Source organism: Sphingomonas sp. HITSZ_GF, from assembly GCF_029543155.1.
GTDB lineage: Bacteria > Pseudomonadota > Alphaproteobacteria > Sphingomonadales > Sphingomonadaceae > Sphingomonas.
The window spans coordinates 1-226564 of record NZ_JARQXA010000001.1; the positions used below are offsets into that span (position 1 = coordinate 1).

213 protein-coding genes, 3 tRNA genes and 3 pseudogenes are annotated in these 226564 nt (G+C 65.8%); 116 read left to right on the forward strand and 103 right to left on the reverse strand.

The window, feature by feature from the left end; translation table 11 throughout:
- Positions 1–201: 201 nt before the first annotated feature.
- On the reverse strand, positions 202–1770 hold the full coding sequence (gene murJ / locus P6144_RS00005; RefSeq protein ID WP_277765678.1) for a murein biosynthesis integral membrane protein MurJ: 1569 nt from the start codon (positions 1768–1770) through the stop codon (positions 202–204).
- A 151-nt stretch (positions 1771–1921) separates the two neighbouring features.
- Positions 1922–2434, reverse strand: coding sequence for a protein-export chaperone SecB (gene secB, locus P6144_RS00010; RefSeq protein ID WP_277765679.1), 513 nt, complete (start codon positions 2432–2434; stop codon positions 1922–1924).
- 162 nt (positions 2435–2596) lie between these two features.
- Here secB and P6144_RS00015 point away from each other — a divergent pair, with 162 nt between their 5' ends.
- The 4 genes from P6144_RS00015 (at position 2597) to P6144_RS00030 (ending at position 6891) form a co-directional block, all read left to right on the forward strand.
- Positions 2597–3241 (forward strand): Tim44/TimA family putative adaptor protein, encoded by a 645-nt coding sequence (locus P6144_RS00015; protein WP_277765680.1) that lies wholly within the window; start codon positions 2597–2599, stop codon positions 3239–3241.
- Between the two features lie 6 nt (positions 3242–3247).
- Complete coding sequence (locus tag P6144_RS00020) at positions 3248–4579, forward strand: murein transglycosylase A (RefSeq protein ID WP_277766738.1); 1332 nt, start codon at positions 3248–3250, stop codon at positions 4577–4579.
- Positions 4576–5133 (forward strand): Smr/MutS family protein, encoded by a 558-nt coding sequence (locus P6144_RS00025; RefSeq protein WP_277765681.1) that lies wholly within the window; start codon positions 4576–4578, stop codon positions 5131–5133. The genes P6144_RS00020 and P6144_RS00025 overlap by 4 nt, the downstream gene beginning before the upstream one ends.
- Before the next feature lie 78 nt (positions 5134–5211).
- Entirely contained in the window at positions 5212–6891 is a 1680-nt protein-coding gene (locus P6144_RS00030) for an EAL domain-containing protein (RefSeq protein ID WP_277765682.1), read from the forward strand.
- A gap of 87 nt (positions 6892–6978) precedes the next feature.
- Here the strand turns inward: P6144_RS00030 and dapE are convergent, their stop codons facing one another.
- Positions 6979–8124, reverse strand: a complete 1146-nt coding sequence (gene dapE, locus P6144_RS00035; RefSeq protein ID WP_277765683.1) for a succinyl-diaminopimelate desuccinylase — start codon at positions 8122–8124, stop codon at positions 6979–6981.
- Here dapE and P6144_RS00040 point away from each other — a divergent pair.
- Positions 8124–8570 carry a cupin domain-containing protein gene (locus P6144_RS00040; protein ID WP_277766739.1) on the forward strand — a complete coding sequence of 149 codons (447 nt, stop codon included), beginning with the start codon at positions 8124–8126 and terminating at the stop codon, positions 8568–8570. The genes dapE and P6144_RS00040 overlap by 1 nt on opposite strands.
- Before the next feature lie 143 nt (positions 8571–8713).
- Here the strand turns inward: P6144_RS00040 and P6144_RS00045 are convergent, their stop codons facing one another.
- Both P6144_RS00045 and P6144_RS00050 read right to left on the reverse strand, forming a co-directional pair.
- Entirely contained in the window at positions 8714–9328 is a 615-nt protein-coding gene (locus P6144_RS00045) for a glycoside hydrolase family 19 protein (RefSeq protein ID WP_277765684.1), read from the reverse strand.
- 94 nt (positions 9329–9422) lie between these two features.
- On the reverse strand, positions 9423–10085 hold the full coding sequence (locus P6144_RS00050; protein WP_277765685.1) for a glutathione S-transferase family protein: 663 nt from the start codon (positions 10083–10085) through the stop codon (positions 9423–9425).
- Between the two features lie 204 nt (positions 10086–10289).
- On the opposite strand from P6144_RS00050, the gene P6144_RS00055 reads away from it, so the two are divergent.
- The 4 genes from P6144_RS00055 (at position 10290) to P6144_RS20425 (ending at position 13687) form a co-directional block, all read left to right on the forward strand.
- Positions 10290–11900, forward strand: a complete 1611-nt coding sequence (locus tag P6144_RS00055; RefSeq protein WP_277765686.1) for a hypothetical protein — start codon at positions 10290–10292, stop codon at positions 11898–11900.
- Positions 11901–11960: 60 nt separating this feature from the next.
- Positions 11961–12404 (forward strand): helix-turn-helix domain-containing protein, encoded by a 444-nt coding sequence (locus P6144_RS00060; RefSeq protein WP_277765687.1) that lies wholly within the window; start codon positions 11961–11963, stop codon positions 12402–12404.
- Positions 12401–13330, forward strand: a complete 930-nt coding sequence (locus P6144_RS00065) for an MFS transporter (protein ID WP_347274885.1) — start codon at positions 12401–12403, stop codon at positions 13328–13330. The genes P6144_RS00060 and P6144_RS00065 overlap by 4 nt, the downstream gene beginning before the upstream one ends.
- Positions 13331–13435: 105 nt before the next feature.
- A complete protein-coding gene (locus P6144_RS20425) occupies positions 13436–13687 on the forward strand; it encodes a hypothetical protein (protein ID WP_347274887.1) in 252 nt (83 codons plus the stop codon).
- Between the two features lie 101 nt (positions 13688–13788).
- On the opposite strand, the gene P6144_RS00070 is transcribed toward P6144_RS20425, so the two are convergent.
- The 9 genes from P6144_RS00070 to P6144_RS00110 all read right to left on the reverse strand — a co-directional run bounded on the left by P6144_RS00070 (position 13789) and on the right by P6144_RS00110 (position 20803).
- Positions 13789–15372 (reverse strand): methyl-accepting chemotaxis protein, encoded by a 1584-nt coding sequence (locus tag P6144_RS00070; RefSeq protein ID WP_277765688.1) that lies wholly within the window; start codon positions 15370–15372, stop codon positions 13789–13791.
- 49 nt (positions 15373–15421) lie between these two features.
- Complete coding sequence (locus P6144_RS00075; RefSeq protein ID WP_277765689.1) at positions 15422–16552, reverse strand: heparan-alpha-glucosaminide N-acetyltransferase domain-containing protein; 1131 nt, start codon at positions 16550–16552, stop codon at positions 15422–15424.
- Between the two features lie 203 nt (positions 16553–16755).
- A complete protein-coding gene (locus P6144_RS00080; protein WP_277765690.1) occupies positions 16756–17097 on the reverse strand; it encodes a gamma-glutamylcyclotransferase family protein in 342 nt (113 codons plus the stop codon).
- Positions 17094–17735: a ribosome biogenesis GTP-binding protein YihA/YsxC gene (yihA, locus tag P6144_RS00085; RefSeq protein ID WP_277765691.1), complete on the reverse strand. Its 642-nt coding sequence runs from the start codon at positions 17733–17735 to the stop codon at positions 17094–17096. The genes P6144_RS00080 and yihA overlap by 4 nt, the downstream gene beginning before the upstream one ends.
- Positions 17736–17831: 96 nt before the next feature.
- Positions 17832–19544 (reverse strand): membrane protein insertase YidC, encoded by a 1713-nt coding sequence (gene yidC, locus P6144_RS00090; protein WP_277765692.1) that lies wholly within the window; start codon positions 19542–19544, stop codon positions 17832–17834.
- Between the two features lie 21 nt (positions 19545–19565).
- Positions 19566–19778, reverse strand: coding sequence for a membrane protein insertion efficiency factor YidD (gene yidD, locus P6144_RS00095; protein ID WP_277765693.1), 213 nt, complete (start codon positions 19776–19778; stop codon positions 19566–19568).
- Positions 19779–19919: 141 nt separating this feature from the next.
- Positions 19920–20261 (reverse strand): ribonuclease P protein component, encoded by a 342-nt coding sequence (gene rnpA / locus P6144_RS00100; RefSeq protein WP_277766740.1) that lies wholly within the window; start codon positions 20259–20261, stop codon positions 19920–19922.
- Positions 20258–20392, reverse strand: a complete 135-nt coding sequence (gene rpmH, locus P6144_RS00105) for a 50S ribosomal protein L34 (RefSeq protein ID WP_086128886.1) — start codon at positions 20390–20392, stop codon at positions 20258–20260. Before rpmH ends, rnpA begins: the two co-directional genes overlap by 4 nt.
- An 87-nt stretch (positions 20393–20479) precedes the next feature.
- The gene (locus P6144_RS00110) at positions 20480–20803 is read right to left on the reverse strand and encodes a hypothetical protein (RefSeq protein WP_277765694.1); all 324 of its coding nucleotides are present in this window, start codon (positions 20801–20803) and stop codon (positions 20480–20482) included.
- Between the two features lie 143 nt (positions 20804–20946).
- Between P6144_RS00110 and P6144_RS00115 the strand changes: the two genes are divergently transcribed.
- Positions 20947–22515, forward strand: coding sequence for a glycoside hydrolase family 18 protein (locus P6144_RS00115; protein ID WP_277765695.1), 1569 nt, complete (start codon positions 20947–20949; stop codon positions 22513–22515).
- Positions 22516–22521: 6 nt separating this feature from the next.
- Here the strand turns inward: P6144_RS00115 and P6144_RS00120 are convergent, their stop codons facing one another.
- Positions 22522–23244 (reverse strand): energy transducer TonB, encoded by a 723-nt coding sequence (locus P6144_RS00120; RefSeq protein WP_277765696.1) that lies wholly within the window; start codon positions 23242–23244, stop codon positions 22522–22524.
- Between the two features lie 126 nt (positions 23245–23370).
- Here P6144_RS00120 and P6144_RS00125 point away from each other — a divergent pair.
- Together P6144_RS00125 and P6144_RS00130 are read left to right on the forward strand one after the other, a co-directional pair.
- Positions 23371–24504: pseudogene (locus P6144_RS00125) on the forward strand (YifB family Mg chelatase-like AAA ATPase); the annotation flags it as partial.
- 40 nt (positions 24505–24544) lie between these two features.
- Positions 24545–26320, forward strand: coding sequence for a recombinase family protein (locus P6144_RS00130; RefSeq protein ID WP_277765697.1), 1776 nt, complete (start codon positions 24545–24547; stop codon positions 26318–26320).
- On the opposite strand, the gene P6144_RS00135 is transcribed toward P6144_RS00130, so the two are convergent.
- Positions 26296–27321, reverse strand: a complete 1026-nt coding sequence (locus P6144_RS00135) for a DNA methyltransferase (RefSeq protein ID WP_277765698.1) — start codon at positions 27319–27321, stop codon at positions 26296–26298. The two genes, P6144_RS00130 and P6144_RS00135, sit on opposite strands and share 25 nt — an antisense overlap.
- A gap of 75 nt (positions 27322–27396) precedes the next feature.
- Between P6144_RS00135 and P6144_RS00140 the strand changes: the two genes are divergently transcribed.
- Entirely contained in the window at positions 27397–27675 is a 279-nt protein-coding gene (locus P6144_RS00140) for a hypothetical protein (RefSeq protein ID WP_277765699.1), read from the forward strand.
- A gap of 29 nt (positions 27676–27704) precedes the next feature.
- Here the strand turns inward: P6144_RS00140 and P6144_RS00145 are convergent, their stop codons facing one another.
- Together P6144_RS00145 and P6144_RS00150 are read right to left on the reverse strand one after the other, a co-directional pair.
- Positions 27705–28139 (reverse strand): hypothetical protein, encoded by a 435-nt coding sequence (locus P6144_RS00145; RefSeq protein ID WP_277765700.1) that lies wholly within the window; start codon positions 28137–28139, stop codon positions 27705–27707.
- Positions 28140–28668: 529 nt separating this feature from the next.
- Complete coding sequence (locus P6144_RS00150) at positions 28669–29241, reverse strand: TIGR02594 family protein (protein WP_277765701.1); 573 nt, start codon at positions 29239–29241, stop codon at positions 28669–28671.
- Here P6144_RS00150 and P6144_RS00155 point away from each other — a divergent pair.
- A complete protein-coding gene (locus P6144_RS00155) occupies positions 29225–29452 on the forward strand; it encodes a hypothetical protein (protein WP_277765702.1) in 228 nt (75 codons plus the stop codon). The genes P6144_RS00150 and P6144_RS00155 overlap by 17 nt on opposite strands.
- A 220-nt stretch (positions 29453–29672) precedes the next feature.
- Here the strand turns inward: P6144_RS00155 and P6144_RS00160 are convergent, their stop codons facing one another.
- Positions 29673–30185 carry a hypothetical protein gene (locus tag P6144_RS00160; RefSeq protein ID WP_277765703.1) on the reverse strand — a complete coding sequence of 171 codons (513 nt, stop codon included), beginning with the start codon at positions 30183–30185 and terminating at the stop codon, positions 29673–29675.
- A gap of 346 nt (positions 30186–30531) precedes the next feature.
- Here P6144_RS00160 and P6144_RS00165 point away from each other — a divergent pair, with 346 nt between their 5' ends.
- Complete coding sequence (locus P6144_RS00165; protein WP_277765704.1) at positions 30532–30687, forward strand: hypothetical protein; 156 nt, start codon at positions 30532–30534, stop codon at positions 30685–30687.
- Positions 30688–30693: 6 nt separating this feature from the next.
- On the opposite strand, the gene P6144_RS00170 is transcribed toward P6144_RS00165, so the two are convergent.
- The 10 genes from P6144_RS00170 to P6144_RS00215 all read right to left on the reverse strand — a co-directional run bounded on the left by P6144_RS00170 (position 30694) and on the right by P6144_RS00215 (position 37439).
- Complete coding sequence (locus tag P6144_RS00170; protein ID WP_277765705.1) at positions 30694–31062, reverse strand: hypothetical protein; 369 nt, start codon at positions 31060–31062, stop codon at positions 30694–30696.
- Entirely contained in the window at positions 31059–31325 is a 267-nt protein-coding gene (locus P6144_RS00175) for a hypothetical protein (RefSeq protein ID WP_277765706.1), read from the reverse strand. Before P6144_RS00175 ends, P6144_RS00170 begins: the two co-directional genes overlap by 4 nt.
- Before the next feature lie 103 nt (positions 31326–31428).
- Entirely contained in the window at positions 31429–31593 is a 165-nt protein-coding gene (locus tag P6144_RS00180; protein ID WP_277765707.1) for a hypothetical protein, read from the reverse strand.
- Positions 31590–31778, reverse strand: a complete 189-nt coding sequence (locus tag P6144_RS00185) for a hypothetical protein (RefSeq protein ID WP_277765708.1) — start codon at positions 31776–31778, stop codon at positions 31590–31592. Before P6144_RS00185 ends, P6144_RS00180 begins: the two co-directional genes overlap by 4 nt.
- Before the next feature lie 11 nt (positions 31779–31789).
- The gene (locus tag P6144_RS00190) at positions 31790–32017 is read right to left on the reverse strand and encodes a hypothetical protein (RefSeq protein ID WP_277765709.1); all 228 of its coding nucleotides are present in this window, start codon (positions 32015–32017) and stop codon (positions 31790–31792) included.
- 587 nt (positions 32018–32604) lie between these two features.
- Entirely contained in the window at positions 32605–32886 is a 282-nt protein-coding gene (locus P6144_RS00195) for a hypothetical protein (RefSeq protein WP_277765710.1), read from the reverse strand.
- Entirely contained in the window at positions 32873–33835 is a 963-nt protein-coding gene (locus P6144_RS00200) for a hypothetical protein (RefSeq protein ID WP_277765711.1), read from the reverse strand. The genes P6144_RS00195 and P6144_RS00200 overlap by 14 nt, the downstream gene beginning before the upstream one ends.
- Complete coding sequence (locus tag P6144_RS00205; protein ID WP_277765712.1) at positions 33832–35292, reverse strand: VapE domain-containing protein; 1461 nt, start codon at positions 35290–35292, stop codon at positions 33832–33834. The genes P6144_RS00200 and P6144_RS00205 overlap by 4 nt, the downstream gene beginning before the upstream one ends.
- A 919-nt stretch (positions 35293–36211) precedes the next feature.
- On the reverse strand, positions 36212–36592 hold the full coding sequence (locus P6144_RS00210) for a hypothetical protein (protein WP_277765713.1): 381 nt from the start codon (positions 36590–36592) through the stop codon (positions 36212–36214).
- Between the two features lie 256 nt (positions 36593–36848).
- Positions 36849–37439, reverse strand: a complete 591-nt coding sequence (locus P6144_RS00215; RefSeq protein WP_277765714.1) for a hypothetical protein — start codon at positions 37437–37439, stop codon at positions 36849–36851.
- A gap of 27 nt (positions 37440–37466) precedes the next feature.
- Between P6144_RS00215 and P6144_RS00220 the strand changes: the two genes are divergently transcribed.
- From P6144_RS00220 to P6144_RS00340, 25 genes are all read left to right on the forward strand, one after another.
- Positions 37467–37880: a hypothetical protein gene (locus tag P6144_RS00220; RefSeq protein WP_277765715.1), complete on the forward strand. Its 414-nt coding sequence runs from the start codon at positions 37467–37469 to the stop codon at positions 37878–37880.
- Positions 37877–38068, forward strand: coding sequence for a hypothetical protein (locus P6144_RS00225; protein WP_277765716.1), 192 nt, complete (start codon positions 37877–37879; stop codon positions 38066–38068). Before P6144_RS00220 ends, P6144_RS00225 begins: the two co-directional genes overlap by 4 nt.
- Before the next feature lie 100 nt (positions 38069–38168).
- Positions 38169–39740 carry a terminase TerL endonuclease subunit gene (locus P6144_RS00230; RefSeq protein WP_277765717.1) on the forward strand — a complete coding sequence of 524 codons (1572 nt, stop codon included), beginning with the start codon at positions 38169–38171 and terminating at the stop codon, positions 39738–39740.
- A 10-nt stretch (positions 39741–39750) separates the two neighbouring features.
- Positions 39751–40968: a phage portal protein gene (locus tag P6144_RS00235; protein ID WP_277765718.1), complete on the forward strand. Its 1218-nt coding sequence runs from the start codon at positions 39751–39753 to the stop codon at positions 40966–40968.
- Positions 40969–40975: 7 nt separating this feature from the next.
- Positions 40976–41689 carry an HK97 family phage prohead protease gene (locus P6144_RS00240; RefSeq protein ID WP_277765719.1) on the forward strand — a complete coding sequence of 238 codons (714 nt, stop codon included), beginning with the start codon at positions 40976–40978 and terminating at the stop codon, positions 41687–41689.
- Positions 41679–42809 carry a phage major capsid protein gene (locus P6144_RS00245; RefSeq protein WP_277765720.1) on the forward strand — a complete coding sequence of 377 codons (1131 nt, stop codon included), beginning with the start codon at positions 41679–41681 and terminating at the stop codon, positions 42807–42809. Before P6144_RS00240 ends, P6144_RS00245 begins: the two co-directional genes overlap by 11 nt.
- Before the next feature lie 75 nt (positions 42810–42884).
- Positions 42885–43379, forward strand: a complete 495-nt coding sequence (locus tag P6144_RS00250; protein WP_277765721.1) for a hypothetical protein — start codon at positions 42885–42887, stop codon at positions 43377–43379.
- Positions 43379–43705 (forward strand): phage head closure protein, encoded by a 327-nt coding sequence (locus P6144_RS00255; protein WP_277765722.1) that lies wholly within the window; start codon positions 43379–43381, stop codon positions 43703–43705. Before P6144_RS00250 ends, P6144_RS00255 begins: the two co-directional genes overlap by 1 nt.
- Positions 43702–44160 carry an HK97-gp10 family putative phage morphogenesis protein gene (locus P6144_RS00260; protein WP_277765723.1) on the forward strand — a complete coding sequence of 153 codons (459 nt, stop codon included), beginning with the start codon at positions 43702–43704 and terminating at the stop codon, positions 44158–44160. The genes P6144_RS00255 and P6144_RS00260 overlap by 4 nt, the downstream gene beginning before the upstream one ends.
- Before the next feature lie 7 nt (positions 44161–44167).
- Positions 44168–44527, forward strand: coding sequence for a DUF3168 domain-containing protein (locus P6144_RS00265; RefSeq protein WP_277765724.1), 360 nt, complete (start codon positions 44168–44170; stop codon positions 44525–44527).
- A gap of 49 nt (positions 44528–44576) precedes the next feature.
- Complete coding sequence (locus P6144_RS00270) at positions 44577–44990, forward strand: phage tail tube protein (RefSeq protein WP_277765725.1); 414 nt, start codon at positions 44577–44579, stop codon at positions 44988–44990.
- A complete protein-coding gene (locus tag P6144_RS00275) occupies positions 44990–45400 on the forward strand; it encodes a hypothetical protein (protein ID WP_277765726.1) in 411 nt (136 codons plus the stop codon). The genes P6144_RS00270 and P6144_RS00275 overlap by 1 nt, the downstream gene beginning before the upstream one ends.
- Entirely contained in the window at positions 45397–45750 is a 354-nt protein-coding gene (locus P6144_RS00280; RefSeq protein ID WP_277765727.1) for a hypothetical protein, read from the forward strand. Before P6144_RS00275 ends, P6144_RS00280 begins: the two co-directional genes overlap by 4 nt.
- Positions 45751–45757: 7 nt before the next feature.
- A complete protein-coding gene (locus P6144_RS00285) occupies positions 45758–48076 on the forward strand; it encodes a phage tail tape measure C-terminal domain-containing protein (RefSeq protein ID WP_277765728.1) in 2319 nt (772 codons plus the stop codon).
- 61 nt (positions 48077–48137) lie between these two features.
- Positions 48138–48689, forward strand: coding sequence for a hypothetical protein (locus P6144_RS00290; protein WP_277765729.1), 552 nt, complete (start codon positions 48138–48140; stop codon positions 48687–48689).
- Positions 48689–49348, forward strand: coding sequence for a hypothetical protein (locus P6144_RS00295; protein WP_277765730.1), 660 nt, complete (start codon positions 48689–48691; stop codon positions 49346–49348). The genes P6144_RS00290 and P6144_RS00295 overlap by 1 nt, the downstream gene beginning before the upstream one ends.
- A gap of 7 nt (positions 49349–49355) precedes the next feature.
- Positions 49356–49793: a hypothetical protein gene (locus P6144_RS00300; RefSeq protein WP_277765731.1), complete on the forward strand. Its 438-nt coding sequence runs from the start codon at positions 49356–49358 to the stop codon at positions 49791–49793.
- Positions 49790–51436 (forward strand): hypothetical protein, encoded by a 1647-nt coding sequence (locus P6144_RS00305; protein WP_277765732.1) that lies wholly within the window; start codon positions 49790–49792, stop codon positions 51434–51436. The genes P6144_RS00300 and P6144_RS00305 overlap by 4 nt, the downstream gene beginning before the upstream one ends.
- Before the next feature lie 7 nt (positions 51437–51443).
- On the forward strand, positions 51444–53498 hold the full coding sequence (locus tag P6144_RS00310) for a hypothetical protein (RefSeq protein ID WP_277765733.1): 2055 nt from the start codon (positions 51444–51446) through the stop codon (positions 53496–53498).
- Positions 53498–53803 carry a hypothetical protein gene (locus P6144_RS00315; RefSeq protein WP_277765734.1) on the forward strand — a complete coding sequence of 102 codons (306 nt, stop codon included), beginning with the start codon at positions 53498–53500 and terminating at the stop codon, positions 53801–53803. Before P6144_RS00310 ends, P6144_RS00315 begins: the two co-directional genes overlap by 1 nt.
- Before the next feature lie 22 nt (positions 53804–53825).
- Entirely contained in the window at positions 53826–54587 is a 762-nt protein-coding gene (locus tag P6144_RS00320) for a hypothetical protein (protein ID WP_277765735.1), read from the forward strand.
- A gap of 66 nt (positions 54588–54653) precedes the next feature.
- Positions 54654–55001, forward strand: a complete 348-nt coding sequence (locus P6144_RS00325) for a hypothetical protein (RefSeq protein WP_277765736.1) — start codon at positions 54654–54656, stop codon at positions 54999–55001.
- A complete protein-coding gene (locus P6144_RS00330) occupies positions 55001–57208 on the forward strand; it encodes a hypothetical protein (RefSeq protein WP_277765737.1) in 2208 nt (735 codons plus the stop codon). The genes P6144_RS00325 and P6144_RS00330 overlap by 1 nt, the downstream gene beginning before the upstream one ends.
- A gap of 52 nt (positions 57209–57260) precedes the next feature.
- The gene (locus tag P6144_RS00335) at positions 57261–57425 is read left to right on the forward strand and encodes a hypothetical protein (protein WP_277765738.1); all 165 of its coding nucleotides are present in this window, start codon (positions 57261–57263) and stop codon (positions 57423–57425) included.
- Between the two features lie 26 nt (positions 57426–57451).
- Positions 57452–57754 carry a hypothetical protein gene (locus P6144_RS00340; protein WP_277765739.1) on the forward strand — a complete coding sequence of 101 codons (303 nt, stop codon included), beginning with the start codon at positions 57452–57454 and terminating at the stop codon, positions 57752–57754.
- 1 nt (position 57755) lies between these two features.
- Here P6144_RS00340 and P6144_RS00345 read toward each other — a convergent pair whose 3' ends face one another.
- The 3 genes from P6144_RS00345 to P6144_RS00355 are packed head-to-tail and all read right to left on the reverse strand — an operon-like array spanning position 57756 to position 58986.
- Entirely contained in the window at positions 57756–58319 is a 564-nt protein-coding gene (locus P6144_RS00345) for a hypothetical protein (RefSeq protein WP_277765740.1), read from the reverse strand.
- A gap of 5 nt (positions 58320–58324) precedes the next feature.
- Positions 58325–58636 (reverse strand): hypothetical protein, encoded by a 312-nt coding sequence (locus P6144_RS00350; protein ID WP_277765741.1) that lies wholly within the window; start codon positions 58634–58636, stop codon positions 58325–58327.
- Positions 58633–58986 carry a hypothetical protein gene (locus tag P6144_RS00355; protein ID WP_277765742.1) on the reverse strand — a complete coding sequence of 118 codons (354 nt, stop codon included), beginning with the start codon at positions 58984–58986 and terminating at the stop codon, positions 58633–58635. The genes P6144_RS00350 and P6144_RS00355 overlap by 4 nt, the downstream gene beginning before the upstream one ends.
- A 116-nt stretch (positions 58987–59102) precedes the next feature.
- Between P6144_RS00355 and P6144_RS00360 the strand changes: the two genes are divergently transcribed.
- The 3 genes from P6144_RS00360 to P6144_RS00370 all read left to right on the forward strand — a co-directional run bounded on the left by P6144_RS00360 (position 59103) and on the right by P6144_RS00370 (position 60241).
- The gene (locus tag P6144_RS00360; protein WP_277765743.1) at positions 59103–59294 is read left to right on the forward strand and encodes a DUF6771 family protein; all 192 of its coding nucleotides are present in this window, start codon (positions 59103–59105) and stop codon (positions 59292–59294) included.
- Positions 59295–59607: 313 nt separating this feature from the next.
- Positions 59608–59931 carry a hypothetical protein gene (locus tag P6144_RS00365; protein WP_277765744.1) on the forward strand — a complete coding sequence of 108 codons (324 nt, stop codon included), beginning with the start codon at positions 59608–59610 and terminating at the stop codon, positions 59929–59931.
- 4 nt (positions 59932–59935) lie between these two features.
- Entirely contained in the window at positions 59936–60241 is a 306-nt protein-coding gene (locus P6144_RS00370) for a hypothetical protein (RefSeq protein WP_277765745.1), read from the forward strand.
- 95 nt (positions 60242–60336) lie between these two features.
- On the opposite strand, the gene P6144_RS00375 is transcribed toward P6144_RS00370, so the two are convergent.
- From P6144_RS00375 to P6144_RS00385, 3 genes are all read right to left on the reverse strand, one after another.
- Entirely contained in the window at positions 60337–60939 is a 603-nt protein-coding gene (locus P6144_RS00375) for an SOS response-associated peptidase family protein (protein ID WP_277765746.1), read from the reverse strand.
- A gap of 11 nt (positions 60940–60950) precedes the next feature.
- On the reverse strand, positions 60951–61307 hold the full coding sequence (locus P6144_RS00380) for a Rap1a/Tai family immunity protein (protein WP_277765747.1): 357 nt from the start codon (positions 61305–61307) through the stop codon (positions 60951–60953).
- Positions 61308–61557: 250 nt separating this feature from the next.
- Complete coding sequence (locus P6144_RS00385; protein WP_277765748.1) at positions 61558–62151, reverse strand: hypothetical protein; 594 nt, start codon at positions 62149–62151, stop codon at positions 61558–61560.
- A 96-nt stretch (positions 62152–62247) separates the two neighbouring features.
- Here P6144_RS00385 and P6144_RS00390 point away from each other — a divergent pair.
- A pseudogene (locus P6144_RS00390) lies at positions 62248–62628 on the forward strand (ATP-binding protein); the annotation flags it as partial.
- A gap of 35 nt (positions 62629–62663) precedes the next feature.
- A complete protein-coding gene (locus tag P6144_RS00395) occupies positions 62664–63014 on the forward strand; it encodes a hypothetical protein (RefSeq protein ID WP_277766741.1) in 351 nt (116 codons plus the stop codon).
- Positions 63015–63016: 2 nt separating this feature from the next.
- Here the strand turns inward: P6144_RS00395 and P6144_RS00400 are convergent, their stop codons facing one another.
- Complete coding sequence (locus P6144_RS00400; RefSeq protein ID WP_277765749.1) at positions 63017–64036, reverse strand: alpha/beta fold hydrolase; 1020 nt, start codon at positions 64034–64036, stop codon at positions 63017–63019.
- Between the two features lie 224 nt (positions 64037–64260).
- Here P6144_RS00400 and P6144_RS00405 point away from each other — a divergent pair.
- Positions 64261–64346, forward strand: a tRNA-Leu gene (locus P6144_RS00405).
- Between the two features lie 104 nt (positions 64347–64450).
- Entirely contained in the window at positions 64451–64864 is a 414-nt protein-coding gene (locus tag P6144_RS00410; RefSeq protein ID WP_277765750.1) for a YbaN family protein, read from the forward strand.
- A 61-nt stretch (positions 64865–64925) separates the two neighbouring features.
- On the opposite strand, the gene P6144_RS00415 is transcribed toward P6144_RS00410, so the two are convergent.
- The 3 genes from P6144_RS00415 to P6144_RS00425 all read right to left on the reverse strand — a co-directional run bounded on the left by P6144_RS00415 (position 64926) and on the right by P6144_RS00425 (position 73161).
- On the reverse strand, positions 64926–67793 hold the full coding sequence (locus tag P6144_RS00415; protein WP_277765751.1) for a TonB-dependent receptor: 2868 nt from the start codon (positions 67791–67793) through the stop codon (positions 64926–64928).
- A gap of 110 nt (positions 67794–67903) precedes the next feature.
- Positions 67904–69286 (reverse strand): DUF885 family protein, encoded by a 1383-nt coding sequence (locus P6144_RS00420; RefSeq protein WP_277765752.1) that lies wholly within the window; start codon positions 69284–69286, stop codon positions 67904–67906.
- A gap of 107 nt (positions 69287–69393) precedes the next feature.
- Complete coding sequence (locus tag P6144_RS00425) at positions 69394–73161, reverse strand: LamG-like jellyroll fold domain-containing protein (protein ID WP_277765753.1); 3768 nt, start codon at positions 73159–73161, stop codon at positions 69394–69396.
- A gap of 405 nt (positions 73162–73566) precedes the next feature.
- Here P6144_RS00425 and P6144_RS00430 point away from each other — a divergent pair, with 405 nt between their 5' ends.
- From P6144_RS00430 to P6144_RS00480, 11 genes are all read left to right on the forward strand, one after another.
- On the forward strand, positions 73567–74370 hold the full coding sequence (locus P6144_RS00430; protein ID WP_277765754.1) for a 2-keto-4-pentenoate hydratase: 804 nt from the start codon (positions 73567–73569) through the stop codon (positions 74368–74370).
- Between the two features lie 36 nt (positions 74371–74406).
- Positions 74407–75717, forward strand: coding sequence for an MFS transporter (locus P6144_RS00435; RefSeq protein ID WP_277766742.1), 1311 nt, complete (start codon positions 74407–74409; stop codon positions 75715–75717).
- A 16-nt stretch (positions 75718–75733) separates the two neighbouring features.
- On the forward strand, positions 75734–77176 hold the full coding sequence (gene uxaC / locus P6144_RS00440) for a glucuronate isomerase (RefSeq protein WP_277765755.1): 1443 nt from the start codon (positions 75734–75736) through the stop codon (positions 77174–77176).
- Positions 77177–77238: 62 nt separating this feature from the next.
- Positions 77239–77901: an RpiB/LacA/LacB family sugar-phosphate isomerase gene (locus tag P6144_RS00445; RefSeq protein WP_277765756.1), complete on the forward strand. Its 663-nt coding sequence runs from the start codon at positions 77239–77241 to the stop codon at positions 77899–77901.
- 26 nt (positions 77902–77927) lie between these two features.
- Positions 77928–78761 (forward strand): 5-dehydro-4-deoxy-D-glucuronate isomerase, encoded by an 834-nt coding sequence (gene kduI, locus P6144_RS00450; RefSeq protein WP_277765757.1) that lies wholly within the window; start codon positions 77928–77930, stop codon positions 78759–78761.
- Positions 78762–78894: 133 nt separating this feature from the next.
- Complete coding sequence (gene kduD, locus P6144_RS00455) at positions 78895–79650, forward strand: 2-dehydro-3-deoxy-D-gluconate 5-dehydrogenase KduD (protein WP_277765758.1); 756 nt, start codon at positions 78895–78897, stop codon at positions 79648–79650.
- A complete protein-coding gene (locus P6144_RS00460; RefSeq protein ID WP_277765759.1) occupies positions 79647–80654 on the forward strand; it encodes a sugar kinase in 1008 nt (335 codons plus the stop codon). Before kduD ends, P6144_RS00460 begins: the two co-directional genes overlap by 4 nt.
- A gap of 95 nt (positions 80655–80749) precedes the next feature.
- Entirely contained in the window at positions 80750–82027 is a 1278-nt protein-coding gene (locus P6144_RS00465; RefSeq protein ID WP_277765760.1) for a methyl-accepting chemotaxis protein, read from the forward strand.
- Positions 82024–83586: a carboxylesterase/lipase family protein gene (locus P6144_RS00470; protein WP_277765761.1), complete on the forward strand. Its 1563-nt coding sequence runs from the start codon at positions 82024–82026 to the stop codon at positions 83584–83586. The genes P6144_RS00465 and P6144_RS00470 overlap by 4 nt, the downstream gene beginning before the upstream one ends.
- Before the next feature lie 75 nt (positions 83587–83661).
- Positions 83662–84696: a LacI family DNA-binding transcriptional regulator gene (locus P6144_RS00475; RefSeq protein ID WP_277765762.1), complete on the forward strand. Its 1035-nt coding sequence runs from the start codon at positions 83662–83664 to the stop codon at positions 84694–84696.
- Between the two features lie 319 nt (positions 84697–85015).
- Positions 85016–88330: a TonB-dependent receptor gene (locus P6144_RS00480; RefSeq protein ID WP_277765763.1), complete on the forward strand. Its 3315-nt coding sequence runs from the start codon at positions 85016–85018 to the stop codon at positions 88328–88330.
- A 247-nt stretch (positions 88331–88577) separates the two neighbouring features.
- Here P6144_RS00480 and P6144_RS00485 read toward each other — a convergent pair whose 3' ends face one another.
- On the reverse strand, positions 88578–90464 hold the full coding sequence (locus tag P6144_RS00485; protein WP_277765764.1) for a potassium transporter Kup: 1887 nt from the start codon (positions 90462–90464) through the stop codon (positions 88578–88580).
- Between the two features lie 179 nt (positions 90465–90643).
- Between P6144_RS00485 and P6144_RS00490 the strand changes: the two genes are divergently transcribed.
- The 7 genes from P6144_RS00490 to P6144_RS00520 all read left to right on the forward strand — a co-directional run bounded on the left by P6144_RS00490 (position 90644) and on the right by P6144_RS00520 (position 98919).
- Positions 90644–90946: a hypothetical protein gene (locus P6144_RS00490; RefSeq protein WP_277765765.1), complete on the forward strand. Its 303-nt coding sequence runs from the start codon at positions 90644–90646 to the stop codon at positions 90944–90946.
- Positions 90947–91037: 91 nt separating this feature from the next.
- Entirely contained in the window at positions 91038–91127 is a 90-nt protein-coding gene (gene kdpF, locus P6144_RS00495) for a K(+)-transporting ATPase subunit F (RefSeq protein WP_086128909.1), read from the forward strand.
- A 12-nt stretch (positions 91128–91139) separates the two neighbouring features.
- Entirely contained in the window at positions 91140–92843 is a 1704-nt protein-coding gene (gene kdpA / locus P6144_RS00500; RefSeq protein WP_277765766.1) for a potassium-transporting ATPase subunit KdpA, read from the forward strand.
- An 11-nt stretch (positions 92844–92854) separates the two neighbouring features.
- Positions 92855–94867, forward strand: coding sequence for a potassium-transporting ATPase subunit KdpB (gene kdpB / locus P6144_RS00505; protein WP_277765767.1), 2013 nt, complete (start codon positions 92855–92857; stop codon positions 94865–94867).
- Between the two features lie 121 nt (positions 94868–94988).
- Positions 94989–95588: a potassium-transporting ATPase subunit KdpC gene (gene kdpC / locus P6144_RS00510; protein WP_277765768.1), complete on the forward strand. Its 600-nt coding sequence runs from the start codon at positions 94989–94991 to the stop codon at positions 95586–95588.
- A complete protein-coding gene (locus P6144_RS00515; RefSeq protein ID WP_277765769.1) occupies positions 95585–98239 on the forward strand; it encodes a sensor histidine kinase KdpD in 2655 nt (884 codons plus the stop codon). The genes kdpC and P6144_RS00515 overlap by 4 nt, the downstream gene beginning before the upstream one ends.
- Positions 98236–98919 carry a response regulator transcription factor gene (locus P6144_RS00520; RefSeq protein WP_277765770.1) on the forward strand — a complete coding sequence of 228 codons (684 nt, stop codon included), beginning with the start codon at positions 98236–98238 and terminating at the stop codon, positions 98917–98919. The genes P6144_RS00515 and P6144_RS00520 overlap by 4 nt, the downstream gene beginning before the upstream one ends.
- On the opposite strand, the gene P6144_RS00525 is transcribed toward P6144_RS00520, so the two are convergent.
- Entirely contained in the window at positions 98920–102504 is a 3585-nt protein-coding gene (locus tag P6144_RS00525; RefSeq protein WP_277765771.1) for a hydantoinase B/oxoprolinase family protein, read from the reverse strand.
- A gap of 95 nt (positions 102505–102599) precedes the next feature.
- Here P6144_RS00525 and P6144_RS00530 point away from each other — a divergent pair, with 95 nt between their 5' ends.
- From P6144_RS00530 to P6144_RS00545, 4 genes are read left to right on the forward strand one after another with little or no spacing between them, the layout of a single operon-like run.
- On the forward strand, positions 102600–103109 hold the full coding sequence (locus P6144_RS00530; RefSeq protein ID WP_277765772.1) for a winged helix DNA-binding protein: 510 nt from the start codon (positions 102600–102602) through the stop codon (positions 103107–103109).
- A 9-nt stretch (positions 103110–103118) separates the two neighbouring features.
- Positions 103119–103781 (forward strand): DUF969 domain-containing protein, encoded by a 663-nt coding sequence (locus tag P6144_RS00535; protein WP_277765773.1) that lies wholly within the window; start codon positions 103119–103121, stop codon positions 103779–103781.
- Positions 103778–104740: a DUF979 domain-containing protein gene (locus tag P6144_RS00540; protein ID WP_277765774.1), complete on the forward strand. Its 963-nt coding sequence runs from the start codon at positions 103778–103780 to the stop codon at positions 104738–104740. Before P6144_RS00535 ends, P6144_RS00540 begins: the two co-directional genes overlap by 4 nt.
- Before the next feature lie 20 nt (positions 104741–104760).
- Entirely contained in the window at positions 104761–105732 is a 972-nt protein-coding gene (locus P6144_RS00545; protein ID WP_277766743.1) for a DUF2891 domain-containing protein, read from the forward strand.
- Positions 105733–105745: 13 nt separating this feature from the next.
- Here the strand turns inward: P6144_RS00545 and P6144_RS00550 are convergent, their stop codons facing one another.
- From P6144_RS00550 to P6144_RS00560, 3 genes are all read right to left on the reverse strand, one after another.
- On the reverse strand, positions 105746–106528 hold the full coding sequence (locus tag P6144_RS00550; protein WP_277765775.1) for a DeoR/GlpR family DNA-binding transcription regulator: 783 nt from the start codon (positions 106526–106528) through the stop codon (positions 105746–105748).
- Positions 106529–106596: 68 nt separating this feature from the next.
- On the reverse strand, positions 106597–107892 hold the full coding sequence (rhaI, locus tag P6144_RS00555; RefSeq protein WP_277765776.1) for an L-rhamnose catabolism isomerase: 1296 nt from the start codon (positions 107890–107892) through the stop codon (positions 106597–106599).
- Positions 107893–107911: 19 nt separating this feature from the next.
- Positions 107912–110026, reverse strand: coding sequence for a bifunctional rhamnulose-1-phosphate aldolase/short-chain dehydrogenase (locus P6144_RS00560; RefSeq protein WP_277765777.1), 2115 nt, complete (start codon positions 110024–110026; stop codon positions 107912–107914).
- 114 nt (positions 110027–110140) lie between these two features.
- Between P6144_RS00560 and P6144_RS00565 the strand changes: the two genes are divergently transcribed.
- The 4 genes from P6144_RS00565 to P6144_RS00580 are packed head-to-tail and all read left to right on the forward strand — an operon-like array spanning position 110141 to position 114481.
- A complete protein-coding gene (locus P6144_RS00565; RefSeq protein WP_277765778.1) occupies positions 110141–111574 on the forward strand; it encodes a carbohydrate kinase in 1434 nt (477 codons plus the stop codon).
- Positions 111571–112740 carry an FMN-dependent L-lactate dehydrogenase LldD gene (lldD, locus tag P6144_RS00570; RefSeq protein WP_277765779.1) on the forward strand — a complete coding sequence of 390 codons (1170 nt, stop codon included), beginning with the start codon at positions 111571–111573 and terminating at the stop codon, positions 112738–112740. Before P6144_RS00565 ends, lldD begins: the two co-directional genes overlap by 4 nt.
- Entirely contained in the window at positions 112722–113780 is a 1059-nt protein-coding gene (rhaT, locus tag P6144_RS00575; RefSeq protein WP_277765780.1) for an L-rhamnose/proton symporter RhaT, read from the forward strand. The genes lldD and rhaT overlap by 19 nt, the downstream gene beginning before the upstream one ends.
- Positions 113777–114481, forward strand: a complete 705-nt coding sequence (locus P6144_RS00580) for a triose-phosphate isomerase family protein (protein ID WP_277765781.1) — start codon at positions 113777–113779, stop codon at positions 114479–114481. Before rhaT ends, P6144_RS00580 begins: the two co-directional genes overlap by 4 nt.
- Before the next feature lie 415 nt (positions 114482–114896).
- Here the strand turns inward: P6144_RS00580 and P6144_RS00585 are convergent, their stop codons facing one another.
- The 12 genes from P6144_RS00585 to P6144_RS00640 all read right to left on the reverse strand — a co-directional run bounded on the left by P6144_RS00585 (position 114897) and on the right by P6144_RS00640 (position 132969).
- Entirely contained in the window at positions 114897–117446 is a 2550-nt protein-coding gene (locus P6144_RS00585) for a glycoside hydrolase family 3 C-terminal domain-containing protein (protein WP_277765782.1), read from the reverse strand.
- Complete coding sequence (locus tag P6144_RS00590; RefSeq protein ID WP_277765783.1) at positions 117446–117766, reverse strand: hypothetical protein; 321 nt, start codon at positions 117764–117766, stop codon at positions 117446–117448. Before P6144_RS00590 ends, P6144_RS00585 begins: the two co-directional genes overlap by 1 nt.
- 2 nt (positions 117767–117768) lie before the next feature.
- The gene (locus tag P6144_RS00595) at positions 117769–119421 is read right to left on the reverse strand and encodes an AMP-binding protein (protein ID WP_277765784.1); all 1653 of its coding nucleotides are present in this window, start codon (positions 119419–119421) and stop codon (positions 117769–117771) included.
- Positions 119418–121028, reverse strand: coding sequence for a tannase/feruloyl esterase family alpha/beta hydrolase (locus P6144_RS00600; protein WP_277765785.1), 1611 nt, complete (start codon positions 121026–121028; stop codon positions 119418–119420). The genes P6144_RS00595 and P6144_RS00600 overlap by 4 nt, the downstream gene beginning before the upstream one ends.
- Positions 121025–121903 carry an alpha/beta hydrolase gene (locus P6144_RS00605; RefSeq protein ID WP_277765786.1) on the reverse strand — a complete coding sequence of 293 codons (879 nt, stop codon included), beginning with the start codon at positions 121901–121903 and terminating at the stop codon, positions 121025–121027. Before P6144_RS00605 ends, P6144_RS00600 begins: the two co-directional genes overlap by 4 nt.
- Positions 121904–121911: 8 nt before the next feature.
- A complete protein-coding gene (locus P6144_RS00610; RefSeq protein WP_277765787.1) occupies positions 121912–123399 on the reverse strand; it encodes a carboxylesterase family protein in 1488 nt (495 codons plus the stop codon).
- Positions 123396–126641 carry an alpha-L-rhamnosidase gene (locus tag P6144_RS00615; RefSeq protein ID WP_277765788.1) on the reverse strand — a complete coding sequence of 1082 codons (3246 nt, stop codon included), beginning with the start codon at positions 126639–126641 and terminating at the stop codon, positions 123396–123398. The genes P6144_RS00610 and P6144_RS00615 overlap by 4 nt, the downstream gene beginning before the upstream one ends.
- 40 nt (positions 126642–126681) lie before the next feature.
- Positions 126682–129372, reverse strand: a complete 2691-nt coding sequence (locus P6144_RS00620; RefSeq protein WP_277765789.1) for a TonB-dependent receptor — start codon at positions 129370–129372, stop codon at positions 126682–126684.
- A 342-nt stretch (positions 129373–129714) separates the two neighbouring features.
- The gene (locus P6144_RS00625; RefSeq protein ID WP_277765790.1) at positions 129715–130029 is read right to left on the reverse strand and encodes a hypothetical protein; all 315 of its coding nucleotides are present in this window, start codon (positions 130027–130029) and stop codon (positions 129715–129717) included.
- Positions 130026–131159: a class I SAM-dependent methyltransferase gene (locus P6144_RS00630; protein ID WP_277765791.1), complete on the reverse strand. Its 1134-nt coding sequence runs from the start codon at positions 131157–131159 to the stop codon at positions 130026–130028. The genes P6144_RS00625 and P6144_RS00630 overlap by 4 nt, the downstream gene beginning before the upstream one ends.
- Positions 131156–132094 carry a VOC family protein gene (locus tag P6144_RS00635; RefSeq protein ID WP_277765792.1) on the reverse strand — a complete coding sequence of 313 codons (939 nt, stop codon included), beginning with the start codon at positions 132092–132094 and terminating at the stop codon, positions 131156–131158. The genes P6144_RS00630 and P6144_RS00635 overlap by 4 nt, the downstream gene beginning before the upstream one ends.
- A 113-nt stretch (positions 132095–132207) precedes the next feature.
- The gene (locus tag P6144_RS00640) at positions 132208–132969 is read right to left on the reverse strand and encodes a GntR family transcriptional regulator (protein ID WP_277765793.1); all 762 of its coding nucleotides are present in this window, start codon (positions 132967–132969) and stop codon (positions 132208–132210) included.
- A 68-nt stretch (positions 132970–133037) separates the two neighbouring features.
- On the opposite strand from P6144_RS00640, the gene P6144_RS00645 reads away from it, so the two are divergent.
- Positions 133038–133436, forward strand: a complete 399-nt coding sequence (locus P6144_RS00645; RefSeq protein WP_277765794.1) for a heme-binding protein — start codon at positions 133038–133040, stop codon at positions 133434–133436.
- Positions 133437–133461: 25 nt separating this feature from the next.
- On the opposite strand, the gene P6144_RS00650 is transcribed toward P6144_RS00645, so the two are convergent.
- The 7 genes from P6144_RS00650 to P6144_RS00680 form a co-directional block, all read right to left on the reverse strand.
- Entirely contained in the window at positions 133462–134313 is an 852-nt protein-coding gene (locus tag P6144_RS00650) for an SDR family oxidoreductase (protein ID WP_277765795.1), read from the reverse strand.
- 17 nt (positions 134314–134330) lie between these two features.
- Complete coding sequence (locus P6144_RS00655) at positions 134331–136301, reverse strand: FAD-dependent oxidoreductase (protein WP_277765796.1); 1971 nt, start codon at positions 136299–136301, stop codon at positions 134331–134333.
- 7 nt (positions 136302–136308) lie between these two features.
- Positions 136309–136608 (reverse strand): hypothetical protein, encoded by a 300-nt coding sequence (locus P6144_RS00660; protein ID WP_277765797.1) that lies wholly within the window; start codon positions 136606–136608, stop codon positions 136309–136311.
- Positions 136609–136679: 71 nt separating this feature from the next.
- On the reverse strand, positions 136680–139046 hold the full coding sequence (locus P6144_RS00665) for a TonB-dependent receptor (RefSeq protein WP_277765798.1): 2367 nt from the start codon (positions 139044–139046) through the stop codon (positions 136680–136682).
- A gap of 232 nt (positions 139047–139278) precedes the next feature.
- Positions 139279–139872 (reverse strand): glutathione S-transferase family protein, encoded by a 594-nt coding sequence (locus P6144_RS00670; RefSeq protein WP_277765799.1) that lies wholly within the window; start codon positions 139870–139872, stop codon positions 139279–139281.
- 26 nt (positions 139873–139898) lie between these two features.
- On the reverse strand, positions 139899–140708 hold the full coding sequence (locus P6144_RS00675) for an alpha/beta hydrolase (RefSeq protein ID WP_277765800.1): 810 nt from the start codon (positions 140706–140708) through the stop codon (positions 139899–139901).
- Positions 140708–142123, reverse strand: coding sequence for an FAD-dependent oxidoreductase (locus P6144_RS00680; RefSeq protein WP_277765801.1), 1416 nt, complete (start codon positions 142121–142123; stop codon positions 140708–140710). The genes P6144_RS00675 and P6144_RS00680 overlap by 1 nt, the downstream gene beginning before the upstream one ends.
- Positions 142124–142316: 193 nt before the next feature.
- Here P6144_RS00680 and P6144_RS00685 point away from each other — a divergent pair, with 193 nt between their 5' ends.
- Positions 142317–143276, forward strand: a complete 960-nt coding sequence (locus P6144_RS00685) for an alpha/beta hydrolase (RefSeq protein WP_277765802.1) — start codon at positions 142317–142319, stop codon at positions 143274–143276.
- Between the two features lie 24 nt (positions 143277–143300).
- Here P6144_RS00685 and P6144_RS00690 read toward each other — a convergent pair whose 3' ends face one another.
- The 3 genes from P6144_RS00690 to P6144_RS00700 form a co-directional block, all read right to left on the reverse strand.
- The gene (locus tag P6144_RS00690) at positions 143301–144068 is read right to left on the reverse strand and encodes an IclR family transcriptional regulator (protein WP_277765803.1); all 768 of its coding nucleotides are present in this window, start codon (positions 144066–144068) and stop codon (positions 143301–143303) included.
- Between the two features lie 32 nt (positions 144069–144100).
- Positions 144101–145417: an MFS transporter gene (locus tag P6144_RS00695; protein WP_277765804.1), complete on the reverse strand. Its 1317-nt coding sequence runs from the start codon at positions 145415–145417 to the stop codon at positions 144101–144103.
- A 65-nt stretch (positions 145418–145482) separates the two neighbouring features.
- Complete coding sequence (locus P6144_RS00700; protein ID WP_277765805.1) at positions 145483–146670, reverse strand: class I SAM-dependent methyltransferase; 1188 nt, start codon at positions 146668–146670, stop codon at positions 145483–145485.
- A gap of 168 nt (positions 146671–146838) precedes the next feature.
- Between P6144_RS00700 and P6144_RS00705 the strand changes: the two genes are divergently transcribed.
- The 7 genes from P6144_RS00705 to P6144_RS00735 are packed head-to-tail and all read left to right on the forward strand — an operon-like array spanning position 146839 to position 153873.
- Entirely contained in the window at positions 146839–148050 is a 1212-nt protein-coding gene (locus P6144_RS00705) for an FAD-dependent monooxygenase (protein WP_277765806.1), read from the forward strand.
- The gene (locus P6144_RS00710) at positions 148047–148823 is read left to right on the forward strand and encodes a hypothetical protein (protein ID WP_277765807.1); all 777 of its coding nucleotides are present in this window, start codon (positions 148047–148049) and stop codon (positions 148821–148823) included. Before P6144_RS00705 ends, P6144_RS00710 begins: the two co-directional genes overlap by 4 nt.
- Positions 148824–148826: 3 nt before the next feature.
- On the forward strand, positions 148827–150284 hold the full coding sequence (locus P6144_RS00715) for an aldehyde dehydrogenase (protein WP_277765808.1): 1458 nt from the start codon (positions 148827–148829) through the stop codon (positions 150282–150284).
- Complete coding sequence (locus P6144_RS00720) at positions 150281–151636, forward strand: MFS transporter (RefSeq protein ID WP_277765809.1); 1356 nt, start codon at positions 150281–150283, stop codon at positions 151634–151636. The genes P6144_RS00715 and P6144_RS00720 overlap by 4 nt, the downstream gene beginning before the upstream one ends.
- The gene (locus P6144_RS00725) at positions 151633–152541 is read left to right on the forward strand and encodes a hypothetical protein (RefSeq protein ID WP_277765810.1); all 909 of its coding nucleotides are present in this window, start codon (positions 151633–151635) and stop codon (positions 152539–152541) included. The genes P6144_RS00720 and P6144_RS00725 overlap by 4 nt, the downstream gene beginning before the upstream one ends.
- Complete coding sequence (locus P6144_RS00730) at positions 152538–153032, forward strand: nuclear transport factor 2 family protein (protein ID WP_277765811.1); 495 nt, start codon at positions 152538–152540, stop codon at positions 153030–153032. Before P6144_RS00725 ends, P6144_RS00730 begins: the two co-directional genes overlap by 4 nt.
- Position 153033: 1 nt before the next feature.
- A complete protein-coding gene (locus P6144_RS00735) occupies positions 153034–153873 on the forward strand; it encodes an alpha/beta hydrolase (RefSeq protein WP_277765812.1) in 840 nt (279 codons plus the stop codon).
- Here the strand turns inward: P6144_RS00735 and P6144_RS00740 are convergent.
- Genes P6144_RS00740 through P6144_RS00755 form a run of 4 tightly spaced genes read right to left on the reverse strand, consistent with a single transcriptional unit; the run spans position 153870 to position 157352 of the window.
- A complete protein-coding gene (locus P6144_RS00740) occupies positions 153870–154787 on the reverse strand; it encodes a polysaccharide deacetylase family protein (protein WP_277765813.1) in 918 nt (305 codons plus the stop codon). The two genes, P6144_RS00735 and P6144_RS00740, sit on opposite strands and share 4 nt — an antisense overlap.
- The gene (locus tag P6144_RS00745; protein ID WP_277765814.1) at positions 154787–155710 is read right to left on the reverse strand and encodes a polysaccharide deacetylase family protein; all 924 of its coding nucleotides are present in this window, start codon (positions 155708–155710) and stop codon (positions 154787–154789) included. Before P6144_RS00745 ends, P6144_RS00740 begins: the two co-directional genes overlap by 1 nt.
- Positions 155710–156393 (reverse strand): isochorismatase family protein, encoded by a 684-nt coding sequence (locus P6144_RS00750; protein ID WP_277765815.1) that lies wholly within the window; start codon positions 156391–156393, stop codon positions 155710–155712. The genes P6144_RS00745 and P6144_RS00750 overlap by 1 nt, the downstream gene beginning before the upstream one ends.
- Positions 156390–157352 carry a hydroxymethylglutaryl-CoA lyase gene (locus P6144_RS00755; protein WP_277765816.1) on the reverse strand — a complete coding sequence of 321 codons (963 nt, stop codon included), beginning with the start codon at positions 157350–157352 and terminating at the stop codon, positions 156390–156392. The genes P6144_RS00750 and P6144_RS00755 overlap by 4 nt, the downstream gene beginning before the upstream one ends.
- Before the next feature lie 107 nt (positions 157353–157459).
- Here P6144_RS00755 and P6144_RS00760 point away from each other — a divergent pair, with 107 nt between their 5' ends.
- The 3 genes from P6144_RS00760 to leuD are packed head-to-tail and all read left to right on the forward strand — an operon-like array spanning position 157460 to position 160651.
- Positions 157460–158620, forward strand: a complete 1161-nt coding sequence (locus P6144_RS00760; RefSeq protein WP_277765817.1) for a CoA transferase — start codon at positions 157460–157462, stop codon at positions 158618–158620.
- Position 158621: 1 nt separating this feature from the next.
- Positions 158622–160031, forward strand: coding sequence for a 3-isopropylmalate dehydratase large subunit (locus P6144_RS00765; RefSeq protein WP_277765818.1), 1410 nt, complete (start codon positions 158622–158624; stop codon positions 160029–160031).
- Complete coding sequence (leuD, locus tag P6144_RS00770) at positions 160028–160651, forward strand: 3-isopropylmalate dehydratase small subunit (protein WP_277765819.1); 624 nt, start codon at positions 160028–160030, stop codon at positions 160649–160651. The genes P6144_RS00765 and leuD overlap by 4 nt, the downstream gene beginning before the upstream one ends.
- Positions 160652–160691: 40 nt before the next feature.
- Here the strand turns inward: leuD and P6144_RS00775 are convergent.
- Positions 160692–160767: transfer RNA gene (locus P6144_RS00775), tRNA-Thr, on the reverse strand.
- A 104-nt stretch (positions 160768–160871) separates the two neighbouring features.
- Between P6144_RS00775 and P6144_RS00780 the strand changes: the two genes are divergently transcribed.
- Positions 160872–161525, forward strand: a complete 654-nt coding sequence (locus tag P6144_RS00780; protein ID WP_277765820.1) for a DsbA family oxidoreductase — start codon at positions 160872–160874, stop codon at positions 161523–161525.
- On the opposite strand, the gene P6144_RS00785 is transcribed toward P6144_RS00780, so the two are convergent.
- From P6144_RS00785 to P6144_RS00795, 3 genes are all read right to left on the reverse strand, one after another.
- Positions 161522–162385 (reverse strand): hypothetical protein, encoded by an 864-nt coding sequence (locus tag P6144_RS00785; protein ID WP_277765821.1) that lies wholly within the window; start codon positions 162383–162385, stop codon positions 161522–161524. The two genes, P6144_RS00780 and P6144_RS00785, sit on opposite strands and share 4 nt — an antisense overlap.
- Positions 162386–162500: 115 nt before the next feature.
- Positions 162501–162848: a hypothetical protein gene (locus tag P6144_RS00790; protein ID WP_277765822.1), complete on the reverse strand. Its 348-nt coding sequence runs from the start codon at positions 162846–162848 to the stop codon at positions 162501–162503.
- A gap of 97 nt (positions 162849–162945) precedes the next feature.
- Positions 162946–164268, reverse strand: a complete 1323-nt coding sequence (locus P6144_RS00795) for a replication-associated recombination protein A (RefSeq protein WP_277765823.1) — start codon at positions 164266–164268, stop codon at positions 162946–162948.
- 105 nt (positions 164269–164373) lie between these two features.
- On the opposite strand from P6144_RS00795, the gene ubiM reads away from it, so the two are divergent.
- The 3 genes from ubiM to P6144_RS00810 all read left to right on the forward strand — a co-directional run bounded on the left by ubiM (position 164374) and on the right by P6144_RS00810 (position 166629).
- A complete protein-coding gene (gene ubiM, locus P6144_RS00800) occupies positions 164374–165540 on the forward strand; it encodes a 5-demethoxyubiquinol-8 5-hydroxylase UbiM (RefSeq protein ID WP_277765824.1) in 1167 nt (388 codons plus the stop codon).
- A gap of 180 nt (positions 165541–165720) precedes the next feature.
- Positions 165721–166236 (forward strand): PadR family transcriptional regulator, encoded by a 516-nt coding sequence (locus P6144_RS00805; protein ID WP_277766744.1) that lies wholly within the window; start codon positions 165721–165723, stop codon positions 166234–166236.
- 69 nt (positions 166237–166305) lie between these two features.
- Positions 166306–166629: a DUF2218 domain-containing protein gene (locus P6144_RS00810; protein WP_277765825.1), complete on the forward strand. Its 324-nt coding sequence runs from the start codon at positions 166306–166308 to the stop codon at positions 166627–166629.
- Positions 166630–166665: 36 nt separating this feature from the next.
- Here the strand turns inward: P6144_RS00810 and P6144_RS00815 are convergent, their stop codons facing one another.
- A complete protein-coding gene (locus tag P6144_RS00815) occupies positions 166666–167817 on the reverse strand; it encodes a glycosyltransferase family 1 protein (RefSeq protein ID WP_277765826.1) in 1152 nt (383 codons plus the stop codon).
- Between the two features lie 67 nt (positions 167818–167884).
- On the opposite strand from P6144_RS00815, the gene P6144_RS00820 reads away from it, so the two are divergent.
- The 8 genes from P6144_RS00820 to P6144_RS00855 all read left to right on the forward strand — a co-directional run bounded on the left by P6144_RS00820 (position 167885) and on the right by P6144_RS00855 (position 174326).
- Entirely contained in the window at positions 167885–168103 is a 219-nt protein-coding gene (locus tag P6144_RS00820) for a DUF2945 domain-containing protein (protein WP_277765827.1), read from the forward strand.
- Between the two features lie 76 nt (positions 168104–168179).
- Positions 168180–169550 (forward strand): DNA repair protein RadA, encoded by a 1371-nt coding sequence (gene radA / locus P6144_RS00825; protein WP_277765828.1) that lies wholly within the window; start codon positions 168180–168182, stop codon positions 169548–169550.
- A 54-nt stretch (positions 169551–169604) separates the two neighbouring features.
- Positions 169605–170159: a lipocalin family protein gene (locus tag P6144_RS00830; RefSeq protein WP_277765829.1), complete on the forward strand. Its 555-nt coding sequence runs from the start codon at positions 169605–169607 to the stop codon at positions 170157–170159.
- A gap of 394 nt (positions 170160–170553) precedes the next feature.
- Positions 170554–171120 (forward strand): CvpA family protein, encoded by a 567-nt coding sequence (locus P6144_RS00835; protein ID WP_277765830.1) that lies wholly within the window; start codon positions 170554–170556, stop codon positions 171118–171120.
- Between the two features lie 41 nt (positions 171121–171161).
- Positions 171162–171587, forward strand: coding sequence for an iron-sulfur cluster assembly scaffold protein (locus P6144_RS00840; protein WP_277765831.1), 426 nt, complete (start codon positions 171162–171164; stop codon positions 171585–171587).
- Positions 171587–173368, forward strand: coding sequence for a cation:proton antiporter (locus P6144_RS00845; RefSeq protein WP_277765832.1), 1782 nt, complete (start codon positions 171587–171589; stop codon positions 173366–173368). Before P6144_RS00840 ends, P6144_RS00845 begins: the two co-directional genes overlap by 1 nt.
- The gene (locus P6144_RS00850) at positions 173365–173706 is read left to right on the forward strand and encodes a DUF423 domain-containing protein (protein WP_277765833.1); all 342 of its coding nucleotides are present in this window, start codon (positions 173365–173367) and stop codon (positions 173704–173706) included. The genes P6144_RS00845 and P6144_RS00850 overlap by 4 nt, the downstream gene beginning before the upstream one ends.
- Positions 173688–174326 (forward strand): 50S ribosomal protein L11 methyltransferase, encoded by a 639-nt coding sequence (locus tag P6144_RS00855; RefSeq protein ID WP_277765834.1) that lies wholly within the window; start codon positions 173688–173690, stop codon positions 174324–174326. The genes P6144_RS00850 and P6144_RS00855 overlap by 19 nt, the downstream gene beginning before the upstream one ends.
- Before the next feature lie 121 nt (positions 174327–174447).
- Here P6144_RS00855 and P6144_RS00860 read toward each other — a convergent pair whose 3' ends face one another.
- Together P6144_RS00860 and P6144_RS00865 are read right to left on the reverse strand one after the other, a co-directional pair.
- Positions 174448–176322: a M1 family metallopeptidase gene (locus tag P6144_RS00860; RefSeq protein ID WP_277765835.1), complete on the reverse strand. Its 1875-nt coding sequence runs from the start codon at positions 176320–176322 to the stop codon at positions 174448–174450.
- A 60-nt stretch (positions 176323–176382) separates the two neighbouring features.
- Entirely contained in the window at positions 176383–178398 is a 2016-nt protein-coding gene (locus P6144_RS00865; RefSeq protein ID WP_277765836.1) for a PAS domain-containing sensor histidine kinase, read from the reverse strand.
- 265 nt (positions 178399–178663) lie between these two features.
- On the opposite strand from P6144_RS00865, the gene P6144_RS00870 reads away from it, so the two are divergent.
- Positions 178664–180454 (forward strand): S8 family peptidase, encoded by a 1791-nt coding sequence (locus tag P6144_RS00870; protein ID WP_277765837.1) that lies wholly within the window; start codon positions 178664–178666, stop codon positions 180452–180454.
- A gap of 98 nt (positions 180455–180552) precedes the next feature.
- On the forward strand, positions 180553–181740 hold the full coding sequence (locus tag P6144_RS00875) for a hypothetical protein (protein WP_277765838.1): 1188 nt from the start codon (positions 180553–180555) through the stop codon (positions 181738–181740).
- Here the strand turns inward: P6144_RS00875 and aroB are convergent.
- Positions 181737–182825, reverse strand: coding sequence for a 3-dehydroquinate synthase (aroB, locus tag P6144_RS00880; protein ID WP_277765839.1), 1089 nt, complete (start codon positions 182823–182825; stop codon positions 181737–181739). The genes P6144_RS00875 and aroB overlap by 4 nt on opposite strands.
- Complete coding sequence (locus tag P6144_RS00885; RefSeq protein ID WP_277765840.1) at positions 182822–183361, reverse strand: shikimate kinase; 540 nt, start codon at positions 183359–183361, stop codon at positions 182822–182824. Before P6144_RS00885 ends, aroB begins: the two co-directional genes overlap by 4 nt.
- Before the next feature lie 75 nt (positions 183362–183436).
- Here P6144_RS00885 and P6144_RS00890 point away from each other — a divergent pair, with 75 nt between their 5' ends.
- The 4 genes from P6144_RS00890 to P6144_RS00905 all read left to right on the forward strand — a co-directional run bounded on the left by P6144_RS00890 (position 183437) and on the right by P6144_RS00905 (position 187406).
- On the forward strand, positions 183437–183574 hold the full coding sequence (locus P6144_RS00890) for a hypothetical protein (RefSeq protein WP_167298226.1): 138 nt from the start codon (positions 183437–183439) through the stop codon (positions 183572–183574).
- The gene (locus P6144_RS00895; RefSeq protein WP_277765841.1) at positions 183555–185366 is read left to right on the forward strand and encodes a hypothetical protein; all 1812 of its coding nucleotides are present in this window, start codon (positions 183555–183557) and stop codon (positions 185364–185366) included. The genes P6144_RS00890 and P6144_RS00895 overlap by 20 nt, the downstream gene beginning before the upstream one ends.
- The gene (locus P6144_RS00900; protein ID WP_277765842.1) at positions 185363–186274 is read left to right on the forward strand and encodes a tyrosine-type recombinase/integrase; all 912 of its coding nucleotides are present in this window, start codon (positions 185363–185365) and stop codon (positions 186272–186274) included. The genes P6144_RS00895 and P6144_RS00900 overlap by 4 nt, the downstream gene beginning before the upstream one ends.
- A 184-nt stretch (positions 186275–186458) precedes the next feature.
- A complete protein-coding gene (locus P6144_RS00905) occupies positions 186459–187406 on the forward strand; it encodes an acetyl-CoA carboxylase carboxyltransferase subunit alpha (protein WP_277765843.1) in 948 nt (315 codons plus the stop codon).
- A gap of 33 nt (positions 187407–187439) precedes the next feature.
- On the opposite strand, the gene P6144_RS00910 is transcribed toward P6144_RS00905, so the two are convergent.
- The 4 genes from P6144_RS00910 to P6144_RS00925 all read right to left on the reverse strand — a co-directional run bounded on the left by P6144_RS00910 (position 187440) and on the right by P6144_RS00925 (position 188412).
- The gene (locus P6144_RS00910) at positions 187440–187592 is read right to left on the reverse strand and encodes a hypothetical protein (RefSeq protein ID WP_277765844.1); all 153 of its coding nucleotides are present in this window, start codon (positions 187590–187592) and stop codon (positions 187440–187442) included.
- Between the two features lie 81 nt (positions 187593–187673).
- Entirely contained in the window at positions 187674–187844 is a 171-nt protein-coding gene (locus P6144_RS00915; RefSeq protein ID WP_277765845.1) for a Flp family type IVb pilin, read from the reverse strand.
- 83 nt (positions 187845–187927) lie between these two features.
- On the reverse strand, positions 187928–188095 hold the full coding sequence (locus tag P6144_RS00920) for a Flp family type IVb pilin (RefSeq protein WP_277765846.1): 168 nt from the start codon (positions 188093–188095) through the stop codon (positions 187928–187930).
- Between the two features lie 131 nt (positions 188096–188226).
- Positions 188227–188412 (reverse strand): Flp family type IVb pilin, encoded by a 186-nt coding sequence (locus P6144_RS00925; protein WP_277765847.1) that lies wholly within the window; start codon positions 188410–188412, stop codon positions 188227–188229.
- Positions 188413–188488: 76 nt separating this feature from the next.
- Between P6144_RS00925 and P6144_RS00930 the strand changes: the two genes are divergently transcribed.
- Positions 188489–188881, forward strand: a complete 393-nt coding sequence (locus P6144_RS00930) for a (deoxy)nucleoside triphosphate pyrophosphohydrolase (RefSeq protein WP_277765848.1) — start codon at positions 188489–188491, stop codon at positions 188879–188881.
- A 30-nt stretch (positions 188882–188911) separates the two neighbouring features.
- On the opposite strand, the gene P6144_RS00935 is transcribed toward P6144_RS00930, so the two are convergent.
- Entirely contained in the window at positions 188912–190069 is a 1158-nt protein-coding gene (locus P6144_RS00935; protein ID WP_277765849.1) for a hypothetical protein, read from the reverse strand.
- Positions 190070–190438: 369 nt separating this feature from the next.
- Positions 190439–191281: a methyltransferase domain-containing protein gene (locus P6144_RS00940; protein WP_277765850.1), complete on the reverse strand. Its 843-nt coding sequence runs from the start codon at positions 191279–191281 to the stop codon at positions 190439–190441.
- 41 nt (positions 191282–191322) lie between these two features.
- Between P6144_RS00940 and P6144_RS00945 the strand changes: the two genes are divergently transcribed.
- The 5 genes from P6144_RS00945 (at position 191323) to P6144_RS00965 (ending at position 193610) form a co-directional block, all read left to right on the forward strand.
- Positions 191323–192069: a ComF family protein gene (locus tag P6144_RS00945; protein WP_277765851.1), complete on the forward strand. Its 747-nt coding sequence runs from the start codon at positions 191323–191325 to the stop codon at positions 192067–192069.
- 34 nt (positions 192070–192103) lie between these two features.
- Positions 192104–192361 (forward strand): glutaredoxin 3, encoded by a 258-nt coding sequence (grxC, locus tag P6144_RS00950; RefSeq protein ID WP_277765852.1) that lies wholly within the window; start codon positions 192104–192106, stop codon positions 192359–192361.
- 14 nt (positions 192362–192375) lie between these two features.
- On the forward strand, positions 192376–192831 hold the full coding sequence (locus P6144_RS00955; protein WP_277765853.1) for a DUF1178 family protein: 456 nt from the start codon (positions 192376–192378) through the stop codon (positions 192829–192831).
- An 88-nt stretch (positions 192832–192919) separates the two neighbouring features.
- The gene (locus P6144_RS00960) at positions 192920–193468 is read left to right on the forward strand and encodes a hypothetical protein (RefSeq protein ID WP_277765854.1); all 549 of its coding nucleotides are present in this window, start codon (positions 192920–192922) and stop codon (positions 193466–193468) included.
- Between the two features lie 65 nt (positions 193469–193533).
- A tRNA-Arg gene (locus P6144_RS00965) sits at positions 193534–193610 on the forward strand.
- A 553-nt stretch (positions 193611–194163) separates the two neighbouring features.
- Here P6144_RS00965 and P6144_RS00970 read toward each other — a convergent pair.
- From P6144_RS00970 to P6144_RS00995, 6 genes and pseudogenes are all read right to left on the reverse strand, one after another.
- Positions 194164–195120: pseudogene (locus P6144_RS00970) on the reverse strand (recombinase family protein); the annotation flags it as partial.
- 405 nt (positions 195121–195525) lie between these two features.
- Positions 195526–195801, reverse strand: coding sequence for a hypothetical protein (locus tag P6144_RS00975; RefSeq protein ID WP_277765855.1), 276 nt, complete (start codon positions 195799–195801; stop codon positions 195526–195528).
- Positions 195802–196844: 1043 nt separating this feature from the next.
- Positions 196845–197879 carry an RES family NAD+ phosphorylase gene (locus P6144_RS00980; RefSeq protein WP_277765856.1) on the reverse strand — a complete coding sequence of 345 codons (1035 nt, stop codon included), beginning with the start codon at positions 197877–197879 and terminating at the stop codon, positions 196845–196847.
- Positions 197872–198807, reverse strand: coding sequence for a sce7725 family protein (locus tag P6144_RS00985; protein ID WP_277765857.1), 936 nt, complete (start codon positions 198805–198807; stop codon positions 197872–197874). The genes P6144_RS00980 and P6144_RS00985 overlap by 8 nt, the downstream gene beginning before the upstream one ends.
- Before the next feature lie 8 nt (positions 198808–198815).
- Positions 198816–199730: a sce7726 family protein gene (locus tag P6144_RS00990; protein WP_277765858.1), complete on the reverse strand. Its 915-nt coding sequence runs from the start codon at positions 199728–199730 to the stop codon at positions 198816–198818.
- 184 nt (positions 199731–199914) lie between these two features.
- Positions 199915–200127 (reverse strand): helix-turn-helix transcriptional regulator, encoded by a 213-nt coding sequence (locus tag P6144_RS00995; RefSeq protein ID WP_277765859.1) that lies wholly within the window; start codon positions 200125–200127, stop codon positions 199915–199917.
- A gap of 130 nt (positions 200128–200257) precedes the next feature.
- Between P6144_RS00995 and P6144_RS01000 the strand changes: the two genes are divergently transcribed.
- From P6144_RS01000 to P6144_RS01010, 3 genes are read left to right on the forward strand one after another with little or no spacing between them, the layout of a single operon-like run.
- Positions 200258–200404: a hypothetical protein gene (locus P6144_RS01000; RefSeq protein WP_277765860.1), complete on the forward strand. Its 147-nt coding sequence runs from the start codon at positions 200258–200260 to the stop codon at positions 200402–200404.
- A gap of 47 nt (positions 200405–200451) precedes the next feature.
- The gene (locus P6144_RS01005) at positions 200452–201024 is read left to right on the forward strand and encodes a hypothetical protein (RefSeq protein ID WP_277765861.1); all 573 of its coding nucleotides are present in this window, start codon (positions 200452–200454) and stop codon (positions 201022–201024) included.
- Between the two features lie 9 nt (positions 201025–201033).
- On the forward strand, positions 201034–201915 hold the full coding sequence (locus P6144_RS01010) for a hypothetical protein (protein WP_277765862.1): 882 nt from the start codon (positions 201034–201036) through the stop codon (positions 201913–201915).
- A gap of 287 nt (positions 201916–202202) precedes the next feature.
- On the opposite strand, the gene P6144_RS01015 is transcribed toward P6144_RS01010, so the two are convergent.
- Genes P6144_RS01015 through P6144_RS01025 form a run of 3 tightly spaced genes read right to left on the reverse strand, consistent with a single transcriptional unit; the run spans position 202203 to position 205881 of the window.
- The gene (locus P6144_RS01015) at positions 202203–204092 is read right to left on the reverse strand and encodes a type IV secretory system conjugative DNA transfer family protein (protein ID WP_277765863.1); all 1890 of its coding nucleotides are present in this window, start codon (positions 204090–204092) and stop codon (positions 202203–202205) included.
- A gap of 29 nt (positions 204093–204121) precedes the next feature.
- Positions 204122–205411, reverse strand: coding sequence for a relaxase/mobilization nuclease domain-containing protein (locus tag P6144_RS01020; RefSeq protein WP_277765864.1), 1290 nt, complete (start codon positions 205409–205411; stop codon positions 204122–204124).
- The gene (locus P6144_RS01025; RefSeq protein ID WP_277765865.1) at positions 205408–205881 is read right to left on the reverse strand and encodes a hypothetical protein; all 474 of its coding nucleotides are present in this window, start codon (positions 205879–205881) and stop codon (positions 205408–205410) included. Before P6144_RS01025 ends, P6144_RS01020 begins: the two co-directional genes overlap by 4 nt.
- Before the next feature lie 277 nt (positions 205882–206158).
- Between P6144_RS01025 and P6144_RS01030 the strand changes: the two genes are divergently transcribed.
- Together P6144_RS01030 and P6144_RS01035 are read left to right on the forward strand one after the other, a co-directional pair.
- Positions 206159–207673 (forward strand): tryptophan halogenase family protein, encoded by a 1515-nt coding sequence (locus P6144_RS01030; RefSeq protein ID WP_277765866.1) that lies wholly within the window; start codon positions 206159–206161, stop codon positions 207671–207673.
- On the forward strand, positions 207670–208338 hold the full coding sequence (locus tag P6144_RS01035; protein WP_277765867.1) for a DUF6445 family protein: 669 nt from the start codon (positions 207670–207672) through the stop codon (positions 208336–208338). The genes P6144_RS01030 and P6144_RS01035 overlap by 4 nt, the downstream gene beginning before the upstream one ends.
- A 242-nt stretch (positions 208339–208580) precedes the next feature.
- Here P6144_RS01035 and P6144_RS01040 read toward each other — a convergent pair whose 3' ends face one another.
- Positions 208581–210659 carry a hypothetical protein gene (locus P6144_RS01040; protein ID WP_277765868.1) on the reverse strand — a complete coding sequence of 693 codons (2079 nt, stop codon included), beginning with the start codon at positions 210657–210659 and terminating at the stop codon, positions 208581–208583.
- 247 nt (positions 210660–210906) lie between these two features.
- Positions 210907–213399: a TonB-dependent receptor gene (locus tag P6144_RS01045; RefSeq protein WP_277765869.1), complete on the reverse strand. Its 2493-nt coding sequence runs from the start codon at positions 213397–213399 to the stop codon at positions 210907–210909.
- Between the two features lie 291 nt (positions 213400–213690).
- Here P6144_RS01045 and P6144_RS01050 point away from each other — a divergent pair, with 291 nt between their 5' ends.
- Both P6144_RS01050 and P6144_RS01055 read left to right on the forward strand, forming a co-directional pair.
- Positions 213691–215910, forward strand: coding sequence for a glycoside hydrolase family 3 N-terminal domain-containing protein (locus P6144_RS01050; RefSeq protein WP_277765870.1), 2220 nt, complete (start codon positions 213691–213693; stop codon positions 215908–215910).
- A gap of 66 nt (positions 215911–215976) precedes the next feature.
- Positions 215977–217197 carry an MFS transporter gene (locus P6144_RS01055; protein WP_277765871.1) on the forward strand — a complete coding sequence of 407 codons (1221 nt, stop codon included), beginning with the start codon at positions 215977–215979 and terminating at the stop codon, positions 217195–217197.
- A gap of 231 nt (positions 217198–217428) precedes the next feature.
- Here the strand turns inward: P6144_RS01055 and pgmB are convergent, their stop codons facing one another.
- The 7 genes from pgmB to P6144_RS01090 all read right to left on the reverse strand — a co-directional run bounded on the left by pgmB (position 217429) and on the right by P6144_RS01090 (position 226489).
- On the reverse strand, positions 217429–218067 hold the full coding sequence (gene pgmB / locus P6144_RS01060; RefSeq protein ID WP_277765872.1) for a beta-phosphoglucomutase: 639 nt from the start codon (positions 218065–218067) through the stop codon (positions 217429–217431).
- On the reverse strand, positions 218061–220286 hold the full coding sequence (locus P6144_RS01065; protein WP_277765873.1) for a glycosyl hydrolase family 65 protein: 2226 nt from the start codon (positions 220284–220286) through the stop codon (positions 218061–218063). Before P6144_RS01065 ends, pgmB begins: the two co-directional genes overlap by 7 nt.
- 197 nt (positions 220287–220483) lie before the next feature.
- Complete coding sequence (locus P6144_RS01070) at positions 220484–221524, reverse strand: LacI family DNA-binding transcriptional regulator (protein WP_277765874.1); 1041 nt, start codon at positions 221522–221524, stop codon at positions 220484–220486.
- Positions 221525–221629: 105 nt separating this feature from the next.
- Positions 221630–221767, reverse strand: a complete 138-nt coding sequence (locus tag P6144_RS01075; protein WP_277765875.1) for a hypothetical protein — start codon at positions 221765–221767, stop codon at positions 221630–221632.
- Between the two features lie 198 nt (positions 221768–221965).
- Complete coding sequence (locus P6144_RS01080) at positions 221966–222898, reverse strand: AEC family transporter (protein WP_277765876.1); 933 nt, start codon at positions 222896–222898, stop codon at positions 221966–221968.
- A 118-nt stretch (positions 222899–223016) separates the two neighbouring features.
- A complete protein-coding gene (locus P6144_RS01085; protein WP_277765877.1) occupies positions 223017–224078 on the reverse strand; it encodes a glycosyltransferase in 1062 nt (353 codons plus the stop codon).
- Positions 224075–226489 carry an aminotransferase class I/II-fold pyridoxal phosphate-dependent enzyme gene (locus tag P6144_RS01090; protein ID WP_277765878.1) on the reverse strand — a complete coding sequence of 805 codons (2415 nt, stop codon included), beginning with the start codon at positions 226487–226489 and terminating at the stop codon, positions 224075–224077. Before P6144_RS01090 ends, P6144_RS01085 begins: the two co-directional genes overlap by 4 nt.
- Between the last annotated feature and the right edge of the window lie 75 nt (positions 226490–226564).

Consider the following 226564-nt stretch of genomic DNA (forward strand, 5'->3'; position numbering starts at 1 on the left):
TCCCCGGCGAAAGCCGGGGCCCAGGGTCACAAGCGATTCGGCAGAGAAACCCTGGGCCCCGGCTTTCGCCGGGGAACGGGAGGGGGGCGCGCACTCTCTTCTCCGTCATCCCCGCGAAGGCGGGGATTCATTCTGGCTGACCTTGCTGAGTCTCACTGCCTTCGGCGGCAATAGATCCCCGCCTTCGCGGGGATGACGGATTTAGGCCCGCCGCCTGCGCACCAGTGCCTTCAGGTCCGACACGCGGAACGCCCGCGTGACGAAGCAGGCGACGACATAGATCGCCACGCCGGCGCCGACGAGCACGACCAGCGCACCGTAGCGCTCGACGATATGGCCGTTGAGCCAGGGATCGAGCAGCCCCTCGCAGCCGAAGATCGCCGCGCCCATCAGCACTGCGGCCAGCGCAAGGCGCGGGATCCGGCGCTTGAGCTGGGCGTCGGCGACGAAATGGCCGCGCTTGCGAAGCTCGGCATAGAGCATCCAGACATTGACGGTGGAGGACAGCGCAGTCGCCAGCGGCGGGCCGATATGGCCGATCAGCGGGATCAGCGCGAGATTGGCGGCGATGTTGACCGCCACCGAGATGGTGGCGAAGCGCACGGGGGTGCGCGTGTCCTGCCGGGCATAGAAGCCGGGGGTCAGCACCTTCACCAGCACATAGCTGGGCAGGCCGATCGAGAAGCCGGCGAGCGCCCAGGCGCACTTCACCGTGTCGTCGGCAGTGAAGTGGCCGTACTGGAACAGCCCGCGCACGATCGGCTCCGCGGCGACGATCAGCGCGACCATCGAGGGCAGGGTGAGGAACAGCGCGAGCTCCATGCCGCGGTTCTGCGTCTCCATCGCCTCGGCTTCCTGCCCGCCGCCGAGCAGGCGCGAGATGGTGGGAAGCAGGATGGTACCAAGCCCGATGCCGATCATGCCGAGCGGCAGCTGGTTGAGCCGGTCGGCATAATAGATGAACGAGATCGAGCCCTCGCCGAGCAGATAGCCCGAAAGCGCAGTCGAGATGACGAGGTTGAGCTGCACCGCGCCTGCGCCGAGCGCGGCGGGCAGGATCAGCTTCATCAGCCGGCGCACTTCGGGATCGAGCCGGGGCAGGCGGGGGCGCAGCGACACGCCGGCGGCACGGCAGGCGAGCCACAGCCAGAGCAGCTGGACCACCCCGCCCAGCGGCACCGCGATCGCCTGCGCGCGCGCCGTCTCCTCGGGTGTACCGTGGAAGACGAACAAGGCCGTCACCATGGCGATGTTGAGCAGGATCGGCGCGGCGGCGTTGACCCAGAATTTGTCGAGCGAGTTGAGGATGCCGCCCAGCAGCGAGGCGAGGCAGATCAGCATCAGATAGGGGATGGTGATCCGGCTCAGCTCGACCGCGAAGGCGAACTGGTCGTGCGTCGGCGCCTGCTTGTGGAAGCCGCCGGAGAGCAAGGCAGTGAGCGGCCAAGCGGCGGCGAGCATCACCACCGTCATCACCGCGAGAAAGGCGAACAGCACCGCCAGGGTGCGCTCGGCGAACTCGAAGGCCGGCCCGCGCTCGCCGCCATGCTCGGCGAGCTTGCGGTTGAACATCGGGATGAACGCCGAGGAGAAGGCGCCCTCAGCGAAGAAGGCGCGGAACATGTTGGGGAGGCGGAAGGCGACGAGGAACGCGTCCGACGCGAAGTTCGCGCCGACATAGCGGGCCTGCAGCGAATCGCGGACCAGCGCGAGGATGCGGCTGGCCAGGGTGAGCCCGCCGACCGAGCCGAGGCTGCGGGCGAGTTTCATGCCCGCGTCATCCCCGCGAAAGCGGGGACCCATCTCGGAGGTAAGCCGCGCATGACTGCGGTAGAATTGGGGGATAGCGTGGGAGCTGGGGCCCCGCTTTCGCGGGGGTGACGATCAAGGGTCACGAGGCCCAGTCTCCCAGACTATCAGATCAGGCTTCGCCTGCCACTTCGCCGGTCAGGCCCGACTCGTTCGCCGCGCGCTGCTGGAGATAGATGCCGCCGAAGTCGATCGGCTCGAGCATCAGCGGCGGGAAGCCGCCGTCGCGCACCGCGTCGGCCAGCACGCGGCGGGCGAACGGGAAGAGCAGACGCGGGGCCTCGCCGAGCAGGAAGCCGTCGAGCGCCTCGCCCTCGGGCACGTTGCGGATGCCGAACAGGCCGGCATAGGACAGGTCGACGATGAAGGCGGTCTGGCTCTCGGCCGTGGCGCGCACTTCGATCTTGAGGACGACTTCGAACACGTCGTCGGCAACCTTGCCCGAGCCGATGTTGAACTGGACGTCGATCGCAGGCGCGTTCTGGTTCTGGTAGATGGCCGGCGCGTTCGGGTTCTCGAACGAGAGGTCCTTCACATATTGCGACAGCAGGCCGACGGCGGGCGCGGTGTCGGCGCCATTCGCTGCGGGCTCGCCGAATTCGGCGATCGTGTCGTTCTCGGCCATTTCCTAGTTACCTCTTTTTCCGGAAAGTTTCGCGCTGTTGAAGCGTTGGGTCGGCTGCGCGCCTAGCAGGCGGGCGCCCGGGTTTCAATTACCCGTACATGTGGCGATTTGAAACGCGGGCCGCTTAGGCCTATGTTAACCGGCGAAGCGTTTGGAGGCGTAGTGTACACGATAATCCTGTTCGCCATGGTGGCCGGTTTCCTGGCTCTCCGTCTTTATGCCGTGCTCGGTAAGCGCACCGGCCACGAACAGGCGTTGCCCAAGCCCAGCGAAGAGCGCGTGGCGGTGCCGCCGCTGCCGCGCACGATCGACCAGGCCGCCGAGGTGCGCGAGCCCGGCAACCGCGCGATCGAGAGCGGTGCCGAAACCGGCCTGAGGGCGGTGATCGCCGCGGATTCGAGCTTCGACGTCGCCCAGTTCCTCGACGGCGCCAAGAGCGCCTACAAGATGATCCTCGAAGCCTTCTGGAAGGGCGACGAGGATACGCTCGGCTGGCTGGTGGAGGACGATGTCCGCGCCGGCTTCGCCGAGGCGATCGCCGATCGCAAGGCTGCCGGCCATGTGCTCGACAACCGCCTGGTTGCGATCGAGCGCGCGATGATCTCGGAAGCCGCGGTGGAGGGCAAGACCGCCCGCATCACCGTGCGATTCGATGCCGATATCGCCGCGGTGACGCGCGACGGCGACGGCAACGTGATCGGCGGCTCGCTGAGCGACGCAGTTGAGGCGCACGACATCTGGACCTTCGCGCGGAACCTCCGCAGCGACGATCCCAATTGGAAGCTCGTCGAGACCGACGAAGCCTAAAGGGGCCTGCACATGCGAATCTGGGGGGGAGTCGCGCTCGCGGCGCTGTTGAGCGCGTGTTCGGGCGGTGTGGTGCCGCATAGCGTCGAGCCGGGATACACGCCTCCGGCGCGCGAAGTGCCGCGGAGCGTGCCGCGCGAGACGGGCAGTGTCGCCGAGCCGCATTCCAACCCGGCCGCGCGCCAGCCGATCCCGGCGACGCCGCTGCCTGCCATTCCCGCCGCCGCTGCGCCTGCCGGCACCGCCACGGCCAAGGCCGCGGGGCTGATCGCTGGACCGGCCTTTGATTCGCTGCCGCTGGGCGACGATGCCGCGGCGCGGGCGCTGGTCGCGTTCCGGCTGAGCTGCCCCTCGCTGGTGCGCCGCACGGACACGAGCGGGCTTACCCAGGGCGCCGACTGGCAGCCCGCCTGCGATGCCGCCAGGAGCTGGCCCGAGCGCGATGCGCGCGGCTTTTTCGGGCGCTGGTTCGAGACGGTGCAGGTCGCCGACGGCAAGGCGCAGGCGACCGGCTATTACGAGCCCGAGATCGCCGGCTCGCGCCACAGGCGGCCGGGCTATGACGTACCGGTCTATGCCAAGCCCGACGATATCATCGAAGTCGATCTCGGCCAGTTCTCGACCGACCTGAAGGGCAAGAAGATCCGCGGCCGTGTCGCCGGCAAGATGTTCGTGCCCTATTTCGATCGCAAGGAGATCGACGGCGGCGCGCTGAACGGGCGCGGGCTGGAGATCGCCTATGCCGCGGACCCGGTCGAGCTGTTCTTCCTGCAGATCCAGGGCTCGGGCCGGCTGCGCGGGCCGGACGGGCAGGTGATGCGCATCGGCTTTGCCGGGCAGAATGGCCGCGAATATGTCGGCATCGGCGCGCTGATGCGCGACCGCGGGCTGCTGCAGCCGGGCAAGGCCTCGATGCAGGGCATCATGGAATATCTGCGCAGCCACCCCGAAGAGGGGCAGGCGATCATGTGGGAGAACAAGAGCTATGTGTTCTTCCAGGAGCTGAAGGGGGCCGGGCCGAACGGCTCGCTGGGCCTGCCGGTGACCGGCCAGGCGAGCGCCGCGGTCGATCCCAAGTTCATCCCGCTGGGCGCGCCCGTCTTCCTGTCGATGGACCGCGCCGAGGCCAATGGGCTGTGGATCGCCCAGGATACCGGCGGGGCGATCAAGGGCCCCAACCGGGTCGATACCTTCTGGGGGGCGGGTGACGATGCACGCGCGATCGCGGGCGGGATGAACGCGCGCGGCACCGCCTGGCTGCTGCTGCCGGTCGGCACGCTCAGCAAGCTCGGCGGGGCGCCGATCGCCGGCGTGCCCGCGCCGCAACGCCAGCGGTGAGACGCCTCGCGCCCGAGGAAGCGGCGCTGTGGAAACGGGTGGTCGAGAGCGTCACGCCGATCAAGGCGCGACCGGTGAAGGCCGTGGAAGCGCTGGACAGGGTGATCACGCCTGCGCCGCAACCGGTGGTGCCCAAGGTGAAGGGGCGGGTGCCCCCGCCGCGCCCGATGGCGCCGCCGCCGCCGCTGCGCGGGCAGGCAGTCAACACGCTCGATGCTTCGTGGGACCGGCGGCTATCGCGCGGGCTGGTCGCGCCCGAATCGACCGTCGATCTGCATGGACACAGCCTCGCCTCTGCCTATGACCGGCTCGATTTCGGGCTGGAGGCGGCGATTTCGAGAGGCGATCGCGTGCTGCTGCTGGTCACTGGCAAGCCGCCACGTCCTGAATCGGAGCGTCCCCATGCCCGTGGCGCGATCCGCGCCGCGGTGGGCGACTGGCTCGCTGCATCCCGCTTTTCCGATCGTATCGCTGCCGTAAGGACCGCGCATTCCCGCCACGGCGGCGCCGGTGCGCTGTATATCGTGCTCCGGCGGCTCCGAGAAAAATCTTAACTTCTGTCTGCGAATATTTGTCCGGGTCGTTGCCGGTTCGCCGGCCGCGAGGGATTCCTGGGGGAACGAGCGAGCGCAGTGGAAGGATTTTCGCTCAAGAGCCGTGCAATCGCGTTCGCGATGTGCGCCGGAGCCGTGGCGTTCATCCTGGCGCTGGCTGCGGCCTCGACTCCTGAGATGATCACCGTCGAATCGGCGGGCCGCGCACTGATTGCCGCGATCGTTTGCGGTGCGATGTGCTGGGCTTCGGCCGAGCGCACCATCGCTTCCACCGCCGAATCGATCGACGCTGCCATCGAACGTCTCCAGGGCGCCGCCAATGGCGACCTGCAGAGCGGCATCCCCGAGCGCGTGGGCGAATCGGTGCCCCAGCTGGCGCGCGCGATGGACGGGCTGTTCAGCCAGCTCCACGCCAATCTCGAGAGCGTCCAGCGGCTCGCGATGTTCGATCCGGTCACGTCGCTGCCGAACCGCACCAATTTCCGCCGTGCCGCCGAGCGCATGCTTTCCGAGCTGCCGCCGACCACGATCGCGGTGCTCTATTTCATCGATCTCGATCGCTTCAAGCACGTCAACGACACGCTGGGCCACGCCACCGGCGACGCGCTGCTCGGCATGGTCGCCAACCGCCTGCGCGCGGTGGCGGACCGCTTCGCCGCCGAAGCCGATGCCCGCCCGCCGATGATCGGCCGCCTGGCGGGCGACGAGTTCACCATGTTCTTCCCGTCGCTGCGCAACGTCCGCGACGCCGAGCGGATCGGTCGCGGCATCCTCTACGCACTGTCCGAGCCGTTCGACCTGGCCGACCAGGAAGTGTCGATCGGCGCCTCGATCGGCATTGCGCTGCGCCCCGAGCACGGCACGACGCTGCACGACCTGATGCGCGCTGCCGATGCCGCCATGTACCACGCCAAGGCGATGGGGCGTGGCCGCGCCGAGCATTTCACCGAAATCCTCGCTGCCGAGATCGCCGAGCGCGCCCGGCTGGAGAGCGACCTGCGCGAAGCGGTGGACAAGGACCAGTTCACGCTCGTCTATCAGCCCCAGGTCTCCGCCGCCGACGGCCGTATCGTCGCCGCCGAGGCGCTGCTGCGCTGGCGGCATCCGGACGGGCTCAAGATGCCCGGCGCCTTCATCCAGCGCGCCGAGGAGACCGGGCTGATCGTCGAGATCGGCGAATGGGTGGTGGAGAGCGTTGCCGAGACCATCTCGCGCTGGGGCCGGATGGGCGTCCAGCAGCGCATGGCGGTGAACATCAGCCCGCGCCAGCTCGACCATGCCAGCTTCTTCCGCAAGCTGCGCGAAGCGATGCTGGCGGCCAATGCGCCCGCGAACCTGCTCGAGCTCGAGATCACCGAGACGCTGGCGATGCACTGTTCGAGCGAAGTGCTCGACGCGATCGCCACGCTGCGCGCCGACGGCGCCACCATCGCCATCGACGATTTCGGCACCGGCTATTCGAACATCGCACGGCTGCGCAAGCTGCCGATCGACCGGATCAAGCTGGACCGCAGCCTGATCGAGCATGTCGCCACCAGCGCCGAGGCGCGGACGATCACCCAGGCAGTGATCGGGCTCGTCCACGGCCTGGGCTGCGAAGCGGTGGCCGAGGGTATCGAGAGCGAGGACCAGGCCACCGTGCTGCGCGTCATCGGCTGCGACATCCTCCAGGGCTATGCCGTCGCCACGCCGATGGAGGAGGAGGCCTTCCTCGAATGGGCGCGCGGCGTCGATCCTCAGCAGCGGGTTGCGGGGTAGTTCTACTTCCCGTCATACCGGCGAAAGCCGGGAACTCGTGCCGAATCGCGCCTACGCCTGAGATCCCGGCTTTCGCCGGAATGACGGTTAGAGAAGCGCCCGCTTCAAGATCTCTGCATAGACATCCGTCAGCGCAACGAGATCGTCGAGCGCCACGGCCTCGTCGAGCTTGTGCATCGTCGCGTTGAGCAGCCCGAACTCGACCACCGGGCAGAGCTTCGACAGGAAGCGCGCGTCCGAGGTGCCGCCGGTGGTGGACAGTTCGGGCACCACGCCCAGCTTCGCCTCGATGGCATCGGAGATCAGCGACGAAAGCTCACCCGGCTGGGTGAGGAACGCCTCGCCATAGACACGGCCGGTGACGATGCCGAGCGGGGCATGGCGCTGCACGATCTCCTCGATCCGGGCGATCAGGTCCGGGCCATATTGCTGGTCGTTGAAGCGGATGCTGATCCGTGCCCTGGCCTCGCCGGGAATGACGTTGGTGGCGGGATTGCCCACCATCAGGTCGATGATCTCGATATTGGAGGGCTGAAACCAGGCATTGCCCGTATCCAGCACGATGGCGTCGATCTCGGCCAGCGCCCGGACGAGGCGAGGGACCGGATTGTCGGCGAGATGGGGGTAGGCGACATGGCCCTGCTTGCCGGGCACCACGATGTCGATGACGGTCGAGCCGCGGCGCCCGATCTTGATCATGTCGCCGAGCCGGTGCTGCGAGGTCGGCTCGCCGACCAGGCACAGATCGGGCAGCAGGCCGCGCTCGGCCATCCGCTCGATGAGGCGGGGCGTGCCGAAAGTGGCGGGGCCTTCCTCGTCGCCGGTGATGATCAGCGTGGTGACGCCGCCCTCGACGCGGGACGCAGCCTCGACAAAGGCGGCGATGGCGCCCTTCATGTCGACTGCGCCACGGCCGTAGAGCAGGCCGCCGCGCACTTCGGGCTCGAAGGCGCCGCTGGTCCAGCCGCTGCCCGGCGGCACGACGTCGAGATGGCCGGCAAAGGCGAAGTGCTTGCCGCTGGTGCCGCGCACTGCCAGCAGGTTCTCGACCGGCCCGTCGGGTGCCTCGCCCTCGACGAAGCGCTCGACCCGGAAGCCGAGGGGAAGGAGGGCGGCCTCCAGCACGTCGAACACGCTGCCCCGGGCGGGGGTGACGCTCTCGGCGGCGATCAGGGCCTTGGTCAGTTCGATGGCGTCGGGCAAGATGGTCTCCGGCATGGTTGGAGGTGGCATTGCCCAAGCTCGATCTCGATACAATCCCGCAGACCAATGCGACGGGCTATCCGGCCGAATTTGCCGGGCCGGTGCAGGGCCGCTGGTATCGCCGGCTGGCCCCGGCGAGCGGGATCACCGACTTTGGCTTCAGCCATGTCACGCTCGAGCCCGGCGCCTGGTCCGCCCAGCGCCACTGGCACGAGGGCGAGGACGAGTTCGTCGTGATGCTTGCCGGCGAGGCGGTGCTGATCGACGACGATGGCGAGACCCCGATGCGCCCCGGCGACGTTGCCGCCTTCCCCAAGAAGGATGGCAACGGCCATGTCCTCCAGAACCGCAGCGCCGAGCCCTGCGTCTATATCGCGGTCGGCAAGCCCTCGGCGACCGACTGCCACTATCCCGACATCGACATGCACCTGTTCGCCGGCCAGGGGTTCCGGCGGAAGGATGGGTCTCCTTTCTGACGCTTCAAATCCTCTCCCGGAGGGAGAGGGGGACCGCCGTCGAAGGCGGTGGTGGAGAGGGGACGCCCCGGGCGATGTCGCTTGCGGTAAGCCCCCTCCACCAGCCTGCGGCTGGTCCCCCTCCCCCTCCGGGGGAGGATTAATCACAGGATCAGCGCCTTCATCTTGGCGTAGCGCGCCTGGCGGTCCGCCCAGCCATTGGGATCCTTGGTCGATTTGGGATCGCCGCGGTTGATGCCGTTGGAGACGGCCTTGAGATTGTCCTGGTCGGCCCAGCCGTTCAGCGTGCAATTGTCCCAATAGGCGCAGAAGGCGAGCAGGCCGAGCGACCAGGCCTCAAGCAGCGCGGGGTTGCTCTCGAAATCCACGCCGAGCTTGCGGCCGTAGAGCCGGTAGTTGGCGCGGCCGGTGAGCTGGCCCGGGCCGCGGCCGAGATAGCGCAGGCCGTCGCCCGGTTGGTCGTTGCCGAGCGCGGCGTTCATCTCGTACTTCTTCTGCGCCGCGGTGGGGCCCCAGATCTCGCGGTTATATTTGAACCCGCCGCTCTCATGCGCGCACTGCGCCATGAAATGGGCGAGCCGCAGGCCGTTCTCGACCAAGCCATAGGTGCGGAAATGGACGTTCGCGGCGAGGCCCAGTTCGGGAGCGATCGCCGCCGCCGCGCCGGCCTTGGCGAACAGCGCCGTCAGCGTATCGCGCCCCAGGCCGCCGTCGGCGGTTACCCCCAGCCGCTGCTGGAGCTTCTTCACATCGAGCATGGATTATTCCCCCGGTTGTGATGCGACCCGGTGGAACGATCTTCCTTATGTGCGCTCTCGAGACTGCGCCGAATGTTACGGCTGCGCAAGGATATCAGGCAGGGTCCATCTCGAACTGCTGGATCACCCAGTCCTCTTCCTGCGCGCCGGCGATCCAGTCCTGCATGAAGGGATGCTGGAGCACGGCGTTCATATAGGCCGGGGCAAAGCGGGCGACGGGCAGCGAATAGGTGACGAAGCGCGTCACCACGGGCGCGAACATGATGTCCGCCGCGCCGAACGCGCCGAACAGGAATTGGCCTTCGCCGCCATAGCGGGCGCGTGCCTGGGCCCAGAGCTCCATGATCCGGCCGATGTCCTGAAGCACATCGGCGTCGGGGGTCTTGGGCGGATAGACCTGACGCACGTTCATGCTGTGCTTGCGGCGCAGCGCAGCGAAGCTCGAATGCATCTCGGCCGCCATCGAGCGCGCCATGGCGCGGGCCGCCGGGTCCTCCGGCCAGAACTTCTCGTTGCCCGTCTTGTCGTTGAGATATTCGACGATCGCCAGGCTGTCCCACACCACGGCATCGCCGTCCCACAGGATCGGCACCTTGCCCGAGGAGGGCGCGAACTCGTCGCCCTCGCGGCGCTTCTCCCAGGCATCGTCGTAGAGGGGCACCACCACTTCCTCGAAGGGGAGTCCAGCCTGCTTGCAGGCGAGCCAGCCGCGCAGCGACCAGGAGGAATAGGCCTTGTTGCCGATATAGAGCTTCATGCTGGCCGGGATAGCGGCGGGGCGGGGGGCATGGCAACCGCCCGAAAATCTTGACTCCGTTGACTCGCCTACGCGTGCGCGGCCGGGGCGGGGTGGCGAAGAACGAGAACATAAGAAGAACATTTCATAAGCGATGCGTGTAGGAAAGGGGGCAATTGCCACGATCCAGCGAGGCGCTAAGCTGGCCGGGAAGAGGGGGGAATCATGCTGAAATCGGGTTGCGTCGCGCTTGCGCTGGGCTTGGCTGCCGTGCCGGTGCATGCCCAGGTCGCGCCGCCGACGGCGCCGGATGCCGCAACGCAGGCGCAGGTCGGCATCGGCCGCTTCGCCGAGCCCTGGGAACAGGCGCTGCTGCCGGCGATCGCCGAGGCGCTCACCGTGGCGGAATCCAAGGACCGCCTCGCGAAGCTCGACGCCGTGCTCGCCAAGCTCGACCAGCCCAGCCGGCTGCGCGGGATCGTCCAGTCGATCCGCGGAGTCTCGCTGATGGAAGAATATCGCCAGCCCGAGGCGCTTGCCGCCGCCGAGGAGGCGTTGCGGCTGGCGCCGGGCGTGCCCCAGGTCAAATTCTACGCCGTCTATGCGATGACCTTTGCCGGGGCGCCGCAGCGCGCGGCGGACATCTGGCTGGCGCTGAGCCGCGAATATCCCGACCTGGCCGGGCAGATGGGCGGATACATCCTCGATACGCTGCGCGAGCGGCTGCGCGACATCGGCGACCGCAAGCGCGGCGATGCCGTCTCGGCGCGGATCGCCGAGATCGGCGTGGTCGAGCATTCGGCGCCACGCGCCTCGGACAGCGCGCTTGCGCAGATCCGCCAGCGGATGGACGACGGCAAGGTCGCCGAGGCGGGAGCGCTGGTGCCGGGCGTGGTGGTGACCCGCGACCTGGCGCAGCTCTATCTCGATCGCCGTTACGAGAAATTGTGGCCGGCCATCGCCCGCTGGGGCGGTGACGACCTGGCGCGCAGCCAGAAGCTCTATCTGGAGACGCTGCGGCGCGACTGGCGCGCCGGAGGCACGCTGGAGAGCGCCACCGACTTCGCCCGGGCGCTCAACGAGGCGCGGGGCTATTCGGCGGTGACCCAGCTGTTCCTGCCGCTGCTTGCGCCCGAAGTGCTCAAGATCGACACGCTGGGGGTGGAATTCCTGACCCCGCCGGTGGCGCGCGCGCTGATGGGGCAGGGGCGCGGCGAGGAAGCGATTGCGCTGCTCAAGCGCGTCGACGCCACCTTCACCAAGGACAGCGCGCAGAAGATGAACTTCAGCGGCAACCTGGCAAAGGACTATCTGGCGCTCGGCCGCTTCGCCGAGGCGGCGACGGTGGCGGACGCGTGGCTGCGCAGCGCCCAGCGCAAGGGCTCCGAGATCAACCGCGCGGCGCTGATCGGCGTCCAGGCGATCCGCGCCTGTGCGCTGATCCGCGGCGGCAAGGCCACGCAGGCGAGCGGCGACGTGGCGGACGTGCTGATGTCGCGCGGCGGGCTGCCCGATCCGGCGATGGACATCTATGCCTGCAGCGACGATTTCGCCGGGGGCAAGGCGCTGGCGATCGAGAGCCTGAACGACGAGAACCGCCGGGGCTGGGCGCTGCGCTGGCTGCAGCCCGGGTCGCCCGAACTTCCCTATGCCGAATCGCGCCGGGCCGACCTGTTCCAGAAGCGGATCGCCGCCGATCCGGAGGTGCGGGCTGCGGCAGAGAAGGTGGGGCGGATCCTGCCCTTCTCGCTCACCGAGCGGCTGCCTGCAGACTTCGATCCGGCGGCGCCGGCCGATCTCTATGCCCCGGAACAGGATGCGCCGCCGATAAGCTGAATATGCATCATGCATATGCAGCATATTGATGCAGATGCATGATGCGGGTACATGATGTGCATGCATCATGATTCGCTTCCCGATACCTGCGCCTGCACGATGCTGCGCAAGGCATCGCGCGTCATCGGCCGCGTCTATGACGAGGCGCTGGCCAGCCACGGCATGTCGATCGGGCAGTTCGCCATCCTGCGCCATGTCGCGCGCGGCGAACCGCTGGCGCTCAGCCGGCTCGCCGAGCAGCTCGAGCTGGATCGCAGCTCGCTCTACCGCGCGCTGACGCCGCTTGAGAAGCGCGGCTGGGTCCAGGTGCGCGCGGGCGCCGGGCGCAGCAAGAATGCCGCGCTCACCGAAGCGGGCAGGGCGGCGATGCATGCCGCCGAGCCGGACTGGGCGGCGGTGCAGCTGCGCGTGGAAGGCGAGGCCGGGGCGGCGCTGTGGAAGGTGCTCAAGGCCGGGATCGAGACCTTCACCCGGGGCGTGGAGCGCGCGGGAGGGCGGGCATGAGCGCGCTGCTTTCGCGCATGCCGCTGGGCGCGCGCGGCTATGCCGGCATCGTCGCGGCGATCACCTTCGTCGCGCTGCTGGTCTCGGCCGGGCTGCGATCGGCGCCCGGCGTGATGATGCTGCCGCTCGAGCAGCATTTCGGCTGGGACCGCGCGACCATCTCCGCCGCCGCCGCGATCGGGATCATGCTCTACGGGCTGGTGGGCCCCTTTGCCGCGGCGCTGATGCTCTCCTTCGGGATCAAGCGGACGATGCTGGCGGGGCTGGCGCTGATGTCGGTGGCGACCTTTGCCAGCCTGTGGATGACCGAGCCCTGGCACTATGTGCTGAGCTGGGGCGTGTTCTCCGGCGCGGGCACCGGCGCGGTCGCCTCGGTGCTCGGCGCGGCGGTGGTCAATCGCTGGTTCGCGACGCGGCAGGGGCTGGTGATGGGCATGCTGACCGCGAGCACCGCGACCGGCGCGCTCGTCTTCCTGCCGCTGCTCGCCTGGCTGGCCGAGGGCGGGGCGTGGCGGCCGGTGGCACTGGCGGTGTCGATCGCCGCGGCCTGCGTGATCCCGCTGGTGCTGTTCTTCGTGCCCGAGCATCCGCAGGACCTGGGCGTGCGCCGCTTCGGCGAGACTGACGCCAGCGCGCCGCCGCCGCCGATGAAGCAGGCGGCGACCCCGGCGCTGGCCTTCACTGCGCTGTTCCGCGCGTCGCGGAGCCCGACCTTCTGGCTGCTGTTCGGCACTTTCTTCGTCTGCGGGCTGACCACCAACGGGCTGGTCGGCACGCATCTGATTGCGTTCTGCGGCGATCACGGCATCGCGCCGGTGCAGGCGGCCGGGCTGCTCAGCCTGATGGGGCTGTTCGACCTGATCGGCACGACCGCTTCGGGCTGGCTGACCGACCGCTACGACCCGCGCAAATTGCTGTTCGTCTAGTACGGGCTGCGCGGGCTCTCGCTGCTGGCGCTGCCGTTCCTCGATTTCAGCGCGTCGAGCCTGCTCGTCTTCGCGATCTTCTACGGGCTCGACTGGATCGCGACGGTGCCGCCGACGGTGAAGCTGGCGAACGTGCATTTCGGCGAGCGCGATGCGCCGATCGTGTTCGGCTGGGTGATGGTGGGGCACCAGATCGGCGCGGCGACCGCGGCGTTCGGCGCCGGCGCGGTGCGGGCATGGACGGGGACCTATACGCCGGCCTTCCTGGTGGCGGGCGCGTTCGGGCTGGTGGCCGCGGTGGCGATCCTGGCGGCGCGGGCGGAGAAGGCTGGGGAGCCTGCCGTTGCTCTGGCCTAATGTATATTCCGTCATTCCTGCGCAGGCGGGAATCCATTCGCACTGTCAGTGGTGATGGATCCCCGCCTGCGCGGGGATGACGATAAAAATTGGGGCAGGCTTTACGCCGCCCGCAGCGTTCCCAGGAATTCCTGCATCTCGCCGAGCAGGCGGCGGGCCTGGCCGACCAGCGTATCGGCGGCGGCGTCCATTTCCGCGGTGGTGCGCGCGGCATCGTCGGTAGCGGCTTCGGCGCTGGCCGCGCCGGACTGGAGATCGGCGGTGAGCGCGGCGGCGGTGCCGGCATAGCTCTGGATCGAGCGGATCACGTCGCCCTGGTTCGCGATTGCCTGACCGACGGCGCCGCCGACCTGGCCGATGCGATCGAAGCTTTCGCGCATCTCGCCGACGATCGAAGTGGTCGCATGGACCGCGCCGGTCATCCGTTCGAGCTGGGCGCGGATGTCGCCGGTGGCGGTCGCGGTCTGGGCGGCGAGGCTCTTCACTTCCTGCGCGACGATCGCGAAGCCGCGGCCTGCCTCGCCGGCGCGCGCGGCCTCGATGCTGGCGTTCAAAGCGAGCAGATTGGTGCGCGCGGCGATCTCGGCGATCATGTCGGCGATGTTGCCGACGCTGGCGCTGTGCTGGGTGAGCGTGCCGAAACGCGCATCGGCCGAGCGGGAAAGGTCGTGGAGATGCGCGGTGGTCTCGCTCTGCGCGGCGATGCTCGCCTCGACGGTGGCGAGGGTGCGGCTGAGATTGGCCGATTCCTCGAACAGGGTCGCGGCGCCGGTATCGGCGCGGACGGCGCGATCGGCGACGCCGCGGATTTCGTCGCGGGTGGCGGTGGTCGAGCCGACCAGGCTCTGGGCGGAGACGCGGGTCTGCTCGGCGGCGGCGGCAAGCTCGCTGATCGCGGTGACGAACTGCTGTTCGAACCGGTCGGCGATGCGGGCGATCTCGGCGCGGCGCTCGCGGTCATGCTCGAGCTGGGCACGGTGGCGCGCCTCGGCGGCGCTGGCAGCCTGTTGCAGCTCTTCCTGCTGCGCGGTGGCGCGCATCAGCTCGCGGTCGCTGGCGGCGCGGGCAAGCGCCTCGCCCTGCGCGAACTGCTCGGTGACCAAAGCAGCCTGGCCGATCACGGTGCGGGCGAGAAGGGCGACGAACACGGCGAGGAAGACGAACACGCCTGCCGGGATGTTGGCGAAGATCGCGTAGAGCGCGCAGATCACCACCGCGATGCCGAGCCAGGCGAGGCTGGCCGGCGGCAGCGGCGCATAGCGCAGCGCGCCGATCGCGACGACGCCGGCGATCGAAGTGGTGGTGACGATCAGTTCCTGATCGGTAGCGCCGAGGCCGAGCGTGGAGAGCAGCAGGAACCAGCCGAGCGAGACGGCGGCAGCCTCGATCACGGTGGCGCGCAAGGTGCGGGCGCTGTCCTCCACCCACCAGTCACGCGTCTTGCCGTCGCGCCAGCGGACCAGCACCGCGGTGTTGATCGCGAGGTGGAGCGAAAGCGCGGCGATGTGCCAGGCGAAATAGCCGTTGGAATGGATCATCACCGTCAGCACGATGCTGACGAAGACGCTGGCGACGAACGACACCGGATAGCCGCGCTGGATCGCCACGCTGTGCGCACGCATCAGCCGCGGGTGCAGCGTCGCCCATTTGCCCCAGAATGCCCCTGTTAGGGCGTGAAGGTTCATCTTCCCCATTCGGCAGGTATCTAGCGCCGGATGGTTACCAGCCCGTTTATCATAGCCGCAGATGGATGCCCCGGCGGTGGAGCGGGATGAGCAGGCCGAGCACGACGAGCAACAGCCCGAGCGCGAACAGGAAGGAGGCGAGCAGCAAATTGCCCGGCATCAGCGCCTCCAGCCCGTGCCATGCCCAGGCCTGGAAGCCGGTGCGGATCATCGCGAGCGAGAGTAGCAGCGAGAGCAGATAGCCGAGGATCGCGTTCATCCCGAGCACGTCGAGCGGCCAAAGCGCTTTGCGCAGCGCTTCGGAACGCGACGCGACGATGCAACCGGCGAAGACGATCGCGGAGAGGCCCGAGGTCCACAGCGCGAAGCTGCTGGTCCACAGCTTCTTGTTGAGCGGGAAGCCGAAGGACCAGGCATAGCCGATCGCGGCCAGCGCGATGCCGGCGAGCAGGATGCGCAGCGTCGCGCGGGCGGGATCGGCCTTCCACCACAGCGCCGCGAGCATGCCGAGCAGCACGTTGACGAGGGCGGGCAGGGTGGAGAGCAGCCCTTCGGGATCATAGACGATGTTGCCCGCGGCATCGGTGCCGTAGCGGTACATGTGATGGGTGGTGACAGTGATCCGGTCGATCCAGCCGGCGAGATTGCCTTCGGGGCTGAGATCGCCCGCCGCGAAGCCGGGGGCGGCGACCAGCGTCATCAATGCCCAATAGCCGATCAGCAGCACAGCGGATGCGATGGCGAGCGCAGGGGCGCTGAGGCGGGACTTGCCGGCTTCATCCTTGCGCGCCGTTAGGATCGCGAGCGTGGCGGCGAGGCCGTAGCAGAGGCCGAGGCGGGGCAGCACGCCGAACACGCGGAAATCGACCGGGCCACGTGCGAGGAACTGCCAGGCCCAGCCGATCAGGATCAGCAGCGCAGTGCGCCGGGCGATCCGGCGCCATAGCTTTCCATCGACCGCGCGCGGGAAGGACAGGCCGAGCGCCACGCCCATCGCGCAGAGAAAGGCGGGGAAGACCAGATCGGTGGGGGTGAAGCCGTGCCACTCGGCATGATCGAGCGGCCACCAGACATGTGCCCAGCTGCCCGGCGTGTTGACGATCACCATGCAGGCGACGGTGAGCCCGCGGAACAGGTCGAGCCCCGCGAGGCGGGCGGGTGCGCTGGGCGCTTCGGTCATGTGGTGCGTCCCCTCCGAATGGCGGGGAGTGTGGCGTGGTTGGGGGGATAGGTCAAAGGGCGCTGCGTTGCGAAGCCTATAGCCATTCGTCACGTGGCTTTGCAGTTCCCCGGCGAAAGCCGGGGCCCAGGGTCACAAGCGATCTGTCAGAGAAACCCTGGGCCCCTGCTTTCGCAGGGGAACAGGGTTGGAGGCGGCGAGGGCTACGCCTTCACATAGGCCCAGGCGGTGATGCCGCTTTCGAGCGGGGCCGTAACCCGCGCGTAATTCTCGCTCTCGTAGATATCCGCCGCCGCGAGTTCCTCGGGCGTCAGGCGGAAGACCTTGCCGGGGATGGGCGGGGCGTCGGCGTCGGGGACCAGCGCCAGGTGGACTTCGATACCGCTGGCTTCGAGCACATCCGGGTCGCGGATCGTGATCTCGATCTGCTTGTAGCCGTGCAGCACGTCGTCGCTGCCTTCGAGCAGGCGGCCGAACTGGCTGAGCTGGACGCTCGCGAGCTGGAGCGTGCCGTAGGAGAAGAGCAAGACTTCCGGCTGGCTCACCCGATCGCCTCGAGCACCGCGGCGCGCAGCTCGGGGATGCCCATGCCCTTCTCCGACGAGGTGGCGATGATGTCCGGATGCGCGGCGGGGCGCTTGCGGGCCTGGGCCTGGGTGTTCGCGAGGACGTCGGCCAGCTCGGTCGCCTTGATCTTGTCGGTCTTGGTCAGGACGATCCGATAGCTCACCGCCGCGGTGTCGAGCATGTCGAGGATCTCGTTGTCGACGTCCTTGATGCCGTGGCGGCTGTCGATCAGCACCAGTGCGCGCTTGAGCACGTCGCGGCCGCGCAGGAAGTCGTTCACGAGGTAGCGCCACTGGCGCTGCATGTCCTTGGGTGCCTTGGCGAAGCCATAGCCGGGCATGTCGACCAGGCGGAACTTCAGCGGCGTGCCGACGTCGAAGAAGTTGAGCTCCTGGGTGCGCCCCGGGGTGTTCGAGGTGCGCGCCAGCGTGTTGCGGTTGGTCAGCGCGTTGATCAGCGACGACTTGCCCACGTTCGAGCGGCCGGCGAACGCCACCTCGGGCACCACCGGATTGGGGAGGTGCTCGAGCTTCGGCGCCGATTTCAGGAAGGTGATCGGGCCGGCGAAGAGCTTTCGCGCTGCTTCCAGCTGATCTGCGTCGAAGGGATCAGACATAAGCCGTCATCCCGGCGAACGCCGGGATCTCCCTCAGTAGCGCATGCCTGCGGCCTGAGATCCCGGCTTTCGCCGGGATGACGATACAGGAAGCACTCACTTCGCCGGTGCTTCCTTCTTCATCGACTGCTTGAGCACCGGGTGGCGCGAATAGAGCCACTGCTGCTGCAGGATGGTGATGACGTTCGAGGTGATCCAGTAGAGCTGCAGGCCGACGGCGAAGGGCGCCATCAGGAACATCAGCATCCACGGCATGATCGCAAAGACCTGCTTCTGGACCTCGTCCATCGGCGCCGGGTTGAACTTCATCTGGAAGAACATCGACACGCCGAGCAGCACCGGGATCACGCCGATCGCCAGGAAGCTGGGCGGAGTGAAGTGGAGATAGCCGAACAGGTTGAGGATCGTCGCGGGATCGGGGGCCGAAAGATCACGGATCCACAAGGCGAAGGGCTGGTGGCGCATTTCGATCGTGAGCAGCAGCACCTTGTAGAGCGCGAACATGATCGGGATCTGCAGCAGGATCGGCAGGCAGCCCGCGAGTGGGTTCACCTTCTCTTCCTTGTAGAGCTTCATGATCTCCTGCTGCTGGCGCTGCTTGTCGTCCTTGAAGCGCTCCTGCAGCGCCTTCATCTTCGGCTGGACGACGCGCATCCGGGCCATCGATTCGAACTGCTTGTGCGCGATCGGGAAGAGCAGGCCGCGGATGGTGATCGTAAGCAGGATGATCGCCACGCCGAAATTGCCGACCAAGCGGAACAGCCAGTCGAGATAGTAGAAGATGGGCTTCTCGACGATCTCGAACCAGCCCCAGTCGACCGCGCGGCCGAACAGGGTGATGCCGAGCTTGTTCTGGTAGTTCTCGAGCAGCTTCACGACCTTGGCACCGGCGAAGAAGCGGCTCGAATAGGTGACCTGCTTGCCCGGGGCGATGCTGAGCGGCTCGGCCAGGCTGTAATCGGCCTGGTAGGTCTGCTTGGCGGTGCCGCGGTGCTGGAGCGAGACGGGCACGCGCTGATCGGGGACGAGCGCGGTCAGCCAGTAATGGTCGCTATAGCCGACCCAGCCGCCGGTGGTGGCCATCTGGGTGGGGGCGCTTTCGGTATCGGCCCAGTTGATGTCCTTGGCCGCGCCATTGGCGACGACCATCGGGCCGACATGTGCGGCCCACTGGTCGACGTCCTTCGAGCGCTCGGCGCGCGAGATCAGTGCAAAGGGCGTGACCTGAACCGGCGCCTGGCCGACATTGGCGACCGTCTGGCGGATCGAGAACATGTAATCCTGGTCGATCGACAGCTCGATGCGGAAGACCTGGCCGGTGGCGGTTTTCGTCGTCAGCGTGACCGGGGTGGTGGGCGTCAGCTTCGCGCCGCTCGCCTGCCACACCGTGTCGGGGCCCGGCGCCTGGACGCCGGCGCCCTGCCAGCCGAACTGCGCGAAATAGGCGCCCTGCGCGCCGCTGGGCGAGAGCAGGCGGATCGGCGGCGACTTCTTCGAGGTGGTCTCGTCATATTTGACGAGCTCGAGATCGTCGATCCGCGCGCCCTTGAGGTTGATCGAGCCCTTGAGCGAAGGCGTGTCGATCGCCACGCGCGGGCTATCGGCCAGCACGACGGCGCGATCGCGCAGCGCGGCGGGCGTGTCCGTCGCGGGGGTGGCGCCCGGCGTGACCTTGACCGACTTGCCGTTCACCGTCTGGGTCGCGGCCTGCTGCTGCGGGAAGAGCCAGTGGGTGACGGCGGGCCACGCAAACAGCAGCAGCGCCGCGATCACCGCGAACAGCACGAAATTCTTCTGGTCTTCCTTCACGAACGATTTCCTCGGAAAATCTTATGGCACCGGATCGTAGCCGTGGCCGCCCCAGGGATGGCAGCGGGCGATCCGCCGGATGGCGAGCCAACTGCCTTTGAAAGCCCCATAGCGGCGAAGCGCCTCGATTGCATAGGCCGAACAGCTGGGCTGGTAGCGGCAGCTCGGCGGGAGAATGGCGGAGGGGCCGATCTGCCAGGCCCGTGCGAGCAGGATGAGGAGCTTAGCGAGCACCGCCACACACTCCATATCCGTCGCCCTGAACTTGTTTCAGGGTCCAACGTGCCGCGAACGAAGGGCTGGAGGTTCGAGCGATTCCCGTGCCGCCTGTTGGATGCTGAAACAAGTTCAGCATGACGAAGGGAGGGCGATGGTTCACCGCTTGATCTTCCCCAGCGCCTTGACCAGCTCGGCCTTGAGATCGTCGAACGGGCGCTCGACGCCGCCGGCGCGGCCGATCAGCACATGATCCGCGCCGGGCAGGCCGGCTTCGGGCAGTACTTCGCGGGCAAGCACCCGGAACCGGCGCTTCATCCGGTTGCGGATCACCGCGTTGCCGACTTTCTTGGATACGGTAATGCCGACCCGCATCAACGGATCGGCATCGTCACGCGCACGCACGATCAGGACGAAGCCGGGCATGGGAGCCCGCTTGCCTGCGTTCGCCGCGAGATAGTCCTTGCGCTGCGTAAGCCGCGCAACAGGAGTCGGGTTCAGGCCGACAGCTTGTTGCGGCCGCGGGCGCGGCGGGCACGAATCACGTTGCGGCCGCCCGGGGTCGCCATGCGGCTGCGGAAGCCGTGCCGGCGCGCACGCACCAGGTTGCTCGGCTGAAAGGTCCGCTTCATCGCTCATCCTCAAGTATCTAGAACGTAAAAGGGCCACCACAGGGGCGGCCGCGTGTCGGGTGCCCATAGTGGGACGATCTGCACGAGTCAACGTGTTCCGTCCCCGAAACCCAGCACTTCCGCCTCGGCGCGGGCGATTTTTGCCTCCTCGGCGCGCAGTCGGCGGCGGCGGGCGCTGCGGCGGCGCAGCGCGGCATCGGCATAATGGCCGAATCGCGGCCAGCGCCGCTTGGCCCGCGCGAACTGCTTCTGCGCCCAGACCGAGTTGCGCAGCACCAGCACCAGGCCCGCGGCGAACACGAAGATGCCGCCCGGGCCGGGAATGATCCCGACCAGCGGCGTGATGGCGATCAGCAACGCTCCCGTGAGGAACAGGGCGGTGCGGACGATCGGGCTGCGTGCGGCTGCCATGCGGGGCAAGTGGGAAGCGTGTGTTGGTTGTACAAGACACAGTGTTGTGGTTCATCGCGGCTTAGGCTTGTTTCATCGACGCAGGGGCCGCGCCGGTCGCGCTGCGGTCGTGCCGCAGCGGAGCAGGCGGGCATGGGCCGGGGATGACTCGATTCCCCTATCTGTTCGCCCCGATGCTGTTCCTTTCGGCCTGTGGGGGCGGTGGTGGTGGAGGGGGCGTCGTCACGCCTGCGCCCAGCTCATCACCCACTGCGACACCGACGGTTACGATCACGGTCACGCCTGCCACCGCCGCGCTGACAGCCAATGGTAGCCAGCAATTCGCCTGCGCTGTTAGCGGCGCGACCGATGCGGGATGCACCTGGACGGTGCAGGAAGCGAATGGCGGCACCGTTTCAGCGACTGGCCTCTATGTCGCTCCGGGAACGGCGGGGACGTTCCACGTCGTCGCAAGGAGTGTTGCGGACACCGGCAAGACTGCCAGCGCCACGGTGACGGTCAGCCTGCCAACTGCCGCCAGACCCTGGGTCACGGGCTATTATCTCGGCTATTTCTGGGACAATTCCTATCCGCCCGAGAGGGTCGATATGACGGCGCTGACGCATTACGTGTTCGGGCGGGTGGCGCCGGGTGGAGGCACACTCGACGGCGCGCCGGGCACTGTGGTCGAGGGTGCCGGTACCGCACACGAACCAAGGCTTTCGCCGGACGGGGTGCGCAGCGTCGAAGACTATCTGGTGAAGCGCGCGCATGATGCCGGGCGCAAGGCGCTGCTGATGATCGGCGGCGCGTCCGACGGCAACGGCTTCCTGCTATCCACCACCAATGCGATCCGCTCGACCTTCGTAAAGAACGTCGTCGATTACATGGTCGCGCATGATTATGACGGGCTGGACCTTGATTGGGAGGATAAGTTCGAGGGTAGTGACGAGATTACGCCGCATGTGAGCGGGGATGAAGCCAAGCGTCGACTGTTCGCGCTGATCGCGGACCTGCGCACCGAATTTGCGAAGCGTCCGCGTTACCAGGGGGCGGGCAAGGCGGCGCTCCTCACATTGCCGGGGTACACCGTCTCGATCAACGATCTGGGCGCGGACGGCAAGGTACCGCAATGGCAGGCCGATCTCGCCAACAAGGTCGATCAGTATAACCTGATGAGTTACGGCATCGGCACGACCTGGAGCGGCAATGGTTGGCTTTCCTGGTTCAGCAGCCCGATCTTCGGCGCGACTGGCCAGACACCGCGCGACCTCAATTCGAGCATTATCGCCTATGAGAAGACTGGCGTGCCGCGCAGCAAGATCGGCATCGGCATCGGCTTCTACGGAATCTATTTCGGTCCGGGGGTGACTGGCCCGCGGCAGGATACCGAGGCCAATAACATCTTCGAATATGATGATGACGCGCTGCGTTACTCGGAGCTGGTCCGCATGGGCTATCTGAGCAACGGCACCTACAAATGGGATGAGGTCGCACAGGTCGGCTATCGCAGCTATGCGGGCGGCGGCTACACGCCGCCGGGCTCGGGCCGCAACAAGGCGGGTTTCCTTTCCTATGAAGACGAGCGCTCGATCGCGGCCAAGGCGGCCTGGGTGCGCCAGGCGGGGCTGGGCGGCACGATCCTGTGGGCGATCAACTATGATTACCTGCCGAACGGCACCAGCCCGCTGCTGAGTGCGGTGAAGACCGAGTTCAAGCCGGAAGCGCCGTGACCGCGGCTAGTCGTTGTTGAAGTGCACCGGGATCACCACCCAGGCATCGCTATCGATCGCGCCGCCGCGCGTCGGCGGATTGATCTGGAAGCTCCGCGACGCATCGAGCGCCGCGTCGCCGAAATAGAAGCCGCGCGGGGTCTCGCGGACGACGCGGCAGCGGCTGGGGCGTCGGGTCGGCAGGATGCGGCAGGCGAGCAAGACGTCGCCGCTCTGGTTCATCGCCTGGGCGGCGGCGGGGTTCACCCGCTGCAGCTCCTCGGGCGTCGGCTTGTGGACCCAGTCGGGCGGCACCAGCCGGGGCTTGGCCGGGGGCGGTGCGGGAACGCCGATGCCCGTGCCGCCGCCGATGCCGCCCGTGCCCGCGCCGCCGCTCCCCTGCGCCGTGCCGGTGCCGGTGCCGCCCGGGCCGATGATCGGCGCGGCCGGCGGAGCAGGGGGGGCTTGCGGGGCCAGCGTGGCGGTGGGCGTCTCGGGCGGGGCGGGCGCCGGGGCGGGAGCGCCGGGATCGACGCGGTGGGTATGGGGCGGAACCGGCTTCGGTTCGGGCCTGGGCAGATCGGGCGGCGGCGGCAGCGCGACGAAATCGACCGGGAGCGGACGTTCGTGCGCGGCCGGGGTGAGCATCACCGCCAGCCCGGCGCGCAGCAGCGCGAACACCAGCACCAGCATGCCCGCCGCCGCCAGGGCAGAGGCGCCGCGATTGCCGGGGGTGAGCGTCCGCACCATGCACGCAAGGCTATGCCGCCGCCGCGCTTCCCGCAATGCCGGCGCACTTGATCCATAACGGCGGCACTTCCCCGCCGCTTTGGAGAAATGCCGCTATCCTGCCCGGGCTGAGGGGGAGGCGGGGGCTTGGTCGCGAGCGTTTCGACGGTTGCCTATCTGGGGCTCGAGGCGCGGGCGGTGGAGGTGCAGTGCAACCTCGTCGCCGGGCTGCCCAAGTTCGTGGTGGTCGGCCTCCCCGACAAGGCGGTGGCGGAAAGCCGCGAGCGGGTGCGCGCCGCGATGGCGGCGATCGGCCTGGCGCTGCCGCCCAAGCACATCATCCTCAACCTCTCGCCCGCCGACCTGCCCAAGGAGGGATCGCATTTCGATCTTGCCGTGGCGCTGGCGCTGCTCGGGGCGATGGGCGTGGTCGATGCCGAGACGCTGGCCGGCTATGTCGTGGTCGGCGAACTGGCGCTGGATGGGCGGATCGCGCCTAGCCCCGGCGTGCTGCTCGCTGCGCTGCATGCGGCCGAGACGGGCAAGGGGCTGGTCTGCCCCGCGGCGCAGGGCGCCGAGGCGGCCTGGGCCGGGCAGGTGGAAGTGGTCGCCGCGCCCGACCTGATCGCGCTGCTCAACCATTTCAAGGGCAACCAGCTGCTGCCCATGCCCGGGCCCGGCGAAGTCGATCCCCCGGGCATCGGCCCGGACCTCGCCCAGGTGAAGGGTCAGGAGACGGCGCGGCGCGCGCTCGAGATCGCGGCGGCGGGCGGGCACAACCTGCTGATGTGCGGGCCACCGGGGGCCGGCAAGTCGCTGCTCGCCTCGTGCCTGCCGGGGATATTGCCGCCGCTCGACGCCGCCGAGGCGCTGGAGGTGTCGATGGTCGCCTCGGTCGCCGGCACCTTGAACGGCGGGCGGCTGACCAGAGCACGCCCTTTCCGCGCGCCGCATCATTCGGCCTCGATGGCCGCGCTCACCGGCGGTGGCCTGCGCGTGAAGCCGGGGGAGGTGAGCCTCGCGCATCTCGGCGTGCTGTTCCTCGACGAGCTGCCCGAGTTCCAGCGCGCCGTGCTCGATTCGCTCCGCCAGCCGATCGAAGCGGGCGTGGTGAGCGTGGCGCGGGCCAATGCGCACGTCACCTTTCCGGCGCGGGTGCAGCTGGTTGCGGCGATGAACCCGTGCCGCTGCGGGCATTTGGGGGACCCGGCTTTGGCCTGCGCGCGGGCGCCGCGCTGCGCGGCGGACTATCAGGCCAAGGTCTCCGGGCCGCTGCTCGACAATAGTGACAGTCTTTCAAGTGATGTGAGAGACTGCCCCCATGAACATCAATCGCAACTTCAAGAACGTCATCCCTTACCGTCGCTGGTCCACGCTTGAGCAGGGCAATTCGGACAAGTCCTCCGATGATCGCCAGATCGCCAACACCCACGCGTTCTGTCGTGAGCAGGGTTGGACGGTCACGCACTTCGATGCGGTGGACGCGGGCAAGTCCGCCTACACCGGCGCGAACCTGACCAAGGGAATCCTCGGTAAACTCACCACACAGCTTCTCACTGGTGCGCTCGATCCGCATGAAACGGTGATAGTCGTCGAGGAATTGGACCGCCTCAGTCGCCAGCCTCCGGGCCGCATGACCGCATGGATGCAGCCCCTGTTGATGGCGGGCGTGACCTTTGCGGTGTCGAACACCCGGCAGATCGTCACCGAAGCCTCGATGAACGATTTCGGCCAGTTCGTGAGCCTCATGAGCCAAGCATTCTCCGGCTACGAGTTTTCTCGCCGCCAACAGAACCGGGGCAACGGAGCGTGGAACAAGCGCCGCGAAGCCGCGCGCGAGGGCCGCAACATCGCGCGCCATCGTGCACGCGGATGGCTGATGTGGGACGACGCCACCAAGACGTATCGAGAGATCGATGATCGTGTTTGGCTGGTCGGGGAAGCTTTCCGGCTGCACGTCGAGGAGCGGAAGGGCAAGGGCGAGATCGCCAAACTCTTCAACCTGCTTGCGGTCAACGATGAGCGCTATCGTGCGTTTAGTTCGTCCAAGGTCCAGCCCAAGCTTTGGACTGCCACGGCTATCGGGCGCATCCTGCACGATCCCGCAGTTACCGGCTTCATCCAGTATCACAACAACCCGCGTGGCGCTGACAAGAAGGTTGCCGTTGGCGACCCGGTGAAGGTCTATCCGGAGATCATCAGCCCGGAGCTATTCGCCCGCGCGAACGAAAAGCGCCACGTCGAGCAGCTTCGCCACAAGGGCCGGGGCACCAACATCTCGAACCTGTTGGGGCCGATTGCGCGATGCTCAGAATGTGGCGGCACGATGCAGCCGCTGGGATCGTCGCGCTGGCGCGTGGCCAAGGACGGCACCCGGTCGCAGCATTATTATCTCTACTGCCAGACGAACAAGATGAGCCGGGGCGAAGCATGCACCAATGCGCGGGGCTGGCCCTATGCGTCGATCGAGACACCGATCCTCGACAAGCTGCTTCGCCTCGCGATCGACGATCAGCACTTCCGCACCGCCGACGGCGAGGTTGCCCGGCTCGAAGGCAACGTCGTGCGGCTCCAACGCCAGCTTGAGGACCAACAGAAGCGCGCCAAGGTCATGCTCGCCACGATCGGCGAAGACGCGATGGACTTCGAGCGGGAGGCATACGAGACGGCCAAGCGGAACATCCGTCTCACGATGGAGGCGCTGGCGACTGCACAGACCGAGCTTGGCGATGCAAAGGGGCAAGTCAGCCCGGCGGAGCACATCGTTCGCGTTGCCGAAGTCCGCGACCGTATGGACAGCGAGAACACTGATGAGCGCTACACCGCTCGACTGCTTACCAAGACCGCGTTGCGCGGCATAATCGACGAGATCACGTTCTTCCCCGGTGCCGATCCGTGGGGAGGGCCCGAGGGGTTGGTTTGGGTGGAATTGCTCCACGGCATCGGGAACTTGATGATTTGGCCGGGCCGTGAGCCCGTCTTCACTGAATCTGGCGACATGCGGGAGAACGAGGGGAAATCAGCACTCCGCGATGCACGCGGTAATGTGGACCAGATCGACCGCATCCAAGCTTATATGCGGCGGCGGGCGGGCTGACAGCGTAGATATCCCCGCCCCTCGATCCTCGCCTTCGCAGCTTCATAGAAATCACGATCCTTCTCGATCGCGATCCAGCGGCGATCCGTCTCCATCGCCGCGATCGCAGTCGAGCCACTTCCGCAGGTGGGATCGAGCACGGTCGCGCCCTCGGGACTATAGGTGCGGATCAGATAGGCGAGCAGATCGACCGGCTTTTGCGATGTGTGCAGCCGCCCCTTCTGGCCAACGCTCGGGAATTCCATAACCGTCGTGGGATAGTTGGTATGCGTCTGGATCGACTGCTTCAGGATCGTCTTCCCCAGCAACACCGAGCGTTGGCCACCGCGTCGAACATGCTGCTTCTCAAGCTCGATCAACCCTTGCGGGTTGTAGACCACCCGGCGCTTGGAATGCTTCACCAGCACGGCGGGAGAGAATACGAGCACATCTTCATGGATGCTCATCGGGCGGCTCTTCGAATGCTGGAAGCCCGTGGCCTTCGATTTCTTCCAGATGGCCGCGTATTTGAACCACTCCCGGTTGCTCGCGATCAGGTCCGTGGTGAACGGCTGCACTGAGAACATCACCGCGTTGCCGAGCGGGGTAAGGACGCGTCGGGCTTCTCGCCAGAATGCAACCAGATCGATTTGCCGATCCCATGGGCAGCACGTCACCCCATAGGGCAGATCAGCGAGGATTAGATCAATCGACCGGTCCGGGATCGCCCGCATCAATTCGAGGCAATCGCCATGGTGAAGGCCGAGATCGAGCGCGCGATCATTCGCGGGCACGATCCGCCAGCTATCGCCGCGTGCATCGATCTCGGGGCTCTCACGGCAGAATTCGGTCATGCGCTCGCGGATCGTGGCAATGCTCGCCGGGCGACCGACGCGCAGCAACTCGCGGGCGATCTCCGGAGCGGTGCGGAAGCTGAAATCGAGCGCGTCGATGAAATGCTCGTCCGCGATATCGCGGCGGGGAGAGCGGCGGATTGGGGTGGTGCTGGCGAGATGGATCATAGGCTTCTCCGAGTGATTTCGGAGCAAGCCTCCCACAGAGTTGGAATCTGTCAGCCAAAAGTTCATTTAAGCGCGATGGATGCCAAACGCCCCGGATATGTCGCCTCCCGAGAAGCCCGGGCCAAGGCGGCGCAAGATCGCTATCAGGTGCTATGGCGGGATATCGAGGCGTTCATCCTCGATGCTCGATCGCGAAAGATGTGGTGGCAGGGAGCGGGCAGGTTTCCGCCCGTGCCGGTGCTGATGGAGCATCTTGAGAAGCTCGGGCACCGAGCGCCGCGCGGCGGGCCTATTACCTACAATGTCGTGCAACGCACGCTCGATCGCTGCGGCGACCGACTTCCCCCGAAATGAAAAGGGCGGGCCTGAGCCCGCCCAAATCCTTATTTCTTTGCGGCCCGGCGTTCCGCGATCTTTGCATCGAACTTCGCTCGACGCTCAGGCGACCATCCTGCGCCCGTCTTGGGCGCGGTCGAGGTGCGACCGGGCTGCGTGTCCCGTGCCTCCAATTCCTTGTCGAGTTCGCCCTTAGTGAGCGAATCCTTTAGGTGATCCAGCCACTCGACAAAGCGTTCCGAGGGCACGTGGAAGGTGCTCTTCCCCGCGATCGAAAACGGCAGCGTCACCTGCGCAACTCCATTCTTCACGGTGAAGATTTTCTTCCCCTTGGTGGGTGTTGCGGACAGGTGCTGATCGCGCGCCTTGTCCACGCGCCGGATCATCGCCTTCCGCTCTTTCTCGTAGTCGTAAGGCTTTTTCGCCCACAGTTCGTGAAGCTTATCGTCGGCGAGTTCGAGCAAATCTTTGAGGGCCATCATCGTTCTCCCATCTGCGACACAGTTCGGTGGCGTAGAGCCGTGGGAGTTAACGATCAACTGATAGTTCGGTGATGGGCGGCCACAGCGCTCGATTCAGCCGCCCATCGGTATCGTTGCGGGAGAGCCCGCAAACTTATTTAGTTCAGGGTTTTTGTCGCTCTGAACCAACGTCCCGGTATCGCGAGGTTGAAGTAGGCGGGAGAGCCATCCGGTAGACGAGTTCGCAGCACATCGTTGGCGAACATCGCTTCCACCTCTGCATAATCGGTTTCAGCGCGAGTAGCGTGAAGGGAGATTATTTCACGCTCGAAAGCCTGATAGCCTTCGCTTTTGATCAGGGCATTGAGGGGCCGGGATGAGCCCCAATATGAATCGATCCGAGCAGGCCTTGTGCGACGTTTCACCGTGGTCTTCGTGTATTTCCGGCCAATATACATCCGCCCGGTTGGGAGGTGAGTTATCCTGTAGACGAAACCTTCGGCCTCTGTGATTTCCTCCGCGCTGAACCGTGAGCGCCACGCTGGTGCGCTCACGCTTCGTTGCTGGAAACGGAGCCGGAAGTTTTGAGGCCGATAGGCCCGCCAATCACTGGCACACAAGTGGGCCAGCGTCGCGCTACGCAGCGGGATTTCTCGATGCGGGTGATGCACACCTTGTTGGACTGGTTGCCACCGAGCACATGATAGGCGGTGGCATCTTCGCCGACATAGAAGCCTACATGTCCGCCACCGGGCCGGGCGAACACCAAGATCGCGCCGGGAGCAAGGCGTTCGGCTTGAAGGTTCGACCCCCAGCTTGACCACGAACTTGCCCGCACTGCGATCGGGGCGGGGGTGAGGCCAGCCTCCGCGATGCAGTGCGCGACGAACAATCCGCACCACGCGGTTTCATCGTCGGTGACGGCGATCCCAAGAATCGCGGAACCGAGTTTCTTCGCCCATCCGAGAATGGTCGGGTCATGCCGGGCACCGGGGATTTCGGCGGTGCCGATGAGTCTTTGAGCTTCCAAATACCATGCGTTCATGGCAGTATTTATCGCGGAGCCGATCCGCGTTTTTTGGAAGGCTTTTAAAAAGATGATGACGTTGAAAGAAGTGATCAAGACTGCGATGGAAGCAGGGCTTGGACAAGGCCAAACCAATAACTTCGACGAACAGGCCGAAGATACTAAGCGCCACATGATCCAGTTGGCAAAGCGCGAGGGCTACACCGAGGAAGACCTCAACAATGAGCTTGGGGATGTCGGCGAGCACGTTCGGAGCGAACTGAGCAGCGTGTGGGACACGTCGATCGACAATTCTGATAACGATTGAAGAAAAGGAGCCGCCACCAACTGGTGAAGGCGGCGGCTCAAGTTTGCGAGAACGGGCGGGAAAATTTTCGAAGGAAACCGCCCGCTTTCCTATTTAACAAGCGCCTTGAGCCGCTTGATCTCCCGACCGCGCAGCCACGCGATGTGCCATGCTATCGACATGCCCACGGTTGGGACCATCGAGGACACGACAAGCAGCAAGATGGTGCCTTGCGCCGCGCTCATGACTGCGCGACCTCAATCCTACGGGTAATATGAGCCTTGAGAGCACCGGCAGAGCGGGATTTGAGTCTACCGGCAGTGCATTCAGCGTCGATAGCGCGATGCGCCTTCAAAGCCTCATCTCTCGTGTAGGAAAGCTGGGTAACGAACTTGGTCGTGCTCGATGGAACGCCAGTAGCCTTTGCCGTCGAAGTTGCCCTGCGGATGTTGGTCTTACGCGGTGGCCACATACCAGCCTTGCGCAATACATTCCGCGTTTGATGGAGGGAATCTTCGTTGATCGTGAGGGTATCCTCACCCGTGGTGCTATCGTCGATCCGCTCGTAGGCGATCACCAGATCGGCATCGTCGAGCTTACGGCAGGCATCGATAGTCTGTTGGAGTGTAAGGCCAGCAAGCTCCGCTATGTATTCGAAGTCGGTCATGAAATCTTTGCCGATCCACGCGACCCGCGCGAGCACATTAAGTTCGTCGTCGGTGAAATCGTTCTTTGTAATATAGTTCATTTTCATTCCCCAAGGTTGTCCATGTCGGACGATCCCGGACAACCTTGGATGAAATCTAAGATCGTCCGACCAGCTTATAATGAAGGCCCGGAAGACCGCGCGCAATATTGAACTAAGTCCGCGATGAACGGCGCGAACTGTTATTGAGACCGATATTAATTGATTAGCGTTTCGCCCTCGCGAAGTCCGCAAAAGCGTTTGCAATAACAGTTCGGTGTGAGGCTTCGGGGCAACGCCGGAGATTTATCTTCAAGCGACATCTTGTCAGGATAAACGTTTATGATCGATCGACTCGGGGGAGCACCCGATATATCTGTATGGCTTGTTAGGTTGCGCGATCGGAGGAATGCAGATGCCCGGATGGAAGTTGTTTCTTGTTATCGTTGCCGCGATCCTGACTGCGAACCTGATCACGTCGGTTGTGTCCGCACTGGTGTGGGGAGCGTTCGAAAAGGGCTTTGTCCGGGTCGAGACGACCGAGCAGAATATTCCACCGATCTCGCGGTGAGGATGCTCATACGTCCTTGAACATCGCCTGCATTTCGAGTTCGTCCATCTCTGCGAGAAGCTGCGAGAGCGAGACTGGCGAGCCATCAGGGCGTTCGAGAACAGGATCGTCTTCATCTGCTGACAGAGCCGTTAGCACCGCCATGGCCATCTGTGTGACGGTCCAGCGACCGCGATCAATTACGCTGGAAAATTCGGGATAGTCGGTGTGCCAATACTCACTCGCGGTGCGCTGCCACCATGCCGGTTTGTGCCCCGTATGAGCGGGGAGATTGTCAAAGCCGATCTCGCTCTCGATCTCGATCGCGGGCAGCGACAAGAACGGGATTGACCAAAAATCCTTGTCGTCATCGTCGTCGAGATCGTCGAAGATCATGCTTCGCCCTTCGCCGGGCGAGCGCATAGGAAGAGCGTCTCGGATTCTGGATCGAGACGGTATCCCTCATTGGTGTAGGTGAGCGTGCCGCCATGCCCTTTGATGAACGCTACACGCTTTAGCAGTTCGGGAAGCGCATCCAGTTCCAATCCGGCAGCGTGCGACGATGCAAGAACTTCCATCCATGCTTCTGTATCGTAGCCTAAGAACGTCCATTCACCCGATGACTGCGGGGTCAGAAGCGTTGCAATGTTGTGCCTCATTGTCCGCCCTCCCGATGCTGGCGAGAGCTACACAGGCCGTAAAGAACACCAAACGCGAACGCGCCGATATAGCCGAGGGCGATCGAAGTGATTCCGAGGGCGCTCATGACTGCACCCCTCGACGTTGAAGTTCTGCCTTGATGGCCGCACGAGCTTCAGGGCTGACTTCAACGATATCGATAGTGCCATCTTCCCGCTCGATCAGCGGAGCAGCGGATAGGAGGTCGCGCAGGCGCTTCACGTGTATACGTTCGATTGCGGTGATCATGCGGCATCCTCCGACTTTATCGCGTCGATGATGTCCGTGCGGCCCTGAACCGAAGCGATTGCGTAGATGATATCGAGGCGATGTTCGGCGCGATCCGCGCGGGCCGAATGTTTGAGCATTTGCGAGTAAATTTGAATGATCATCACCGCGAATGCAGCGATGGCAATTGCAACTATTGTGTCCATTTCTTATCCTCTCATAGTCCGGTTTTTTGTGCAGTATTATTCGATAAACGCTCTTCGATTTGATCGACATACGCGCCGAACATCATCGAGAAATTCGCGCTGATTATCGGGTCGCGGAAATACGCCCATCCACCTTCAAGACGGACGCGGTTGCGCTTCATGAAGCGAAGAATTGATTTGGTGGTATGGGGGATGTGAAGCGCGATGCGCGCGCTGCGAAATCGTTTGAAGTCTGGCATCTGTAGCCCTTTCTAATTTGTGTCCGAAGTATTTATTTCGGAGACAAGAAAGAGGGCTGATAAGGCCGATTTTTCGCAATTTTGGAGAGTGTGGGGCGGGAAGGGCTGGACACAAATCCCGCCCCACATTCTATTTATCGATTATACAGGGAAGGGGGATGGCGTGCATTAAACTTCGGCGTTCGGGTGCCCGCAGATAACGAAAAAGCCGCAGCTATGGTCGTATAGCTGCGGCTCTCATTTAGACCCTACCGGTCTCTATTCTGTCCGGTGCCCGCACAAGGGGTGCAGTCACGCCACTCGCTGGTTCCATCAGGGAAATACCAGCGCTCGCCGCGACGGCCCTCGCACTCGGGGCACACATCGTCTTGATCGTCATAGTCGTTCATTTGGCTTGATCCATGTGGGCATTCCATCCGGAGGCCCCACATTCGCCCGTCCCGGATAGGCCACGGAAAAAGGTCCGTGAGCGTGTAAACCGCCCATTCTATCGGGACGGACGTTGGCGCACCTCACCAAGCCGAGCGGGATGCGTCCAATGCGCGTGGGATATCGGGACGATCGCCCGCCATTCAAGGGCGGTGCCACTAAACATCCACGATGTTGCCGCCGAATGTGATCGCGAAGAGCATCGCGTCGTTGGGGTCGGCGAAGTAAACTCGCTCTCTATTGAAGTCGATTGATAATCCGAACTTAAAGTCGCCGTCTGGATAGCTGCTTAGCCAATCAAGAATGCTCTTCAGTTCGCGTAGGCACGCGTCTGCGTTCCTGAACGGCTGAGTATCAACCGCATGAGGGTAGTGGGCAAAAGACTGGCCTTCGCGCGCCTCTGCATGGTCTTCGATGTAGCGATCTTCAATGCTGCGCATTTCGCCTCCATTTCGCGAACTTCTCCGCAAGAGGATCGATGCGTTCCATTCTCGTGGCCTTGATCTCCGCGTATCGTGAGACGGCAGCCGCATGCGCGTTCTGCGCGTCGTGGTCGATGTCGCTGGTGTCGCGTCCGATCGAATGGGCGTATTCCCGCCCGATCGCCGCGAGATCATCGGCGGTGATCGCGTAGCCCTTGAGTAGCGCGCGGGTGCCGGTGCTGCATAGGAACGCGAAGAGCCTTCCGCCCTTCTCGCCGCTGCATGCCTTCGCGAGGCTCTCAGGGGCGACCAGATCGCCATGCAGGCTGATTTGATCAGGGGAGGGGGTGCGAAACCCGGAAAGGTCCATATACGCGCTGGTGAGCTTCCTCGACGGTCTGGGGGCGATCGTGACCGGGTGCAGCAGCATCATGAGATCGATGTCGAGCGGATCGCCCTCATCGCAGCGGTGGAAAATCGTTTCCTCGTTCCATGCGCGTGGGGCGACGAACAGCCGGGATTCATCCTTGGTCTGCGGATCGAGACAACCCAGCCACTGCGCGATGGTGGCCCACATCGCGGGATATTCCTCGGCCTCCACGATGCGAGAGAGCGGGAACATCAGGCGGAAACGGTGCGCCCGCGATGTGTGGCTCGATGTCGTATAAACGACGAAGGGCGAACCTTGCTCGATCATCTTCTCTGCGATGGCGTCGATCGTCGGGCGGATATCGCCGCCCTTGTCATCGATGTCGGCGGCAAACCAATTCCAGCCCGCGACATTGCGCTTTGCCCGAATCACACCGTCGTCATAGATCGCAGGCGAGATGCACAAGGTGCGGGTCTTGTCCCGCCCGCACTGCGCGGATTGGCCTTCGAGATAATCCGCGAACGTGGTCCAATCTTGCGCCAGATGCATGACCGGATAGCGGTCATAGACATCCCGGAGGGTCGAGTAGGCGATCATGCCATGATCCTCCCCGCAAACTTGCTGACGGGGGCCGCGACCGGCCCGGTATATACCCAGCCCGCAAATGAGTTGGTGCGCTTCGCCGCGAGCGGGAAATCAGGGTTTTGCCCGGAGATGCGACGAAGCTCGGTGAGGAAAGCGGGTTGTTCGAGCGCGTTGCGTTTCCGCATCGTCTGGGCCCAATCGCGGTATGCGAGGAAGATTTCGTCCTTCCGCATCACGTTGGCCGAGATCGGCTTCAGGATCGCATCGCCGAAATGGTCGCCGCGATACTGGCCTTCGTTCTCCGCGAGCGCCTCGCCGAATTCTTGCACCGAGGACCGCACCGACTGGCGGGCCTGCATCTCGGCCATTTCCCGGCGAAAGGGTTCGCATGGATCGGCGGCAAGGTGGTCAACGCTGCACCACATCGCCCGGAAGTCCAACGCGTTCACGTAGGCGAATTCTGCCGGGCCAGACTGTGAGTTGAAATCAAGCTGGAAGAACCGACGAATGCCGGTCGGGTCGCTGATCAACTGTTCCAGCAGCTTGTTGCTCGCACCGATAAAACAAGAATTCTGTTCAAGCTCCACGGTCGCGTTCGTGCCCATCGGGCGATAGCTAAACGAGTCACGCGTGATCACTGCCTTGACAGCATCCATGTCGGCGCGATCCGCCTTGTTCATCTCGTCGAGAAAGAGCGCATAGTTGCGGAATAGGCTGGCTTCCCGATTATCCGACAGCCGGTTGAAATCGGTGGTGGCGAACAGCGAACCGAGTTCGGCCAAGAGCTTGGTGATGAATACTGATTTTCCGCAGCCCTGACTTCCGTAGATGACCGGCATCAGGTGGTAGGTGACGGTAAGCCCGGCGAGGCGTCGCTTAATCTGCCAAATGAATTTTTGCAGGACCGCGATGGTGATGTCCTCGGACACATTGCGCGTGTCGAAACTGTTTTGAACAAGGCCATGCCAATCGAACGAAGATTGCGTTGCGAGCTTCGCGAAGATGCGGTCGCGGACTTCCAGCGAGAGCCGCTTCTGGAAGAAGACAATCTCGTCAACGATGTTCTGTTTCTTGAACTGATCACCCAGCAGGTTGCGGTTCAGGCTGGTGGCGTGCTCGATCAGGTCGTCCCAATCCATGCGGGCGCGACGGCGATGCATCGGCGATATCCAAGTAAGTGGTTGGGCCGCGTTCTCGTCGATGTCGAAATCGGTGCAGTCAAAGATTGCCTCGATTAGTTCGCGCGTCGTCGCGGGGACCGTGCCCAGAGCGGTGCGGATATTATGGGCGCGGTTCGCGCTGGCCATCGCTCGATTGAATTCCGCCTTGGTGCAGATACCAAGTTGGATGACGTGTGCCATCAATGTCGGGTAAGTATTATTCGCGAGATCAAGGCGGGAAGTGATTTCCGATAGGTCGGGAGTAGTCGTCTGGCCAGCGATATAAACTTTGATTTCCTGTTCAGTCATGTTTTCCTTTATACGAATTGGGAAAAGCCATCACTGCGTCGGCATCGGGACGGCATTCCCGGTTATGTTTTTATTTATACAGGTCCGTGGAAATCAGGCGCAATAAAAAAGAAAAGGCTCCACTCGGATGCCGCCGAGTGAGGCCAAGGTTGGAGCAAAACTAATACAGGAAACTTACTCTGATAAATGTATTTATACCAAACGCATCAGAGATGTGCCATTTAAATCGCACCAGAGGCGCGGATATATTGCGGCTACACAAATGGACTGATATCTACACCAACCTACACGCCCATTTTTTCAAAAAATGGCTGAATACCGTGCTTTTTTATAGTAGTGGTGTAGTGTAGTTAATTTTATTAGATATAGAATAAAAACGTTATAAATTTATATATAGGTATAGGGAGTAATTAATTACACCACTCCACTTGGAAGGCAAAAACGGCAGATTTCTGCCATTCCTTGGTGTATTGGCGTGTATATGACTTGGTTGGGTTGTAATGCGCGGCCCCTCAAACCCGCCCCGGTATTTCCCGTTTGGTATCCGAATAAATATCTGGTGCCCGACATACCCCCGAAATTCGGCCAGAGAGGGCCCTCACAGCGCCAAGGCGGCTCTGCCGGTAGCCGGGATAGGTCCGCAGCCTATAACCGCCTGAGACTGTCCCTGCTGCGCTCTGAGCCCCTGTGCCGTTATTGTCTGGCCCGGTCGGGCAAGGTGGTGCCAGCGGTGCTGGTTGACCATGTGGTGGCCTTATCCCTCGGTGGCACCAACGATCGAGATAATCTCGCCCCGGCCTGCCACGACTGCAACGCAGCGAAGGCTGTAGCAGAGCAGCGATACATTCAGCGCGGCTATGATCTCGCCTTCGTCCACCTCGATCCCGAGCTTGGCGAATGGATCAGGCTCGCGGCGAGGTTAGCGTAGTGACGCATACCGATCGTTGGTGATGTCGTCGCGATCGCGTGGACGGCAGTCCGCAAGGAAGCGCTGCAAGGTGCGCTCGTCCTTGATCGCCTCGTCCATGGCCGCAGGCGCAATATATGCGGTGCCATCCGGGTAAGCGATCCATGGACGATCGCCCACATACTTGCCGTCGCGGTTCTTGGCATTGACGCCACCGCAGACATTGCCCCGCACCGAGACACCATCCACCTTGGTGATCCGCGCACTATCGGGATCATGGAGCGATGCCAGCACCGTCCGCTTCGCCTTCTCGATAGCGATTTGGTCCGCAGTCATGCCCGCATGGCAGGCCGAGAGCGCGAGGATGGAGATCGCAAGGGTGAGTTTCTTCATGGGCAGTCCTATTCCGAGCGGCGGATCATACCAGAGGATCGGCAGAAACGCGAACTTATTGAACTACTTAGCATGATCGTGAAGCTAAATAACATTGGCGGTGATGATCCGCCCAGCATGGCCGAGGCTCGCGGCGGAGAGGGTGGTGACGAGCCTACAGCCACCCTCAGAGGGGGCGGGGTAAATCATCCAAGGATATCAATAGCTTACACCACGCCCCCGTCTTTTTTCGACTCTGTCAGAATAAAACTTCGGCTCACTCGCCCGCGAAGATGTAGCGGCCACCCCGACCTACGAGAGAAAACAGGATCACAAACCCTATTCCGACGAACAGGATCGACCCACGTTCATCGCTAACTATCGGTCGATAGTCCTCATAGTTGTCAGGGACACGGTTGACGTGGGTGCGATCCCAGCGCGCTTGCTCGGCCTGCGTTTCCCAGATCGAACTGGTAGCTGTCGCGACGAAGAGCAGTGTCAGGGCAAGAGCGATGGCGGCCAGCCCTGTGCACGTCCAATGGAATACGCGCCCCAGCCGCACCGCGATGTTCGTCTCGGCCTTGATTTCTCTTGGCCAAATAAAGCTCGGCATGCGGAAATCCCCCCGGTTCAGTTTCCTGACTTCCTGCCAGTAATACGAGCCCGCCATGTAAGCGGCAAACACGCAACCCGCGATCGTGCCATACTCGATAAATGAAACCCGAGGCTTGCGCGGAGTCATCCCGAGATAGGGAAGGATGAGGCTGATCGCAGAAAGTGCGCCGATGATGAGAAACGCTGTCGCGAAACCTGCGGCTGCTAAGCCAAGAGGCATCCAGAGCCATCGCTCGCTTCGTGTATGCTTCATCAAATCGGCCCCCGCCTAAATACCCCCATGAAGAGCGGAAGACGTATCGCCAACCCGAAGACCAAGCAAATGGCTGGGACCTACAGAAAAGACCGGCATGGTGACATCGCGCCTATCGCCGCGACCCCGATCCCGACCGGTCCAAAGCAACCCGCCTACCTCACGCCAGAGGGCAAGCTCGTATGGGCCGAGGAAATCAACCGCGTGACCGCGCTGGGCGCAACCGAGGCGGATAGCAGCGCCTTTGCCCGCTACTGTGAAATGGAAGCCCACTTCCGGCTTGCGATCATGGCCGGTGACGATTTCCCGACCGGTGTCATGCTCACCGAGCTGCGCCGCTACGCCGAACTGTTTGGTATCGCTGGCCTGCGCTCTCGCCTCGCGAAGATCGGCACCGCAGAGCCGGTCCAGTCATCGCCGTATCAGATAAGGAAGAAATGACCGACCATTACGCGTGGTTCGCGAGCGATCGAGACGCGGAAATTGCCCGCTGGATCGATGAAAACCTGACCGAAACCACCTATGCGATCGGGCGGAAGGCACGAAACAAGCGCTCGATCATCGTATATTTCGGCTCCGAGATGGACCTGATTTTGTTCAAGATCGTGTGGGGAGACGCGTTCGTCTAAATATTGGGTGCTCAAACTACCCAAGAATTCATACTCGGCCCGCGCAGTTGACTACGCCAAGGACATAACGAGCGGCAAAATAGCCGCTTGTTGGCAGGTCGTGGCGCAGTGCCAGCGCTTTCTCGATGACTTCTCACGCAGCGACATCGTTTTCGACATCGATGAGGCTGAAGCAGTGTGCGTGTTCGCCGAAGCTTGCCCTCATGTGAAGGGGCCTCTCTCCGGCGAACCAATAGAATTGGACGCCTATCAGATTTTCACTCTCGTGAATCTGTTTGGCTGGCTCACCACGGCGACCCGAATTCGCCGCTACAGAGAAGCCTTTATCCTACTTCCACGCGGTAACGCGAAGAGCACGCTCGCGGCTATCATCGCCCTCTACATGACATTTTGTCTCGGGCAGGGAGGTGCGGAAGGACTCTCCGGCGCGACTTCGCTAAAGCAGGCTAATGCGGTCTTCCATCCGGCAAAGAGGATGGTCGAACTCACGCCAGCAATGGCGCAGAATCTCGGGTTAGAGGTTGCCGCAAAATCAATCTACCAGCCCGAAACCGGAAGTTCATTCCAGCCCGTCAAGGCGAAGACCGAAGACGGTGGCCTGCCATGGATCGCCATCGCGGATGAGCTTCATCAGGCGCTCGACGAGACGCAGCTAAACGCGTTCCGCACCGGCATGGGCAAGCGTCGAGGCGCTGACCCCTTGCTTCTCATCATCTCGACCGCTGGCACCAACCCCGCAGGCGTATGCCGTCAAGAACAGCTATATTTCGAGGCCGTGCTCAAGGGCTCGACCATCGATGATAGCAAGTTTGCGCTCATCTACACTATCGATGAAGCCGACGATTGGACCGACTTCACGGTTTGGAAGAAAGCCAATCCGGGCTGGGGAAGCTCGGTAGATGAGAACCATCTACGCAGCGAATACGAGAAGGCGCTACAGAGTCCTTCATATCAGACCAACTGCCTCACGAAGTATCTCAACGTCTGGTGCAATACCGCCAGCGGGTGGCTGAATTCCAGAGATTGGGCCAATGCAGCGGGCGAATTTACCATCCCGCCATATGCGCGTTGTTTCCTCGGTGTCGATCTCTCAACCAAGACCGACATAACGGCGATTTCCTTGGTGGCGGTTATGCCAGATGGAAAGCGTTCAATAAGCCCTTACCTGTTTCTACCAGAGGGCGCGCTTCTGCGCTCGAAGAATGCCAAGGCTTATGCTGAGTGGATCGCCTCCGGGGCGCTGATCCAAACCGATGGCAGCGCGAGTGATCACCAAGCGGTTGAGGACAAGATCAGAAAGCTTTGCAAAGCCCATAAGGTTGAGGCGGTCTTGTTCGATAGCTGGCAGGCCGCAGGTATGATGCAGCGCCTCCAAGCCGATGGCATCGAGTGCATGGAGTTTGGTCAGACGGCCAGAAACTTTACTGCACCGATGACGGACTTCGAGGCTGATTTGATGAATGGAAAGATCATTCATCCCGATAATCCCTGCCTGAACTGGATGGCGGGCAATGCCTCGGTGAGGCAGGCCGGAATCTTGAAGTCTCTTACCAAACCATCCGGTCAAGATCATCTGAAGATCGACGGTATTGCGGCGACTTTGATGGCCTACGCGGCTTCATCTGCGGAAGCTCCGGCACCACCGCCAGCCATGGAAGTTTTGTGGTTCTGATAAATACGGGATGTCCAACTACATCCTTGATCTCTTCGGCCTTCAGCGCAAGTCTTTTACCTCCGAGCCAATGCCGGTTATGCGCCGCTCGGAGGAGTATGTCGAAGACCGGATCGCGAACGAAGACATTAACGGATATGTGAGCGTAGCCTACGCCTGCGCAACGGTCATATCCGAAGGCTTGGCGATCCCGCCGATGTATCTTCAGCAGATTACTTCAAAGGGGCGGTCATTCGCCACGAACCATTCTCTTTATCCGCTCGTGAACAGCGCGCCGAATGCACTTCAGACCAGCTATGAATTTCGGGAGACGATGGGCTGGCAGGCCGCCACCGTTGGCGATGCATATGCATGGCTAAATCGCAGCAAGCGCGGCGAAATTCTTGAGATCGTCCCGCTCAAGCCAACCGAAATCAGCCGGGTCGATCCTGTCGCGGTCGGGGCGCTGCCCACATTCACGCTGGGCGGGCGTGCCGTGGCGAATGCGGACATCTGGCATTTCCGTGGCCGCTCGCATGACCGGCACGGTGGCGTCAACATGATGAACGCGGCGCAAAGCGCTATCATGCTCGCCTCTGTCGCAGAGAGCTTCGGTGTCGATCTCTTCAAGAACCGCGCCGCGCTCGAAGGGATCATATCCCCTGAAGGCAATCTCGACGCCGCTGGTTTCGAGAAGCTGAAGGAGTCCTTCGCCAAGCGTCACACAACCCCCGGACAGAAGGGCAAGACTGCGTTCTTCCCCGTCGATATCAAATATACTCCGGTCTCGGCGACGGCCACAGATGCACAGTGGTTGGAGACCCGCCGCTATCAGGTTGAAGAGATTTGTCGCTACTTCCGCGTCTCGCCCACGAAGGTATTTTCGACGCTCGGAAGTCAGTCTTATAACAGCGTTGAACAGGCTCACATCGCGCACGATGCTGATACGGATGCGCATTGGCATGAGCGCTTCGCGCAGAGCGCTACGAAGGCGCTACTGAGTGACCAAGAGCGGGCCAAGGGGTTCGCAGTTGTTATCGATAATCGCGCGGCTCTGCGTGGCACCGCCATGGAGCGGGCAACCTATTACAACGCAGGTATCTCGGGCGGCTGGATGACGCGCAATGAAGCGCGTGAAGCTGAGGGATATGATCGGTCGAGCGATCCCGAAGCAGATAAGCTGACACCGGCTGCAAATCTCTTTGGTCCAACAACCAGCGAAGGGACGCCTGACACTCCATCGGAATAAATAACCGATGGAAAGAAAGCAGTTCGTAAGCCGCCTTGAAATCAAGCTCGCGGTGAATCCTGAAGCCGAGACAGAAGCCAAATCTTTCACCGGATATGGCGCGTATTTCAACAACGAAGATAGCTACGGGGACATCATCGTCCCCGGTGCATTCACGGCCTCCATCGCAAAGCATGCTGCGGCGGGAACGATGCCGCTTATGCTCTTCAATCATGACGCTTGGCATACTCTGCCTGCGGGTGTTTGGAAGTCGATGAAGGAAGATGAGCACGGCCTTCTCGTTGAAGGTGAGTTGCTCGACACGACGCTCGGTCAGGACGTTTACAAGGCGCTCAAGGCTGGCGCGATCTCTGGCCTCAGCATCGGGTTCTATTGCACCGGATACGAGAACGAAAAGGGCGTTCGGAAGATCACCGAAGCCGATCTCAAAGAAATCTCCATCGTGACTTTTCCGGCGAACGATCTCGCCCGCGTCGCTGATGTGAAATCCGAAGACGAAGATACCGATGAAGCGCTCAAGGTGACGCTCGCAAAGGCGGGCTTCAGTCAGGAAGCGGTTGAGGCGCTTTTCGCTTCGCGAGCCAATGAAGAAGAGCCCGAAGAAGTCAGCGAAGACGCTGAATCCGAGCAATCAGAAGACGAAGCTAAATACGATTGGTCCGTAGTTTTGGCGGCCATTCAAAAATCTGTTGAAACAACCAAGGAGATGTATGTCCGCTAATGACCTGACTACCGAACTCAATAAGCTGACCGAAGAGTTCAAGAGCGCGATTGGACGCGCCGACGAAGCCGCTACCGAGCGCCTTAACAATGCAATTGCTGAAGTCGAAGGCAAGATGCGCAGCCTTCAGGCTGAAGCCAACCGCCCGACCGGTGATGCGAATGACGACGCGGAAGTAAAGAGCTACCGCGAATATCTGCGCACCCGCGACATCAAGTCGATGTCTGTCGGTTCTGCGACGGACGGTGGTGTCACTGTCCCGAAGATCATCCATTCGCAGATTCAGGCTTACCTTCGCGATAACAGCGCCATGCGCCAGATCGCTTCGGTAGTTTCGACTTCGACCCCCGATTACAACTTCCCGGTTCAGACCACTGGCTCGACTGCTGAGTGGACCGGTGAGACCGCTACCCGCAACACGACCGGCACCCCGACCATCGTGAACGTCAAGCCGCCTGTCGGTGAGCTTGTTGCTCGCGCGCTGATCACTCAGACGCTGATCGAGGATTCCGCGTATGATCTTCAGTCGTTCCTCGTGAACGACCTCGGTGAGAGCTTCAACGCAGCGACCGGCACTGCCTTCGTCACTGGTGATGGCACGAACCAGCCAAAGGGTCTTTTGAGCTATCCCACTGCGGCTGTCACCGACAAGGCTGGCACGCGTCCTTACGGCACGTTCCAGCACATCGCGAGCGGCACCAGTGCTGCACTCGGCGACGCTGAGAAGCTGATGGACCTCACCATGGCGGTGAAGCCCGGCTATCGCGCCAAGGGCAAGTTCGTGATGACCCGTGCAACCCTGAACTTTTACCGAAAGTTGAAGGACAACAACGGCCAGTTCATCTGGCAGCCGTCGCTTCAGGCGGGTGTTCCTTCGACCCTTCTCGGCTACCCGGTCTATGAAGACGAGAACATGGGCGAGGCTGGCACCGCTGGTGCGCTCGCGGTTGCCTTCGGCGACTTCGAGGCCGGTTACGTGATCGTCGATCGCGTGTCGATGAGCACCATGGTTGACCCGTATTCGTTCGATCCGTTCATCGCGATCAAGGCTCGTGCCCGCGTCGGTGGTGCCGCGAAGGACACCTCTGCGATCAAATTCCTGAAGCTCGCTGCTTCGTAAGAACGAGATCATCAATCCAAATGAGCCGGGCGAGCGTGAGCTTCCCGGCTTTTTTGTTGCCCGAATAAATACGTGATGAAGATCACGCGCCTTACGCCTTCGACATTTGAAGCGTTGACCGAAGAACAACTAAGTGAATGGCTCCGCATCGATTCCGATAGCGATGCGCTCACTACCGCGATGCTTGTCCAGTCCGCTACCGAGATCGTGGAAGGCCTCACCGGGCAGTCACTCGGGGAGAGTGACTTCCGCATAGTGTTCGACCGGCGCATGGCTTGCCTGTCACTCCCGCTCGATCCGATCCAGACCGTCAACAGTGTCAAGGTTGCCGGGCAGGCGGTGGGTTACACCCTGCGTGGCGATACCATCTTCCTTGACGCATTCCCGGCAGGGCCCGTCACCGTCGAGGTGACTGCGGGCTACGGAGACCCCGAGCTTGTTCCGCTGTCCCTGCGGCACGCCATCGCGGTGCTTGTCGGTGCAGGATACGACAATCGCGAGGCGATCGACCCCAAGACCATGCAGACGGTTGCGAACCTCTGCGCTCGCCATCGCCGGTTGGTGCTCTGATGAAGATCGACGCTGGCAAGCTCGATCGCGTGCTTGAGATACTCGCGGCGACCGAAACCAAAGACGAGATGAAGCAGCGCGTCACCACGTTCACCAGCTTGGCGACCATCTGGGGCCAGCGGTTGGAGATGCGCACGCAGGATTCCGCCCGCGCTGGGGGCCGGGAAACCTTCGCCGTGGCCCGCTACCTTATTCGTTACCGAGCCAATCTCACGACAGCGATGCGCGTGCGTATCGAGGGAATTCTCTACGACATCCTCTCGATCGAACAGCCCGATCGCCGCGCTACGCTGATCCTCACCTTGGAAGAGGTGACGGCGGCATGAGCGGGATGAATGTAGACCTTCGCGGCTTCAACCAGACCGCGCAGCGCCTTCAGCAACTGGCCAAGCAAGACGCCACCAAGGCGGGGCAGAGCGCAAACCGGGCAGGTGCCACGGTCTTGAAGAAGGCGATCGAGAAGGCCGCCCCCGATAGCTCGCGCACGACCGAGGGTGAAGTTCGCACTCGCCACAACAAGGGGGGCGGCACTCGCTCCGAGGTGCATGGGAAGATCAAAAACAACGTCATCGTGCGGAAGACCAAGAGCACCAACGCTAATCAGGTTCAAAACAGCGTAGGTGTCCGGGGCAACGCCTATCACGCCTCATTCGTGAACTTTGGATCGATCCACAACACCGCCGATCCATTCGTTCTAAGAGCGCTCGGTAGTTCTGATCAAACCATCATCGATAAGATTGCTGTCACGCTCAACAAGCAGTTGATCAAGCGCGGCGTCTAAATACTCTATGATTGAAACGCTGCTTGCTAATCGCCTCGAAACCGTCGCTGCGAACGTCTATCCGGATGTCGCGCCGATGAGCTACCAAACGCCATGCGTGGTCTACCAACGCATCGACACGGAGACGATAAACGACCTCGACGGAGGCAGCGATCAAGCGTTCGTGACCTTCCAGATATCGATATCGTCTCCCCGCATTTTGGAAGCCAAAATCCTTGCCCGAAACGTGCGCAATTCACTCCGCACATGGATCGACGATGACGTTGAAGCGGTGTCTTGGATCAATGAGCATTCGACAGTCGATAATAGCACCGATGTTGCTCTACACCGCGTCCTTTTGTTCTTCCGGTTCTTCTGCGCCGAGTGATCCGTAGCCCAGAATAAATACGTCATAACCTCTCAGTTTCAGGAGAAATATGGCGAATAACGTTCTGGTGTCCGCAGGCACCGTTATCAACATCGAAATCGATGGTGACAAAACCCCGATCAAGGGCATCACCGATTTCTCCGGCCTCGGCTCCGGTTCAGCAGCCGTTATCGACACTACCGATCTCGATAGCACCTCAAAAGAAAAGCAAATGGGCACTCCGGATGAGGGCTCGTTCAAGATCGATATGAATTACATCCCGACCGATGAAGGTCAGGCCGGTCTTGACGCGGCTCGCACGTCACGCGCTCTGACCGATTTCGAAGTCGTCAAGGGCGCGGTCAAGTTTGCATTCTCGGGCTTCGTCACCAGCTTCGAAAAGTCGGGTGGCCTCGATAAGCAGTGGACCGCTTCAGCTTCCGTTGAGATCAGTGGCCCGATCACCAAGACGGTCACTCCGTAATGGCGACCCTGCTTTCCCGCAGTGCAATTTTGGCGGCTCCCGTCTCCACCAAGGATATCGAAATTCCTGAGTGGGGCGGGTCCGTCCGCGTCCGCGCGCTGAGTGTATCGCGCCGCGTCGAGTTGCTCGATGCTATCGCTCTGAACGAGCGCGAACATAGCGCATGGACCATTGATCAGTCGAAGCCCGAGGAAGAGCGCGAGGGCCTGACCCGTGTCGATCTTTACGACCAGTCCGTGCTGATCGCATTGTTTGCGATCGTTGACGACGACAACGAGCCGATGTTCAGCGCCGATGACTATGCGGCATTCGGCGAACTTGATTATGCGACGATCGCCCAGATTTGGCATGCGCAGCACGATCTTGGAAAACCGCGTTCGGTCGAAGACGTAAAAAAAAATTCCGGTTGAGTGAGGATAGGCTCTTCCTTTTCCGACTGGCGCGCGAACTCGGGAAGACCATCGCTCAACTCGATTTAGAGCTTAGCCCGGAAGAGTTTACTGAATGGCGAGCATACTACGAACTTGAGCCGTGGGGCACGCTTGTCGAGGATCATCGCTGGCAGACCAGCTATGAGCTTGTCTGGCTCAATAAAGGCTCGGGCTTCATGGGCGATCCTCCCAAATTGCTTGATCGCGATCCTGAGGAAACAGAGCGCCTCATGGCCGAAGCAGCCGCCGCTATAACGCTTGAAGATAAACTTGAAGCATTCTTCGGCCCGAGGGCGATCGAAGTCGTTGGAGAGCCGCCAATAGCCTAAATATCACATGGCTAATATCGGTTCCCTAAACGTCGATCTCACGCTTCAAAGCGCGCAGTTCATCAATGGTCTAAAGCAAGCTTCTGCGGCTACCACCAAGGCCGCTTCGTCGATCTCAAGCGCGATGAATCTGGCCAAGGTTGGTATCGCGGGATTCATCGGCGCTTTCAGCGTCGATATGCTCACCAGCCAAATTCAGCAGGCGTTCGACTACGGCGACGCCATTGTTGATCTCGCAGACCGAACCGGCGCGACAACTAAGACGATTCAAGAATTTCGATACGCGGCGCAGCTTAGCGGCTCGTCGGTTGAGAACGCCGATGCAGCGGTCGAGAAGTTCGCGAAGAACCTCGGTGCCGCGCAGAACGGCAACAAGGCGATGGCGAAGAGCTTCGCCGATCTCGGTGTTACCAGCACCGACACCGACACCGCGTTGCGCCAGACCATGGATGGCATCAGCAAGCTCGGCACCGTCACCCAGCGCAACCAGAAGACGATAGAGCTATTCGGCAAGTCTGCCGGTGATCTCACCTTGCTTCTCGGTGATGGCACCAACGGCTTCGACGCACTCGCCCAAGCCGCCCAGCAATACGGGATCGTGCTCGACGACCACGTTCTTCGCAACGGCGGCAAGGTCAACGATCAACTCGATACGATGAAGATGATCCTGAACGCCCAGATGGCGAACATGATCATCCAGAACGCTGATGCTCTCATGCAGTTGGCGAACGGTTTCATGACCGCTGCGGCTGCGGCGGTGCATTTCTTCTCGGCCATGCAGGTCAACAAGGATATGTCGCTTCAGAGCGGCAATCCTTGGGATTGGGACATGCCATCCATCGTTGGTGGCCGCCTCCAAGGCAAGAGCAACGACGACATTCGCAACGAAGCCCGCGACCGCCTGAAGTCCACTGCGGACGGTCGTCGCGCGCTCTACAAATCGATCGCGGAAGAATACAACCGGCGCAAAGCGGCTGGTGAGGACCCGAATAGCCGCTACATGCAGGCGCTGCGTGGCGAAGGCCAACAGATGATAGCGGCTCATAGGGCAGGCAATGTCAGCCTTAGCCCGCCCGCGACCGGCAACACCGGCACGCTGCCCAAATCTACGGGTGGCGGTTCGAAGAGTAAGGGATCATCGCGCCCGCTCAAGTCCGATGAAGAGCTTGAACGCGAATGGATGCGCGCGTTTATCGACGCGCGTGGCGATCTCTACAGCGCCCAAGCGAACCTCTCGAACGATCCGACCGAGCGTGCCGAACTCGATGCCAACTCTCTGCGCAATCGATACCTGAACAACATCTCGCGGATCGACAGTGATGTCGGCACCGATAAGGAAATTCGCGAGGGCAAGAAGCGCTACACCGAGGCGCAGGCAGAGCAACTCAAAGAGATCGAAAAGGACATTTTCGACGCTCAGTATGATCGCGTAATCCGCGATCGTGATGAAGAGATTGCGAAGGATCGTCTGGCAATCTCCGAGGCAGGGTTGCGCAATGACGCGGACTTGATGTCTGCGGAGATGTCGCTTGCCCGATCGAGCCGCGAGCGTCGCGACCTCTCGCTAAAGATGGTTGAGAACCAGTTCGCATTAGAGAAGCTGCAACTCGAAGCCATCATCGCGTCGAAGACCGCGACAGATGCGGAAAAGAAGATCGCCGAAGAGCGCCTCAAGATGCTGCCGGTGCTCAAGGGTGCGGCGCAGGAACAGGCCAAGCGCCAGACACAAAGCCCGCTTGAACAGTATCTCGATGCGATCCCGAAGACGCGTGACGAGATGAACGATGCACTTGAGAGCGTAGAAGTCGAGGGTCTGAAGTCGCTCGAAGACGGCCTCATGGGAGTGGTCAAGGGCACGAAAAGCGTTGGTGAAGCCTTCTCTGATATGGCCGAGACCATCATCGACGGGCTTCTCAAGATTGCGCTTGAGCAGGCGATTATCAAACCGCTTGGTAATCTTCTCTTTGGCTCCGGAGACAGCGGCGGTGGCGGAATATTGGGTTCGCTTGCGAAGGGCGTTATCAGCGGTTTGACCGGAAAGCGTGCCAATGGCGGCTATTCCGGCGCTGGTGAGTATCTCGTCGGTGAGCGCGGTCCCGAGATCGTTCGCTTCGGTTCGAACGCCAATGTCACACCAACGCGTGCGCTGAAGAATGCAGCGAATGACAATAGCGGCGGCGTCACGGTGCGCATTGACTCGATCGTCTCGAACGACCCCGAGGCGATCCGCCGCGCAACTATGCAGGGTGTCGCGCAGGCGATGCCGATGATTGCGCAGCAGGCGAGCGACAAGACCATCGCGCGGCTACAGCGTCGGGGGCTCTGATCCTAAATATTGGGTGATCTACCCAATAGAATTCCCGGCGCGCGCGCCCTCGACTGAACGCTTGGTTCTCAACCGTCGCCAATCCGGCACGGAGTCCAACTTTACGTTCAAGCAGCAGACCGTTCAGACCGCCTCGCAATGGGTGCTGGAATGGTCGTGGCCCCCGATGACCTTCGCGGAAGCAGAGACAACTTCGGGATGGATACTGTCTTTGAAGGGCCAGATTGGGACCTTCCGCTACCATCCGCGCCAGCGCCTCGCTTCCGCGCTTTCGGGCAAGACGCTGGCGATTCAGGGCTACGCATACAACGACACGATCAGTGTCGGAGGTTGGTCCGCAAATGCTGGTAGTGGCCTGCGGATCGGCCAGTTCTTCCAGTTAGGCGACCAGCTTCTCCGCATCGTCGCGGCGGGAGCGAACGCCGACGCGGCAGGCAAGGTCACGATCAGCTTCGAGCCCGAGCTGCGCCTCAACTACACGAGCGGCACTGCGGTGAACTTTGCCAACCCGAGTGGGACGTTCCGGCTCTCCACCGCCGATGGCCTTGGTTATACGCTCACCCCGGACAAGATGCCCGAGTTCGGGACCATTCAGGCCCGCGAGGTGGTCTGATGCGGCCCGGCACTGACAGCACTGTCCTTGGCGCGATCAGCGCCCCGAGCATCACCACCGCGCTTTGCGCTCGCCTCGATTTCGCGAGCGAGACCGTTTTCCTTTGGACCGGTCTCAATCCGATCACTCCCACGGGCAGCGGCGACAGTAGCCTCGACGGCAACACCTTCGAGCCGATCGCGCACGGCGTCGTGGTGGATATTAGCGAGAATACATACTCCTACACGGGATCGAACGAGTTAACGATCCACCTGAATGTTCCGAGCGATCCCGACATCGCGCTTGCTGCGGCGCAGACCTACCCGGCTGAATATCAGGCCCGCCCGGCCACTATCTGGCGCGCGCTGAAGATCGAGACTGGCAATCCGTTGGCCGAGCCGGTCTGGCTTTTCCGACGCATCCGCACCGGCTCGCTCGATAAGCTTGAGGTGCAAGCCGATGGCCAGATGCACAAGCTCATCTTGACGATCGAGAGCCACCAAGGCCGCATCAGCAACGCATCAAACCAGACCTATCTCGACCAGCGGAAGTTCGATCCCAACGATGCTTCGCAGGACTATGCAGTTGCCTGCGCGAACGGCGATCCCGCACCCTCAACCCCGGCCCCGAATTATCCACCATGGGCACGCGGAGTAATCAGAGAGATGGGATTAGACTAAATATCGGGTGACTGAACTCGCCCGTTATGACGATTGGGAAGCCCGACTTTCCACCTATCTCGATCGCGTAAGAGAAGAGCCCTTTAAGTGGGGATCGCACGACTGCGCGCTCTTCGCCGCTGATTGCGTCAAGGCGCAAACCGGCATCGATCCCGCCGAATCTTTCCGCGACCAATATAGCACTCAGCACGGAGCCGCGATGGCGCTCCGCGAACACGGCGCTGGCACGCTTCTCAAGACAATGAAGACGTGGTTCGGCGAGCCGATCAACGTCCACTTCGCAAAGCGTGGCGATCTCGTCATGCTCAACGCTACGACCACCGGTGTTTGTGTCGGTCGATATAGCTATTTCGTCGGTCGCGAGCAGGGCGTTGAGGGGCTTACGATCCAACCAACGGCGTCGTGCCGATACGCCTTTCGCGTGCCTTTCGAGGCATCCGAATGAGCAAGGTCGTAAAGGTCATCGCGCTCGTTGTGATCGCGGTCGCGGTGATCGTCTTCGCGCCTCAGATCGCGGGCTTTCTCGCTACTACCTTCGGCGGTGCTGCGGTTTCGGCGGCGACGATCGCGGCCATTACCTCGACCATCGTTGGTATTGGTCTGAGTATCGGCCTGACTGCGATCGGCACCCTTTTTCGAAAGAGTGCGAGCCTCAGCCAGTCAATGGCAGATCGCCTCAATACGACTGTTGTTCCGACTGCACCGAGGAAGATTGTCTTTGGCCGAACCGGTGCCGGTGCCGATGTCCGATTCTTCGAAACATATGGCTCGAAGAAAGATCGCTATGTTCAGGTCATCGCGCTTGCCTCCCACAAGCTGAACGCGATCCGCGAAGTCTATTTTGAAAACGACCTTCGTTGGTCGGGTGGCGCTCTCGTCAACAACACAAAGAGCGGGCTCGGTTATATCCGAGCCGTCACCGAGGGTGCGCCGGGCAATGGGCAGGCAAGTGGTAGCGGCGGTTACTGGACCGTAGCCTGCACCTTCACCGGCTGCGGCTATATCGTCGCCGACTTCAAGCTCGACAATGAGGCATGGCCGCAGGGAATTCCCAGCCGCATCACGACCGTGGTCGAGGGCTGCCCGCTCTATGATCCACGCCAAGACAGCACTCGTGGCGGTAGCGGCTCGCACCGGGCTGAAGACCAATCCACGTGGCAGTTCACCAGCGGCTCGGTCGAGATCGGCCGGAACCCGGCGCTTGCACTTCTCACCTACCTGATCGGCTATAGGATAAACGGTCGCCTCGCGTGGGGAATGGGCGTCCCGGTTGCGTCGATCGACCTCGATAATTTCCGCCTCTACGCCAACATTTGCGAAGAGCGCGTCGCCGTTGCGGGCGGGGGCACCGTCCAGCGCTACACCGGCGATGGCATTGTCTCGACCTCGGATACCTTCGAGACCGTCATCAATGCGCTCACCGCTGCGATGGGCTCGTGCAAGCTCACCGACGTTGGTGGCCGCTATTGCCTGATCGGTGGTTACGACGACAGCCTCGGACCCATCCAGTCATTCGACGAGAACGATCTCGTCGGCGGTATTGGCTCGCCAACTCCCTACAATTGGGTGCCCGCTGGCCCAACGCGCGAAACCTACAACGTGGCGCGTGGCCGCTTTGCCGATCCTGCCCAGCTTTACCAGTTGGCGGATTGGGGATCGATAGAGACCAACGATTTGCCCGATGGCATTCCGCGCGTTCTCACGCTTGATCTCGGGTTCGTCAACCGGGCCGAGACTTGCCAGCGCATAGCCAAACAGTTCCTCGCGCGTGAAGCCAAAACACCCGGCTTTTTCAGCGCTGTCTTCGGGCCGAAAGCATTCGCGGTTCAAGTCGGAGACTTGTGCACTCTGAGCCTTCCCTCGCAGGGTTGGAACAACAAACTCTTCCGCGTGCAGGAACAGCACGAGGTGCACGATATGATCTACCAGATGACACTTCGGGAAGAGTCACCTGAAGTCTACGCGTGGGACAAGGATGAGGCTTTAGTTCTGCCTTCGAACCTGCGTCCACCGGGTTACGATCCAAGTCTTCTGATCGCGGTCGATGGACTCACCGTGACGAGCACCACCTATCAAGGCGTCGCCTAAATATCGGGTGAGCCAAGTATCAGAAATAATCGTCAAATGGACGCCGGAAGCATCAGGTCGCGTATCTTCGATCCAGATTCAGAGCCGCATCGCGGGCACGCAGGAATGGACTGAACAAGCCGGTTCATTTGATCCCAAGATTGGCGAATTCCGTTTCACATCGAACGCTCCCGCGACCGATGTTGAAGTGCGCGTCCGCTATCGAATGCTCGACGGAATTTATTCGGGTTGGAGCACAGATCACGTCGTAACCGCGCCCGCTGGTGTAATCATAGGCGAGGATGTGCTGAACGGTGATGGCACCGTTTGGGTGCCCCCGGCGATCGATCTCACTGAAGTTCAAAGCCTCATTGATACGGCTAAGGCCGATCTTGAGGCCAACCTCGCCGATGTCGCGAGCGATGTCGTTGATGCGAAGGATGAGGCGCAGCAGGCCCGCACCGATCTCGCCGCTGAAGTTACTCGCGCACAGGGCGCGGAAGGCGCGCTCAACACCTCGATCGTCTCCGCGCAAACGACCGCAGACGGCGCGGTCACGCTGATCAACGATAAGGTCACGCTACTCACCAACGCAGATACCGCACTGGCCAACCGTTCCGCGACGCTTGAGGCCCAGATGGCGGGCACGCAGGCGAGCAATCTCTCGTCCCGCATCTCTACCGTTGAGACGGCCACGACCGATGGGCGCTTTGCCGCTGCGTCACGCGCGACGGCCCTTGAGGCTCAGCTTGCAGGCACGCAGTCGAGTGCGCTGCAAACCCGCATCTCAAATGAAGAGATCGCCCGGACTGGCGCAGATACGACGCTTGGAAACCGGGCCAGCGCGCTCGAAAGTCAGATGGCGGGCACGCAGGGTAGCGCTTTGCTCACCCGGATCAGCACCGAGGAAACCACTCGCCTAAGCGCCGACACCGCATTGGCCAATCGGTCCAGCTTGCTTGAGAGCACGATCGGCGCAGCGAGCGGGGCATTGAACGCAAACCCTGCCTTCAGCGTCTGGGACAGCGCCAGCGGGCTTCCGTTCGGCTGGGCTTGGTGGACTCCCACGACCCTCACGCGGATCGCGAGCCCCTCCAACGCTGGCGGCTACATTGCCCGCATCGTGACCACCACCGCAGAGGGCGGTTTCTTCCAGACGGTCGCGGGGCTGAATGCGGGCGACTGGTGCGTGATCGATGTCACGGCTTCGCTACAGGGCGGCACGTGGCAGGGGGCAGGCGTCACCATGAGTGGCGTCCAGAATTTCAACTTCGCCGCGCTCGCCGATGTCGCAGGCACCGTGTCGTCGTCGAAGTCGGGTGTTCGACGCTGGTCGTTCCTCTTCCAGACTGATGGCTCTGCGAACTTCCATCCAATGGCGAATTGGAGCGGGTTCGGCACGACCACGGCCAAGACGATCGACTTCTATCGTTGCTCGATCCGACCGGCCACGGCTGGCGAAATCGCGGCACAGAAGGCCAACACTGATATCGGAACGCTGACTTCGCGCATCTCGACCGAGGAAACTACCCGCAGCAATGCCGATAGCGCTCTTGCGACGCGTGCCAATGCGCTTGAGGCACAGATGTCAGGCACGCAGGCGAGCAACCTCTTGTCGCGCATTCAGACCGTGGAAACCGCTACTACTGATGGACGCTTCGCGACCGCATCAAGGGCGGCAACTCTTGAAGCCCAGATGGCAGGCACGCAGGCGAGCAATCTTTCATCGCGAATCTCGACCGTAGAAACTGCAACTACTGATGGTCGCTTCGCGGCGGCATCGAGCCTGTCATCCCTTAGTAGCTCAGTTGGTGGATTGGCTTCCACCGTCTCAACGCAGGGAAGCACGATCGCCGATCTTCAAGGGCGTGCCGCCGCTTATTGGTCTGTGCAGTCGGTGGCCGGTAGTGGCCGCGCGCAGCTTACCGTTCACGCTGATGCCAACGGCGGCGGTGGCGTCGATATCGTCGGCGATGTGAGGATCACTGGCTCTTCATCGACCGGCACCACACTGATTACCGGAAACGGCATCTTTGGCTTCTACGCCAACGGCGTTCCGGCCTTTAAGCTGGGTCTTATCTGATGGCGCAGGGCCTTCAGCTATTCGACACCAACGGCTTCATGTTCCTCGATACGGACTCGTCCGTCGCGTGCGTTCTCGGTTCGGTCGTGGTCGGTGGATCGGATCAGACGCAGAGTGGCAGCTTCACTGATTTGAAGCTCTCGCTCGGTCGCCCGTTTGCGGTGGTGACATCGGTCGAGGTGAATTCCTTCATCGGCTACAAGGTCAACGTATCGATCTCGGGAACTACCGTGTCGTGGAGTTTCCCCGCGAATACCGGTAGCAATCCATATCCGCGCTGCCGGTTCATCTACGGACTGAGGTGATCGGCGGGTAGGTAAATACTGGATGTCAGTCGTATTCCAGACCTTCCGCCCGGATGGCACTCTTCAGCTTGATTCCACGATCCCGCCTTTCTGCTTTCACTCGAAGGCAACCGTTACCACCGTTTCCACTACCGGCTTTTCCCCACATTGGTCGAATTCATCGCCGTCGAGCGCGTTGATTCCGATGACATATGATGCCGATGAGTTGATCGCGGTGCAGATGCCGACCGGCTATGGTTATGCGCGCTATGCCGATCTTCAATACCCCGGAAGTAGCACGTGGTATCATATCTACCACACCGATGCGCCGGTTGGATCGACCGTCACCTATTACAAGTTCGTAAGAGGCACCGACCTTGCGACCGCCTCACATCCAGTTGGTCTCGAACTCTTCAACGAAGCTGGGGTGCGAACCTACGCATCGTCCATGAGGCCCGCCATCATCACCGGTATGGCGAGTAATGTTGGAACGGTCACGACCATGACCGCTGGCAGGTCATATGCCTCGATCGCGCCATCTCTGGCGGGGCACGAGCGGTATTATTTCGACGGTAGCAGCGCGCCGATCGAGAACGACAAAGGGCAGATAATTGGCTGGGAATATTACGGATACTCAGACAGTAAGTTGTATGGCGTTCGGTGGAACAACAGCTATACGGCTGAACTTGTAGGCGTCTCGTTCAGCGACATGAACATCAGCGCAGGCTCGCCGCAGCCCTCATATTCTGAGTTCTTCAACATTCCGATCAGCGACGTGATGTATCTCGATGTGACGGGGCTTTGATCTCCAAGATGATGTTCCGCAGCATCACGAAGCGCGTGGAGTAGGGCGCTCCGAATAAATACATCCATGGGTAATCAGGTAATCACCGCAGACACTATCTCGGTCCATGGACGTGGCTCGCTTCAACTTCCTTTCAAGCTCACCCGGAACGGTGAGCAATTCGATCTATCGACGTTGACGTTAGCATTCGAAGTCGATGGCATCCCTCTTATTGGGACGGTGGTCGCTGATCCGGGCGACCCGAAGGGAATCTTGATCCAACTGACAGGCGATCAGGTCGCCAAGTTGACAAAGCCCGGCACCCGCTTTGCGCTGCGAAACACCACCGTGGCCAACTTTCCCGACGTTTTGTGGGACGGGAAGATCAAGATGTTCGGCTACGCCGATGATCCTGATGCGACGGAGGACGCATAATGTCCGTTAATGTCGATCAGACCACTTTCACCGTCATCGCTTCGTTGGACAGCAACGAAGTTTCGTTGGTTGAGGAACGTCCGACCATCAGCGTCGTGAATGGCGGCGAAGAAGTCGTCATCACAGACATGCGCGGGCCGCCCGGTGCCAACGGCTCGGACGGTGAAGATGGGGCCACGCCCCAACTTCGCAGTAGCGGGGGCTACATTCAGACCAGCACGAACGGTATCAACTGGACCAACCTTGTTGCCCTGTCCGCGCTGACCGGTGCCAAGGGCGATAAAGGCGAGGCGGGCAATACGCCCGATCTTCGGCTCAGCGGCGACTATATCCAGTTCAGTCTCGATGATGGAGCGACGTGGGCGAACCTGATCCAGCTTGCCGAAATTCAGGGTCCTCGCGGTGCGCAGGGCCCGGATGGCCATACGCCACAAATCAGGATCGCCGATGGCTACATTCAGGTTCGCTACTTCGTCGAAGATGAAGAGATCGAATATGAATGGGTCAACCTGATTGCGTTGGCTGATCTCAAGGGCGTCAAAGGTGACAAGGGCGATCGCGGTGACGATGCGGTTATCCCGGCCAATGTTGTCACGACTGACGGCGCGAGCTTCACCGGATCAGTAACCAGCGGAGGTAGCTTCTCTGCCGCTGGTTTACTCTACTCCGGGTCGAGCGGTAATTTCGGCGAGGTTCAGCTTGTCGCGTCCGACATCGCGAACGCGCAATCATTTTCGATGCGGCAAGGTATTATCGGCCAGTCAAACGGGGGCTGGTCCCTCCGCGATCTAACCAACGGCGCGGACCGCATCGAAGTTCAGCCATCGGGAAACGTCAATATACCGGGCGCTCTCTCTCAGGCAGGTAATCAAGTCTGGCACGCGGGCAACTTTGTCCCCGGCGATTATGCTCCGCTTTCGGGAGCCGCCTTCACCGGGGCATTAGGATCGCCTGCATACTATACGGGCGACACCAATGCAGTTTTCGCTTTCAATGGCGGCAATCCTGTCCTCGGGTTCGATAGCGGCGACTACCTCGATTACCAGCGCGGTTCGAACCAGTTTCGTTGGGTCATCGGCAACACTCAGGTTGCATCGCTGAATGCTGGTGGCCTGACACTCGGCGGCGCGGCCACCATTCAAGGAAAAACCAATCTCGCCGCGTCTACAAGCTCGGGTGCATCGCTCAACGTCCCAACCGGCACGGCTCCAAGCTCACCCGTGGAAGGCGACATCTGGCGCGACAGCACCGGGCTTTATCTCCGCAAGTCGGGCGCTACGCGCAGCATCTTGACGAACGATGCTGCGACCATGGCCGGGCGCTTTGTCACCTCCGCGAGCACTACTGGTGGCGCGGGCCTGAATATCCCGCATGGCACCGCGCCGACCACGCCTTCAAACGGTGACGTTTGGACAACCTCGGCGGGTGTCTTCGCGCGCGTCAATGGCGTGACCAAGCAAATCGACGGCGCTACCAGCAACTTCACGTCGAAAGTCAATTTCGCGGCACCGACGACATCAGCCGCGTCGATCAATCTCGGTGTCTCATCGAACACGCCAAGCGCGCCCATCAACGGTGATGTGTGGATGGATGACTTTGGTCTGAACTACATGGTCTACGATACCGTTTATCAGGTGCCGATCTCGGCTGCGGTCCCTTACTTGAGCAATACGTGGACGAACGCCAACACCTACAATGGCCCCTCGGGCAGGATTGTTCTCGCGGGTGTCTCGGGTGGTAAGGGCCGCCTCAATATCGGTTCGGCCACCGCTGGCCCGGCTCTGCCCGATGCTGGTGATATCTGGGCGCAGTCGAACGTCCTGAAGTATCGGAAGGGCTCGACCACCGTTGATATTCTCACCAGTGATCTTGCGATCGGTGGACTCAAGACTGGCACGCTCAACACGGCATGGAATCCTACCAACACGCTTGTCTACAGCTTCGGCATCAACAAACGGATCGAGATCGACGCGAGCGGCACGTCGAGTATGGCTGGCTACAACTACGTGTTCACCTCGGATGACACTGGCGTAACCGATGGTGACAGCTTCGAGATCGTGTTTAGGAACCTTCAGAACGCCGTCTCGATGCGCGTCAACGGAGCCGCCTACATCGCAAAGAGCACCACCGGCAACGGCACTGTGCGGGCGGTATATGTCACCGATCATTGGGTTTATCAGTGGATGGCTGCGCCGCCGACATCGTGAGGCGGGCCCGTGACGACAGGCGGTGGATAGTGCCCGGAGGATAAATATCCTCATGAAATCGATCCTCAGCGCCGCGAAGTCGGCTTTCGACCTGCTTGGCAACCCGAAGACCAAGAACGTTCTTTTGCTCGTTCTCGCGCTCGCCAGCGCTTTTGGCGTGCTGGCTCCGGAGACTGCCACGAGCTTGCGCGACGCAGTGACCGGGTTCGTCCTCTAATGGCCTCTGACAGCACTCCGGTTGAGATGCGCGATCTTCTCATTCGTCTCGATGAGAAAGTTCAGAACGGCTTTGCCTCGATCACCACGCAGCTTTCACAGATCAGCCAGCAACAGGCCGATCACGATCGCCGCATTCACGCGCTTGAGATCGAGGTGTCAGATCGTCCGCATTACAAGGCGGAATTCCGGAAAGTGCAGGACGATCAATCGGACCTGTCCAAGACGGTTGAGCGCATGATGACCACGGTAAATGTCGGCAAATGGGTGGTCGGTCTGCTTGGTGTTGGCGGCGTCGGCGCAATCGTGAAAACGATCCTCGGACTGTGAGCTACGCGGCGGTCAGGTCGCCAGCCAGCCCGAACATGCCACCTTTCGGTAGGAAGGAGCCCGATTGCAGCGCGGCGAGCACTGCGGAGGCTCGATGCTGCATTAGGGCGTCGGTGATCTCTTTTAGCCTCAGCGTGAGCCGATCCATCTCGGCATAGTGCCCATCGAAAATTTCATCCGTCCAAAGCTCTTCTGGGAGATCGAGCTTCCCCTTCGCCCTCACAAGATGGAACTCCACGCCGTCTGCGTGGGGGAGGAAGATGTTATGCGCGAGGATGTTTCGTTTCTCCGTCATCGTCACGACCGATTTCAGGTCCTTCCGGGCCTCCTTTAGCCAATCGTCTTCGGTAATGGGACGCATGTTCAGCGCGGTTTGCACGATGTAAATCTTGCCCCGCATATCGATGTTGCTCGTGACGACGAGCCCTTCGAGATTTTTCATTTCGAGCAGGCGCGTGAGCATGTTGTTCAACGCCGTTTCCATGCCCGCGAAGTGAAGCAGGAACTGGCCTACCGCGAGATATGCCTTTTGCTCGCGCGTCATATTCGGTGCGTAATGCGGCATTTGCCTTAGCTCTTCGTGACGGTGCCCGTCAGCGCGGGCACGTTTCCGGTATTGATCCAGTTCCAAATGATCGGGTCCAAGGAGCCTCCCATCTGTGTTGGGATCGCGTGTGTCAGCAGAAATGGCGAACCGTCGAACAATCCCCGAAACATCTCGGAGAGCGGACCCGTCATCTCTGTGCTCTTCAACACATAGGTTCCAAGGAAGGGACTATACCATCCGAGCACCCGGCGGCTTTCCTTGATCAGGGTGAGCAACTGCGTGCCCGTCACCCGAGCATCGATGGGATTGTAAGAGAGGACATAGGTGTAAATCATTGCGTCCCATCCCTCAGAGCCGGGTTTGTCCCGAGGTTGCCGTTCTCGATGGTGACTTGTTTGATTTGGTCGCCATCACGGACGGCCAGTTGCGAAAGCGCCATCTTAGCTTCGACGTGCTTCTCATTTTGAAGCCTGTCCGGATCAGTCAGGGTGAAGTAACTAATTTGGATGATGGCCAAAATTAGCGGGGCGAGCGCCGCGACGACAAGCGCGACCTGTGTCCAGCCCTGAGCCCAATGCGCCGCCACGAGAAATGATGGCGTGCAGATTAGCGCTAAGACCAGTGTAGGATTTAGCGCACTGCTTGTGGTGATTGAGCGCTGAGCGCCCGCTACTGTCCCCTGCATTCCCCAACTATGCATGTTGGCCAAGGCATTCACAACCGGGCACGCTGCCAGCCATTCACACAATCCACAACGCGCTGGTGTTCCCGCTTCGTTCTTTTGAGCGTATATCGGGCCCTATGTCGATTCGCCCCGATCCCGCCGATATGGCCTCCGCGATCCTCGCCGCACCGGGCTGGTGCCGTGTCGGGATAACCGTCGATAACGAGCGCATGCGTGAGCGTGCGGCGCTGGAATTGGCGCTGTCGATCGCGGAGCATCTAAACCCGCCTCCGAAAGACGCAGCGGATCAGCTTCCATTAGCGTTCTGAGGTGGGCGCGAATGTTCGCTTTCGCCAACTCTCCGACTTCCAGCGCAACAAGGCGAACTTGTTCGTTGAGTGTCGAGCCTGCCCAAATTGCTCGGTGCTCGATACCGACAAGGTTGTTCGGTGGTTCTGGTGCCATGGTTGGAATCAGGCGCTCGAAGTTGTTGGCGGGCACATGCGGTGCAGAATTTGCCGGGGCCGCCCCGGTCGCATCCGCCCCACGCCACAGCCGCCGACAAACCCAGCATGGATGCAGCACGAATATGAGTGGGGCCGCTTGGTGAAGCGGCTTCGGAATTGGTGAAAGGAATGTCCGATGTTCGCTGACCCGGAGAAGGAACGCGCCGACTACTCGAAGCGCCTGTTCGACAAAGTGCTCGATCTTGTGATTGGCATGGACGGCGATGGGACCGGCGCTGGCGGCTTCGTGCGTCCAGATATCATCCGCACTGTTCTCGCCGATGTGGCTGCGGTGGTGGATTGCAACACGCAGGTGGCGAAAGGCCCCAGCGACCGCCGCAAGTTCGCCAACGAGATGGCGAAGCGCTACGAAGAGATGTCCAAATCAATTGAGACTTCGGGCGCTATGAGCGCTTGGCCTGCCGCAACCCCGGTGCCCGACAAGGACAAGGCGAACTGAGCCGATGAACCGGCAATCGTTCTGGTTCCTCACTGACAGCGCCGTCCGCGTCGAATTTCACATTCGCGAGGATCGCGACGGGCTCACGCTCGACAGCCTCTTCAACCCTCGCCGCGACCCGGACACCACGACGTTCGAAAGCGCTGAGGAAATGGCCGATGCCATGGAAGAGCGGGTCACGAGCCACATGAAAGAGAGCGGCGCAACACTACGCCTAATCCGCTATCGGCACGATGCCTCGCCGATCACCAACGCGCACCTTGCGCGCTATGCCGTGCCGCTTCTCCACCAACCCGATGGCTCTCAGTGATAGCTATCGGCGGCTTTTGAGCGTTAGCCAGATGTCCGTTCCGATGATCGCCAGCAGCGCAACGGCGAAGAGCACGTTGCAAACCGTCTCGATCATTAATCAAGGGCCATAAGCTGAGATGGATAGGCACACGCCAACCCGAGCACATCGTCGAGCGGAGCGCTAAGCCAGCGGTCGAAATCCTCATCATGGAGGACCACCGGGCATGCCTTGGGATGGATCGCACCAACCACATGATTGGCCGGATCACCATCATAGCCACAGGTGAGGAATGCGAAGCGCGGGCCCGTCTCAGTCGGTCGCCAGATGCCCGCGAATGCCGCGATCGGCCTCGATGGCACCGAGAACCAATAGGGTCGCTTTTTCTTCGTCACCGGATCGGGCTCAACGGACCATTCTTGGAAGCTGGTGAAGGGCACCAAGCAACGACGATCGGGATTGGTGATCGCTGAGCGCCAGAATGACGATGTGTAATTGCGGACATTCACAACGTCCTTTTGACCGGCCTGCCAATGCGGGAAGCCCCAATGCATTCGATCCAGCACCCGGCCAGCGTCGCCATTGCGCGCTACCCAGCCCTCGCGGCTGGGGGAGACGTAATCCTTCTCCATCTCGACCGCGCTGAATGCGTCATCGTTGGCGCGGAGATACGCGGCGATCTCGGAGCGGCGGGCGTTGAGACGGTAGAGATTGCACATTGTGAGCCGTCCTATTTCGGCTGGGCATCAGAACCAAAGGCGTCCCTCACGGCGATGAAGACCAGTCCAGATGCGGAGCTATCCAACATCTGCGGGTGCGACTTGAGATAGTTCAACACAATGAGTCGAACCTGACTGACCGTCACGCTTGAGCGAACTGCGGGCTTGAAACCGGGCGGGACGACCTTGGCACTTTCCATGCTGGTGATCATATCCAGTGCCCCCGTGATGTAGCCATCACACACGGCATAGTCGGCCATTTTGTCGGACTCGCACATCCTCAAGAGATCGTTGCCAGTAACCCAAGTCGCATTAGCGGGCGCTGCCGCACAGCCCGCAATAATTGCAGCAAACAACCACTTTCGCATCTGTCCCCCTTCGATTTGGTCGCCGGTCACATGACGGATTAGCGAGCGCGACGGTTCTTAGAGGGAACACGACTCGCCGCCAAGGAGTCGCGCATTCATGGCCTCGATCATGACCACCGCTGAGATGGAGGATTTGCTCGCCACGCTGCTTGAGGGCGCGGCGGGCAACACTGCCGATCACTGGCGGAAAGCGTTGGGGCCGATCGAGAAGCTGCCCACGCACATCGCAGTTCGCTGCAACTGGCGGGTATCACCCAAGGGCTCGAAGCGCGACCTCGACGCCATCAACCGGACCATGGATCGCGGGCAGCTTCTGAGCATTGCTCTCGATCCAAGCGCGGATGCGTTCCACACGCTCAGCCTCAGTCTCGATCAGGAACCCCTCGCTCGATAGCTCTTCCTCGCTGACGAGCAGGCGCAAGCCGTGGCGCTTGCTGATCGCGCGGGCGATCGAGAGTGCTTCGAGGCCCTCACTGGTGAGATACTCGAACACCGAGCCGTCACCGCCATCGGGCGGATTGAAATCATATTGGTCAGCGATGAAGGTGCCCGCCGACTTTATGCGGACGCGAAAGGCAAACATTCGTTCGGTCAGATCGAGGCCGATCCGCTTCCAATCAATATCCTCGGGATAGGCATCGAGATCGGGCAGGCCGCCCCAATCAACGCCAGCGTGCCCATCGCTCGAAATGAACGTGTCCTTGTCCCCTCGACGCGTGGCGCATTGCTCGAAATAGTCCAAGAGGAAGGTCACCGCATACATGGCGGAAAGCTTCGCGTTCTCCCTCCGTCCAATCCAATCACGCCATTGCGTGATGCCTTGGTTGAGCAGCGTGGCGAGCACCGTTGAGGTCGCCACCGCGAGTAGAAATGATCCCATAATCGCCCCTCCCTCGCGATGGGTAGCACGGTGACGATTTCACTTGAAAGCCGCACATTTCTCGACCGGATCGACCTCCACGTCGAGGTCCAGCCGGTGACCGCGGCGGACCTGGTGCTCGACCGGCGGGCGGAGACGTCGGCCGAAGTCGCGGTGCGGGTGGCCGAGGCGCGCGGGGTGCAGGCCGCGCGCTATCGAGGCATGGCCGCGCGGACCAATGCCGAGGCGGAGGGAGATGTGCTGACCGATCACGCAACTCCCGACGAGGCCGGCCGCAAGCTGCTCGCCCAGGCGGCCGAGGCCATGCGGCTATCGGCGAGGGGCTACACCCGCGTGCTGCGCGTGGCGCGGACGATTGCCGACCTGGCGGGTGCCGAAGGGGTGGGGCGCATCCATGTCGCGGAGGCGCTGAGCTATCGGCGGCAGGCACCGCGGAGCTGATTGCCGGTATCGGCGCGGTGGGATAAGGGCGGCGCATCGCCAAGGCGGATCGACTTGAGAAGATGGACCTGCGCCGCGGGGAGCTCGAGATGGAGTATCGGGCCGAGCTGATCGCGGCGCTGGAGGTCACCGCTTCCGGTAAATGGGGCCTGTTCGATCACAACGGCGACCGCTGGACCCGCGCGGCGATCGCGCCCGTCATCGCCAATCTGGCGGAGATCGGCGAAGGGATCGACAAGCTGCGCGAGCAACTTGGCCTGGAGCCGTTCGAACTACAACAGCGCTTCCTCGCGGCGCGCGGGCCGGTCGGCGCCGATGCGGTGGGCGAGCCCAAACAGGCCAAGGCGTGGCTCGACACGCTGGCGCGCGAGGATGCCGACAGCTGAGATCAGTGGCCCGGCGCAGGAGCCGCCTTGATCCATGCCGCCATCGCCTCGATGAACTCGCTCGAGACCGGGCGCGTCCAGCGATATTCCTCGAAGGTCATTTTGCCTTCGCCTTCCTGCATGATGTGGTTGAGCTTGGGAAAGCGCCGCATCGTGACCCCGGGCAGGTTTGCCACGGGTTGCCAGGCCAGCCAGTCGGACTCGGTGATCAGATAGTCGCGGTCGCCATGCGCGATGAACACCCGGCCGCCGCGCGCGGACAGCGTGCGTACCTGCTCGACCGGCTGGATCGCCGCGAGCGTCCGCCACACTTCCACGGGCGATCCGTGGATGACTTCCTTCGGGTCGCTCTCCGGCGTGATCGCGTTGATCCGCTTGCCGTTCTCGATGACCTGCTCGGCACGTGCGCGTTCCTTGTCATCCTTGGCGATGCTCAGGCCGTAGGTAGCCTGCTCGATCAGGACATCGCCGATCCGGCGGGGCGATCCGGCCATTATGAACGCCCCGGGCAGGTCGTTGCGGTTGGCGATCGTGGCCGCGAGCGTGGCGCCCATGCTGTTGCCGAACACATAGATGCGCTTCGGATCGACGCCGGCGGCAGTACGCAGATAGGCGGCGGCGCTCGATGCGTCCTCGATATATTCCTCATCCAGCGTCGGCTTGCGTCCCAATGCCTTGAACGCCGCGGCATGCTGGGTCGGACGCTTGTTGAAGCGGATCGAGGCGACGCCGCGCGCCGCCAGCCCCCAGGCGATGTCGCGGAAGATCGTGCTGCCGCCGACGTTCAGATCCATCGATCCTGGCCCGGATCCCGGGACAAGCACGAATGCGGGGTGCGGCCCGGACCCTGCCGGCATGGTCAGCATCGCATCGACCGCCCATTCTCCCTGTCCAAGCTTGATCGGCGTCTCGACGACGCCGGGGGCGAGGGTGATGGCCGCGGGTTGCGCCATTGCCGGAGCGATAAGGGGCGCGAGGATCAGCCCTGCGCTCAATATTGCCAGCTTCAGCCATCGTTGCATTGGACGCTCCCTGGGGCGATTTGGTCGTGCCGTTCGCGGGATCACCTAGCATGACCCGCCGCGGGAGCGCAGGCTGCAGGTCCGTCTTCGTCGCACGGCGGTCCGCTTTGGTCGCGCCCTGGCCGGTGGTCCGCTGGCAGGCAGCACGCAATAGCGGCTGGAAATCCCGCGTGGCTGTTCCTATAGCGGCGCTTCGATGCCCGGTCCGAGTGCCGGAACGGCATGCGGGTGTGGCGGAATGGTAGACGCAGCGGACTCAAAATCCGCCGTTGGCAACAACATGTCGGTTCGAGTCCGACCACCCGTACCATCGAAGCCGGCCGAGGCGATTGCGCCTCGCTGCTGCCTCAGATATTGCTAATCATTCGCAACCTGTGCCCGCATAAAAGGCCTGTCGAATGAAGCGCTTGCCGCATGGATGAGGGACAGGGCAGGCCGGGCAGCCGGCTGACGCGGCCGATGTGGATCGTGCTGGGTTTCGTCTTCGTCGCGCTGGGCTTCATCGGCGCGCTCCTGCCGCTGATGCCGACGACGATCTTCCTGATCCTGGCCGTAGGCTGCTTCGCGCGCTCCTCGCCCCGGCTGGAGACCTGGCTGCTCACCCACAAGCGCTTCGGCCCCACGCTCGTCGCCTGGCGCGAGGAGGGAGCGATCCCGCCGCGTGCCAAGATGTTCGCCTGTGGCGGCATCGCGCTCGGCTATGCGATCTTCTGGTGGGGGGCGCGGCCCTCGCTCTGGGTCGACCTTGTCGTCGCGCTGGTGATGGGTGGTTGCGCGGCCTTCATCCTGAGCCGGCCTTCGCCGCGGCCGCGCGATCCCGCCCAATAAAAAACCGGCGCGGAACCCGAAGGTGCCGCGCCGGTGAGGACGGAGGTAATAAAGGCTGGGGTCAGAGCTTCAGGCGCGCACCGAACAGGATCGTGCGGCCGAAGTGGTTGTACTCGTAGTTCCGGTTCGCGGCGGTGTCGGTGTAGCGATCGCGATAGGCGTCGGTGAGGTTGGTGCCCTCGACCGAGAGCTCGATCCACTCGGTCAGCTTGTAGCGCACCGAGGCATCGACATTGGTGATCGCGTTATAGCCTTCGAACACGTTGCCCGTGCCCGAGCCGGCATCGACATAGGGCCCGCGATAGCTGACCGAGGCACGCGCGCTGAACTTCTTGTCCTCATAATAGAGCGTCGCGTTGAAGGCCTTCTTCGACACGCCGTAGAGCGTCGACGAGAACACCTTGTTCGGCAGGGTGAGCGAGCCGTTGGCGTTGACCGCGGTGGCTGGCGCCGACTGGCTGTAGTTCGCCGTCGAATCGATGAAGGTGACGTTGGCGATGCCGCCGAAGTTCTTCAGGAAGCCCGGCAGGAAGCGGAACGGCGCCTGGATGGCGATTTCCATGCCCTTCAGCGAGGCACCTGTGCCGTTGATCGTCGTCACCACGGTCCAGATCGGCTGGGCCTGCTGCGCCGGGTTCAGGTAGGCCGGCGACGAGGCGGCGAGCACCGAGGCGGGCAGGCCGGTCGACGTGAAGGTCTGGCCCGTCAGCGTGGCGCTGACCGGGAAGCTCTTCACGTCCTTCTTGAACAGTGCGACCGAGAAGATCGACTGCGGCGCGAAATACCATTCGGCGGCGACGTCATAGGCCGTGGCGCGGAACGGATCGAGGTTCGGGTTGCCGAACGACACGCGGTAGTTGAAGCCGTCGGCCGAACCGCCCGGGGTCAGGCTGCCCAGCGTCGGGCGCGTCATCACGTCCGAAATGGCGCCGCGCAGGATGATGTTGTCGGTCGGGAACAGCGCGAGGTTCATCGAGGGCAGCCAGTCGGCATAGTCGCGCTTCACCGTGACCGGCAGCGTGCCGTTGATGCCGGTCGAGCTCTGATCGGTATGCGCATAGCGGATGCCGGCGTTGAGCGCATAGCGCAGGCCGAGCAGCTCGCCCTTGGCGTCGAACTGGAGATAGCCGCCCTTCACTTCTTCGGTGACGTTGCGGTTGTTGCCGACGTCGAGCAGCAGCGGACGGTTGTAGAGCCCGGTATAGGCCGCTGCGGCGTCGATATTGGCGATCACCCAGCTGGTGGTGGTGCCCGCCGGCTGGCCGGCATTGCCGAGATTGACCAGCTCGGTCAGCCCTGCGGTGGCCGGGAAGCCATAGACCGCCGTCGGGCCGAAGGTCGCGGTGGTCGAGCAGGTGAGCGTCTTGAGCACCAGATCGAGGCCGCCATTGCCGCACACCGCGGTGTCGCGCTGGAAGGCCGTCACTTCATAGTCGAAGCGGCGATAGACACCGCCCGCCTTGATCTGGAAGCCTTCGGTCACGTCCCATTCGGTACGCAGCTGCGCGGTGCGGAACTTGTTGGTGACGTTCGACGGGCGATCGCGGATCTCGGCGAGCTGGAAGTTCGCGGGATCGGTCACGCTGGTGCCGAACGTCAGCACCGGGCTCTGCATGTTGGTATAGTCGTAGTGATAATTCTGGGCGTCGCGATCATCGAGGACGATCGTCGTCTCGACCGGAATATCGGCACTCGACTTGGACAGGCCGCCCATCAGGGTGAAGCGGAAGCTGTCGCCCAGCTCCTGATCCCAGCTGCCGCCGATCTGGTAGAATTCGGTGTCCGACTTGCGGAGATAATGCTCGGTGCGGACCCAGGCGTCGTTGAGCGTCGCCGAGATCATGTTGTTGTTGCTGTCGTAAACCGGGTTCACGACATTGATCGAGCGCTCGTTCGAACGCATCAGCACTTCGAGCCACTTCTCCTCGCGGGTTTCCTTGAACCGCGAATAGAGGCCGTCGATCGAGATCTTGGTGGCGTCGCTCGGTGCCCACTGGACGCTGCCGGTGAGGCCCAGGCGCTCGCGGTCGTGGCGGACGCTGCCATAGCGCGGGATGCGCGGGTGGAAGGCGAGCGCGGCCTGCGAGCAGGCGGCGCTGGGCACATAGGTGCCGCCCGAGTTGGCGGTGGTCCAGCAATTGGTGCCACCCACCTGATCGAAGGTCGCCTGTGCCCAGCGCACCGAATTGTTGCCGAGCTCGAGATTGTCGGTCTTCGAATAGGCGCCCGAGATCGAGGCGCCGAAGGTGCCGTCCGGCGACTTCCACGAGAGCAGGCCGGCGAAGCGCGGGCCCCAGTTCTTCGACAGGTCGTTATAGCTGGCCTGCGCCGAGCCGACGAAGGTGAAGCCGTACTTGCCCGCCAGCGGATTGCCGGTGTTCAGGTCGACGACCGCGCCGAGCGAGCCTTCGTCGAGCGAGGCCTCGGCGGTCTTGTGGACGACCAGCGAGCTGAACAGCTCGGAAGCGAAGACGTTGAAGTCGAAGGCGCGGTCGCGGTTGGCCGAGGCGCCGTCGGTGGAGGTGGCGACGGTCTCGAGGCCATTGACGCGGACGCGGGTGAACTGCGCGCCGAGACCGCGAACGGTGATCGCGCGGCCTTCGCCGGCGTCACGCTGGATCGAGATGCCCGGGATACGCTGCAGCGATTCCGCGAGGTTCTGGTCCGGGAACTTGGCGATATCCTCGGCGACGATCGCGTCGACCGAAGAAACCGACTCCTTCTTCACGTTCAGCGCCTTGTCGAGCGACTGGCGGAAACCGGTGACAACGATCTGGCCGCTATCGTCCTGTGCCGGCTCGGGGGCGGCGTTCTCGGCGGCGGGCGGCGTCTGCGCGTCCTGCGCCATTGCCGGGGTGGCGATGCTCGCCCCGGCCATTACCGCCAGCGAAACGCCGGCAAACCACATGTTGCGAGTCCCTTTACGCATCCTTGTTCTCCCATGGTCCAGTGTTTCCGGCCGGCCGCTGTGCGGCTCGCCCGGCATTCGGCCGGCTTGCGCCGGCTCTCTGTGCAATCATCCGCCGGCCGGAGCCGGATTCATGCGATCATCGCGAAACGCCTGCGCCCGTTGACGAGCAGATCGCGATGGAATTTCCTGAGCGATTCAAGGCCGTTGCTTCGAGCAGCGGCGCCCTTGCGGGCCAGATCCAGCCAAGTGAGCGCCTCTGCGGCGCGCATGGCGGGCTCAATGCAAATTCGCTCGATATCCTGCGCCATCGGCGCGAAATAGGCTGCCTCTCCCTGCAATTTCGCGAGTTTGCTGCTCGTCTGTGTCCATGTTTCTTGTCCGATATGGACACCGGTGTCAACCAATCCGCGGCCGATCCGGAACAGCATCCAGTGCAAATGACCCAAAAGCGCATGGTCCTTACCCGCAAACGCCCCCTCTTCGGCCATCAGCTGCTCGGTGTAGATCGCCCAACCCTCGGCAAAGGCGGGGGCATATTCGAGTCGCAACGGGTGCGGACGGGCGGCCGCTTCGATCGGCAGCTGGATCATGTGGCCGGGCAGCAGCTCATGATGGACGACGGCGGGTAGCGTCCAGCTCGGCCGATCGCGGATGCGCTGCAGATCGGGATAATAGGCGCCGGCCGTCGTCGGCGTAGGGACGGTGCGATAGCCCTGCTTGCCCTCGGTTTCCTCCCGTGGCGTCATCCGCACTGCCGCTACGTTCAGGCATTCGGGCGGTAGCGGGCCGAACAGTACGGGCAGGCGCGCGGGGATATCGGCGAGCGTGGCGTTCATGTCCGCGATGGCGCGGTTCCGGCCGGCATCGTCATCGCTGTAGAGGAAGTGCGGATCCTTGAAGGCGGCGCTGATGCGCGCGCCGACGCTTCCCCTGGTATAACCGAGGCGCTTGAGCACCTTGTCGGCATGGGCGGTGAGCTCGCGCGCTTTGTGTCGCAGGATTCGGTGCGCTTCCGTGGGCTCGATCCGGCCATAATGGCGTTCGAGCAGCAGCGCGAAATAGTCCCGGCCGCCGGGAAAACGCCCGGTTCCCGGTTCGGCGGGTGCCCTGGGAGCAAGCCCGGCCAGTAATGCTGCCTGGCTGCGCAGAGCCTCGGCCGTGGCGCCGCTCGCCTTGTCGGCGGCCGCGGCGACCCCGACGCGCGTCTTCGTGAGGAACGGCGCGGGTAGGATCACGCCGCGTGCCGCATCGGCCTCGATCTGCGCGGTCTCGGCCTCGACCCGATCCGCAGAGGGGGCCGCTTCGCGCCAGGCGCCGGCATTGGGCGCGATCACATAGGGCGAACGGCCGAACCGCCCGCCAGGAAACAGCCGGACCATCGCGGAATCGGCCTCGAGCCCGGCGCGAACCGTCTCCAGGTCGATCCGCGACGAGGGCGAAAGCCCGTCCGGATCGAACCCCGAGACCTGGCCCAGCTTGACCGAAGGCGTGCCGGAAAGCTTGTCCAGCATCGCCTTGAGCTCGGCATCGCGCGTTGGCGCGGCCAGCGCGACGCGGGGCAGCGCGGCGAGGCTGGCAGCGGCGAGGAACTGGCGGCGTTGCATCGCGGTCCTCCGGTTCAGCGGGTCAGCGTCACCACATTGTTCAGGCGGGTCACCTCGGGCGCGTTGCCCGGCAGCGCGACGCGGACGCGCGCGGCACCCTTGGGCAGCGCGAGCTTCACCGTCGCGGTCTTAGGGGTGAGATCGAGCGGTGCGGCGAGGGCAGGGATGCCGGCGCTTGCCAGCACCTTGCCTGCCTCGTCCTCGACCGTCAGCGTGCCGCCGGACGTGCCCTTCGCACCCAGGCTGTGGATGGTGGCCGTGAGCCTGCCGCCCTTCACCAGCACGTCGTCGCTGCCGATACCGAGATCGGGCCGCGCGGCGACCTCTTCCCCGGGCGCCTTCAGCGTGAACTCGATCTCGGTGGTCGCGTGCGGCGCGAAGGTGACGCGGGTCGAGGCGCTGCGCTCGAGGTGCAGCGGGGTGGTGGCGCCGTTCGACACCATCTCCCATTCGCCCGCAGCGACGTTCCAGGTCGACATATCGGCGGACTGGGGCGTGTCGCCGGTGTTGTAGGCGATCACCTTGAAGTGCGTCGGCGTCGCACCGGGGACCAGGATCGCGGTCTTGAGTGCGCCTTCGGGATCGGCGAAGCGCCAGCTCACCGCATTGCCCGGCCAGGTCTGGTTGCGCCGGAGCGCGATGCCGCCCAGGCGCTCACGCTGGAGGATCTCGTTGGGCTGGTCGACGCGATCGGACCACCAATGGCCCTCGGTGTACATATACTGGCGCTGCGACTTGTCCGCGATCGCCGCGGCGTGCAGCGACTCCAGATATTTGGTTTCGCCGGTCGCATCCCAGGCAGCATATTGCTCGAAAGCGCCGCCCTTCTTTGTCTTTTCGGTGAGCGTCTTCGACCAGTCCTTGTCGCCGCCGATCAGCCTGACCACATTCTCGTTGATGTCCTGTACCGAGGCGGGGCCGCTCTTGCCCACCCGGGCGAGGATCGGCGTCAGATATTTGGCATCGCCGGTGAAGCGGTATGCGGCCCAGACCGCCTGGAGCGGGGTGGAGGCGCCGCCGCCGTCACCGGCGCGCTCGGCATCGCTGCGCCAATTGATCTCGTTCGGCCAGGTCCAGTTGCCCTTGGCGTCCTGCTTGCCGTGCGCGAGCAGCCCGTCGACGGTGCCGATGATCAGCCCCCGGGCATCGGGATTGCCGTTATAGACGCCGAGCAGCACCGGTGCGTGGAGGACGACCCAGCTATAGGGCTTCTGCCACTCGAACGCGCCCTCGCGGTACATCTTGCGCGCGCCATACCAGTTGCTGGCGAAGTGCATGTGGCCAGCCGCATTGGGCAGGATCACGCCCTTCAGCGCCTTCACCGTCGCCATCAGCCGCTCGATCGCGCGCGGCTCGCCCCAGTTGAGATAGAGCCGCTCGGCATCCGAGTTCATGCCTTCCTCATAGGCGTGGAGCTCGTCGGTGGTGATGTAGCCGAGGCCGTTCACCATCATGCCGTTCTTGTACACGGCCTCCGAAAGCGCCTTGAGCGAACCGTTGATCTTGTCGGGGTCGACGCCCATCAGCGCCAGCCCCGGCCATTGCTGGGTCAGGTCGGTATCGTCCGAGATGCCGCCGCCGAAATCGCCGAAGGGGACCTGGCGATTGTCGATCCACCAGTTGACGAACTGGCGGGTGATCCTGAGGTCCTCAAGCTGGCGGAAGGCCCAGAGCGGCACGCCTGCGGGCGCTTCGGGCTGCTTGAAATCGGGCAGGTTCTGCGCGCCATAGCTGATGTCCGCCCAATAGCGGCGCCCCTCGACATTGTCGGGATCGACGCGCAGCAGATCGCTGACATCGGCGAAGACCCGGGCATACATGGCGGCGCGCTTCGAGGCGGTATGCTCCTCGACCAGGAAGCCCCAATTGTCCTTCACCTGGTTGAAGCGATCGGCGATGTGCTCGGGCAGCGCGGCGGCGCGATCCTTGAAGACCAGGCGGATATTCATCCCGTCGAGCGCGGCGGGGCCGAAATCCGGCGCGGCGGAGGCGACCGAGAGATAGAGGCTATCGTTGGTGAGGATGCGGTCGCGCAGGTCGAGCCAGAGCGTGCGCGCCTCGCCCGGGCGGACCGAGACCGACAGGTCGATCATGTCGCGGCCCGGCCAGATCGGGTCCTTCACCTTGATGTTGAGTGGGATCAGCCCGTCCTTGCCGGGCGTCGCCTTGAGCGCCGGGATGTCGAGCGCAATGCCGTCCAGCCCGTCGCGGACATTCTCCCAGCCATAGTTCCAGGCGCGGGCGAGCGCGCGGCCGGCAAAGGCGTCGCCAAAGCCCGAAGGGATCAGCACATGAACGATCGGCATCGCGCCTTCGACATGCACGGCGGTACCGGTCGAGGCGGCGCTGCCGGCGCCCGCCGCTGCCGAACCGGCACCGGGGGGAAGCGCAAGCACGGTGTTGCGCTCGTCGGCGGGGTAGCGCGCGCGGATGAACTTGTTGAGCGGCGCGAGCGCGGCGAGATCGGCCGAGACCTTGGCGTCCACCATGTAGCTGAGCTTGAAGGCGCCTTCGGGCTCCTTGCCGGTGCCGACGTCATAGGCCCAGATTTCCTGGATCGGCTGTTCCTGCATCACATTGGTGAAGCGGAGCGTGCCGCCCTGCGCCTCGCCGAGCGACGTGACGCTGCGGACGACACCCTGGGGACGCCTGGCCAGGCTGCGGAAGCTGCTGCCATCGGCCGAATAGTCGAGCGCGCCATAGGCGGCGCCGCGAATCTCGACGCGGTTGAACTTCTCGTCCTTGGGAACGGTCAGCGTGTAGGTCTTGCCGCCCTCGACATAGACGTTCCAGTCGGGCAGCTCGAAATAGTCGTCGCGCCCGGACAGGCGCGAGCGGTTATAGACGCCGGGCCAGGTGGTCTCGGCGATGCCGTCCACGCCCTTCCACATCCATTCCTTCAGGTCCTTCGCATCGGCGAACTCAACCTTGCGGACGCTGGTGACCTTGTCGTCGAGCGCCGGCGGCGAAGCGCCGTCCCAGCCATAGCGGTGGAGCCAGGCGGCGCGCTTGCCGGCGTCGGACGGAGTGGGCGAGGGGGAGGGCTCGGCCTTGGCGGCGAGCGCGGCGATGCCGGTTGCATCGAGCATGCGGTCATAGACGCGGATCTCGTCGAGATCGCTGCCGCGCATGAAGTTGTAGCGGCTCTGCACCTGGTGCGGCGCCATCACGCGGCCGGCCAGGCCGAACTGATCGAGCCCTGTATCGAGATCGGCCTTCTGGTCCTTGCGCGCGACTTCCTTGCCATCGACGAACAGGCGTACGCCGACACTCTCGTCCCAGGCGAAGGCGATGTGCTGCCAGGCATCGGGCGCCGGGTTCCCTGGCAGCTTGAACGAGACGCGGACGCGAGAGAGATTGGCGTCGGTCACAAAGGCGTCGAAACCGTGCCCGTTCCAGTCGATGCGCAGGAACGCCATGTCCCAGCTCGAATGATCGGCATAACCGACGCGGAAGATCACGAAGGGCGCTTCACCCACCGGCTCGCGGCTGCGCCAGAAGAAGGAGAGGGTGCCGCGCTGCGCCTGGATGTTGCCCGGCGCGTTCCAGGCGAGATAGCCGTCGTCCGCCCAGCGAAAGGCGCCGCCGATCGCGCCATCGGGCACGGTTGTCACCTTGGTCTGGAAATTGGGGACCGCGTCGCCGCCTGCCTTCTCCGCCGTGCTGCCCTTGTCGCCAGAGGCGCGGAAGAGCAGGCCGTCGTCCGTGGTCTGCGCCGTGGCGGGGTTCGCGGCGAGTGCGAGCGCCCAGGCCAGGGCGATGCTGGTGGACGTGCGGATCATGGGCATGCCTCTCTGAACGGATACAGGACGGTCTGCGCCGTCTCTCCTGTCAAGCATGGCCTCGGGTGACACCGGTGGCAATATCTTTCTCGTTTCCCGGCTATTTCGATCTTCCGGCGCGAGGTGCGTTGACGCGACCGCCTGACACCGGTAGCATCATGGGGACAGCCGCGGACCCGAGCAAAGCCGGGCCGCGCACACTCGGAGAGGAGATCGCGCGCAAGCTACTCGACATGGTCCGGCACCGGTTCGGCCTGTCTTCTCCATCTTGGCGGAATCGTTGGAGGCGAGCGGTTCCGGGCAAGCGGGCGAAGCGGGATGGACAGCGATGTCGGGCGCGGCCGCGTTCGTGCGTGCCGACATGGCCAAGGGCTTTCATGCGACCTGCAATATGGGGAATTAGCGTTGATTGAAGGACGGGAACCGGCCGAGGCCATCGCCCAAGCATTTGTCTCGGCCCGCCAGGCGGGGAATGCACTGATCGACTATCCGGGCAAACTGCCCGGCACGCTCGACGAAGCCTATGGCATCCAGGAGCGCGCGATCGCGCTGTTCGGCGACCGTGTTGCCGGCTGGAAGGTGGGCAAGATCCCAGAGCCGCTCGACGCCACCTATGGCTCCAACCGGCTGACCGGCCCGATCTTCGCCGATTCGATCGTCACGCCCGGCATCGGCGAAGTGCCCGTGATGCCGGTGTTCGAGCATGGCTTCGCCGCGGGCGAGGCGGAATATCTGCTGCGCCTGGGCGCGCTGCCCGAGAATTTCGACCGCGCCTGGACCAACGAGGAAGTGGCGCAGTACGTCGATGCCATCCATGTTGGCATCGAAGTGGCAAGCTCGCCCTTCCCGGGGATCAACATGCACGGCCCCGCGGTGACCGTCTCCGATTTCGGCAACAACAACGGCCTGGTGATCGGCGCGGCGATCCCGCGCGACACCGATTTCCTGGAATGGCCAGTGGCGCTGACCATTGACGGCAAGGTGGCCGGCGAGGCGACGGCGAGCACGATGCTGGATGGTCCGTTCGGTGCCGTGCGCTTCCTGTTCGAGCTTGCCGCCAACCGCCAATTGCCGCTTGCCCAGGGCCAGTGGATCTCCACCGGTGCGGTGACCGGCGTCCATCCCGTTCGCGTTGGCGAACTGGTGGAAGCGCGGTTCGCGCATGACTACAGCGTCAAGTGCCGTATCGTCGGCATCCACGACGCCTGATTCGGCGCGCGCGGGGAAAAAATAAGGGAGAGAATGATGGCGAGTAAGGGAGAGGCGGCAGTCTCCGGCGCGGTGTCGCGCGTCGGGCGCTACCGCTGGGTGATCGTGGGGCTGCTCTTTGCCGCCACTGCCATCAACTATGTCGACCGGCAGATGATTGCGGTGCTCAAGCCCGATCTCTCCAAGGAACTCGGCTGGTCCGAGACCGACTACGCCAACATCGTCTTCTACTTCCAGGCCGCCTATGCGATCGGCTATCTCGCCTTCGGCAAGATCGTCGACGCGATCGGCGCGCGCTTCGGCTATGCCATCGCCGTCGTGATCTGGACGATCGCGCACGTGGCGCATGGCGGCGTGCATACGGTCATGCAGTTCACCCTGGCCCGCTTCGGCCTGGGCATCGGTGAATCGGGCAACTTCCCGGCAGGCGTGAAATCGGTCGCGGACTGGTTCCCGGCCAAGGAGCGCGCCTTCGCCGTCGGCCTGTTCAACGCGGGCTCGAACGTGGGCGCGATCCTGACGCCGCTGCTGATCTGGGCGATGGTGCCGGCATTTGGCTGGCGCATGACCTTCGTGATCACCGGCGTGTTCGGCGTGGTCTGGCTGATCGCCTGGCTCGCCATCTTCCGCGACAAGCCGGCCGATCACCCCAAGGTGGGGGCCGAGGAGCTTGCCTATATTTCCCAGGATCCGGCCGATCCCGCGGTGCAGGTGAAGAACCTGTGGGGCAAGATGCTCGTCACCCGCGAAACCTGGGCCTTCGCGCTCGGCAAGTTCTTCATCGATCCGATCTGGTGGTTCTACCTGTTCTGGCTGCCGAGCTGGCTGGGCAAGGAATATGGGCTGAACCTGACGAGCTGGGATTCGCCCACCGCGGCAATCGCGCTCGGTGCGATCTACCTGATCTCCGATGTCGGCTCGGTCGCGGGCGGCTGGCTGTCGGGCAAGCTGATGGCGACGGGCATGAGCGTGAACAAGGCGCGCAAGCTGACCATGCTGATCTCGGCCTGCTTCGTGCTGCCGGTGATGTTCACCACCTTCTACGGCAATCTGTGGCTCAGCGTGTTCGTGGTCGGCGTGGCTGCGGCTGCGCACCAGAGCTTCTCGGCGACCCTCTACACCATCCCGTCGGACACGGTGCCGCGCTTCGCAGTGGGCTCGGTTATCGGCATCGGCGGCACGATCGGCGCCGTCGGCGGCATGGTCTTCTCCAAGTATGCGGGTTATGTGCTCGATGCGATCGGGAGCTATGCGCCGCTGTTCATCGTCGCCGGTGCGGCCTATTTCCTCGCGCTGCTTTCGATCCACCTGCTTTCGCCGCGCCTGGCGCGCGTCGACGTCGCGTAAAAGGAAGGATTGATCGATGGCCCGGCCCCTGAAGCTAGACCCTGACCGGCTGTTCCCGGCGGAGGACCGCACGCGGGATATCGCGCGTGCGCTCTATGCCGAAGTGGCCGGGCTGCCGATCATCAGCCCGCACGGGCACACCGATCCGACCTGGTTCTCGACCAACGCCAACTGGTCGAACGCCACCGAGCTGCTGCTTTCGCCGGATCATTACATCTACCGCATGCTCTATTCGCAGGGCGTCTCGCTCGACGATCTCTGCGTGCCGAGCAAGGCGGGCATGCCCGGGACCGATCCGCGCGAGGCGTGGCGGACCTTTGCCCAGCACACCTATCTGTTCCGCGGCACGCCTTCGGCGATGTGGCTGGGCCATGTGTTCGGCGAGGTGTTCGGCTTTGACGTCGCGCTCGATGCCTCCACCGCCGATCACTATTACGACACGATCAACGCCAAGCTGGCGACCGACGCGTTCAAGCCGCGCGCGCTGTTCGATCGCTTCAACATCGGCTTCCTCGCCACCACCGAGGGCCCGCAGGACGACCTGTCGCCGCACCATGCGATCCACAACAGCGGCTGGGGAGGCCGGGTGGTCACCACCTATCGCCCGGACGCGGTGATCGACGTCGAGCACGAGCAGTTCGCCGGAGCGATGAAGATTTTCGCCGAGAAGACCGGCGAGGACGTGTATAGCTGGGACGGCTATCTGGCCGCGCACCGCAAGCGCCGCGCCGATTTCCGCGCCGCCGGCGCGACTGCGACCGATCACGGACACCCGACCGCGGCCACCGCAAACCTGAGCAAGGACGAAGCCGAGCGGCTGTTCCGCACGATCCTGTCCGACAGCTGGACCCCGGCCGATGCCGAGCTGTTCCGCGCGCAGATGCTGACCGAGATGGCGGCGATGAGCGTCGAGGACGGGATGGTGATGCAGATCCATCCGGGCAGTTTCCGCAACCACAATGGCGGGCTGTTCGCGAGCCATGGTCGCGACAAGGGCGCGGACATCCCGATGCGCACCGATTACGTGCACGCGCTCAAGCCGCTGCTCGACCGGTTCGGTACAAGCACCGAGCTCTCGATCATCCTCTTCACGCTCGACGAGACTGTCTATGCCCGCGAGCTGGCGCCGCTGGCCGGCCATTATCCGTGCCTGAAGCTGGGGCCCAGCTGGTGGTTCCACGACAGCCCCGAGGGCATGCGCCGCTTCCGCGAGCAGGTGACCGAGACCGCCGGCTTCTACAACACCGTCGGCTTCAACGACGACACCCGTGCCTTCCTGTCGATCCCCGCGCGCCACGACGTCGCCCGGCGGATCGACTGCGGCTTCCTCGCCCGGCTGGTCGCCGAGGGGCGGCTGCTCGACTGGGAAGCGGCGGAACTGGCGCACGAGCTCACCAACGGGCTGGTGCGCAAGGCGTACAGGCTCGACGAGGCACCGCGGCGCGCCGAGGCGGCCTGATCCATTCACAGGGGCAATCCCCAGGCCCGGTCGCCCCGCCGGACAGATGTAGAGGAAGTGTCATGAAGATCGCGCTGATCACCGAGAACAGCCAGGCCGCCAAGAACGGCATCATCCACGACGCGCTGACCGGCGTCGCCGAGCCGCTGGGCCACCAGGTCTTCAACTACGGCATGTACTCGGCCGAGGACGAGGCCTCGCTGACCTATGTCATGAACGGCCTGCTCGCCGGCATCCTGCTCAACTCGGGCGCGGCCGACTTCGTCGTCACCGGCTGCGGCACCGGCATGGGATCGATGCTCGCCTGCAATGCGATGCCCGGCGTGTTCTGCGGCCTGGTGATCGATCCGACGGATGCCTTCCTGTTCGGCCAGATCAACGACGGCAACGCGATCTCGATGCCCTATGCCAAGGGCTTCGGCTGGGCCGCCGAGCTGAACCTGCGCGACGTCTATGCCAAGCTGTTCGACGGCGAGCGCGGCCTCGGCTACCCCAAGGAACGCGCCGAGATCATGCGCAAGAACCGCGGTATCCTGAAGGACCTCAAGGCGGTGACCTGCAACGACATGCTGACCGTGCTCAAGAATGTCGACCAGGACCTGCTGCGCGCCGCGATCGCCGGCGAGAAGTTCGCCGAGTATTTCTACGCCAATTCGCAGGATGCCGAGATCAGCGCCTATCTCAAGGGCCTGACCCAGGGCGCACGCGAAGCCGAGCCCGCCTGAACCTCCTCGCCGCTGGGAGCCCCGCCATGTTCGACCGGACCTATTACGCCACGCACCCCGACATGATGGAGTGCGTTTCGAACGAGGAACTCCGCGACCGCTACCTGATCACGGACCTGTTCCGGGAAGGCGAAGTCGTGCTGAACTACACCCATGCCGATCGCATGGTGATCGGCGGGGCGACGCCGGGCACGGGCAGCGTCAAGCTGCCCGACCAGACCGAGCCGGCATCGGCGGCGGGGCATCCGTTCCTCGAGCGCCGCGAACTGGCAGTGGTCAATATCGGCGAGTCGGGCACCGTCACGGTCGATGGCGAGGCGTTCGCGCTGGGCAACAAGGATTGCCTGTACGTGACGATGGGCGCGGCGGACGTGCAGTTCGCCGGGGCCGGCGCGCGCTACTATCTGGTGTCGTGCCCGGCGCACAAGGCGTTCACCACGCGCAAGCTGGGCATCGCGGATGCCAACCGGCTGGACCGTGGCTCGCTCGAGGAATCGAACGAGCGTTCGATCTACCAGCTCGTCATTCCCGGCATCTGCGACAGTGCGCAGCTGGTGATGGGACTGACCACGCTCAAGCCTGGGTCGGTGTGGAATACCATGCCGTGCCACGTCCATGAGCGGCGCTCGGAAATCTATCTCTACACCGATCTCGGCGAGAGCGACCGCGTCTTCCATTATATGGGCGAACCCGACGCGCTGCGCCACATCGTGATCGCGAACCAGGAAGCGGTGATCTCGCCGCCCTGGTCGGTGCACATGGGTTCGGGCACGCGCGCCTATACCTTCATCTGGGCGATGGCGGGCGAGAACCAGGATTATACCGACATGAACGTTATGGACATCTGCCAGCTGGCTTGAGCCATCTCAACTCCCCTCCCGCTTGCGGGAGGGGCTGGGGGAGGGCGTGTTCCTCCCCAACGCATTACAGACCCTCCCCCGACCCCTCCCGCAAGCGGGAGGGGAGCGATGGCGGCGAGGATGGGAGTTTAGAATGACCAATCCCTTCGATCTTTCCGGCAAGGTTGCCGTAGTCACCGGCGCGAACACCGGCATCGGCCAGGGCATTGCGCTGGCGCTCGCCGCCGCGGGTGCGGACATCGCCGCGGTGGGCCGCACGCCGGCCAAGGAGACGGTGGCGAAGGCGCGGGCGCTCGGCCGCAAGGCGGAGATCATCTCGGCCGATCTCTCGTCGATCGAGCCTGTGGACAGGGTTGTGGGCGAAGCTGTGGAAAAGCTCGGCGGGCTCGACATCCTGGTCAACAATGCCGGCATCATCCGCCGTGCCGACAGCCTCGATTTCACCGAGGAGGATTGGGATGCGGTGATCGACACCAATTTGAAGTCGGTATTCTTCCTCTGCCAGGCGGCGGCGAAGCACATGGTGACCCGAGGCAAGGGCAAGATCATCAACATCGCCTCGATGCTCACCTTCCAAGGTGGCATCCGCGTGCCGAGCTACACTGCGTCCAAGTCGGGCATCGGCGGCCTCACCAAGCTGATGGCGAACGAGTGGGCGGCCAAGGGCATCAACGTCAACGCGATCGCGCCGGGCTATATCGCCACCAACAACACCGCCGCACTCCAGGCAGATGAGGCGCGCAACCGCTCGATCATGGAGCGCATCCCGGCGGGCCGCTGGGGCGATCCGGCGGACATGGGCGGCGCGGCGGTGTTCCTCGCCTCCTCGGCCTCGGACTATGTCCAAGGGCATATCCTGGCCGTCGATGGCGGGTGGCTGGCACGATGACCATCGCCTTTTTCGGGGAACTGATGTTGCGGCTCTCGCCCCCGGGGCGCGAGCTTCTCCTGCAGACGCCGAAGCTCGAAGTGAATGTCGGCGGTGCCGAGGCGAATGTCGCCACCGGGCTGGCGTGCCTGGGCCACAAGGTCCGCATGATCTCGGCCGTTGCCGACAATCCGCTGGGCGGCGCGGTGATCGGCGAACTGCGCCGGCGCGGGGTCGACACTTCGACCGTGGTTTCTGAAGCTGGCCGGTTGGGCCTGTATTTTCTGACGCCCGGTGCGGGGCTGCGCGCTTCCGAGGTGGTCTATGACCGGGCATATTCGGTGTTCGCCCAGCGTCCCGCTGAAAGCTGGGACTGGGACGTGCTGCTCGCAGGCGCGAAGCGGCTGCACCTGTCGGGCATCACCCCGGCGCTCGGCCACAACACCGCCACCGCCGCGATCGCCGCGGCCGAGGCTGCGGGCGCCAGGGGCATTCCGGTATCGTTCGACGGCAATTACCGCGCGAAGCTGTGGGAAAGCTGGGACAGCGATCCCAAGGCCGTGTTGACCCGGCTGATCGGCCATGCCGACCTGCTGTTCGGCAACCATCGCGACATCTCGCTGCTGCTCGGCAGGCAATTCTCGGGAGACGGCCCCGATCGCCGGCGCGAAGCGGCGGAGGCGGCCTTTGCCGCGTTCCCCAAGCTCCAGACCATCGCCAACACTGCGCGCCATGTCGACGATGCCGACAGCCACCGCGTCTCGGCGCGGGTGGATACGCGTGCGGGCGGCTACCAGACCGACGAAGTGCTGATCGCCGGAATCGTCGATCGCATCGGCGCGGGCGATGCCTTCGCAGCTGGCGTGCTGCACGGCCTGATCGAGAGCGGCGGAGACGCCAAGGTGGCGGCACATGCGGGACTTGCGCTCACCGCGTTAAAACATTCGCTACCAGGCGATGCGAGCCTGTTTTCGCGCGCCGATCTGGCAGCGTTTGGGGAAGGCGGGCTCGACGTCCGCCGATGATCGGTCAGAGGTGAAAAATCACCCTGGCTGCATGGGGGTGGCCGATGGGAGAGACTTTCGCGATTGCCGCGGAGCCGGCGCTTGAACGACGTGAATTGAATGATTTGCGGCGTGCTTATGGCATCGATGCGTTGTTCGAGCGCGAACTGCACGAAGCCTGGCGGTTCCTCGAACCGCATATGAGCAGCGTGGCCCGCGAGTTGCTCGAACGGCGAGGCGGCGGGCCGGTGCCCGATTCGGTCGTCGAGGCGCGAGTCGAATATGCGCGCGCCAAGATGTCGCAGCCGATCGACGAAGCCTGGATCGCGCTGCTCACAGCCGAGGCCGACCGCGTCGCCGAGGGCGGGCTCGAATTCTCCACCGTCGCGGCCTCGATGCTGGCAGCGCAGATGCGTGGTCATGCGGTCTTTTTCGAGCTTTGCGACGATGTCGCCCAGCTCGAGCGGCTGACCCGCGCGACGCAGCGGCTGGGCGTCATCGAGTTCGAGATCATCGCGAGCCGGCTGCGGCAAATCGCCCGGCAGCGCGCCCAGGCACTGCGCCGGCAGGAATTGAGCCAGGTCCGCTCCGAGCTCAGCGAGTCGATCGCCAGCACCGCGCGAGCAAGCCGCGAGATCGCGCAGTTTACCGAGACGACCGCGGCAGACCTGCTCGGGCTGCGCAAGCCGGCCACCGAAGTTGCCTCCGCGGCGGATCAGGCGGCAGTGGCGATGGGCGAGTCTGCGCGAAACGCGGCTGGGCTGATCGCTGCCTATGAACGGGCGCGGATCGATGCCCAGGCAGCCGCCGAAGTGGCCGGCAATGCCGATGCCATCGCGATAAAGGGCAAGGAAAGCGCCGAGAGCCTCGCCGCGCACAATGCCCGGATCGAAGGCGTCGTCACCTTGATCTCGCGCGTCGCCTACCAGACCAAATTGCTCGCGCTGAACGCCAGCATCGAGGCGGCGCGGGCAGGCGATAGCGGGCGCGGCTTTGCGGTGGTGGCGCAGGAAGTGCGCACGCTGGCCGATCAGGCGGCCAACGCCACCGGCGACATCACCGCGACGATCCGCGAGGCGCAGGCCGCGAGCGGCGCGATGGCCGATACCAACCGCGCCATCCTGGGCGTGGTAACCGAGCTGCTGGCGCGGGTGCGTGCTGTTTCGGGCGAGATGGAAACGCAGATGGCGACCGTCTCGGGAATCCTCGCCTCGATCGACGAGACCGCCGTCTCCTCACGCGAGATCGCGGTGCTGATCGCGACGATCAGCGATCAGGTGGGGCGGCTGGCCAGCGAGGCGGAAGCAGCGGGGCGCCAAGCGGCGCTTACCCGCGAGGCGATTGGCCGGATCGAGGAAGCGACAGGGCACATAATGACGGGAGCGGATCAATGAGTGGCGTAACGCGGCGTTCGGTGGTGGCGGGCGGCATGGCGCTGGCGGCGGCGCCGCTGGTGGCACGGGCTGCAGCCGGTGATGCCGTGGTAGAGACGCGGGCAGGGCAGTTCGAGGGCGATCGCATCGATGGCGGCATGCTGCGTTTCCGCGGCATCCGTTATGGCAACGCGCCACGCTTCCGCGCGCCCGTGGCCTTCGCTACGCCCGGCCAGCGCGTGCCGGCGCACGAATATGGCCCGATCTGTCCGCAGGGGAAGGGCGGGCAGGCCGCCTCCGAAGACTGCCTGTTTCTCAACGTCTGGACGCACGGCGCCAGCACGGCCGCCAAGCGCCCGGTGATGCTCTACATCCATGGCGGCGCCTATTCGAACGGCACCGTCACCGTGCCGCTCAACGACGGCGCGAAGCTCGCGGCGGCCAAGGACGTGGTGGTGGTGACGGTCAATCACCGGCTCAATGCGCTCGGTTATCTCTATCTCGCCCGCTTCGATCCGCGCTTCGCCGACAGCGGCAATCTGGGGCAGCTCGATCTGATCCTCGCGCTGCAATGGGTGCGCGACAATATCGCCGCGTTCGGTGGCGATCCCCGGCGGGTGTTTGTGTTCGGCCAGTCGGGCGGCGGCGCCAAGATCGCCACGCTGATGGGCATGCCGGCGGCCAAGGGGCTGTTCCACTCCGCCGCGACGATGAGCGGGCAGCAGGTCACCGCTTCGGGCCCGATGAACGCGACGAAGCGCGCCCAGGCCTATCTGGCGAAGCTGGGGGTGAAGGAGGACAATCTCCAGCCTTTGCTAGACATGCCCGTGGAGAAGCTGGTCGGTGCGCTCGATGCGACCGATCCGATCCTGGGCGGCGGCGTCTATTTCGGGCCGGTGCTCGACATGAAATGGCTGACGCGCCACCCGTTCTGGCCCGATGCCAATCCGCAGAGCCTGTCGATCCCGATGATCCTGGGCAACACGCATGACGAGACACGCGCCTTCATCGATCCCAATTCGGCCAAGGTGAAGGGACTGACCTGGGACAATGTCGCCGCGCGGATGGCCCCCGAGCTGCGCATGGACCTGCTGCCCGAATGGGTGGTGGGGCAGTATCGCGCCCATTTCCCCAAGGATACGCCCGAGCAGCTCTTCTACCGCGCCACCACCGCGGGGCGGAGCTGGCCAGGCCAGTGGCTCGAGGCGGATGCCCGCGCCGCGGCGGGGGCCAGGGCCACCTGGGTCTATCAGGTCGACTACCAGTCGCCGACCCAGCCTGAGCGCGGCGCACCGCATACGATGGACATCGCACTCGCCTTCGGAACGCTCGATGCGCCGGGGTCCTTCACCGGCACGGGCCCGGCAGCGCAGAAGCTCAGCGGACAGGTGATGGGCGCGTTCGCCGCGCTGGCGCGCACCGGGCGACCGGTGGCCGAGGGACTGGCGCCCTGGACGCCCTATACGCTGGCCAATCGCGCGACGATGGTGTTCGACACCGCCAGCCGCGTCGTGAACGATCCGCGCAAATGGGAGCGGGAGCTGTGGGGCAGGGTGCCGTACATCCAGCCCGGATCATGATCTGACACCGGTTACCTGATCGCGTTGTCCACAAAGCCGTATCGCTTTGTCCCGCGAGCCATTATGTTCATGAAAATGGAGAGAACCGGAAAGCCCACGATCAACGACGTGGCCCGCATCGCCGGCGTGTCGAAGAAGACCGTCAGCCGGGTGATCAATCGCTCGCCTCTGCTCAACGGCGATACCCGCGCCAAGGTGGAGCAGGTGATCGCCGAGCTGGGCTATGTCCCCAATGTCCAGGCGCGCGCGCTGGCACTGCGCCGCAACTTCCTGATCGGGCTGATCCACGACAATCCCAACGCGCAGATGGTGATGAACGTGCAGGCCGGCATGCTCGAGGCGATGCGCGACACCGAGTTCGAGCTGATCGTGCGCCCGATCGACCGCGGCAGCTCGACCATGCTGGAGGACGTGCGCAACTTCCTCGAGCGCCAGCGCCTCTACGGCGTAATGTTCCTGCCGCCGGTCTCGGAGAACGAGATGGTGGCCGAGCTCTGCCGCGAGCTGGGCATCCGCTATGTCCGCATGGGATCGGCGACGCTCGACGAGAATGAGCACATGGTCGCCTCGAACGATTGCGATGTGGTCACCGAGGCGGTGAACCACCTGATCTCGCTCGGCCATCGCCGCATCGGGCTGATCGCCGGGCCGCACGGCTTCCGCTCTGCGCGCGAACGCAGGAAAGGCTTTGAGAACGCGCTGGAGGAGGCGGGGATCAAGCTGCCGCGCAGCCTTATCGCGGACGGAAACTACACCTTCGAGACCGGGCTGGCCGCCGCCGACCGGCTGCTCGACCTGTCGCCGCGCCCGACCGCGATCTTCGCCTCGAACGACGAGATGGCGGCCGCAACGCTCCACGCCGCGCGCCGGCGCGGGATGAGCGTGCCCGAGGACCTGTCGATCATCGGCTTCGACGATACCGCCATCGCCTCGCACATCTGGCCGCCGATGACGACGGTGCACTGGCCGATCATCTCGATGGCACGCTCCGCAGCGCTCAAACTGCTCGCCGATTTCTTCGGGGATGACGGCAATGCGGTGGAGGAACCCTCGCTATTCCCCTCCACCCTGATCCACCGCGCCTCGGTCGCGCCGCCGCGCGAAGGCTAGCGCCGGGCACGCTGCACGGCGCGATTTCCCCGATGTTGCTGAAATGCCGCAATCGTTCGATTGTGACATTTTGTCAATGACACCGGTTGACATAAGCGCGTTCCCGCGAGATCAATAGTGTGAACAAGCGTGGCTGAGACGCTTGCGCCCAAGCGGACACCAAGATTCGCAAAGGGGGCGTGGGAGGGGGCAAGTCGCGACATGGCGGTTTCTTGCGGAACGACGGAAGTCGTCATCCGCATTGCTGTGTCGTACCCTGATTCCGGGCTCCAATGGGCGCATCGACCAGTGCTTGTCGATGACAATTGGGGAGGAATCGATGCTTTCTAACGCTGACACTCTGGCTGTGCGCCGCTCGGCGCTGCGCGGCACGACGGCGCTGGGTGCGCTCGGCATGGCGCTGCTGATGGCGACGCCGGCCTGGGCGCAGACCGCCGACACGGGCGCCGCCGCCGCGCAGGAAGCGCCGCAGACCGATGAGCAGGCGCAGACCGAGGGCCAGACCATCGTTGTCACCGGTTTCCGCGCCTCGCTCGCCAATTCGGTGAACATCAAGAAGAACTCGAACCAGATTGTCGACGCGATCACCGCCGAGGACATCGCCGACTTCCCGGACGCCAACCTGGCGGAATCGATCCAGCGCCTTCCGGGCGTCTCGATCGACCGCGACAATGGCGAGGGCCGCACGATCACCGTGCGCGGCCTGGGCGGCGACTTCCAGGCGGTGCGCCTCAACGGCGCCGACGCGCAGAACATTGCGGGCGGCAACCAGTCCGACGCCGGCGCGAACCGTTCGCGCGGCTTCGACTTCAACACCTTCGCCTCGGAGCTGTTCGGCGGCATCAAGGTGACCAAGTCGACCGCGGCGGAGAATGACGAAGGCTCGCTGGGCGCGATCATCGACCTGACCACCGGCCGGCCGCTCTCGTACAAGAAGAACCGCTTCGCTCTGGGCGCCGAGGCCGAATATCGCGAGAACGGCAAGAGCTGGAACCCGCGCTTCACCGGCCTCGCCTCGGTCCATGTCACCGACAATTTCGGCATCCTGGTCTCCGGCGCGTACCAGAAGCAGGAGCAGCAGATCGATTCCTACCGCCGCAACATCGGCGTGTTCGAATATACCTATCGCAACTCGGCGATCGCGGGCGTGACGCCGGCGGTCTATGGTTTCGCCCGCCCGAGCAACCAGGGCACCGGCGCCACCTATGGCTCGGACCCGACGGCCTATGCCGCGATCACCCCGACCACGATCATCCCGGGCCTGCCCTCGATCGGCCGCCAGTATCTCGACTATGAGCGGATCGGCGCCACCGCGACGCTGCAGTGGAAGCCGAGCTCGGGCACCGAGATCATCCTCGACGGCGTGTTCTCGCGCTACGATCAGAACAGCGACAGCACCGGCATCACGCCGATCGGCCTGAACCGCAACGGCACCAATGCCCGCGTCCTTGGCGTCGGCACCGCGGGCCTGCGCGCCATCGGCACCGCCAATGGCTATGCCGACCGTGTCGCGCTCTATGCCAATTGCGTGCCCAGCGCGACGATCGACTGCAATGGCGACCAGGCCGGCAACGGCGTGGGCCAGACCCCGCTGGCCGGCTATTTCAACAGCCTCAACCCGAACAACCTGAACCCGTACGACTATTACAACAACCCGGCCTCGCCGGGCTATGTCGCGAGCACGCAGCAGATCGGCTATTACAACGAGCTGCTCGGCCGCCCGAACACCAAGATCCGTGCAGCGCACGTCAACGGCGCCAACCAGGCCGATTACATGGTGCTCGACGATGTCGACTGGCGCAGCTTCTCCGACACGCAGTTCGGCCGGACCGACTTCAAGCAGGTGACGCTGAACGTGCACCAGGAGTTCGCCCCGAACTTCTATGCCGACGCCACCGGCGGCTGGTCCAAGTCCGAATTCCGCGCCTATGGCACGCTCACCGAATTCAACGCGATCGACCAGGACAATTACGTCTTCGACGACCGGGATGGCGGCAAGATGCCGGTGTTCAGCCCGGGCTTCGACGTGGCCAATCCGAACAGCTGGACGCTGGTGAAGGGTCTCTCGACGATCCGCTACTTCACCAACAGCGTGGACAACGAGTTCAAGGTGGCGCGCGTCAACTTCACCTTCGACGCGTTGCCCGAGATGTCGATCAAGTTCGGCGGCACCGCGAAGGAATTCACCTATGTCGGCGACCAGGGGCGCCGCACCCAGTCGATCGAGGCGATCAATCCGACGCTTGCCGAAGCGCATCTGAACATCACCGACCTCGGCCGAACGATCAATTTCGGCCAGGGCCTGAGCGTCCCGGCGGGCACGCCGACCAGCTATTATGCGCCGGACACCCAGAAGTTCATCAACCAGTTCGGCATCAACTGCAATTGCGTGAACAAGTGGGGCGACTTCCGCGCCTCGGTCGACGGCCGCCAGAAGGGCGGCGTGACCGAGCAGGACGTGTCGGGCTATTTCCAGGTCGACTACAACCTCAACCTGCTCGGCCGCCCGCTGCGCGGCAATGCCGGCCTGCGCATCGCCAATACCCGCGTGTTCGGCTCGGGCAATGTCGGCGGCGCGGACGGCGTCTCGGGCCTCGCGGTGACCGCCAAGAACGAATATTGGGACTGGCTGCCCTCGATGAACGCGAACTGGGAGGTGATGGACAATCTGCTCGTCCGCTTCGCCGCCTCGAAGGTGATGTCGCGCCCGCAGCTTGCCAGCCTGACGCCGGGCACCACCGCGTTCAGCTCGAGCCTCGCCACCAGCGGCGCGGCGCCGTCGCTAACCGTGGGCAACCCCTATCTCAACCCGTTCCGCGCGACCAATCTCGACCTCAGCGTCGAGAAGTACTTCACGCATAACGGCCTGATCGCGGTAAACCTGTTCAAGAAGAACATCGAGAGCTTCCCGCAGCAGGTCGCGCTTGAGGCACCGCTCTCGGCGGTGTTCGAGCCGGCGGTGTACCAGCAGGTGCTGGGCTTCATCACCAATGCCGCGCTCAACGCCTACACGGTCAACGGCGGCACCTGGGCGATCCGCCAGTTCCAGGATGCGCCGGGTGGCGAGATCAAGGGCGTGGAAGTCAATCTGCAGAGCGACTTCTTCTTCCTGCCGGGCTTCCTGAAGCATTTCGGCGTGATCGCGAACTACACGCACATCGAATCGAACCTGAGCTATCTGACGGGCACGGTGCTCAACACCACCACCGCAGTCTCGGGCACGGCGGTGAACACCTATGCCGAGGGGCCGTTCCTCAACACCTCGCCGGACGCGTTCAACGCGACGCTCTATTATGAGGACAGCAAGTTCTCGGCGCGCGTCTCGGGTGCCTATCGCACCCGCTATGTGAACCGCTTCCCGCTGGCGAGCGGCACCTGCTCGGTGGGCACCACCACCGTGGCGGGCGGCCCGTGCAACTCGCCGGTGTTCGCGGACTTCGGCTATAACGAGGACCAGCTGAACATCGATTTCGCAGTCTCGTACAACGTGACCAAGTTCGCCAAGCTCTCGCTCGAGGGCCGCAACATGACCAACGAACCGCAGTACCGCACCATGTATGCGGCGAACCCGGTGACCCAGACCTATGCCAGCACCGGCCGGATCATCACCGCTGGCCTGCGCATGATCTTCTGATCCTTCGGGGGAGGGGGTGGGGCGGTGCCGCCTGGCGCCGCTCCATTCTCGATCCCGACAGGTGTTCCCATGATACTGGCCGGCGCTCGCCTCCGAGCGCCGGCATTTTTGTGTCCAGGCCCTGCGCCCTGCGGCGCCACATCTCCGTCATCCCGGCGAAAGCCGGGATCTCGTGCGGCTCCTGTCCCGCGCCTTCGCCCGAGATCCCGGCTTTCGCCGGGATGACGTTTGGGGGCAGGGAAGTGGGCTAGATCTCGACCTGGCTGCCCAGCTCGACCACGCGGTTGGTGGGGAGCTTGAAGAACTCCATCGCGCTTTCGGCGTTGCGGACCATCCAGGCGAAGAGCTTCTCGCGCCACAGCGCCATGCCGGGCCGGGCCGAGGGGATCAGCGTCTGGCGGGCGAGGAAATAGCTGGTCTCCATCGGCTTGAACGCTTCGCCGACGGCATCGCCCAGCGCGCGCAGCGCGGCGGGGATATCGACCTCGTCCATGAAGCCATAGTGAAGGATCGTGCGGTAAAAGCCCTCGCCAAGCGACTTCACTTCGCTGCGCGCTTCGGGCGTGACATGCGGTATCTGCTCGATCGCGACAGTGAGGATCACGATGCGCTCATGCAGCACCTTGTTGTGCTTGAGGTTGTGGAGCAGCGCCGGGGGAATGTCGTCGGTGCTGGCGAGGAAGACCGCGGTGCCCGGCACGCGCTGGACCGAATGGCCGGCGGACTTGATGAACAGCTCGATCGGAACCGCGCCTTCGTGCAGCCGCGCGCGGACGAGCTTGCGTCCGGTCGCCCAGGTCGTGAGCAGGACGAAGACCACCGCGGCGACGAGCAGCGGGAACCAGCCGCCATCGGGGATCTTGGTGACGTTCGAGGCGAAATAGGCGCCGTCGATCAGCAGGAAGCCGCCGGTGACGATGCCCGCCAGCACCGGCGGCCATTTCCACACGGCGAAGGTCAGCACGCCAAGCATGCAGGCGGTGATGAACATCGTGCCGGTAACGGCGATGCCATAGGCAGCGGCGAGGTTGCTTGAGCTCTTGAAGCCGAGCACGAGCAGGATGACCATGACCAGCAGCAGCCAGTTGGCCAGCGGCACATAGATCTGCCCGGCCGCCTTGGCGCTGGTGTGGAGGATGCGCAGGCGGGGCAGGAAGCCAAGCTGCACCGCCTGTTGCGTCACGGAGAACGCGCCCGAGATCACCGCCTGGCTGGCGATCACGGTCGCCATCGTCGCGAGGATCACGAGCGGGAGGCGGGCCCATTCGGGCGCCATCATGAAGAAGGGGTTCTGCACGGCCTCCGGATGGCTGAGCAGCAGCGCCGACTGGCCGAGATAGTTGAGCATCAGACAGGGGAAAGCGATGTAGAGCCAGGAGACCATGATCGCCTTGCGCCCGAAATGGCCCATGTCGGCATAGAGCGCCTCGGCCCCGGTCACCGCCAGCACGACCGAGCCCAGCGCCAGAAAGGCCAGCAGCGGATCTAGCGCGAAGAAGTGGACCGCGTAGCGCGGGTCGAGCGCCCAGAGGATCTCCGGATTGCCGGCGATGCCGATCACGCCCAGCACGGCGAGCACCGCGAAATAGGCGAGCATGATCGGGCCGAACAGCTTGCCGACGCTCGCCGTGCCGCGCGACTGGATCGCGAACAGCGCGATCAGGATGACGATCGAGATGGGCAGCACCAGTTCGGCCATTTGTGCCTCCACCGTCGCCAGGCCCTCGACGGCGGATAGCACCGAGATCGCCGGGGTGATGATCGCGTCGCCATAGAAGAGCGCGGTGGCGATCACGCCCAGGATGGTGATCCAGGGCGTCCAGCGCGTCTCGCCCAGCTTGCGGGCGATCAGCGCGAGCAGCGCCAGGCTGCCGCCTTCGCCCTTGTTGTCGGCGCGCAGGATGATGACGACATATTTAAGCGTCACCACCAGCACCATCGTCCAGAAGATCAGCGAGAGCACCCCGAAGATGTGCGCGCGGTCCACCGCCAGCGGATGGTGGCCGATGAAGCTTTCCTTGAGCGAATAGAGCGGCGAGGTGCCGATATCGCCGAACACCACGCCGATCGCGCCGATCGCGAGGGTGCTGAGCCGGTCCTGATGGCCGTGATGGGCCGCGGTCTCGGTGTCCAAGATGGACCTTTCGTTGTCCGGCACCGCCCTCGGCGCCGACGAACCCGCCAAATATGCGCGTGCGCGCGGGGCCGCCAACGATTTTATGGAATCTTTATGCGGCGCCGTAACTTCCCCGTGGAACCTTAACTGGCCTCCGCCCCACATCGCCGCCCGCAACATATTGTGGGAGTGCGACTGTGCGGGCGTTTCTTCGCCGTCTGGAACGTGGAGCCGGTGGCTGGCCGGCGCAGCTGGGGCTTCGGCTCGGCGGCGCGGCGATGCTGGGCCTCTGCGCGCTGGCGGCATGGGCGCTCACCGTATCGATGCACCGCCCGCCGCTGCACAGTGCCGACCCCGCCGAATATGGCGAGGCCATTTTTTCCGTAATCGCCTGGGGGCTGGGCTGGGCGCTGCTGATCGAGGGGCCGGGCCTGTTCCGGCTGATCCCCGTGCCGCCGCGCCATGCCCGCTTTGATCGCCAACAAGGACCCACATCATGACCGACCTGATCTGGCTGGGGGTGCTCGCGGGGCTGTTCCTGCTCACCCTCGCCTGTGTTCGCCTTTGCGACCAGGCTTGAGGAGAACCACCATGCCGCTGCCTCTCGCGCTCGCCGGGCTCACTGCCCTGGGCCTGCTCATCTACCTCGTGGCCGTGCTCGTCCGGCCCGAGCGCTTCTGATCGGATTTCACCATGACCGTACAAGGCTGGATGCTGATCCTTGTCTTTGTCCTCATCCTCGTCGCGCTCGCAAAGCCGGTGGGGCTGTGGCTGTTCGCCATCTATGAAGGGCGGCGCACGCCGTTCCACACCGTGCTCGGCCCCGTCGAGCGCGGCTTCTACAAGCTTGCCGGCGTTGATCCGAACGCCGAGCAGGGCTGGCGCCGCTATGCGCTGCACATGCTGGCCTTCCAGCTCGCGACGCTGATCTTCACCTACCTCGTGCTGCGCTTCCAGGACGTGCTGCCGATGAACCCGCGCGGGCTCGCCGGCCTCACGCCGGACGGCGCGATGAACACGGCGATCAGCTTCACCACCAACACCAACTGGCAGTGGTATTCGGGCGAGGTTGCTCTCTCGAACCTCAGCCAAATGCTGGGGCTGACCATCCATAACTTCGCCTCGGCAGCCACCGGCATCGCCATCGCCTTCGCGCTGTTCCGCGGCTTTGCCCGCAAGCAGGCGGCGGGGATCGGCAATTTCTGGGCCGACCTCACCCGGGTGACGCTCTACGTTCTGCTGCCGCTCTGCATCGTCTATGCGCTGTACCTGATCGCCAGCGGCGTGCCGCAGACCTTCACGTCGCTGGTCGATGCGACCACGCTTGAGGGCGCGAAACAGTCGATCGCATTGGGTCCGGTCGCGTCGCAGGAAGCGATCAAGATGCTCGGCACCAACGGTGGCGGCTTCTTCAACGCCAATTCGGCGCATCCGTTCGAGAACCCGAGCGCGCTGACCAACTTCATCCAGATGCTGTCGATCTTCGTGCTCGGCGTCGGCCTGACCTACACCTTTGGCAAAGCCGTGGGTAACACCCGCCAGGGCTGGGCGATCCTCGCCGCGATGCTGACGCTGTTCCTGATCGGCGCGGGCGTGACCTATTGGCAGGAAGCCGCCGGCAACCCCGTGCTGCATCACCTGGGCCTCGCCGGCGGCAACATGGAGGGCAAGGAAGTCCGCTTCGGCATTGCCGCCAGCGCGCTCTTCGCCACCGTCACCACCGCGGCCTCGTGCGGCGCGGTCAATGCGATGCACGACAGCTTCACTGCGATCGGCGGCCTTGTGCCGCTGTTCAACATGCAGCTCGGCGAAGTCGTGGTCGGCGGCGTCGGCGCAGGCATCTATGGCTTCCTGCTCTTCGCCATCCTCGCGGTGTTCGTCGCGGGCCTGATGGTCGGCCGCACACCCGAATATGTCGGCAAGAAGATCGAGGGCCGCGAAGTGAAGCTCGCGGTGCTGGCCATCGCGGTGCTGCCGCTGATGATCCTGGGCGGCACTGCGCTCGCCTCAGTATTGCCGGCCGGCCTTGCGGGTCCGCTCAACAAGGGGCCGCACGGCTTCAGCGAGATCCTCTACGCCTTCACCTCCGCTGCCGCCAATAACGGCTCGGCCTTTGCCGGCATCACTTCGGGCACGCCGTTCTACAACGGCCTGCTTGGGGTCGCGATGTGGGTGGGCCGCTTCTTCATCATCGTGCCCGTGCTCGCCATCGCCGGCAGCCTGGCCGCGAAGAAGGTGCATCCGGAAAGCGCGGGTTCGTTCCCGACCACCGGACTGCTGTGGATCGGCCTGCTCGTCGGCATCATCCTGATCCTGGGCGGCCTTACCTTCCTGCCCAGCCTCGCGCTCGGTCCCATCGCCGATCATCTCGCGATGATCCACGGCCAGCTCTTCTGAGGTCCATTTCCATGACGACCGCAACCCTGTTCACGCCGTCGCTGATCGGCCCTGCCATCGGCGACGCGTTCAAGAAGCTGAACCCCCGCGCGCTGGTGAAGAACCCTGTGCTCTTCACCACCGCCGTGGTGGCGATGCTGCTCACAATGCTGCTCTTCATCGGCGGCACCAACCTGTCGCTGGGCTTCCAGATCCAGCTGATCGTGTGGCTCTGGCTCACCGTCCTGTTCGGCACCTTTGCCGAGGCGCTGGCAGAGGGCAGGGGCCGTGCCCAGGCCGCTTCGCTGCGCGCCACCAAGTCCGAGCTGACTGCGAAGCTCCCGAACGGCAAGACCGTTCCGGCCTCGCAGCTCAAGAAGGGCGATACCGTCCTCGTCCATACCGGCGATCTGATCCCGGCGGACGGCGAGGTGATCGAAGGCGTCGCCTCGGTCAATGAAAGTGCGATCACCGGCGAAAGCGCGCCGGTGATCCGTGAGGCGGGCGGCGATCGCTCGGCCGTCACTGCCGGCACCCGGGTGATCTCGGACCAGATCAAGGTTCGCGTCACCCAGGAGCCGGGCCAGGGCTTTCTCGACCGGATGATCGCGCTGGTCGAAGGCGCCGAGCGCCAGAAGACCCCGAACGAGATCGCGCTGACGATCCTGCTCGTCGGCCTGACGATCATCTTCCTGATCGCCGTCTCGACCATTCCGGGCTTTGCTTCCTATGCGGGCGGCGAAGTGCCGGTGGCGATCCTGGCCGCGCTGCTGATCACCCTGATCCCGACCACGATCGCAGCCCTGCTATCGGCGATCGGCATCGCCGGCATGGACCGTCTCGTCCGCTTCAACGTGCTCGCCAAGTCGGGCCGTGCGGTGGAAGCAGCCGGCGACATCGACGTGCTGCTGCTCGACAAGACCGGCACGATCACCATTGGCGACCGCGCGGCGAGCGACTTCCGCCCGCTGGGCGGTGTCTCGACCGAGGAGCTGGCCCGTGCTGCGCTGCTCGCCAGCCTTGCCGACGAAACGCCCGAGGGTCGCTCGGTCGTCACGCTTGCCCAGGGCAAGTACGCGGTGGCGACCAAGGCGCTGCCGGCCGGTGCTGAGATCATCCCGTTCACTGCGCAGACCCGCATCTCGGGTGTCCGCATGGGCGAGAACCTGATCCAGAAGGGCGCCGTCGATGCGATCCTGCGCGCCCATCCGGGGCTGGGCGATACCGCGGTGGCCGGCGATCTGCGTCGCGTCTCCGAGGAGATCGCGCGCCAGGGCCAGACTCCGCTTGCAGTGGCCGAGGATGGCCGTCTGCTCGGCGTGATCGCGCTCAAGGACGTGGTGAAGGCGGGCGTGCGCGAGCGGTTCGGCGAGCTGCGCCGGATGGGCATCCGCACCGTGATGATCACCGGTGACAATCCCCTCACTGCCGCGGCAATCGCTGCCGAGGCCGGGGTGGACGACTTCCTCGCGGAAGCCACGCCCGAGGACAAGCTCGCGCTGATCCGCAAGGAACAGCAGGGCGGTCGCCTGGTCGCGATGTGCGGCGACGGCACCAACGACGCCCCGGCGCTGGCGCAATCGGACGTCGGCGTGGCGATGAACACCGGCACCCAGGCGGCGCGCGAGGCGGGCAACATGGTCGACCTCGACAGCGATCCGACCAAGCTCATCGAGATCGTCGGCCTCGGCAAGCAGCTGCTGATGACGCGCGGCGCGCTGACCACCTTCTCGGTGGCCAATGATATCGCCAAGTATTTCGCGATCATCCCGGCGATGTTCATCGTGCTTTACCCGTCGCTCGGCGTGCTCAACGTGATGCAGCTCGCCAGCCCGCAAAGTGCGATCCTCTCGGCGATCATCTTCAATGCGCTGATCATCCCGTGCCTCGTCCCGCTGGCGCTGAAGGGCGTGACGTATCGCCCGATCGGTGCAGGTCCGCTGCTCGCCCGCAACCTGGCGATCTATGGTCTGGGCGGCGTGCTGGCGCCGTTCGTGGGGATCAAGCTGATCGATCTGGTCGTCGCCGGACTGGGGCTGGCGTGAAGGCAGGTTGAAAGAAAACCGTTCGTGCTGAGCTTGTCGAAGCACGGCTCTCCACCCGCGATCCGCTCGCGGTGAGGCGCCCTTCGACAGGCTCAGGGCGAACGGAGGAAAGGAATTCGATATGCTCAAAGACTTCACCACAGCATTCCGTCCGGCACTTGTCCTGACGTTGCTCTTCGCCGCCCTGCTCGGCATTGCCTATCCGGCGGCACTTACCGGCATTGGCCAGGTCGCCTTTCCGCACCAGGCCAATGGCAGCCTGATCGAAGAGAATGGCCAGGTCCGCGGCTCCGAGCTGCTCGGCCAGAACTTCGCCGGCGCCGGCTATTTCCACGGCCGTCCCTCGGCCGCGGGTGCCGACGGCAACGACGCCACCGCCTCGTCCGGCTCGAATCTCGGCCCGGCGTCGCAGGCACTCCATGATCGCGTGGCGAAGGACATCGCTGCGACCCGCACTACACCAGGCAATTCGGTTCCCGCCGATCTGGTGACCACCTCCGCCTCGGGGCTGGACCCTGACATCAGCCCCGAGGCGGCCTTTTACCAGGTCGATCGCGTTGCCAAGACGCGCGGCGTGAGCGCGGAAAAGGTGCGTGCGATCGTGAATGCCCATCTGGAACAGCCGATCCTCGGCTTCCTGGGTGAACCGCATGTCAACGTGCTGGCGCTCAATCGCGATCTCGACAAGCAGATGGCCCTCGGCGCAAAAGCTGCTGAGTGAGCGCCGAAGACAAACGACCCGATCCTGACGCCCTTCTGCGCGCCGCCGCGCAGGAGGGCGTTGGCCGTCTGAAAGTGTTCCTCGGCGCGGCGCCGGGGGTCGGCAAGACCTATGAGATGCTCACCGAGGCCGCGGCGCGGCGCAAGGCGGGCGTGGATGTGGTCATCGGTGTGGTCGAGACGCATGGCCGCGCCGAGACCGAGGCGCTGGTCCACGGGCTCGAGATCGTGCCGCGCCGGCCGGTGGAGTATCATGGCCGCAGCATCGCCGAGATGGATATCGACGCGATCCTGGCGCGGGCGCCGGATCTCGTGCTGGTCGACGAGCTCGCCCACACCAACGCGCCGGGCAGCCGGCATGACAAGCGCTACCAGGACGTCAAGGAACTGCTGGCGGCGGGGATCGACGTCTATTCCACCGTCAACATCCAGCACATCGAGAGCCTGAACGACGTCGTCGCCAGCTTCACGAAGGTGCGGGTGCGCGAAACCGTTCCAGATCGCGTGCTGGAGGCGGCGGATATCGAGATCGTCGATCTGCCGCCCGACGAGCTGATCGAGCGCCTGCGCGAGGGCAAGGTCTATGTGCCCGAGGAAGCGACCCGCGCGCTCGGCCATTTCTTCTCCAAGTCGAACCTGACTGCGCTGCGCGAGTTGGCGCTGCGCCGCGCGGCACAGGCCGTCGATGCGCAGATGCTCGACTATCTGCGCACCCATGCCCTTGCCGGGACCTGGGCGGCGAGCGAGCGGCTGGTGGTTGCGGTGAGTGAGCTACCGGGTTCCGGCGAGCTCGTTCGCGCCGCCAAGCGCATCGCCGATGGCCTGCGCGCGCCCTGGACCGCGGTGCATATCGAGACGCCGCGCACCGCCCGGCTGAGCGACGCCGAAAATGCCCAGGTCGCTGCCTCGCTCCACCTCGCCAGCCAGTTGGGCGGGCAAGTGGCAACGGTGCCGGCGGAATCGGTGATCGAAGGGCTCAAGCAGTTCACCACCGAGGCACGCGCCACCCAGCTGATCGTCGGCAAGTCTCTGCGCTCGCGCTGGTTCGAGCTGCGCCACGGATCGGTGGTCGATCGGCTGGTGCGCGAGACGCCAGGCGTGGCGGTGCATGTGCTGCCGATGGCGACCGAGACGCGGCACAATGGCGCCCGGCCAGCGATCGATATCGGTTCGCGTGAAGCCTATATCGTGTCGCTGGGTCTGACCGCGCTCGTCACGCTGGTCGGCGCGCTTTTCCCCGAAGGCGCGATCACCAATATCGGCTTGCTGTATCTGCTGCCCGTGATGGTAGCGGCCACGCGCTACGGCGTTTGGCCGGGCGTGATCACCGGGCTGGTCTCGTCGCTCGCCTATAATTTCTTCTTCATCCCGCCGACCCACACCTTCACCATCCAGGATCCCCGCAACATCCTGACCGTGATGGTGCTGCTTGGCGTCGCGGTGGTTTCCAGCCAGCTTGCCGCGCGGGTGCGCGTCCAGGCCGATCTCGCCCGGCGGAGCGCCACGCAGAACAGCTCGCTCGCCGGCTTCGCCCGGCTGCTCACCGGCCTCTCCACCCGCGAGGAGCTGGGCGCGGTGCTCTGCTCCGAAGTCTCCCGCCTGTTCGGCGCGCATACCGTGCTGCTGTTGCCGGAGGGCGGCCGGCTAAACCTTGCCGCCGCGCATCCCGAGGATCCCGGGCTGGAGACGCTGGAACTGGCGGCCGCGCAGTGGGCCTATGACCAGAACCAGCCCGCCGGGCGCGGATCGGACACGCTCACTGCGTCCGAATGGCTGTTCAACCCGCTGGCCACCGGCGACCGCGTTCTTGGCGTGTTCGGCCTTGCCAATCCCGATGCCGCCGCGCCGCTGCGATCGGACCAGCTGCCGCTGCTGCTCAGCCTGATCGATCAGGCGGCGCTGGCGCTTGAGCGCGTCTCGCTCGAAACCGAGATGGCGACGATCACCCAGCTCAAGGAGCGCGATCGGTTGCGCGCCGCCTTGCTCTCCTCGGTCAGCCACGATCTGCGCACCCCGCTCACCACGATCCTCGGCATGCTCGGCGAGATGCAGCCGGCGAGCGAGGTGCAGGGCGAGCAGCTTTCCGCCGCCCGTGCCGAGGCCGAGCGGCTCAACCGCTTCGTCGCCAATCTGCTCGACATGGTCCGGATCGAGGCGGGGGCGCTCCACCAGTCGATCGAGCCGGTCGATCTGGCCGAGGCGGCGGCGGCGGCGGTGCATGACCTGCGCCGCGTGCTGGAGGATCATCCGATCCGGCTCGATGTGTCGCCCGAATTGCCCTTCGTCTCGGTCGATCCGCAGCTCTTTCACCATTGCCTGATCAACCTGATCGAGAATGCCGGCAAATATGGCGATCCCGGCTCGCCGATCCTGATCGCCGCGCGCCGCCAGCCGGGCAGCATGACCTTGAGCGTCACCGATGAAGGCCCCGGCCTGCCGCCCGGCGACGAGGCGCGGATCTTCGAGACCTTCACCCGGATCGAGGGGTCGGACCGTAAGGGCGGCACCGGCCTGGGGCTCGCCATCGTCAAGGGCTTTGCCGAGGCGATGGGCCTGTCCGTCTTCGCCGCCAATCGTCCCGATGGCGACGGCGCGGTTTTCACGATCCGCTTTCCCGAAACCCTGTTGCGCAAGGGGAGCGCCGGCGAATGAGCCAGCAGCCCAAGATCCTCGTCGTCGACGACGAGCCCGCCATCCGCCGCTTGCTGAGCGCGGGGTTGACGCGTGTCGGCTACCGGGTGGTCGAAGCGAGCACCGGACGCGATGCGCTGAGCGCGATGCAGATCGACAAGCCCGATGCGGTGCTGCTCGACCTCGGCTTGCCGGATCGCGACGGGCTCGAGCTGGTGCCGCTCATCAAGGCGGCGGGCGCTTCGGTGCTGGTCGTCTCGGCGCGCGATGCCACCGATCAGAAGGTGGCCGCGCTCGATCTTGGGGCGGACGATTATGTCACCAAGCCCTTCGATACCGAGGAGGTGCTCGCCCGCATCCGCACCGCGCTGCGCCACCGCCTGTCCGCCGAAGCGGAGATGCCCGTGGTCCGCTTCGGCACGGTCGAGATCGATCTCGGCGCGCGGCTGGTCCGCAAGGGTGGGGAAGAGGTGCATCTGACGCCGAAGGAGTTCGGCTTTCTGGCGGAACTGGCCAAGCATCCGGGCCGGGTGGTGACGCACAGCCAGTTGCTGCGCACCGTCTGGGGTCCGGGGCATGAGCACGATGTGGAGTATCTCCGGGTCGCCGCGCGCGGCGTGCGCCGCAAGCTGGAAGAGGATCCGGCGCTTCCCTCGGCGATCCGCAACGAGCCCGGTGTGGGTTATCGGCTGATGGCGTGATCAGCCGGGCGGTGCACCATAACCACCCCCGCCGGGCGTGAGGATCACGAAGCGGTCGCCGGGCGCCAGCTCGGCCTGATCGCGGCCTTCCAGCATGACCCGGGTACCGTCGCTGCGCTCGACATATTGGGCGCCGAGCGCGCCGGGGCCGCCGCCTGCCAGCCCGAAGGGCGGGACGGTGCGGCGCGACGCCACGATCGTCGCGGTGAGCGGCTCGAGCGCGGTGATCGCGCGCTCGGCACCATCGCCGCCCGGGCAGGCGCCGGTGCCGCCCGAGCCCCTGCGGATGGCGAAGCGATCGAGGCGGACCGGATAGCGCATCTCGAGAATCTCGGGATCGGTGATCCGGGTGTTGGTCATGTGCGTGTGCACCGCCGAGGCGCCGCGGAAGCCGGGGCCGGCGCCGGCGCCGCCGCAGATCGTCTCGTAATATTGATGGCGATCATTGCCGAACAGGAAGTTGTTCATCGTGCCCTGCGCGGCGGCGGCGGCTCCGAGCGCGCCGAGCAGCGCATTGCAGATCGCCTGGCTCACCTCGGTATTGCCCGCGACCACCGCGCTGCCGGGCGGCGGGGCGAGGAAGCTCCCGTCGGGCACGCGGATGGTAAGCGGCACCAGGCAGCCCTCGTTGAGCGGCAGCTCCTCGCCGACCAGGCAGCGGAAGGTGTAGAGCACCGCGGCGCGCGTCACTGCCGGCGGCGCGTTGAAATTGCCGGGGCTGGCCGGGCCGGTGCCGGCGAAATCGATCGTCGCGGCGCGTGCTTCGGCGTCGATCGTCACCGCGACGCGAAGCAGCGCGCCATCGTCCATCGGATAGTCGAAGCTGCCGTCGGACAGGCGGGTGATCACGCGGCGGATGCTCTCTTCGGCATGGGCGCGGACATGGCCCATATAGGCCGAGACCATCGGCCAGCCGCGCGCGGCGATCAGCGCCCGGAGCTCGGCGATCCCGGTCTCGTTGGCGGCGAGCTGGGCCTTGATGTCGGCGACATTGGTGTCGGGATCGCGCGCCGGATAGCGGGTGCCGGCGAGCAGGTCGCGGAAGGCCGCCTCGCGGAAGCTGCCGCGCTGCACCAGCAGGAAATCGTCGATGACGATGCCTTCCTCCTCGAGCGTGCGCGAAGCAGGCGGAGTCGAGCCCGGCGTCAGGCCGCCGATATCGGCATGGTGGGCGCGATTGGCGACGAAGAAGAGCAGTGCCTCGCCCGCGGCGTCGAACACCGGCGAGATCACGGTGACGTCGGGCAGATGGGTGCCGCCGTTGAACGGGTTGTTGAGCGCCACTGCATCGCCCGGGCCGAGCGTGGCGCCGCGGCTGGCGAGCACCGCGCGGACGCTCTCGCCCATCGCGCCGAGATGCACCGGCACGTGCGGGGCGTTGGCGATCAGCCGGCCCTCGGCATCGAACAGCGCGCAGGAGAAATCGAGCCGCTCCTTCATGTTCACGCTGGTCGAGGTGTTGCGCAGCACCACGCCCATCCGCTCGGCGACGCCCATGAACTGGGTGTTGAACAGCTCGAGCTGGATCGGATCGGCGACTACGGGGTCTTCGGCGGCACGGGCGGGCGCCGCGACATGGCGGAGCAGCAGCTCGCCCTGCGCGCCGATCTCCAGCGCCCAGCCGGGCTCGACCACGGTGGTGGCGATCGCCTCGCGGATCAGCGCCGGTCCGGCGATCCGGTCGCCGGGGCGCAGGGCCGCGCGGTCGTGCACCGGCGCGCGGTGCGCGGCGCCGCCGGTCCACAGGTCGATCGTCTCGATCGGGGCGAGCAGGCCCCCCTGGCGCGGCGGCAGCGTGGGGAGCTGGGCGGCCGGGCCTTCGAGGATCGCCTCGACCACGACGCTTTCGACGACGATACCGCGATCGGGCGTGACGAAGCCGTAGCGCGCCTTGTGCGCGGCTTCGAACGCCGCGTGCATCGCCGCCAGCGTGTCCAGCGCGACGGGCAGCGCCGTGTCGGTTCCGGCGTAGCGCAGATGGACCTGGGCGACGTGGCGGACATCGGCGGCGCCCAGCTCTGCGGCTGCATCGGCACCCAGCGTTTCGGCCAGTGCCTGGAGCTGCGCGACCAGCGTGCCCGTCAGGTCGCGCTCGACCGACTGATGGCGGATCGCGCCGCTGTCGGCGAGGCCCATGCCATAGGCGGAAAGCACCCCGGCCAGCGGGTGGATCAGCACGGTGCGCATCCCCAGCGTCTCGGCGACGCGGCAGGCATGCTGGCCGCCGGCACCGCCGAAACATTGCAGCGCGAAGCCGGTGACATCCTCGCCCTTTTCGAGCGCGACGCGCTTGATCGCCGCGGCCATGTTGGCGACGGCGATGGTGAGGAAGCCTTCCGCAACGGCGCGCGGGTCCTGGGGCTTGCCGGTGGCCGCAGCGATCTCCGCCGCCAGTTCGGCGAAGCGCTGCTCGACTACGGCCAGGTCGAGCGGCTGGTCGCCGCCGGCGCCGAAGATGCTCGGGAAATGCCCGGGCTGGATCTTGCCGACGAGCAGGTTCGCGTCGGTGACGGTGAGCGGGCCGCCGCGGCGATAACAGGCGGGGCCGGGATTGGCGCCGGCGCTTTCCGGCCCGACCCGGTAGCGGCTGCCGTCGAACTGCAGGATCGATCCGCCGCCGGCGGCAACCGTCTCGATCGCCATCATCGGCACACGCATCTCGACACCGGCGACTTCGGCATCGAACACGCGCTCGAAGCTGCCGGCATAGAGTGCGACATCGGTGGAGGTGCCGCCCATGTCGAAGCCGATCACCCGGTCGAACCCGGCCGCCTGCGCGGTGCGTACCGCCGCCACCACGCCGCCGGCGGGGCCGGAGAGGATGGCGTCCTTGCCCTGGAACCTGCCCGCCTCGGCCAGGCCGCCATTGGACTGCATGAACTGCAGCGGCGTGGTGCCCAGGGCGCCGGCGACCTGGTCGACATAGCGGCGCAGCACAGGCGATAGATAGGCATCGACGACTGTCGTGCGCCCGCGCGCGACCAGGCCGGTGAGCGGGCTCACGTCATGGCTGGCCGAAACCTGGGCGAAGCCGGCCTCGCGGGCGAGCGCGGCGACGCGCCGCTCGGTCTCGGGATGGGCCCAGGCGTGGACGAGGGCGATCGCGACCGCCTCATAGCCTTCGGCGCGTCGGGCCAGAAGCATTGCGCGGGTGGCTTCGACATCGAGTGGATCGAGCGTGCCGCCGTCCGCGTCGATCCGCCCGCCGACTTCCTCGACGCCGTCATAGAGGGGCGGGGGAAGGCGGATATCGAGGTCGAACAGGCGCGGGCGCGTCTGGTTGCCGATGGCGAGCAGATCGGCAAAGCCGCGATCGACGAGGAGCAGGGTGCGCGCGCCCTTGCGCTCGAGCAGCGCGTTGGTGGCGACGGTGGTGCCCATCTTGACCGCGGTGATCCGCCTCTGGGGCAGCGGCGCATCGGCGGGAAGTTCGAGGATCGTGCGAATGCCGGCGATCGCGGCATCGGCATAGCGCTCGGGATTTTCGCTGAGCAGCTTGGCAGTGGACAGGCTGCCGTCCGGCGCGCGTGCGACGATATCGGTGAAGGTGCCGCCACGGTCGATCCAGAACTGCCAGCCGCTCACCCATTCCTCCGAATTATCGATAAATCGACGATAAGATATGTATAGGTTGACTTCGTTTGGCGCCAGCGCAATTCTGCCGGCAAGGGAGGCAGGGTATGGCGGGTACCAAGCGGGCGATCGTTTCCTCGGCACATCTGGCGGATGGGGCGCTGCCCGGGCTTTCCGAGCTGGAATTTAGCCTGACATTGGCGGCCACCGCCTATCAGCGCTGGATCGGCCGCTGCGCGATGGCGGCGGGCGCGCAGCTTTCCCCGCTCGAAGTGCTGATCCTCCACACGGTGCGCCACCGCGATCGCGCCAAGCGGCTGGGCGACATCACGCTGGTGCTCGATATCGAGGACACGCATCTGGCCACCTATGCGATCCGCAAGCTCGAAAAGGCCGGGCTGGTTGGCACGCGCCGCGACGGCAAGGAGAAGCTGGTCGAGGCGACCGAGGCGGGGCGTAGTTTCTGCGACGCCTATCGCGAGGTGCGCGAACGCGTGCTGGCCGAGCCGGTGGCCGCCGACGGGCCGGGAGAGGCGGCGCTTTCCGAGGCAGCGGACCTGCTGCGCCGGCTTTCGGGCCAGTATAACCAGGCGGCACGCGCCGCCGCGACGCTTTAGGAGCGCGCGATGCTGGTCCTTTCGGGCATCGCCATCATCGTCATCGGGTTCGCGCTGCGCTTCCCGCCGCTGCTCGTCGTGACGCTTGCGGCCTTTGCCAGCGCACTCGCGGCAGGGTTTGGGCCGCTGGAAGTGGTGGCGATGCTGGGCAAGGCGTTTGTCGACGCACGCTTCATGGCGGTGGCCTGGCTGGCGCTGCCGATGATCGGGCTGCTCGAACGTGCCGGGCTTCGCGAGCGAGCCAAGGGGCTCGTCCAACGGCTGCGCGGCGCGACGGCGGGGCGGGTGCTGCTCGGCTATCTGGCGCTGCGCCAGGTGACCGCGGCGATGGGGCTGAATGCGCTGGGCGGGCATGTCCAGATGGTGCGCCCGATCCTGGCGCCGATGGTGGAGGGAGCCGCGGAGGCGGAGGCGCCCATCGACGCCGAGACGCGCGACACGGTACGCGCCTATAGCGCCGCCACCGACAATATCGGGCTGTTCTTCGGCGAAGATGTGTTCATCGCGATCGGATCGATCCTGCTGATCCGCGCGGTGATGGAGCAGAACGGCATTATCGTTGCGCCGCTGCATGTCGCGCTGTGGGCGATCCCCACCGCGATCGCGGCATTCCTGATCCATGGCTTCCGGCTGATCCGGCTCGATCGCCGGCTGCGGAGGCGGGCGGCATGATCGGTCTCGACGCACTCGGCATCGCCGCGGGCCTGCTGCCCGCGACCGTCGCGATCCACCACGCCACGGCGCGCGGCGAACCCCGGCGCTGGCGCAACAGCCTGTTCTGGGGCGCCTTTGCGGTGACGCTGATGGCAGGGCCATGGCTGCCCAATCTGGTCAACGGCTTCCTCGTGCTGCTGATGGTCGCCACCGCGACCACCGGGCTGCGCCCCGCGCCGGTCGCCAGCACCGACGAAGCGGACCGCCAGACGCTTTCGCAGCGTTACGGCATGCGCCTGTTCCTGCCTGCCCTATGCGTGCCGGTGGTGACGCTTGCTGGCACCCTGCTGATCCCGAACGGCAAGATCTTCGGCTGGGCGCTGATCGATCCCAAGCAGGTGACTTTGGTATCGCTCGCTGCGGCGATCTTCGCCGGGCTGGCGCTGGCCTGCTGGATCACCCGCCCGCCGCGTTCGGCGCCCGCGGCCGAGGCGCGCCGGCTTTCCGATGCGATCGGCTGGCCGATGATCCTGCCGCAGATGCTGGCCGCGCTCGGCGGCATCTTCGCCGCAGCAGGCGTGGGCAAGATCGTTGCCGATGGCGTCGCCGGGCTGGTGCCGATCGATACGCCGCTGGTCGCTACCTTGCTCTATTGCATCGGCATGGCGCTGTTCACGATCGTGATGGGCAATGCCTTCGCCGCCTTCCCGATCATGACCGCCGGCATTGGCATCCCGTTCCTGATCCACCGGTTCGGGGGCGATCCGGCCGCAGTTGCGGCGCTCGGCATGCTGGCGGGCTTCTGCGGCACGCTGATGACCCCAATGGCCGCCAATTTCAACATCGTGCCGGCGGCGCTGCTCGAGCTGCGCGATCGCTACGCGGTGATCCGGGTGCAGGTGCCCACTGCGGTGCCGCTGCTGCTCTTCACCATCACCGTCATGGCGCTGTTCGCCTTTCCGGGAGCCCTTCGTTGACCCTTTTCCTGACCGCGGAAATGGCGGCGCATTTCGCCCGGACAGCGCTTGGCCATGTCACCCGCGAATATCCGCACAAGGCCGATCATGTGATGGGATCGGACGCCGACGCCTATATCCCGCGCGCCGTCCATCCGATCTTCTATGGCAGCTTCGACTGGCATAGCTGCGTGCATGGCTATTGGACGCTTGCGCGGATCCGGCGCCTGTTTCCCGAGCTAGCCGAGGCGGCGGCGATCGATGCGCTGTTCGCCGAGAGCCTGACGGCGGAGAAGGTCGCGGTCGAGCGCGCCTATCTCGACCGGCCGGGCACGCGCAGCTTCGAGCGGCCCTATGGCTGGGCCTGGCTGCTGATGCTCTCGGGCGAGCTGCATGCAGGCGGCAGTCCCTATGCCGAGGTGCTGCAGCCGCTGGCGGACGCCTTTGTCCGGCGCTTCCACGACTATCTGCCGATGCTCACCTATCCGGTGCGCGCGGGTACCCATGCCAATACCGGCTTCGCGCTGGTGCTGGCCGGGCGCTATGCCGAGCGGCGGGGCGACGGCGACCTGCTGGCGCTGCTCGCGCGGCGAGCCGGCGACTGGTTCGGCGGCGATGCCGATGTCCAGGCCTGGGAGCCGAGCGGGGAGGATTTCCTGTCGCCCGCGCTGATCGAGGCACTGGCGATGCGGCAGCTGCTGGCGCCGGCGGACTTCGCCGAGTGGCTGGCGCGGTTCCTGCCGGGACTTGCCGAGGGGATGCCAGTCACGCTGTTCACGCCTGCCGTCGTCAGCGACCGCAGCGATCCCAAGTTCGCGCATCTCGACGGGCTCAACCTCAGCCGCGCCTGGGCGATGCGGGGGATCGCCGACGCGCTACCCGAGGGCGCCGGGCGGACGCGGCTGCTAGCGGCGGCGGACGCGCATCTCGCCGCCGCGATCGATCATGTCGCGGGCGATTACATGGGCGAGCATTGGCTGGCGAGCTTCGCGCTGCTCGCGCTGGAAGGCTGATACGCCGCCGCGCTCAGGCGATGATCAGTTCGACTCCGGCGTCCTGGATCATCCGGGCATGGAGGTCGCTGATGTCCGCATCGGTTACGATCGCGTCGAGCTCGTCCAGGCCGCAGACCACCGAGCCCGAAGGCGCGGCGAACTTGGAGCTGTCGACGAGCAGCGCCACCCATTCGGCGCGGTCGATCATCTGGCGCTCGGCGGCGGCGAGCACGACATCGGCCTGCATCACGCCCTGCGCGCCGACGAACGCTGCGCCCATGAACAGGCGCGGGGCGTGGACGCGCGGCATGCATTCCTCGCCGCCGATGCCGAGGATGATGTTCTGCTCACGGAAGACCGATCCGCCCGGTACGGCGATGCGCGTGCCCGGCTGGGGCAGCAGCGCGCTCACCACGTGCAGCGAATTGGTGAGCACCTGAAGGTTCAGGCCCGCGAGGTGGCGGCACATCTGCAGCGTGGTCGAGCCGCCGTCGATGATGATCGACTCGCCGGGCTTGCACAGCGCGGCGGCGGCGCGGCCGATCGCTTCCTTCTGCGCGCGGTTGCGATCGATATTCTCGTGGAAGGGCACCCCGGCGAGCGACTGGACGTCGGTGCGCTCGCCCGCCTCGTCGCCCACCAGCCGCGCGCCGCCGCGCACGCGCTGGATCACGCCCTTGCCTTCGAGACGATCGAGGTCGCGGCGCAGCGTGGCCGGGGAGGCCGATATCGCCGCTTCCAGCCGCTTGAACGACACGAAGCCCGTCTTCCCGATCAGATCGAGGATGAGGCTATCGCGCTCTTCGACATGCATTTTTGGTTAGGCCCCAGTGGTTTAAAGGCCTTGTGCCGGGCAAACTCGCCGAAATCAATCTTTTCCGCTCAAACGATGCCAGCGCCAAGGCCGACGGGCGCGCGCTCCTGCGCCTTGCGCGCGCGCCAGCCGCTGTCGCGATAGGCGAGGATCGGATCGATCGCGCCGCCCGCCTCCATCCGCGCCATGGCGAGGATCGGCGACACGTCGGTGCGATAGGCTTTGCGCAGGGTGAGGAAGGCCAGCATCGTGTCGTTGGCCGCCTGCGCCGCGCCCAGCGCCGCGCGATCGACCAGACTTGCCTTGGCAAAGGCGCCGGCAATCGCCTCGGCCGACGCGATCATGCTCTCGATAGGGTCGGTTACGTTGTGCGACTGGTCAATCATGTACGCAGGATCGAATCCCTCACGAGGATTCAACTCCGCCTCGATCAGCTCGTTGAACACGAGGAAGAGCTGGTGCGGGTTGATCGATCCGCTGTCGAGATCGTCGTCGCCATATTTGCTGTCGTTGAAGTGGAAGCCGCCGAGCTTGCCGAAGCGGTGGAGACGGGCGACGATCTGCTCGATGTTCACATTGGGCGCGTGGTGGCCAAGATCGATCAGGCACCGGGCCTTTGGGCCCAGTTCCTGCGCGGCAAGAATCGACGAGCCCCAGTCGGAGATCACGGTTGAGTAGAAGGCGGGCTCGAACATCTTGTGCTCGAGCAGCATCCGCCAGTCTTCGGGCAGTGCCGCATAGACCTGGGCGGCGGCCTCCAGATAGCGGTCGAGCGAGCGGGTGAGGTCCTGCTGGCCGGGGAAGTTGGTGCCGTCGCCGACCCAGACGGTGAGCGCGGTCGAGCCGAGCTGGCGACCGATCTCGATGCATTCGATATTGTGCTCGACCGCCTGGGCGCGGACGCCGGCATCGCCCGCCGAGAGGCTGCCGTCGCGGTAGCTCAGCTTCTGGCCGGGCTGGTCCTGGAAGGTGTTCGAATTGACCGCATCGAAGCCGAGACCCAGCGCCGCCGCTTCCTCGCGCAGGGCGGCATAATCGCTGACCTTGTCCCAGGGGAAATGGGGGCTGACGCGCGGCGTGACGGTGGAGAGCTGCTGGATCACCGCGCAATCGGCGAGCTTCTCATGGATCGTCACAGGCTCGCCGGGGATCGGGAACTTGGCGAAGCGGGTACCGCCGCGGCCGGCGCCCCAGCTGGGCACCGCGACCGAGAAGCCGGCGACGCGGGCCTTCACCGCATCGATGTCGATCCCACGGCGGGCGAGCGCACGGCCCAAGCTGTCATATTCGTCGTGCAGCGCCTCTGCGCGCGCGGCATTGTGGCTTTCGATCTGGTCGACCGAAAGCGGCAGTTCCTTTGCCATTCCACCCTCTTTCCTGTTTTTATCGCGTGAAAGCCTGCGCGTTCCCGGCGTCCACATTGACGATGTTGCCCGTCGATTTGGAAGAGGCTTCGGAAGCGAAGAAATGCACTGCCTCGGCGATATCCTCTGGCAGCACGTCGCGCTTGAGCATCGAGCGGTTGCGGTAATGCGCCTCGAGCTCGGATCCGGGATCGATGCCATAGGCGCCGGCGCGCTCCTTGCGCCAGTCGCCGTCCCAGATCCGCGATCCCTTGATCACTGCGTCGGGATTGACCGTGTTGACGCGGATGCCGTGCGGCGCGCCTTCCAGTGCGAGGCAGCGGGCAAGATGCAGCGCGGCGGCCTTTGCCGAGGCATAGGCGGAGGCGTTGACCGCGGCGGCGAGCGCGTTCTTCGAGCCGATGAACACGATCGAGCCGCCGCCCACCGCGCGCATAAGGGGGAAAGCAGCGCGGGCGCTGAGGAAATAGCCTTCCGCCAGCACATCGTAGTTGCGCCGCCACAATTCCACGCTGGTCTCTTCGAGCGAAGCGGAAGAGGCGATGCCGGCGTTGGCGACGAGGATATCGAGCCCGCCGAACTCGCGGGTGCATGCCTCGAACGCGGCGGCGACCTGGCCTTCGTCGGTGACGTCGCAGGTCTCGGCGCGAACGACGTCCGTGCCGAATGCCTGGGCCATTTCGGCGCGGACGCGCTCGGCGGCCTCCGCGTCGCGATCGACCAGCATCACGCAGGCGCCGTCCTGGAGCAGGCGGCGTACGGTTGCCGCGCCGATCCCGCCCGCGCCGCCGCTCACCAGCGCGATGCGGCCGACCAGCGGCTTCGGCTTGGGCATGCGCTGGAGCTTGGCTTCCTCGAGCGCCCAATATTCGATGCCGTACGCTTCCTTCTCGGGCAGCCCGACATAGTCGCCGATCGCCTCGGCACCGCGCATGACGTTGATCGCATTGCCGTAGAATTCGCCGGCGAGGCGGGCGGTGGTCTTGTCGGCAGCGAAGGTGATGCGGCCGATGCCGGGGACGAGCACCACCACCGGATTTGGATCGCGCATCGCCGGGTCGCCGGGCACGGCGCAGCGCTGGTAATAGGCGGCATATCCCTGGCGATAGGCTTCCAGCGCGTCCGTCAGATAGGCTTCGTCCTCGATCCGGGCCGGATCGAGCGGAAGGGGAGCGATCTTGGTGCGCAGGAAATGATCGGGGCAGGAGGTGCCGATCGGCACGAGCCGGGCGAAATCGCGGCTCCCGATGAATTCGAGCGTCTCCGCATCATCGGAGAAATGACCGATCTTGCCGCGGGCGCCGGGCATCAGCCCGCGCAGCTTCGGCATCAGCTTCGCGGCTGCCGCCGCACGTTCTTCGACCGGCAGGGGCGCGACGATCGCGCCGCCAAAGGCCGGGCCGCGGGCCAGGCGCTCGTTGAGATAGGCGGCGGCATCGGCGATCAGTGCGATCGTGTTGTCGTAACACGCCCTGGCAGTCTCGCCCCAGCAGATGATGCCATGGCCTTCGAGCATGACGCCGCGCAGCCCCGGCCGCTCGGCGGCGAGCGCACGGAGCTGGAGGCCGAGCTCGAAGCCGGGCCGCTTCCAGGGCAGCCAGCCGACCGTGCCGCCCCAGATCGCATCGGTAGCCGCCTTGCCGGCGCTCGATGCCGCCAGCGCGATGATCGCGTCCGGGTGGACGTGATCGACATGCGCATAGGGGAGATAGCCGTGCAGCGGCGTATCGATCGAAGCGGCGCGCGCGTTCAGGTTGAAGGTGCAATGGGGCAGATAGCCAACCATCTCGTCCTCGAACGCCACGCCGCGATAGCGCGCTTCGAGGCCGAGCAGCTTGTCCATGTAGAGCGTGGCGAACCCGTCGAGCTTCATCGAGCCGATGTCGCCGCCCGAACCCTTCACCCAGAGCACCGAGGCGGGAGTGCCGGTAAGCGGATCGGCCATCTCGATCTTAGCCGAGGTGTTGCCGCCGCCGAAATTGGTGACGGTCAGGTCCGAGCCGAGCAGATTGGAGCGATAGAGCAGCAGGTCTTCCGGCGACTTGCCTGCCGCTTCGGCATCCGACCAGCGATTGCGGGGCACGGCGAACGGAATGGTGGATGCCGCGCGCACCCTTGTCTCGTCTTCAAGCATCCGGAATCACTCTCCCCCAGCGCCCGGTTCGGCGCAAAGCATGTCTATCAAGGTGGCTAGCCAGATACAATCAACTTCGCTAAATATCAATCATAACAAAAAGGGGAGGGTGCTTTGGGGGAAGGGCTGAGCGTCGTGCTCGATCTGGGCAAGACCTTGTCGAAGCTCAGCCTGTGGGACGCATCGGGCGCGATGCTGGCGCGGCGGACGCGGCCGAACGGGCAGGTCGAGGCGGTGCTGGGCGGCGAGGCGATTCGCGTACTCGATACTGCGGGGATCGAAGCCTGGGTCGAGGAAGTGCTGCGCGAGTTTGCCGGGCTCGGCCGGGTCATGCGGATCATCCCGGTCGGGCATGGCGCGGCGGCGGCGGTGGTGCGGGATGGGGCGCTGGCGGCGCCGCCACTCGATTACGAGCAGCCGATTCCGGCGGCATGCGTCGCCGCCTATCTGGCGCAGCGCGACCCGTTTGCCCGCACCGGATCGCCGGCGCTGCCCGATGGGCTCAATCTGGGGGCGCAGCTCCATTACCTCGAGACGCTCGTACCGGAGGCGCTGGCCGGCGATGCGCTGATCCTGCCCTGGCCGCAATATTGGGCCTGGCGCCTGTCCGGCGTCGCGGCTTCGGAGGTGACGAGCCTGGGCTGCCACAGCGATCTCTGGTGCCCGGCTACCGGCGAGCCCTCCGCGCTGGCCGTGCGGCGCGGCTGGGCCGATCGGCTGGCGCCGCTGCACAGTGCCGGTGACGCGATCGGCACGCTTGACGCGGAATGGGTGCGCCGGACCGGGCTGCCGGAAGATGTCGCGGTGCATTGTGGGTTGCACGATTCCAATGCGGCGCTGCTGGCCGCGCGGGGCTTTGCCGCCATCGCCGAGCAGGAGGCGACTGTGCTTTCCACCGGCACTTGGTTCGTGGCGATGCGGACGCCGGGCAAGGGCATGCGCGTCGATCTGGCGGCCCTGCCCGAAGCGCGCGATTGTCTGGTCAATGTCGATGTCCACGGCATGCCGATCCCCTCGGCTCGCTTCATGGGCGGGCGCGAGATCGAGCTGCTGACCGGCATCGACACGCGCCGCATCGACATCAACCCGGACCAGCCGGCGATCATCGCAGCGCTGCCGGGGGTGGTGGCGAGCGGGGCGATGGTATTGCCGACGCTTACCCCGGGGGTGGGGCCGTTCCCGGGCGGGGCGACGCGCTGGATCAACCGGCCGGCGGAATCGATCGAATTGCGCGCCGCAGTGTGCCTCTATGCGGCCATGGTCGCCGATGCGATGCTCGACCTGATCGGGACGCGGGAGCGCATATTGGTCGAGGGGCGGTTCGGCGAAGCACAGGCATTCGTCCGCACGCTCGCCACCCTGCGCCCGGACCTGCGCGTGCTCGTCTCCAACCAGCACAACGATGTATCCTATGGCGCGCTGCGGCTGGTCGATCCCATGCTCGCGCCACCTTCGGAGCTGGTCCAGGTGGAGCCGCTCGATTGCGACCTGACCGCCTATGCCGCGCGCTGGCGCACCCTGGTGGCCGGCAGCAGCGAGGCGGCATGAAGGCGGCGGCGATCTCCGATTATCGCGAACTGGCGCGGCGGAGGCTGCCACGCTTCCTGTTCGAGTATATCGATGGCGGCTCCTATGCCGAGGTGACCCTTGGCCGGAACGTGGACGATCTCGCCGCGGTGGCGCTGCGGCAGCGCGTGCTGCGCGACATTTCCGACATCGACCTGTCGACGACGCTTTTCGGCCAGACGCTGGCGATGCCGGTGGCGCTGGGCCCCGTGGGCCTGGTGGGGCTCAACGCGCGGCGCGGCGAAGTACAGGCGGCGCGGGTGGCGGAGGCCGCGGGGGTGCCCTTCACGCTGTCGACCGTTTCGGCATGCCCGCTGGGAGAAGTGGCGGGGGCGGTGACGACGCCGCCCTGGTTCCAGCTCTACATGATTCGCGACCGGGGCTTCATGGTCGAGTTGATGGCGCAGGCGAGCGCGGCGGGCTGCCCCGTGCTGATGTTCACCGTCGACATGCCGGTGCCGGGCACGCGCTACCGCGATTATCGATCCGGCCTCGCCGGCGCACCGGGACTGGGCGGCGCGCTGCGCCGGCTGGGCCAGGCGCTGACGCATCCGCGCTGGGCCTGGGACGTGGGGCTGCGGGGGCGGCCGCACCATCTCGGCAATGTCGCGCCGGTGCTCGAGGGCAAGACCGGGCTCAATGACTTCTTCGCCTGGATGCGAAGCAATTTTGACCCGGCGATTCGCTGGGACGACCTGGATTTCATCCGCAAGCACTGGGCGGGGCCAATCCTGCTCAAGGGCATACTCGATCCCGAGGACGCCCGCGAGGCGGCGGCGCGCGGCGTGGAGGGCGTGGTCGTCTCCAACCATGGCGGGCGCCAGCTCGACGGCGTGCCCTCGACGGCGCGGGCGCTGCCGGCGATTGCCGATGCAGTGGGAGACCGGCTGACGCTGATGGCCGATGGCGGCATCCGGTCGGGGCTCGACGTGGTGCGGATGCTCGCGCTGGGGGCGAAGGGCGTGCTGCTCGGCCGCGCCTGGGCCTGGGCGCTGGGCGGCGCGGGGCAGGCGGGGGTGGCGCATGTCCTGGCGCTGCTTGAGGCCGAGATGCGCGTCGCCATGGGGCTGACCGGGGTCACGCGGATCGACCAGATCGACAAGAGCAATTTGGCAGGGGGGAGTGAGGGATGGGCGGAAATCCGCTGATTGGCGTGCTGTTTCATTGGCTTGGCGGGCTTTCCTCCGCCAGCTTCTACGTTCCCTATCGCCGCATCCGGGCCTGGTCCTGGGAGATATTCTGGCTGGTCGGCGGCATCTTCTCCTGGCTGATCGCCCCCTGGCTGTTCGCCTCGATCCAGACGCACGACCTGCTCGGCGTGCTGGCGCGTACGCCGCAATCGACCTGGCTCTGGTGCTGGTTCTGGGGCGCAATGTGGGGCTTTGGCGGGCTCACCTTCGGGCTGACCATGCGCTATCTGGGCCTGTCGCTCGGCATGGCGGTGGCGCTGGGGCTGACCACGGTGATCGGCACGATGGGGCCGCCGATCTTCCGCGGCACGCTGGGCGCGCTGGCCGGCACGCCGAGCGGGCAGATGACCTTTGTCGGCATCCTGATCACGCTCGCCGGCATTCTGGTCGTCGCCGCCGCGGGACGGCGCAAGGAGCGCGAGATGGCGGGCGCTGCGGCGCGGCAGAGTGTAAGCGAGTTCAACTTGCCCAAGGGCCTGGCCATTGCGGTCTTCTCCGGCGTGATGTCGGGCTGCTTCGCCTGGGGGCTCGACGCCGGCGGGCCGATCCGCGCGGCGACGCTGGCGGCGGGGACCGATCCGCTATGGCAGGGGCTGCCGGTGTTGTGCGTGGTGCTGCTCGGCGGCTTTACCACCAACTTCCTGTGGTGCGGCTGGCTGATCCTGCGCAACCGATCGGCGGGGCAGCTTCTCGGCGCCACCCTGGTCGGCGAGAAGCCGCCGCTGCTGCGCAACTATGCGCTGGCGGCGCTGGGCGGCACGCTCTGGTACTTCCAGTTCTTCTTCTACACGATGGGCGAGAGCCAGATGGGGAAATATGGCTTCTCCTCCTGGACGCTGCACATGGCCAGCATCATCCTGTTCTCGACTTTGTGGGGCTTCGCGCTCAAGGAATGGGCGGGGGTGCGCGGCGGCACCCGGCTGCTGGTTTGGGCCGGCATCGGCGCGCTGTTGCTCTCGACCGTGGTGATCGGCATCGGCAACTATCTCGCGGCATGAGCCCGGCGAGACGGCGCCCGCTGGTCCTGGGCAATTGGAAGATGCACGGGCTGGGCGCCGACCTGGCCGAGATCGCCCGGATCGACGCGGCAGCGGGAGCGCTGGGCGTCGAGGCCGGGCTGATGCTGCCGGCGGCGCTGATCGAGCGGGCGGCGCGACAGGTGCGGGGGCTGGCGATCGGCGGGCAGGACTGCCACCCGGCGGTGGAGGGCGCGCATACCGGTTCCGCCTCGGCGGCGATGCTGCGCGATGCGGGCGCGACGATCACCCTGGTCGGGCATAGCGAGACGCGTGAGGATGGGCTGAGCGTGGCCGCCAAGGCCTGCGCCGCGCAGGCTGCGGGGCTGTCGGTGGTGATCTGCGTCGGCGAGAGCGCGCGATCGGCTGATGCGCGCGCGCTGGTGGCGGCGCAGCTTCGCGCCTCGCTGCCGCCCGAGCTCGACTGGTCGCGCGCCGCGATCGCCTATGAGCCGGTGTGGTGCATCGGCGGGAGTGCCGTTCCGGATGCGGCGCATCTCGTCCGGGTCTTCGCGATGCTGCGAGCCGAGGCGGGCGACGCGCCGCTGCTCTATGGTGGGGCGGTGGATGGCAGCAATGCCGGGGAACTGCTGGCACTGCCGGAGGTCGACGGGCTGCTGGTCGGGCGGGCGAGCCGTTCGGCTGCGGAGTTTGTGCCGGTGCTGGAGGCTGCGGCGGGCTAGGGCGTTCCAACAGGCGGGTTTGCGGCGACTCGGCAAAGGACACGAAGTACACGCCAAGCGCCGGTTTTTCGGGGGCCTATTTTCCCTGTTTTCCCGGGAATGCGATGGATCTCGCAACATCCTTGCGTGCGGGGGTTCCTATCTTTCCTACAGATCAAAGAGCGGTCGGAGCATGAGCCCCGGCCGCATGAGCCAAACAGACGAAATCCTACATTGCAATATGCTTTTCCCGGGCAACCGGCTTTCCCCGGCGAAGGCCGGGGCCCAGCCTTGAAAGCCACCCACCTTGGCGCGTCTTCGCCGCGCACTTTTTTTAGTCTGGGCCCCGGCCTTCGCCGGGAAAAAGAAGAGGAATATCGGCAAATAGCCGTCACCCCGACGCGAGGCCGGGGTGACGGAAGTTGGTGGGTTAACTCTAGTCGATTGCCTTGGTCGCGGTGACGCGGATATCCGCCTTCAGCCGGATATCGTCCGAGGCGCTGCCGACGAGCAGCTGATAGGCGCCCGCGCGGGCGACCCAATGGTGGGTCGCGGTGTCCCAATAGCCGAAGGCACGGGGATCGAGCGCGATCTCGACGGTGCGGGTCTCGCCCGGCGCGAGCGCGACCTTGGAGAAGCCGGCGAGCTGCTTGACCGGCTCGTCGGCCGTGCGATCGGCGCGCGCGACATAGAGCTGGACGACGTCCTTGCCGCCCATCTTGCCGGTGTTACGGACCGAGAGCTTCACCCTGGCCTTCGCACCGGGAGCGATGCTCGCCGGGGCGGTGAGCCCCGCATAGCCGAAGCTGGTGTAGGACAGGCCGTGCCCGAAGGCGAAGAGCGGCGCCACACCGCGGGCCTCATAGCCGCGATAGCCGACGAGCAGCCCCTCGCTGTACTTCGCCTTCATGTCGGTGAGGACCGTCTGGTCGTCGCTGCTCTTTGCCGGGAAGGTGACCGGCAGCTTGCCCGACGGATTGACCTTGCCGATCAGGATATCGGCGAGCGCCGCGGCGCCTTCCTGGCCGGGTAGCCACATGTCGAGAATGGCAGGGACCTGCTTCTCCCAGGGCATGGTCATCGCCGCGCCGGCATTGACGACCACGACAGTGGCGGGATTGGCGGCCGCGACCGCCGCGATCAGCCTGTCCTGCTCGCCGGGCAGGTCGAAATTGGCGCGGTCATAGCCTTCGCCCTCGGTGAGCGAGGCGGAGCCGCCGATGACGATCGCGGCATCGGTACGCTTCGCGGCGGCGACGGCGGCGTCGAAATCGGGCCGGGGCGTGCGAACGCCGAACTTGAGCGCTTCATAGGGCGTCTGGCCGGTGACGTAGTCGAGGCGGATCGGATAGGCCTTGCCGCCCTCGAGCTGGACCTGGACGGTGCGCTGGGGGACGGGGAAGCCGATCACGTCGCGATTGTCGGGCGCCGACGGCGTGGCCTTGTCGAGGATCGTCTTGCCATCGAGCGTGAGCACGCCCGTGCCGGTGCCGCGCACGCTGAATTCATAGGTGCCGGTGGCCGGCGCGCGGAACACGCCCGACCAGCGCATCGCGGCATAGCCGATCACCTTGGCGCTCGCGATGTTGGCGCTGATCCGCTTGGTGAAATCGGTGGCGCGCTGGGTCTTCACCGGATCGCCGCTGAAATCGGGATTGGCGAAATAGGTCGCCTCGAGCCCGGTCTCCCTGCTGTCGGCCGCGGGGCTGAACAGCGCGGGATCGGCGGTTGGCGGGGTCTCTTCGCTATCGACGCCCTTTTCGTAGATCACCTCGACGCCGGGCAGCGCGGCGCGGATCGCCTCGAGCGGCGTGACCAGCTTGTCGAACGGCGTGACCGCCGAGCTGCCGCCGCCCTGGATGCGGGCGATGGCAGCGTTGGGGCCGATCACCGCGAGCGTCTTGATGCCGGGCTTCAAGGGCAGCACGCCGCTGTTCTTGAGCAGCACGATCGCTTCGTCGGCGGCGGCGCGCGCCGCCGCCCGGTGCGCCGCGCCGCCGATCTCGCCCTTGGGCAAGGCGCCGTCGAGCGCGCCGCTGCGGACGATCAGGCGGACGATGCGCCGGGCATTGTCGTCGAGCTGTGCCGGGGTGACTTCGCCCGCGCGCACCGCGGCGAGCAGCTTCTCGCCGAACTTCTGGGCGGGGCCGGGCATTTCGAGATCGAGCCCGGCATTGACTGCGGGCGCAGTGCTGTGGGTCGCGCCCCAATCGGAGACGACGAACCCCTTATAGCCCCATTCCTGCTTGAGCAGATCGGTGAGCAGCCAGCGATTCTCGCTGGCATAGGTGCCGTTGACCTTGTTGTACGAGGCCATGACCGACCAGGGATCGGCCTGCTTCACCACCGTCTCGAAGGCGGGCAGGTAGATCTCGCGCAAGGTCCGCTCGTCGACGACCGAATCGACAAAGAAGCGGTTGGTCTCGTGGTTGTTGGCGGCGAAGTGCTTGATCGAGACGCCGATGCCCTTGCCCTGCACGCCCGCGACATAGCCGAGCCCCAGCTTGCCGGCGAGCAGCGGGTCTTCCGAATAGGTCTCGAAATTGCGGCCCCAGCGCGGGGTGCGGACGATGTTCACCGTCGGCGCGAGCAGCACCGCGGCGCCGTATCCGCGCGTCTCCTCCGCGATCGCGGCACCGACCGATTTCGCCACCTCCGGATTCCAGGTCGCGGCGATGGCGACGCCGACCGGGAAGACCGTGGCGGGCTTGCCCTCGGGCGAGCGGACGCCGGTGGGGCCGTCGGTCACCTTGATCCCGGGAATGCCGAGGCGGGGGATCGACTGGAGCGTCATCGAGCTTTCGCCGGCGAGCAGCGAGACCTTCTCCTCCAGCGTGAGCCGGCCCATCAGATCCTCGACGCGCTTCTCCAGCGGGGCGTTCTTCTCTCGATAGGTCATGCGGTCGGTCTGCGCCTGGGCGAGGGTTGGGGTGCTCGCAATCAACGCCGCCAGGGCGACGCAGGCAAGGATATGCGGTTTGGCCATTATTTGATCGCGGCGAGATCGGCGGCGGTCTTGGCGAGGATCTCGTCGGTGAGCTTGCCGTCCGAATAGGGCTGGAGCTGCTTGAGGCTGAGGCCCTTGAACATCTCGTATTGCGGCAGGCCGATCAGCCCGGGCAGGTTCTTGTCGATCACCGCCTTGCCCTGGGCATCGGCGACGATGTCCTGGATCGGCGTATCGAGGGTGAACTTGGGCGCGGGTGCTGGAGTGGCGGCGGGGCTCGGCGCCGGGGCCGGCGCGGTCTGGGCCATGGCGGCGCCCGGCAGTGCGAGCAGGGCGGCGATCAGAAGCGTGTTCATCATCCTCATCCTTGGCTGGTGGTTGCGAGACCCAGCTCGGCGATCATCGCCTCGCGGATCAGATATTTCTGGACCTTGCCGGTCACGGTGGTGGGGAAGGCGTCGACGAAGCGGACGTAGCGGGGGACCTTGTAATGGGCGATGCGGCCGCGGCAGAAGGCGCGGACCTCCTCCGCGTCGCCGGTCGCGCCGGCGCGCAGACGGATCCAGGCGCAGAGCTCCTCGCCCATGCGATCGTCGGGAATGCCGACCACGGCGACGTCCTCGACCGCGGGGTGGCCGTAGAGAAACTCCTCGATCTCGCGCGGATAGATGTTCTCGCCGCCTCGGATCACCATGTCCTTGAGCCGGCCGACGATGGTGCCGTAGCCGGAAGCGTCGATCACCGCGAGATCGCCCGAATGCATCCAGCCCTGGGCATCGATCACCGCTGCGGTCTTTTCCGGCTCGTCCCAATAGCCGAGCATCACCGAATAGCCGCGGGTGCACAGCTCGCCGGGGGTGCCAGCGGGCACGACCTCGCCGGCCTCGTCGACGATCTTGCACTGGAGGTGCGGCTGGACGAGGCCGATCGAGCCGGTGCGGCGCTCGAGCGGATCGTCGACCGCGGTCTGGAAGCTGACCGGGCTGGTCTCGGTCATGCCGTATGCGATCGTGACCTGGGGCATGTGCAGCCGGTCGATCACCGCGCGCATCAGCGGCTCGGGGCAGACTGCGCCGGCCATCACGCCGGTGCGCAGCGAGGCGATGTCGAAGCGGTCGAACTCGGGATGGGCGAGCAGCGCGATGAACATGGTGGGCACGCCGTAGAGCGACGTGCAGCGCTCGCGCGCGATCGCGGTGAGGGTGGCGCCGGGATCGAAGCCGGCGGCGGGATAGACCATGGTCGCGCCGTGGGTGAGGGCGGCGAGGTTGCCCATCACCATGCCGAAGCAGTGATAGAGCGGCACGGGGATGCAGATGCGGTCGCCGGGCTGGAGGCGCTGCGCCAGGCCGACGAAATAGCCGTTGTTGAGGATGTTGCGGTGGCTGAGCGTCGCGCCCTTGGGCTGGCCGGTGGTGCCGCTGGTGAACTGGATGTTGATCGCGTCGGTGGCGCGCAGATGCGGGGCGATGGTGCGGAGCTTCTCGTGATCGGCCGCGCCTGCATGGCCGGCGACCTGGTGGAAGGGAATCCAGCCCGGATGCGTGGCGGCGCCGATGCAGATGATGCGGCGGAGCGCGGGCAGATCGGGCGCGATCTCGGCGACCATCGCGGCATAGTCGCTGGTCTTGAAGCGATCAGCGAAGACGAGCCCGGCCAGCCCGACCTTGGCCATGGTGAAGGCGGCCTCGCTGGTGCGATAGGCCGGGTTGATCGTCACCAGGATCAGCCCGGCGCGCGCAGCAGCGAACTGGGTGAGCGTCCATTCGACGCAATTGGGCGCCCAGATGCCGATCCGGTCGCCGGGCTCGAGGCCGAGCGCGAGCAGGCCGGCGGCCAGCGCGTCCGCCCGGTCGAGCAACTCGGCAAAGGTCCAGCGGATATCCTGCTCGACCGAGACCAGTGCCTCGCGCCCACCCCAGCGGGCGGCGGCCAGCGCCAGGGCCTCGCCGATCGTGTGCTCGATCAGCGGCGGGGCGTCGGCGCCGTGGACATGGCTGGGCGCGATGCTCATCGCTTGCCCGGCGGGACGCAGGTGAAGCTGGCGGCGTCGTCGGTCGAGCCCTTGCCGTCCCAGCGCGCGACCTTGGGATAGGCGCACAGCGGGCGAGTGCGGACCGGCTTGGCCGGGAAGCCGAGATAGCCGAACAGGTCGTTGTCGAACTTGGTTGCGACGATGGTCTCGGGCGCGGGGCCGCCCTGGCGCCATTTGTCGAGCGTGCCGAGCGCGTCGAAGCTGTTGGGGCCGGGGCCGGCGAGGCAGTGCGACATGCCGGGGGCCATGAACAGGCGCACCGAGCTTTCGGCAGCCTTGCCCAGGCGCTTCCGGACGGCCTGATAATAGTCGATCGTGTTCTCGGGCGCGATCGCGGCGTCGTTCCAGCCGTGATAGAGGATCAGCTTGCCGCCGCGACGCAGGAACGGGCCGATGTCCGGATTGTCGCTGTCGAGGACGGGTGCGAGGCGGCGCGCGGCGGCATAATCGCGCGCGAAGTCGAACGAGGCCGGCTGCCAGTCCGGGTTCGAATGGACCATGTAGCGGAAGAACTCGCCGGCGAAGATGCCGTGCTGCGCCTTGGGACCGGTGAGCCAGACGTCCCAGGCGCCGGGCACCGCTTCGGCACCGGGCATGTAGCCGGGGAAGAACTTGTTGCCCTTCGCATCCACCGCACCGCGATAGAGCGCGCGAGCGGCAGTGACCTGGGGCGCGCTGAGGCAGCCGGGGCCGTCGCCCGCCTTGCACTGGAGCACAACGGGATCGAAGCCGCATTGGCGCGGATCGTCGAGCACGCCGTCCTTGACCCCGTCCTTCGCGTCGCACTGGGCGATCGCGGCATCCTGGAGCAGCTTGAGCTTGGCGTTGGGGATCGCGCTTTCGGGCCGGGCGAAGACGGCGCGGTCGTCGACCATGAAGGCGGTCATCAGCCGGGTCCAGGCATTGGCCGGGGCACCGGCGATGATCGCGTCATAGTCCTGCGGGTAGCGCTGCGCTTCCATCAGCGCCTCGCGGCCGCCGTCCGAGCAGCCCTGGAAATAGGCGGCCTTGGGGGCGGCGCCGTAATAGGCGGCGATCACCGCCTTGCCGGCGCCCGAGGCGAGATGGTTGGCGCGGTGGCCGAAATCGGCGATCCGTTCGGGTTCGTTCAGCGCCCATTTGCCGTCGGTATCGGCGGTGCCGACATGGCCCATGTCGGTGCCGACCGTGGCATAGCCCTTGCCGAGCGCGCCCTGCATGGTGAGCTGCGGGAGCAGCATCGAGCCGCCATAGCCGCCATTGCCGGCGCCGAGCAGCTTGCCGTTCCACGCGGCGGAGGCGGGCAGCCACACCTCGACCTTGATCTTCGAGCGCGGCGTCGGGCTGAGCTCGGCATAGACGCGGCAGAAGGCGGCCTGGCTGGGCAGGCCGGGCGTGCCCTCCTTGGTGGAGACCAGCCCGCCCTTGGCGACCTGCTCGGTCCTGACGACCTTGCCGTCGGTCAGCGTCAGGCCGGTGAGCGCGGCGCAGGCATCGGCGGCCGGATCGGCGGGGGCGAAGGCGGCGACGGGCTCGGGACTGCCGCCCGCAGCGAGCAGCACGGCGGCGACGGCGCCCAGCGCGCCGAAATGGACGATACGGTTCATTTGCGGAGCAACCCCTTTGCCTCGAACCATGATTGCGCGCGCTCGGTCCAGGCATCGGACGGCTTGCCGCTCTTCTTGATGCCGAAGCCGTGGCCGCCCTTCTCGAACGTCACCAAAGTCGCGTCGTCGCCGGCCGCCTTCCAGGCATCGACCAGCCGCCCGGCCTCGGGGCGAACGAGCGGATCGTCCTCGGCGACCATGGCGAGCAGCGGCGGCGCATTGGCGGGCACGGCGAGCGGATCGCCGACCAAGCCGGGATACATCGCCACGACAAAATCGGGCCGGCTGGCGGGCTTGCCGCCGAGCACGGTCCAGAGCGTCACCCCGCCGCCGGCGGAGAAGCCCATCATGCCGATGCGGCCGGGCTTCACGCCATAGTGCGCGGCATGCGCGCGGACATAGCGCACCGCTTCCTCGCCATCGGCAGTGGCGAGCGGCCGAAGCGGCGCGACCGCGGCTTCGAGCGCCTTGAAGTTCATCAGCCGGCGGATCAGCACGCCGCCGAAATCGTCGCCGGTGGGCAGCAGACGGTAGCGCAGGACGAAGGCAGTGATGCCCAGCCCGTTGAGCCAGCGGGCGACGCCGTCGCCTTCGTTGCCGATCGAGAGCAGGTGAAAGCCGCCGCCGGGCGCGACGATCACCGCGGTGCCGTTGGCGATCTTGGGATCGGGCGCGAACACGGTCAGCGTCGGATCGGAGACGTTGCGGGTGATCAGCCCATAAGGCGGGCGATCGGTGGTGACCTGCGCCGGCATCGGGCCGATCGAGCCGGGGGCGCCGTTCGGCCAGAGCCGGATCACTTCCTGCGCATGCGCGGCCGTGCCGGCGGCGAAGAGCGCGATTGGCGCGAGGATCGGGACAAGGCTTCGGATCACGGAGTTCCTCATTGCTTCTTCGCGGCGTCGCGCGCGGCGGCGATCGCCTTGATCTCGGGGGTGTCGGCGGGGGCGATGGCGGCTCCGTCCTTGCCGAACACCAGCATCTGCGCGCCGGGCAGGAAGCGTGGCCAGCCGGGGTCGCCGGTTTTGGCGAAGCGGACCCAGCGATCGGCGACCAACCTGGCGGCGGCGAGGTCGGCCGCGCTGGGCGTGCTGCCGGCGGCGGCGAGATTGTCGAACTGATAGGGCACATCGGTGGCGTGCGAGGCGCCCGCCAGCGTGGCGCGCTTCGCCTCGGCGACATAGCCGAAACGATAGAGCCAGGTCGGCGCGCCGGCGCCTGCCTGGCGGGTGGCGAGCGAGAAGGCGGGCTCGGTGAAGGTGAAGTCGCTGGCGAGACGGCGCTCATAGGCCTCAGGCGAGCCATAGGCGGTGCGCACCGCTTCGGCGCCGGCTCCGAGCTTCTCGCTCGCCTTGGCGACGAAGCCCTTGAGGAAGGGGGCGGGGATGAAGCCCAGCTCGTCGCTGTTCGAGCCGACGATATAGCGGATGCCGCGCGCCTTGCCCGCGGCGAGCAGCGCGTCGGTGTCGCCGGTGACGATGCGGCCATCGGTCATCGGGCCGGAATAATGGGCCTCATCGGGGTTGAGCAGGCTGATGCCGCCCTGGACCTTGTCGGCAGGCAGGGCGCGCAGCGCGGCAAGATCGTCGCCCGCGACGCCCATCTTCGCGGCGAAGGCCAGCCCCTTGGCTTCACCTGCCGCGAGATCGGGCCAGCTGTCGCGCCCGCCGCCCGACGCGGCGATCGCCTTGCCGAACAGCCCCTTGGCCGCGGGCGAGACCATCAGCCGATCGACGGACTCGCCGCCGGCGGATTCGCCGAAGACAGTGACGTTCGCGGGGTCGCCGCCGAATACCGCGATGTTGCGCTTCACCCATTGGAGCGCAGCGATCTGGTCCATCAGCGCCCAGTTGCCGGTGGCGCTGCCCGCCGCCTCACGGCGGAGGGCCGGCGTCGCGAAGAAGCCGAAGCGGCCGAGGCGATAGTTGAAGGTGACGACCACCACGCCGCGCGCCGCCAGCCGGGTGCCATCGAGGATCGCCGAGCTGCCCGATCCGGTCGAGAAGCCACCGCCATGGATATAGACCATCACCGCCAGCTTGGCGCCGGCGCGCGGCTGCGGCGTCCAGACGTTGAGGAACAGGCAGTCCTCGGACATCGGCAGCGTGGTGTTGGCAAGGTCGCCGGGCATGCGCGCCTGGACGCAGTCATTGCCATAGCCGGTGGCGTTGCGCGTGCCGGTCCAGGCGGGAGCGGGCATCGGCGCATGCCAGCGCAGCGGGCCGACGGGCGCCGCCGCATAGGGAATGCCCTTGAAGCTGGTGACGCCCTGCGCGGTGACGCCGCGCAGCGTGCCTGCGGGTGCGCGTACCTCCTGCGCCTGGGCAGTGCCGGCGAGCAGCAGGGCGAGGGCGAGCAGGGAGGTTCTCATTTGCGGCCCTCGGTCACGAAGGTGAAGCTGCCGGGGCCAGTGGCATAGACGGCCGCGGCATCGGTCTTGCGCAGCAAGGTGGCGCCGTCGGGAAGGGCGGTGAGCGCGCCGAAGCGGGCAGGCACCCAGATCTCGCCGGTGGCGTTCATCGGCACGGTGGCGGTGAGGGTCAGGCGGCCCTTGTCGACCTGCCAGCCCGCGCGCGCCTCGCCCTGCGGCGTCGCCATGGTCGCGGAGGCCGAGGCGAGGCCATCAGGGATCTCCGGGCGGACCTGGACGATGCGATAGCCGGGCGCGCCGGGACGCAGGCCGGCGAGGCGCTGGCGCATCCAGTCGGCGATCGAGCCGAAATAATGATGGTCGCGCGAGCGGGCATTGAGGCTCCACGCCTCGAGCATCGTGCCGTGGCCGCTCTTCAGCCAGAAACCCCAGCTCGGCTCGTCGGTGCGCGTGGCGACCTTGTAGGCGAGGTCGGCATGGCCATGGTCGCTGAGGATTTCGAGCAGGTAGCGCGTGCCGAACACGCCGGCACGCAGGCCGCGCGCCTCGACATCGGCGGCGATCGTGTCGGCGACCTTCTGCTCCGCGCCGTCGGGCACCATGCCGAAGGCCAGCGGCAGGATGTTCTGCGACAGGGTGGGCCCCTTGGTCGCGCCCTTGTCGTTGAGCGTGCGGTACCAGCCGTTCGCCGCGTCCCAGTAGCGGGCGTTGTAGGCACGGCGGATATCGGCGGCGAGCGCGGCATAGCGGTTCGCATCGGCGCGGTTGCCGATCACCGCGGAGGATCTGGCGAGCAGGTCCGCCTCATGGAAGAAATAGGCGGTGGTGATCGCATCGATCCCGCCATTGTTGCTGGCGAAGATGTCGAGCGGGCCGGGCGCGCTCCATTCGCTGAGGCCGCTGGTGTGGCGATAGTCGGGTGCCTTGAAGACCGTGGCGGTATAGTCGACCAGCCGCTGCTGCATGTCGTGCATCCGCGCGAGGATGCGGGTGTCGCCTTCGGTCTGGTACAGCTCCCAGGGCAGGATCATCGCGGCGACGTCCCACGGCGTCGACGGGCCCCAGACGAAGGACCAGCCGGGTGTGCCCTCATAGCCATACCAGGGCGTGGCGGGGACGATCTCGGGCAGCTCGCCGCTCGGCGCCTGGGCATCGGGATAGTCGTTCAGCCACTTGGTCCAGACCCGCGCGATGCCGAGGCTGCGCGCGGCGGCACCGGCCGAGGCCTGGGCATCGCCGGTCCAGCCATTCTTCTCATAGGTCGGCGTATCGGTCTGATAGCCGTGCATGTTGTTGAGGATGGTGCGGATCGCCGCCTGGTCGATCTGGCCGAGCAGCGGGTTGGCGCTGGTGAAGTCGCCGACCTTGGCGACCGAGGAATGGGCGACCCGGCCGGTGAGCGTCGCCAGCGTCGGCGTGCCCGGATAGCCGCGCAGCTCGACATAGCGGAAGCCGCGATAGCCGAAGCTCGGCTCCCAATGCTCGCGGCCCTTGCCCGCCAGCGTGTAGCGATCGGTCTGCAACTGCGCGTCGATCAGGCCCGAGGCGGGGACGACCATGCCCTCGTCATTGATCCGCTCGCTGGCGACGAGCGAGACGGTGGTGCCGCGCGGGCCGGTGACGTCGAGCGCGGTCCAACCCGAGAAGATGCGGCCGAAATCATAGACCCAGACGCCGGGCTTCACCTGGGTGAGCGCAACCGGCGCGAGTTGCTCGACCGGGGCGATCGGCTCGACATTGGCGGCGACGAGCTTGCCCACGGGGCCCATGACCTGCCGGGCAGCGCTCCAGCCCCGGGGCGCGAAGCCGGCACTGTCCCAGCCGGTGGGGAGGAGGCGGGCATCGTAGCGCTCGCCGCGATGGACGGAGTCGCCCAGGGTCGGGCCCGAGATCGCCTGCCAGCTTGCGTCGCTGGCGATCGTCTGGCGGGTGCCGTCGGCGAAGGTGACTTCGAGCTGCGCCTTGAGCGCGGGCTCGCCGTGCCACGGCGCCTGGTTGAAATACCATTCGTTCGGATCGGTGAGGCCGTACCAGCCGCGGCCGAGCTCGGCACCGATCACATTCTGCCCGGCGCCGACACGCGCGGTGACGTCGTAGCTCTGGTAGAGCACGCGCTTGTCGTACGCGGTGAAGCCGCTGGCCATCGCGCTGGCGCCGACGGTACCGCCGTTGAGGTGGAGCCGCGGCCAGCCGGCGCCGGCGACATAGAGCCGGGCGGCGGCGATCGTCTTTGCCGGCAGGGTGAACGCCTTGCGGACGAGCGGGGCGGGGGCCTCGATCGGCAGGACGATGTCGATATTGGGCACGCCCGCCGCGACGGTGAGCCCGCCGGCCTCGACCGTGCCGCCGACAAAGGGATTGTCGTTCGCGGGGAAACGCGTGGCGAAGGCGGGGCTGCCGGTGCCGGTGACGCGCACCGCATGGATGGTCGCGGCATTGGCCTCGCGCGAGGAAAAGCCGATCGTGCCGTTCGCCTGGCCGGCGTCGGTGGTGAAATCGACCTGCTTGCCGTCGATCGCAGTGGCGATGCCGGTGCCGGTGGCGGTGATCGTCACCCTGTGGCGCACGCCCCTGAGCGCAATGCCGGTGAGCGGCACGCGCTTGAGCTCGGTGGTCTTGACGCCCGAGCTGCTGCCGCCGGGATAGTGGCGGACGCGCGCGATCAGCACCGGGCCGGTCTTCTCCTCGGCGAGCGTCCAGACATAGGCCTCACCATAGGTCTTGCCGGCGGCACGGGCGCGGAAGAGCAGGTCGAGCGCGGTGCCGTTGAGCGTCAGGTCGGCTTCGAAGCGGAGGTCTCGCCAGTCATGGTCGCGGCGCGACGGGCCGGCGATCCAGTGGCCCGACCAGTCGGCGGGCGCGAGCAGGCCCATCTCCCACCAGCCGGGCTTGCTCCAGCCGCTCTCGTGGCCCTCGCCGTCCCAGGTCTTGACCTGCCAGGCATAGCGGGTGCGCGCGGCCAGTGCCGGGCCGGCATAGGGGATCTGCGCATTGTCCGCAGAGGCGATCCTGCCGCTGTCCCATATCGGCTTGCCCGCAGTGGAGACGCGGATCCGGTAGGCCGCCTGGCGCTTCGCCGGGGAATGCCAGGCGAAGCGCGGAGCAGGCTCGTCGATGCCGAGCGGAGCATCGGTATATTCGACGGTCAGTGCCGTGGGGGCCGGGTCGCCGTCCTGCGCCGCGGCAGCCATGGCGGAGATGAGCGCCATGGCCGCTGTGCCCGAGGCCAATAGAGTACGCATTGCCCGGGCAGACCATGAAAGCGACACCGGATCCCTTTCTTCAGAACCTGGTCCGGACGCCAAAGGTGACGAGCCGTCCCAGCGTGCTGCCATTGGTATAGGCGGCGCTGCTGTTCAGCCAGGGCGGATCCCGATCGAAGAGATTGTCGACATTGAGTGTGAGCATCGCGCCCTTGAGGAAGCCGTGCTCGCCCAGATCATAGGCGAGGAAGGCGTCCACCGTCTGGAACGATCCCACCCGGGTCTGCGGCGTCACGCCCAGGATCGGGAAGCCGCCCTTGTAGTTGTACGACGCCGAAGCGATGAACCCGCCGGCCTTGCCGCCCAGCGTGGCGACGAAGGCAGTGCGGCCGACGCCGTTCCTGAGATCGTCGGTGAACGTCCCGCCCGCGACCGCCTGCGACTTGCGGCCCAGCGTGTAGGTGCCGGCGATGCTGGCGTTGACCGCGCCGAAGCCGGTCTTGCGGACATAGGACAGGTTGAAGTCGAGCCCGTCGGTGTTGACCGCGCCAAGATTGTTGCGGCGCGCATCGATCAGCACATAGGGGCCGAGCGGGCCGCTATAGAGGCTGGCGATGCTCGGTGCGCCGACCACCGACAGGCTGCCCACCGCCGCCTGGGTCTGCGCCAGCGTCGGGTTGATGATGTAGAAGCTGGCATAGTTGGTGTTGGTGAACAGCGTGGGCGAGAGGAACGGCGCCAGGCCGATCGCGTCCTTGAACTTCACATTGTAGTAAGTGAGGTTCGCCACCAGCCCGGGCACCGCATGCGGCGCCCAGTCGAAGCCGGCGGACCAGGTGTCGGCGCGTTCGGGCTTCAGGTTCGGATTGCCGCCCGCCAGCACGATCGTGGTGCGCAGCGGATCGGTGGGCGCATAGCCAGGCTTGAGGAACGGACTGTAGGGCAGCACGGTCGCCCGCGAGTCCGAGGTGCTGGTGGTGTCGGCAAGGCTCGGCGCGTGGAACGAGGTGCCGTAGTTGCCGCGGATCGTCAGGTCGTCGAACGGCTTGTAGTTCAGGCCGATCTTCGGATTGGTGGTGCCGCCCTGGTCGCTGTAATCGTCATAGCGCACCGAGGCCGAGAGCTGCAGCCCGCGCAGGCCGGGGCTGCCATTCTCGGCGCCGACGATCGGGATCATCAGCTCGCCGAATGCCGAGCGTACGTCGCGCGAGGCGTGCGACATCCTGGCGTTGGCATAGGAGCCGATCGCGCCCTGGGCGATGCGCGAGCTGATGTTCTCATAGTGATATTCGACGCCGAGCGCGACGCGGATGTCGCCGCCGGAAAGATGTGCCAGCGACCCGTCGAGGATCAGCCGGCCCTCGGCCAGCTCCTGCGTCGCGTCGCCGTAATTCTCCCAATTGGCGATCGCGGCAAGCGCGGCGGGGCTGCTCGCCGACAGATTATAGGGGTTGAGCGCGACGCCCGGGATCAGGCCGGCCAGCGCGAGCGTGGCGGTGGTAGTGTCGAGCGCGGCTTCGCGGACCAGATTGTAGCTGCGGCCGAAATTGCTCTCCGCGCGCAGCTGCCAGCCCTTGCCCAGCGTGAAGGTGAGGGAGGGGGTGGCGCCGTAGGATTCGAAACGCTGCTTGCTGGTGAGGCTGTTGCCGAAGACATTCGCGAACGAAAAGGACGCATTCTGCTGAAATTCGCCGGCGATCGTGTGGAAGAAGGGGTTGAGCAGGCTGATCGTGCCCGACAGCATGCCCTGGTTCTGCTTCACCACCGTATCGCGGCGCGACCAATAGGCGGTCAGCGAGAAATCGGTGCTGCCGTCGAGCTGCTGGGTGAGCGAGCCGAACACCGAATGCCGCTCCTCGCGCGGGAACAGATCGGCATAGGCATTCTGGTCGCACTTGTTGACCGTGCCGGCAGTCAGGCCGGGCAACGCATAGGTCGTCGCGCCGACGGTGATGTTGCCCGGCGCGCAGGTGGTGACGCGGAAATCGCCGCCGCCCTTCGAGCGCCGATCGGCCGAGCTATAGTCGCGGTCGATGCCGAGCACATCGTCGTGATGGACATAGGAATAGGCGAGGAACAGCGAGCCGCTGCCCCAGTCCTTGCCCGCAGTCAGGCTGCCGTCGACCGCCTTGTAATCATCGGCGATGCCATAGCGGACATTGGCCGAGACGCCGTCGAAGCGCTTGCGGGTGATGAAGTTGACGACGCCGCCGATCGCGTCCGAGCCATAGATGGCCGAGCCGCCGTCGGGGACGATCTCGACGCGCTCGAGTATGTCGGGCGGGAGGATCGAGGGATCGACCGTGGTCTGCAGGATGCCGGCGCCGACGCCGCGATGGCCGTTGATCAGCACCAGCGTGGTGCTGCCGCCCGAGGCGCCGAGATTGCGGATATTGGGCCGCATCACCGGCAGGCCGAACGAGCCGGAGCCGACCGGGATCGTGCCGAAATTGCCGACCTGCGGGATCTTGGCGAGCAGATCGTTCGACGAGGTGACGCCGCGCGCGGTGATCGTGTCGCGGTTGACGCCGATCACGTTGGTCCCGGTCGGCGCGACGCCGCGCAGCAGCGTGCCGGTGACGATGATGTTTTCCTGCTGCTCGGCCGTGGTGTCTTCGGCCTGGGCTGCCTCGGTAGTAGCAGTGGCAGTGGCGGGCGCGGTCTGCGCGTGCGCCGCGCCTGCGGCCAGCATCGTGGCAAGCGCCAGCATCGAAAGCCCCGCCTGCTTCACCCCTCCGCGCGCACGCAGCGCCTGAATCTCGATGGTCATATTCCCTCCCCAATTGGTCCTTCGGACTCTCTTTCCCGCAAGGGCTTGGCCGCCCCGCGGACGTGGAATCGCTCATGCGGCGACTTTTTCCACAATCATTCAATCTCGATCTTTTTCGATCATGTCAATGATCAAATTTGTTCGTGCCAGGTGTGTGGCGGAGGTGTGTGGGGGCGTGCGGCTGCACCCGATCGAGGCCGCGCGCACGCACGCCGCCGCAGCGCGCGGGCAAACCGCGCGTCGACGGGCTGGTGGACGCCCGGTAGCCGGGCGCGATCCTTAGGGGAGGGGTGGCGGAGGCGGAGGGCGCCGGGGCGGCCGTCCGCGCGCGCCGTTTTCCGGTCAGTCGGCGGTGCTGCCGCGCGGATCGATCAGGGGACGCAGCACGCGCAGCTGGAGCGCTTCGAGATCGTCGGCGCGCGCACGCTGGACCTCATCGGCGGCAGGCGCCTCCTTCCAGTCCTGGAGATCGAGCTGCCGCAGCGCGGCGACCTCGCGCTCGAGCCGGTCGATACGCTCCTGTGAGGCGCTGAGCTCGACCAGCAACGCGAGCGCGATGTTGAGGACCTTCTCCGTCTCGGCGTCCTGCAGGCTCACCGGGCGCGCGCCCCGGCCGCCGGCGATCACCAGCCCGACGGCTTCGGCAGCGCTGGTCATGCCTGCTGCTCCGGCTTGCGGCCGCTGACGACGTACCAGCGGTTGATGTTGCTCACGGCTTCCGCAGCATGTTCGCGAACGCTGTCCGCGGCGAAGCCGGCGGCGCGCATGTCGGCGAGCAGATCGGCATCGTTATAGGTCTTCCAGAACAGCTCGCCGTTGAAGCGGGTGTCCCAGTTCTTCTCGACCTTGTGGACCTCGGTCGGGGCGAAGCGAGTATCGACGTCCTGGAAGATCACCAGCCCGCCGGGGCGCACGACGCGGAGCGCCTCCGCCATGGCGCGGCGGCGCTTTTCCGCGCCGATCTCGTGCAGCATGTTGTGCGACACGACCAGATCGAAGCTGCCGTCGGCGAAGCGCAGATCGGCGGCGTCCATCTGATGGAAATGGACCGCGACGCCGAGCGCTTCCGCCCGGGCATGCGCATAGCGCAGCATCCCGGCGCCGATGTCGATCGCGTGCACCTGGGCATCGGGGAAGCGATCGGCATAGGCGGCGGAGGCGGCGCCAGCCGAGCAGCCGAGATCTAGGATGCGATTGGGGACGAGCTCCGGGAAATCCGTTTCGAGCAGGCGGAAGACGACGCCCGCCTTGCTGTCTCCCTTGCCCGCGCCCTGACCGAAGGAGAACACGTTGCCGCCGGTCTCGTAGAAGGCGCCCGCGACCACGTCGTCTTCGCTGTCGTCACGGGCATAGCCGCCGGGCTGGAGATGGACGTCGGTGCCCGCAACCTCGGGCGAGATGTCTTCGCCCGGCCGCAGCGTGAGGCTGCCCTTGCGATCGGGCGCCGCCGCGAGCTCGGCCGCGGCCGCCTGCATGCGCGCGCGATCCCGGAAGATCGGTTCGCCCACCGACACCCAGATCATCTCCTGGGCCGAGCGGTTGGCGGCGCTCCATAGGCGATAGTCGACGGACTCGAACAGCGCCTGCTCGATCTCGTCGGGCGACTGCGGCTGGCGGCCGTGCCGCTCGGCGAACGCGGGGGCGCCCTCTTCATGGAAGCGGCGGACATTCTGCGAGCGCACCCGGCTGTTGAGCAGCTTGCGCAGATTGACCACGGCGCGCTGGCGGGCAAGCTCGTCAGCGGTCGCACGCGGCAGGATCGGATGCTGGACGTCGCGGACCCTCATGCTGTTGCCTCCTCGATGAATTCGATCAGTTCGCCGGCCGGGCCGCGCACGGTGCAGGCCAGGCGGCCATCATAGCCGATACCGTGCCGCACCACAGGCGGCGCGATCGCGAGCGGCGCGACGCGGTCCATCGCGCGGGTGGCGATGCTCGCCATGGCACAGCCGGGCGGCAGCGCGCCGGGGCCGCTGGGGCGCGGGCCGGCGATGCGGCCGGGGCCGGTGGGATATTCGTCGAACTCGAACAGATAGCCATGCTCGGCCAGGCCCGCGGTGGTCATGCGGATCACCTGATCGGCGGACAGGCCCTGCGCTTCCTGGACGATGGCGATGCGGCTGTCGCGCAGCGGGCGACGCTTGAGATCGAACAGGTCGCAATACCAGTTGCGCAGCGCATCGAAATCGGGGCCGGCGACCACCAGGATGAACGGGCGATCGATCAGCGAGCGCGGGCGCGGCAGGATCGAGGTCTCGCGATCGCCGCTCTCCATCGTGAAATAGAGGCACTCGCCGGCGGGCCCGGCGGCCTGCATCGCGACGATCGAAGGCATGAACTGGAGCGGCTTCGGCTCGGCGAGCACGGTGCAGCCCGCGGCGCGCAGCCGGCGATGCACTTCATGGACATCGTCGACGATGATCTCGAACGCCGCCCAGCCGAAGGTGGTGAGCGGGCGATAGCCGGGCACCGCCGCGGTGCCGACGAGCCGGATATAGTCGTCGGTCGCGCCATCGGTGCTCAGCACGGTATAGGGCTGGCCGGCCGCGGCGGGCGTGCCCCAGCTGGCCGCAAGGTCTTCGGCCACCACGCCGAGCTCGCGGACATTGTAGCCGAGCACCTGCGTATAGAGCGCTTCGGACGCGGCGATATCGGGCGTGCCCACCGTCGCGAAGCGGAAGCGCGTGAGCAGCGGATCGCCGTTGGACGTCCAGTCGTTCATGGGTTCGGGCCTGCCATGAAGGGCAGCCTATCACCAATTACACTTATTTCTATATCAAATGAGATCGGCGTGCCAAAAGGGCCGTCATGGTCGCCAGCAGCCGCCCCGTCGCCTCACGCCCGCGCGGAATTGAGGTCGAGCTTGATCTGGTAGAGATCGGGGCGGAACTGCGCGAGCACGTGCTGGACCGGGCGCTGCGCGGTGTCCATCACGGTGCGGCTGACGCGCAGGATCGGCGAGCCGATATCGACTTCGAGCAACGTGGCGAGGCCGGCATCGGCGAGCGACGCGGTGATCGTCTGGGTGGCAGCGCCGATATGCACGCCGGCCTGTTCGAGCAGGCTGAGCATCGGCGTGGTCTCCAGTGCGGCGCGGTCCATCGCGCCGGCCAGATCGGCGGGGACATAGCTGACGAGATGGCTGATCGGCTGGTTGTCGAGCCAGCGCACGCGCGACACGCGCAGGACCGGCTCGTCATGCGCGAGCCCGAGCGCCTCGGTGATCGGCGCGCGGGCGGGGATCGTCTCGAGCTCGAGGATGCGCACCCGGGTCTCGCGGCCATAGGTGATCAGCGATTCCAGCGCCTGCTCGATGCTGCCCTTGATCGGGCGGACGGGCGATTGATAGGTGACATGCGTGCCGACGCGGCGCTTGCGCTCGACCAGGTTGGTGCCGGCCAGTTCGGCAAGCGCGCGGCGCGCGGTGATGCGCGAGACGCCGAAGCTCTCCGACAATTCTTCTTCGGTGGGGAGGCGCGAGCCGAAGGCGCGGCTGCCGCTGATGATCTCCTCTCGCAGCTGGAGGAAGATCTGGTGGTACAGCGGCACTGCCTGCAGCCGGTCCACCGCCGCCACTTCGTCGCTGTGCTTGCTCAAGGCAGTTTCTCCCCTTCGGGCAGCCGGCTTGTCCTGAAATTCCAACAGCAACAAGAGGAAATTGCCCGATGATCGTAAAGCATGGACTGGATGCCGCCGCGCTCGACGCGATGCTGGACGCGGGTTTGGCGCAGGCGCGCGCGATCAATGTCGCGGCGACCATAGCGATTGTCGACGAGGGCGGCTATGCCTGCCGCCTCTACCGATCGGACGGCACGGGCGCGATGACGCCGGCCGTGGCGCTGGCCAAGGCGCGGACGGCGGCGCTGATGCGGGCGCCGTCGGGCGCGCTCACCGCCCGCCTGAAGGACGAGCCCGAATTGCTGCGGCTGACCGACTATCTGCCGATGCCCGGCGGGCTGCCGGTGCGCTACGAAGGCGCCTGCATCGGGGGGGTGGGCGTCTCCGGCGGCACCGGCGAGCAGGATGTGGCGATCGCCCAGGCTGCGCTGGACGCCCTTGGCTGAGGGCGTCCAGGGAAAGGCGGGGAGGTCAGTGCATCTCCTCGCCGCCCGAGACGTTCATTGCCTCGCCGGTGATGTAGCGGGCTTGGCCCGAGCACAGGAAGGCGCAGGCATTGGCGGTGTCTTCCGGCGTGCCGACGCGGCCGAGCGGGATGCGGCCGCGCATCGCCTCCAGATATTCGTCGAGCGTCTGGCCGCGCATCCGCGCCATATAGTCGTTCTGCCAGGAGCCGAGGCCGGTGGTGACATGGTTCGGGCAGACCATGTTCACGTTGATCTGGCTCGGCCCCATCTCGATCGCGACCGAGCGGGTGAGGCCGACCAGCCCGTGCTTCGAGGCGATGTAGGACGAGGTGAGCGCCGAGCCCGACTTGGAGCCGCGGCTGCCGATCGAGACGACCCGGCCGCGGCCCCAGCCGGGCACTTCGTCCTGGCTGAGCATCTGCTTGATCGCGTGCTTCATCGCGAAGAAGGCGCCGCGCAGATTGACGTCGAGCACGGTGTCCCACTTCTCCTGGGTCTGCTCGACAAAGGGGCCGAACAGATAGCCGACGCCGGCATTGTTGATCAGGATATCGAGCCGGCCGAACTCGGCGACGGCGCGGGCGACCAGGCCCTCGACCTCGGCCTCGACGCGCATGTCCGCCGTATGGGTGACGATGCCCGGGTGCAGGGTGCGCAGATCGGCGGCGATCTGCTCGAGCTCGGACTGGGCGCCGACGCCGTGCTCGGGCGCCATGTCGCCCTTGGTCTGGCCGAGATCGTGCAGCACGATGCGGACGCCGTCCTCCGCCAGCTTGCGGGCGATGGCGGCGCCCAGGCCGCCGTGACGGCCGGCGCCGGTGACGATGGCGACCTTGCCTTCGAGATCGGGGTACATGGGCAAACTCCTGTGGCTCAGATTTCCATGGCGGCGCGATAGCCTTCGGACGTCGCGGCAAGCACGGTGCGCGGCGCCCAGGCATCGCCGACCAGGCGCACGTCGATCCCGGCGGCCCTGAGCGGCGCCTCGAGCGCGACATTGGGGATGCGCGGGGTCGCGTAGGTGAACAGCGCGACGTCGGTCAGCGTGCCCGCTGCGCCGGTGAAGACATCGGCATAGCTGACCTCGCCTTCCTCGAGCCGCGAGGAGGCGAGGGGGACGACGCCGCAGATCGCCTGAATGCCCTTGGCGGCGAAGCGTGCCTGGATGCCCTGGCGCGTGACCATCGCCTCCTCGCCGGCGATCCGGTCACGGTCGGTGAGCAGCACCACGCGCTCGAACCGGGCGAGGAGCAGCTCGGCGGCGGCATAGGTGAAGGCGGTGCCGTCGGCATCGTGGATCACCGCGGTGCCCGGCTCGCGCCCGCCGCGCTCGGCAAAGGCCGCCACGACGCTGCGCAGATCGGGGAAGAAGTCGCGATATTCCTCGGGCAGGTAGGCGGGGAAGGCGGGGGAGGCGCCGGTGGCGAGGATCACCCGGTCCGGCGCGAGCGCGCTGATGTCCTCCGGCTGCGCGACCGTGCCCCAGCGGAACACCGCGCCGGCGCGCTCGGCGGCGAGGCGCTGATAGTCATAGACGCTGCTGAGATTCTCGCCGCCGGGCAGCAGCGCGTGCAGGCGGGTCTTGCCGCCGGCCTCGTCCGAGGCGGAGAAGACCGTCACCTCGTGCCCGCGCGCGGCGGCGACCCAGGCGGCCTCCATGCCCGCGACGCCGGCGCCGACGATCGCGACGCGGAGGCGCTCGGCGGCCGGCTGGACCTGCCAGTCCGCCTCGTCCGCCGCGCCGACGCGGGGGTTGTTGTCGCAGTGCAGCCCGCGGCCGACATTGATCATGTGCCAGCAGGTGTTGCAGCCGACGCAGTAGCGGATCTGCGCCTCGCGCCCCGCCTCGGCCTTGAGGCCCCAGGCCGGATCGGTCACCAGCGGGCGGCCGAGCATGACGAGGTCGGCGAGCCCGTCGCGGACGATGCGCTCGCCTTCGTTGGGATCGGTGATCAGCCCGAGCGCGCCGAGCGGCACGCCGGGGGCGTGGCGTCCGAGCGCGGCGATGCGGTCGACATAGGGGGTGCGCGGGCCGTGCAGGTCGGGCAGGTGCTCGTAGAGCGTGCGCCCGTGCGCGCCCCAGCAATAGGTGAGATAGTCGACGCCGCCGCCGGCATGGACCAGCGCGGTGATGCGGGCGGCCTCGTCGAGGTCGATGCCGTCCTCCATGCCGTCCTCGCCGGGCAGCTTGACGCCGATCAGGAAGTCGGCGCCGCAGCTCTGGCGCAGCGCCTGGATCAGCTCGAGCAGCAGCGCGCTGCGGCCGGCGAGGTCGCCGCCATAGCGGTCCTCGCGGATGTTGGAGCGGCGGGCGAGGAACTGGTGGAAGAGATGGCCATGGCCCGCCGAGATCTCGACGCCGGCAAAGCCCGCCTGCTGCAGCGCGCGGGCGGACTGCGCGAACTCGTCGATCATCCGCGCGATCTGGTCGAGCGAAAGCGCATGCGGGATCGTGCCGCTGAGGTCGTCGGGCAGCGCCGAGGGGCCGAAGGCATGCGGATTGCGGAAGCCCGAGCGAAAGCCGCGGCCATTGTCCTGGACCTGGCCGAGCATCAGGCTGCCATGCGCGTTCACGGCATCCGCCCAGCGCGCCAGCGCATCGGCATTGACGCCCGAAAGCACGGCGGGGCGCGTCGGCAATTGCTGCCAGGAGAGCATCGCCATCGGCTCGCTCACCAGCATCGCCGCGCCGCCGCGGGCGCGATTGGCGTAATAGTCGATCAGCCGATCGGTGATGCGCCCGCCCTGCGCATAATGCGTCGACATCGACGCATGCACGATCCGGTTGCGCAAGGTGCGGCCGCCAATGGCGACCGGCGAGAAGAGATGGGGATAGGCCGTCACCGCTGGGTCAGTCGCGCGTGTGCATCCGCATGACCCGCTGGAAATAGCCGTTGCGCCAGGCATTGCGCTCGGCCTCGACCGCGGCATCGGCGCGGTAGGATTCGATGCCTTCGCGGGTAACCGTGCCCTCGGCATCGAGCAGGCGCTCGACCGTGTCGAGCCGTTCGTGCAGCACCGCGACTTCGGTCATCAGCTCGAAGATGAAGGTCATCACCTGATCGACCGCGGGATCGTCGAAGAAATGCGGTCGCGGGCCCTTGCTGCTGCGCGGAAGCGTGACGTCTTCGGGCGGGCGGAATTCAGGCATCGGGGTCACTCGTCTCGATGGGCAGAAAGGCGGCGGACGGGCATCCCCATCCGCCGCCATCTGCATACGTATCAGAAGTCGAAGCGCGCGCGCAGCGACCAGCGACCCGGCTCGTTCAGATACGGGAAGATCAGGAACGAGGCGACGTAGCGCTTGTTGAAGCAGTTGGTGCACTCGGCCGACAGGCTCCAGCCCATGTCGCGGTTGCGCAGGGTGAGACCGGCGTTGAACAGGCTGTGCGCCTCCTGATAGCCGCGCGGATCGTTCTGCGCCGAGGGATAGCTGCCGTCGGTATAGGCCCAGCTGCCCGAGGGGATGAACTGGAACTTGCCGAGATCGGCGGTGTAGCTGAGGTTCACCGTCGAGTTGAACGGCGCGACACGGCTGGGCAGGGCGATCTGCCCGCTCGACGTGACGATGCCCTGGTTGCAGTTGGTCGATACCGCGACGCCCGCCCGGCAGCGCTCGGCCTGGGCCAGCACCGACGGATCGATGTTCTTGAAGCGGGCATGCTGCCAGCCGGCGGTCCAGGAGAAGTTGAGACCGCGCACCGGCGCGACCGTCAGCTCGGCCTCGACGCCGTAGTTGCGCAGATCGGCGAAATTGCGCGTGACGTAGATGATCTGGCCCGGCACCAGCGGGTTCTCGCGGCCCGCGGGAAGCTGGTTGTCGAAGTCGTTGAAGTAGAAGCCGGTGAGGTTGAACCGCACCTTGCGATCGAAGAACTGCGAGCGCAGGCCGCCTTCGAACGACCAGATCGTTTCCTTGCCGAAGGTGAACATGCCCGCGGCGTTATAGGAACGCGAGACCCAGCCACCGGACTTGAAGCCCTTGGTCGCCGAAGCGAACACCGATACGTCGGGCGCGAGCTTCCAGTCGAGCGCGAAGCGCGGCGTCCAGACATGCGCGCTCTGCTTCACCGGATTGCCCGCGTTGATGACGTCGAGCGTGGTGAAGGGCAGGTTGGTGCCCACCGGCGTCAACGGCGAGGCGTTGGGCGCGAAGTGGATGTCCTTGTATTCGGCGGTGTAGCGGATGCCGGCGGTCGCGGTCAGCGAGTCGGTCAGCTTGTAGTCGCCCTGGAAATAGCCCGCGATCGCATCGGTGTTGTTCCACATCGTGCGATCGGCCGAGAGGGTACCCACGCCGGCAGCGGTGATCGAGACGTTGGCGAAGCTCGTCTTGTTGTCTTCGCGGATATAGTAGAGGCCGCCGACATAGGTGAGCTTGTTGTCGAAGGCATTGCCAGTGAACTTGATTTCCTGGCTGAACTGGCCGTGCCAGCTGTCGTTGGCGAGCACCGAGGTCGATCCGGCCACCGGGGTGACGATGTCGCCCGGATAGGTGTAAACGGTCGAGGTGCTGAGCAGGCTCATCGCGCTGTCGGTCAGATATTCGTTATAGATGTGCCGATAGCCGGTGATCAGGTTCACCGTGAGGTTGTCCGTCGCCTCGATCTCGAGGTTGGAAGTCGCGGACCAGCTCTCGGCGACGTTGCCCAGCGTGTTGTCGGCAAGGCCGGACGACAGATAGCTGCGGCCGCCGAAGATCTGCGAGACGGTCTGGCCTTCGCGCAGACGGGTATAGCTCACCCGCTCCTTGGTCGCCGGATCGTAGAAGTTCGGGAAGTTGGCGTAGCTCTGGTAGTTATAGTCGCCGGTGATGTCCCAGGTGACGCCTTCGCCGAGGAAGCGCACCGCGCCGCGGCCGCCATAGCTGTGCTCGGAGTTGAGCTCCTGCCCGGTGACGCGGTTCTCTACATAGCCATTGTCGTCGACATAATAGGCCTGGAACTTGGTGAGCAGCTTGTCCTTGATGATGGGCACGTCGACCGAGCCGCGCATCGTGACGCGGTCATACTTGCCGTAGCTGCCCTCGACGAAGCCGCCGAACTCGTTCGCCGGCTTCTTCAGGATGACGTTGATCGCGCCGCCGGTGGTGTTGCGCCCGAACAGCGTGCCCTGCGGGCCGCGCAGCACTTCGATCCGCTCGACGTCGAAGAACTGGAAATTGTTGGCGCTCTGCCGCGACATATAGACGTCGTCGACATAGGTGCCGACCGGCAGATCGAAGGTCGAGATGGTCTCGTTGTTGTTGAGGCCGCGCATCGAATAGCTGTTCGCGGTGCCGACCGACGTGTTGTTGTGCGCGATCATGTTCGGCACGTAGCTGAACAGGTCGATCGTGCGCGTGATCTGGCGCGTTTCCAGGTCCTGCGACGTCAGGACCGAAACGGCGAGCGGCACGTCCTGCAGCCGCTGCTCGCGGCGCTGCGCGGTGACGACGATGTCGCCGACGCCGTCCTGAGCCGCATCGGCCGGCGGGGTCTGTTCCGCAACCGTCGTATCCGGTGCCGTGGTGGTCGTCTGGGCCTGCGCCGTGCCGGTCGCCAGAGCAGCAAGGCTGAGCCCGATGGCGAGCCCTGTCCGAAGCGTCATTCTCATACCGAAACCCCTTTCCGATTGGTCCGATCCGGACCCCAAGCCCGCTCGAAGAGCCCGGCTCTTCCGGGCAAAAGGTTCCAATGCCCCGTCGATCCACGACGGCGGGGCTTATTCCTGCGCAACGATTGTTTTATTTGTTATAGGTGTATGACATTTAATTTTGGGAGTCACGTGGTTTATGACGCTTTGAATATGTCCCGAAATGGTGTGATCGGTGTGCAACAGGTCAGCCGTTATACCCCGGCCGAGCCACTGCCGCAGCGAGCCAGCGCGCGACGTTCGGATTGGCCGAAAGGCTGACGCGGGTAGGCGTGGAAAGCGCGGCGATCGCGGCGAGATTGATGTCCGCGACGCTGAAATCCTCACCCAGCAGCCAGGTGCGGCCGGAGAGCGTGGCGTCCAGCACGGCCAGCGGGCCCGCCAGCGCGGCTTCGGCGGCATCGGCCGCCGCGGCATCGCGCTGATCCTCGGGCTTGATCACCCGCTCGAACAGGCAGGTGGTGAGATGCTTCTCCAGCTCGTTCAGCCCCCAGAAGGTCCATTGCCAGACCTGGGCCTCGGCCTGGGCATCCTCCGGATAGAGTTTCCCCAGGCCGAACTTCTTGGCGAGATAGAGGCTCTGCGCGAAGGACTCGAACAGCGTGAAGCCGTCCTCGACCAGCGCCGGCACCTTGCCGTTGGGATTGATCGCGAGATAGTCGGGCTGCTTGATCGCGCCGGGCGCCGGCTCGATGTTCTCGACGTCCAGGCCGAGCTCGCGCGCGACCCAAAGCGGGCGACGGGCACGCGATCCGGGGCGGCCATAGATGGTGATGGTCATGGGCGGCGCCTTTCCGTTGCGTGCGTTCAGGAGTTGAGGAATTTGAGGATCGGGTCGGCCCATTCGGGCGCGCGCTCGAACACCATGCCGGCGCCGCCGGGCAACTCGGCATAGTTCCAGCCGGGCCGCCGCTCGACGAGCTGCCGTCCCATCGGGAACAGCCGATCCGCATGGCTGGCGATTACCAGCGTGGGGCAGGCGATGCGATCGAGATCCGCCTCGAGATCATAGGCCGGTGCGGCGCGATGGCCGTCTTCCTTCCACGGGCCGTTGGCGAAATAGGCGACGATGCCGACATGGACCGTCTCGTCCGACCAGGCCGGATCGGCGATGCGGCGGACCACGGCCCAGCGATCGGTGAAGTGGCTGCCGTCGGGCTTGATCTCCTGCACGTCCGACAGATGCGCGGCGCGCTCGGCGCGCTGCGCGGCAGTGTAATAGGGCATGTTGTCGGTAACGAGGGCGCGGACCCTGGCGGGATGCGCCGCCGCGAGCCGCGCCGCAACGAGCCCGCCGCCATGATGGCCGACGACCGCGACGGGCGGCAGCGCAAGCGCCGTGATCACCGCGGCGACGGTTTCGGCATAGGCCTCGATGCTGGCGGATTCGCGCGGGGGATCGGACATGCCGTGGCCCGGCAGATCGGGCACGATCACGCGATAGCCGGCCGCGGCGAGCACGGGGATCGCCCGGCGATACTGGATCGAACCCCAGGGCGCCTGGTGCACGAGCACGATCGGATCGCCCTTGCCGAGCTCGCGATAATGGACCTGGCCCTCGGGACCCTCGACATAGCCGCGGCGCTCGCCCGGCAGGACATTGACCGGCGGCAGCATCAGGCGGCGACCGGGGCGAGGCGCTCGCCGAGCAGCCGGCCGAAGGTCAGCGCGGGCGTCACCATCATGCCGCCACAGGCTGCCTTGCCCATGGTCTGGCCCGAGCCGAGCAGCTCGCCGGCGGCATAAAGATTGCCGACGACGCTGCCATCGGGGCGGATGACCCGCAGCGTATCGTCCACCGCGAGCCCGACCGCGCTCGAGATCGAGCTGCCCTGCATGCGGATCGCGTAGAAGGGGCCAGCGCCGATCGCGCGCGGCGCATGGGTGCGGCCGAAAAAGTCGTTGCCGGTCTGCACGCCGTAATTGAACCCGGCGACCGACTTTGCGAGGCCATCGGCATCGATGCCGGTGATGGCGGCAAGGCCGGCCAGCGTATCGGCATGCGCGAAGGCAGGGCCGTCCTCGGCAAAGGCCTGGACCATCTGCTCGCGGCTCCAGCCGACGATCATCGGCGGGGCTTCGTCGAGGATCGCCTGATCGAAGACGATCCAGTAGCGGCGATCGGGCTGCTCGCTGAGCGCCATCTCGCGGGCATCGACGCTGCGGATGTCCTCGCGGATGAAGCGCTGGCCGTGGACGTTCACATAGATTTCCCAGGGCTCACGCCGCTCGGGGAAGGTCTCGACCGTTGCCAGCGCGCGGGCGGGGAAGCTGTCGCTGTTGTAGAGCGTGCCGAAATTGTTGAACACATTCTCGTGCCCGCGGAGATAGCCGCCCACGGCTTCGCCCAGCCGGAGGCCGGCGCCGCGCGAGAAGGGGTAGGGCGCCGCATTGTAGAGTGGATAGCCGCTGAGCGCGGCGAACATTGCCGGATCGGCGGCATAACCGCCGGTGGTCAGCACTACGCTTGCGCCTTCGAAGCTGGTCTCGACGCCATCGGCATCGCGGGCGGTCACGCCGACCACGTCGCCGGCCGCATCGGTGCGGAGCGCCGTCGCTTCGTGCTTCAGGCGAAGATCGACCTTTCCGGCGGCGACCAGCTGCTCGACGATCGGCACCATCACGTCCTTGACGCTGACGCCGCCCTTTTCCCCCCAATAATAGCGGTTCTCGCTATAGGGCTCGTGCCCGAAGCCCTTGATCGGATGCTCGGGCAGCGGCTCGAAGCCGCGCTCCATCAGCCAGTCGAACGTGGCGGCGGCATTGTCGATCGCGAGGCGGGCCAGGCCGGGGTTGATCGTGCCGCGGCTGATGCGGATCACGTCGGCGAAATGGGCATCCGGGCTGTCCGCGATCCCGCGCTCGCGCTGCAGCCGGGTGCCCGCGGCGCTCATCTGGCCGGTGGCGACCCAGAGCGTGCCGCCCAGCACGTCGGCAGCCTCAAGCAGCAGGACGTGGGCGCCGCGCTCGGCGGCAAAGATCGTGGCCGTAAGCCCCGCCGATCCCCCGCCAACGATGATGATGTCGTACATGGCCCGCCTTGTTCTAAAATACAGAACGATGTTCCGAAATAGAGGCTAGGCCGCGTTTGCGAGGCGCGTCAAGCGCATTGATACCGCGGTTGCGCAGTTTCTGCGGCGTGCGGAGCCGGCAATTGACAGCTTTGTTGCGCTGGAACACACTGATTTGTGGAACATCGTATCAAATAACGGAACGAGGTGATTGATGCTGCGTGTGTTGACCGTCGCTGCCCTTCTTTCCTCCACTGCCTTCGCGCAGGAAGCGCCGCACGCCGCCGATGCGGCGCCCCCGTCCGCACGGGCCAGCGGGTGCCATCCGCCGGCGACCAGCGATTCGCACTGGGACGGGCTGGGCGTGCTCAAGGGCGGCAAGGGCTATGCCGACACGCCGATGGGGCAGGTCCATTATCGCCTGATGGGGCCGAAGACCGGGCCGGTGCTGCTGCTGATCCACCAGACGCCCTGGTCGCTGATCGAATGGGCCGACATCCAGCCCTGCCTGGCCGAGCGCGGCGTGCGTACGCTCGCGGTCGATACGCCCGGCTATGGCATGTCCGATGCGCCCGACGGCAAGCCGACGATCCAGCAATATGCCGACAATATCATCCCCGTGCTCGATCGGCTGGGGATTCGCCGCGTGGCGGTGGCCGGGCATCATACGGGCGCGTCGATCGCCGCAGCGCTGGCCGCGCGGCACCCCGAGCGCGTGACCGGCGTGATCCTGCACGGCGCGCCCAACTACAACGATGCCGAGCGCGCGCAGCGGCTGGCGCTGCCCGAGCCGGACATGACGCTGAAGCCCGATGGCAGCCATCTGAGCAACTATTACGCCAAGCTCTGGAAGGGGCAGGGCGCCTATCCGCGCAACCTGGCGACGATCAACTGGTCGACGCTGAACCTGTTCCTGGCCGGTGCTTCGGACGTCGCGCATGCCGCGGTCTATCACAACGACATGGCGGGGGACCTGCAGCGCATCGCGGTGCCGCTGCTGGTGCTGTCCGACGGCGCCGATGCGCTCAACAAGATCGACGAGCGCACCGGCGCGATGAAGCCCAATTTCCGCTACCAGAAATTCTCGGACGGATCGGCGCACATGCTGCTGGTCGAGCCGGCGCGCTGGTCGGACATCGCCGCCGGCTTCGTGAAGGGACTGCCGAAGAAGTAGCGGTGCGTGCCGGCGCGGTGGCCGTCAGGCCACCAGCCGGGCGCCGGCGATGCCGGGCGACGCGCCGAGCGCGCGCGACGCCTCGGCAGCGGCGGCGCGCACCTGGGTGATCAGCGTCGCCTGGTTCTCGTCGGTGAAGCGCGACAGCGGCAGGGTGAGCCCCATCGAGGCGATCAGCTGATTGTCCGGGCCCCAGACCGGCGCCGAGACGCCGCCCACCGCCGCTTCCCATTCGCCGCGGTTGATCGCGAAGCCGAGCTCGCGCACGTCCGCCACTGCGGCTTCCAGCTGCTCCGGATCGGTGATCGTGCGCGGGGTATAGGCGCGCAGCGGCTGCGAAAGCGTCTCGCGCAGCGCCGTCGGATGGAAGGCGAGGAAGACCTTGCCGGTGGCCGAGCAATGCGCGGGCGCACGCTCGCCGATCTCGGAAAAGGCGCGGACCGAATGCACGCCTTCGGACTTCTCGATGTAGATCACTTCCGGCCCGGCCGAGATGGCGAGGTGCACGGTCTCCAGCGTGGCGCGGGCCAGCTGGTCCATGATCGGGCGGATCGTGTGTCGCAGGTCGAGGCGCTCGATCACCTTGGCGCCCTGCTGCCAGATCTTGAGCGTGGCGGAGTAGCGGCCGTTGAGCGACGCGACATAGCCGAGCTCGACAAAGGTCTGCAGCGTGCGGTGGATGTTGCTCTTGGTGAGCCCCACCTGCCGGGCAAGCTCGGAAACGCCCACCGGCTCGGGCGAGGCGACCAATGCCTCGAGCACAGCCATGCCCTTCACGATCGTCTTGTCCATGGAACCCCTATTAGTTTCTGCAGGCTTCGGGCTCAATCCCGGGCCGGCGGCTGCGCCTCTGCCAGCGCGGACTCGAGGTCGAGCACCGCGGCGCGGTAGTGCTTGAGGCCGAAGATCGCGATCAGAATCGACGGGATGCCGATCAGCAGCACGTAGAAGCACAGGACGACGCCGATCTTCTTCGGATCGCCGGTGAAGTCCGTGGCGGCGCCGATGATCGGCGGGCCCAGCAGCGGGCCGATCAGCGAGATGAAGGTGTTGAAGATCGCCAGACCCTGGGTGCGCATCTCGCCGGGCGTAACCTGTGCCATCGAGGCGGGGCCGCCGGCGGTGGCCACCGACTTGCCGATGAACGCGATGAACATCAGCGCGACGCCCATCTCGGCGGTGGGCATGACCGGATAGAGCGCGCTCGCCGGCACGCAGATGAGCAGGCCGAGGATGAGCACGCGCATCGACCCGTCGATCCGGCCGGCGAAATGGCGGGCCGACCAGACGGCGAGCGCGGTGCCGATCGGGCCGGCGGTGAAATAGAAAAGGCCGGTGACGAAGCCGGTCTCCATCACGCTCCATCCCCAGACGCGCGAGAAGAGCGGCACGTTCCACAAGGTGAGCGCGCTCAGCGCGAAGTTGCAGGTGGAGCCGACGATCAGCGCGCCGAAGCCGCGCCAGCGCGCGCCGATATAGCGGAACGCCCCGGTGATGCTGGGTCGTGCCGCGAGCGTCTCCTGCCGCTTGGGCTCCTTCACCGACAGCATCAGGCCGGCGAAGAGGAAGCCGGGGATGCCGACGAGCACGAAGGTGGCCTGCCAGGGCGCTAGCGTGCCGAAGATCGGCCAGGTGACATGGCCGACCTTGGTGAGATAGCCGACGACGGCGCCGCCGACGAGGAAGGCCAGGCCCGCACCGAGATAGGGCCCCGCCATATAGACGCTGATCGCGCGGGCGCGCTCGCGCCGGTTGAAATAGTCGCTGATCATCGAGACCGAGCAGGGGCTGACCACCGCTTCGCCAAGTCCCAGTCCCAGACGCATCAGGAACAGCGGCAGGAAGGTGGCGACCAGGCCGCTGCCGACCGTCATCGAGCACCAGATGACGATGCCGGCGAAGAGCAGCCATTTGCGGTTGGAGCGATCGGCATACCAGCCAAGCGGAATCGCCACCAGCACGTGGAAGGTGGAGAAGGCCGGGCCGAGCAGCAGGCCGACCTCGAAATCGCTGAGCTTGAGCGAGGCCTTGAGCGGCTCGACCAGCAGCGAAAGGATGAAGCGGTCGAAATAGGAGAGGATGAAGACGGCCAGCAGTAGGATTACCACGTACCAGCGATAGACGGTGCCGGTTCGGGCCATCGTGCTGTGCTCCAGAGGAGTGGGTTCATTGGGCGCGGCGGCGCCGCTCAGCGTTGCCATTCGGATCAGGCCGGCTTGCGGCTGCCGAACACGTACCAGCCGCCCTTGCCATGGCGCGGCCGCCCGGGCTCATCCCAGCCGAACGCGGTGGCGCGATCGGGATAGGCGCCGAGATCGGGCAGGATATGCGCGAAGCTGGCCGCCGGATCGAAGCCGGCCTTTTCCATCAGGGCGATCGGATCCTGGTTGCGCCAGGCGGTGTAGGCCGGCTCGTTGTTGTTGCGCGTGTCCCAGTTCCAGAAATAATTCTCCCACGCGTCGACCAGGTCGTGCGCGGGCAGCTCCTGGTGGACCATCAGCCCGCCGGGGCGGAGCAGCCGGTGGCATTCGGCGAGCACCTTCTTGGTCGCCCAGACCGGGATCTCGTGGAAGAAGAAGCTGGAGACGATCAGGTCGAAATGCCCGTCGGGGAAGTCGGTAGCCTCGGCATTCTGCTGGCTGAAATGCACCGGCACGCCTTCATGCTCGGCGATCGCATGGCCGTAGCGCAGCAGCGGCGCGCCGACATCGATGCCGTGCGCCTCGACGCCCGGGAATGCCTGGACATAGGGGATCAGGTTCTTGCCCGAGCTGGTGCCGATATCGAGCATGCGTTCGGGATCGAAATCGGGAAACTCGGCCTTGATCCACCGGCTGACGACGCGGGCGACGCCGCCCCAGGCACGGTGGCTCTGCTGCGCAGTGAACACGCGCGCACCGAGGCTGACCACCGCGCCCTGCGCGACATCGTCCGCGGTCCATTCCGTGTGGAAGCAGCCGGGCGTGAGATGCACGTCCATCACGTCGACATATTTGGGCACTTCGAAGTTCGGATCGGTCCGCACGCTGCCGCCTGCCGGGCTGCGCGCCGCCGCATCGCGCGCCGTGGCGATCAGCTCGGGCAGGGCACGCTCGACCTGCGGCTGCACCGACTGGAAGCACATCTCCTGCGCGTTGTAGCGCAGCGCGCTGTAGAAGCGGTAGCTCGCCTCCTTGCGCATCGCGCGGTCGATATCCTGCCAGGTTTGCGCCGGCTCGGCCATGCGGGGCGCGATGTGGGTGCGGTAATCGGCCTCCAGTGCCTCGGCGAAATCCTGGATCGCATGACGGCGCAGCGTGCTGCAGAATTTCTGCCGCGCAATCTCGTCATGCGTCGGCTGGGTGACCTGTTCGATATCGGCGACCGCCGAGTTCGCGAGAACCGCTTCCGTCATAAACGCACCTCCGTTCTGACATGCAGAACTATGTTCCGAATCGGAGCGTAACATGGCCATCCTGTCTGCACAACGGCTCTGCGAAGGGCAGCGCGGGTGCTGAAAAACACTCTTGCCAAACGCCGATTACTCATAAATCTATAACAAATACGTGACGACGAGGGGCGCATGACGACGACGCAGACAGGCGTGATCGTGGTGGGAGCAGGGCCGGTCGGGCTGACCGCAGCCTATCTGCTCGGTCATTACGACATCCCGTTCCTGCTCCTCGCGGCGGAGCCGGTGCTTGCCACCGATCTGCGTGCCTCCACCTTTCATCCGCCGACGCTCGACATGCTCGACGAGCATGGTCTCGCCGAACCCCTGATCGCGCAAGGGCTGGTGAGCCCGACCTGGCAGATTCGCCTGCATCGCACCGGCGAGCGTGCCAAGTTCGACCTGGGCGTCATCGCGGGCGACACGCGCCATCCGTTCCGGCTGCAATGCGAGCAGTCACGGCTGTGCGCGCTGCTGCTCGATCGTATCCGCGCCGCGGGCAAGGGCGAGCTGATGCTCGGCTGGCAGGTCGATTCCGTGGTGCAGGACGAACGGGGGGCGGTCGTGACCGCGCGTCCGGTCGGCCAGCCCGATGCCGAGCCGCAGACCTTCTCCGCGCGCTTCGTGATCGGCGCGGACGGTTCGCGCAGCGTCGTGCGCGAGGCGGCGGGCATCGGTTTCGAAGGCAAGACCTATCCCGAGACCACGGTGCTGGCGACGACGACCTTCCCGTTCGAGGAGCATCTGAAGGGCCTCTCCAACGTCAATTATGTGTGGAAGGACGGCGGCACCTTCTCGCTGTTGCGGCTGCGCCATTTGTGGCGCTGCAGCCTTTATCCGGATGGCGACGAGACCTTGCAGGACGCGCTGCAGCCCGAGAGCATCGCCCGCAAGTTGCAGGAGATCACGCCTGGTGCCGGCGACCATCCCGTGATGGAGACGCGTGCCTATCGCATCCATATGCGGATCGCCGATACGTACCGGAACGGCCGGCTGCTGCTTGCCGGCGATGCCGCGCATGTCAATTCGCCGTCGGGCGGCATGGGGATGAACGGCGGCGTCCACGATGCCTTCGAGCTGATCTCGACGCTTGCCGAGGTGTGGAACGGCGCCCCGGACCTGCTGCTCGACCGTTACACCCGCCGCCGGCGGCCGATCGCCGAGCAGGAGGTGCTGGCTCAGGCGGACCGCAACCGTGCGCGGATGCAGGAACGCGACGATGCCAAGCGGCTGGAGATGCTGCGTGCGCTCCAGAAGACGGCGGCCGACCCCGAGGCGGCGCGCGAGCATCTGCTCCGCAGCTCGATGATCGCCGGCCTGCGCCGGGCTGCAGCGATCGCGTGAGCGCCGGGGCCTATGACTATGGCCGTCACGGCCTGATCGGCATCGGCACGCCGCAGGCCAATCCGACGGTGGAGGCCGAGATGGCGATCCTGCTGCCGGCGGGCGTCGCGATGGCGGTCACGCGCCTGACCAGCGCGGCGCCTGTGCCTGCGGATCGCCTGCGCGAATATCTGCTGCGGCTGGCGGACTATCTCGAGGCGTTCGACACGCTGCGCCCGGCGGCCTTCGGCTTTGCCTGCACGGCTTCTTCCTATCTGGTCGATGCATCCGACGCACAGCGCGTGCTGGCGGCGTGCGAGGATCGCTTCGGCTATCCGATCGTCACCGCTGCCGACGCGATTGCCGGGGCGCTCGATCGGCTGGGTGCGCGGCGCATCGCGTTGATCAGCCCCTATCCGGAAGGGTTGCGCGCCGCCTCCGAGCGCTACTGGTCGGCCCGCGGCTATGAAGTGGGCCCGGTGATCGGGGCGGGCGAGCTCGCGCCGGATGCGGACACGCGCGGCATCTATGCGCTGGGCAGCGCCGACGCCGCCGCCGCATTGGCGCGCGCCGACCTCTCGGGCGTCGACGCGGTTCTGTTGAGCGGCACCGGCATGCCCTCGCTGCCGCTGATCGCCAGCGGCAGCGATGCGGTCCCGGTGCTTTCCTCCAACCTGTGCCTTGCCGCCGCGCTGTCGGAGCGGCTGGGCCAGGGCGACCTCCTCGATCCCCAAAGCACCGCAAGCCATGAATGGCGTGCCCGATGCCGCGCGGCCACGCTGCAAGGAACCTGATCCATGGATACGATCACTGCCCTCATCGCCGGCGAAAAAGTGGCGTCCGGCGGCGCGCCGATCGCGATCATCGACCCCGCGACCGACACTCTCGTTGCCGAACTCCCCGAGGCGGACGACGCAACGGTGGACCGGGCGGTACTGGCGGCGCGGCGTGCCTTCGACGACGGTAGCTGGCGCTTCATGCCGGTCGAGGCGCGGCAGGCTGTGCTGCGCCGCTGCGCCGAGCTGATCGAGGCATCCGCCGATACGCTGGCCGATATCGAATGCACCAATACCGGGCTGCCGCTCGCGCAAATCCGCGGCCGATCGGTGCTGCGCGCGGCCGACAATTTCCGCTTCTTCGCCGATTATATCGGACAGGCGACCGGCCGCCTCTACGAGCAGCATCCCGACTATCTCACTATGGTGCGCCGCGAACCGGTGGGCGTCGCGGCGCTGATCAGCCCGTGGAACTCGCCGATCGCGCTCGGTTCGATGAAGGTCGCCTCGGCGATCGCCTTCGGCAACAGCTGCGTGCTCAAGCCTTCGGAACAGGCGCCGCTGGGGATCAGCAAGCTGGTGGAGCTGCTGGGCGAGGCGGGGCTGCCCGAGGGCGTGGTGAACCTGGTCAACGGCCGCGGCGCGACGACCGGCGACCGGCTGATCCGGCATCCGGAGGTGGACCTGGTCAGCTTCACCGGCGGCACCCCGACGGGGCGGGTGATCATGCGGACCGCCGGCGAGCTGCTCAAGCCGGCCGAGGTCGAGCTGGGCGGCAAGTCGGCGAACATCATCTTCGACGATGCGGATTTCGAGGCGGCGCTGGACGGCGCGCTGCTCGGCATCTTCACCAACAACGGCCAGCAGTGCCTGGCGGGGTCGCGCATCCTCGTCCAGCGCGGCATCGCCGACCGGTTCATCGAAGCGTTCGTCGAGCGCGCCCGCCGGATCAAGGTGGGCGATCCGCGCGACCCGGCGACGGTGATCGGCCCGATGGTCTCGCAGCGGCATATGCAGCATGTGCTGAGCTTCGTGCCCGGCTCCGCCGCCGAAGGCGAGCTGCTCACCGGCGGGTGCCGCGCGGGCGACACCGGCGCCTATGTCGAGCCGACGCTGGTTCGCGCCGCCGACCGGGACGCGCGGCTGTTCCAGGAGGAGATCTTCGGCCCGTTCGCCGCGCTGATGGTGTTCGATACCGATGACGAGGCCTATGCGCTGGCCAATCACAGCCGCTTCGGGCTCGTCTCCTATGTCTGGTCGCAGAGCCTTCAGCGGATCATGACGGCGCAGGAGCGGATCCAGGCGGGCACCGTCTGGTGCAACACGCCGATGATGCGCGAGCTGCGCGCGCCGTTCGGCGGCTGGAAGGAATCGGGCATCGGCGGCGATGGCGGGCTGGAGTGTGAAGCCTTCTATACGCGCGCCAAGACGGTGAGCATTCCGCGTCGGCCGCTCCAGCTGCGGAAGCTTGGCGCATGACGGCGCTTCGGGCCGCACCGCCCCGGGTGTGGCTCGCAGTAGGACTGCTGTTTCTCGCCCAGGCGCTGTCGCATCTCGACCGTTTCCTGCCGAGCCTGTTGATCAAGCCGATCAAGGCGGGGCTGCACTTGAGCGACTTCGAGGTTGGGCTTCTGCTCGGGCCCGCCTTTGCCGTCTTCTATTGCACCATGGCGCTGCCGGCGGGCTATCTCGCCGACCGCTACAGCCGGCGCAAGCTGCTGGCGGGGGCGATCGCGATCTGGTGCATGATGACGATGCTCGCGGGTTTCGCCGACCGGTTCGGGCTGCTGCTGCTCTCGCGACTGGGCGTGGGGCTGGGGGAGGCGGCGCTGACGCCGTGCGCGCTGTCGTTGATCAGCGACTGGTTCGATCGCAGCCGCCGCCCGCGTGCGGTCGCGCTGATGATGGCGGGCACCACCTTCGGATCGGCGCTGGCCTTCCTCGGCGGTGGCCCGCTGTTTGCCTATATCTCGGGCCTGCCGCCGATCAGCCTGCCCGTGATCGGCAGCGTCGAGCCCTGGCAGTTCGTGTTCCTGGTCGCCGGCCCGCCGGGGCTGCTGCTCGCCGCGGCGATGCTTGCGGTGCCCGAACCGCCGCGCACCGAGCGGATCGGCGCCGCGATCGGCGAGGACGCGGCGCATCACGTGCCGCTGGGCACCGCGCTGCGCTTCATGGCCCAGCGCTGGCGCGCCTTCCTGCCGCTGGTGCTCGCCAATGCCGGATCGCTGTCGATCGGCACGCTGAGCCTGTGGAACACCGCGCTGTTCGAGCGGAGCTTCGGCTGGGACGTGCGCCGCTATGGCGTGACGGCGGGGCTCATCTATCTGGGGGTGGGGCTGATCGGCTATCCGCTCGCCGGCTGGCTGGCGAGCCGGCAGCTCAAGGCGGGGCACAGGGACGGCACGCTGCGCGTCTTCCTGCTCGGCATCTGCATCGTCGTCCCGGCGACGATCTTCTATCCGCTGGCGCCGAGCGGCGGCTGGGCCGCGGCCGGGTTCGCCTGCTTCATGCTCGGCCAGTGCCTGTGCGGCACTGCCGGCCCCTCGTCGCTGACGCTGCTCACCTCGAGCGACGTGCGCTCGACGACGACGGCGGTGTATTTCATGATCCTCAGCCTGATCAGCCTGGTGATCGGCCCGGTGCCCGTCGGCCTGCTGGTCGACTGGCTCGGCGATCCCGCAGCGCTGGGCACCGCCATGGCGATCGAGACCGCGGCGATCGGAATCCCAGCCATCCTCATCCTGTTGTTCGGCATGAAGGCGTTCCGCCGCGGCGTCGCCGAAGTCGAACAGCTGATCGCCGCCTCTGCCAGCCGGGAGCCCAATCCATGACCGACCTGCGCCGCCGCCTGGGCGGCATCCGTGCCGTGACCTATTCGGTGCCCGACATCGCCGCGATGGAATCCGCCTATGGCGAGGTGCTTGGCTATGCCGTGATCGACCGCGGCCGCGTGGCGCCCGAGCGTGCGGCGCTGTGGCAGGCGCCCGAGGCAGCGGGCCGGCGCTATGTGTCGATGATCTCCGCGAGCGACGAGATAGTGCCGCTCCACTTCGTCGAGACGCTGCATGTCGAGCCGTGGCACGCCCTGACCACGCATGGCTGGAACGCCACCGAGATCATCGTCGAGGACGTCAACAAGCTGGCAGAACGGATCGAGGGATCGCCCTTTCGCCGCATCGGCGGGCCGCGGCCGCTCACCAACTATCCGAAGATCAGTGCGATGCAGGTGATCGGGCCGGCCGGTGAATGCGTGTATCTCACCCATGCGCCGCCGGGATGCGGGATGGAGCTGGGGCCGGCACGCGCCTTTGTCGGGCGGGTATTCTCGGTGGTGGCAGGCGGGCCCGACATCGCGGCGATGAACCAGGCCTATGCCCGGGCCTTCACCAATACGGTACGGCCGCCCAAGCCGACACCGATCGGCATCATCAACGAAGCCAACGGCCTGCCCGCCGACCACAAGACCGACCTGGGGCTGGTCGAGCTCGAATGGGGCACAGTGCTTGAGCTGGACGGTTATGCCGAGGCGATGGGACCGCGCGCGACACGCGCGGGCGACCTGCCGCCCGGCATGGCGGTGGTCACGCTCGACGTGCGTGCGGGCGGAGACGGCTACGATCCCGACGCAGTGTTGCCGCCGCGGCTCTCCGAAGCGCCCGACGACCGCCTGCAGGCCTGGCTGGGCGCGGCAGGCGAGCGCATCGAACTTCTCGCCACCGACAGGAGCGCCGCATGAGCATCGAGCAGGAAATCGCGGCCTTCGTCGCCGACTATATGCGGCTGTGGAATGCCTATGACGTGCCGGCGATGCAGGCGCTGTGGGATACGGACGAGACAGCGCCGATCTATGTGGCCGAGGAAGCGGAGCCGATGCTCGGCTGGCCGGCGATCCACGCCTATTGGGGGATCGACCGCAGCAAGTCCGAGCGGCTGCTGACCTGGGATCGGCTGGAGGTCCGCCAAGCCGCGCCCGATGTGGCCATCGCCTTTTACCACATGCGCTGGAACGCCCTGATCCCGGGCAACCGGCTCTATCCGCGCCCGATCGGCGGCGCGGTGCGGGTGAGTGCGATGCTGCGCCGCAAGCCTGCGGGCTGGAGGCTGTTCCACTATGTCGAGGCGCCGCTCGCCGCGCTCATCCAGATGCGCCAGGCGGCGGAGGCGATGGTCGATCCGGTGCTGCACGCGCGGATCGCAGCCAAGGCTGCGGCCAAGGCCGAGGGCTGAAATGCGGACGATCGACCGCGGCTTCGTGCGGACGAAGGGCGGCGAGATCCATCTGCGGCAGGTGGCGGGGGAGGGGACGCCGCTGCTGCTCGTCCACGCGTCGCCCGGATCCTCGCGCGCGCTGGTACCTTTGCTCTCCGCCCTGGCCGGTTCGGACCTGCCGCTGATCGCACCCGACACGCCGGGCAACGGCGATTCGGACGATCTCGCGCCGGCGGATCCCGACATGGACTGGTATGCCGATGCCCTGGCGGCGCTGCTCGACCGGCTCGGGCTCGATCAAGTGGACCTGTATGGCACGCATACCGGCGCGCGGATCGCCGTGGAGACGGCCGCGCGCCATCCCGCGCGGGTCGGACGGCTGATCCTGGACGGGCTGATCGACTATCCGCCCGACGTCCGCGCGCTCTTCCTGCAGCATTATGCGCCGGAAAAGACTCCCGACGACTATGGCGGTCAATATGGCTGGGCGTTCAACTATATCCGCGACCAGGTCGTGCACTTCCCGCACTTCCTGCGCGACCCCGAGCATCGACTGATGACCCGGGCGATGCCCGATGCCGCCCAGTTGCACGCAGCGACGCTCGACGTGCTCAAGGCGCTGACATCCTATCACAAGGCGTATCGCGCGGCGTTTCGCCATCCTGTCGCAGAGCGGCTCAGCGCGGTGCAGGCGCCAACCCAGGTCTGGCGGGCCGAAGGCGAACTGCCGGACCTGCGCGCGGCCGTGGACGGGCTCGCGGCGCGGCTGCCTGCCGGCGAAATAGTGGAGGTCGGGCGCGCGCCCACGGAAAAAGCAGCGGCGATCGCCGCCTTCCTGGGGCGCGCGCCGCGAAGCTAGATGCCTGCCGCGTCGACGATCTGGTCGCCGCGGGCGAACCAGACGCCGGGACGCGCGGCAAGCTCGGCGAGCAGCCGCTCGAAGGCATCGATGCGATAGGGCAGGCCGAGAATATAGGGCGTCACGTTGAGCGGCAGCATGCGGCCGCCATAGGTCTCCGCCTCGCCCGCGAGCAGATCATAGGCGTCGAGCATCTGCTCGACATAGCTGTCGACCCCGTGCTGCTGGTTCACGATGATCTGCCGATCCGACAGCTCATGGCTGAGCGGCAGGTTGACGATGTCACCGGCGGCGGTGTGGAAGCGATAGGGCAGCTCGTCATTGACCCAGTCGCACATGTAATCGAGCCCCGCTTCGGCGAGCAGGTGCGGCGTGTTGAAGCTCTGCGAACGGGCGATCGACAGCCAGCCGCGCGGCCGGCCTCCCGTCGCCTTTTCCAGCGCATCGAGCGAGCCGGCGATCAGCGCGCGCTCGGTATCCTCATCGAGGCCGCTGGCGATGGTGCCGTTCATGTCGGTGGAATGCGCGATCACCTCATGCCCTGCGGCGACGATGTCACGAAGGATCGAGGGATAGCGCTCAGCGATGGCGCCGTTGGCGGCGACCGAGACGGTCGCGCCGACCTTCGCAAAGGCATCGAGCATCCGGTAGAAGCCCACGCGGGTGCCATATTCGCGCGCGGTGTAATGGCGATAGTCCGGGTAGCTGGTCTGCATGTGGCCCGGTGCGCGGAACGGCTTGTCCGCCGGGGTGATCGGAAACCATTCGAGATCAGCGACGATCCACACCGCGACCTTCTTCCCGCCGGGCCAGGCGATCGGTGCGCGGGCGCGCAGATCGGACCAGGGATAATAGTCGTGATCCATGCCGTGGCGGCGCTTGGGATAGTCGAGATAGGACGGGTCGAGCGTCATCAGCGCGCCTCCGTATAGCGTGCCGCATCCGCGGTCGCGGCGTCATAGCCATGGGCAAGGAAATGGTCGGCGATGTCGCCCGAGCGGGTGATCCAGGCGCGGCCATCGGCGGCGATGTGGCGCAACGCTTCCTCGAAGGCGGCGATGCGGTGCGGCTGGCCGATCAGATAGGCATGCAGCGGAATGCACATCACCGTGCCCGATTCGGCCCCCTCCGCCGCGAGCCGCTCGAACTGGCGGATCAGCGTCTGCGCATATTCGCGCGGGCTCATGTTATAGACGAGGAAGCCGTAATGGTCGTTCACTTCCAGGCTGTAGGGCATGGAGACGAGCCGGCCCTCGCGTACATGCACCGGCCCCGGCTGATCGTCATGATACAGGTCGCAGGTATAGGTGAGGCCATATTCGGCGATCAGGTCCAGCGTGCGCGGCGTGTGGGTCAGCGCGGGGGCGAGCCATCCCTTGATCGTCTGCCCCGTGGCGTCGCGCACGGTGCGGATCGCGTCCTCGATCAGCGCGCGCTCCTGCGCCTCGTCCATCCCGTAGCTGTAGCGGGTATTGTACACGCCGTGGCTGAAGAATTCCCAGCCGAGCGCGTTCACCTGATCGATGATTTCGGGGTGATGCTGGCACATCGCGACCGAGAGCGAGACCGAGCCCTTGAACCCGTGCCGCTCCATCGCGTCGACCAGCCGCTGGTGGCCGACGCGGTTGCCGAAGTCGCGGTGCGCATAGCCGACCACGTCCGGGTGCGGCTTGGTCCAGCTCTTGCGGTGCGGATTGGCGGGCGGATCGAGCTCGTAGAACTCGATATTGGGGGACACCCAGACCGCGACCGTCTTGCCCTCGGGCCATTCGATCTTCGCGCGGTCGCGATAGGGGCGGAAATCATAGAGGCCGGGATCGGCTTCGCCCTCGCGCATCAGCGAGCCTCCAGCCAGTCGATCACCGTCTGCACCGGCTCGACATCAGCATATTTCAGCTGAAGATCGGTGAGGTTGGCGAAGTGATAGCTCTCGTGTTTGTCGGCACAGGTCTCGATCGGCACGATCGTGCGATAGCCGCGGCTGAGGCTGTCGACCGCGGCGGCGCGGACGCAACCCGAGGTCGAGCCGCCGGTGAACACCACCGTATCGACCTTGTGCCAAACGAGCAGGCTCTGAAGCGGCGTCTCGAAGAAGGGCGAGGGCATGCGCTTGGTGTAGATGGCGTCGCGTTCGCGATCGATCTCGCAGCGATCGTCCAGCGCGTGGCGGCGCGAGCCGTACTTGATGTTCTGCAGGCTGTCTTCGGTGTTGGTGCGCGTGCCCCACACGCCCGCGTCGGACGCGTCATCGGCATAGGCGACGTGCGTCCAGATCACCGGCATGCCCTTGGCGCGCGCCAGGCGAGAGAGGGTGTTCACATATTCGATCTGCCGCGGATCGGTCTCATAGGCGGTCTTGAACTCGTCGATCCGGGTATAGGCGTTCTGCAGATCGATGTTCACGATCGCCAGCTTCTCGCCGAAGCCGAACTTCTTGCGCGCCGGATTGGCCATCACTTCTTCGAAGAGCTGCCGCGCCGTCTTGTCCTCGCGCACCATGCGTGTGCCCAAAATCGTCATGCTACCTCCATGATGCGGGTGTCGGCATCCCGGAAGCCGAGCGGCAGCCCGGCGTCCGGCGTGAAGCCGTAAAGGGGTTCGCCGGGCAGCGCCTCGGCAAGGATGGCGCGAACGCGGTTCAACTGCTCGATGTCGATGCCGGTGCGCAAGCCCATCGCCTCGAGCATGAAGACCAGGTCCTCGGTCACGATATTGCCCGATGCGCCGGGCGCGAACGGGCAGCCGCCCAGGCCGCCCAGCGAGCTGTCGAGCGTGGTGAGGCCGCATTCGAGCGCCGCCAGCGCGTTGGCGAGGCCGAGCCCGCGCGTATTGTGCAGGTGGACGCCGGTGACCGCCGCTTCGCCGACGGCGCCGCGCACCAGCGTGACGATGTGCCGCACCGCCGCCGGATCGGCATAGCCGGTGGTGTCCGAAATGCCGACTTCGTCGCAGCCCGCCGCCATCAGACCCTCGGCGAGACGGGCGATCTGCGCGTCGGCAATCGCGCCTTCGAGCGTGCAGCCAAAGGCGGTGGACAGGCTGCCCTCGAAATGCGGCCGCTGCCCGGCTGGCAGGGCGGCGATCATGCCGGCGATCTCCTTCGCTTCCGCCAGCACCTGCTCGTGCGTGCGGCGAAGATTGCGCAGCGAATGCGTCTCGGAGACGGAGAGCGGCAGCGTCAGCTTGTGCGCGCCGGCGGCAATCGCGGCGGCCGCGCCCTTCGCGTTCGGCACCAGCACCGCCACCGTGAGCCCCGGAATGGTGCGCGCGAACGCCACCACCTCGGCAGTGTCGGCGAGTTGTGGCAGGAGCTTGGCGGGCACGAAGCTGCCCACTTCGATCTCGCGCACCCCTGCGGCGGCTTCCGCTGCGATCCAGGCCTTCTTGGCCTCCAGCGGCATCACGCGATCGATGCTCTGCAGCCCGTCGCGCGGACCGACTTCGCTGACCAGAATGTCGATGCCCTTCATGGCTTCCATGGCGAGGTCCCCGGTTCCGGCCGAATGCCGGTCGTTGCGTTATTTGTATTAGGTCTATATCAAATAGGCGGCGCCGTTCAAGGCGCAGACGCAATGCCGGGAACAGAATGTCGCCAGATACCTTGCCTTTAGCCGGCCTCAAGGTCGTCGAGTTCACCCATATGGTCATGGGGCCCGCGGTGGGCGTGATCCTTGCCGATCTTGGCGCGGAAGTCATCAAGGTGGAGCCGCTGGGCGGCGACCAGACGCGCGAGCTGCTCGGCTCGGGCGCCGGCTATTTCCCGATGTTCAACCGCAACAAGCGCAGCATCTGCCTCGACCTGAAGAGCGCCGAGGGGCTGGCGGCGGCGCGTGGGCTGCTCGCCGAGGCGGACATCCTGATCGAGAATTTCCGGCCCGGCACGCTGGCCAAGCTCGGCCTGTCGTACGAATCGCTAAAGGCCGAGAATCCGCGGATCATCTATTGCTCGGCCAAGGGCTTCCTGGCCGGTCCCTATGAGCAGCGCACCGCGCTCGACGAAGTGACGCAGATGATGGGCGGCCTTGCCTATATGACCGGCCCGCCGGGACGGCCGTTGCGCGCCGGCTCCTCGGTGATCGACATCACCGGCGGCATGTTCGGCGTGATCGGCATCCTCGCCGCGCTCGAGCGGCGCCACCGGACGGGCGAGGGCGGCGAAGTCCGCTGCTCGCTGTTCGAGACGACCGCGTTCCTGGTGGGGCAGCACATGGCGCAGGCCGCGGTGACCGGCCAGGCCGCGCGGCCGATGCCGGTGCGTATCTCCGCCTGGGCGATCTACGACGTGTTCGAGACCGCCAATGCGGACGAGCAGCTGTTCGTCGGCGTGGTCAGCGACGGGCAATGGGTGGCGTTCTGCCGTGCGTTCGGCCTCGACGCGCTGGGCGACAACCCGGACTATGCCAAGAACAACCAGCGCGTGCTGGCGCGCGACGCCATCCTGCCGGAAGTGCGCGCGCTGTTCGCCGCACTGCCGCGCGCCGAGCTGGTGGCGAAGCTCGAGACGATCGGGCTGCCCTTCGCCCCGATAACCCGGCCGGAGGACCTGTTCGACGATCCGCAGCTGAACGCAGGCGGGCTCGTCGAGCTCACGCTGGCGGATGGCCGGAAGACTCGCCTGCCGGGCCTGCCGATCGAAATCGACGGCGAGCGTCCCGGGCTGATCCGCGACCTGCCCCAGGCCGGCGCGGATACCGATGCGGTGCTGGCCGAGATCGGGCATCGCGCGGCGGCGCCGACGGCCTCCTGACATGGCCGGCAGCACGCTATTCGACAAGCTGTGGGACCTGCACGCGATCGACGACCTGGGCGACGGCACCGGGTTGCTGCTGATCGACCGGATCCTGCTGCACGAGCGCACCGGCAGCGTCGCGCTGGAGAGCCTGCGCGACGCCGGAAGGCCGGTGCGGGCGCCGAAGCACGTGTTCGTCACCATGGACCATATCGTCGATACGCTGCCCGGCCGCGGCGACGCGACGATCATGCCGACGGGCACCCAGTTCATCCAGGCGACGCGCGCCGCGGCGCAGGAGGCGGGACTCACGCTGTTCGACGTTCGCGATCCGCGGCAGGGCATCGTCCATGTCATTTCGCCGGAGCAGGGGATCGTGCTGCCGGGGCTGACCCTGGTCTGCCCGGACAGCCATAGCTGCACGCAGGGCGCGCTGGGCGCGCTCGCCTGGGGCATCGGCTCCACCGAGGCCGAGCATGCGCTCGCCACCTCGACTCTGCGCGTCCGCAAGCCGCGGACCATGCGCGTCCGTATCGACGGTGCGCTGGCCGCGGGCGTCACCGCGAAGGACCTGGCGCTGCACCTCGTCGCGCGCCTCGGCTCGGCGGGGGCCAGCGGCCATCATGTCGAGTTCGCCGGATCGGCCGTTACCGCGCTCGACATCGAGGGGCGGCTGACGCTCTGCAACATGGCCACCGAAATGGCCGCCTTTTCGGCGATCGTGGCGCCCGACGAGAAGACCATCGCCTATCTCGAAGGGCGCAGCTACGCGCCGAAGGGAGCGGCGTGGGACGCCGCCGTCGCCTTCTGGCGTACGCTTGCGACCGATGCCGATGCGGTGTTCGACCGCGAGCATCTCATCGACGCCGCCGATGTGGCGCCCATGGTCTCCTGGGGCACGAGCCCGCAGCAATCGGTGCCGCTCGGCGCCGCGGTTCCGGGTTTCGACGGTGACGCCGGCCACGGCACCCAGGCGGCGCATGACCGGGCGCTCGACTATATGGCAGTCGCGGAGGGCCAGCCGCTGGGGGCGCTGCCGATCGACGCGGCGTTCATCGGCTCGTGCACCAATGCCCGGCTTTCCGACCTGCGGCGTGCGGCGGCGATCCTGAAGGGCCGGCACGTCGCGCCGGGCGTCAAGGCGATCTGCGTGCCCGGTTCGACCCAGGTGAAGGCGCAGGCCGAGGCCGAGGGCCTCGACCGGATCTTCCGCGAGGCAGGCTTCGAGTGGCGCGAGGCCGGCTGCTCGATGTGCTTCTTCGCCGGCGGGGAAAGCTTCGGCCATCGCCAGCGCGTCGTCACCTCGACCAACCGCAATTTCGAGAGCCGCCAGGGGCCGGAGACGCGCTCGCACCTCGCTTCGCCGGAGACGGTCGCCGCGTCGGCGATCGCGGGCCATCTCGTCGATCCGCGGGAATTCGCGCAATGAGCAGTGCACCGTTTCGCCACCTGACCGCGATCGGCGTCCCGCTGCTGCGCGACAATGTCGATACCGACGCGATCATTCCGTCGCGTGAGATGAAGTCGGTATCCAAGCACGGGCTGTCCGACGGGCTGTTCGCCGGCTGGCGCTACACCGAAGTCGGCGGGCGCACCCCCGATGGCGGCTTCATCCTCAACCAGGCGGGGTTCGCCGTGGGGCAGATCCTGGTGTCGGGCGCGAACTTCGGATGCGGGTCGAGCCGCGAGCATGCTGCCTGGGCGCTGGCCGAATATGGCTTCCGGGCGATTCTGGCATCGAGCTTCAATCCGATCTTCCGCGGCAACTGCGTGCGCAACGGCATCGTGCCCGTCGAGCTGCCCCAGGACGTGGTGGCCGGGCTCGCGGCGTTCCTGCTGGAAGGCGGCGGCACGCGGGAAGTCACGGTCGATCTCGAGAACAACTGCGTCTCCTGCGCGCTTGGCGAATGGCGCTTCGCGCTGGAGGAAGAGAGCCGGCAGATGCTGCTGGAAGGGCTCGATGCCATCGACCTGACGCTGCGCGCGCAGGATCGCATCGCAGCTTTCCGCGATCACGATCGCGTCCGCCGCGCCTGGGCCTATCTCTGATCTGCCTGGGGGCAGCAGGCCGCGAGCCTGCTGGATGGACTGGTGCCGAGTGCAGGGATCGAACCCGCGACCTTCGGTTTACAAAACCGCTGCTCTACCAGCTGAGCTAACCCGGCGCCGGATGCGGGGGCTGTGATAGGTTTGTCCCTGGGGGTCAAGGGCGTTGGCAAGCCGGCGGCGGCACCCCATGTGCGGGGCGACAGCTGAAAGGACCTGCCACATGCCGCGCCCGCTGAAGATCGACTTCGTTTCCGACGTTTCCTGCCCTTGGTGCATCATCGGATTGCGCGGTCTCGAGGAAGCGCTGGCGCGGACCGAGGGCGCGGTGGCGGCGGACATCCGTTTCCAGCCCTTCGAGCTCAATCCCCAGATGGCGCCCGAGGGAGAGAATATCGGCGAGCATATCGCGCGCAAATATGGCGCCACGCCCGAGCAGTCCGCCGCCAATCGCCAGATGATCCGCGATCGTGCCGCTGCGCTTGGCTTCGCGATGAACAGCGCGGCCGACAGCCGCATCTACAACACGTTCGACGCGCACCGGCTGCTCCACTGGGCGGAGATCGAGGGCAGGCAGGCTGCACTCAAGCATGCGCTGTTCACGGCCTATTTCACCGACCAGCAGGATCCCTCGAACCATGACGTGCTGGTCGCGGCGGCCGAGACGGCGGGGCTGGACGGCGCGGCGGCGCGCGAGGTGTTGGCCTCGGGGCGCTATACCCAGGAGGTGCGCGCGGCCGAGCAGCTCTGGCAGGGCCGGGGGATCAATTCGGTGCCGGCGATCGTGATCGAGGACAAATGGCTGATCTCCGGCGGCCAGCCACCCGAGGCGTTCGAGCAAGCACTGCGCCAGATCGCGGCGGAGGTGGCGGCCTAGCGTACCCCGAAGGTCCAGCCTTCGGTGCGGGCGAGCTCGGGGGTGAGCCCCTCGGGTGCCCAGAGGCCTGGGTCGTCCGCCACCGCGCGCAGCCAGGCAGCGCTGAGCATCGCGTCGGTGGCGTGATCGTCATAGCGGGCGAGCGGGGCGTGGGGCTTGGAGCCGAGCGCCGCGAGCATCGCATCGAGCGTGGCGCCGTCGCGGATCTTGGAGATTCCCTTGCGCATCCCCGCCGTCCGCGCGGCGAGCGAGGTGTAGATCTCGACCAGTACCGGGCCGGCTTCGGGCAGCGGATCGAACGGCCAGATCGGGACCTGGCCGCGCAGCAGGTGCAACACGCGCATGCCGGTGAGGCTCGACTTGCCGACCTGCGAGGCGCCAACCAGGTTGAAGCAGCTATAGGGCGACAGCTGCATCGCCGCCTGGCCATGCTCGCACACCCGGAAGCGGCCGCGGCCCGGCGGGAACAGGTCGCCGCAATCGCCCATCTGGCGGAAATGGCGGCGCGCCTCGGGATGGCTGACGAAGCTGGTCGCGGCAAGATGCGGGTCTTCCGCCGAGAGTTCTTCGACGAGCGCCCACAGCGCGGGGCCGTCGGGCGGGGACTGGTTCCAGCCCGGGAAATAGGCGCCCTGATCGACGAGCGGGAATGCGGGGGAGAGGTCGAGGCCGATCAGCGCGCGCGTGCCGCTGTCCGCCAGGTCGCCGAGCCAGTCGGCAATGTCCTGGCGTGACCAGTTGCGCTCGACCAGTTCGGGGGCGCCGGTGCCTGCCTGCGCACATGCGACGGCCAAGCCTTTTGGCCGTTCGACGGCCTGGCCCGACCAGTCGATCGCGATGAAATCAGTGAAAACGGGCATGCCGATCAGGACAACCCGTCACCCTGAACTTGTTTCAGGGTCCAACTCTCCGCAGGCGATATCCCTCGCGGTGCCTTGGATGCTGAAACAAGTTCAGCATGACGAAGAAGGGTAATCACGGTCGCTCGGCCATCCCAGCGGCGATGCGCTGGGGCTTCTTGGCGCGATCCCACCAGGCGCGCTGGATGTAGAGTTCGATCCGCTCGCGACTGTCGGTGCCGAAGCGCACCAGCAGCATCGGATAATTGGCGTAGTGATCGGTTTGCCAGAAGGTATCCGGATCGGTCTCGAACAGGATTTCCTTCTCCGCATTGGTGACCATCAGGCCGAAGCTGCCCTTCTCGCGGCCAGGCGACATCAGTCCCTTGCCGTTGATTTTCGGACAGGGCGTGCCCCACCAGCTTTCCAGCACCACATCGGGCAGGGTGCAGGCATAGGTCGTGGCTTCGTCCCAGTTTTTCATGGCCTACTCCGCTATCCCGGCGAAAGCCGGGATCTCAGGCGAAGGCGCGGGGAAGGAGGCGCACGAGATCCCGGCTCTCGCCGGGATGACGGCTATACTATCCACCCCGCCGCTTCTCCCGCATCTCATTCCACCAGGCGAGCCGTTCGGCGATGCGCTTCTCGTGACCTCGATCGGTGGGGGTGTAGAAGGTCTGCGGCGCCATTTCCTCGGGCCAGTAATTGTCGCCCGAGAAGCCGCCCTCCGCGTCATGGTCATAGGTATAGCCCTGGCCATAGCCGATCTGCTTCATCAGCTTGGTGGGAGCGTTGAGGATATTCTGCGGCGGCATCAGCGAGCCGGTTTCCTTCGCGCTCCGCCACGCCGCCTTCTGCGCCATATAGGCCGCGTTCGATTTGGGCGCGGTGGCGACGTAGAGACAGGCCTGGGCGATCGCCAGTTCGCCCTCGGGGGAGCCCAGGAACTCATAGGTGTCCTTGGCCGCGAGACACTGGACCAGCGCGTTGGGGTCGGCCAGGCCGATGTCCTCCACTGCCATGCGCACCAGCCGGCGCAGCACATAGAGCGGCTCCTCGCCGGCGGTGAGCATGCGCGCGAGATAATAGAGCGCCGCCTGGGGGTCGCTGCCGCGCACCGATTTGTGGAGCGCGGAGATCAGGTTGTAATGCCCCTCGCGATCCTTGTCGTAAACGGCAACGCGGCGCTGGAGGAAATCGCCGAGCGCAGCGGGATCGAGCGGCTTCTCGAACTGGACCGAGAACAAAGTCTCGGCCTGGTTGAGCAGGAAGCGCCCGTCGCCGTCGGCGCTTGCCACCAGTGCCTCGCGCGCCTCCGGGGTGAGGGGGAGGGGGCGCTCCTCGGCGGCCTCTGCACGGTCGAGCAGGCGGGTGAGCGCGGCGGCATCGAGCCGGTGGAGGATCAACACCTGGGCGCGGCTGAGCACGGCGGCATTGAGCTCGAAACTTGGGTTCTCGGTGGTCGCCCCGACCAAGGTGACCGTGCCGTCCTCTACATAGGGCAGGAAGCCGTCCTGCTGGGCGCGGTTGAAGCGGTGGATCTCGTCGACGAAGAGCAGGGTCTTGCGGCCGAGCCGGGCATATTCCCTGGCCTCGGCGAAGACCTTCTTCAGGTCCGCCACGCCCGAGAACACCGCGCTGATCGCGACGAAGCGCAGGCCCACCGCATCGGCGAGCAGGCGGGAGATCGTGGTCTTGCCGGTGCCGGGAGGCCCCCAGAGGATGATCGAGCTGAGCTTGCCCGCCGCGACCATCCGGCCGATCGCGCCCTCGGGCCCGGTAAGGTGCTCCTGCCCGACGACATCGGCGAGGCTTTGCGGGCGCAGGCGATCGGCGAGCGGCCCGTTGGGCTGGGGCGCCTCGGCGGCAAAAGAGGGTTCCTGGGCAGCGAAGAGATCGGCCATGCGCCCAAGATAGGCGTGTGCGATGGATTCTGCATCCCAAGCTTTGACCAAACGCAATTGGCGTTGCCGCGCGCCGGTGCATCATGCCGCCAAAGGAGATGCACGATGCAGTATGACGTCATCATTGTGGGCGGCGGCCCGGCTGGGCTCGCCTTCGCGCGGTCGCTCGACGACATGGGGCTGGAAACGCTGCTGGTCGAGCGCCAGCCGCATGCCGCGCTGGCCGATCCCGCCTATGACGGGCGCGAGATCGCGCTCACCCATGGCTCGCGCGCGATCCTCGAGCGGCTGGGCGCCTGGCAGCGCCTGCCGGAGAGCCGGATATCGCCGCTCCAGGCGGCACGGGTGCGCAACGGGCGCTCGGCCTTCGCGCTCGATTTCGAGCCCGGTCCCAACGGCGAGGCGCTGGGCTGGCTGGTGCCCAACCACCTGATCCGCCGCGCGCTGTTCGAGACGATTGCCGACCAGCCGGGGCTGCGGCTCGCCTGTGGATCGAGCCTGGTATCGGCGCGGGCCGATCGGCGCTTCGCCGAAGTGTCGCTGTCGACCGGGGAGCGGGTGCGCGGCCGGCTGCTGGTCGCGGCGGATTCGCGCTTTTCCCCGGTACGCGAGGCGCTGGGCATCTCGGCCGAGGTCAACCGGCTCGGCAGCGCGATGCTGGTCTGCCGCGTGTCGCATCCCAAGCCGCATGGCCAGGTCGCCACCGAATGGTTCGGCCATGGCCAGACCATGGCGCTGTTGCCGCTGAACGGCGGCATGTCGTCGGTGGTGCTGACGCTGCCCGAGCGCGAGATCGCGGTGCTGGCGACGATGTGCGACACTGCGCTGGGCGTCGAGCTGACCCGGCGCTCGGCCAATCTTCTGGGCCCGATGGAAGTGGCGGGATCGCGCCACGTCTATCCGCTGGCGACGACCTGGGCGAAGCATTTCGGCACGCACCGCGCGGCGCTGATCGGCGATGCCGCGGTGGGCATGCACCCGGTCACTGCGCACGGCTTCAACCTGGGGCTGAGCGGGCAGGCGCTGCTCGCGGCGGAAGTGGGCGAGGCGGTTCGGCGGGGGCGCGATCCGGGCGGCGATCCGGTGATCCGCGCCTATGAGGAAGGGCATCGCGCCGCCGCGCGGCCGCTCTATCTCGGCACCAATTTCCTGGTGACTCTCTACACCGACGAGCGCCCGATCGCCCGCGCGGTGCGCCATGCCGGGCTGCGCATCGGCGCACGGCTGCCCGTGTTTCGCTCGGGGGTGCGGAGCATGTTAATGGCGCGATAGGGCGGCGCGCGCCGCCACACGCACGCGAATTTCCCGCGTGGAGGGGCTTGTCAAAAACAGTTTAAGATATATCTTGTGCGCATCAAAAGTCGTACAGGAGTTATTATGCGACATCATCATCACGGCCATCGCGGCATGCATTTCGGCCGCCGCGGCGGCTTTGGCGGACCCGAGTTCGCCATGGCATTCGGCTTTGGCGGGCGCGGCGGCTTCGGCCATGGCGAGCGCGGCGGCCGTCGCCGCATGTTCGACGGCACCGAGCTTCGCCTGATCCTGCTCAAGCTGATCGAGGAGCAGCCGCGCCACGGCTATGACCTGATCAAGGAGATCGAGGAGCGTTCGGGCGGCGCCTATGCCCCGAGCCCGGGCGTGGTCTATCCGACCCTCACCATGCTCGACGACATGGGCCTGATCGAGGAGAGCAAGAGCGAAGGCGCCAAGAAGCAGTTCGCGATCACCGCGGACGGCACCGCGCATCTCGCCGAGCGCGCGGAGGAAGTGGAGGCGCTGTTCGAGCGGCTCCAGCAGCTCGCCGGCATGCGCGCGCGTGCCGATGGCGGCCCGATCCGCCGCGCGATGGTCAATCTTCGTGCCGTGCTGCAGGAACGCCTTGCGGGCGAAAGCGTCGATCCCGACATGCTGCACAACGTCGCGGAGATCCTCGACGAGGCTGCCCGGAAGATCGAGCGGCTCTGAGCCTTGCCCAGGCTCGAACTACTCAGGCGGCGGCTCGGGATCGTGCCGCCGCCGATGGAGACGGAATCTATGACTGTGACCACGCTTTCCGCCGAGGCGCTTGCGCCCACCGAGCATGCCAGCCGCTACCTTCAGCAGCTGTGCAAGCACTGGCAGCACAATCTGCAGGTGGAATTCACGCCGGAGAACGGCACGGTGATCTTTCCAAAGGACGCGCGCGGCGCCAATCACCCGGGCGATGCGGTGGTGACGTTCAACGTCGCCGAGACCGGGCTCGACATCCGGATCGATGCCAGCTCGGCCGAGCAGCTCGAAGGGCTGAAGGGCGCGGTGGAACGCCATCTCGACCGCTTCGCGTTTCGCGAAGACGGGCTGAAATACGACTGGAAGTAAGCGGATTCTCCTTCTCCCCGCGTGGGGAGAAGGGGATCAGGCGCGCTGCACGACCGTTTCGATATAGGCGTCGAGCACCTTCTGGTTGATCGCGTTCCACACATAGGCGCTGGCGATCTCGTGCCCGGCGACACCGGCGGCCTTTCGTGCCGCATGGTCCTCGCAATAATGCTGGATCGCGTCGGCATAGCGGCCCACCGCGCCCTTGCCGGGCTGCACCAGGATGCCGCTGACATTCTCCTCGACCATGCCGACCGGGCCGACCGCATGGGCGGCGACCACCGGCACGCCCGCGGCCATCGCTTCCAGCGTGACGTTGCCGAAGCTCTCGGTGAGCGAGGGGTTGAAGAACACGTCCATCGAGGCGACGGCACGACCGAGATCGTCGCCCGCCTGGAAGCCGGCGAACACCGCATCGGGCACGCGCTCGGCGAACCACTCCTGCGCAGGCCCCTTGCCGATCACCAGCACCCGGTGCTTGACCCCGCGTCGCTGCAGCTCGGCGACGACCTCGGCGAAGATGTCGAGCCCCTTTTCGAGCACCAGCCGGCCGAGGAAGCTCACTGCGACCTCGTCGTCCTGGATGCCCAGGCTGCGCCGCCATTCGAGGCTGCGGCGGCCGGGGTTGAACCGGTCATGGTTCACGCCGCGCGACCAGGTCCGCATCGGCCGGGTGACGCCCCAGCTGCGCAGCAATTCCTCCATGCCGCGGCCGGTGGGCAGCACGGTGTCGAAGCGATTGTAGAAGCGGGTGAGCGTCCAGATCAGCAGCGGGGTGACGAAGCCGATCTTGTAGTAGGAAGGATAGGTCTCGAAGCGGGTGTGGACCGACGCGACCGAGGCGATGTTGTTGCGGCGCGCCCAGGTGACCGCGCGGTGGCCGAGGATCTCCGGCGCGGAGACATGGACGAGATTGGGGGCGAAGGCCTCCAGGTCGGGCAGCACCGCCTTGATGCCCTTGGCGAACTTGTATTCGTCGCGCCCGCCCGGCACCGGCAGCGAGGGCACGCTCACCAGATCGCCGATCGGCGGGAAGGCCGGAGTATCGGTGGTCGGCGAATAGACCCGCACCTTCACACCCTGCTCGAGCAGATAGCCGACGAGCAGGTTGAGCGCCTGGTTCGCGCCGTCGCGGACATAATTATAGTTGCCGCTGAACAGCGCGACGCGGAGGTCGGTGGGCTTCATGGCGCGCGCGATACCGCCCGCGGGCGCGAGGGGCAACCTTGTGGCGGTGTGGCGAATTGTCTCGGCCATGAGCAACAGTTTTCGAAAAGGCGCCAGGGTCCGCTGGACCTGGGCCGACGACACCGCGCACGGCCGGATCGAGGAGCGTTTCGAGCGGCGCGTGCAGCGGACCTTCAAGGGAACGAAGGTGGTGCGCAACGGCAGTGGGGAGAACCCCGCCTATCTGATCGTGCAGGAGGATGGCACGAAGCTGCTCAAGCTGGGTGCCGAGCTGGCGGCGGATTGAGCGGGATCGCCGGGCCGGCGCGGCGCGGGCGTTCAAAAGGCTTGTTCCCTACATGTTCTCGCGCTAGGCCTCGCGCATGGCGAAACCCAAGAAGCGCTACGTCTGCCAGGCCTGCGGCTCGGTCTCCTCGCAATGGGCGGGGCAATGCACCGATTGCGGCGAGTGGAACCAGCTCGTCGAGGATGCCGGGGCGAACGTGACGCCGTTCATGGCGCGACACAATCTCCAGTCGGGCGGGCGGGCGATCCAGCTGACCGGGCTCAACACCGACATCGCGCTGCCCGAGCGGACCTCGACCGGGATCGCCGAGCTCGATCGCGCGCTGGGCGGCGGCTTCGTCGAAGGCTCGGCGACGCTGATCGGCGGCGATCCGGGCATCGGCAAGTCGACGCTGCTGCTGCAGGCGGCGGCGAAGATCGCGATGCGCGGGCTCAAGGTCGCCTATGTCTCGGGCGAGGAAGCGGCGGACCAGGTCCGGCTGCGCGCGCGCCGGCTGGGGCTGGGCAAGGCGCCGGTGCTGCTCGCCGCGGCGACGTCGGTACGCGACATCCTGACGACGATGGGGGAGGGCGAGCCGCCCGCGCTGCTGATCATCGATTCGATCCAGACGATGCATTCGGACCTGATCGAGGGCGCGCCGGGGACGGTGAGCCAGGTCCGCGCCGCCTCGGGCGAGCTCATCCGCTTCGCCAAGGAGCGCGGCACCGCGGTGATCCTGGTCGGCCACGTCACCAAGGACGGCAGCATCGCCGGCCCGCGCGTGCTCGAGCACATGGTCGATACCGTGCTCGCCTTCGAGGGGGAGCGCAGCCACCAGTATCGCATCCTGCGCGCGGTGAAGAACCGCTTCGGCGGCACCGACGAGATCGGCGTGTTCGCGATGCAGACCGAGGGGCTCGAGGAAGTCTCCAACCCGTCCTCGCTGTTCCTCACGTCGCGCGACGAGAGCGTGACCGGCACGGTGGTGTTCCCGGCGCTGGAAGGCACGCGGCCGGTGCTGATCGAAGTCCAGGCGCTGACCGTGCGGCTGGCGTCGGGCGCGACGCCGCGGCGCGCGGTGGTGGGCTGGGACAGCGGGCGGCTGGCGATGATCCTCGCGGTGCTAGAGGCGCGCTGCGGGCTGAGCTTCTCGACCTGCGAAGTCTATCTCAACATCGCCGGCGGCTACCGGGTGCAGGATCCCGCGGCGGACCTGGCAGTGGCGGCGGCGTTGGTTTCAGCATTGAGCGAACGGCCGATCCCGGCGGACGCAGTGGTGTTCGGCGAGATCGCGCTGTCGGGCGAGGTGCGGCCGGTCGCGCACGGCGCGCTGCGCTGCAGGGAAGCGGCCAAGCTCGGCTTCGCCCGGGCGCTGGCGCCAGTGGCGCAGGTCAACGACAAGGGAGGGCTGTCGCTGGCCGGGTTCAAGTCACTCGGCCAGTTCGTGGATCATCTGCTCGGGCGGTGAGTTTGGGCGGCGAGGGGGCTATCCTTTCCGCCACTTACACCGCAAAGTGAGGACATGAAGCGAAGCACTGCCATTTCCATCGCCTCGGGCGTCGCGGTCGCCGCGATCGGCGGCATCTTCCTCTATTCGCGTGCGACCCGCCCGCCGGTGATCAACACCAAGGTGCCCGAGCCGGCGAAGCCGGTCGATCTCGCCCGCTATCTCGGCAAATGGTACGAGCTGGCGCGGCACGAGAACCGCTTCGAGAAGGGGCTCGACGCCGTCACCGCGGAATATGCGCTGCTCGATGACGGCAAGATCAGCGTGATCAACAGCGGCACGCTGAACGGCCAGCGCAGCGTTTCCGAAGGCAAGGCGGTGGTCGCCGACGAGGCGACGGGCGCCAAGCTCAAGGTCTCGTTCTTCGGCCCGCTCTACACCGGCGACTATTGGGTGCTCGATCACGGCGACGACTATGAATGGTCGATCGTCGGCGAGCCGAGCGGGCGCTATCTGTGGGTACTGGCGCGCGAGGCAGTGCCGCCCTCGGCGCTGGCGCAGGCAGTGATGAAGCGGGTCGAGGAGCTCGGCTATGACCGCTGGGCGCTGCGCATCACCCGGCAGGGCTAGCTAGCGCGTATCGACATTCGGCGGCGACGGTTCGCATTCCAAGATCCTCTCCCTCCGGGGGAGGATTGAATGGCGATACACCTAGCCTCCAACACGGCGCGGCGTGGCGACTCGGCAAAGGACACAAAGTACATGCCTAGAGCCTGATTTTACCGGCACTGCGTTGACACAGTTCCCGCGAATGCCGCGCATCTCGCAACATCCTTGCGCGGGCCTGATCCTATCTTTCCAACATGGTCAAAGAGCGACCGGTCCAGGGGCCCGGCCGGCTGAGCCAAGCAGGCGAAATCCTACATTGCAAGGGTGTGGCAGGCAGGGTGGGACTTCCCTGACTTGTCGCTTCCGTCCGCGACGGCCTTTCGCGTATAGGCGTCTCCGGGAGGGACGTGTTCCGATGACTTTGACCGGGCTCGACATCATCGTGCTGCTCGCGATCGGCGGCGCTGCCGTGCTGGGATTCCTGCGCGGCTTCGTCACCGAAGTGCTGGCGCTGGTTGCGTGGCTGCTGATCGTGCTGGCGCTCAAGCTTTTCCACACGCCGCTCGCCTCGGCGCTGTCCGGCGTGGTCGGCACGGCGCAGGGCGGCGCAGTGCTGGCCTTCGTCATCCTGGTCGGCGTCACCTATTTCGGCGGGCGGCTGCTCGCCCGCGCGATCGGTTCGCGGACGCGCGAGAGCTTCCTCGGCCCGATCGACCGGGCGCTGGGCCTGGGCTTCGGCGCGCTGAAGGGGCTGATCCTGGTGAGCATCGCCTTCCTGCTGCTCGTGCTGCTGTTCGACACGGTGAGCGGCGGCCCGTCGAAGCGGCCGCAATGGATCACCCAGTCGACGACCTATCCGCTGCTCAACGCCACCAGCGCGAGCATCGCCGATTTCGTCGATCGCCGCCGCAAGGGCGAGCCGGTGTTCGGCGGCGAGCAGGACAACGGCGCCATCGCGAACGAAACGAATTCTACCCGATAGGGGGTCGCGCATCGCGTGCAGCTCCCCTAAGTCGGGGGTGCATGAACGCGCCGCTCTACAACACCGAAATCCTGCGCCTGGCGGCTTCCGTGCCGTTCGAGGCACGGCTGGCGGAGGCGACGGCCTCTGTCGAAAAGCGCTCCCCGGTCTGCGGGAGCCGCGTTACCGTCGATGTGAACCTGGATGAGGCGGGCCGTGTCGCCGCGATCGGGCTGGTGGTGCGCGCCTGCGCGCTCGGCCAGGCATCGGCGGCGCTGATGGAGGCGCATGCGGTGGGCCGCTCGCTCGAAGAGCTGGAGGCGGCGCGCGACGATCTCGCCGCCTGGCTCGCCGGCGAACGGGCAAGGCCGCCCGAATGGCCGGGGCTCGACCTGTTCACGCCCGCGCTTGCGCATCGCGGGCGCCACGCCGCGATCCGGCTCGCCTTCGAGGCGGTAGCCGAAGCCGCAAGCAAGGCGCGCGGCTGATGGAGCATGCCGAAACCTCGCTGCTCAGCGAATATGTGCCGCTGCTCGGCTTCGCGCTCGTCTTCGTCCTGATCTTCCGCCGCTTCGGCCTGGGCGCCACGCTCGGCTATCTCGTCGCCGGCGCGATCGTCGGGCCGCAGGTGCTGGGGCTGGTCGGAGATGCCGAGAGCAAGATGGGCATCGCCGAGCTCGGCATCGCGCTGCTGCTGTTCCTGGTCGGCCTCGAACTGAGCCCGGCGCGGCTCTGGCGGATGCGGCGCGACATCTTCGGACTCGGCCTGCTCCAGGTGTCGATCTGCGGGCTGGTGGTGGCGGCGATGGTCTGGATCGCAACCGGCAGCTCGATCGGTGCGGCGCTGGCGCTGGGCCTGCCGCTGGCGCTGTCGTCCACCGCGCAGGTGCTGCCGATGCTGCAATCGGCCGGCCGCCTGCGCACGCCCTTCGGCGAGCGCGCCTTTGCGATCCTGCTGTTCCAGGACCTGTCGATCGTCCCGCTGATCACTATTGTCGCCGCGCTCTCGCGCAACCCGCATGCGCAGAGCGGCCCGCCGGGCTGGCTGCTCGGCATCTATACGGTGCTCGCGATCATCGGGTTGATCCTGGCCGGCCGCTATCTGCTGCGCCCATTGTTCCGGCTGATCGGCAATCTCGGCGAGCGCGAGATGTTCATCTTCGCCGGGCTGTTCACGGTGATCGCCGCAGCGGCGGTCATGGAGGCAATCGGGCTTTCGGCGGCGCTGGGCGCGTTCATCGCCGGCGTGATGCTGGCCGACAGCCCCTATCGCCACGAGCTGGAAGCGGATGTCGAGCCGTTCCGCTCGATACTGCTGGGCCTGTTCTTCCTGGCGGTGGGCATGACGCTCAACCTGCACGCGATCGCCGAGCGGCCGTTCTTCGTCGTCGGCATGGCGCTGGCGCTGATCGCCGCCAAGGCCGCGATCATCATGGGGCTGGGTCTGTTGTTCGGCATGCCGCGGCGGCAGGCCTTTGCGCTGGGCGTGTTGCTCAGCCAGGGCGGCGAGTTCGGCTTCGTGCTGTTCGCCCAGGCCCAGTCGGCGATGCTGATCGAGGGACAGGCAGCGAGCATCTTCGGCGCGATCGTGACCCTCTCGATGGCGACCACGCCGTTCCTGATGATGGCGACCAGGCGGCTGCGCGTGGAGCCGGCACCCAGCGCCGAGGGGCTCGACGCGCCCCGGCATGAAGGCTCGAACGCGGTGGTCATCGGCTATGGCCGTTTCGGGCAGACGGTGGCGCAGATGCTGCTTTCGCAGGACATTCCGGTCACCATCATCGATACCGATGTCGAGATGATCCAGACCGCCAACGATTTCGGCATGAAGGTCTATTATGGCGACGGGCTGCGCATCGACATGCTGCGCCAGGCGGGCGCGGCCGAAGCCGAGCTGGTGATGTTCTGCAACGACGGCGACAAGATCGACACCGATTTCCTGGAAGCGGTGCATCATGCCTTCCCCAAGGCGACGGTGTTCGTGCGTGCCTATGACCGGCGCAGCGTGATCAAGATGAAGGGCGCGCCGGTGGGCGGCGTGGTGCGCGAGGTGCTGGAAAGCGCGGTGATGATGGCGCGGCAGGCGATGCAGGCGGTGGGGGTCGACCAGCGCGAGATCGACAAGACCGAGGCGGAGTACCGCAAGCGCGACAATGCCCGGCTCGACGTGCAGCGCGAGACCGGCGACCTGCGCGCGGGGATCGACGGGATGATCACCCATGCCAGCAAGGCGGCGGCGATCGAGATCGATCTGGAGGGTTCGGGATGACGCGAACGGTTGTGGTGCTCGCGGCGCTCTCGGGCGCGCTCGCGGTGGCGGCGGGCGCGTTCGCGGCGCACGGCGCGAGCGGGCAGGCGGCCGAGTGGCTCAAGACCGGCGGCCACTATCAGCTGATCCATGCCGTGGCTGCGCTGGTCGCGGTTAGGATGGGCGCGCGGATCTCGCCCTGGCTGTTCGTCGGCGGTGGCGCGGTGTTCGCGGGGACGCTCTATCTGATGGCGTTCGGTGCGCCGCGCTGGTTCGGCGCGATTACGCCGATCGGCGGCGTGGCGCTGATCGCTGGATGGCTATGCCTGGCGATCGGCGCATGGCGGCGGCCCGCCTGAACCCGGGCGACTTCATCCGGACGCGGCTGCCGCTGCTGCCCGTGCCCGGCATCCCCGAGATAGTGCTGCACAAGGCAGTGCCGGCCAGCGGGCTCGGCCGGCTGGCGGCGGAGGACGATGCGTTCGGCTCGCCCTATTGGGCCTATTACTGGCTGGGCGGGCTCGCGCTGGCGCGCTTCGTGCTGGACCGGCCGGGCTTTGTGGCCGGGCGGCGCGTGCTCGATCTGGGCTGCGGCTCGGGGCTGGTGGCGATCGCTGCGGCCAAGGCGGGCGCGGCGCAGGTGCTGGCGGCGGATATCGATCGCTATGCGGTGACGGCGACGCGGCTGAATGCCGAGGCGAACGGCGTGGCTTTCGAGACGGTGCACGCCGACCTGACCGAGGGGCTGGTGCCGGCAGTCGACCTGATCCTTGCCGGCGATGTCTTCTACGATCCCGAGTCGGCGGCGCGGGTCATGCCGTTCCTGGAGCGCTGCCGGGCGGCGGGGGTGGAGGTGCTGGTCGGCGATCCGCGGCGGACGTCGCTGCCGGTGGCGCGGATGCGGGCGCTGGCGGAGTATAGGTTTGCCGAGACGGATAGCGGCATGATGCGGGTCAGCGAGGTGTTTGCGTTCGATTGAAACCAACCGTCATGCTGAACTTGTTTCAGCATCCAACTCTCCTCCTGCGATATCGCCTGAGGGACGTTGGACCCTGAAACAAGTTCAGGGTGACGGCCTGGATCGGGGTCGTCGAAGGGCGCTATTCCGCCCCCACGATCTTCGCCACGCCGGCTGCCGCGTTCGGGTGATACCCCGCCTTGGCGGCCTCGTAGAAGCGTAGCGCGATCGGCTTGCCCCAGTCGCCCTGGGCCATCAGGTCCTTGTAGATCGGATAGATCAGCAGCCCGCGGCCGACGCGCTTCACGAATGCCTCGATGCCGGGCAGCGCCGGCTCGTAGCGGTTGGCGATCGCCAGCTCGGCCCAGGCCGAGCGGACATAGGCGTTGTTCGAGGCAGACAGGCCGAGCGTCTCGTCGAGTTCCTTGAGGCGCGCGGGCGATTGCTGGCGGGGCAGGCCGTTGAGGAAGCGGAGCCATTGCTGGGTCGCCCAGCCGTTCGGCTGCACCGCGCTCGCCGGGCCGCCTGCGTTGAACGCCGCCAGCTTGGCATCGACGGCGGCGAGTGTCTCCGACGTCACGTGCACGGCATTGTCGGGCAGGCCGGCCTGATAGGCCCAGCGATCGAGCTCGAGCTTGGCTTCGAGCGCCTTGTCGCCCTTGATCAGGTTGGCGCGCAGGTCCGCGAGGAAGCCGGCGGTGGTCTGCGGCTGGAAGGCGTGGCGATCGAAATAGGAGCGCAGATAGGCATCCCAGTTCGACCGGCCCACTGCCGCCTCGATCGTGCGCAGGAAGGTCGAGCCCTTGAAATAGTCGAGCTGGCCGAAGGTGGCGCCGGGATCGCCGTGGAGGCGGGTGGTCGGAGCATCCTGGCCGCCGGCATCCTTGATGTCGCGCACCAGCCCGTCCCAATCGAGATCGGCGTACATGGCGGCGCGTTCCTTGCCGTACACCGCCTCCATGATCCGGTTCTCGAAATAGGTGGTGAACCCCTCGTTGAGCCAGGAATCCGACCAGGTCGCGTTGGTGACGAGATTGCCCGACCAGCTGTGCGCCAGCTCGTGCGCGACGACGTCGGTGTTCGAGCGGTCGCCGGTGATGATCGTCGGCGTCAGGAAGGTGAGGGTGGGGTTCTCCATGCCGCCATAGGGGAAGCTCGGCGGCAGGACGAGCATGTCGTAGCGGCCCCAGCGGTAGGGGCCGTAAAGCGCCTGCGCGGCGTCGATCATCTTCTCGACATCGCCGACTTCATAGGCGGCAGCATCGAGCTGGCTCGGCTCGGCCCAGACGCCCGAGCGCGGACCCGTTGCCTTGAAGGCGAGGTCGCCCACGGCCATCGCGATCAGATAGGGCGGCACCGGCTTGTCCATCCGGAAGCGGAACCGGCGCTTCTGGTGCGGCACCAGCTCGCCCTTGTCGCCGTCGAGCCGCTCGCCGCTCATCACCGCGACGAAGCCGTCGGGCACGGTGAGCGTGGCCGACCAGGTCTGGCGGATGCCGGGGCTGTCCTGGGTGGGGATCCAGCTGCGATTGTTGATCGGCTGGCCCTGGCTGAACAGATAGGGGATCTTCTTGCCCGCGGTCAGCTCGGGTGCCAGCCACTGGAGCGCTGAGGCGCCGGGCCGGGTCTTGTAGCGGATCAGGATCTGCTTGTTGCCCTCGAGCTGCACGGTCAGCGCCGAGCCGAGATCCTTGTCGCGCGGACCGATGGCGAAGGGCAGCGGCTTGCCCTTGGGGCAGGTGACTTGCTGGATTTCGAGATCGTCGACGTCGAGCACGATCTTCGTCGCGCCCTTGGCCGCCAGCACATCGAGCGTCGCGACGCCCGACAGAGTCTTGCTGGCGAAATCGACGTCGAGGTTCAAGTCGACATGAGTGACGCGCGCCACCTGCGGCTCGGCGTGGGTCCAAGCGTCCTTCGCCTCGGGCGTGGTCAGGATCGGGGCGGGCTTGCCGGTCTGGGCGGCGGCGGGCGCGGCGATCACGATCGCGGCGGCGAGGGCGGGGAGGATACGCATGGCGGCGTGCTAAGCCGATCGGCGATGAACGGCAACTGATCGCCCCTGTGCGACGGCATTTCAGCCATCGAGCATGTCGCGCACCTTCGCCGCCAGATCGGTATAGGTGAAGGGCTTTGGCAGCAGCTGCACGCCGGGATCGAGCCGCCCGTGATGGACGATCGCGTTGCGCGCATAGCCGGTGGTGAACAGCACCTTGAGATCGGGCCGCCTGGCCTGCGCCTCCGCCGCCAGCACCGCGCCGGTCATCCCGCGCGGCAGCACGACATCGGTGAACAGGAGGTCGATCCGGCCCGGCTCGGCATCGAGCGCGGCGAGCGCGGCGGGACCGTCGCCGGCCTCGATCACCCGGTAGCCGAGCTCGCGCAGCACCTCGACTGTGTAGGCGCGGACATTCTCGTCATCCTCGCACACCAGGATCGTCTCATCCTGGCTGCCCTGGGGGGCGATCTCGCTCGTCAGATGCGCCGGCGCCTCGGCCGCGTCGCCGAAATAGCGGGGCAGATAGATCTTCACCGTCGTGCCGTGCCCGCTCTCCGAATAGATGCGGACATGCCCGCCGGACTGCTTGATGAAGCCATAGACCATCGAAAGGCCAAGTCCGGTGCCGCGGCCGACTTCCTTGGTGGTGAAGAAGGGCTCGAAGGCGCGGGCGAGCGTTTCGGAATCCATGCCGGTTCCGGTGTCCGAAACGCTGATCAGGACATATTGGCCGGGCGTTACCTCGGCATCGCGCGCGGTATAGTGGCTGTCGAGATGCGTGTTGGCGGTCTCGATCGTCAGCTTGCCGCCCCGGGGCATCGCGTCGCGCGCGTTGATCGCCAGGTTGAGCAACGCATTTTCGAGCTGGTTCGAATCGACCTCGACCGGCCAGATCCGCGCGCCCTGCACCACCTCGACCTCCACCGTCTCGCCCAGGCTGCGATGGAGCAGGTCGGACATGCCGGCGATCAGCCGGTTGGGATCGATCCGCTCGGGCGCCAGCGGCTGGCGGCGCGAGAAGGCGAGCAGGCGCTGGGTGAGGACCGCCGCGCGCTGGGCGCCGTTCATCGCCGCACCCGCCGCACGCACCAGCCGCGGCTGGTCCGCGGGCAGGTTGCGCTGGAGGATATCGAGATTGCCGGTGACGATCTGGAGCAGGTTGTTGAAATCATGCGCGACGCCGCCGGTGAGCTGGCCCACCGTCTCCATCTTCTGCGACTGGCGGAGCGCCTCCTCCGCGGCCTCGAGCGCTTCCGACGCGTCGCGCTCGGCAGTGATGTCGCGCGCGACGCAATAGAGCATCTCGCCCTCGGGGACCGCCGTCCAGCTAAACCAGCGATAATCGCCGTCCTTGCCACGGAAACGGTTCTCGAATCGCAGCGTCGGCTCGCCGTGCGACAGGTCGTCGATCTCGGCGCGGGTGCGCTTCACATCGTCGGGATGCTCCATCCACTGCGAGGTGCGGCCGACCAGCTCTTCCTCGCTCCAGCCGAGGATCTCGGTCCAGGCCGGGCTGACGTTGCGCCAGATGCCCTGGCTATCCGCGATCAGGAACGGGTCACGCGCCAGCGTCCACAGCCGGTTGCGGTCGGCGATCGCCTCGCGCTCGGAAAGCACCCGGGCCGTCGTCTCGCTGACGATACACAGCACGCCGCCCACCGAGCCGTCGTCGTCGAACACCGGCGAATAGCTGATGTCGAAATAGACCGTCTCGCCGCGGCCCTGGTCGCGCTCGATATAGAAGGGGCGATCCTTGGCCCAGAAGGTCTCGCCGGTATCGCGCACGCCCTGGAGCAGGGGGCCCAGATCGTCCCACAGCTCGCCCCACCAGATCCGGGCGCTCTGGCCGAGCGCATGCGGATGCTTGTCGCCGATCGTCGGCGAATAGGCCTCGTTGTAGAGCGCGCAGAATTCCGGGCCCCAGAACATCACGATCTCGGCCCGGGCCGGCAGCATCATCCGCACCGCGGCGGTGAGCGCGTTCGACCAGGCAGAAACCGGACCGAGCGGCGATTCCGACCCGATCGCCGCGGTGAGCCGTCCCAGTTCACCCAGGCTTTCGAATGATGCGGCGGGGCTGTGGAGGAGGGGCATTACGTCCTTGGGAAAGTGGCCTTGTCTGTCGTCGACGAATGCAGGCCCGATCGGCCACCACCCCTCAATCCCGGACAACGCAGATCGGCAGCAAGATATCCCTTCGTGCGAAGCCGCCATTTCCGATCGTGTCGGAGTCGACACGAAGGGCGCGATGCCTAGTATCTGCGCCGTCGGGGAGCAACGAACGATTCGATAGGGACGGGTGCCTGGCGCCGGCTTCGTGCAAAGCCGGCGAGCCCTGTCTGCGCGAGGGGCTGGACCGATGGCAGACGATGTTTCGGTGCGAGATCAGGTACGCCGCATCCTGCTGGAGGGGCGCGGCGGCCCACGCCTGCTGACCGAGAGCGCGGTGCAGCTCGATGTCTGGTACGCATTCGGCAGCGACATCAACGGCACGGTCGACCTGCTGCTCACGCCGCGCGAGACCATTCCCGCGGCGCGACTGGCGCGCGTGCTGTTCGATGCGCTGTCGCGGTTCGAAGCCCGCGAGGCGCGGCACATCATGCCGGTGGAAGGCGCGGTAGCGGCACGGCTGAGCTTCGACGACCTGATATATGTGGTGCTGCCGCTCACCGGGCTCGACCTTCCCCAGCGCCTGCGCGAGCTCGACAATCTGATTGCTTCCACGCCGATGCTGGAGCTGCGCGAAGGATCGTTCCTCGCGATGCTGCGCCAGTTCGCCAAGCAATATCAGGCGCGGCTTTCCGCCGAGCTGCGCGAGACGCTGCTGGTCGCGACGCTGCTCGCGGCGCGCGACGACATCAGCTACGCCGCCTGGCGCCGGAGCATCCAATATGGCTGGCCGTCCTTGCCCCAGGACCTGATCGGCGTGGCCGGGGTCTGGCGCGTGTCGCGCAATCGCGAGGTCCAGCCGTTCGGCATCTCGATCGAGACGATCAAGGCCGATGCCGCGCTCCGCGTGTTCGACATCGATTGCCGCAGCGTGACCTGGGCCGTGATCGATTCGGGGATCGACGGCTCGCACCCGGCCTTTCGCGATCATGATGCGGGCGGCTTCGCGACGCGGATCGACAAGGCGCTCGACTTCTCGATGATGCGCGCGCTTGCCGCGTTCGACATGATCCTCGACGAGGCCGCACGCGCGACACAGCTCGCGCTGATCCGCGACAAGCTTTCGATGAGCGAGGAAGAGGCGAGCCACTGGCTCGACCGGCTGCGCGACGATGCGGCGCAGGGCCGGCCCTATGACTGGGAGGCGCTGTCGCGACTGCTCGAAGTGCCGATCGACCGGCTCGATCTCGGCAGCGACGACAAGCCTAATGGGCACGGCACCCATGTCGCCGGCGTGCTGGGCGGCGACTGGCGCGAGAATGAGGAGCGCGTCTTCCGCGGCGTCTGCCCCAATATCCGGCTCTACGACCTGCGCGTGCTCGGCGAATCCAGCACCGATACCGAAGTCGCGATCCTGGCGGCGCTCGAATATGTCCGATGGCTCAACACCCGCAACCGCTACATGGTGATCCACGGCGTGAACCTGTCGATCGGCATGGAACACGACATGGACAATTATGCGTGCGGCCGCACGCCGGTGTGCATGGCGTGCGAGGCGACGGTCAGCTCGGGCGTGAGCGTCATCGCCGCCGCGGGCAATTGGGGGGCGCAGACCTATCTGATCGAGCACGGCTCCTATCGCGGCTATGCGGCGATCTCGATCGCCGATCCGGGCAATGCCGCTTCGGTGATCACCGTGGGCGCCACGCATCGCGAGCGGCCGCACGAATATGGCGTGAGCTTCTTCTCGTCGCGCGGACCCACCGGCGACGGGCGGGCCAAGCCCGACGTGGTGGCGCCGGGCGAGAAGATCGACGGGCCGCTGCCCAATCTCGGCATGGGCCGGCTCGACGGCACCAGCATGGCCGCGCCGCACGTATCGGGCATCGCCGCGCTGCTGATGGCGCGTCATCCCGAGATGGTCGGCGATCCGGCGGCGGTGAAGGCCACGATCGTGCGCAGCGCGACCGATCTCGGGCGCGAGCGGCACTTCCAGGGCGCCGGCCTGGTCGATGCCCTGCGCGCATTGCAGGCGCGCTGATCGTGCCGGGGGAGAACCCGCTCCAGGAGGCCTATCTCCGGAGCAAGGCCAGATTCGAGAAGGAGCGCGCCAAAAGGCTCGCCACGAGGAGACCGATCATGTTGTTCGAAGCGCTGCCCGCTCGCTACGGCGACTGCCTGTTCCTGACCTTTCCGCGGCCCGGCGACCGGCCGCTGCGCCTGCTGATCGATGGCGGCCCCGCCGGCGTCTATGTCAGCTCGCTCAAGAAGCGGCTCGACGAGGAAGCCAAGGCCTTTCCCGCCGAAAAGCCGCTCAATCTCGACGCGGTGATGATCAGCCATATCGACGAGGATCACATCCTCGGCGTGCTCGACCTGTTCAGCGCGATCCAGGATGCCGATCAGCGCAAGGCGCCGCGGCCCTATCAGCCCAAATGGCTGCTCCACAACAGCTTCGACGGGCTGCTGGGCGAAGGCGAGGGCAGTGCCGCGCGCGCGCTCGATGCGCCGACGGTGCTGGCCGGGCTGGGCGGCGAGCTGGCCTTTGCCGATGCGAAATCGCTCACCGCGCGGCTGGTGCTGCAGAGCTATGGCCAGGGCAGCAAGCTGGCCAGCATCGCCGCGGCGCTGCGCATCACCCGCAACCCGCCCGACCAGCGGCTGCTCACGCTCGACGCCAAGGCGCCCCGCGTATTGCAGCTCGGCGACGCCAAGCTCACCGTGGTCGGCCCGCTTCAGAGCGGGATCGACAATCTCCGCAAGGAGTGGGCGAAGTGGAAGGCGAAGCAGCAGAAGAAGGATAGCGCTTCGCTCGCGGCGCTGACCGCCAGCCTCGACACCAGCGTGCCGAACCTGTCGAGCATCGTCGTGCTGCTCGAGGTGAACGGCAAGAAGCTGCTGCTAACCGGCGACGCGCTCGGCGATCAGGTGGTGACGGGACTGGAGGAGGCCCGCATAATCGAAAAGGGCGGGGTGCTCGACGTCGACCTGCTCAAGCTGCCGCACCATGCATCGATCCGCAACGTGACCCCGAAGCTGCTCAAGCAGGTGCGCGCCAAGCATTATGTCGCGTCGGGCGACGGCACCTATGGCAATCCCGATCGCGCCACGCTGGAGCTGCTCGAGAAGATCCGGCCCGAGGGCGGCTATACCGTGCACCTCACTTATGACGCGGCGAGCTGCGACGCCACGCACGAAGCCTGGGGCAGGGGGCGCAAGGGCCAGGAATATGTTCCGGCCGAGCATTCGATCGCCGAGGTCGTCGCCCGCTGGAAGGACAAGGGCAAGATCGCGGTGGAAGAAGGGCCGGTGAAGATCCAGTTCTAGCGCGGCTGGGCGTCGAGAAAGGTGGCGACCTCGGCCAGGTCGACGGTCTTGTCGAGATAGGTCTGGCCGATCCCGCGCGCGAGCAGGAAGGGCAGGGTGCCGGCGCTCATCTTCTTGTCGTGCAACATGTGCTCGACGAGGCGGGCGCCGCTGGCGGTGACGCCGGCGGCCTTGAGCCCGTTGGGCAGGCCAACCGCGGCGAGATGCGCCGATACGCGTTCGGCATCCTGGCCCGGGCAGATGCCCTTCGCCGCCGAGAAGCCGAAGGCCAGCGCCATGCCGGCCGCGACGCCCTCGCCGTGGAGCAGCCTGTCGGAAAAGCCCATCTCGGCCTCCAGCGCATGGCCGAAGGTGTGGCCGAGGTTGAGCAGCGCGCGGGTGCCCGTGGTTTCGCGCTCGTCGGCCGCGACGATCCGCGCCTTGGCGCCGACCGAATGCGCGATGGCATATTCGCGTGCCGCCGGATCGCCGGCCATCAGCGCGGCGGCATTGGCCTCGCACCATTCGAAAAAGGCGAAATCGTCGATCAGCCCGTATTTCACCACTTCGGCATAGCCGGCGCGGAGATCGCGGGCCGGCAGCGTGTCGAGCACCTGCGGATCGATCAGCACGACGCTGGGCTGGTGGAAGGACCCGACCAGGTTCTTGCCGGCGCGCGTGTTGATCGCGGTCTTGCCGCCGACCGAGCTGTCGACCTGGGCGAGCAGGGTGGTGGGGACCTGGACGAAATGGCAGCCGCGCTTGAGCAGCGAGGTGGCGAAGCCGACCAGGTCGCCGATCACGCCGCCGCCGAGCGCGATGACATGGTCGCTGCGCTCGACGCCGAGCTCGAGCAGCTTGTCGAGCAGCGCCTCGAGCTGGCCCCAGCTCTTGGTGCCTTCGCCCGGCGGCAGGATGATCGCCTCGCTCGGGCCGATCGCAGCCTGGAGCGTGGCGAGATGGCCGCGGACATTCTCGTCGGTGACGATCACCCAGCGGCGGCCCTTGTAAAAGGGCGCAAGCGCCTCGCCGGCGCGGGCGAGCAGCCCGGCTTCGATGCGGACGTCATAGCTGCGGTCGCCAAGCGCGACAGGAACATTGGTCACGGGTACAGGGCCTTCAGGATCGCATCGACGGTGGTGTCGTGCGGCGCTGCTATGCTGGGCACCCGGATCGGCGCAAGCGCGTAATAGGGATTGCGGACCGCGGCGAGCTCGATGAGCACTTCCTCGGGGTCGCGTCCGCGCAGCAGAGGGCGCGTGTCGCGCCGGCGCACGCGGTCGGCAAGCACCGCAGGCTCGGCGTCGAGCCACACCGCGATCGCATTGGACAGGATCAGGTCGCGCGTGCCTTCATGCATGAAGGCGCCGCCGCCGGTGGCGATGATCTTGGGCGCGCCGTCGACCAGCCGGGCGATCACCCGGCGCTCGCCGTCCCGGAAATGCGCCTCGCCGAAACGCTCGAAGATATCGGCCACGGTCATCCCGGCGGCGGCCTCGATCTCATGATCGGCATCGACGAAAGGCAGCCGCATGCGCTGCGCCAGGCGCCGGCCGACCGTCGTCTTGCCAGCACCCATCAGCCCGATCAGCACGATCGGCTTGCCCGTCCACCCGCTATTCACTGCCTGCGTCTCTAACATGTTCGCGGGGGCTGTACAGCGAGGGCGTCCGTCGGGCAAAAGGCCCGCGAAGCCACAATTTCCGGACCCGTTTTCATGTCCCGCTTGATCGTTGCGTTGATCGTCATCCTCGTCGTCCTGGTCGGCGGCCTGTTCTTCCTCGCGGGCCGCGAGACCAAGAAGGAGCCGGTGCGCATGGAGAAGGTGGTCCCGCTTGACAACCTCGCCAATTAAGGGCCGCCACCTCGCCCTTGCGGGACTGTTGCTTGCCGGCGCGGCGGTGCCCGCGCTCGGGCAGCAGGACAAGCCCGAATCGCTGCTGCCGCCGGGGTTCGACGAGCCGACTCCGGCGCCGCGCCCTGCGCCGAGCGTGCCGGCGCCGGCCGCGACGACGGCGCCTGTCGCGCCCGCCGCGGGGCCTACGCCGAGCCTGACGCTGTCGCTCGGCAATGACAGCGCGCCGATCGGCAACAGCGCCGCGGCCGAGGAACTGCCGACCGGCCCGGTCGACCTTTCGCGCTACGAGCTGCCCGAGTACGCCCGGCATTCGCTGGGTAGGGTCGGCGTGCTGGCAGCGGGCAACAATCCGTTCCCCGCCAAGGCGTTCGGCAAGGCCGATGGCCGCGTGCTCGCCGCGCTGATGCAGCGGCTGAGCGCACCGGTCGCCTCGCGCTGGGTGTCGATCGCGCTGCGCCGCGCGCTGATGTCGCCGCTCGACACGCCCGCGCACATCAACGGCGCCGATTTCGCCGCCGAGCGCGCCTGGCTGCTGCTGCGCATGGGCGAGGCCAATGCCGCCCGCGCGGTGGTCAACGACGTCGATGGCGAGAACTACACCACGCGCATGCTCCAGGTGGCGATGCAGGTTTCGCTCGCCACGGCCGATCCGGGCGGGCTGTGCGGCATCGCCGAGCGCGGCAACCAGTATATCCACCAGCGCGGCTGGGCGCTGGCCCGGGCGATGTGCGCGGGCCTGGCCGGCAAGCCCAACGAAGCGGGCCAGCTGTTCGACAAGGCGCGGGGCGCCACGCCGGCCAGCGACATCGACAATCTGGTTGCCGAGAAGGTGCTCGGCACCGGCGCGCAGGGCCGCCGCGCGGTTACGCTCGAATGGGGCGGGATCACCCGGCTCACCGCCTGGCGCTGGGGCCTTGCCACTGCGACCGGCGAGGAAGTGCCGCTCTCCCTCTACGGCACCGCCGGCCCGCAAGTCCGCTACTGGCAGGCACTGGCGCCGCAGCTTTCGCCCCGCCAGCGCGTTGCGGCGGCCGAGCTGGCTGCCACCGCCGGGGTCTTCTCCAATGCCGGGCTGGTCGATCTCTACAGCGAGATCGCCGAGGGCGATGACGCGAACAGCACCGAAGGCGGTGTCGCCCGCGACCTGCGCACGGCCTATGTCGATGGCGACGTCAACGACCGGATCAAGGCGATCCAGACGCTGTGGACCGAGGCGACCACACCGCGCACCCAATATGCCCGGCTGATCCTCACCGCGCGCGCCGCTTCCTGGATCCCGGCAGATGCCAAGATCGCCGAGCCCGAGAAGCTGATCGCCTCGATGCTGTCCGCCGGCTACGAGACCAAGGCGATGGAATGGCGCTCGGTGGTGCCGCGCGGCAGCATCGCGTGGAGCATGCTCGCGCTCGCCGATCCGGGCGCCGCCGGGCCGGTCGCCTATGGCGATTTCGATGCGTTCAAGGATGCTGCCAGCAAGCGCCGCGCCCAGCTCGCCTTTGCCGGGCTTGCCGGGCTGGGACGCTTCGAGCGCAGCGACGCGCAGCGCGGCGCCGCGGCACTCGACGTGCAGATCGGCGCGCAGAACGACTGGACGCGTGCGATCGACGCGGCCGGCCGCCGTGGCGATTCGGGCATGGTCGCGCTGCTTGCCGCCGTTGGCATGCAGTCGCGCATCTGGGACAATGTGACCCCCGAGGCGCTGTTCCACATCATCGCAGCGATGCGCGCGGCGGGGATGACCAGCTATGCGCGGATGATCGCCGTGGAGGCGGTCACACGAACCGCTTGAGCACGCCTGCTCCTGGCGACGACCGTGCGCTGATCGAGCGCTTCCTCGAGATGATGCGGGCGGAGGCGGGGGCCGCCGCCAACACCATCGCGGCCTACCAGACCGACCTGCGCCTGGCTTCCGAGCTTCTGGGCGGCGGGCTGGGCGGGGCAGGGCGCGCCGAGATCGAGAAGCTCGCCGGGGAATGGCAGCCGCTCGCCCGCGCCACCGTCGCGCGGAAATCGGCGGCACTGCGCCGCTTCTATGCCTTCCTCGCCGATGAGGGGCTGCGGGGAGACGATCCCTCGGCCACGCTGCCGCGTCCCGGCACCGCCCGCGCGCTGCCCAAGGTGCTGAGCGTCGAGGATGTCGACCGCATGTTCGCCGCGATCGCCGATCGCATCGCCCGGGTGCCGCCCGATCCCAACGATCTGCGGCTGCAGGCGCTGATCGAGCTGCTCTACGGATCGGGCCTGCGCGCCACCGAGCTGGTATCCTTGCCGCGCAACGCGGTGGCGCCCGATCGGCCCTATCTGATCCTCAAGGGCAAGGGCGGGCGCGAGCGGCTGGTGCCGATCTCGGATCGCGCCCGTGCAGCCGTCGCCGCCTGGCGCGCGCATGTCGGCGGTGACCGGCCTTTCCTCTTTCCCTCGGGCAAGGGGCATCTCTCGCGCGTGCGGCTCTATCAGATCGTCCGCGCGCTGGCGGGGGAGGCGGGGATACCGCCCGACCGGGTGAGCCCGCACGTGCTGCGCCACGCCTTCGCGACGCATCTGCTCGAGGGCGGCGCCGACCTGCGCGCGCTCCAGGCGATGCTCGGCCATGCCGATATCGCCACCACCGAGATCTATACCCATGTCGACAGCCGCAGACTGGTCGAGCTGGTCAACCAGCGGCATCCGCTGGGCGAGGCGCTCGATAAGTCATAGCCGTCACCCCCGCGAAAGCGGGGGCCCATCTCCTGCGCGATCGGCAAGCGCACCGGAGCGATTCCGGGATGGTCCGGGAGATGGGTCCCCGCTTTCGCGGGGATGACGAAGGTAGGGGCGTTAGGGACCTCGAAACCCACCCGCTCGTTGACGTGGCGCCACACCAAGGTTAGCCCCCGCAGCGATGACCACTTTCCTCGACTTCGAGAAGCCGATCGCCGAGCTTCAGACCCGCATCGACGAGCTGCGCCAGACCGCCGAGGGCGGCGCCGTTGACATCGACGCGGAGATCGGACCGCTCCAGGCCAAGGCCGAAAAGCTCCTCAAGGACACCTATGCCAAGCTGACGCCCTGGCAGAAGACCCAGGTTGCCCGCCATCCCGAGCGGCCGCACTTCAAACATTATGTCGCCGGGCTGATCGAGGAATTCATGCCGCTGGGCGGCGACCGCGCCTTTGCCGACGACAATGCGATCCAGGGCGGCTTGGGCCGCTTCCGCGGGCGCCGGGTGATGGTGATCGGCCATGAGAAGGGCGACGACACCGCCAGCCGGCTCAAGCACAATTTCGGCATGGGCAAGCCCGAGGGCTATCGCAAGGCGATTCGCCTGATGGCGCTGGCCAACAAGTTCAACCTGCCGGTGATCACGCTGGTCGACACCTCGGGCGCCTTCCCGGGTGTGCAGGCCGAGGAGCGCGGCCAGGCCGAGGCGATCGCGCGCTCGACCGAGGCGTGCCTCAACCTAGGCGTGCCGCTGGTCGCATCGATCCTCGGCGAGGGCGGCTCGGGCGGCGCGGTGGCGCTGGCGGCGGGCAACACCGTGCTGATGATGGAGCACGCGGTCTATTCGGTGATCTCGCCCGAAGGATGCGCTTCGATCCTGTGGCGCACGTCGGACAAGGCAGCGGACGCGGCGGAGGCGATGAAGGTCACCGCGCAGCATCTGAAGGAACTGAAGGTGATCGACCGGATCGTCAACGAGCCGCTGGGCGGCGCGCACCGAGACGCGGGCGCTGCCGTGCATGCGCTGGGCGATGCGATCGAGGAGTCGCTGGCCAAGCTCGACGGCATGTCGCCCGAGAGCCTGCGCCAGGCGCGCCGCGCCAAGTTCCTGGCGATGGGCCGGATCTGAACGCCTGAATTCCGCCTGGGGCCGGGAAGGCCCTTAGCGGACGGGCGCGCTGTGCTCGCTGGCAGCCAGGCTCGCGCCCAGCATGCCCAGGCCCTGGACGACGGCGAGGATGGCGCAGATCGCGAGGAACGCGACCACGGCCAGCTCGAACGGCGACACTGCCTTCTTGGAGGATAGCTGCTTCATCCCCTCCTTATAGGAGAGCGGCGATGTACGCCGGCTTAAGCACCTGGTTTTCCACGGTTCAGGAAAAATCCCTAGGCCGGCCTAGCCCGTCTTCATGCTCGACGAGACGTTGGTGAAGGTCTTTTTGAGCGTGTTGCCGAGTCCCTGCATCGCGACGATGGCGGCGACGGCGATCAGCGCGGCGATCAGGCCGTACTCGATCGCGGTTGCGCCACGCGAGTCGCGCCAGATATCGTATAAGAATTTAACCATAACTACCGATCCCGGAATGAAAAAGGGCGACAGGACCTAAGTCCTGCCGCCCCATTTTCGTTCCGTTTGTCGGAAAGTTCGGCTTAGCCGACCTTCATGCTCGACGAAACGTTGGTGAAGGTCGACTTCAGGGTGTTGCCCAGGCCCTGCATCGCGGCGATCGCGGCGACGGCGATCAGAGCGGCGATCAGGCCGTACTCGATCGCGGTGGCACCCTTGGAATTCTTCAGGAAGTTGCGGATCTTCTGCATAACCGGTCTCCAGTGTTCAAGATTGCTTCATTCACCCGGCCGGCCCGGGAAACCCGGTACGGCAAACTGGGAAATACTGAGCGGAAGTAAAGAAACGCCTAAGGGCAAGTGTTACGCAGTCGTAACCAAACCTATTGCGAGGCGGCCGCGACCTTGTTCGAGACGTTGCCCCACATGCTGATCGTCTGGCTTGCGACGCCCTGCAGGCTGGCGATCATGGCGATCACGATCAGCGCGACGATCAGGCCATATTCCACGGCGGTGGCGGCGCGGCTGTCGCGAAGGGCGGTGCGGATCAGGTCAACCAGGGCTCGCATTGAGGGCGCTTCTTCTCCAAGAATGGCCGGAATCTAGCCAAAGAGGCTTAACGAAGTGTCGATGGGCGTTTCAGATATGTTGCTGGTGGTCGCCGCGGCGATGCTCGACGGGCAGGGCCGCGTGCTGCTGCAACAGCGCCCGCCGGGCAAGCCGATGGCCGGTTTGTGGGAGTTTCCCGGGGGAAAGATCGAGCCGGGCGAAAGCCCCGAGGCCGCGCTGGCGCGCGAGCTGCACGAGGAACTGGGAATAATACTTAAGGTAAAAGACCTGAGGCCGATTGCCTTCGCCAGCGAGCCGCTGGCCGGGCGGCACCTGCTGCTGCTCCTCTATGTGCTGCGCGAATGGGAAGGCGCGCCGGAGGCACACCACGCGACCGAGCTGCGCTGGGTGACGCCGGCGGAGATGCGCGGGATGCCGATGCCGCCGGCGGATGTGCCACTGGTGGAGGCGTTGGTGGGGATGGGGTGATGTGCCCGCTACATCTGGTTTAAGTCTATCCTAGGAGGTTCTGGCTCGCGTCAGCGCTGTTTCGAACATCGTCATATCTTCGGGTGGCATGCCGCTGTCTATTTTGGTCAGCCAGCGGTCGTAGACCGCTTTCATGAGCAAAAGGCCCTCTTCCGTCAGATCATCGGATTTAATACCAAAGATATCTGTAATATCTTCTTCCCTGCATCTCAGGTTTCGTACCGTCAGGCCTTGGGATTCAAGATAGTTGGCAACAATGAAAAACCTGCGAACAATCTGCTCTCTAGTTTCACTGTTGTTAGGAGTTTCTGTATGCCAATACACTTGGTCGATCATATATGGTTTCATTATCATTTCTTTCTGACAATGCGCGTGGGGACTTGACTTACGTCTATCATCTTCCCGCATCGCTCGATGCTTTACAAATGTACCGCCATTTCGACGAATTCTGTTTTCCTTGGCGATCTGAGCAGCTTTGTTCGCGGTTTCGCTGGTTGTCTCAACAGAATCAAGCGCTTGGCCGTCATGGACAACGACGGCATCGATCCTTCTGCCTTGACCACTAAGCGGGTCAATGGCTCGCTTACCGTCAGCGGTGCGAAGATAGGTTTCATCCTCTACTGAAGCGGCAGGATAGTTTTCCTCCAATTCGGCACGGACAAGAGCCTGACGCTCTTGTCCGGCCATTTGATTTATTCGGACACCCGCAAGCGGTCCCCGTTCCGCGACGGTTGGAACGGAGACTCCTTCGGTAGCGCCGCCACCCCAGCTTCCGGTAGCGCCAACGTTGCCGAAGCTCCCGCCTCCGCCGACAAAACGGGGATCGTCCCATCTACCGGTCGCGCCACCGCCGCCGAAGCTCCCGCCTCCGCTGGCAAAACGGGGATCGTCCCAGCTACCGGTCGCGCCGCCGCCGCCGAAGCTCCCGCCTCCGCCGGCAAAATGGGGATTGTCCCAGCTACCGGTAGCGCCGCCGCCACCGAAGCTTCCACCTCCGCCGGAGAAGACACCGCCTTCAAAGCTACGACTGGCGGAGCGATCACTGGTGAGTTTATCCACCTCGCTCTGAAGTGGCTTGGAAAAGTCGGCCTTGTATTTCTGATACTGCACTTCGATTGCTTGGAGATAATCCGGTTCGCCGGCATGTTTTGTCCTCTCCCGGGTTCTCCAAGCTTCAACTTCCACCATATTCCTGACCTTTGGGAGGGCAGGGTCTTCCACATAGGTGACTTTGGGTGTGTTCTGACCTCGGCCATTGGCCGAGTTCGTGGCGCCGGCACTGCGTTGGGAGTTCTGCCCCGCGTAATTCCGTCCCGCTCCCACGAACGTAAATCGCCCGTCCTCGGGATCGTGCCAGGGATTGAACTTGAGTTCGACGCTTCGGCCTGCCTCCGTGCGCGGCCACCGCCCCGTCCGCATCCAGATCGAAAATGCTCTTCGTTTACCCTGCTTTGGAATATTCATTCTGCCGCCTTTCGCTAATGCGGCAAGAACATTTCAGGAACATTTTCCAACATTGCAAGCGCAGTTCGCTCCGAACCGGAGCCAATCAGCGAATCAAGCCTTGGGCTTCAACGCCGCCGCCAGCGACGCCACCGCGCTCCCCCGTTTCGCCGGCTTGGGCTGCGACGCGTCCGGTGCCCAGCCGGTCAGATAGATGATCTCGAAGCGTTCGGGCGTCTTGCCATCCGGGTCGGCGCGCTCGGCAAAGGCTTGCGCGGCCCGGCCCAGGACCCCGCGGGTCAGCGGAGGGGTGCCCGGCAGCAGGTTGGTCGCCGCCATGCCGCGCAGGTCGGTGAGCAGCGAGAAGATGCTCGAATAGCGCACGGTCAGCGGTTCGACATCGGCAACCGGCAGCGCGAAGCCGGCGCGGCTGAGCAGGTCGCCGGCGGCGCGCACGTCGATCTGGGGGTGGAAGCGCGCCACCGGGCGGTCGCCCTCGGCCTGGAGGAACACCGACCGCAGCGTCGCCAGCGTGCCCGCGCCGAGGAAGGCGCCGAGGAACAGCCCGTCGGGGCGGAGCGCGCGGCGGGCGAGCGCGAGGGCACCGGGGACGTCGTTGACCTGGTCGAGCACGCCGATGCTGACGACGAGATCGAAGCTGCCCTCGGGAAAGGGGTGGCGGTCCTCGTCGCCCTGCACGCCGCCGGCCTGGGCGGCGAAGGCGGCGCCGGCGTCGATCCGGGTGATGCGGGTGCCGGGCAGGTCGAAGCCGCCGCCGAAGCTGCCCAGGTCGAGCACGTCGTGGAATGCGCGCTTCACGCCGATCAGGCGGTCATGGATGCCCTCGAGCATATGCTCGCGGACAAAGCCTTCGTAGCGGCGGGCGGCGCGGTCGCGGCGCTTGCGGCGCAGCGCACGGTCGAAGATCTCGGAATCACTGGGACCATTTTGGGGCATGGCGCGCTTGTGCGCCGCCGCGCAGCCGGGGACAAGGCGCGATGGCCTGGACCGCGCACCTGGCTCGCCCGCTGGCGCAGATCGCCGATCTCGCGCTGCCGCCGCGCTGCCCGGGATGCGGCGCGATCACGCCGGCGGACCACCGCTTCTGCACGCACTGCTGGACCAGCCTGCGCTTCCTGGGGCCGCCCTGGTGTGCCGCCTGCCATCTGCCCTTCGATTTCGAGCGGGGAGAAGGCGCGCGCTGCGCCGCCTGCATCGCCGATCCGCCGCCGCATGACGGGATCCGCGCCGCGGTGGCCTATGGCGAGGTGGCGCGCGGCGTGGCGCTCAAGCTCAAATATTCGGGGCGGCTCGCCTGCGCGGCGACGATGGCGCGGGCGATGGCGCGGCTGATGCCGGCAGAGGCCGACCTGCTGGTGCCGGTGCCGCTCCATCGCTGGCGGCTGTGGTCGCGCGGCTACAACCAGGCGGGGCTGATCGCGGCGGCGCTCGGGCGGGCGCACAGCGTGCCGATGGCGCCCGGCCTGCTGCGACGGGTGAAGGCGACGCCGGTGCTGCGCGGGCTGGGGGCCCGGGCGCGGGCGAAGGCCGTCGCGGGGGCCTTCGCGCTGGCCCCCGATGCGCGCGCGGCGCTCGCCGGCAGGACGGTGGTGCTGGTCGACGACGTGCACACCAGCGGCGCCACCGCCAATGCCTGTGCGAAGCTGCTCAAGCGCGGCGGGGCGGGCAAAGTGATCCTTCTGTGTTGGGCGCGCGTTCTGGACAGGGAGGAAGGCGCGGATTGACAAGCGCCGGTCGTCAACACAGGTGTTACGAACGATGCCCAAGATCGAAATCTACACCAAGGCCTTCTGCCCCTATTGCACCCGCGCGAAGATGCTCCTCGACAGCAAGCATGCGGAATATGAGGAGATCGACATCTCGATGGGTGGCCCGCGCCGCACCGAGATGCTCGAGCGCGCGAATGGCCGCACCACCGTCCCGCAGGTGTTCATCGCCGGCCAGCATATCGGCGGCTCCGACGATCTCGCGGCGCTCGATGCCCGCGGCGGGCTCGATCCGCTGCTCGCCGCCTGACACGCGAAAGTGCGATGATCGTCTTCGACCTGAAGTGCGGCGCCGGCCATGTCTTCGAGGCGTGGTTCGGATCGAGCGCGGCCTGGGAAGAACAACGCACCGCCGGGCTGGTCGCCTGCCCGATATGCGGCGGCAGCGACGTGGCAAAGGCAGTGATGGCGCCCAATGTCGGCGCCAAGGGCAATCAGGCGGCGGTTGCCCCGGCGGTCGCGCCCGGTGCGCCGGTTCCGCCCGAGGCGATCAAGGCAGCGATGGCGGCGCTCGCCGCGGCGCAGGCCAAGGCGCTGGAAGGCTCCAAATGGGTCGGCACCGCCTTTGCCGACAAGGCGCGGGCGATGCACCAGGGTGAGGCGCCGCATGCGCCCATCCACGGCCAGACCAGCGCGGCGGAAGCGGTGGCGCTGATCGAGGAAGGCGTGCCCGTTGCACCGCTGCCGCTGCCCGTGGTCCCGCCCGAGGCGTGCAACTAACCTCGTTCATTGCCCGGACATTTCGGATACGCAATCAGTCGCTTGCCGGGCTGCGCTCGCATGCCTGCTGCTCACAAGGGGAGAGCATATGTCGCCGTTGCACCTGATCCTGCCCGTGGCCGCCCTGTTCGCCGCTGCACCCGCGCAGCAGAGCTGGCAGCGCTACACCCAGCCGACCGGCCTTTCCGCCGAGTTCCCCGGCGAGCCCGACCGCTTCGACCAATGGACCGACATCGCGAAGGGGCGGGTGATCCAGCTCGACCGGTTCATGCGCGATTCCCGTGGCGACATGCGCGCCTATTATTTCCTCCAGGCTGTGATCGCCGACAAGCCGTACGATGTCGATGCGAAGATCTCCGCGGATATCGCCGCGGCGAAGGGTGGTGGCGACGCGGCGGTGTCCAAGACCTTCGTCAGCCAGCGCGCGCTCAAGCCCTCGGAGATGCCGCTGCCCGGCATGCGCGGCACCGAGCTGGTTTATAGCTATGCCGGCTTCGGCGCCGACGGCGCGCAGATCGAGACCTCGCGCAACATGTACATCGGCAACAAGTGGCTGTCGGTCTCGGTCCGCCACTTCGAGAAGGACCGGAGCTGGCCCAAGGACCGCTTCTTCAACTCGGTCACCTGGCGCCCGTGATCGGTGGCGGCGATGCGCTCCGGCGATTGACCGCCGGGCCGCGCCTGCCTTAGGGCTGCCCGCGTGCCTCCGTAGCTCAGCAGGATAGAGCGACGGTTTCCTAAACCGCAGGTCGTGAGTTCGAATCTCGCCGGGGGCGCCATTTCCTTTTTGTGACCGGACATATCCTCTAACGCCTTGAAAGGCAGAGATATTTCAGGGGTTTGAAAGCCGGATTTCCGCGCATAGACGAGGTTTCCGGCGAAGACCAATTTCAGCATGGCTCGACGGTCCTCCAGTCTCCCAGTTTCCCAAAGATTCCAAGGGTTTGCCAGAAACACCATCGAGGTTTGAAAAACCTCGTCATAGTCGCGTGCGGGCGTGCCGCATTTGGCGATGTTTTCGGTGAGAATCAGCTTCTCGCGCTCCAGCTCGCCAATCTTGCGCTCATAGGCGCTGATGACAGTCGGACTGTCCGCATCCACGATGCGGTCGAGAAGCTGGTCGATCTTCTTCACCACGGCGGACGTTTCCAGTTTGAGCGCCGTGCGGCGTTCCTTTGCCTCTTTAGCTCGGCGATCCCACAGGTCGCGGAAGATAACGGATGCCAGTTGGACAAGCTCACGCGCGGGCGTGAGCGAGCGGACGAGGCTTTCAAGCGACTCTTCCACCTTTGCCCGTGCCACGGATTTGCCGTTGCTGTCGCAGCCATGCTGGCGGCACATGTAATAGGCGTAGCGGCCGCCTTTGCCCTTCGCCCATGTCGCGGTCATCGGATGGCGGCAGTCGCCGCAAGCGATAAAGCCGCGCATCGGGAAATCCGCGTTGATGTCTTTGCGGGATGGCGCGCGGGCTTTGCCCGACAGTCGATCTTGAATGAGATCGAAGGTTTGGAGCGAGATCAGCCCGTTATGCTGTCCTTTGCGCAGCGGCAGGTTCCAGCGCGGTACTTCGAGATAGCCTGCATAAAGCGGTTGCGTCAGGATCTGATTGACGCGCTCGTTGGACACTTGCCCCTGTCGGTCCTTGGGGAACAGCGCATTGGCCTCGAAGAAGCGCTTCACTTCTGCCTGAGAGCCGAAGCGCCCGCAGGCATAGCCTTCCAAACCCTCTTGAATGATCGAGGCTACGGGTTCGTGGCGGGCCAAATGTTTGCCGCCGCCAGACGCTTTCTCATAGCGATATCCCCACGGGGCCTGAAACACCCAGTAACCGTTCATGACGCGCGCGCGCATGCGCGCCATGGTCTGCTCGGCGTTCTTGCGGCGATGCTCGCCCGCGAACGCCGCCTCGATGATTTCGAGAATATCATCGTCAGGATCATCCGCGAAAACGCGCTTAGGGGACTCCAGCTTGCCGCCAGCCTTGGCAATAGCATCGCGCAGGGCATAGTGCGTACGGAGCGACCGCGCGAGGCGGTTGAGATCGTCCACGATTACAATCGTCTGGCCCTTGCAGCCCTTCAGAAAGGTCAGCAGTTCTTTGACGCCAGCGCGATTAGCCGTTTTGCCGGTGAAGTCGTCGCGGAACACCTTCAAGACCTCGTAGCCCATGCGATCCGCGTAAGTGCGGCAGGCCGTTTCCTGACTGCCAAGACCGTCGCCGCGCGTCGTCTGCTTGGAGTCCGAGACCCTCGTGTAGATCACCGATTTGGGGCGTGCATCGCGGGTCATGGCTCGTGTGATCCTATCGGGTTGGAATCCCCTTCAACGCCATCGCTCTGGACGTTTGCGGTTTGATTTTCGGGGCGATTTGCAATCGTAGCACGATCGAAGCTCGCGCCAATAGATTGCAAAGTTATTTGATCGGTTTGGACGCCAAAGGCCTGATCTACGAAATAAGATATGATCGCATGGACAATGTGTATCATTGTGTCTGAGTCTTGCATCGGCAGCCCAAGGCCAGAGATATATAGCCTGTATTCTTCCATGCTTTCGGCATTGATTGTTATATTTGAGTGGAGGGACATGATTATATTCCTACCACAAAACACCACTTAATTGGTGCTTGAATACCACTGAATGCGTGCGAGCGTAATTCGTGTGGGGAAGCGCCGCAGCTTTGCAACGAGGGGAAAATCACGGCCGATCTCCATGCCCGGCGCAAAAGCGCATGGATGTCACCGCTTCAGAGACGCGATCGATGGCGTCCAGCGGATCAGTTTCAAGGCAGCGATTATAAAAGCCTCGCGTGTAAGCGAGCGCTTCTTCGTCGGACCATCCAACGCGGCGCATTTCTATCAGGGTAGGACAACTGTACTGATTATCCGCACCCAAACGCCCAGCGCGATAGCCCGCACCGTAACGGCCATTCAGATCGGCGCTGACATTCCCGTTAGTCAAAGGTGGCTTCACAGGCACCTCCACCAAACGCAATGATCCGATGATGCGTGGATAATCTGCCGCTCATCGTCAGGAGCGCTTTGCTCACGACGAACGGCAACAGAAGCCTTTACCGATGTAGAAAAAAGATAAGCCACACACCGCATAAGAGTCTCCACCGCCCGCAAAGGCTAAAGGATCTATCTCTCAATACGGCCGCTGGTGGCCTCACGCAGTTCGCGAGCGTTCGCTCGTGAATTACATCGCTTTGATTAATCTACCTCGGTAGTTTCTGCAACCATCAATATTACGGGTGTGCGCTAGGTCCGCGCCTTCGTTGTCGAGCACGAGAGTCCTGCCTACCCTTGAGAAATTCGGCTGACGGCGATTTTGCTGGTGCCCTCTGCGCCGCCGCATCGAAACGGGCGCGCATCGGAGGGGGGAGATGATCGGCAGCCGTCGTGCCATGATTAAAGCAGTAGCTTCTCACAGCAGCCACTAATTTGGGATCGCCAAGACGCGCTATATCGTCTTGATACAGCACTCCCGCATCTAAGTAGCCGCCCCAAACGCGCCGAAGAAACTTGATCGGCGTTTCATTGCGATCGGCTCTCATGGCGTATGTTTCGGGAGCATGAGGCGGCAGGTAAACAGCTCGCCGTACGAGTTCTAGAAACTCATATCCTGGATAGATCGAATTCTGCTCAATTGCGATCAGAACCGATCGTGCCGCCGCCTCTCGAAGGTTTCGATCTTCGAGATACGGATCAATCGCGTCAGCAATGGCATCAACTAAGTTCAGACCGCTCTTCTACGCCCTAATACGGAAAATTGCAATGTTTATAGGATCTTAACGTGCCCCTCGGTCTTCAGCGCTGTCCGTTGACCGATATCCGCCTGGAGTCGGAGCAGAGAGGCGGGCGTGGGGATCAGCGATCATGACGGGCGCAATGAACCGTAGGTGAGGCAGTTCGAACGCCGCTTCGCGGAGATCGCAAGATGTGTGCGGTAATACCGCACAATCTTGGCAAGGGGGCCATGCTGGCCCCCGTTGCATCCCCCCGGCTGAAGAAAGGCTAGGGAACGCGCTCGACACCCACTGTGACGCGCGTGACCATCCACTGTTCCACGGCGCCTGGTATCGCCAATGTGGGGTCAAATAGCGCTAGATTGATGCCATCGCTGACGGAACTGCGGTAGACGACACCGTGCCATCCTGCCTTTTTTATAAACTCGCAGAGATATTGACTCGGCACATATTCGATGGCGGCCCCTTGCGGCAAAACAGGCCGGGTCAGCTCTTCGCCCAACCGTTCGAGAAACGCGATATCGCTGCGCAACGCTCCAACATCGTCTTCATCACCAAGTTCAAAAGGTGACACACGCTCTTTAGGCGCACGTAGATCGACGAGTTTCAGCATGGCTGGTGTCAGCGTGAAATCTGCGACGGATACCTTTTCGCCAGTGTGTGGCCTAATCTCGGCTACCGAAGTTTCCTGCTGCGAACCGACATAAAGATAAGGAATCCCGGGTGGGTTGGCCCGTCCGTGCGATGCGACCTTGTTAGGCGGCGCACCCATCTCACCAATTGAGAATGGATCGTCGCCCGCCTGTATGCGAGCGCGATACCAACGTGCAGGCATGTCCTCTGCCTGCAAAAATCCAAGCAATTGCTTAAGCCGATCTGCGTCAAGCTTGGTATTAGGGAAATAGCGGTTGCGGTGCATGAGTTCATCACGCAGCTCTCGCCAGCGCACTAGCCTATCGCTCTTGAAGCGATCAGAAGGGACATACCGCCGACGGCCGATATCGCCATCGTCCATGATTGCGATCAGCAGATCCCTGACGCGAAAATCATCCATGCGTGGATGATTGAAAAGCGCCCAATCCTCCCGCAAAAGCTGAACCAGCCCCTTACCGGCGGCGTCCTCATCATAAATATTGACCACGACCGAAAACAGGTCGGTTAAATCCGAAGGCTCCGCCAGCGGAACGCCTACGGTTCCGCAATAACCGCAGTCTCCCGTGGCAACCGCTTTTGTGGGAAATATCTTGCTGAGACCCCGATCGCCAAAACAGTTTGCGCAACAACGCATTGCTGTCTCACTCAAAAAAGGCGGCTAGGGTCTCGATATGGTGCTGCATTGAAAGCTTTTTCACAACACCTAGGCCGGGAAAATGCCCTTCGTCATGCAGGTCGCGAAAAGCTTGAATAGCATTTGTCTCAAGAACAGGGGTGTGGATGTTATCGAGCGTGTCGATCATGGCCTCAAGCGCCTCCGCAAACTTACCTGCCGGATCGGTTGGGGTGTCCTGGCTCTCTGAAACGAAGTGATAGACGAACATTTCGTTGTCCTTAGCAGGATCAACAAATGTGACGTGGATCGCTACGGCGTAGGCCGGGCCGCCGGATTCAGAATATTCATCGCCAACCGTCAGGAAGTCGCCAAAGCCATTCATGCCTTCGTCGGGATAGGTGACGTGCAAATCGGAAAAAGGCTCAAGCAGCGGATGATCCTTGTTGCGCCGCTTTTTGAAGCCGTCTCGGATCAGGATACGATTGCAGCCGTCAAAGTGCTTTCGGTATAGCTTACCACATACTGGCTCGAGAAACACATGCTGGGTGTCTGGCAATTCATCGCCCAGCTGTTCAGCCAACGCCTTAGCTTGAGTAAATCCAGCGTGGATAAAAGTCCGTTGGTGATCCGCATGCTGACCATAACAGGCCATCGCATTTTCGACGGTCATGTTCTCTCTTAGAAGAATCCCGACCCCAATCTCGTCATCGTCGGCGAACTCCTCTCCGAGAAACGTTGATATGCCTAAGCCATCTTCCGCATGGTCGCCATGATACGGATTAACGATCACGATCGCGCTGCCGCCGGCGTCTCGGACAGCTGCGAGCGCACGTTTCAGCGCTCCAAGCGACTCTTTCACGGGTTCGATGATCGGTACAAAATTGGATGCAGACAGCAGCCCCGCATTTTCTCTAATAGTGAGCAGCTCGTACTGCTTGCCGCGAAAATAGGGGTAATACATTTAGTCCCTCACGCCCACGATAAAGCTTCTAAAATTGGGGTGTTAACGGTCCGCACCAAACGCTCGTGGTCTCGCCGCTTGAGTGGTACAGAACAAACAGCAGCCTGAAGCGAGCTTGGTAAGTTCTGGAGCAATTCTTCGAGTGGCAACAGGTCTCGCGTCCGCTTCAGTACATCGACCATTGCACGATGCGCTAACGCTGGCTCTAGCTTCTCAAATGCCAATCGCAGTTCCGCACGAAGCAATGTGTTAGGCACCTGCGGCACCTCAACGCCGAGACGCTGAAGGATCAGCTTCGCTTCATCAGCCCGTACGGAACCCAGTATCATCAGCGGAGATACTCGCTCGGGGCAATCCGTGGCATCTCGCAGCGTCGAAATGTTGTGACGTTTGGATAGGCACATCACCCCAATTTCTTGGGGGGTGCGATCCAGAACGGCATCAATGTGGTTTTCTCCTGCGATCACGAAAACCTTTGCAAAAACCTGCATGTACGCCGCGATTTGCGTTTCAAGGCGGCTCAGAGAGTCGCGCTCAGACTTAATCTCATAAACAGTCGCCGTGCCGTTTAGGATTGCGAGATCAGCCTTGCACTTTCCCACACGAAATTCGCGCAGCATCGATGCTGTGCGCAACGAATGTTTGCCAAGCAGAATGTTTCTCGTGAGGGCTGCTTTGTACACGTACTCATCGCGCTGATTTCCCCGACGCAAAATGTTTAGCGCAGCGTCGAAAGCATCTCCGACACGATCAATGGCGTCAAGGTTTTCGATCAGAGGCGTTTTCTTTATAAGACGCGCAAATAAGGCTGATCGCCCTTTCTCCGCCATCTCGCGAAACACGCTGGAAGAGAAAAGTCGTGATGTCGCTGACAATGAACACGAACTTAAAGTCATCTGATTCCCGACCGGCATAATTTCCATGCCATCGTCTTGAGAGTAATATAGATTCTGTCGGGTTGAAAAGCCAGCGCGTCCCGCTGGCCCCGCCTAGACGTTGCTGCGCCTGAGTTTCCCACGACGATCCCCCCTTACCGATGGTAGTGCCACACGAGGGTATGGCGCGCAATTGGCCGAAAGCCCGCCGTGCGCGGGCGCTCGACTAAGGTCATTCAAATAGGCTTACAGCCTGAACACCCAGTCCATGCGCGAGGCTGAAAACCGCCTTGAGGCCCACGTTGCGCTCGCCGCGTTCGATGCCGCCGATGTAATTGCGGTGCAAACCGCACCGATGCGCCAGCTCTTCCTGACTGATGCCCTCTGCCTCGCGCAGGCGGCGTACAGTTTTCCCGAAATGGATGAGGTCTGGGTCTGCCGCCATGTGCGGAGGCTTGGGTCGGAGTCGATAAACTCTCTACACACGATCAGTGTGATTAAGCTTGCGTACACACGATGAGTGTGATTCTTGCTCTGCCGATCCGAGGTGGATCGTGTCGAGGAAGGGTGATCGTATGTCGTCTGAATCGAATTGGGCGGGCCAGCAGGGCGCGCAGAATCCCAACAACAGCGCCGCCGATTTCAAGCGCGGGGGCATGAGCGACAGCCAGGCGTCGGAAGCCGCCGCCGCTGCCGCGCGCGCCCGCAACAGCGGGAAGTGACAACTCGCGTCCCGGCTTCGGCCGGGACGCACATTCAGGGGTGAATCATGAAAATCGTAGCGATGACGGCGGCATGTCTTGTCGCCGCCAGCGGACTTGCGCTCGCGCCACCGGCAGCGGCGCAGACCAAGAAAACCACGCCCAAGCGCGCGAAGCCTGCCGCCAAGAAGCAGAGCCTCGGCGCGGACTTCTCCATGGGCGGTATCGTCGGATGCTCGAACGGTCCGATGACGGGCCGCGCCGCGCGGGTCGCGGCGGAACTAGGTGGCAACCAGAATTGCGGTCCGGCAAGCTCACCACCAACCCCGCGCGCGCCGGCGATAACGGCAACAGGGTTGGTCGGCACGTGGGGTTTAGGCGGCTGCCAGTCGCCGGAATTTTACAAGCGCATCCGGGCCAATGGGCGGTTCACCACGGCGGATGAACAAGGATCGTGGGCGCTTCAGACTGGAGAGGCCCTGCCGGTTCTAAAGCTGTCTTTCCGCCGCGACGGCGACGCGCCGGATCGCGGGCTGCGCGTGCAGGAGCTGGCGCTGACGCCGGACGGCCCGGACCGCATGCGGCTCAATGTCGGCTGGTGGGTGCGCTGCTCGCGCAACCCTGACGCCCCCTTGCACTAGGAAGTCATCATGAACGTGAAGATTATGACGGCCCTGTCGTGCCTCGCTGGCATGGCGGTGGCCTCTTGCGGCAATGCCGCCGCGCCGACCGCGAAGACCGAAGCGCCCCCGAAGCCGGAGACAGGCGCATTGCCCACCGCCAGCCCGGCACATGCGGCCCCGCAGACCGACAAATGGGCAGGCGAATACGAGTTTCAGCCGTCGCAGGATGAAATGGTGATGGGCATCACGCCGCTCGGCGGGAGTCGTTACAAGGTCGCTGTGTCATGGGGTGGCGGCACGTCAGGCGGCATGTACAATGTCGCGGGATGGGAAGGCACCGCCGAAGCGAAGGGCGACGTGCTGGCCATTCGCATCGAAGGCGGTAGCGACGTGGTGACGTGCAGTCTGCGCTACGTCGCCGGTGTGCCTGCGCCGTATAACATGGTCGGATGCGGCGGCGGTGACGGCCCTTATCGCCGCGCCCGTGCGGGCAAAGCCGTGTCGGCATCCGCGCCCGTGGGGCGTTGGGCCGTTCCCGATGGCAGCGCCAACAAGATCGGCATCAAGGCCAGCGCGGATGCGTCCGAGTTCAGCTCGCTCCTGCTCAATTGCGAGTCCGGGCAGATAGTTGTGACGGCGCTGGTCAATCGCGACAGCCAGCCGTCACCGGCACGGCTTTCCATCAGCGTCGATGGCAAAACCATCGTGGTTCCGGTCAAGCCCGAGGAGGATGATTTCAACGGCGTCTGGAATCTCTCCGGCGCTATCCCGAACGCGCATCCTCTGCTGGCCGCGCTGCCGACCGCGCGAGCGATTGTCATGGACGCGGCGGACACCAAAACGCCATTGCCGGTCGCGGGCTTGGCCGCGAGTTGGAAATCGTTCGCGCGTGCCTGCCGCCTGTCGTGACATTCCGACGAACGTGAAAGGGCGCCGCTCGCGGCGCCCTTTTCTTCATCTATCGATGCAGCGATCCTCGTCCCGCTCCGGAACCAGCGGACGAAACGGACGATGCGAACCGGACATGCCGGGCGGGGCCAACCTCGGGTTCGAAATGAACACTGACTTGGGCGGCGGCGGCAACGGGGCTGCATTGTCCTTGTCCCTCGGGCGCGGCCGATCCAGCGCGCTATCCGCGAAAGCCCGCTGCGGTTGGGCGCGGCTCAGATTGAACCGCTTCACATGATCGTGGTCCATCATACCCTCTTCAAGTTGCGGGGAGTAACGTCGAGCGTGCCGAGTATCTCGGCACCCTGTTCCAGCCGTGCGGGTTCAAGATTGCGCCCGATGGCGCAGAACGCCGGGTCTTCGAACCACGGCAGCTTTCTCGCCATGATCGGCCGGTGGTGCTCGATCAGCACGAGTTGCATGCGTTGGCCGAGCCGCATCAGCTCATCGGGGTAAGCCAGCTTGCGTTGCGCGTGCGCGATGCTGAATGTGTGGCCGTTCGTGACTGAAGCACCCCGGCTGGTGGTGGTCGTAGGGCCGTAGCTGACCGAACTGTTGACGGTTGAAGAAGAGCTGGTGCTGGTGCTGAAGTTCAGGACGGTCGCTTCCCCGCACAGCTTCGAAAAATAGTCCGCGCTGCTGTTGTCACGGCTGCCGTGGTAGGTGATCGCGCCGGAATTGCCGATGAAGGTTTCCCAGCCATCGCCATAGAGTTCCCGCATCTGCGGAACGTCCTGCACGATCCCCCAAATCTGCATGCCGAAGCCGCGCATCAGGCCGTAGGCTTCACGTACCTTGGCCAGCCGACCGAGGGAGGGCAGCTCGTCTAGAATGAACAGCACCGGTTTGCGCGGCTTGTTTGCAACGTCGCGAGCGGTGACGGTGATTGCCTGCTGGATGAGGAGCCGCAACCACCGCCCGAACGCGCCAAGCCGGTCGGCGGGCAGTACAAGATAGACCGTCGTCGGATTTGCCTTCAAATCCTCGAAGCGAAAGTCCGAGGCTGACAGGTTGGCGCGCAGGCGCGGGCTGTCGAGGAAATGCGTGTGCGCCTGGACTGATGCCAGCACGTTCGACAGGGTTTTCGGGTCTTTCTGCAAGCTGCGCGCGCCGGTGCTCGCCACGACATGGTGGACGGATTCCCGCATGCGCTCGAAGAACTGGCGAAGATCCTCGCCATCGAGCAGCAGCAGGTCGCGCACCCGCGCGAGGTGCCGGTCATCGGCTTCGTGCTCGTCGGTCGCCACGTAGAGGATGACGCCCTGCAAGAGCGCCTTGGCTTCCTGATCCCAAAAGCTGTCCTTGTCTTTCTCCTCGGCGATCAGTGCGTCCGCGAGCAGCATCGCGTTCTCCGCGATGTCCAGATCGCCCGCCACCAGCCAATCGAGAGGGTTGAAGCGGGCGGAGGATCCCGCATCCGCCGCGATGCCCCACGGATCGACAATATACACTTGGTCGCAAAGCTGGCGGCGGCGCGTGGCCGTGATGAGCGCGTTCTCGCCTTTCGGATCGACCACAAGGCACGAACCGGGATAATTGAGCAGGTTGGGAATGATGGCAGTGGTGCCCTTGCCGGAACCGGTCGGGGCGATGGTCAGCAGATGGCGGTCGCCGCTGTAGCTCAAACGGTGGGGTTCATCGTCGCCGGGGATGACGCCAAGCAGAAGCCCATCCGTGCCGAGGAGCCGATGCTGCTGCATGTATTCCAGCGTACCCCACTGGGCTGAGCCGAATGTCGTCGGCGGTGCCGGCGGCGCGATGGGGACGACAATGGGCGATTCAAAGTCAGGTTTCGGCCAGTGGCCGAGGCCGAACAAATAGGCTGCGGTCCACGCGGCGATCATGCCGTGAACGATCAGATTCCAAGAAAAGCATGAAACACAAAGCAGAACGAGGAAGCCTGCTCCGGCCCCCATCCAAAACGAGAGTTCTGCGTCGCTTGATTTTTGATCCCGTAGAATTTCTCCGACTGTCCATGACGGCATCGCAAGAAGCCATGCGTAGGACGGCCATCGACTATCGAAAGGATGATAGCGAATTTGCCACGCGAAGGCACAAAGAGCCGCAATCGCTACAACGGCAGAACGTTTCGTAGTCGCTTTCTCGGCGGCGCTGAGTGCATGCCATTCCTTCTTCATCCATTTCCACACGACACGACTCCTTCGTGCTAGAGGTCGAGAGAGAGGCCGCGCCGATAGGCGCGTGTAGGGCGTTCGGCTTCGCGCGCAGCCTGCTCGGCGGCTTGGCGCAGGCGTCGCCGGTGCTCGGCGATCTGTCGGGCCAGCAGTCGCCGTTCCTCGGCATGGCGTCTGCGCGTTCGGTCGAGATCGTTTTGAAGCGGGGCGCGCCGCGACACCTGCGTCATGGCCATCGCGTCCCGCTCGGCGGCATCGCGTTTGGCGCAGGCGGTAGTTGCCGCTTCATTCTCAAGGCGGATTTGCCGCTTGCGGCCGGTGACGGCATCCCAAAGCCCCGCAAGGCCGCGCCGATACCGCGATGCCCGCGCGCGCGTTTCTTCCTCGCGGCGGAGCCGTTGCGCCATTCCAAGCTGTTGGCGTTCGAGGCGCTGCACCTGCGCTTCGCGATGCAGCGCCTTTTTGCCTTCAATCACTTCGTGTGCGTGTCGCGCGCGGATATCGCGCGGGAAGCTGGCGGCTTGCCGTGTCGTGCTGCGCGCCAGATCGGCTTTCACCTGCGCCACGGTCGGCAGCGCGTCGGGTTCACCTAGCTTTGTGCGAACGTCCTTGGTTTTGATGCCCGCATAGCGGGATAGCGAGAACACCTCGCCGTCCGTGTCGACGACCACGAAGCCGCGCCGGTCGCCCTGGGCGAGATAATAGCCGCGCTCTTCCAGCGCGTGCGAAAGCGCCTTGGCGCTATCGCTGCGGTTCCAGCAATCGCGGATCGCGTCCTTGATTTCGCGCGGGTCGCGGCCGAGACGCTTGGCCTGCTGCCATTCGTCCAGCGTGAAATTCAGCGGGCTTTTGCCGCCATGCGTCCGCAAGCCTTCCGGCAGCGTCCATTCGTGTTCGAGATAGAGGTCGCGGGCGAGGTCGTTCAGCTTCTTCTTGAAGAACGGCAGGTTCACCGCCGTCATCGAGTCGGCGTCGATCCGCGACCACACGACATGCGCATGGCGGCGGCCTTCCTTCTCGTGAAAGACGATGGCGCGCGGCTGGCCGGTGAGGCCGAGCCGCCGTTCCGCTTCATCGGCCGCGCGCTCGAAATCTTTCTCGCGGACTGTCTCGCCCTTCGGCGGGTTCAGGCTCAGCGAGAACAGATACTGTTTGCACTTCGTCCCGCGCGAGACGGCGTGCGCTTCCTGAAATGCACCGCGCAGATCGTCGGCGGCGAAGCCGCGCAGTTGGTGGATCGTGACATGCTCGTTGTCGTGGTCATTGAGCAGATGCTGGGCGAGCTGATTGCCACCGGCCCGTTGCGATGCCTTGAGGATCATCGAGCCGCATCCTTTGCAGCTACCGGGGAAAATGCTTGGCGTGGCGCGGCGAGCGGTGGCCGTGGCGCGGCGGCGGGCTTCAACCCCAATGCCGCGACCAGCATCGACCGGATGGATTCAATGTCGGCACAGCCTGTCAGCAGGGCCGCCCGTACTTCGACGTCGCATTCGAGGCTGCCGGAGCGCACGGCGGCGGCGAGATCGCGCAGGCTGGCCGCCAGCTCGCTCCGCCCGAGCTGCGCGAGCGCTTGGGCTATCGTGCGCTGGTCGCGCACAGGCAAACGACGATGCTCCCGCTGCGCGGGATCATCGGCGAATAGGCGGGCCTTGATATAGCCGCCGAGCGCTTGCCCGGCAGCGTCCCGCTCTAGGCGGTCGCGTTCCTCACGCGACAAGCGCAAGGACAGGGGCGCGAGACGCTTGTCGCGACCGGTGCTTTCCCCAGCCGGTGCGTTTTGCAAGGCGCGCATCGCGCTTACGGCCTTGGGCCAGCATGGCGGAAAGCGCTTTGCGGCGCGCTTCCGTTCTCTCCTTCATTTGCGTTTTCGAGAATGCCCCGGCCGAGGCTGGTGTGCTGGAGAATGACGTTCCATTCCTCCAAAACACCGAATAGGGAGTTTGAAGGCGCTCCTACAGGGCGCACCATTTTTGGATGGAAGCGCCTCGCATGCGCTCGGGGCGATATTGGGATCGCCACGCCGATCCGGCCTCGCTAATCGGGTGCATCAACAGCGAGAAATCGATTCCATGACTGTATCCGATGGCCCGTCGCAGCGCGTTCGCTCGGTCGTTATCCTGGGCGGCGGCACGGCGGGTTGGATGACCGCGACGGCGCTGGCGAGCCAGTTCGGCCAGGCGCTGCGGATCACGCTGCTCGAATCGGAGGAGATCGGCACGGTCGGCGTCGGCGAGGCGACGATCCCGACGATCCACTGGTTCAACCAACTGATCGGGCTCGACGAAGCGGCGTTCCTCCGCGAGACCAGGGCAAGCTTCAAGCTGGGCATCGAGTTCGTCGACTGGGTGCGCCCCGGCCATCGCTATTTCCACCCGTTCGGCGACTATGGCGTGCGCTTCCCGGGCGTCGCCTTCCACCATCGCTGGGCCAAGGCGCGCAAGGAAGGGCTCGACCTGCCGCTCTCCGCCTTCTCGCTGGCGACCGAACTGGCCGGGCAGGGGCGCTTCGCCATGCCGACGGGCGACGCGCGCTCGATCCTGTCGACGCTCGGCTATGCCTATCATTTCGACGCAAGCCTCTATGCCCGCCACCTGCGCGGCATTGCCGAGGCGGCGGGCGTCACGCGCATCGAAGGCAAGCTGCAGGATGTCGAGCGGCACGGCGAAACCGGGCTGGTCACCGCGCTGACCACGCAGCGCGGAGAGCGGATCGAGGGCGACCTGTTCATCGATTGCTCGGGTTTCCGCGCGCTGCTGATCGACGGCATCATGGGGGGCGGGTTCGAGGACTGGTCGCACTGGCTGCCATGCGACCGCGCCGTGGCGGTGCCCTGCGAGCGAACCGAGCATACCACGCCCTTCACCCGCTCCACCGCGCGCCCGGCCGGGTGGCAGTGGCGCATCCCGCTCCAGCACCGGATCGGCAACGGCCACGTCTTCGCCAGCAGCTTCATGAGCGAGGATGAAGCGACCGCGATGCTGCTCGCCAATCTCGACGGCGAGCCGCTGGCCGAGCCGCGCACGCTGCGCTTCAAGGCGGGCACGCGGCGCAAGGCGTGGATCGGCAATGTCGTGGCGATCGGACTGTCCTCGGGCTTCCTCGAGCCGCTGGAATCGACCTCGATCCACCTGATCCAGAGCGGCATCGCCAAGCTGCTGACGCTGTTCCCGGACCGCGACATGGATCCGGCGCTGGCCGAGCGGTACAATGGCCTGCTCAATGCCGACATGGACAATATCAAGGACTTCCTGATCCTCCACTACCACGCCAATCCCGGCCGGGCGGACCCGTTCTGGGTCGAGCGGCGCGAGATGGCGCTGCCCGAGACATTGGTCGCGCGCGAAGAGCAGTATCGCCGCTCGGGCCGGCTGATGCTGGCGAGCGAGGAGCTGTTCCGCGACGCGAGCTGGCTCGCCGTGCTCAACGGGCAGGAGATCGTGGCAGAAGATTACAACCCGCTCGCTGACGTGCTCGATGGCGCGACCAACATCGCCCAGGTCCGCCAGGTCGCCGAGGTGATCCAGCGCGCGGCGCCGACGCTGCCGCTGCACGATGCCGCGCTGGCGGCGGCGATGGGCGGGTGACCAGGCCCGACATCGTCGCGCGGCGGATCGGCCGGGAGGGGCAGCCGATCGCGATCGTCGACGGCTTCCATCCCGATCCGGATTCGCTCCGGGCGGCGGCGCTGGCGGCGCGGTTCGAAGCGGGGCGGCATCACTATCCCGGCATCCGCGCAGCCTTGCCCGCCGACTATTTCGCCCGGGTGCGCCCGGCGCTGCTGCCGGTGTTGCGCGACGTGCTTGAGGTGGCGGGTGTCGAGCTGCTCGATGCGAGCTTCTCGATGGTGACGACGCCGGTGGCCGAGCTCGGCGTCGAACAGCGACTGCCGCATGTCGATGCGGTGCAGCCGGGGCGGATCGCGCTGGTCCATTATCTCTCGGACGGCGGAGACGGCACCGCCTTCTTCCGCCACCGCGCGACGGGCTTCGAGACGATCGATACGGCGCGTTCGCCCGGCTATCTCGCCACGCTCAATGCCGAGCTGCGCGCCGATCCGCCGGAAGCTGCCTATCCGTTCGACGACACGGCGCTGTTCGAGCGGATCCAGCATGTCGAGGCGCGCTACAACCGCGCGGTGATCTATCGCAGCGCGCTGCTCCACAGCGGGGCGATCGCGCCGGGGGCAGCGCTGGACAGCGATCCGGCGACGGGCAGGCTGACGGCCACGGCGTTCCTGGCGGCCCAATAGCGTCATCCCGCCCCAAGCCGTCATCCCGCCCCAAGCCGTCATCCCGCCCCAAACCCGTCATCCCGCCCCAAACCCGTCATCCCGGCGAAAGCCGGGATCTCGTGCGGCTCCTGCCCCGCGCCATCGCCTGAGATCCCGGCTTTCGCCGGGATGACGGTGGGTTAGGATGACGGAGCGAGTAAAATTTGCCCGCCATACCGGGGAGGAATGGCGGGCGAGTGGGGTGTTCGGTTGAATGCGGCTCAGCGCTTCTTCTTCTTCGCCGGGGCCGGTTTGGGCGGCTGGACCGCGAGATAGACCGTGCTCCACAGCTGCGCGGCGTTGGACTCGTCGACATCCGCCTTGCCGGCGCCGAAGGCGACGACCTTGTAGCGGCCATTCTCGAACGCCCAGGACCAGAGCTCGGAGCTCTGCGTCGCCCGCGTTGCCTGGATCGCGCGCCACAATTTGGTCTGCGCGGCCTTCAGCACCGCACGGGTGGCGGTGGGCAGGTCGGTGCGGGCGAGCTGGCGTTCCAGCCCGGCGGCGAACAGCGCCTGCTGCCACGACCAGACCACCGCGCCATGATAGGCGGCCGGCGTGAAGCGGTCCTGCACTTCGGTGCTGGCCAGCGCCGGATTGGCGACGAGCAGGCCGATATCGGTCATCAGGCCGGCCGGGAACGGCCGCGCCAGCGCGCCGACATAGGCCTGGAGATCGGCGGGATCGGGATGGCCGAACAGCAGTGCGAAGCCTTCGTCCGAATTGATGATCGGCACGGGCTGGCCGTGATCGTCGAGCGCGATCGCGTGGTAGCGCAGCGCCTGGCCCTTGAGCGCGGCGAGCGCCGGGGCGGCGGGCACTCCGACGCGGGCGGCATAGTCGCGAACCTTGGCAGCGGCTTCCGCGGCCGGGGTCTCGACGGCGAACAGGCCCGGCGCCCGGTCACGCCAGGTCGCGGCCATCGCATGGGCGCGCTCGAACGCGGCGCGATCGACGCGGGTCAGGAAACGATCGAGCAGGCCGGCGCGGAGCAGCTTGTCGGTCGCTTCCAGCGCGGCGGGGATCAGGATCGCATTGACGTCATAGGGGTAGCGGCCGCGGCCGAGCCCTTCCTCGCTGTCGCGCCATTCGCCGGTCAGGCGGCCGGCGCGGATCGCGAGCAGCTTGTTCCAGCGCGGATCCTCGGCGAAGGGCGCGGCATGTTCGAGCACGAAGCGCAGGTTGCGGACGAGCAGCGCGCCGGCCGGCTGGGCAATGCCGGGATGCGCGACGCTCGGCACTTCGCGGGCCAGGAAGCCCTGCGCAGCGGCGCGGTTGGCCGGGTTGAGCAGATATTCGGCGGCGACCGGCGCGAGCATGTAATCGTCGTCGATCATCGCATAATCGAGTGTCGGGGTGTCGCCGCCGGGCTGGCCGTGCTGCTGGTGATCGACCAGCGCGAATTCGGATAGGCCTTCCTCGTGCGCGACATCGCCCTTGTCGTCGAGACGGGCGAGCACTGCGCCCAGGCCGGCTTCCACTGCCGCGCCGCGCAGCGCCGGCATCAGCAGCCGAACCGACATCAGCGTGTCGCGGCCGAAATAGGTATCGAAGCGCCACGAGCCGGCGAGGAACTTCTCGCGGTAGCTCAGGAAGGCGAGGGCGTTGCGCGCTGCGGGATCGGCGGCGGCCTTCGCGTTGAGCAGCTCGGCCTTGCTCAGGCCGGTGAGCGGCGTGTCGCCCGTCGCGGCAACGATGCGCAGGCGGATGCGGCCATCGGCGCCGGCGACGATCTCGCCCTTTTCGATCCGCCCGGAAAGGACCTGGATTTCGAGGCTGTAGCCGGGTGCGCCGTCGACGCGGTCGCGGGCATAGAGGATGCGGTTTCCTTCGGTGCGCATCGGCGCGGCGACTTCGGCGGGGAAGCGGCTGACCGACTGGTAATCGCGCAGGAAGCGGACGTTGGAGAGCACGGCCTGCTTGGGCGCCAGCCGGGGCGCGTCGATCGTCGCGATGCTCTCGATGCCGTGGAGCGGGCGGCCTTTGCTATCGGCGAAGGTGACCGGCCGCGGCGCCTGATCGAGGCGCCAGGTTGCGGGCCGGGCTACGGCGTTGAACCACAGGCCGACGCCGCTGTTGCCGGCGGGGAAGGCGACGAGGATGCGCGGATCGCTGCCGTTGCGCAGCAGCAGATGCGCCGCGACCTTGCCGTCGCGGACGAATGCATTGAGGTTCTGGCCCTCGGTCAGGCTGTAGGCCAGCTCGGGCGCCCTGGTCGCGCGCTTCTGCGCCAGCGCTGCCGTGCTCGTGCCCGCGAGCAGCAGCCCGCTCGCCAGCAGCAACCGCATCGAACCTCGCATCCTCTTACTCCTTCTCGTTGGCGAATATCTATTCTCCCTCTCCCCACCGGGGAGAGGGAAGGAGCCCGCCGCGAAGCGGTGGGAAGGGAGAGGGGCAGTCGCAACCCGCTCCCACTGCCCCTCTCCCTTCCGCCGACTTTGTCGGCTCCCTCCCTCTCCCCGATGGGGAGAGGGACTGTCCAGATGTGGAAAGGGCGCGGCGAACCTTTCAGTTGCCGCGCCCCCCAATTGCGACCCTTGCGGGTTATCAGAACTTGAACGTGACCGAACCGCCATAGGTGGCGCCGACGATGCCGCGGGCATAGAAATAGCCGTCGGTGATCGCCTGCGTCTGGCCCTGGCGGGGGTTACCCTCGGTCAGGCCGATGACGTTGAAGATGTTGTCCGCGTTCACGCTCACCTGCAGCTGCTTGCTGAGGTTGAACGAGGCGCCCACGCTGGTCACGCCGTAGCTCGGCAGCGCCACGCCGTTGCCGGCATCGGCGTAGATCTTGCCGATATACTTGTAGCGGCCATAGATCTCACCGAGACCGTTCGGCAGCTTGAAGCTGGGCGTGATCGTGAACAGGCGCGCCGGGGTGCGCTCGGGGCGGTTGCCCTCGAAGCCCGACTGGTTGGCGCCATTGATCGCCAGGTTGACCAGCTTCGGATCCTGGAACACGCCCTGGAAGTCGATGCTGAAGGCCGGCACCGGGCGGAAGTTCAGGTCGAGCTCGACGCCGTTGGTACGCAGATCGGCGTTGATGTTGCTCTGGACCGACGGGTTCACCGGATCGGCGAAGTTGTAGTTCTGGTTCTTGAAGTTGGTGCGGAACACCGTCGCCGAGCCCGAGAACATCCGGCCCATCTGGGCGCGCACGCCGGCTTCGTACAGCTCGATGCCGGTGATGGCATCGACGTTGTTCATCTGGAAGCCGTTGGCGTAGCGGGCATAGACCGAGAAGTTCGGCGTGATCAGGTAGTTCGCGCCGAAGGTGTAGGCCACCGCCTTCTTGGTCGCCTTGCGCACGGTGTAGGTGCCGTCCCAGGTCGAGCCGACCGTGGTGAGGACGCCTGCCGTACCGGCCGGAACCGCCTGGTTCACCGCTGCGGTGTTTCCGTCCCAAGCCGTCGCGCTGTCCTGCTCCCAGCGCACGCCGGCGTCGAGATGCAGGTCGCCGATCGCGAATTCGTCGTTCACGTACAGAGAGACGCTCGAATCCTTCCGGCTGCGAATACCGGCACCCCAGTCGCCGTACGAGACCAGGCCGTTGTCAGAGAGCGTGCCGATCACTTGGTTCGAGGCGTTGAGCGCCACGATGTCATAGACGTCGCTGTTGGTGCGGACGTCGTTGACGACGCTGGCGGTCGCCGACTGATCCTGGTCGCGCTTGGTGTTGTAGTACATCACGCCGACGGTCAGCGAGTTGGTGAACCCGTTGCCTTCGTAGTTCCAGCGGCCGCCGAGGTTGAAGCCGAAGTCATAGGCATCGATGGCATCGTGGTTGAGCGTGGTGCGCTGCAGGAAGCCGTTGCCGTTCAGCGCGTTGAGCAGGGCCGTCTGGTTCGAGCCGATCACCTGGCCGGTGCGCAGGTTCTTGATGCCGAAGCGCGTGGCGGTCGGATAGGCGGCCTGGCCAGCCGTCAGCAGATCGTTGATCGGCGAGGCCGCGCCCGGCGTCAGATAGTTCACCGCGCTGGTCAGACCGGCATTGCCGGTGCCCGAGCCCGGGAACAGGCCGTTGAAGTCGTAGCTATAGTCGAGATAGCGGCCATGGCCGAACAGCGTGACCGAATCAGAAACCGGCTTCTCGAAATCGAGGCGGGCCTGCCAGGTCTTCGCGACGATGCCGTCGTCATAGTTGAATTCGCGGTAGCCGCTCGAATGCGCGAAGGTCGAAACCGGCACGGCGATGTTCGAGAAGGCGCGGCCGCCGACATTGCCGAACTGCGTGTCGAGGCTGGGAACGCCGGCCGGGTCGCCATCGGTGAAGCGATAGGGCTGGTCGGCGTAGTAGGCGTTCTTCATATCGCCGCCCTTCGCCGACAGGCGCACATAGCCGCCGTCGTCGAACTTGTACTCAAGCGCGCCCTTCAGGCGCCAGCCAGCATAGTCGTTGGTGTTCTTGCGAACGCCCGGGCTCGACTGGATATAGCCGCCGACGCTGAAGGCCAGCTTGTCGGTGATCGGCTGCGAATAATAGCCGTCGGCGCGCTTGAGGCCGTAGTTGTAGCCGGTGAAGCGGACGGCGCCCTCGGGCTGCTCGTGGTTCACGGCCTTCGAGATGAAGTTGATCGTCGCGCCCGCGCCGTTGACGGTGAGCACGCCCGACGAACCGCCCTTGACCGCTTCGAGGCGATCGATGGTCAGGTCCTGATCGAAGAAAAAGTCGGCGCCGCCGCCGCCATAGAGGATCGGCATGCCGTCCTCCTGGAGCTGCACGAAGCGCTGGCCGCCGCCCTGGAGGCCGCGGACCGAATAGTTGTTCGACACCGCGCCGGCGGTCGCTTCGACGAAGATGCCCGGGACCATCTCGAGCATGTCGGCGGTCGAGCGCGGGGCCTTCTGGTCGATCAGGTCGCGATTGGCGAGCGTGATGTCGGCCGAGGCGGTGATCAGCGGGCGGTTCGGCGTGGTCTGGCCGGTGACGACGATCTGGCCCTCATCGGCGGCAGCATCGTCCTGCGCAGCGGGAGCAGCCGCGTCGGTGCTGGTGGTCTGGGCCTGGGCAGCGAGCGGCAGCAGTGCGGCGCTGGCCAACAGCGCGGCGCGAACGCCAGCGCGAACGGAAAGCAACATATATCCTCCCCAACCGAGTTTATGCCGGACTGTCCGGCGGGTTGATCCCGCTCGATTAGTCGCGACGCAGACATAATGAAATCGTTTTCTGCAACTGTCACGCGGAATTTGCCAACCAGTGGTGCGCCGGTGCAACAGATGCGCAAACCAACGGATTCCGGCGGGGTTCCGTGCAAGGCTTCGTCATGCGGGAGAGAGATTTTGACACGGAAAAGCGCGGGAGCGGGCGGGCGAATCGGCCGGCGCAGCCTGATGGCGGGTTCGGCCCAGCTTGCACTGCTCGGTTTGCTGCCGCGGTCGGCATGGGCGGCATCGGCGCGGATCGAAGCGCTGATCGCGCGGATGACTATCGAGGAAAAGGCGGGCCAGCTCAGCTGCTTCAACGACGAGATCCGGCCGGTGGGTGCGGTGTTCAATCCGGTCGTCGATCCGCGCGGTGCCGACACGCTGCTCGCCGAGATCCGTGCGGGGCGGGTCGGCATGCTATTCAATGGCTATGGCGTGGCAGGTGCGCGCAAGGCGCAGGCGGCGGCGCTCAAGAGCCGGCTCGGTATCCCGCTGATCTTCGCCGCGGACGTGATTCATGGTTGCCGCACGATCTTCCCGATCCCGCTAGCCGAGGCGGCGGCGTTCGATCCAGACCTTTCCGAGCGCGCGGCGCGGGCGGTGGCGCAAGAGGCGAACGCCGGTGGGCTGCACTGGACCTTTGCGCCGGTGGTCGATGTTGCGCGCGATCAGCGCTGGGGACGCGTGGCGGAAGGGGCCGGAGAAGACCTGTTGCTCAACCGGCAGCTGGCGGCGGCGCGGGTGCGCGGCTTCCAGGGCAGCGACCTGCGCCGGGGCGATAGCCTGCTCGCCACGCCCAAGCATTTCGCCGGCTATTCGGCGGTGCGCGGCGGCATGGAATATGCGGCGGTCGACATGAGCCTGGCTGAGCTGCGCGAGACCTATCTGCCGCCCTTCGCCGCTGGCTTCGGCGTGGGCGCGCTGGCAACGATCGCGTCGTTCACCGACTTCAACGGCGTGCCGGCCACCGCCAATCGCTGGCTGCTCACCGATGTGCTGCGCGGCGAGCTCAAGTTCGCTGGCGTCTGCGTCTCCGACTATGATGCCGATCGCGAGCTGATCGCGCATGGCGTGGCGGCGGACGAAGCCGATGCGGCGCGGCTGGCGATCCTGGCGGGCATCGACGTCTCGATGCAGAGCGGGCTCTACAACAAGCATCTCCCGGCGCTGGTCGCGTCGGGCAAGGTGCCGATGGCACGGGTTGACGAGGCGGTGCGGCGGGTGCTGGCGCTCAAGGAGGCGCTGGGGTTGTTCGACGATCCGTTTCGGTCGCTCGATGTTGCAGCGGAGAAGAAGCGAACCGCCACCCCGGCGATCAAGGCAGTGGCGCGTGAGGTAGCGACACGCTCGATCGTACTGCTGCGGAACCGGGATGCGCTGTTGCCCCTGCCGCGCAAGGGCAAGAAGATCGCGCTGCTAGGCCCGTTCGGCACGGACAAGGCCAATCTAAATGGACCTTGGTCCTTCGCCGGCGACGCGAAGGATGGCATCGATCTCGCCACCGGGATTCGCGACTTGCTCACCGATCCGTCGGCGCTCGCGGTGGAGGCGGGGAGCGGGATCCACGATCCGCTGGCGGATGGGGTCGAGCGTGCGGTGGCGGCAGCGAAGGCGGCCGATGTCGTGCTGCTTGCGATCGGCGAGGCGGGCGACATGTCGGGTGAGGGCAATAGCCGGACAGATATCACTGTGCCGGCGGCGCAGCAGGCGCTGGCCGAGGCTGTTGCGGCGACGGGCAAGCCGGTGGTCGTGCTCCTCCGCCATGGCCGGGCGCTGGCACTGGAAGGCGCGGTGCGCGATGCGTCGGCGATCCTGTGCACCTGGTTCCTGGGCGAGCAGACCGGCTCCGCCGTTGCCGATGTGCTGTTCGGCGTGCGCGAGCCGACCGGCCGTTTGCCGGTGAGCTTTCCGCTCGCCACTGGGCAGCAGCCCTGGTCATACGACCGGCGCAGCACCGGCCGGCCGGCGGGCGATGCCGATCCGATGGAGCCCGGCCGCAGCCATTGGCGCGACGCTCCGGATCGCGCGCTGTTCCCGTTCGGCAGCGGGCAGGGATATGCACGCTTCACGCTTTTTGGCCTGGAGCTGCCTGGCCGCGTGGCGGCGGGGCAAGCGGTGGAGATACGCGTCACCGTGGCCAACACCAGCACCTGGCGGGGTGAGGCGTTCGTTCGTGTCGACATCCATGACCGTGTCGCCAGCCGCACCAGACCCGTGCGGCAGATGAAGGCCTATGCCCGCGCCACGCTCGATCCGGGCGAGGCGCGGGTGGTGACGCTTTCCATCCCGTACCAGGAACTAGCGCTGGTCGCGGTGGACGGCCAGTGGCGCGTCGAGCCCGGCATGTTCGATCTTTGGGTCGATGCCGGGGGCGAGGTGCTCCACGGAGCGTTCGAGGCAGTTTGACGCAAGCGTTGAAATGCATTGCATGATCTGCTTGGCTAGCCGCCACAAAGACGGAGAGGAACCCGAATGAAGCGCGCAGCCTGGGCGGTGCCCGCCCTGATCACCAGCTACGCCCTGCTCGGGCTGCTGATGAACAGCGTCGGCACGGTGATTCTCCAGTCGATCGCGCATTACGGCGTGACCAAGCCGCAGGCAGCGACGCTGGAAGCGTGCAAGGACCTTTCGGTGGTCGTCGCATCCTTTCTGTTCGCGACCCATTTGCCGCGCTTCGGCTTTCGTCGCGCGCAGATCGGGGTGATGCTCGCTGTATCCGTGGGCGCAGTGGCGATCAGCTTCGCCAACAGCTTCTGGGCGATGCAGCTGTTCTTCGTGCTCGTCGGGCTGTGCTTCGGCATCGCCAAGGTGGCGACCTATTCCTCGATCGGCCTCGTCCGGCCCGATCCCGCCCGCCACGCGAGCCTGACGTCGCTGATCGAAGGCGTCTTCATGGTCGGCATCCTGGCCGGCATCTGGCTGTTCGGCTGGTTCATCGGCCAGGACACGAGCGGGCAGGGCTGGCTGGGCGTCTATCGGGTGATCGCCGTGCTGGCGGTGCTGGCGGCGATCCTGTGGTGGTTCGCCGATCTCGACGAAAGCGCCGCGCAAGCGGGGCAGGGCGAGCAGACCGCCGGTTATCGCGACGCGCTGGCGCTGCTCGTGCTGCCCTCGACCATCGCCTTCCTCACTGCGATTTTCCTCTACGTGCTGATCGAGCAGGGCGTCGGCACCTGGCTGCCGACCTTCAACAACCAGGTGCTGCATTTGCCGGGCGCGATGAGCGTGCAGGCATCGAGCATCTTCATCGCCGCGCTGGCGGTGGGCAGGCTGAGCGCGAGCGGGCTGGTCGCCCGGCTCGGCTGGCTCAAGCTGCTGCTCGGCTGCCTCGGCCTGATCGCGGCCCTGGTGCTGCTCACCCTGCCGACGACGCAGGGGCTGCAGCCCCGGGCGGAGATGGGCTGGTTCGACGCGCCGATCGCCGCGTACATCTTCCCGCTGATCGGCGTGTTCATGGCGCCGATCTACCCGATCGTATCCTCGGTGGTGCTGAGCGCGCTGCCGCGCGAGCGGCATGCGGCAATGGTGGGGCTGATGGTGATCTTCTCGGCGCTGGGTGGCACGATCGGATCGTTCATCACCGGCTTCACCTTCGATCGCTTCTCGGGCCAGACCGCCTTCTACCTGGTACTGGTGCCGCTCGTCCTGATCGCTCTGGCGCTGGTCCGGCTCGAGCGGCTGACGCGGAAATAGGCACGAATTTCCCCTGGCAGTTCCCCGGCGAAAGCCGGGGGCCAGGGTTTCTCTTCCACGCCGCTTGTGGCCCTGGGCCCCGGCTTTCGCCGGGGAACAGTTGTGCGGTACCCAAGAAGATGGCTCCCCGGCGAGGGCCGGGCCAGACAAGCGGCCCGATACGGGGCCCTTGCCGGGGAACCAAGTCCGTCATCCCCGGGGTGAAGGGGAGGGGCTGACGGGAGGGAGTGGTCAGGCCGCGTAGTCGGCCAATTCGAAATCGGCGATCGCCGGGATGATCCAGTCCGCGTCGGGCAGCGCAGCGCGCGTGCCGACGCCCAGCGCGCGCATGCCGGCGGCATGGATCGCCTCGACGCCGGCAGGGGCGTCCTCGACACCCAGCATCTCGGCAGGGGCGGCGCCCAACGCATCGGCGGCGGCGAGGAAGATATCCGGCGCGGGCTTGCCGGCGGCAAGGCTGGCGGGATCGATCACCGTGTCGAACAGATCGGCGACCTCCATCCGCGCGATCAGCAGCGGGGCGTTGCGGCTGGCCGAGGCGAGCGCGATGCCGAGGCCGGCGGCGCGGCACTGCTCGAGCGCCGCGCGGGCGCCCGGGAACAGGTCGCCCGGGCCGAAATGGGCGATCTCTTCGAGATACCAGTCGTTCTTCTGCGCGGCGAGGCGCAGGCGCTCGGCTTCGCCGAAGCCGGACCGGTCGCCGAGGATCAGCGCAAGGCTGCCCATGCGGTCGACGCCCTTGAGGGATTCGTTCGCTTCCTCGTCGAACGGGATATGAAGCGTGTCTGCGAGCTTTTTCCACGCGCGATAATGCGCGCGGGCGGTGTCGGTGAGCACCCCGTCGAGATCGAAGGCGACGCCCTTCAGCATCCCGCCAGCGCCCCGATCCAGCTTTCGCCGGCGGCGAGGCGGATTTCCTGGTCGTGATGGCCGATCACGATCGCCGGACCCGAAACGGCGCGATAGGTGACCTGATCGCCCGCCACCTCGACGCGGACCAGCGTGCCGCGCCAGTTGAGGCCGAAGGCATAGCCGCCCCAGGCGGCCGGGCGGGTGGGGCGGAAGCGGAGCTGCGGGCCATGGGGACGCAAACCCGCAAACCCCCAGACTAGTGCCAGCCACGAGCCGGCGAGCGCCGCCATATGCACGCCGTGGCCGGTGTTGCCGTGGCGATCGTCGATATCGACCAGGCTGGTCTCGCCGAAGAACTTCAGCGCCTGATCGGCATGGCCGACTTCGTTCGCCAGGATCGCGAAGGTGGAGGCGGACAGGGTGGAATCGTGCGTGGTGATCGGCTCGTAATGATCGAACACCCGGCGCTTGCGCTCGAGCGAGACGTCCTCGCCGCCCAGCACCATGGCGAGCACCAGATCGGCCTGCTTCGAGACCTGATGCCGGTAGAGCGTCATCGGGTGATAGTGGAGCAGCAGCGGGAACTCGGCGGCGGGCGTGCCCGCCACGTCCCAGCGCGGCTTGTCGAGGAAGCTGGCATCCTGCGCGTCCAGATCGCGCGCCGCGTCATAGGGCAGGTGCATCGCATCAGCGGCACGCGTGAATTCGGCGAGCTCGGCGGCGTCCAGCGCCATCTCGCCGGCGAGCCCGGCCCAGGCCTGGGGTGCAAGCTCGGCGACGCGGGCGGCGGCGGCGACGGCGAGGCGCAGATGCTTTTGCGCCATCCGGTTGGTGTACCAATTATCGTCGACCAGCACGGTGTACTCGTCCGGGCCGGTCACGCCGCGCAGATGGAACTGGCCGTCCGCCCAGTCGCCCAGCGCCAGCCAGATCCGCGCGGTCTCGACCAGCATGCGCGCGCCATGCTCGACCAGGAAATCCTCGTCGCCGGTGGCATCGACATAGGCGCCGATCGCGAAGGCGACCGCGGCGTTGATGTGATACTGGGCCGAGCCGCTGGGATAATGGGCGGAGCATTCGCGGCCCTCGATCGTGCGCCAGGCAAAGAGCGCGCCCTTGCGATGATCGAGCGCGCGGGCATTGGCGAAGGCCGCATCGAGCGTGTTGGCGCGATAGACGAGCATCGCGCGGGCGATGTCGGGCGCCAGCACCGAGAGCACCGGCAGCATGAACGCTTCGGTGTCCCAGAAATAATGGCCCTCATAGCCTTCGCCGGTCAGGCCCTTGGCGGCGGCGCTCGAGCGGCCGTCGCGGCCCGCCGAAGCGAAGAGGTGGAAGAGGTTGGCGCGCAGCGTCGCGGCGAGGCGCGGCTCGCCGGCGATGGCGAGATCGGCAGCGGCCCAGAAGGTCTCGAGCAGCCCGGCCTGCGCGGCGGCGACGGCACCGAAGCCGGCGGCAAGCGCGGAATCGGCAAGCGCGGCGGCCTGTTCGGCCAGGATATCGGACGGGTTGCGGCCGGCGGCATAGCCGGTGGCGACCAGCAGCCAGCCGTCTTCGTCGCGGCTGCGCTGGACGGCGCCGACGCCGATGCCGCTGCCGGGCAGGCGCTCGACCACGCAGTCCGGCTCGGCCCGCTCGGTCTCGAAGCCGCGCGAGGCGAGGTTCACGCCGATGCGCGGATCGTCGGACTGGCCGGCGGCACTGGGGGCAGGGGCGAGGCGGGGATGAAGCGTGACGCCGGCTTCGCCTTCGATCTCGGCCTGGAGCCGGCGCAGCAGCAGCGTGTTGCCGCACAGCGGCACGAGCCGCTCGGTGCGGATGCGCAGGCTGCGGCCGTCCGCCAGCGTCCAAAGCGTTTCGCGGCCGAGGATGCCGGTGCGCAAGTCGAGCGTGCGGCGAGTCGCCGATTTCAGTGAGGTGAAATCGATTGCTTTGCCGTCCAGGCGGACTTCCAGCCCCAGCGCTTCGGCCACCGGCACGCGCGAATCGGAGCTGGCGGCGAAGCCCTTGAGCTTCTCGTGATAATGAATCGGCGCCTGTTCATAGGCATGGGCAAGGAAAGTCGTCGCCTGAGCGCGCTCCTCAAGGGCGCCGCGCACCCCGATGGCACCGTTGGAGAGCGCGAGAATCGTCGCGGCCCAGCCCTCGCGCGCCGGATCGTCGCCGATCACTTCGAGCGACCAGCCATCCTCCGCGAAAAGCACGCCATCGTCCGCGCCGTTCAGTACTCGAGCCAACACCCGCTCCCCAACTCTTATGGAAAGTTGCGTTACAGGCTCTTTGATATCGTTTTCAAGGATAAAGGATGGGATAGGGGTTCCGGTTTCGTAATCCCCGCGAAGGCGGGGATCTATTATCGCTGGGTTTGGTGGGACTCACCGCCGTCAGCCGCAATGGATCCCCGCCTTCGCGGGGATGACGATGCAGGCGGAGATCAGGTATCGCGAACGACGATCTCGGTAGGGAGCGTCGTCGAGCGGGCGCGGCCGCCATCGACCTGCTGCATCAGCTTCTCGACGAGCAGCGCGCCGGCCACGTCGGTCTTCTGGTTGATCGTGGTGATCGCCGGGCTGAAATGGGCCGCGGGCGGGATGTTGTTGTAGCCGACCAGCGAGTAATCGCGCGGTGCGGCGAGCCCGCGCTCCTTGAACGCGCCCGTCACTGCCATCGCTGCCGTGTCGGAGAAGGCGAAGACCGCATCGGGCTGGCGGCCGGCGGCGAGATAGGCGGTCACCGTGTCTGCGGTGGCGTTGAACGCCATCGAGGCGATCGGCAGGAAATCGACGGTGACGTCGGCATGATCCTGGGCGATCGCGCACAGGCCCTCGTAGCGCAGGCGCAGCTCCTCGTGGCGAATGTCGCCGACGAACAGCCAGCGCTTGCGTCCGGCATGCAGGAAGTGGCGGCCGGCGAGCTCGCCGCCGAGGAAATTGTCGCTGCCGATCGCACAATAGCCCGCATCCGGCGCGACGGCGCCCCATACCACCAGCGGCACGTCGGCGCGGCCGAGCTCGCGCAGCATCGCGTCGCGCGTGCCCTGGCCGAGCACGATGAACCCGTCGGCGCCGCGCGCCTGGTAGAAATCGCGGAAGGCGCGGACGTCCTCCAGCCCCGGCGGGGAGAGGAGGAGATCCTGATTGCGGATCGACAGCGCCTCGGACACGCCGGCGAGCAGCTCGAAGATGAAGGGATCGCCGATCGCGCCATGCCGGTGCGAGCCGAAATCGAGCATCACCGCGACAGTGTTGGTGCGGGTATGGCGCAGCTTGGCGGCGTTGCGGTTGACCGCATAGCCATGCGCCTGCGCCACCGCCATCACCCGTTCGCGCGTTTCCTCGGTCACCAGCGGGCTGCCGTTGAGGACGCGCGACACGGTGGGGGTGGAAACCTGGGCCAGGCGGGCGATGTCCTGCATGGTGAGCCGGGCGCCCGGCTTGGCGGGCCGTTCCTTGGTGGAGGCGGTCTTCTTCGTCATCGCCAGCCTTATGGCGGACAATCGCGCGGCATCAAACCTTACGAGCGACCCTTGCAAATATTGCAAATCGCCGGCGCGGGCTCGCCGTGGCGCAGTCCTGGCGCGTCAGGCGTCGCGATCCCGCTTCGCTCCGGCGGGGTCGACCGCGGGGATCCGCGAGAGCTGGGTCAGGAGCAGCGGGATATTGTCGGTGATGAAGGTATCGACCGGCTCTTCCCAGCAGGCGCGCAGATTCTGCGCCACCAGCGCCCGGGCGCCGGAGCGAGGGTGCTCGCCCCGTTGTCCATCCTTCGTGTCGACAGGCATTTCCACCCCGAAATAGAGGAAGCCAGCCCGTGCCGGGGGGGGGGGGAGGGCACGGAGCTGGCTTCTGGGAGGGAGAACGCCGCGGTCCTGGCCCGGTTCCGCCGAATGCGGTGAACCGAGCGAAGAATATGCGGCTCAGGCGAGCGCCAGGTACAGCGTGATGGTCAGCAGCGATGCGAGCGTGGAGACCAGCACGACGCGCGCGGTGATGCCGGCCTCGCGGCCATAGAATTCCGCAACCATGAAGGGGCCGGTGCCGGTCGGCAGCGCCGCGAGCAGCACGGCAGCGGCAGCGAGCGGCGGCGCGAGGTGGAAGAGCTGGGTCGCCAGCAGCCAGGTGACCAGCGGCTGGAGCAGCAGCTTCATCGCGGCCAGCAGCGCCACCGTGCCTACCGGGGCGGGGCCGCCGTCGCGCTTCTCGGCGATGAACAGGCCCAGCGCGACCAGCGCGCAGGGCGAGGCGGCGCCGCCGAGCAGCGTCAGGAACTTGTCCACCGGTTCGGGCACCGGGATGCCGAAGGCGAGGAAAAGCGCGCCGAGCGCGGGGGCCACGAGCAGCGGGTTGGTGCCGAGCGCGCGCGCGACGCTGGCCGCCATCCGTGCGGGATGGCGCTCGGTCTGGATGCCGATCTCGATCAGCAGCAGCGCGAAGCCGAACAGCACGCACACGGTGAGGATCGAGGCGATCAGCGTGGGGGTCTGCGCGGCGGGGCCGAGCACGGCGGCGGTCAGGGGGAAGCCGATAAAGGCGGTATTGGCATAGCCGGCATTGAGCCCGTCAACCGCGGCATCGGCGAGGTGCCGGCCGCCGCGCAGCCGCAGCAGCACCGTCAGCACGAGCACGATCCCCGCGCCCAGCCCGAACGCGGCGATGAAGCCGGGCTGCCAGATCGCGCCCCACCGCGCCTTGGCGACGATGTCGAACAGCAGCGCCGGCAGCGCGAGAAAGACGACGAAGCGGTTGAGCTCGCGGGTGGCGTGCGGCCCGAGCATGCCGGTGCGCCGCGCGCCCCAGCCGGCGGCGATCAGCGCGAATATCGGCAGCACGATGAGGAGGATCGAAAGCATCTGGCCTGGGCAGGCGGAAGGGAAGCCGCCCGCCTAGGCGCTTCGCGCGGCACGCACCAATGCGAATTGGCGCACCGGCGATTGTTCAGACGGCAATCGTGGTCCGGATGCTGCGCAACTAGAGCGCGACGCCGAGCCCGCGGCCGATCGCCCGCACCCGGCCGATCAGCGGCGAGATCAGACGGTCCGGGTCGTTGGCGGGCAGGTGGACGCTGTCGGGCAGCACGGCCATCGCCTGGCGCAGCGTCACCGCGCCCTGGCGCAGCGCCGGCCGGGCGACGAGCCACCAGAGCCGGGCATGCTCGCCATCGACTTCGATCCGCTCCTGCGGCGTGAGCGGCGTGCGCGCGACATGATCGGCATGGAGCGCGGCGAGGATGCGCGAGAGCTGGCCGAGGATCAGCAGATCGGGCACCGGCTCGCGCGCCATGAAATAGCGGACGACGAGTTCGGCGTTGGCCTGGGCCTCGTCTTCGCCGAACACCGGCAGATAGCGCTCGGCGAGCACCCGCGCGGCGCTGGCGGCCATCATCTCGGCGAACTTTTTCGACGCGCCGCCGGGATGGCAGCGATAGAGAAGCTGGGCCTCGTCGAGCCGGGCGATCTGCCCGAAGCGGCTGAGCCGGTGATAGAGGTCGAAATCCTCGGCATAGCGGACCTGGGGCCGCTCGAACGGCGAGAGCAGCCGGGCGGCGTCGGCGCGGAACATGACGGTGGACCAGACCAGCGGATTCTGGGTGAGCAGCAGCCAGTCGATCACCGCGGGCGTGAGCGCGTGGTCGCCGGGCCAGGGAGTGACCTGGCCGTTCTCGAGCAGCTCGGCGGCGGTGGCGACGAGCACGGTGCCGGGATTGGCATCGAGATGCGCCACCTGCGCGGCAAAGCGGCCGGGCTTGCACAGGTCGTCCTGGTCGAGCCCGGCAATGTAGCGGCCGCGCGCCGCGGCAAAGGCCTGGTTGCGGGCAAGGACGGGGCCGCCATTCTGCTCGGCGTGGAGCACGGTGATGCGCGGATCGGTGAGCCTCGCTAGCAGGGCGCGGGTGTCGTCGGTCGAGCAATCGTCGACGATCACCAGCTCCCAGTCGGTGAAGTCCTGCGCGAGGACGCTGTCGATGGTCGCGCCGATCCACGCCGCGCCGTTATAGGCCGGCATGATAACGCTGACCGTCGGCGCGCTCATGCGGCGAGGCTCACGGCGTGGCCGAGCAGCTGGTCGACGATGAGCTGGCCGACATCGTTCTGCCACTGCCACAGCCCGTTGGCCTTGCCCTTGAAGCTCTTCTCGCCGCCGAGACGGCCCTCAGGCACGAAACCCGCGGCGAGGCCGATGCCATAGGCGCCGGGCAGCGGATGGCCTTCGGCATCGGTGACGCGGCAGAGTTGGTCGGCAAGGCGCGGGCGCCCCGGGGCATGCGCGGCCAGTGCGATGCGTTCGCCCTCGGCATCGAACAGCGGGAGCGCGTAGGGGCGATAGCCGAGCGCGGCGACCACCACGTCCGCCTCGGCGAGGATGCGGCTGGTCTCGGGGTCCGGGCCGGCGATCTGGTGGAGCTGTACGCGTGGATCGGGGGTACGGCCGCCGACGCGGAGCATGCGCAGCACCAGTTCGCGCGCCTCGAGCCGGAAGCCGGCCAGGCGATAGACGAAGCCCGAGAGCGAGCAGATGTCGTCGGGGCCGAAATCGGTGAAGCCATCGGCATGCGCGGCTTCGGCCGAGGGATACCAGGGGCGCAGCGCCTCGCGGTGGAGCAGGCTAAGGCTCTCGGCGCCGAACGGGATGTCCGACTTGAGCAGGAGGACCGCCGAGGCGATCGCGGACGTGGAGGCGCCGATGATCGCGATCCGGGGCGCGCGGGTGTGGGCGATGCGCGCGCGCAGGCGTTCCATGCCGCCGGTGCGCAGCATGTCGTCGCACAGCATCAGCCGATCGCCGACCTGATCGGCCAGCGGCGTGCCGGCGACCGGGGCCGCGGCGATGTCGCTTCCCGACTGATAGCCGCCGGTGGCGACGACGATGTTCTCGGAGAGCAGCTCGCGCTCCTTGCCGGTGGCGAGGTCGCGGATCCGGGTCTGCCACAGCCCGGCTGCGGTGCGGCGGGAATCGAGTACTTCGTGGCGGGTGAGGACGCTGCCGCCCGCCTCGGTGACCACGGCGCCGACGCGCTGGCCCATCGCCTCGAGGAACGCGCCGGTGCGGTGGAGCGGTACGCCGAGCTTGCCGATATAGCCGGCGATCTCCTTCGCCGCGGGATGCTCCATCAGTGCGGCGATGCCGGGCTCGGGATTGTCCTTCACGGCGCTGAGGAAGGTCTCGGCCGTGCTGTCCGAGGTGATCGCGTAGTTGGCCAGCTGGCCGGCGCCGAGGCTGGCGTCGCGCTCGACCACGGCGAGGCCGGCGGCCAGCTCGCGCAGCTTGCCCTTCTTGCTCGCCGAGATGAGGAAGGCGACCCCCGCGGGGCCGCCGCCGATCAGGACGGTGGAAAGGACTTTGGGCTGCGGCGCGGGCGCGACGATCCGCGGCTTGCGCAGCGCGGCGTGGAGCGCGTCACAGATGGTGGCGACGTCGCGCGCGTCCATCGTGTCGGTGATCGGGAGCGAGAGCATCCGCTTCGACAGGTCGTCTGCCACCGGCGTGGTGCCGGTGATGCAGGTTTCGCGAAAATAGGGCTGCTCGCCGATATGCGGGCTGAAATAATGGCCCGAACCGATGCCCTGCTCGGCGAGGCTGGCCATCACCGCGGTACGATCGGCGCTTTCAGCCAGCAGCATCGGCATGAACTGCGCGACCTGGCGCCGGGCATGGCTGTGCTGGAAGGTGACCGAATCCCCCAACGTCTCGCGATAGACGCGGTCGAGCGCGGCGCGGTGACCGGCTACCGCTTCGATATCGTCGAGCTTGGCGCGAGCCATCAGGCCGAGCAGCTCGGGCAGCTTGGCGTTGATGCCTTCCTGGGTGGCGGTACGCGGGGCGCCGAAGCCGAAATTCTGCATGCGGCGGAGCACCTGGATACGGTTCTCGTCCGCGGAGTAGATCAAGCCGCCCTCGGCCGTGGCGAAGGTTTTGGTCGCGTGCATCGAGAAGACGCAGGTGGCGCGCGATCCGGTGCCGAAGCCGCGGCCGGCGGCATCGAGGCTGCCGAGCGACGCGGCGGCGTCGACGACCAGGCCGACATTGTAGCGGTCGGCAAGTGCCTGATAGGCGGCCAGGTCGATGCCGCAGCCGAACGTGTCATAGGGCACGATCACGGCGACTTCGGCGCCGTGACGGATAAGCGCTTCCTCCATGGCGGCAACCGAGGCGGTCCAGTCTCGCGGATCGCTGTCGACCAGGATCGGGGTCAGGCCGGCCCAGATCGCGGCATGGGCAGTCGCGGCGAAGGTGAAGGCGGGGACGAGGGCATAGCGGCCGGGGCGGCCGGTACGGGCTTCCTTGATGGCGAGCAGCAGGCCCAGCGTGGCGTTGGACACGGCCAGGGCAAAGCCTTCGCCGCCGAAGAGCTCGGCGACGGCGCGGCCTTCCATGTCGCGGACGATGGGACCGCCATTGCTGAAATAGCCGCTGGCCTCCAATGCCCGCAGCTCGTCACTCATCTCGCTCAGCCGCGGCGGGCGCGGCGCAATCAGCGGCAGTCTAAGCATGTCCCCGGCAAACCCCACACAGTAATC

Excerpts from the sequence above, each read along its gene's own strand:
- murJ (WP_277765678.1), bottom strand. The coding sequence starts at position 1,770 with ATGAAACTCGCCCGCAGCCTCGGCTCGGTCGGCGGGCTCACCCTGGCC.
- secB (WP_277765679.1), bottom strand. The coding sequence starts at position 2,434 with ATGGCCGAGAACGACACGATCGCCGAATTCGGCGAGCCCGCAGCGAAT.
- dapE (WP_277765683.1), bottom strand. The coding sequence starts at position 8,124 with ATGCCACCTCCAACCATGCCGGAGACCATCTTGCCCGACGCCATCGAA.
- P6144_RS00045 (WP_277765684.1), bottom strand. The coding sequence starts at position 9,328 with ATGCTCGATGTGAAGAAGCTCCAGCAGCGGCTGGGGGTAACCGCCGAC.
- P6144_RS00050 (WP_277765685.1), bottom strand. The coding sequence starts at position 10,085 with ATGAAGCTCTATATCGGCAACAAGGCCTATTCCTCCTGGTCGCTGCGC.
- P6144_RS00055 (WP_277765686.1), top strand. The coding sequence starts at position 10,290 with ATGCTGAAATCGGGTTGCGTCGCGCTTGCGCTGGGCTTGGCTGCCGTG.
- P6144_RS00060 (WP_277765687.1), top strand. The coding sequence starts at position 11,961 with ATGCATCATGATTCGCTTCCCGATACCTGCGCCTGCACGATGCTGCGC.
- P6144_RS00065 (WP_347274885.1), top strand. The coding sequence starts at position 12,401 with ATGAGCGCGCTGCTTTCGCGCATGCCGCTGGGCGCGCGCGGCTATGCC.
- P6144_RS00070 (WP_277765688.1), bottom strand. The coding sequence starts at position 15,372 with ATGAACCTTCACGCCCTAACAGGGGCATTCTGGGGCAAATGGGCGACG.
- P6144_RS00075 (WP_277765689.1), bottom strand. The coding sequence starts at position 16,552 with ATGACCGAAGCGCCCAGCGCACCCGCCCGCCTCGCGGGGCTCGACCTG.
- yihA (WP_277765691.1), bottom strand. The coding sequence starts at position 17,735 with ATGTCTGATCCCTTCGACGCAGATCAGCTGGAAGCAGCGCGAAAGCTC.
- rpmH (WP_086128886.1), bottom strand. The coding sequence starts at position 20,392 with ATGAAGCGGACCTTTCAGCCGAGCAACCTGGTGCGTGCGCGCCGGCAC.
- P6144_RS00110 (WP_277765694.1), bottom strand. The coding sequence starts at position 20,803 with ATGGCAGCCGCACGCAGCCCGATCGTCCGCACCGCCCTGTTCCTCACG.
- P6144_RS00115 (WP_277765695.1), top strand. The coding sequence starts at position 20,947 with ATGACTCGATTCCCCTATCTGTTCGCCCCGATGCTGTTCCTTTCGGCC.
- P6144_RS00120 (WP_277765696.1), bottom strand. The coding sequence starts at position 23,244 with ATGGTGCGGACGCTCACCCCCGGCAATCGCGGCGCCTCTGCCCTGGCG.
- P6144_RS00130 (WP_277765697.1), top strand. The coding sequence starts at position 24,545 with ATGAACATCAATCGCAACTTCAAGAACGTCATCCCTTACCGTCGCTGG.
- P6144_RS00135 (WP_277765698.1), bottom strand. The coding sequence starts at position 27,321 with ATGATCCATCTCGCCAGCACCACCCCAATCCGCCGCTCTCCCCGCCGC.
- P6144_RS00140 (WP_277765699.1), top strand. The coding sequence starts at position 27,397 with ATGGATGCCAAACGCCCCGGATATGTCGCCTCCCGAGAAGCCCGGGCC.
- P6144_RS00145 (WP_277765700.1), bottom strand. The coding sequence starts at position 28,139 with ATGATGGCCCTCAAAGATTTGCTCGAACTCGCCGACGATAAGCTTCAC.
- P6144_RS00160 (WP_277765703.1), bottom strand. The coding sequence starts at position 30,185 with ATGAAAATGAACTATATTACAAAGAACGATTTCACCGACGACGAACTT.
- P6144_RS00165 (WP_277765704.1), top strand. The coding sequence starts at position 30,532 with ATGCCCGGATGGAAGTTGTTTCTTGTTATCGTTGCCGCGATCCTGACT.
- P6144_RS00170 (WP_277765705.1), bottom strand. The coding sequence starts at position 31,062 with ATGATCTTCGACGATCTCGACGACGATGACGACAAGGATTTTTGGTCA.
- P6144_RS00175 (WP_277765706.1), bottom strand. The coding sequence starts at position 31,325 with ATGAGGCACAACATTGCAACGCTTCTGACCCCGCAGTCATCGGGTGAA.
- P6144_RS00180 (WP_277765707.1), bottom strand. The coding sequence starts at position 31,593 with ATGATCACCGCAATCGAACGTATACACGTGAAGCGCCTGCGCGACCTC.
- P6144_RS00185 (WP_277765708.1), bottom strand. The coding sequence starts at position 31,778 with ATGGACACAATAGTTGCAATTGCCATCGCTGCATTCGCGGTGATGATC.
- P6144_RS00190 (WP_277765709.1), bottom strand. The coding sequence starts at position 32,017 with ATGCCAGACTTCAAACGATTTCGCAGCGCGCGCATCGCGCTTCACATC.
- P6144_RS00195 (WP_277765710.1), bottom strand. The coding sequence starts at position 32,886 with ATGCGCAGCATTGAAGATCGCTACATCGAAGACCATGCAGAGGCGCGC.
- P6144_RS00200 (WP_277765711.1), bottom strand. The coding sequence starts at position 33,835 with ATGATCGCCTACTCGACCCTCCGGGATGTCTATGACCGCTATCCGGTC.
- P6144_RS00205 (WP_277765712.1), bottom strand. The coding sequence starts at position 35,292 with ATGACTGAACAGGAAATCAAAGTTTATATCGCTGGCCAGACGACTACT.
- P6144_RS00210 (WP_277765713.1), bottom strand. The coding sequence starts at position 36,592 with ATGAAGAAACTCACCCTTGCGATCTCCATCCTCGCGCTCTCGGCCTGC.
- P6144_RS00215 (WP_277765714.1), bottom strand. The coding sequence starts at position 37,439 with ATGAAGCATACACGAAGCGAGCGATGGCTCTGGATGCCTCTTGGCTTA.
- P6144_RS00220 (WP_277765715.1), top strand. The coding sequence starts at position 37,467 with ATGAAGAGCGGAAGACGTATCGCCAACCCGAAGACCAAGCAAATGGCT.
- P6144_RS00225 (WP_277765716.1), top strand. The coding sequence starts at position 37,877 with ATGACCGACCATTACGCGTGGTTCGCGAGCGATCGAGACGCGGAAATT.
- P6144_RS00235 (WP_277765718.1), top strand. The coding sequence starts at position 39,751 with ATGTCCAACTACATCCTTGATCTCTTCGGCCTTCAGCGCAAGTCTTTT.
- P6144_RS00240 (WP_277765719.1), top strand. The coding sequence starts at position 40,976 with ATGGAAAGAAAGCAGTTCGTAAGCCGCCTTGAAATCAAGCTCGCGGTG.
- P6144_RS00245 (WP_277765720.1), top strand. The coding sequence starts at position 41,679 with ATGTCCGCTAATGACCTGACTACCGAACTCAATAAGCTGACCGAAGAG.
- P6144_RS00250 (WP_277765721.1), top strand. The coding sequence starts at position 42,885 with ATGAAGATCACGCGCCTTACGCCTTCGACATTTGAAGCGTTGACCGAA.
- P6144_RS00255 (WP_277765722.1), top strand. The coding sequence starts at position 43,379 with ATGAAGATCGACGCTGGCAAGCTCGATCGCGTGCTTGAGATACTCGCG.
- P6144_RS00260 (WP_277765723.1), top strand. The coding sequence starts at position 43,702 with ATGAGCGGGATGAATGTAGACCTTCGCGGCTTCAACCAGACCGCGCAG.
- P6144_RS00265 (WP_277765724.1), top strand. The coding sequence starts at position 44,168 with ATGATTGAAACGCTGCTTGCTAATCGCCTCGAAACCGTCGCTGCGAAC.
- P6144_RS00270 (WP_277765725.1), top strand. The coding sequence starts at position 44,577 with ATGGCGAATAACGTTCTGGTGTCCGCAGGCACCGTTATCAACATCGAA.
- P6144_RS00275 (WP_277765726.1), top strand. The coding sequence starts at position 44,990 with ATGGCGACCCTGCTTTCCCGCAGTGCAATTTTGGCGGCTCCCGTCTCC.
- P6144_RS00285 (WP_277765728.1), top strand. The coding sequence starts at position 45,758 with ATGGCTAATATCGGTTCCCTAAACGTCGATCTCACGCTTCAAAGCGCG.
- P6144_RS00295 (WP_277765730.1), top strand. The coding sequence starts at position 48,689 with ATGCGGCCCGGCACTGACAGCACTGTCCTTGGCGCGATCAGCGCCCCG.
- P6144_RS00305 (WP_277765732.1), top strand. The coding sequence starts at position 49,790 with ATGAGCAAGGTCGTAAAGGTCATCGCGCTCGTTGTGATCGCGGTCGCG.
- P6144_RS00315 (WP_277765734.1), top strand. The coding sequence starts at position 53,498 with ATGGCGCAGGGCCTTCAGCTATTCGACACCAACGGCTTCATGTTCCTC.
- P6144_RS00320 (WP_277765735.1), top strand. The coding sequence starts at position 53,826 with ATGTCAGTCGTATTCCAGACCTTCCGCCCGGATGGCACTCTTCAGCTT.
- P6144_RS00325 (WP_277765736.1), top strand. The coding sequence starts at position 54,654 with ATGGGTAATCAGGTAATCACCGCAGACACTATCTCGGTCCATGGACGT.
- P6144_RS00330 (WP_277765737.1), top strand. The coding sequence starts at position 55,001 with ATGTCCGTTAATGTCGATCAGACCACTTTCACCGTCATCGCTTCGTTG.
- P6144_RS00335 (WP_277765738.1), top strand. The coding sequence starts at position 57,261 with ATGAAATCGATCCTCAGCGCCGCGAAGTCGGCTTTCGACCTGCTTGGC.
- P6144_RS00340 (WP_277765739.1), top strand. The coding sequence starts at position 57,452 with ATGCGCGATCTTCTCATTCGTCTCGATGAGAAAGTTCAGAACGGCTTT.
- P6144_RS00345 (WP_277765740.1), bottom strand. The coding sequence starts at position 58,319 with ATGCCGCATTACGCACCGAATATGACGCGCGAGCAAAAGGCATATCTC.
- P6144_RS00350 (WP_277765741.1), bottom strand. The coding sequence starts at position 58,636 with ATGATTTACACCTATGTCCTCTCTTACAATCCCATCGATGCTCGGGTG.
- P6144_RS00355 (WP_277765742.1), bottom strand. The coding sequence starts at position 58,986 with ATGCAGGGGACAGTAGCGGGCGCTCAGCGCTCAATCACCACAAGCAGT.
- P6144_RS00360 (WP_277765743.1), top strand. The coding sequence starts at position 59,103 with ATGTCGATTCGCCCCGATCCCGCCGATATGGCCTCCGCGATCCTCGCC.
- P6144_RS00365 (WP_277765744.1), top strand. The coding sequence starts at position 59,608 with ATGTTCGCTGACCCGGAGAAGGAACGCGCCGACTACTCGAAGCGCCTG.
- P6144_RS00370 (WP_277765745.1), top strand. The coding sequence starts at position 59,936 with ATGAACCGGCAATCGTTCTGGTTCCTCACTGACAGCGCCGTCCGCGTC.
- P6144_RS00375 (WP_277765746.1), bottom strand. The coding sequence starts at position 60,939 with ATGTGCAATCTCTACCGTCTCAACGCCCGCCGCTCCGAGATCGCCGCG.
- P6144_RS00380 (WP_277765747.1), bottom strand. The coding sequence starts at position 61,307 with ATGCGAAAGTGGTTGTTTGCTGCAATTATTGCGGGCTGTGCGGCAGCG.
- P6144_RS00400 (WP_277765749.1), bottom strand. The coding sequence starts at position 64,036 with ATGCAACGATGGCTGAAGCTGGCAATATTGAGCGCAGGGCTGATCCTC.
- P6144_RS00410 (WP_277765750.1), top strand. The coding sequence starts at position 64,451 with ATGGATGAGGGACAGGGCAGGCCGGGCAGCCGGCTGACGCGGCCGATG.
- P6144_RS00415 (WP_277765751.1), bottom strand. The coding sequence starts at position 67,793 with ATGCGTAAAGGGACTCGCAACATGTGGTTTGCCGGCGTTTCGCTGGCG.
- P6144_RS00420 (WP_277765752.1), bottom strand. The coding sequence starts at position 69,286 with ATGCTGGACAAGCTTTCCGGCACGCCTTCGGTCAAGCTGGGCCAGGTC.
- P6144_RS00425 (WP_277765753.1), bottom strand. The coding sequence starts at position 73,161 with ATGATCCGCACGTCCACCAGCATCGCCCTGGCCTGGGCGCTCGCACTC.
- P6144_RS00435 (WP_277766742.1), top strand. The coding sequence starts at position 74,407 with ATGGCGAGTAAGGGAGAGGCGGCAGTCTCCGGCGCGGTGTCGCGCGTC.
- uxaC (WP_277765755.1), top strand. The coding sequence starts at position 75,734 with ATGGCCCGGCCCCTGAAGCTAGACCCTGACCGGCTGTTCCCGGCGGAG.
- P6144_RS00445 (WP_277765756.1), top strand. The coding sequence starts at position 77,239 with ATGAAGATCGCGCTGATCACCGAGAACAGCCAGGCCGCCAAGAACGGC.
- kduI (WP_277765757.1), top strand. The coding sequence starts at position 77,928 with ATGTTCGACCGGACCTATTACGCCACGCACCCCGACATGATGGAGTGC.
- kduD (WP_277765758.1), top strand. The coding sequence starts at position 78,895 with ATGACCAATCCCTTCGATCTTTCCGGCAAGGTTGCCGTAGTCACCGGC.
- P6144_RS00460 (WP_277765759.1), top strand. The coding sequence starts at position 79,647 with ATGACCATCGCCTTTTTCGGGGAACTGATGTTGCGGCTCTCGCCCCCG.
- P6144_RS00470 (WP_277765761.1), top strand. The coding sequence starts at position 82,024 with ATGAGTGGCGTAACGCGGCGTTCGGTGGTGGCGGGCGGCATGGCGCTG.
- P6144_RS00475 (WP_277765762.1), top strand. The coding sequence starts at position 83,662 with ATGGAGAGAACCGGAAAGCCCACGATCAACGACGTGGCCCGCATCGCC.
- P6144_RS00480 (WP_277765763.1), top strand. The coding sequence starts at position 85,016 with ATGCTTTCTAACGCTGACACTCTGGCTGTGCGCCGCTCGGCGCTGCGC.
- kdpF (WP_086128909.1), top strand. The coding sequence starts at position 91,038 with ATGCCGCTGCCTCTCGCGCTCGCCGGGCTCACTGCCCTGGGCCTGCTC.
- kdpA (WP_277765766.1), top strand. The coding sequence starts at position 91,140 with ATGACCGTACAAGGCTGGATGCTGATCCTTGTCTTTGTCCTCATCCTC.
- kdpB (WP_277765767.1), top strand. The coding sequence starts at position 92,855 with ATGACGACCGCAACCCTGTTCACGCCGTCGCTGATCGGCCCTGCCATC.
- kdpC (WP_277765768.1), top strand. The coding sequence starts at position 94,989 with ATGCTCAAAGACTTCACCACAGCATTCCGTCCGGCACTTGTCCTGACG.
- P6144_RS00520 (WP_277765770.1), top strand. The coding sequence starts at position 98,236 with ATGAGCCAGCAGCCCAAGATCCTCGTCGTCGACGACGAGCCCGCCATC.
- P6144_RS00530 (WP_277765772.1), top strand. The coding sequence starts at position 102,600 with ATGGCGGGTACCAAGCGGGCGATCGTTTCCTCGGCACATCTGGCGGAT.
- P6144_RS00535 (WP_277765773.1), top strand. The coding sequence starts at position 103,119 with ATGCTGGTCCTTTCGGGCATCGCCATCATCGTCATCGGGTTCGCGCTG.
- P6144_RS00540 (WP_277765774.1), top strand. The coding sequence starts at position 103,778 with ATGATCGGTCTCGACGCACTCGGCATCGCCGCGGGCCTGCTGCCCGCG.
- P6144_RS00545 (WP_277766743.1), top strand. The coding sequence starts at position 104,761 with ATGGCGGCGCATTTCGCCCGGACAGCGCTTGGCCATGTCACCCGCGAA.
- P6144_RS00550 (WP_277765775.1), bottom strand. The coding sequence starts at position 106,528 with ATGCATGTCGAAGAGCGCGATAGCCTCATCCTCGATCTGATCGGGAAG.
- rhaI (WP_277765776.1), bottom strand. The coding sequence starts at position 107,892 with ATGGCAAAGGAACTGCCGCTTTCGGTCGACCAGATCGAAAGCCACAAT.
- P6144_RS00560 (WP_277765777.1), bottom strand. The coding sequence starts at position 110,026 with ATGCTTGAAGACGAGACAAGGGTGCGCGCGGCATCCACCATTCCGTTC.
- lldD (WP_277765779.1), top strand. The coding sequence starts at position 111,571 with ATGAAGGCGGCGGCGATCTCCGATTATCGCGAACTGGCGCGGCGGAGG.
- rhaT (WP_277765780.1), top strand. The coding sequence starts at position 112,722 with ATGGGCGGAAATCCGCTGATTGGCGTGCTGTTTCATTGGCTTGGCGGG.
- P6144_RS00580 (WP_277765781.1), top strand. The coding sequence starts at position 113,777 with ATGAGCCCGGCGAGACGGCGCCCGCTGGTCCTGGGCAATTGGAAGATG.
- P6144_RS00585 (WP_277765782.1), bottom strand. The coding sequence starts at position 117,446 with ATGGCCAAACCGCATATCCTTGCCTGCGTCGCCCTGGCGGCGTTGATT.
- P6144_RS00590 (WP_277765783.1), bottom strand. The coding sequence starts at position 117,766 with ATGATGAACACGCTTCTGATCGCCGCCCTGCTCGCACTGCCGGGCGCC.
- P6144_RS00595 (WP_277765784.1), bottom strand. The coding sequence starts at position 119,421 with ATGAGCATCGCGCCCAGCCATGTCCACGGCGCCGACGCCCCGCCGCTG.
- P6144_RS00600 (WP_277765785.1), bottom strand. The coding sequence starts at position 121,028 with ATGAACCGTATCGTCCATTTCGGCGCGCTGGGCGCCGTCGCCGCCGTG.
- P6144_RS00610 (WP_277765787.1), bottom strand. The coding sequence starts at position 123,399 with ATGAGAACCTCCCTGCTCGCCCTCGCCCTGCTGCTCGCCGGCACTGCC.
- P6144_RS00615 (WP_277765788.1), bottom strand. The coding sequence starts at position 126,641 with ATGCGTACTCTATTGGCCTCGGGCACAGCGGCCATGGCGCTCATCTCC.
- P6144_RS00620 (WP_277765789.1), bottom strand. The coding sequence starts at position 129,372 with ATGACCATCGAGATTCAGGCGCTGCGTGCGCGCGGAGGGGTGAAGCAG.
- P6144_RS00625 (WP_277765790.1), bottom strand. The coding sequence starts at position 130,029 with ATGACCAGCGCTGCCGAAGCCGTCGGGCTGGTGATCGCCGGCGGCCGG.
- P6144_RS00630 (WP_277765791.1), bottom strand. The coding sequence starts at position 131,159 with ATGAGGGTCCGCGACGTCCAGCATCCGATCCTGCCGCGTGCGACCGCT.
- P6144_RS00635 (WP_277765792.1), bottom strand. The coding sequence starts at position 132,094 with ATGAACGACTGGACGTCCAACGGCGATCCGCTGCTCACGCGCTTCCGC.
- P6144_RS00645 (WP_277765794.1), top strand. The coding sequence starts at position 133,038 with ATGATCGTAAAGCATGGACTGGATGCCGCCGCGCTCGACGCGATGCTG.
- P6144_RS00650 (WP_277765795.1), bottom strand. The coding sequence starts at position 134,313 with ATGTACCCCGATCTCGAAGGCAAGGTCGCCATCGTCACCGGCGCCGGC.
- P6144_RS00660 (WP_277765797.1), bottom strand. The coding sequence starts at position 136,608 with ATGCCTGAATTCCGCCCGCCCGAAGACGTCACGCTTCCGCGCAGCAGC.
- P6144_RS00665 (WP_277765798.1), bottom strand. The coding sequence starts at position 139,046 with ATGACGCTTCGGACAGGGCTCGCCATCGGGCTCAGCCTTGCTGCTCTG.
- P6144_RS00670 (WP_277765799.1), bottom strand. The coding sequence starts at position 139,872 with ATGACCATCACCATCTATGGCCGCCCCGGATCGCGTGCCCGTCGCCCG.
- P6144_RS00675 (WP_277765800.1), bottom strand. The coding sequence starts at position 140,708 with ATGCTGCCGCCGGTCAATGTCCTGCCGGGCGAGCGCCGCGGCTATGTC.
- P6144_RS00680 (WP_277765801.1), bottom strand. The coding sequence starts at position 142,123 with ATGTACGACATCATCATCGTTGGCGGGGGATCGGCGGGGCTTACGGCC.
- P6144_RS00685 (WP_277765802.1), top strand. The coding sequence starts at position 142,317 with ATGCTGCGTGTGTTGACCGTCGCTGCCCTTCTTTCCTCCACTGCCTTC.
- P6144_RS00690 (WP_277765803.1), bottom strand. The coding sequence starts at position 144,068 with ATGGACAAGACGATCGTGAAGGGCATGGCTGTGCTCGAGGCATTGGTC.
- P6144_RS00695 (WP_277765804.1), bottom strand. The coding sequence starts at position 145,417 with ATGGCCCGAACCGGCACCGTCTATCGCTGGTACGTGGTAATCCTACTG.
- P6144_RS00700 (WP_277765805.1), bottom strand. The coding sequence starts at position 146,670 with ATGACGGAAGCGGTTCTCGCGAACTCGGCGGTCGCCGATATCGAACAG.
- P6144_RS00705 (WP_277765806.1), top strand. The coding sequence starts at position 146,839 with ATGACGACGACGCAGACAGGCGTGATCGTGGTGGGAGCAGGGCCGGTC.
- P6144_RS00715 (WP_277765808.1), top strand. The coding sequence starts at position 148,827 with ATGGATACGATCACTGCCCTCATCGCCGGCGAAAAAGTGGCGTCCGGC.
- P6144_RS00720 (WP_277765809.1), top strand. The coding sequence starts at position 150,281 with ATGACGGCGCTTCGGGCCGCACCGCCCCGGGTGTGGCTCGCAGTAGGA.
- P6144_RS00725 (WP_277765810.1), top strand. The coding sequence starts at position 151,633 with ATGACCGACCTGCGCCGCCGCCTGGGCGGCATCCGTGCCGTGACCTAT.
- P6144_RS00730 (WP_277765811.1), top strand. The coding sequence starts at position 152,538 with ATGAGCATCGAGCAGGAAATCGCGGCCTTCGTCGCCGACTATATGCGG.
- P6144_RS00735 (WP_277765812.1), top strand. The coding sequence starts at position 153,034 with ATGCGGACGATCGACCGCGGCTTCGTGCGGACGAAGGGCGGCGAGATC.
- P6144_RS00740 (WP_277765813.1), bottom strand. The coding sequence starts at position 154,787 with ATGACGCTCGACCCGTCCTATCTCGACTATCCCAAGCGCCGCCACGGC.
- P6144_RS00745 (WP_277765814.1), bottom strand. The coding sequence starts at position 155,710 with ATGCGCGAGGGCGAAGCCGATCCCGGCCTCTATGATTTCCGCCCCTAT.
- P6144_RS00750 (WP_277765815.1), bottom strand. The coding sequence starts at position 156,393 with ATGACGATTTTGGGCACACGCATGGTGCGCGAGGACAAGACGGCGCGG.
- P6144_RS00755 (WP_277765816.1), bottom strand. The coding sequence starts at position 157,352 with ATGGAAGCCATGAAGGGCATCGACATTCTGGTCAGCGAAGTCGGTCCG.
- P6144_RS00760 (WP_277765817.1), top strand. The coding sequence starts at position 157,460 with ATGTCGCCAGATACCTTGCCTTTAGCCGGCCTCAAGGTCGTCGAGTTC.
- P6144_RS00765 (WP_277765818.1), top strand. The coding sequence starts at position 158,622 with ATGGCCGGCAGCACGCTATTCGACAAGCTGTGGGACCTGCACGCGATC.
- leuD (WP_277765819.1), top strand. The coding sequence starts at position 160,028 with ATGAGCAGTGCACCGTTTCGCCACCTGACCGCGATCGGCGTCCCGCTG.
- P6144_RS00780 (WP_277765820.1), top strand. The coding sequence starts at position 160,872 with ATGCCGCGCCCGCTGAAGATCGACTTCGTTTCCGACGTTTCCTGCCCT.
- P6144_RS00785 (WP_277765821.1), bottom strand. The coding sequence starts at position 162,385 with ATGCCCGTTTTCACTGATTTCATCGCGATCGACTGGTCGGGCCAGGCC.
- P6144_RS00790 (WP_277765822.1), bottom strand. The coding sequence starts at position 162,848 with ATGAAAAACTGGGACGAAGCCACGACCTATGCCTGCACCCTGCCCGAT.
- P6144_RS00795 (WP_277765823.1), bottom strand. The coding sequence starts at position 164,268 with ATGGCCGATCTCTTCGCTGCCCAGGAACCCTCTTTTGCCGCCGAGGCG.
- ubiM (WP_277765824.1), top strand. The coding sequence starts at position 164,374 with ATGCAGTATGACGTCATCATTGTGGGCGGCGGCCCGGCTGGGCTCGCC.
- P6144_RS00805 (WP_277766744.1), top strand. The coding sequence starts at position 165,721 with ATGGCATTCGGCTTTGGCGGGCGCGGCGGCTTCGGCCATGGCGAGCGC.
- P6144_RS00810 (WP_277765825.1), top strand. The coding sequence starts at position 166,306 with ATGACTGTGACCACGCTTTCCGCCGAGGCGCTTGCGCCCACCGAGCAT.
- P6144_RS00815 (WP_277765826.1), bottom strand. The coding sequence starts at position 167,817 with ATGAAGCCCACCGACCTCCGCGTCGCGCTGTTCAGCGGCAACTATAAT.
- P6144_RS00820 (WP_277765827.1), top strand. The coding sequence starts at position 167,885 with ATGAGCAACAGTTTTCGAAAAGGCGCCAGGGTCCGCTGGACCTGGGCC.
- radA (WP_277765828.1), top strand. The coding sequence starts at position 168,180 with ATGGCGAAACCCAAGAAGCGCTACGTCTGCCAGGCCTGCGGCTCGGTC.
- P6144_RS00830 (WP_277765829.1), top strand. The coding sequence starts at position 169,605 with ATGAAGCGAAGCACTGCCATTTCCATCGCCTCGGGCGTCGCGGTCGCC.
- P6144_RS00835 (WP_277765830.1), top strand. The coding sequence starts at position 170,554 with ATGACTTTGACCGGGCTCGACATCATCGTGCTGCTCGCGATCGGCGGC.
- P6144_RS00840 (WP_277765831.1), top strand. The coding sequence starts at position 171,162 with ATGAACGCGCCGCTCTACAACACCGAAATCCTGCGCCTGGCGGCTTCC.
- P6144_RS00845 (WP_277765832.1), top strand. The coding sequence starts at position 171,587 with ATGGAGCATGCCGAAACCTCGCTGCTCAGCGAATATGTGCCGCTGCTC.
- P6144_RS00850 (WP_277765833.1), top strand. The coding sequence starts at position 173,365 with ATGACGCGAACGGTTGTGGTGCTCGCGGCGCTCTCGGGCGCGCTCGCG.
- P6144_RS00855 (WP_277765834.1), top strand. The coding sequence starts at position 173,688 with ATGGCGGCGGCCCGCCTGAACCCGGGCGACTTCATCCGGACGCGGCTG.
- P6144_RS00860 (WP_277765835.1), bottom strand. The coding sequence starts at position 176,322 with ATGCGTATCCTCCCCGCCCTCGCCGCCGCGATCGTGATCGCCGCGCCC.
- P6144_RS00865 (WP_277765836.1), bottom strand. The coding sequence starts at position 178,398 with ATGCCCCTCCTCCACAGCCCCGCCGCATCATTCGAAAGCCTGGGTGAA.
- P6144_RS00870 (WP_277765837.1), top strand. The coding sequence starts at position 178,664 with ATGGCAGACGATGTTTCGGTGCGAGATCAGGTACGCCGCATCCTGCTG.
- P6144_RS00875 (WP_277765838.1), top strand. The coding sequence starts at position 180,553 with ATGTTGTTCGAAGCGCTGCCCGCTCGCTACGGCGACTGCCTGTTCCTG.
- P6144_RS00885 (WP_277765840.1), bottom strand. The coding sequence starts at position 183,361 with ATGTTAGAGACGCAGGCAGTGAATAGCGGGTGGACGGGCAAGCCGATC.
- P6144_RS00890 (WP_167298226.1), top strand. The coding sequence starts at position 183,437 with ATGTCCCGCTTGATCGTTGCGTTGATCGTCATCCTCGTCGTCCTGGTC.
- P6144_RS00905 (WP_277765843.1), top strand. The coding sequence starts at position 186,459 with ATGACCACTTTCCTCGACTTCGAGAAGCCGATCGCCGAGCTTCAGACC.
- P6144_RS00910 (WP_277765844.1), bottom strand. The coding sequence starts at position 187,592 with ATGAAGCAGCTATCCTCCAAGAAGGCAGTGTCGCCGTTCGAGCTGGCC.
- P6144_RS00915 (WP_277765845.1), bottom strand. The coding sequence starts at position 187,844 with ATGGTTAAATTCTTATACGATATCTGGCGCGACTCGCGTGGCGCAACC.
- P6144_RS00920 (WP_277765846.1), bottom strand. The coding sequence starts at position 188,095 with ATGCAGAAGATCCGCAACTTCCTGAAGAATTCCAAGGGTGCCACCGCG.
- P6144_RS00925 (WP_277765847.1), bottom strand. The coding sequence starts at position 188,412 with ATGCGAGCCCTGGTTGACCTGATCCGCACCGCCCTTCGCGACAGCCGC.
- P6144_RS00930 (WP_277765848.1), top strand. The coding sequence starts at position 188,489 with ATGTTGCTGGTGGTCGCCGCGGCGATGCTCGACGGGCAGGGCCGCGTG.
- P6144_RS00935 (WP_277765849.1), bottom strand. The coding sequence starts at position 190,069 with ATGGTGGAAGTTGAAGCTTGGAGAACCCGGGAGAGGACAAAACATGCC.
- P6144_RS00940 (WP_277765850.1), bottom strand. The coding sequence starts at position 191,281 with ATGCCCCAAAATGGTCCCAGTGATTCCGAGATCTTCGACCGTGCGCTG.
- P6144_RS00945 (WP_277765851.1), top strand. The coding sequence starts at position 191,323 with ATGGCCTGGACCGCGCACCTGGCTCGCCCGCTGGCGCAGATCGCCGAT.
- grxC (WP_277765852.1), top strand. The coding sequence starts at position 192,104 with ATGCCCAAGATCGAAATCTACACCAAGGCCTTCTGCCCCTATTGCACC.
- P6144_RS00955 (WP_277765853.1), top strand. The coding sequence starts at position 192,376 with ATGATCGTCTTCGACCTGAAGTGCGGCGCCGGCCATGTCTTCGAGGCG.
- P6144_RS00960 (WP_277765854.1), top strand. The coding sequence starts at position 192,920 with ATGTCGCCGTTGCACCTGATCCTGCCCGTGGCCGCCCTGTTCGCCGCT.
- P6144_RS00985 (WP_277765857.1), bottom strand. The coding sequence starts at position 198,807 with ATGTATTACCCCTATTTTCGCGGCAAGCAGTACGAGCTGCTCACTATT.
- P6144_RS00990 (WP_277765858.1), bottom strand. The coding sequence starts at position 199,730 with ATGGAAATTATGCCGGTCGGGAATCAGATGACTTTAAGTTCGTGTTCA.
- P6144_RS00995 (WP_277765859.1), bottom strand. The coding sequence starts at position 200,127 with ATGGCGGCAGACCCAGACCTCATCCATTTCGGGAAAACTGTACGCCGC.
- P6144_RS01000 (WP_277765860.1), top strand. The coding sequence starts at position 200,258 with ATGTCGTCTGAATCGAATTGGGCGGGCCAGCAGGGCGCGCAGAATCCC.
- P6144_RS01005 (WP_277765861.1), top strand. The coding sequence starts at position 200,452 with ATGAAAATCGTAGCGATGACGGCGGCATGTCTTGTCGCCGCCAGCGGA.
- P6144_RS01010 (WP_277765862.1), top strand. The coding sequence starts at position 201,034 with ATGAACGTGAAGATTATGACGGCCCTGTCGTGCCTCGCTGGCATGGCG.
- P6144_RS01015 (WP_277765863.1), bottom strand. The coding sequence starts at position 204,092 with ATGAAGAAGGAATGGCATGCACTCAGCGCCGCCGAGAAAGCGACTACG.
- P6144_RS01020 (WP_277765864.1), bottom strand. The coding sequence starts at position 205,411 with ATGATCCTCAAGGCATCGCAACGGGCCGGTGGCAATCAGCTCGCCCAG.
- P6144_RS01025 (WP_277765865.1), bottom strand. The coding sequence starts at position 205,881 with ATGCGCGCCTTGCAAAACGCACCGGCTGGGGAAAGCACCGGTCGCGAC.
- P6144_RS01030 (WP_277765866.1), top strand. The coding sequence starts at position 206,159 with ATGACTGTATCCGATGGCCCGTCGCAGCGCGTTCGCTCGGTCGTTATC.
- P6144_RS01040 (WP_277765868.1), bottom strand. The coding sequence starts at position 210,659 with ATGCGAGGTTCGATGCGGTTGCTGCTGGCGAGCGGGCTGCTGCTCGCG.
- P6144_RS01050 (WP_277765870.1), top strand. The coding sequence starts at position 213,691 with ATGGCGGGTTCGGCCCAGCTTGCACTGCTCGGTTTGCTGCCGCGGTCG.
- P6144_RS01055 (WP_277765871.1), top strand. The coding sequence starts at position 215,977 with ATGAAGCGCGCAGCCTGGGCGGTGCCCGCCCTGATCACCAGCTACGCC.
- pgmB (WP_277765872.1), bottom strand. The coding sequence starts at position 218,067 with ATGCTGAAGGGCGTCGCCTTCGATCTCGACGGGGTGCTCACCGACACC.
- P6144_RS01070 (WP_277765874.1), bottom strand. The coding sequence starts at position 221,524 with ATGACGAAGAAGACCGCCTCCACCAAGGAACGGCCCGCCAAGCCGGGC.
- P6144_RS01080 (WP_277765876.1), bottom strand. The coding sequence starts at position 222,898 with ATGCTTTCGATCCTCCTCATCGTGCTGCCGATATTCGCGCTGATCGCC.
- P6144_RS01085 (WP_277765877.1), bottom strand. The coding sequence starts at position 224,078 with ATGAGCGCGCCGACGGTCAGCGTTATCATGCCGGCCTATAACGGCGCG.
- P6144_RS01090 (WP_277765878.1), bottom strand. The coding sequence starts at position 226,489 with ATGAGTGACGAGCTGCGGGCATTGGAGGCCAGCGGCTATTTCAGCAAT.